We start from the raw sequence: 224,581 nt of genomic DNA on the forward strand, positions 1-224,581 counted from the left end.
TGTGGGGAAAGCCCCGCACCAGGTCCGTATCAACGGATCACGGTGCGGGGCTTTTTCGCGTCGCGATCCACAACGGGATCAGACCTGCATTCAGGCCTCACCTGAGCCCTGAATGCAAAGCCCAAGCCCCTACGCCGGCTGCAACAGATCCCAGCGGTTTCCGTAGAGGTCCTCGAATACCGCCACCGAACCGTACGGCTCGTGCCGCGGTTCCTCCAGGAAGCGGACACCGGCCGTCAGCATGCGGGCATGGTCGCCCGCGAAGTCCTCGGTGTGGAGGAAGAACCCGACCCGGCCGCCGGTCTGCGTACCCACGCTCGCCAGTTGGGCCTCGTCCTTCGCGCGAGCCAGGAGGAGCGAGACCGCGTCGCCGGTGGTGCCGGGCGGGCGGACGACCACCCAGCGCGAGCCGTCCCCGCGGTCGGTGTCCCCGGCCAGTGCGAATCCCAGGGACCGAGTGTAAAAGTCGATGGCCTCGTCGTAGTCGCGCACGACGAGCGTGATCAGTGCAATGTGCGGCATACCGCCCAGGTTATACGTAGTACGTGTGTCCGGAAGCGCCGGTGGAACAATGCGGGGTATGGATCTCGACCTCGACGGGCTCGTGGGCCGCGCCCGCAGCCTCGTCCTTCCCGGGCGGCGCCGCATTCTTGGCATCGCGGGACCGCCCGGTGCCGGAAAGTCCACGCTGGCTGGGGAGTTGGTGAGACGCCTCGACGGGCAGGCCGTGCTCGTACCCATGGACGGGTTCCATCTCGCCAACGGGGAGCTGCGCCGGCTCGGGCGTACCGAACGCAAAGGCGCGCCCGACACCTTCGACGCCGCTGGATATGCCGCGCTGCTCGCCCGGCTGCGCTCGCCCGATCCCGGCACGGTCGTATACGCGCCGGACTTCGACCGCTCGTTGGAGGAGGCGCTGGCCGGGAGCATTCCCGTCGCGCCGCAGGTGCCGCTCGTTGTGACCGAGGGCAACTACCTGCTGCATGACGAGGAGCCCTGGGCGCAGGTCAGGGATCTCGTCGACGAGATCTGGTATCTCCATGTCGACAGTGGGGAGCGGGTACGCAGACTGGTCGAGCGGCATGTGCGGCACGGGAAGGCCCGGCCGTACGCCGAGCGGTGGGTCGAGGAGTCCGACGAGGTCAACGCGCGTCTCGTGGCTGCCGGGCGTGCGCGGGCGGATCTTGTCATCACGGGTGCGCTCACTGGGTAGGCTCGCAGCTCCGGCGACCGTGCGAGGGGAAGGCAGCAGACGTGGGGATATTCCGACGAGGGCCCAGGCGGGACGCGAGCGACGTTCCGAGGGACCCCGAGTTCGGCTTCTTCTCGAACGACGAGGGCGCCCGGTTCCGTGCGGTGGTCAGGGAGGCGTTCGCCGAGCTGGGCCTGGAGGTCACGGTCTACGCGGACATGGTGAAGGACAGCGGCGGCCGTCAGTTCGGCCTGGGCAATCTCGCCGCCGTGTGCCACAACGAGCCGCGCGGCCCGCGCGTGTGGCCGGAACTGATCCGTAAGCACGTCGGAATGGTGCTGCGCACCATGGACGCGCCTTCCGCACTCGAAACCATGCCGCCCGAACAGATCCGGGCCCAGTTGTATCCCCGGGTGATCAGCGGCGACGGACTCGACGCGCAGAGCTTCGGCTATGCGCGCAGCGTGGCGCCGGGCCTCTACGAGATCCTCGCTCTTGACCTTCCCGAGAGCGTCATGATGCTCACCGACGAGGCTCTCGAACCCCTCGGAAAGGTCCCTGACCTGCGCGAACAGGCCCTGCGTAATCTGCGCGAACTGCCTGTCGAGGGGCACGAGACGGTCAAGGGCGACGACGGGATGCGCTTCGACATCGTCGTCGGCGACTCCTTCTACACGGCGAGCCGGGTGCTCGCCCTGGAGGCCGTCGTACGCCAGGTCACCGGCCGCGAGGTCCCGCCGGAGGGCGCGCTCGTGGCGATGCCTTTCCGCCACCAGCTCGCCTTCCACGTCATCCGTGATTCAGGCATGGTGCTCGCCCTCAACGCCATGGCCTCGTTCGCCGCTTCGGGGTACGAGGACACGCCGGGATCGATCAGCCCGTACGTCTACTGGTGGCGCGGCGGCACGCTCACCCAGCTCAGCGACCGGGACGGCGAGGGGCTGCGCATCGTCGTGGGCGAGGACTTCGGTGAGCTTCTCGAACGGCTCGTCGACGACGAGACGGGCGGATTCTGAGCGGCTGAGCCGCCCATGAAGGTGGCGAACGGAGGCTCAACCCACTCGCGTGCCAACGGGTGTCCGGGCAGGATGAGGCCATGCCTACGACGCCCGCCCCCGCGCCCTTCACCGCCGACGACTACCGGGCTCGGATGGCCCGCGCCGCCCGGTCCGCCGCCGACGCCGGACTGGCCGGCGTGCTCGTCGCGCCCGGCCCCGACCTGGTGTATCTCACCGGCTATCAGCCGACCGCGATCACCGAGCGGCTCACCGTTCTGGTGCTCGCGGCCGGTCAGGACCCGGTCCTGGTCGTGCCGACCCTGGAGGCACCCGATGCCGCGCACGCCGCAGGAGCCGCCGCGCTGACCCTGCGGGACTGGACCGACGGCAAGGACCCGTACGCGGTGACGGCCCCGCTCCTCGACGTCGACGGCCGTTTCGGGGTCAGCGACAACGCCTGGGCGATGCATCTGCTCGGGTTGCAGAAGGAGCTGCCCGGCACCTCGTACGTCGCGCTGACCGAGGCGCTGCCCATGCTGCGGGCCGTCAAGGACGAGCACGAGCTGGCCCGCCTGGAAGCGGCCGGTGCGGCGGCGGACGAGGCATACGGCGAGATCGTGAAGGTACGTTTCGCGGGCCGGAAGGAGACCGAGGTCGCCGCCGATCTCGCCGCCCTCCTGATGAAGTACGGCCATTCACAAGTGGACTTCACCGTGGTCGGCTCCGGGCCCAATGGCGCCAACCCGCACCACGAGGCCGGCGACCGCACCATCGAGCGCGGCGACATGGTCGTCCTCGACTTCGGCGGACTCAAGCACGGCTACGGTTCCGACACCACCCGCACCGTCCACGTCGGCGAACCCGACGCCGCCGAGCAGCGCGTCCACGACGTGGTGCGCGAGGCGCAGCAGGCTGGGTTCGAGGCGGTCAGGCCCGGTGCCGCCTGCCAGGACGTCGACCGTGCCGCGCGCGCCGTGATCGCGGACGCCGGATACGGCGAGTACTTCATCCACCGCACCGGCCACGGCATCGGCGTGACCACCCACGAGCCGCCGTACATGATCGAGGGCGAGGAGCGGCCGCTCGTGCCCGGAATGTGTTTCTCCATCGAACCGGGCATCTATCTGCCTGGCCGGTTCGGCGTCCGTATCGAGGACATCGTCACCGTTACGGATGACGGCGGCCGGCGTTTGAACAACACCGACCGCGCCATGGCGATCGTCGAGTAACCGCTGTCGGTAGTACAGGCGTTGGGTGGTGCCGGCTTCAGCGGCCGAGGACCGCGCACGACTCGGGTGGCATCACCAGCAGGCCGTCCGGGTCCGGTGCCCCGACCGGCTCCCAGGCCGCGAGGACCCGGCCGCCGCCACCGAGCTTGATCCGTACCGCCTCCCGGGAGAGGTTGATCACGACCCGCAGGTCGCCGCGCCTATAGGTCAGCCAGCGTGCCTCCTCGTCGTACGCCACCTTGACGGCCGCGAGGTCGGGATCGGTCAGGTCGGGCCGGTCACGGCGCAGCGCGATGAGTTCGCGGTACCAGGCGAGCAGCCTGGCGTGCGGTTCGCGCGAGGGCTCCGTCCAGTCCAGGCAGGAGCGCTGCCGCGTCGCCGGGTCCTGAGGGTCGGGGATGTCCTCGGCGGACCAGCCGTGCGACGTGAACTCCCGCCGCCTGCCCTCCCGTACGGCTCGTGCGAGCTCGGGGTCCGTGTGGTCGGTGAAGAACTGCCAGGGGGTGCGGGCGCCCCACTCCTCGCCCATGAAGAGCATCGGCGGGTACGGGCCCGTCAGGGTCAGCGCCGCCGCGCAGGCCAGCAGGCCGGGGGAGAGTCCGGCGGAGTGGCGGTCGCCCTGCGCCCGGTTGCCGATCTGGTCGTGGGTCTGCGCGTAGCCCAGGAAGCGGTGGGCGGGGGTGTGGGCCCGGTCGACGGGCCGCCCGTGGACGCGGCCGCGGAAGCTCGAATACGTCCCGTCGTGGAAGAACACGCGGGTCAGGGTCTTGGCGAGTGCGGAGAGCGGGGCGCGTGCGAAGTCGGCGTAGTAGCCCTGGGATTCACCCGTGAGGGTGGTGTGCAGGGCGTGGTGGAAGTCGTCGTTCCACTGGGCGTGCAGCCCGAGGCCGCCTTCGCCGCGCGGGGTGGTGGTGCGCGGATCGCAGGTGTCGGACTCGGCGACGAGGAACAGCGGCCGGCCGAGCTCGGCGGCGAGCACGTCGACGGCTGTCGAGAGCTCTTCGAGGAAGGTGTACGCGCGGGTGTCGGCCAGCGTGTGCACCGCGTCCAGGCGCAGCCCGTCGAGACGGTAGTCGCGCAGCCAGGCCAGCGCGCTCTCCAAGAGGAAGGCGCGCACCTCGTCGGAGCCGGCGGCGTCCAGGTTGACGGCCGAGCCCCAGGGCGTGTGATGGGTGTCCGTGAAGTACGGGCCGAAGGCGGGCAGGTAGTTGCCGGACGGGCCCAGATGGTTGTGGACGACGTCCAAGACGACGCCGAGACCATGGGCGTGCGCCGCGTCGACAAACCTCTTCAGCGCCTCGGGTCCGCCATAGGGCTCGTGCACCGCCCAGAGGGAGACGCCCTCGTACCCCCAGCCGTGCCGCCCCGGGAACGGGCACACCGGCATCAGCTCGATGTGGGTGATCCCCAACTCGGTCAGATGAGGCAGCTGTTGGACGGCAGCGTCAAGAGTGCCTTCGGGGGTGAAGGTGCCGATGTGCAGCTCGTACAGGACGGCCCTCTGGAGGGGGCGCCCCTCCCAGGGGTGCTGCCAGCCGAAACTCTCGTGGACGACGACCGCGCTCAGGCCGTCCGGTCCTTCGGGCTGCCGGCGCGACCGCGGGTCGGGCAGTGGCGTGCCGTCGTCCAGGACGTATCCGTAGCGGTCGCCGGAGTGCGCCTCGGCCTCGGCCACCCACCAGCCCGCGCGCACGGGGTGGCGGCTCATGGGATGGGTCGCGCCCTCCAGGAGAAGGGTGATCCGGTCGGTGTGCGGCGCCCACACTTCGAACAGCACGGGTGTGTCCCCCTGTCGTTGCCGGTTGCGACCATGGTGCGGCAGACGAGGGGGACACGCCCGCAATTCGTGACTACTTCCAGACCATGTTGATCGCGCGCTCGAAGACGACATAGCCCGCACGGGCGAACGCGTTCGCCATGGGGATGTTGGGCAGGTCGGTGGCGGCGCGGATCCGGGGCACGTCCTGTTCGGCCAGGATGCGCGTTCCCTCGGAGAGGATGTCGTCGATGTAGCCGTGGCCGCGGTGGGCGGGCAGCACCCCGATGTAGGCGATGATCGGGTTGTAGCTGTTGCGGGCCGGGATCACGAATCCGACGGGCTCGCCGCCGTCCTTGAGCTCGGCGATCCGCCACCACTCGCGCGGCGTCTTGAAAGACTCGAACTCTTCCTCGTACATGAGCTCCGCGGACTCGCGCGGGGTCATGGTGAGCAGTTCCTCGCGGGTGTGCTCGTCGAGCGAGCCCTCCACGACGAGCGTCATCAGCGAGACGAGCTCCTCGCGGTCGGTGGCGGGGCGGAACGACAGCCTGGTGGAGGCCGCGGGAAGCGGCGTGCCGGGGCGCCACTCCAGGCGCAGCCGCTCGACGAGCGGGCTCGCACCGGAGGCGGCCATGATGTTCAGCCGGGTCTCGACGACCTCGCGGGCGGCGGGGTCCTCGCGCCAGTTGCCCGGCATGAAACGGCCGTACTCGGGGCGCTCGGCACCCGCGGGCACCACGTTCGCGGTCGCGGTCTCGAGGAGGCGCAGACCGATCTCGTGGCGCTCGGCCGCGGGCAGGGAGTCGTCGACGTCGAAGAAGTCGAGGCTCTGAGGCGCCTCGCCGCTCTTCACGGCCCACCACGCGATGCGCGCCAGGACGCGGCCGTCGCGCAGGGCCACCCACATCCAGGCCGGGATGCGGCGTCCGGTGGCCAGGTCGTCCTGGAGCTCATGGTCCAGGACGTAGGAAAGCTGCTGGAAGAGCCCGAGTTCCTCGGGCCCGGCGAGCGGACGAAAGGTGGTGTCCGACGCGGAAGTCTGCAAGAGGGTCCCCTCAGAGGTTTAAGAAGTCGGCAGACCCTAACAGGGCGAGTCGGCCGCCAGGCAAGGGAATTACGGCGGCCGATTCCTCTGCGTCGCAGGTCAGAGCTGGGGCGGTCGTGAACGCGGACCACTTTGGGAGGGGGCCTTCTGCTGGACACCTGCGGCCTTGTGGAAGGACAATCGCTGATGTGACGCCCTCCTTCGAATTCCAGACCTCCTCGGCGCCCGCGCGGCTCTCCGACGCGGAGCGCGACCGGGTGCTGGAGGTGCTCCGCGAGGGCGCCGCCGAGGGCAAGCTGTCGCACGACACGTTCCTGCGCCGGATGGAACTGGCCCTGGCCGCCCGCAGGTCGGACGAACTGGTCGCCCTCACCGCCGACTTGGACAGCGGCGGCAATCGCTGGGCGAAGGCGGTGTTCGGCGCGGTCAGCCGGGTGTCGGAGTTCTCCGTCTCGCTGCGCAGGGCCTGGCAGACCGAGCGGCTGCCCAAGCTTCTCTTCCCGGTGCCGGGTCCGTATCCCCTGCGCATCGGCCGCGACCCGGCCAACGGGCTACGTCTGAGCCACGAGACGGTGTCGCGGGTGCACGCCGAACTCGTCTTCCAGGCCGGGATGTGGCAGTTGCGCGACCTCGGCTCCACCAACGGGACGTGCGTCAACGGGCGCCGGGTGACGGGAGCGGTCGCCGTGGCCGACGGCGACCAGGTCAGCTTCGGCCGGATGGCCTTCCGGCTCGCCACCCACTGAGTCCACCGGGCTGCTGAAAACCATCTGACCAGGGTGAATACCGCTCGCCAAGGGCGCTGTCAGTGGCGTGGCCCATCATGGCGGGTATGAACGATCAGCCCCGGGTGCGTCACGCCCGTCCCGCCGACCTGCCGCGTCTGGCCGAACTCGCCGCGGAGCACGCCGCGTACGAGAAGGCTGCGGGCCCGGCACCCGGTTTCGCGGAGCGGCTCGGTGCCCTGCTGTTCGGCACCGAGCACCCACGGCTGCGCTGCCTGGTCGCCGAGATACCCGGCGGAGAGGTCGTCGGGTACGCCTCGTGCGCACCGGAGGTGTCGACCTGGGACGCCCGCGAATACCTCCACATGGACTGCCTGTTCCTGCGTGACGGTCACCGCGGGCTGCGCCTCGGCCCGCTCCTGATGGACGCGGTGGCGGCCGAGGCGCGGGCGCTCGGGCTCGCCGAGATCCAGTGGCAGACCCCGGTGTGGAACAAGGGGGCGGTCAGGTTCTACGAGCGTCTGGGCGCCACCGGCAAGGACAAGGTGCGCTACTCCCTGCCGGTGTCACACGCGTAACAAGGCTGTCGTTGGATGGACTTGGGGCCCTTACTGCTGGTGCAGGCCCCGGCCGGCCAGCGTGAGGAAGGTTTCGCCGACGGCCTCCGAGAGTGTGGGGTGGGCGTGGATGTGCCGGGCCACGTCCGAGGGCTCGGCGTCCCATCCGACGATCAGCTGGCTCTCGGCGATCATCTCGGACACGTTCGGGCCGACGAGATGGACGCCGAGCACCTGCCCCGCGCGTTCGGCGACCACCTTCACCACCCCGCCCTGCCCGTGCACCATGCCCTTGGCGACGGCCGTCAGCGGCATGGTGTTGACGACGACGTCATGCCCGCGGTTACGGGCGTCCGCCTCGGTCAGCCCCACCGACGCGGTCTGCGGTGAGGAGTACGTGACCCGGGGCACCGCCGCGTAGTCGACGGGCGCGGAGGCCACCCCGGCCAGCGTTTCCGCGACCAGCAGGCCCTCCGCGAACGAGGCGTGGGCCAGACCGAGGGAGGGCGGCGGCAGCAGATCGCCCACCACATGGATGCCGGGGACCGCGGTTTCGAGCCGGGCCCAGTCGGCCGGGGCGACGAAGCCCCGCTCGTCGACGGCGAGTCCGGCCGCGGCCAGACCGAGCCCGTCGGTGACCGGCGCCCGGCCCACCGCCACCAGGAGCCGCTCGGCCTCGATCGTGCGGATCTCGCCGCGCGCGGTGCGCACCGAGGCGCGCACCCCGTCGTCGAGGACGCTCGCTTCCAGGAAGCGTGCGCCGGTCTGCACATCGATGCCACGCTTCTTGAGGCCGCGGGTCAAGTGGCGGCTGACATCGGCGTCTTCGAGCGGCACGAGCCGGTCGGCGGCCTCCACCAGAGTGACCTCGGCGCCCATCGACCGGTGGAACGAGGCGTACTCGACGCCGATCGCACCGCCGCCCAGGACCAGTACGGACTCCGGAAGCCCGGGGGCGAACAGGGCGTCGTCACTGGTGACCACGCGCCGACCGTCCGCTTCGAGGCCCGGCAGCATGCGGGGCCGCGAACCCGTGGCGAGCACTATGCCGCGCCGGGCCACAACGTTCCCGTGGCCCTCGACGAATACGCTGCGGGGCCCCGTCAACTGGGCGCTTCCGCGCAGCACTTGGACGTTGGCGTGTGACAGGTGGCCCTCGACGCCCTTGTGGTTGCGGGAGACGATGTCGTCGCGGGTCGCCACCAGCGCCTGCCAGTCGATCGCATCCACGCTCGCCTTCACCCCCCACCGCTCCCGCGCCTCGGCGATCCCGTCCACCAGCTCGGCGGCGTGCAGCATCGCCTTGCTGGGGATGCAGCCGCGGTGCAGGCAGGTGCCGCCCACCTTGTCGCGCTCGGCGAGCACCACCTTCAGGCCGAGGGCGGCGGCCCGCAGCGCGGTGGAATACCCGCCGGTGCCGCCGCCGATCACGACCACATCGGCCACATCGATCACATCCGCCACAGCGCCGTCGGCCACGGGGTCGGTCAAGGTCTCAGTCTCGGGCTCAGTCATGGATCAAGCCTCCGCCCGGCCGCCGCCATGAGTCCAAGGCAAGGTTCTTGTGAGACCGATGCACAATGCTTATGGCGCGCAGGGGGCGCGCGAGACCGGTGTGAGCAACCGGGTGTGATCAGGGGGACATGGCGTGAGCCTGCGACAGATGGAGTACTTCGTCACGGTCGTCGAGGAGACGTCGTTCACCCGCGCCGCCGAGCTTCTGCACGTCACCCAGCCCGCGCTGTCGCACCAGATCAAGGCGCTGGAGAAGTCCGTCGGCGGCGAGCTCCTCGAACGGATGCCGCGCGGAGTGCGGCTCACTCCCATGGGCCGCGCCTACCTGCCGCACGCCCGGCTCGCGGTGCGCAGTGCGCTCCAGGCCCGGCGCGCGGCCCGAGCGGCGGCCGGCGCCGAGGGCGGCGAACTGCACATCGCCTCCGTGCACTCCGTGGCCGTCGGCGTACTGCCCGAGGCATTCGCCCGCTGGCGGCGCACCCACCCCGGCGTGCGGCTGCTCCTCCACGAGTACGCCACCACCGAGGCGCTTGAGGAGGCGCTCGAACGCGGCGCCGCCGACCTGGCCGTCGGCCCGCCACCCCAGCACTGGGACGGGCCCGTCGTCCCCGTCGGCGAGGAGGAGATCGCGCTCGTCGTCGCCTTCGACGATCCGCTGGCGGGCCGCTCCTCGGTGCGCCTCGAAGAGCTCGCCGACCACGCCTGGGTGCGCTGTGCGATGGAGCCGGTCATCGACGGCCGGCCCTTTCTCGACCTGGTCTGCGAGCGGGCCGGCTTCACCCCGCGCACCGTCGTGCGCACCGAGCACACCTCGACGGCGGTACGGATGGCCGCGGCCGGCGTCGGCGTGGTCGCCGTGCCCACCCACGTCGTACGGGGCGGGATCGGCGAGGACTGTGTGCTGCTCTCCGTCGATCCCGCCTGGAAGCGCGCCCTGACCGTGTTCTCACGGGTCGAGCTGGCCGGCGCCGCGGCCGCCTTCACCGAGCTGCTGCGCAGGTCAGCCCCGTACGGCACCGGCAACATCTCACCCGTACGGCCCAACGCCGATCGCGACTGCCCGGCGGAGGTGGTCCGCTGAGACCGGTTGCCCCCGACTGGCTGGGGCAGGTGGTCCGCTGAGACCTGCCGCCCGTGACTGTCCGGCGGGGGGTGGTCCGCTGAGACCAGTCCCCCGTGACTGCGGGGCGGGGGCGGTCCGCCCGGGGCAGCCATCCGCGACTGCCCGGCGGAAGTGGTCCGCCGGGAGCAGCCATCGGCCCCGGCGGCCGCAGTCGAGACCGCCGAAGGCCGCACGACCGCGCCCGCAGGGCGCCGACCGGGAGGCGCGCGATGACAACCGTCGAGCCGCCCGAGGCAACCGTCGAGCCGCCCGAGGCAGCGCCTGCCGCGCCCCACGCCTCCTCAGGCGAGGCAGCGTTGGACCCGGCTGTCGTTGTTTCCTCGCCCGAGGCGGCGTCGGTTCCGCCCTTCGCGCCCTCGCCCGAGGCCGCGCTGGTTGCGCCCGCCGTAGTCTCCTCGCCGGAGGCAGCGCTGATCCCGGCCGTCGCCTCATCACGCGACGCCGCGTTGGACCCGGCTGCTGTTTCTTCACTCGAGGCGGCGTCGGTTCCGCCCTTCGTCCCCTCGCCCGAGGCCGCGCTGACCCAGGGCCTCGCCTCCATCCCGGAGGCGGAGCAGACCCGGGGCCCGGTCTCGTCCCCTGAGGCAGCGCTGCCTCCGCCCCTCACCTCCCCACCCTCCGCAGCATCGACCCCCGCCTTCGCCCCCGCCTCCTCTCCCGAGACGCTCTCCCTGCTCGGGAGTGCCGCCCGTCGCGACCCGTACGGCTTCTATCGGACCCTCCGCGAGGAGCACCCCCTGCTGTGGGACGGCAGGCTCGGGGCCTGGGTGGTCAGCCGGTATGCGGATGTCGCCCCCGCGCTCGGTGACCCCGGCCTTGTCGGGCCACGCGGGGGGCCCTGCTACGGGCCGGGGACGGTGCGCTGCGCCCAGGAGTACGCGGCGCCCGAGAGCGCCTTCGCGCTGCTGCGCGAGGTGTGCGCCCGCACCGCGTACGTGCTGGCCCGCCGGCTCGCCGGGCGCCAGGAGGCCGACCTGGTCGAGGAGTTCTGCCGCTGGCTGCCCACCGGCACGATCGCCGCCGCGACCGGACTCTCCTACGGGGCGGTGATGGGCCGCTCCGGTGCCGTCCCCGACCGCAGCCGGGCCGAGGCTCCCGCCGCGACCGACCTCGGCCGTGAGCGGGGCGGCACGGGCGTTGCCCTGCTCGCGGCGCGCTGTGCGGACCAGGCCGTGGCCACCGGCCGGGCGCTCGCCTCGCTCATGGCCAACCTCCTTGACAATCCAGAACAGTTGGAGCTGGTGAAGGCGGTTCCGGCGCTGACCGGGCAGGCGTGGGGCGAATCGCTGCGGCGCAATCCGCCCGTCCATGTGGTGCTGCGCCGGGCTGCCCGTGACCTCGCGACATCCGGCGGCACCGTCCCGGCCGGAGCCGCCGTCGCCCTGCTCATCGGGTCGGCGAACCGCGACCCCGCCCGGTTCGCCGACCCCGACCGCTTCGACCTGCACCGCACCACCACCGGCGGGCTCGCCCTCGGGCCCGCCGACTGCCCGGCCGCCCGGGTCGCCGAGCTCCAGGCGGAGTGCGCGGTCGACGCCCTGCTCAGCGCCATGCCCGGGCTGCGCAGGGCCGACGGCTTCACGCCGGCCGAGAGCGGACTGCTCACCCGGGCCCCTCGCCTCCTTCTCGTACGACCCTCCTGAGCAGCGTCACCGGGGACGATGTGAACAGCTCGTCCAGCGCCACCGCCCCGCTGAACTGCCGCCCCGGGCCGAGGACATCGGCCCATCGGCCCTCGGGAAGCCGCAGCTCCGTCCCCGCCCAGCCGCCCGCCTCCGCGAGCCGCAGCGAGAGCCGGGTCACCGCCGTCACCACCTCGCCCGAACGGCAGAACGCCACGCAGTGACCGGCGCGGGGGCCTCGCGCTGCCAGCTCCGTATAGGTGCCGGATTCGCCGAATATCCCGGGGAGTTCGCGCCGCAGCCGCAGCGCCGCCAAGCTCACCTCGAGCTTGCCGCCGGGGTCGGCCAGACAGGCCCGGTCGAACCGGACGGGGCGCCGGTTGTCCGGGTCCACCAGCGCCGCGTACTCGCCTTCCGTCCCCTGATAGAGATCCGGCACGCCCGGCATCGTCAGATGCAGCAGCGCGGCCCCGAGGCTGTTGGCCCGCGCGGCTGACTCCACCGTGTCCATGAACTCCCGTACCACCGAAGCGAGTTGCCCACCCGGGCCGGTCTCGACGAAGTCGCTCACGGCCCTCTCGTAGCCGGGGTCCTGCTCCGTCCAGCCCGTGTGCAGACCGGCCTCGCGCACCGCTTTGAGCAGTGCCGCCCCCAGCCGCTCCGGCTCCGGCAGGCCGCCGAGCCCGACCGAGGTCTGCCATGCGACCCAGGCGAGATGCGGATCGGGCGCCTGCGCCCCGGCGACCCGGTCGAGCAGCGCCGCCCATCGCTGCGGACACTCGGAGAGGACCGCGATCCGGGCCCGTACGTCCGCGCTGCGCTTGGTGTCGTGCGTGGACAGGACGGTGCCGGTGCTCGGCCAGTCGCGCGCGAGCCGTGTGCAGAACGCGTGGAACTCGTCCGGCTCCACCGAAGGCCGCCCCGGATCCCCGCCCACCTCGTTCACCGAGAGCAGCGGCGTGTACCGGTAGAAGGCCGTGTCCTCGACGGACTTGGCGTGCAGCGCCGACGACGTCTGCGCGAAGCGCGTACGGAACCGGTCCCGGTCCGGGGTGTCGCCGAGCCGGCCGAGTGCCAGGTCGCGCATCAGGTCCACCGCGGCGGATTCCTCCGCGACGGGGAAGGCCGCCTTCGCCTCCAGGGCCGCCGAGGCGGGCAGCACCAGCTCCGCCCCGAACCGGTAGGGCCGGTAGACGGGGACGCGGACCAGGAGCTCGCGCAGGGCGAGCCGCAGCGCCCACGGGGCGTGATCGCGCAGTTCGGGGCCGCCCATCGCGCAGATCCGCTGCGCCAGGCGCACCAGATACTCGGTCTCGGCCACCAGCTCATGGGTCAGCACGCGGTACGCCGCACGCCGCACCGTCGGCGCCCAGTGCCCACCCCGGTCGCCGCTGGCTCCGGTGAACTCCCCATATACAGAATGGAGTTGATCCAAACCATCCGGACAGGTGAACAGGCCGTCGATGTGGCGCAGCGCGTCATAGCCGGTCGTCCCGGCGACCGCCCACCCCGCCGGCAGCCGCTCGTCGCCGGTGAGGATCTTCTCGACGACCGTCCAGCGGCCGTCCGTCGCCTCGTTCAAACGGTGCAGATAGGCCTCGGGGTCCGCCAGGCCGTCCGGGTGGTCGACCCGCAGTCCGTCCACCACGCCGTCGTGGACCAGCTCCAGGATCTTGGCGTGCGTCGCGTCGAAGACGCTCTCGTCCTCCACCCGGAGGCCGATCAGCTCCGCGATCGTGAAGAAGCGGCGGTAGTTGAGCTCGGTCCTGGCGAGGCGCCACCAGCCGAGCCGGTAGAACTGCGCGTCGAGCAGCTCCGGCAGGGGCAGGCCCGCCGTCCCCTTGCGGAGGGGGAAGCACTCTTCGCCGTACCGCAGTACGCCGCCGTCCACCGTCAGGCGGTCCAGCTCTGCGCCCAGCGGCCCGGCGAGCACCGGCAGCAGGATCCGTCCGTCGCCCGCCGCCCAGTCGATGTCGAACCATGCGGCGTACGGCGACGAAGGGCCGACGCGCAGTACGTCCCACAGCTGCCGGTTGTGGCGCGCGGCCGCCGACATGTGGTTCGGCACGATGTCGAGGATCAGGCCGAGCCCCAACTCACGGGCTTTTGCGGCCAGTTGACGCAGTCCGGACTCGCCGCCCAGCTCCTCGCGGACCTTCGCGTGGTCGGTGACGTCGTAGCCGTGCGTAGAGCCGGGCACGGCCTCCAGGACCGGTGACAGATGGAGGTGCGAGACTCCGAGCTCCGCCAGGTAGGGCAGCGCCTCCTCGGCGGCGGCGAACGGGAATCCGGGCTGCAGCTGGAGCCGGTAGGTCGCGATGGGCGGGGTCATATGAACGTACGTACCCCGACGGGCGGCTTCTGTGCCTTCGGCCCCTGCGTATGCCCCGGTCGGCCGCGTTAGCTTCGCCTGATGGCCGGATCGCTTCAGACCTACCGCAAGGTGCTCGCCCTGACGGGGCCCGTGCTGCCGGTGATCTCCTTCCTCGGACGGCTGCCGACCGCCATGTGCCAGCTCGGCAGCGTGCTCCTGGTCGCCGAGACCAGCGGCAGCCTGGCCACCGCCGGGCTCGCCGGAGGCGCGCTGGCCGCCGGGCAGACCGTCGCGGGCCCGCTCCTGGGTCGCGCCGCCGACCGCTACGGACAGCGCACCGTGGTGCTCGCGGCGGCGCTCGCCAACGCCGCCGCCGTGACCGGCCTGGTGCTCGCCGCGCTCTCCCACCTCGCGACCGGCTGGCTGGCCCTGCTCGGCGCCCTGGCCGGGGCGAGCGTCCCCCAGGTCGGGCCGCTCGCCCGGAGCCGGACCGTGGCCCTCGCGCACCGGGCCGGCGCCGACGAGCGGACCGTGGCCGGGGCGCTCTCCTTCGAGGGCACCCTGGACGAGATCTCGTTCGTCCTCGGCCCGGCCTTCGTGGGCCTGGCCGCTGCCCTCGCCCACCCGGCCGCCGCACTTCTGACGGCCGCGGCCCTGCTCGCCGTCTGCGGCACGGCCTTCGCGCTGCATCCGACGGCACGTCAGGTGGCCGCCGCGCGGCGCACCGGGGCCGCCCGCAGCCGGCTGCCCGGCGCGGTCTACGCGCTGCGCGCGACGATGGTCCTCCAGGGCGCCATGTTCGGCGCCTCGCAGGCCGGGATCACGGCCCTGACCGAGCAACTGGGCCGGCCCTCGCAGACCGGGCTCGTGTACGCCGCCATGGGCGTGATGAGCGCGGCCGCCGGACTCGCCATGGTGGCCGTGCCGGAGCGGCTCGCCCTGCCGGTCCGGTGGCGGATCGCCACCGCGGCGCTGGTCGTGCTCTCCGTACCGCTGCTCTTCGTGAACACGCTGATCGGCCTGTACGCCACGGTGATCGTGCTCGGGGTGGCGTACGCGCCCCATCTGATCACTGTGTTCGGGCTTACGGAGCGCCTGGTTCCGGCGGACCGGCTCGCCGAGTCGATGGCGTTCCTGACCAGCGGCATCGTCGGGGGCCAGGCGCTCGCGCTCGCGCTGTCGGGACGGCTCGCGCAGGACCACGGCGCGGTCGCCGCGTTCGCCGTGATGGTGGTGGCCGGGGCGCTCTGCGCGGTGTGCTCGTGGTCCGTGCGCGGGCTCGGCGGACGGCGGGCGAAGGCGGCCACCGCGGACGCCGTCACCGGCGTCGCGGCGGCCCCGAGGACTCCGGTCGACGGCTGAGCCGACAGCTGACCGGACGGTGGTCGCGTTCATGGTCCCCACTGTGCCCGAGCCCACTGACAATCGAACTCCGACGCAGGTCAGGGATGTTGAGGTGCCCCGGCGGGCGCCCTACGCGGGCCGCCGCAGCACGGTCATGCTCCGGCCGACGAGCCCGACCCGTTCGCCTGCCGCCACCTTCGGCCCCTCGCCCGGCGGCACCCCCTCCGGCCGCGCGGTGTCCACGACCACCTGCCACTGCCGGCCGTGATTGACCGGCACCACGAAGTCGATCGCCTCCGCACTCGCGTTGAACATCAGCAGGAACGAGTCGTCGCCGATCCGCTCGCCCCGCGGCCCCGGCTCCGAGATCGCGTTGCCGTTGAGGAAGACCGACAGCGCCTTCGCGCTCGCCGACTGCCAGTCCCGGTCGGCCATTTCCTCGCCCTCGGGGGTGAACCAGGCGATGTCGGAGAGCTCGTCGTGCGTGCCCTGCACCGGACGGCCGTGGAAGAACCGCCTGCGCCGGAAGACCGGATGGTCCCGGCGCAGCCCCACCATGGCCCGGGTGAACGCGAGGAGCGTGCCGTCCGGGTCGTCGCCGGGGTCCGGCCAGTGCACCCAGGACAGTTCGTTGTCCTGGCAGTACGCGTTGTTGTTGCCGCCCTGGGTGCGGGCGAACTCGTCGCCGTGGCTGAGCATCGGCACGCCCTGCGACAGCATCAGGGTGGCGATGAAGTTCCGCATCTGCCGGGCGCGCAGCTCCGCCACCTCGCCGTCCTCGGTGGGGCCCTCCGCGCCGCAGTTCCACGAGCGGTTGTGGCTCTCGCCGTCCCGGTTGCCCTCGCCGTTGGCGTCGTTGTGCTTGTCGTTGTACGAGACCAGGTCGTTGAGGGTGAAGCCGTCGTGGCAGGTGTGGAAGTTGATGGAGGCCAGCGGCCGCCTCCCGTCGTCCTGGTACAGGTCAGACGAGCCGGTGAGGCGCCCGGCGAACTCGGCGAGCGTCTGCGGCTCGCCGCGCCACAAGTCCCGTACCGTGTCGCGGTACTTGCCGTTCCACTCCGTCCACAGCGGCGGGAAGTTGCCCACCTGGTAGCCGCCCTCGCCCACGTCCCACGGCTCGGCGATCAGCTTGACCTGGCTGACCACCGGATCCTGCTGGACCAGGTCGAAGAAGGACGAGAGCCGGTCCACCTCGTGGAACTGGCGGGCCAGCGTCGCCGCGAGGTCGAAGCGGAAGCCGTCCACATGCATCTCGGTCACCCAGTAACGCAGCGAATCCATGATCAGCTGGAGGACGTGCGGCGACCTCATGAGGAGGCTGTTGCCCGTGCCCGTGGTGTCCTCGTAATAACGGAGGTCGTCGGCGAGCCTGTAGTACTGCGTGTTGTCCAGGCCCCGGAAGGAGAGGGTGGGGCCGAGGTGGTTGCCCTCCGCCGTGTGGTTGTAGACGACGTCGAGGATGACCTCGATGCCCGCCTCGTGCAGTGCCCGCACCGCCTGCTTGAACTCGAGCACCTGCTGGCCGCGGTCGCCCCAGGAGGCATAGGCGTTGTGCGGGGCGAAGAAGCCGATGGTGTTGTAGCCCCAGTAGTTGGACATTCCGGCGTCCGCGAGCCGGTGGTCATTGACGAACTGGTGCACCGGCATCAACTCGAGAGCCGTGACACCCAGTTGCGTGAGGTGCTCGATGACGGCCGGGTGGGCGAGCGCCGCATAGGTGCCGCGCTGGTCCGGAGGCAGCTCCGGATGGAGCATGGTGAGGCCCTTGACATGAGCCTCGTAGAAGACGGTGTGGTGGTACTCGGTGCGGGGCGGCCGGTCGTCGCCCCAGTCGAAGAACGGATTGACCACCACGGAGGCCATCGTGTGCGGCGCCGAATCCAGGTCGTTGCGGCTGTCGGGCCGCCCGAAGTGGTAGCCGTAGACAGCCTCGTTCCACTCGACGTGCCCGCTTATGGCGCGCGCGTACGGGTCGAGCAGCAGCTTCGCTGAGTTGCAGCGATGTCCTTTCTGCGGCTCGTACGGTCCGTGCACCCGGAAGCCGTACCGCTGGCCCGGCAGCACGCCGGGCAGATAGGCGTGGCGTACGAACGCGTCGGACTCGCGCAGCTCGACGGCGGTCTCCGAGCCGTCGTCGTGCAGCAGACACAACTCGATCCGACGGGCGGTCTCGGAGAAGACCGCGAAATTGGTCCCGGCGCCGTCGTACGTGGCGCCGAGTGGGTAAGCCTGTCCCGGCCATACCTGCATGGGCAAGACTCTTCCACTTCCGCTCGGGGTGCTGACGGGCTGTTCGGCCAGATCCTCCCCGAAAAGACGACGGTCACCCAGGACGTGCGCGTGCGCCAATGGGTGACCCGGCTCGGGCGACGCGGCGCAAGCGCTATGAATCCGCTCACCCCGACAGATAGTGCCCATCAGAACAGGCCGTATCCTCGGGCCAGTTGGGAAACTCGACCCGCCATCGGGCTGCAGCGCCTCCTGCTCCCGGAGTACCCTTCCTTGATCGTTGAAGGGCGTGCAGGGCGGGCCGGACCCGCTGGGGTTGCCGGGGGCGGAAGGCGGTGCGTGGGTGAGCTCGGGAGGTCTTGAGCTGCCCCCTGGTGACACGGGTCATGAGGGGGAGTCCGGCGACATCCCGCCCGGAGCGGTCTCCCTCGCACGCCCGATGGAGATCGGGGCGGAGCTGGACTGGGGCGCGGACGCCTGGAGCGAGGTGCGTACGCGCGCGCAGCGGGCCGGGCGCGCCTACATCTGGCTGAACCTGGTGGAGCAGCGGCTGCGCGCCGTGGTCGCCGCCGTGCTGCGGCCGATCTACGAGCCGGTCCACGGCGACGACTGGGTGGTCGCCGCTGCGGGCCCCGCGGGCCAGGAGTGGGTGCAGCGGGCCGTCGCGGTGCGCGAGGTCTCGCGCCGCAAGGGCTATCTGCTCGACCCCGCGGACGACAACGTGCTCAGCTTCCTCACCCTCCCGCAGCTGCGCGAGCTCATGGTGCAGCACTGGCCCTGCTTCGAGCCGTACGTGGACGACCGGCGCGATGTCGAACTCGCCCTGGACGAGCTGGAGGTGGCCCGCAACGTCGTCTCGCGCAACCGGGCGCTGAACGAGGCCGTGCTCGCCCAGGCGGAGCGGGCCTCGGCGCGGCTCCTGGATGTGCTCGGCGGCGCCGGCGGGGCGCCGGCCGCGCACCGGCTGCCCATCGACGCCGTGGAGGACCTGGTCGGCGACCGGTACGCCGATGTCGTCTCCGTCCACTCCGACCGGGTGCGCCTGCAACGCCAGCTGCCCGCCGAGGACCTCTTCGGCGGAGCCCGCCGCCTGGACGCGATAGGGATTGGCCTCAATCTCCTGGTGCAGAACTATTCGGGCCGGCGTCTGGTGCGGCTCGCCGAGTCCGGCTGCCGCGTCCGGCTGCTCTTCCTGAACCCGGCGAGCAGCGCCGTCAAGCGCCGTGAGCGTGAACTCGGCCTGAAGAAGGGTGAGTTGAGCCGCTCGGTGGAGATGAACATTCTGCACATGCGGCGGGTGCGGGCCCGGCTGCGCGACCCGGGGGCCTTCGAGATCCAGGTCTTCGACGAGACGCCGCGTTTCACCGCCTACCTGGTGGACGGCGACGGCGCGGACGGCGTGGCGGTCGTCCAGTCCTATCTTCGCCGCGCGCGGGGGATGGAGGCGCCGGTGCTCGTGCTGCGCGGCGGCGGGCGGCGGGGTGTGGTGCGGCCGGGCCAGGACGTGGAGCACGGGCTCTTCGAGACATACCGTGAGGAGTTCGAGTCGGTCTGGGTTGATTCGCGCCCTGTGTCCTGAATTGTGGTGAGCTTCGCCGGGTGAATTCCGGCCGCCCGGCCGATTGTCAGTGCCGCGTGCGAAGGTGGTCGTCAACTGGGGGAAAGCACCACGAAGGAGGGGCAGCATGAGCTGGCACCTGGAGCCGCTGGTCGGCTTCGACCTGGAGACGACCGGCACCGAGCCGCGCGAGGCGCGCATCGTGACGGCCGCGATCGTCGAACTGCGGGGCGCCGACGTGGTGGGGCAGCGGAGCTGGCTGGCGGATCCGGGGATACGGATCCCGGCCCAGGCGTCCGCGGTCCACGGGATCAGCAGCGAGCGGGCCGCGGCCGAGGGGCGGGCCGCCGCCGAGGTGGCCGACGAGATCGCCGGGACGCTGGCCGGCCACTGGCGCCGGGGCGTGCCCGTGATCGCCTACAACGCGGCCTTCGATCTGACGCTGCTCGCCGCCGAGCTGCGGCGCCACCAACTGCCCTCGCTGAGCGACCGGCTGGACGGCGCCGCCATAGGGCCCGTCGTCGATCCGTATACGATCGACCGCTCCGTGGACCGCTACCGCAAGGGCAAGCGCACCCTCGAAGCGGTGTGTGCCGAGTACGGAGTGGTCCTGGAGTCGGCGCACGACGCGGGGGCCGACGCGCTGGCCGCGGCCCGGCTGGCCGTGGCGATAGCCGAGCGCCACCCTCAGGTGGCGCGGCTCGAACCGGCGGAACTGCATGACCGTCAGATCCGCTGGTACGCGGAGTGGGCGGCCGACTTCCAGCAGTTCCTGCGCAAGAAGGGCACGGCGGACGCGGTCGTCGACGGCTCCTGGCCGCTGCGCGCACTGGCGGCCCCGGCCCGGGGCTGAGACCGGGCGGTCAGAAGGGGTACCAGCGCACCTCGGGGTCGTCGTCGCGCAGTGAGGCGACGCGGCGGCGGAACTCGTCGAGCGCCTTCGGATTGCTCGGGGCGTGCTGGGCGACCCAGGCGCAGCTGGCCGTCTCGCGGGCACCGCGCAGGACCGCGCAGCCGTCCCATGCGCGGACGTCCCAGCCATAGGCGGTGACGAATGCGTCGTACTGCTCGGCGGGCAGTCCGTACCGGTCGCGGGACAGGGCCATGACGACCAGGTCGTGCTCACGGAAGTCGGCGGAGAACGTCTCCAGGTCGACCAGGACCGGCCCTTCGGGGCCGACGTAGACATTGCGGGGGAGGGCGTCGCCATGGATGGGACCGAGCGGCAGATGAGGGGTGAGCGCCGCCGCGGCTTCCGCGAAGCCGTCCCGGCGGGCCCGCAGATACGCGGCGTCGGCCGGGTCGATCGCGTCACCGGCCAGCTGTAGCCAGCGCTCGACGCCGCCGAGGAGTTCACGGCGGGGCAGCGGGAAGGCGGGCATCGGCAGGGCGTGGACGCGGCGCAGGAGTCCGGCCAGGTCGGCCGGCTCCGCGGGGCGTTCGGCCGAGGGCAGCCGGTGCCACACCGTCACCGGGTGGCCCTCGACGAGCCTCGGCTTCGGTTCGGCGGCCCGCACCGCGGGCACCCCGGCCTCGGCGAGCCAGGTCGCGACGGCCACTTCGCGCTCGGCCCGATCGAGGAGCTCGGGGTGGTGCGTGGCATCGCGGCCGACCTTGACGACCAGGCCGTCCGTCAGCGCGTGCGCGGCGCCGGGCAGGGCGAAGACCGCGTTCTCGCCCAGGGCGAGGAGCTCGGCGTCGGCAACTCCGGCAAGTCCGCCGGGGTCGCTCAGCGCCGCTGCGGCAAGGAGTTCGCGTGCCCGTGCCTCGTCCATGATCGTCTCCCGGTGCTCGTTCCGTAACCGGCCAAGTCTCGCATTCACGCAGGTCGTCTTGACGAACGGACGGACCGTCAGCACGATGACGGGGGCTGTTCGGCACTACCGGACAAAGGGGTCGAAACAGTGACATCTGCGACCGTGAACGCACGGTCAGCCACCCGAAAGCCGACGAGCAGACACAAGGGTGGCCGCGGGGGCGGGGCCTGGTTCCTCGTGCTCCCGGCGCTCATTCCCCTTCTGGTGCTCAGTGTGGGCCCGCTGCTCTACGGCATCGCGCTGGCCTTCACCGACTCCCAGTCGGGCCGCACCACCCCCACCCAGTGGGTCGGTCTCCTCAACTTCCGGGACCTGGCGCACGACGGCCTGTTCTGGGAGTCGTTCCGGATCGGGCTGCTGTGGGCGGTCGGCGTCACCGTGCCCCAGTTCCTGCTCGCCCTCGGGCTCGCGCTGCTCCTCAACCAGAGACTCCGGCTGCGCTGGCTGGCCCGGGCGCTCGCGATCATCCCGTGGGCGATGCCCGAGGTCGTCGTCGGCATCATGTGGCGCCTCGTCTACCAGCCCGACGCGGGCATCCTCAACGAAACCGTCCGCAACCTGGGCCTCGGCGACGGCCGGGACTGGCTGACCGGCCTCGCCACCGCCCTGCCCGCCGTGATCGTCGTCGGTATCTGGGCAGGTATGCCGCAGACGACGGTCGCCCTCCTCGCCGGGCTGCAGAACACCCCGCAGGAGCTGCACGAGGCCGCGGCCATCGACGGGGCCGGCGCCTGGCGCCGCTTCACCACCGTCACCTGGCCCGCCCTGAAACCGGTGGCCCTCGCGATCACAGCGCTCAACTTCATCTGGAATTTCAATTCGTTCGCCCTGGTCTACGTGCTGACCAACGGCGGTCCGGGCGGGCGCACCCGACTCCCGATGCTCTTCGCGTACGAAGAGGCCTTCCGCTACGGGCAGTTCGGGTACGCGGCGGCCATGGGCTGCGTGATGGTCGCCGTGATCGCCGTCTGCCTCGCCTTCTTCCTGGCGGGCCGGCTCAGGGACGGTGGCGACCAGTGAGAGCGCGTACAGGGAAGGCGGGGCGCGCCGGACAGTACCTCGCGCTGCTCGCCTATCTCGTCTTCCTGGCCTTCCCGTTCCTCTGGCTGATCTCGACCGCCTTCAAACCGCCGCGCGAACTGGGCTCGCTCCACCCCACCTGGATCCCCCGGCACCCCACGCTCGCCAACTTCCGCCAGGCCTTCGGCGAACAGCCCCTGCTCCACGCCGGGCTGAACAGCCTGATCGCGGCCCTCTCCGCCGCCCTCATCGCCGTGGTGATCGCGACACCGATGGCGTACGCCATGGCCCGCAACCGGGGCCGGCTCGCGGCCGCCACCTCGGGCTGGGTGGTGATCAGCCAGGCGTTCCCGTTCGTCCTGCTGATCATTCCGCTCTTCCTGGTCCTCAAGAACCTGCACGCGATCAACTCGGTGGGCGGTCTGGTCATGGTCTACGTGGTCTGGTCGCTGCCGTTCGCGCTCTGGATGCTGAACGGCTACGTACGCGCCGTGCCGCCCGAGCTGGAGGAGGCGGCCGCCGTCGACGGTGCGGGGCGGCTGCGCACCCTCGTCTCGGTCACCGCGCCCCTGCTCGCCCCCGGGATCGTGGCCACCGCGCTCTTCGCCTTCATCACGGCGTGGAACGAATTCTTCTTCGCACTCGTTCTGCTGAAGACCCCCGAGAAACAGACCCTGCCCGTCGTCCTCACCCATTTCCTCGGAGCTGAGGGAGTCGCCGACCTCGGCCCGCTCGCGGCGGCCGCCTTCCTCGCCACCCTGCCCTCCCTGGTCATCTTCGCGATCATCCAGAAGCGGATCACCGGTGGCATGCTGACCGGGGCGGTGAAAAGCTGATGTGGACGCGTGAACAGGCCGTGTCCGTACGGCTGCTGGTGACGGCTGCCGTCCTGGCCCTGCTCGTGCCGCTGCTCGCCGGGTGCTCGGACGGCGGCTCCGGAGGCGGGGGAGTCATCAGGCTCCGCTTCCAGTCCCTCGCCTGGCAGAAGGAGTCGGTCGACGCGACGAAAGCCCTGGTCAAGGAGTGGAACGCGACGCACCCCGGCATCCGGGTCCAGTACGTACAGGGCAGTTGGGACACCGTGCACGATCAGCTCCTCACCGCCTTCGAGGGAGGCGAGGCGCCCGACGTCATCCACGACGCCTCCGACGACCTGGCCGACTTCGCGTACGGCGGCTATCTCGCGGACCTGGGTGGTCTGCTCCCGCAGCGGCTCAAGGACGACATCCCGGCGCAGAGCTGGGAGACGGCCACCTTCGGCAAGGGGGTGTACGGAGTGCCGTTCCTCCAGGAGCCGAGGGTCCTCATCGCCAACACGAAGATCCTCACATCCTCGGGGGTCCGGATCCCCACGCCGGAACGGCCCTGGAGCTGGGCCGAGTTCGGGCAGGTGACGAAGAAGCTGAGCGGCGACGGAACGTACGGCGTGGCCTGGCCGCTCAAGGAGCCCGTCTCGGTCACCCTCAACCTGAGCCTGTCCGCAGGGGGCCGGCTCTTCGCGCGAGGAACCGACGGCAAGGCGGAGGTGGAGTTCACGGCGGGCGACGCCGTCGTCCCCGCCACCATCCACGACCAGGTCAACACCGACAAGAGCGGGGCGCGGACCACCCTCGGCATGGGCGGCTCGGACACCCTGCCCGGCTTCTTCGGCGGCAGGTACGCGATGGTGCCGCTCGGGTTCTCCTACCGGCAGCAGATCGTGCAGCAGGCCCCGCCCGGCTTCGACTGGACGGTCCTTCCGGCCCCGGCGGGCAGCGCGGGTCTGGACCAGGGTGTCAGCCCGCAGACCCTGTCGGTGGCCCAGGACAGCCCGCACAAGAAGGAGGCCGCCCAGTTCATCGACTTCATGCTCGGCCCGCCGAACATGGTGCGCCTCGCCAAGGGTGACTGGATGCTGCCGACGGGAACCGACGCGCTCAAGGACCCGGCCCTGCACACCACCCAGGACGGCTGGGCGACCGGCGCGGCACTCGCCCCGTATCTGCGCCCGGCCCCCGCGCAGTCCGTGCGGGGCTATCCGGAATGGAAGGACAAGGTGGCCACGCCTGCCCTGCAGGAGTACTACAGCGGGGCGATCGGCGCGTCCGAGCTGAAGAAACGGCTGGTCCAGGACGGGAATCGGGTCCTGGCGCGCTATCAGCGGTGAGCTCCGAAAGATGAGCCCTGAAAGGTGAGCCCCGCGAGGTGCCCCGGCCCGTCCCCCGAACGGGCCGGGGCGGTCTCGGCCTGGAGCAGCGCGACGGCCTCGTCGTGCGTGAGGCCGGCCGGCCGCCCGGGCAGTGGCCGACGGCCCGGCGCCGTCCAGCCACCCTTCGACGTTAAGGGTGCGATCCAGCCGTCTCGTCGTGCTCCCAGGTGAACCCGACCGGCCCGGGCTCATCCCCGCGGTGAGGAGGCATCACCGACGAGGACTACCGAAGCCCCTTACACGTAAAGGGAGTTGGCGCTGACGAAAGGTCGACGTGTTCACACAGAGTGTCCATCTGCCCTTCACAAAGCCCGAGTTGACCGCTCCTGGCCGGTTTCTGATTACGAAAGCTTGTTGGGTAAGTCACAGCTGCATGAAGTCCTTGATCTGCGCGCGTCAATCGGCAAGGGTTTCGAATCAGCCCCGGAAAGTTTCCGTCCGGTAGGCAAACCCCCCACAAATAGTGACGAGGAGACCCCTCTTCATGGCAACTCACAAGCGTGCGAGCAAGAAGATCAAGCTCACCGCAGCCATAACCGCCGTCGTGGCGGCGGCCGGAGTGACCGCACTGAACTCTCCGTTCGCCGGAGCCGCCCCCGCCGAAGGCACGGTCTACGGACTCAACGCCAAGGACGCGGTCGACGGCAGCTACATCGTCCTGCTCGACAAGTCGGCCACGGCCGATGCCAAGCGCAAGCTCGCCGAGGAGTACGGCGGCAGCCTCCAGCGCGACTACTCCTCCGCCGTCAACGGCTTCTCCGCCAGCGGGCTTTCGGAGACCGAGGCCAAGCGGCTCGCCGCCGACCCGTCCGTCGGTAAGGTCGTACAGAACAAGAAGTTCCACATCAACGCGGAGCAGGCGAACCCGCCGTCCTGGGGCCTCGACCGGATCGACCAGGCCGACACCAAGGGCGACGGCAAGTACACCTACCCGGACAGCGCCGGGGACGGCGTCACCGCGTACGTGATCGACACCGGAGTCCGCATCTCCCACAAGGACTTCGGCGGGCGAGCCTCCTACGGCTTCAACGCGGTCGACAACAACGACAAGGCCGACGACGGCAACGGCCACGGCACGCACGTGGCGGGCACCATCGCAGGCGCCGAGCACGGCGTGGCCAAGAAGGCGAAGATCGTCGCCGTGCGCGTCCTCGACAACCAGGGCTCCGGCAGCACCGAGCAGGTCGTCGCCGGCATCGACTGGGTCACCAAGAACCACAAGGGGCCCTCGGTCGCCAACCTCAGCCTCGGCGGCACCGCCGACCCGGCGCTCGACGAGGCCGTCCAGAAGGCGATCGCCTCCGGCGTCACCTTCGGTATCGCGGCCGGAAACGAGTCCACGGACGCGGGCAACAGCTCGCCGGCCCACGTGAAGGAGGCCATCACCGTCGCCTCCTCCACCAAGGACGACCAGCAGTCCGACTTCTCCAACTTCGGCCCGGTCGTCGACCTCTACGCCCCCGGCTCGGACATCACCTCCGACTGGAACACCAGCGACACGGCCACCAACACCATCTCCGGTACGTCCATGGCGACCCCGCACGTCGTCGGCGCCGCGGCCGTCTACCTGGCCGGCCACAAGGACGCCACCCCGGCCCAGGTCTCCGACGCCCTCACCAAGGGCGCCACGGCCGACAAGATCTCCAACGCGAGCCCCGGCACCCCGAACAAGCTGCTGAAGATCGTCGAGTAGACCGCCTTCGCCAGCACCGAACGGCGGCCCCCGCGCCCGTCCCCCACGGGGCGCGGAGGCCGCTTTAGGCTGACCACATGACGACGACGTACGCCGCTCTGCTGCGCGGCATCAATGTGGGCGGAGCCAAAAAAGTTCCCATGGCCGACCTCCGGAAGATCCTCGGCGAGCTCGGCCACGGCGATGTGAAGACGTACCTCAACAGTGGAAACGCCGTCTTCAGCAGCACTTCCCGCGACCAGGACGCGCTCGCCGCGGACCTGGAGTCCGCCATCGAGAAGCACTTCGGCTTCCGTGTCGCCTGCATGGTGCGCAGCGGCCCCTATCTGCGGTCCGTCCTCGAAGCCTGCCCCTTCCAGGCCGACGAGCTGGAGGGCAAGCAGCTGCACGCCACCTTCTTCGCGGGCCCGCCCGTCACCGCCGACCGCTTCGCCTCCATCGACCAGGCTTCCTTCCTCCCCGAGGAGTTCCGGCTCGGCGACCAGGTGCTCTATCTGTACGCGCCCGAGGGCCTCGGCAAGTCGCAGCTCGGCGCCGCCCTGTCCCGGCCCGGCCTGCTCAAGGGCATCGACGCGACCTCCCGCAACTGGAACACCGTCAAGGCGCTGGTGCGGATGACGGAGGCGGCCGACGCCTGAGACGGAACGGTCGCCCGTGGAAACGGCCGTCGAGGAGGAGCCGCGGATTCGACGCCCTGCGGTACCGGCTGCGCGCTGCTCGACCCCGAACAGGTCCCCGAACACGCGACGCCGTTCACGGCGCCGTCGCCTCCACCGGGCTCGGCTCAGGACGCCCGAAGCGCGTCCAGTATGGTCAACTCGGCCTCGGACAAGCGGACTTGAGCCGCATTCAGGTTCTCGTCGAGATGGGCCAGTGAGCCGGTGCCGGGCGTCGGGCACAGGACAGGCGAGCGGTGCAGCAGCCAGGCCAGGGCGATCTGGCCCCTGGTCGCGCCGTGCTGCCGGGCGATCTCGTCGAGGTCGGCCGCCGCCCGGCCGGTCAGGGCGCCGTTGGCCAGCGGGAACCAGGGCAGAAACGCCAGGCCGTGCGCCTCGCACAGCCCGAGCACCGCCTCCGACTCCCGGTCCAGAAGGTTGAAGCGGTTCTGCACCGAGGCGATGTCGGTCAACCGGAGCGCCGCTTCCACCTGTTCGGCCGAGACGGTGTCCAGACCGATGTGCCGGATCTTGCCCTCGCGCCGCAACTCGTCGAGCGCGCCCAGTTGTTCGGCCAGAGGCACCTCGGGGTCGAGCCGGTGCAGCTGGTACAGGTCGACGGTCTCCGTCCGCAGCCTTCGCAGGCTCGCCTCGCACATCGCCCGCAGTTGCTCGGGCCGCCCCGCGATGTGCCAGGCGCTGTCACTGGTCCGTACGACACCGCCCTTGGTCGCGACCACCACATCGGCCGGGTAGGGGTGGAGGGCCTCCGCGACGAGTTCCTCGGCGAGGTCCGGGCCGTAGTTGTCGGCGGTGTCGATCAGCGTGACACCCCGCTCGACCGCGCGGCGCAGCACGGCGAGCGCGTCCGCCCGCTCACCGCGCGGGCCCCAGTAGCCGGGCCCGGTGAGCTGCGCGGTACCGAGGCCGAGCCGCCGCAGGGACCGCTCACCGCCGAGTGCGAAGGTCTCAGAGATCATGCAGGCGACCGTATCCGACCACCCTCCACGCTTCGGCGGACGGGCCGAGTGGCGCAACCATGATGGAACGGGCCGAGCCGCACGAGGCCGAAATGGCCCAGTGATCAAAGACAACATTGGACCAGGGGTGAGGGCCATTACCGAGTTACGCTCGACCCATGACGGACACCACGACAAACCTCGCGCAGCGCATCACCGTCGACTTCTACTTCGACCCTGCCTGCCCCTTCGCCTGGATCACCTCCCGCTGGATGCTGGAGGTCGAACGGCACCGCGACATCGAGCTGAGATTCCGGCCGATGAGCCTCTACCTCCACAACATCGGCAATGAACTGCCCGACTGGTACCGGGACCTGGTCGACCGTTCGATCGGCCCCGTCCGGGTCGCCGTCGCGGCGGCCGAGGCGCACGGGGACGGCGTGCTGCGCGATCTGTACACCGCCTTCGGCACCCGCATCCACCAGGACAAGAACCAGGACTTCGACGAGGTGATCGCCCAGTCCCTCGCGGAGCTCGGTCTGCCCGCGGCCCTCGCCAAAGCCGCCCACGACCCGGCGTACGACGAGGCCGTGCGCCGCAGCCACGACGCGGGCAAGGACCCGGCCGAGGACGGCTACGTCGGTACCCCGACCATGCACGTCGACGGCAAGGTCTACTTCGGCCCGGTGCTCAGCTCGATCCCGCGCGACGAGGAGGCGGCCCGGCTCTTCGACAGTGTGCGCACGATCGCCGCGTACCCCGACTTCTTCGAGCTCAAGCGGACCCGGACGGGCTCCCTCCGCTTCGACTGAGGCCAACGCGCTAGCGCTGTCGCGTTTTTTCAATACCGGGGGAGAGGCGCGACGGCACGCTGGTCACATGAAGAACGAACACCGTGCCATGACCGAATGCGCAGCAGAGGCCGCCCGCATCGCGCGCGGCGTCACCCCCGGGCAGCTCGCCGGGCCCACTCCCTGCGGGGAGTGGGACGTGCGGGCGCTGGTCAACCACTGGGTCCTGTACACCGCGCACGGCCTGGAGCACCGAGCCCTGCGCACGCCGCTCCCCGACGAGCTCACCGCGCGCGACTTCACCGCCGACGCCGACTGGGCCGAGCGGTACGCCGCCCAGCTCGACCGGGCCGTGGCCGCGTGGGCCGACCCGGCCGTGTGGGAGGGGGAGGTCGATCTGGGCGGGACCGCGCTGGGTGCCGCGCACATCGCTTCGATGGTCGTCAAGGAGATGGTGGTGCACGGCTGGGACGTCGCGCGCGCCACCGGGCAGGAGGTGCGGATCTCGGAGGAGTCCGCCGCGTTCGTCCTGAAGGTCGTCGAGGACAACGCGGAGCTCTACCGCCAGTACCAGGGCTTCGCCGACCCGGTCGACCTGCCGCCCACGGCCGCCACTTTCGAGCGCGCCCTGGCTGCCTCCGGCCGCGACCCGCACTGGGGCGCCTGACCCCAAGCCGTCCTCAAGTGATCCGATGACTAAGGAGGGTTGACAAGAATCCGGACGAGAACCGGACCGATGTGTTGACCGTGGTACGTCAATGCTCCTACCTTTCCAGTGGCTCAGGGGGCCGGTCCCGTGAGCTCCCACTGGGAGGGAACATGCCCGCATCCCGGAGCGCGCCGCGGACGGCGCCCCGAAGAGCAGCCTCGGTCCTCGCGCTGGCGGCCGCGCTCGCTCTGGGCGTCCCGGGCCTCGCACCCTCGGCCACGGCACGCTCGCCGCACACCTCCTCCTCCGATGTGTACGTGTCCCCCACCGGGAGCGATTCCGCCGACGGCACCGCCCGGCACCCCGTGCGCGGCCTGCCGCGCGCCCGCGATCTCGCGCGCGGCCGGGCGGCGCACCAGACCGCCGATCTCACGGTCCACCTCGCGGCCGGTACGTACCGCACGGACGAGCCGCTCGAACTCGACGCCCGCGACTCCGGCCGGAACGGCCACCGCATCATCTGGCAGGGTGCGGGCGCCGGAGCCACCGTCATCAGCGGCGGCCGCAAGGTCGAAGGCTGGCAGCCGGTGTCCGGACGCCCCGGGCTCTGGTCCGCTCCAGCGCCCCAAGGCCTGAGCGACACCCGGCAGTTGTACGTCGACGGCGTGCGCGGCCAACGGGCCAGGGGTGAGGTGCCGGTCGGCCTCACCGTCACGTCCACGGGTTACACCGCGACCTCCGACGCCATCGCGCACTGGCGCCACCCCTCGGACGCCGAGTTCGTGTACACCAGCGGTGAGGCCCTCTGGAACGTCGAGCGCAACGGGCTCGGCCAGTGGACCGAACCCCGCTGCAGGATCGCCGGCGCCCAGGGCACCGCGATCACCATGGCCCAGCCGTGCTGGGACAACTCCAACAAGCGCGTCGAGTTCCCGGACCGGCCCGGCCGCACGGTGAGCATGGTCGGCCCCGGCAAGCTCACCAACAACGGCAAGGCGTCCTACGTCGAGAACGCCTACGAACTCCTCGACCAGCCCGGCGAGTGGTACCTCGACCGCACCGCGCACACCGTCTACTACCTGCCCCGCCAGGGCGAGGACCCGAGGAGCGCCGACATCGAGGCGGCCTCCGCCGAGAGACTCCTCGACGGCCACGGCACCGCGAAGGCCCCGATGCACGACGTCGCCTTCCAGGGGCTCCAGTTCAGCTACGCGACCTGGCTGACGCCCTCCGGCCCCGAGGGCTTCTCCGAGATCCAGGCCGGCTATACCATCACCGGCGCCAGGGGCTGGGCGACCCAGGGCCTGTGCGGCTTCACCCCGGGCGGCACCTGCCCCTTCGCCTCCTGGACGAAGATGCCGGGCAACGTGTCCTTCTCGTACGCGCGCGGCATAGACATCAGCGACAGTACCTTCGCGCATCTGGGCGCGGCAGGTCTCGAACTAGGCACGGGCACGACCAACTCCACGGTCAGGTCAAGCGTGTTCACCGACATCTCCGGCAACGGGATGGAGATCGGCGGCGTGGACGGGAAGGCCCCCGCGTCCGACATCCAGGTGACGAACAGTCATTTCTACTCCCTGCCCAGGGAGTTCCACGGCGGCGTCGGCATCCTCAACGGCTACACCCAGCACAACACCATCGCGCACAACCAGCTCGACCACCTGGGCTACAGCGCGATCTCGATGGGCTGGGGCGGCTGGCCCGACAAGATCGGCTCGCCCGCGACGCCCAACCCGAGCCACGACAACGCGGTGCGCGACAACCTGGTGTTCGACTACATGCAACTCCTCGACGACGGCGGGGGCGTGTACACCCAGGGCCTGACCGGCACGTCGATGGCCGACGGCGAGAAGGTCACCGGCAACGTCATCCACGACCAGTGGGGTCTGGGCAAGAGCGTCTACACGGACAACGGCTGCACGTACGAGACCGTCCAGGGCAACGTCCTGTACGGAGCCGCGTACGCAAATGTCGCCAGCCGCCACACCGACTACCGCGACAAGCTCGGCAACAACGACCCGACGCTGGTCAAGGACAACTGGTGGGAGGAGGGCACCGCCGACGGCAACAGCAAGGGCCTGGTGACGACGGGCAACCACATCATGGCCGCCCTCGCCGACGTGCCGCCGGACATCCTCGCGGGCGCCGGGATCGAGCTCGCGTACCGCTCGGTCCTCGACCGTACGACCCAGGCGGTCACCGTGCCCGAGGCACCCGCGCGCGTGGGCACGAGCACGGCGGGTGCGGACGCGTTGTACGTGACCTTCAACCCGACCTATGTGGACGGCGGTTCACCGCTGACCGGGTACACCGCGCACGCCCTGCGCCCCGACGGCACGGAGGCCGCGCGGGCGGACATCACGGCGGCCGACTTCAAGCGGCAGGCGTATGTGCGGATCGGCCAACTCCGCCCTGCCGAAGCCCCGTTCAGGGTCGTCGTCACCGCACGCAACGCCCACGGGGAGAGCGCCCCGTCGCTCGCCTCGGCACCGCTCGCGCCGAGCGCGGCCGTCGTGTTGCCGGGCGCGCCGACCGGGGTCAAGGCGCGGGCAGGCGCCGGGGCGGTGACAGTGGCGTGGACGCCGCCCGCGGCGACGGGTGACGCCAAGGTCATCGGCTACCGGATCACCGTGTCGGACGGACGGGTTGTCGACGTGTCCGGCCGGGACGTGCTGGTCACCCAGCCGACGGCGAAGGGGATGTTCCGGGTGGTGGGCGGGCTGACCTCCGGTAGGGCCTACACCTTCACGGTCGCGGCCGTCACGGCGGCGGGGGTGGGGCCGGGGGCCGCGACTGGATCTCTGACCCATTCGTGAGGCGGAAGCAAGCGGGGCGCAGGAGCGACCGGCCGTGTATCGGTCATGGCGGCACCTTGAGGGGCGGGCTGGCTCGGGAACTCTTGGGGTGGCAGGGGCAGGCGCATTTCAGCACTTCGACGGGCACCCAGCCCTGCTGGTCGCACACGTTGCCCGGGCCGGGACAGTGACGGTGCCCGTCCGACCAGTTGCTGTTGCGAGCCACTCGGCACTCGAGAGAGCGAGGGCAAGCAGCCACCCGCGCGCAGTTCAGGCCGTCAGTGCGGGGGTGTGAAGGCGCACCTTCGCCTCGTCATAGCGGAGGAGTAGCAGCCGGGCCAACTCCGGTGCCGCGCCCAGCACTTCGGCCAGGATGTCCGCCTCCGCCGCGCCCCGGGCGATCCGGTCCGGCAGGAAGCCGGGTGCGATGACGTACGGGGCGACGGCGACGCGCCGCACGCCCTGGGCCCGCAGTTCCCGTACGGCGTCTTCCGTACGGGGCAGGGCCGCGGAGGCGAACGCAGGCCGCACGGCGCACCAACCGGTGTGCCGCAGCTCCCGCGCAATTTCAGCGATCACTGCGATCGCCTCCGGGTCGGTGGAGCCCGCCGAGGCCAGGACGAGCCCGGTCGAGCTTTTGTCGGCGGGGTCGAGGCCCGCTTCGTGCAGCCGTCGCTCCAGGGTGGCGAGCAGCAGGGGGGAGGGGCCGAGGACGTCGGCGAGGCGGATGTTCAGGCGGGCCGGGGCCCGGTCGAGGACCGCCGGGATGTCCGCCTTGGCGTGGAAGGCCCGGGTCAGGAGGAGGGGGAGGGCCACCACGTCCTGTATGCCCTCCAGCGCGAGCCGGTCCAGGACCTGCGGGACCGACGGGGCGTTGAAGTCCAGGAAGCCCGTCTCCACGCGCACCCCCGGCCGCAGCAGGCGCACCCGCCGCACCAGGGCGTGCACCGTCGCGGCGTGCCGGGGATCGCGGCTGCCGTGGGCTATGACGAGGAGGACCGGGCGGTGCACGGGCGGCTCAGCCCTTCACGAGCAGACCGCGGCCGCGCAGCACCCTGCGCTCCAGCGGGCTGAAGATCAGCAGGTCGATGGCGATGCCGACGAGCAGGATCAGGATGATCGCCAGGAAGATGCCGGGCATGTCGGAGTTGTTGCGGCCGTTCTCCAGCAACTGGCCGAGCCCGAGGCCCAGATCGGGCGAGGAGGCGATGATCTCGGCGGCCATCAGCGAACGCCAGGAGAAGGCCCAGCCCTGCTTGAGCCCCGCGAGGTAGCCGGGCAGTGCGGCCGGCATCAGGATGTGCCAGGCTCCGCGCACCCCGGTCGCGCCAAGGGTGCGGCCCGCGCGCAGATACAGCGGCGGCACCTGGTCGACGCCGGAGACCAGACCGTTGGCGATCGAGGGGACCGCGCCGAGCAGGATCACGGCGTACATCATCGAGTCGTTCAGGCCGAGCCAGAGCACGGCCGGCGGGACCCAGGCCACCGACGGCAGCGACTGGAGCCCGGACAGGATCGGGCCGATCGCCGCCCGCACGAACTTGACCCGGGCGACCAGCAGACCGAGCGGTGTGCCGATGGCCAGGGCGAGCAGGAAGCCGAGCAGGCCGCGCGAGACGCTGGTCCACACGACGTCGAGCAGCGTGCCCTGGAGCCACATGTCCTTCAGGCTCGACAGCACGGCGGACGGCGCGGGCAGCTTGTACTCGTCGGTGACCTTCGCCGTGACCAGGACCTGCCACACCACCAGGACGAGCGCGACCGCGGTCAGCGGGGGCAGCACCTTCTTGACCAGCACCTCGCGCACCGGTGTGCGGTGGGTCTGGACGGTTTCGAGCGCGTCGAGCCCGGCTTCGAGGCTGCCGAGGTCGGGGGAGTCCTTGACGTCAGTGGTCTCAGTGCTGGCCATGGCGGCGGATCTCCCCACGCAGTTGTTCAGTGATCTCGACGGAGAGCTCCGCCACTTCGGCGTCCTCGATGCGGCGCGGCTGGTCGATGTCCACCGTCCACTCGTGGGCCACCCGGCCGGGCCGCGAGGAGAGCAGCACCACGCGCTGCGCGAGCCGCACCGCCTCGCGCACGTTGTGCGTCACGAAGAGGACCGACAGATTTGTCTCGCGCCAGATGCGGGTCAGCTCGTCGTGCAGCACGTCGCGGGTGATCGCGTCGAGGGCCGCGAACGGCTCGTCCATCAGGAGCAGCTGGGAGTCCTGGGCGATCGCGCGGGCCATCGCGACCCGCTGGCGCATGCCGCCGGACAGCTCGTGCACGCGCTTGCCGTACGCGCCCTGGAGGCGGACCAGGGCGAGGAGTTCCTCGGCCCGCTCGCGTCGGTCGTTCTTGGGCACCCCGCGCAGCCTGAGGGCCAGCTCGATGTTCTTGCCCGCGGTCAGCCACGGGAACAGGGCGTGCTCCTGGAACATCAGGGCGGGCCGCCCGCCGGGAGTCTCGATGGTGCCCGCGGTCGGCGCGTCCAGGCCCGCCACCAGGTTGAGGAGCGTCGACTTTCCGCAGCCGGAGGCGCCCAGGAGGGTGACGAACTCGCCCGGCGCGACGTCGAGCGAGATGTCGTCGAGGACGAGCTGCGGTCCCGCGGGACCGTTGAAGGACTTCGAGACATGCCCGATCCGGGCGGCGTACTCGTGCGCTGCCGCCGTGCGGTCCGTGGCCTTGGCGAGTGCGGTGGCCATGGTCGTCACCTCCTGGGAAACCTGTGAACCGGCTGGGTGGTGGGACTAGTTGACGCCGAGGCCGGCGTCGCCGACCTCAGGCCTGCCCAGGGACTTGAGGACCTTGTTGAGCGGGTCCAGGTCGTAGATGCCCTTGAGGTCGGGCTTCTTGAGGAGGCCGGCCTTCACCGCGTGGTCGGCCTGCGCCTGGAGGCTGGCCGCCAGCGGGTCGTCCAGGGGCTGGATGGACTTCCACGCCGGGTCGATGATGTCCGCCGGAAGCGCCTTGCCGGAGAGCTTCTTGAGCGCGGCGTTCGCCGAGGCCTTCGCGTCGTCGGGGTGGGTGGCGATCCACTCGTTGGTCTTCACCGAGCCGCGCAGGACCGCCTCGACGACGTCGGGGTGCTCCTTGAGGAACTTCTGCGACACGATGATGTTGGTGATCACGAACTGGTGGTCCGGCCACAGGTCGGACTCGTCGACGAGGACCTTGCCGCCCTCCTGGACCAGCTTGGAAGCGGTCGGCTCGGGCACCCAGGCGCCGTCGATCGAACCGGACTTGTAGGCATCCGGGGTGATCTTGTTGTCGGTGCGGACCACGTTGACGTCGCCCTTGCCGCTCTGCGCGTCGACCTTCCAGCCCTTGTCGGCCAGCCAGTTCAGGAACGCCACGTCCTGGGTGTTGCCGAGCTGCGGGGTCGCGATGTTCTTGCCCTTGAGCTCGTCCACCGACTTGATCTTGCTGGGGTTGACCACCAGCTTCACACCGCCGGAGGCCGAGCCGCCGATGATGCGCAGGCTCTGCCCCTTCGACTTGGTGTAGCCGTTGATGGCCGGCGAGGGGCCGATCCAGCCGATGTCGATCGAGCCCGCGTTGAGGGCCTCGATCTCGGAGGGCCCCGCGTTGAAGGTGGACGTCTTGACCGTGGTGCCGCCCAGCTCCTTCTGGAACAGCCCCTCCTGCACGCCGACCAGCGCCGTGGCGTGGGTCAGGTTCGGGAAGTAGCCGATCTTCACGGAGTCGGCGGAGAGCTTCTTGCCGTCCGCGGCGGGTGCGGCCTTCCCGGCGTCGTTCTTGTCGGAGGCGGAGCCGTAGCCGCAGGCGGCGAGCGCTCCGAACAGCAGGGGCAGGGTGGCGGCGGCGACGAGGCTGCGCCTCAAAGCGGAGCTGGCAGGCACGGGAGGGTGTCCTCTCGGAGGCCCGGTGCTTACGTCCGGCGGAGTCTCAACTCCGGGACGCGGCCGGGAAGTCGGCAGGTCTTCGGCGGTGCGGGCGGTGCTGGTGGTGCATCCGGGCGCGCGAGCGGTGCGCGTACGTCATCGCGCACATCGGGCAACCCCGCCCTGGCCGCTGCCGAGGGCGCCGCTGCCCACGCGGCCGCCCTCCTTCGCGAAGGTCGAGTAGACGTCGTGACGGTGCAGGAGAAGTTGCAGCATCAGAAGTCCCAGCCCGCTTCGTCCTCGACGGAGGCGGGAGCCTTGTGGGTGGCGAACGACTCGCCCGCCATCCCGGCCGCGAGCGTGGTGCCGTCCGCCGGGTCGATCAGCAGGAACGAGCCGGTGCGCCGCGAGTCGGCGTACGAGTCGAGCGCGAGCGGCTCGGCGGTGCGCACCAAGACCCGGCCGATGTCGTTGGCGACGAGCCGGCCCGGGGCCGGATGCTGGGAGAGGTCGTCCAGGGTGAGCCGGGACGGGATCTCCTTGACGATCGCCTTGACCGTGCGGGTGGTGTGCTTGAGCAGCACCCGCTGACCCACCGTCAGGGGCTGGTCGGCCACGTGGCAGACGGTCGCCTCGACGTCCTGGGTGGTGGCGGGCGCGTCCCCGCTCGGCACGATCAGGTCGCCGCGCGAGATGTCGATGTCGTCCTCCAGGAGGAGGGTGACGGACTGCGGCGTCCACGCGATGTCGACGGACTCGCCGAGCAGGTCGATCCCCGCGATCCTGCTGGTGCGCCCCGAGGGGAGCACGGTCACCGGCTCGCCGACCCGGAACGTACCGGCGGCGATCTGGCCCGCGTAGCCCCGGTAGTCCGGGAGCTCGGCGGTCTGCGGCCGGATCACGTACTGCACGGGGAGGCGCGCGTGGCAGGAGGTCAGGTCGTGGCTGACCGGGACCGTCTCCAGGTGCTCCAGAACGGTGGGGCCGCCGTACCAGTCCATGTTGGCGCTGGGCTCCACCACGTTGTCCCCGGCGAGCGCCGAGATCGGGATCGCCGTGATCTCCGGAACGCCCAACTCGCCGGCGTACGCGGTGAATTCCTCGGCGATCTTCGCGAAGACCTTCTCCTCGTACGCCACCAGGTCCATCTTGTTGACGGCGAGGACCACGTGCGGGACGCGGAGCAGGGCCGCGACGGCCGCGTGCCGGCGGGTCTGCTCGATGACGCCGTTGCGGGCGTCGACCAGGACCACGGCGAGGTCGGCGGTGGAGGCTCCGGTCACCATGTTGCGGGTGTACTGCACGTGCCCGGGGGTGTCGGCCAGGATGAACCGGCGCCGGGGGGTCGCGAAGTAGCGGTAGGCCACGTCGATGGTGATGCCCTGCTCGCGCTCGGCCCGCAGGCCGTCGGTGAGCAGCGCCAGGTCGGGCGCCTCCTGGCCGCGCTTGAGCGAGGCCGCCTCGACGGCTTCGAGCTGGTCGGTCAGGACCGACTTCGAGTCGTGCAGGAGCCGGCCCACCAGGGTGGACTTGCCGTCGTCGACGGACCCGGCGGTCGCGAAGCGCAACAGGGTGGTGGCCGACAGATCGGCCAACTGCACTGCGGTGTCAACGGAGTTGGACATTTAGAAGTACCCCTCGCGCTTGCGGTCTTCCATCGCGGCCTCGGACATCTTGTCGTCGGCGCGGGTGGCGCCCCGCTCGGTGAGCCTCGATGCGGCGATCTCGGTGATGACGGCGTCCAGCGTCGTCGCGTCGGAGTCGACGGCACCGGTGCAGGACATGTCGCCCACGGTGCGGTAGCGCACCAGGCGGGTCTCGACCGTCTCGTCGGCCTTGGGGCCGCCCCACTCGCCGGCGGTCAGCCACATCCCGGACCGCTGGAACACCTCGCGCTCGTGGGCGAAGTAGATCTGGGGCAGGTCGATGTCCTCGCGGGCGATGTACTGCCACACGTCCAGCTCGGTCCAGTTGGACAGCGGGAACACGCGGACGTGCTCACCGGGGGCGTGCCGGCCGTTGTAGAGCTGCCACAGCTCGGGGCGCTGGCGGCGCGGGTCCCACTGCGAGAACTCGTCGCGCAGCGAGAACACCCGCTCCTTGGCGCGGGCCTTCTCCTCGTCCCGGCGGCCGCCGCCGAACACCGCGTCGAAGCGGTGCCGCTGGATGGCCTCGGTCAGCGGCACCGTCTGCAGCGGGTTGCGCGTGCCGTCGGGGCGCTCGCGCAGCTTGCCCGCGTCGATGTACTCCTGCACCGAGGCGACGTGCAGGCGCAGGCCGTGCTCGGCCACCACCCGGTCGCGGTAGGCGAGGACCTCGGGGAAGTTGTGCCCGGTGTCCACGTGCAGCAGCGTGAAGGGAACGGCCGCCGGGGCGAACGCCTTCAGCGCCAGGTGCAGCATGACGATCGAGTCCTTGCCGCCGGAGAAGAGGATCACCGGCCGCTCGAACTCACCCGCCACCTCGCGGAAGATGTGCACCGCCTCGGACTCCAGAGCGTCCAGGTGGCTGAGCGCGTACGGGCTGTCGACGCCCTCGGTCACGGTGACTGCCGACGTCATGCCAGGCCCCTCTCGGTGAGCAGCGCGAGAAGCGATGCCGCGGACTCCTGCACGGTCTGGGTGTGCGACTCGATCCGCAGATCCGGCGCCTCGGGCGCCTCGTACGGGTCGTCGACGCCGGTCAGACCGCTGATCTCGCCCGCCGCCTGCTTGGCGTACAGACCCTTGACATCGCGTACGGAGCAGACCTCCACCGGGGTTGCCACGTGCACCTCCAGATAGGCGGTGCCCTCGCTCTGGTGGCGCTTGCGCACCGCCTCGCGGCTGTCCGCGTACGGGGCGATCACCGGGACGAGCGCCTTCACGCCGTTGGCGGCGAGCAGTTCGGCGACGAAGCCGATCCGCTGCACATTGGTGTGCCGGTCCTCGCGGCTGAAGCCGAGGCCCGCCGAGAGGAACTCGCGGATCTCGTCGCCGTCGAGCACCTCCACGCGGTGGCCGCCCTCGCGCAGCCGGCCCGCGAGCTCGTACGCGATGGTGGTCTTGCCGGCGCTCGGCAGACCGGTCAGCCAGATGGTGGCTCCCGCCTCCGTCACGCTCATCGAAGTCTCCTGATCACTCTTCTGACGGTCCGTCATCCGTGCAGCCCGCACTCGGTCTTGTTGCGTCCGGCCCAGCGCCCGGCGCGCGCGTCCTCGCCCTCGGCGACCCGGCGGGTGCAGGGCGCGCAGCCGATCGACGGGTAGCCGTCCATGAGGAGGAGGTTGGTGATCACACCGTGCTCCGCGATGTAGGCGTCCACGTCGTCCTGCGTCCAGCGGGCGATCGGCGACACCTTGACCTTCTGCCGCTTCTCGTCCCAGCCGACGACCGGGGTGTTCGCCCGGGTCGGGGACTCGTCGCGGCGCAGCCCGGTGGCCCAGGCGGAGTACGCACCGAGGCCCTCCTCCAGGGGCTTGATCTTGCGCAGGGCGCAGCACAGATCGGGGTCGCGGTCGTGCAGCTTCGGGCCGTACTCGGCGTCCTGCTCGGCCACCGTCTGACGGGGCGTCAGCGTGATCACGTTGACGTCCATCACCTCGGCGACGGCGTCGCGGGTGCCGATGGTCTCGGGGAAGTGGTAGCCGGTGTCGAGGAATACCACGTCAACGCCGGGCATCGCGCGCGAGGCGAGGTGGGCCACGACCGCGTCCTCCATGGAGGAGGTGACGCAGAACCGCTTGCCGAAGGTGTCGGCCGCCCACCGGAGGATCTCCAGGGGGGAGGCCTCTTCGAGGTCCCGGCCCGCCTGCTCGGCGAGTGCCTTGAGCTCCCCGGCGGTGCGCTCATCGGTCCGAGTGGCCGTCATATCGCTTCCCCTCCACGCTCGTTGCGCTGGACTCCGCGGGCGAGCAGCCCGAGGAACTTCAGCTGGAAGGCCCGGTTGCACGCCGCGCATTCCCACGCGCCGTGTCCGCTCTCGTTGGGACGCAGGTCCTCGTCACCGCAGTACGGGCAGTGGAAGGGGGCCGCACGCTCGCTCATGGCTGCTCCTTTCGCTGTCGTTCGCCGCGGCTCACGACAGGGCCTCCTCGCTCGCGCGGGCGGTCCAGGCGGCGAACCGCTCGCCCTCGGTGCGCTCCGCCTGGAAGCGCGTGAGGACCCGCTCGACGTAGTCGGGCAACTCGGCCGAAGTGACCTTGAGGCCCCGGACCTTGCGGCCGAAGCCGGCTTCCAGGCCGAGCGCGCCGCCCAGGTGCACCTGGAAGCCCTCGACCTGATTGCCCTCGCTGTCCAGGACCAGCTGGCCCTTGAGGCCGATGTCGGCGACCTGGATGCGGGCGCAGGAGTTGGGGCAGCCGTTGATGTTGATGGTGATGGGCTCGTCGAACTCCGGGATGCGGCGCTCCAGTTCGTCGATGAGCGAGGCGCCGCGCGCCTTCGTCTCGACGATGGCCAGCTTGCAGAACTCGATGCCGGTGCAGGCCATGGTGCCGCGCCGGAACGGCGAGGCGTTGACCTTGAGGCCGAGCGCCTCCAGACCGGAGACGAGCGAGTCGACGCGGTCCTGCGCGACGTCGAGCACGATCAGCTTCTGCTCGGCGGTGGTACGCAGGCGGCCCGAGCCGTGCGTCTCGGCGAGCTCGGCGATCTTGCTCAGGGTGGCGCCGTCGACGCGTCCGACGCGGGGCGCGAAGCCGACGTAGAAGCGGCCGTCGTTCTGGCGGTGCACCCCGAGGTGGTCGCGCCAGACGTCCCCCGGCTGCTCGGGCGCGGGCCCGTCGAGCAGTTCGCGCTTGAGGTACTCGTCCTGGAGGACCTGGCGGAACTTCTCCGGACCCCAGTCGGCGACCAGGAACTTCAGGCGGGCACGGGTGCGCAGGCGGCGGTAGCCGTAGTCGCGGAAGATCGAGATGACGCCCTCGAAGACGTCCGGCACCTCGTCCAGGGGCACCCAGGCGCCGAGCCGCACGCCGAGCTTGGGGTTGGTGGACAGGCCGCCGCCGACCCACAGGTCGAAGCCGGGCCCGTGCTCGGGGTGCTCGACGCCGACGAACGCGACGTCGTTGATCTCGTGCGCGACGTCCAGCTGCGGCGATCCCGAGACGGCCGACTTGAACTTGCGGGGCAGGTTGGAGAAGGCCGGGTTGCCGATGAAGCGGCGCTGGATCTCGTCGATGGCCGGGGTGCCGTCGATGATCTCGTCCGCGGCGATCCCGGCGACGGGCGATCCGAGGATGACACGCGGGGTGTCGCCGCAGGCCTCGGTGGTGGACAGGCCGACCGCTTCGAGGCGGTTCCAGATCTCCGGGACGTCCTCGATGCGGATCCAGTGGTACTGGATGTTCTGCCGGTCGGTGAGGTCGGCGGTGCCGCGCGCGAACTCCTGCGAGATCTCGCCGATCACCCGCAGTTGCTCGGTCGTCAGCCGGCCGCCGTCGACGCGGACGCGGAGCATGAAGTACTCGTCGTCCAGCTCCTCCGGCTCCAGGATCGCGGTCTTGCCGCCGTCGATGCCCTGCCGGCGCTGGGTGTAGAGCCCCCACCAGCGCATCCGGCCGCGCAGGTCGTTGGGGTCGATCGAGTCGAAGCCGCGCTTGGAGTAGATCGTCTCAATGCGTGTCCGCACATTGAGACCGTCGTCGTCCTTCTTGAACTGCTCGTTCCCGTTGAGGGGCGTGAAGTGGCCGACGGCCCACTGGCCTTCACCACGGTGGCGGCCCGGCTTGCGGCGGGGCGTCGTGGGGGCAGGGTTTTCTGGGCTGGCGGCCATGGCGTATGTCCTTCGGGACTGCGGGTGGGCGGCTCTGACCTGCACACTCGCGCTTCGGCGCGGCGGTGCGCAGTCAGGTACTGAGGGAAAGGGATCGCGGCGTTGCTGGAGGCGTCAGCGTGCCGGACAGATGGCGCTGGACATGCGGCCGAGGTCGACGTGCCGCCGACTCACCAAGGCAATTCCAGTTCCAGACATGACGGAAGCGTGTCACGGGACTTTGGACCCAGTCCACCACTATCCATAATGTGGACATTAGTGTCCCGGATGGTGGGACGGTGTGTTCCGGGTCACCCGCGGGCCGTGCCCGCGTGCCTCAGAACGCCCCCGGCCAGGGACCCGGCGCGGCCGCGTCCTCGGCCTGCTCCTCCTTGGTCTCGAAGAGCTTGAAGCCGCGCCGCAGATAGTTGTCCATGGCGTGCTCCCCGTCCAGTGAGCAGGTGTGCAGCCACACCCGCTCGGTGGCGGGAAGCTCCGGCCAGCGCTCGGCCAGGTCCCAGGCCCGCCGGATCCCGTACGACAGGAGGTGGCCGCCGATCCGCCGGCCGCGGAAGGCGGGGATCAGGCCGAAGTAGACGATCTCGACCGAGCCGCCGGGCTGTGCCTCCAGCTCGACGTAGCCCGCGGGCGTCCCCCGGTCGTAGGCGACCCAGGTCTCCGTGCCCGGCTTCGCCAGGGCCCGCTCCCACTCGGCGTACGACATGCCCAGGCGGTCGGTCCACATGATGTCGCCGCCGACCGCCGTATAGAGGAAGCGGCTGAACTCCGGCGAGGGGACCTCGGCGCGCACGATCGTGACGTCGCCGGACGGCTCGGCGGCCGGGCGCAGATCGTCGAGGGAGGTCTGTTCGAGGGACCAGGTGGTCACGGTGATACTCATGCGGCCCAGGCAATCACGCGGCGCGCGATGCTTCCAACGCAGGTCAGGGGCGGCGGCCCCGGGCCAGTCTCACCGCCGGGGACGAGGAGTGGGGGAGCAGGTCCGCCGGGCGCTCCGGGTGGATCACCTCCACCTGTACGTCCTCGCTGAAGCGGTACGGGCGGTGCGCGAGGACCTCCGCGAGACCGCGGCGAAGGCGTGACATCTCGGCCCGTACGGTCACCGTGCGCGTCGGGTCCTCGAAGATGTCCTGCGCGAGCTGGGCGGCGCTGCGGCCCTCCCGGTTCTGGGCCAGGACGAACAGCAGCTCGGCGTGGCGGGGGCTGAGCTCCTGCGTCCAGCTGCCCGCGTCGCCCGAGACGGTCACCGAGCAGCGCCGGGCCCGGCTGAGGTCGAGCACGACCCGCCGGTCCTTCGAGGCGCCCGCGCCGCCGCCCTCCCCGTCGACCTGCACGAGCCGGCCGCCCGGCAGCGGCTCGACGGTGCACATGCCGAGCGAGGGCAGCCATACCCGGCCCGAGCGCGGCGACCTCGGCAGCGCGAGCCGGTCGGTGGGCGGCATACCGGTGACCGCGGCCACCCAGCCGTTGTCGTCGACGGCGAGCGCCCGCCCGCCGATCCGGCACAGGACGGGCGCGGCCACCGTGCGCAGCCGGTCGAGGGCGGCGAAGTGCCGGTTGCGCAGCTCGGCCACGGCGAGCCGGGTCACCGACGTCACGAAGGACAGCGTGGCCGGGTGCATGCTGCTGAGCGGCCCGCTGATGTCCACCACCCCCAGCAGCCGCCCGTCGCGCGGGTCGACGATGGGCGCGCCCGCGCAGGTCCAGGCATGGTGGGCGGCCACGAAGTGCTCGGCCGAGAACACCTGCACCGGCCGGCCGGTGACGAGCGGAGTGCCCACCCCGTTGGTGCCGACGACCGCCTCGCTCCAGTCGGCACCCACCTCGAATCCCAGGGTGTCGGCCAGTTTCAGGACCGAGGGGTGCCCCTCGCGCCACAGCAGCCGCCCCTCGGCGTCCGAGACCACCATGATGTGCTGCGCGGCGTCCGCGACCGACACCAGAGCGTCCCGCAGCACCGGAAGGACCTCGGTCAACGGCGAGTGCTGTCTGCGCCGTTCGACCTCGGCCAGGGAAAGCAGCCCGGCATGGTTCTCGCCGTCCGGACTGAGCCCGCTGTCGAGCACCCGCCGCCAGGACTCCTCGATGTCCGTACGCGGCACGACCTTGGTGCGCCGGCCCTCGAGGGCGGCCGCGCGCATGCTCTTGAGGAGCCGGGTCGCCTCCCGGGAGTCCATCGCGGCCAGCCGGGCCACGTCGAGCGTGTTGGTCTCCACGGAATCCTCCTGCTGTCGACACCGGCGTCCGTCAGGTACTGAGCCCCGCGTGTCCTGAATTCATCGTGCCCGTCCGGGAGTTGGCGCGGGGCGATATGCCCCACATGGTTGCAACCCTTTGCAACTCTCGCGAACGGCCCCGCCTGGGTACGAAGGTGGGAGAGCACCGGTAGTCCGGTCGTCATGCTCCCCCCGTGGACGCATGAAGAGCGCGGGGGTGGTGCCGTGTCGGCGCAGCACCACCCCCGACGGACCCTTCCGGCCGCGGTGCGGCCCTTCTCTCACACCTCGGCGCGGGCCCGCTCCACCACGGACGCCAGATCCAGCGAGTGCGGCAGCGTCCCGAACGCCGCCCCCCAGTCGCCGCCGAGCCGCGAGGCACAGAACGCGTCCGCGACCTGAGGCGGAGCCCAGCGCACGAGCAGTGAACCCTGGAGCACAAGCGCCATCCGCTCCACCAGGCGCCGCGCCCGCGCCTCGATGCCGTCCAGGTCGGACAGTTCGGTCAGCAGGTCCTTGATCGCCGCGTCCAGGCGGTGGTCCGCGCCGCGCGCCGTGCCGACCTCCTGGAGGAAGGCGTTGATCGCCTGCGGCTCGCGCTGGAGCGCCCGCAGCACGTCCAGGGCCTGGACGTTGCCCGAGCCCTCCCAGATCGAGTTCAGCGGAGCCTCCCGCAGCAGCCGCGGCATCCCGGACTCCTCGACGTACCCGTTGCCGCCGAGGCATTCGAGCGCCTCGCCCGCCACCGGCGTACACCGCTTGGTGACCCAGTACTTCGCGGCAGGCACCGCAAGGCGCAGAAACGCCCGCTCCTCCTCGGTGTCGGCGTCGTAGGCGGCCGCCAGCCGCAGTGCGAGCGTGGTGGCCGCCTCCGACTCCAGGGCCAGATCGGCGAGCACGTTGCGCATCAGCGGCTTCTCGACGAGCAACCCACCGAACGCACTTCGGTACGAGGCGTGGTGGACCGCCTGCGCGACGGCCTGCCGCATGATCGCCGCCGAGCCGATCACACAGTCGAGCCGGGTCGCCGCCACCATCTCGATGATGGTGCGCACCCCGCGCCCCTCCTCACCGACCCGGCGCGCCCACGTCCCGTCGAACTCGACCTCGCTCGACGCGTTCGACTTGTTGCCCAGCTTGTCCTTGAGCCGCTGGATCGCGAACACATTGCGCGTGCCGTCCGCCAGAACCCGCGGCACCAGGAAACAGGTGAGCCCGCCCGGCGCCTGGGCCAGGACCAGGAAGCCGTCGCTCATCGGCGCCGAACAGAACCACTTGTGCCCGGTCAGGACGTACTCGCCGTCGGCGGAGAGCGGCACCGCGGACGTCGTGTTCGCCCGTACGTCGCTGCCGCCCTGCTTCTCCGTCATGCCCATCCCGAAGAGCACCCCGCCCTTCTCGGCGGCCGGCCGCAGCCCCTCCTCGTACACGTGCGAGGTGAGCCGCGGCTCCCACTCGGCGGCGAGCGCCGGGTCGGTGCGCAGCGCGGGCACCGCCGCGTGCGTCATGGAGACCGGGCATCCGTGCCCGCCCTCGGCCTGCGTCCACACCAGGAATCCGGCCGCCCGACGCACATGTCCGGCGGGCCGCCCCCAGGCGTCGGTGAGCCCGGCGGACACCGCCTTGCCGAGCAGCCGGTGCCAGCTGGGATGGAACTCGACCTCGTCGATGCGGTTGCCGTACCGGTCGTGGGTGCGCAGCTTCGGCGGGTTCTCGTTCGCCAGCACACCCCACTCCTGGGCCTGGGCCGATCCCGCGGTCCGTCCGAGGCCCGCGAGCTCCTCGCGTACCTCGTCGACGAACTCCGGCTCGGTGTGCCGCTCGACCGCCTCGGCCAGGGCCCGGTCGGCGGTGAAGACGTCGTACCCCACCAGGGGCGGAGCCTGGTTGGTCACTGTGTGGGTGGTGGCTGCCATGCCGCTACGGTAAGGACGTGCAGCCAGCAAATGAAACACCCGAGCGGACATCCGGCCGCCTTCATCGGGCCCGCGTCCTCTACCGCAACGTCTCGAAGCGGAAACTGGGCTGGCTGCTCCTCAAGGACACCGTCAACTCCTGCGTCGAATACCGCATCCTGGGCCTGGCCGCCGAGGCCGCCTTCTTCACGCTCCTCTCGCTGCCTCCGCTGCTGCTCAGTGTCATCGCGCTGCTCGGCTACGTGGACGGCTGGACCAGCACCCACACCGTCGCCAGCATCGAGCAGAACATCCTCAACGCGGCCGGAACCGTCCTGTCCGACCGCGGCGTGCACGAGTTCGCCCAGCCGCTCCTCGACGACGTCACCAAGGGCAAACGCCCGGAAATCGTCTCCATCGGCTTCGCCATCGCCCTGTGGTCGGGCTCGCGCGCGGTCAACGTCTTCATCGACACCATCACCGTGATGTACGGCCTCGACGGGCACCGCGGCATCGTCAAGACCCGGATGCTCTCGCTGCTCCTGTACATCGTCGCGCTCCTGATCGGCGCGGTCGTGCTGCCGCTCGCGGTGGTCGGCCCGGACCGGGTGGTGGAGCTGGTCCCGTGGGGCACGGACGTGATCAGCTTCCTGTACTGGCCGACGATGATCCTGCTGTCCATCGCGTTCCTGACCACCCTCTTCCACGTCTCGGTGCCGGTCCGCTCGCCGTGGATCGAGGACGTGCCGGGCGCCCTGGTGGCCCTCGCGATGTGGGTGCTCGGCTCCTTCCTGCTGCGGATCTACCTGACCAGCACGGTCGAGGGCCCCACCATCTACGGCTCGCTCGCGGCCCCCATCGCGGTGCTGCTGTGGATCGGCATCTCGGCGTTCGCGGTCCTGGTCGGCGCGGCGGTCAACGCGGCCATCGACCGGGTCTGGCCGTCGGTCGCCACGGCCGCCGCCCGCGCCGCCAGCGACCGGGTGCGCACCGCGCAGGCCGCCCAGCTCGTGGCCCGCTCCCAGCCGGTCCAGCCGATGCTCTTCGAGGACGGGGAGGACGGCGACGAGGCGGGCGACCCCGGGATGCCGTCCGAGTTCCCCGAGCGCTGGTCGAAGTTCCTGCCCCCGGACGACGTGAAGTCCCGCCTGCACACCGCGAAGAAGCCCGAGGACAAGCCGCGGGAGAAGCCCCCGCGCGACCACGAGAAGCCCTCGCGCGACCACGAGAAGTCCCCGCGCGACCACGACTGACCGGCAGGCGTGACAGGCCCGGGACTACCCTCGAAGCATGTACCGAGAGCGGCCGTCACAGCTGTCCGGCGCCTTCGTGTGGACCTGGACCGTGGCCGACGGCGACGCCCGCCCCGTCCTTCCGGACGGCTGCATGGATCTGCTCTGGTGCCAGGGCCGCCTCCTGGTGGCGGGCCCCGACACCCACGCCTACGTGCCCGAAGCCGCCCCCGGCACGCGGTACGCCGGGATCCGGTTCGCGCCCGGTGCCGGCCCCGCCGTCTTCGGCGTCCCGGCGCACGAACTGCGCGACACCAGGGTCCCGCTCGACGGGATCTGGCCCGGCGCCGAGGTGCGCACCCTTGCCGACCGGATCGGCGAGGCGGCCCGCCCGGCCGCCGCCCTCGAAGCCGTAGCCCTGGCGAAGGCACCCTGCCCCGACCCGCTGACCCGCGCGGTGGCGCACCGCCTCGCCGCCGGACGGAGCGTGCGGGCCACCGCCGCCGAGGCCGGCCTCGGCGCCCGCCAGCTGCACCGCCGCTGCCTCGACGCCTTCGGGTACGGACCGAAGACGCTGGCCCGCATCCTGCGCCTCCAGCGCGCCCTGGACCTCGTACGCCGCGGCATGCCGTACGCCGAGGCCGCGCTCGCCGCCGGCTGCACCGATCAGGCGCACCTCGCCCGCGAGATGCGCGCGCTGGCCGGGATGACGCTGACGGACTACGCGAGCGCGGCGAACAGCGAGACCTCCACACCGTCCGGGTCGTGGACGACCGCATAGCGCTGGCCCCAGAACGCGTCCCACGGCTTGAGGTGGCCGTCGTACCCGGCCGACATGAGCGCCTCGTACGTCGCGTCGACCTCGGCGGGCGAGTCACAGGCGAAGGCAAGGCCCGTACGGCCGCCGCCCGCGGGCCGCGTCCAGTCGGGGTCGAAGGAGCGGACGGTGTCCTCGGTGTCCCACAGGACCCGCGTGCCGCCGGGAAGCGTGCACTCCACATGCGGCTGGTCGTCCGCTTCGGCCGGAACGTCCAGGCCGAGGCGGCGGTAGAAGGCGAGCGATGCGGCCATGTCGGCCGCTACCAGGCCGATGGCGTCGAGTCGTGGAGTCATGCCCTCACCGTAGGCAGCGCGGCCGAGGCGGGTCTTGTACGAAACGGACACGCGGCGGCCGTCAGAGGTCGTTGCCCGCGTACGACAGGTTGAAGCTCTTGTTGGCGAGGGGGAAGTCCGGGACGATCGTGTCCGCCAGGGCGACCGGCAGCGCCGGCCAGTTGAAGAACGACGGGTCCACCGGCTTCACCCGGGTCAGCGTCCCGTCGGGGGCGAGCTCGACGCGGGTGGTGATCGCCCCGCGCCAGCCCTCGACGATCCCGGTTCCGCTCGGCCCGGCAGGGTGCCTCGGCAGCGGCACCGTCATGTCGCCGGGCCGCAGCTCCGCCGCGAGCAGTGCCGCGAGTTCGAGCGAGGCCTGCGCCTCCTCGGCCCGCACCAGGAACCGCGCGAGCACATCGCCCGAGGCCTGCGTAGCGGGCACCTGCGGGCGGCCCTCGGTGGTGAAGGGATGGTCGAAGCGCGCGTCGGCGCTCAGGCCGCTCGCCCGCGCCACATAGCCCAGGCACCCCAGGTCCCGCGCCGCCTGTGCGCTGAGCGCGGCCGTGCCGGTGAACCGGTCGCGTACCGTCGCATGGCCGAGGGCGAGCTCCGTGATCTCCCCGAGGTCCACGGCGACGCGCGCCAGCAGAGCCGGGTCCGGCACCGAGGCGAGGCGGGCGCCGCCGGGCACGACCGCGCCGCGCAGCAGCCGGTGCCCGGTCGTCGCGTCGGCGAGCCGCAGCAACTGCTCGCGGATGCGCAGCGCATGGGAGTTGAGGACACCGTGGCCGACGTCGTTGCAGAGCGCGCCGAGGTCGGCGACGTGATTGTGCAGCCGCTCCAGTTCGAGCACCAGCGCCCGGGCCCGGCGGGCCTCCTCGGGCACCTCGACGCCGTACGCCTCCTCGACCGCTAGGCAGTACGCGAGCCCGTGCCCGACCGCGGTGTCCCCGCTGACGCGCTCGGCGAGCCGCATCCCGCCCGCCGCGTCCCGCCCCTCGAAGAGCTTCTCGATCCCCTTGTGCACGAACCAGAGCCGCGCCTTGAGCCGGATGATGGTCTCGCCGACCACCGAGAACCGGAAGTGCCCCGGCTCGATGAGCCCGGCGTGCACGGGACCCACCGGGATCTCGTACACCCCGTCCCCCTCGACCGCCAGGAACGGATACGGCCCCTCCTGCTCGCCGAACGGCGGCGCGGCCCCGGCGTCGGGCCGCATCGGGTACCAGCCGCGCGGCCAGTGGTAGTGGCGTACGAGCCGGTGCGGGAGCGGGTGCCCGAGCGGCACCACTCCGTGCAGATCCCGCATCTCGCGCTCGAACCGCCCTGCGGGAAAGGAGAGGCGGGCCAGCGTGGGCACGGACGGCTGGTCCGGATCGAGGCGTACGTGGAGTTCGGTACGGGTGTCCGGCGGCCCCGAGACGAACAGGTACACCACGCGCACGGCGCCCTCGTCGTGGTGCGCGGCCACCAGCGCGAGCCGCTGCCCCGAGTCGAGCAACTTTTCTACCCGGCAAGGGAGTTCGGATGTGCCGATCTCCTCGGTCCTGCGGTTCATCGGGCGGCCCCCGAGGCGATGTCCGCGGCCGCGGTGAGCAGCGGCAGCAGCGGTTGTACGGTCAGGCCGAGCGCGGCACAGCACAGCAGTCCGGCGCCGAGCGGCAGCCCGCGGGCCGCGCCGATCGGCACCGGCGCGGTGAGGTCCGCCGGTGCCGGACCGAGCACCATCTTGGCGGTGCGGGCGGCGAGCGCCGCGAACGCGACCAGGGCGAGCAGCAGGGCGACGGCGAGCGGCCACCCCATCCCGGCCGCGAAACCGGCCCGTGCCAGGCCGAGTTCGGAGGCGAACAGGGCGAACGGCGGCAGCCCGAGCAGCGCCACGACGGACAGCGCGAGCGCCCCGCCGAGCCCCGGCGAGAGCGCGATCAGCCCCCGGATCCGGCCGATCTTCGACGTGCCCCGCAGCTGGAGCAGTTGCCCGGACGCGCAGAACGCCACCGTCTTGGCGAGCCCGTGCCCGGCGATGTGCAGCAGCACCGCCGACAGGGCGAGCGGCCCGCCGAACGAGGCGCCGAGCGCGATGAGCCCCATGTGCTCCATGCTCGAATACGCCAGCATCCGCTTGTAGTCGCGCTGCGCGAGCAGCAGCCCGGCCGCAAGCGCGAGGGTGAGCAGTGCGATCGCGGCGAGCAGCCCGCGCGCGAAGCCGGTGCCGAGGACCAGGTCCCCGATCACCTTGTACCGCAGCACCGCGCAGAACGACACCGCGAGCAGCACGCCGGACATCAGCGCCGACACGGGCGAGGGCGCCTGGCTGTGCGCGTCCGGAAGCCAGGCGTGCAGCGGTACGAGCCCGGCCTTGGCGCCGTAGCCGAGCACGACCAGGGCGATGCCGAGCCGGGTGACGTTCGGGTCGAGGCTGCCCGCGTGCCCGACCAGGACCCGCCAGTCGAGTGCGCCCCCCTCCGGGATGCCGGCCCGGCGGGCGGCGTAGTAGATCAGCACGGTGCCGAGGAAGGCGAGCGCGATGCCCGCCGAGCAGATCACCACGTACTTCCAGGCCGCCTCGACGGAGGTACGGGTGCGGCGGTGGCCGACGAGGAACGCGGTGACGACGGTGGTCGCCTCCACCGCCACCCACAACACCCCCAGGTTTCCGGCGAGTACGGCCAGGCACATCGCGGCGAGGAAGGCGTGCACCAGGAGGTGGTAGCGGTGCGCGGTCCGGTCGGCGGCCCGCCCGGCCGCCCGCTCCCCGGCCAGATGCGCGGGCCCCGCAGCGATGGCGAGGGCCGCCACGGCCCCGACGACGAGCAGCATCCACACGGTGAGCGCGTCCGCCCGCAGCACCTCGCCGAACGCCGACACCGGCCCGCGGTAGGGGACGTGGGAAGCGAGCGCGCCCCCGGCTGCGAGGATCGCGGCGGGGGAGACGAGCCCGGCCCAGCCTCTGGTCCGGGGCGGGGGTGGTGACGGCTCCGGCTCGACCGGCAGGGCGAGTCCGGGAGATTCGGCGCCGCCCGGGCCGACACGAACGGGAACACGTACCGGCGCTTTGCGGGCAGCCGGAATGCGCACGTGCGTATCGGCCCGCTCGGCGGCCAGGGCGTGCCCCGCGCAGACGGTGAGCGGGACGGCCACGGGGGCTACTAGCAGCAGGGTGGTGAACATGCGAACCTCGTCAGTCGCAACATCCGGTCCTCGGGGGTCCCCCCTCTGGCCCTTGAGGCCATGGGGAGATCGAGGAGCGGGGTCTGGGGCGGCGCCCCCCACGCGGCGGAGCCGCACAGTGTCGCAGCGGGAAGGGGCGGGGTGGGGAAAGCTCAATCGTGCAGGCCCTGAAGGTCGTCGATCCGCGCCGCCGACCCGAACGCGTCCCGCATGCGCGTCGTGAGGATGTGCAGCACGAGCACCGCGAGCAACAGATCGAAGGACACCCCGAGTTCGACGATCAGCGGCACCCCGGACGCCGCGAGGAACGCGATCGCCGTGATGCCGTTGTCGAGCAGCAGGAACCCGATGACCTGGGCGGCCGCGTGCCGCCGGGTGGCCAGGACGAAGAAGCCGATCAGGACGACCGCGAGGCCCACCGGCAGCGCCCGGGTGACCGGGTTCGGGTTCAGCGCCACCAGCGGCCGGGCGACCACGTACGCGAGCAGCGTCAGGGCGGCGGCGGTCAGGAGCGAGCCGGCCCCGTTGACCAGGGGCCGTGTCTCCTCGTGGGCGCCACTGCCCGCGAGGGCGCGACGCAGCAGATAGGGGAGCGCCCCGGCCCGGAGCAGTCCGATGCCGACGGCCACCGAGACCAGGTCCCAGCGCGTCTCGTGCAGACCGATGAGCGCCGCCACGCCCGCGAGGGCCATGCCCTGAACGGTGAACGCCCTTACTTCTGCGGCGAGTTCGCGCCGCCACAGCATCACTACCGCCGCGAGCAGGAAGGCCCCGCAGCACAGGTCGAGCAGCTTGGTGAACAGCGTGTCGCTCAGCACCGGCTCACGCCCCGCTCAGAAAGTACGAAGCCGTCACCGCGAGCAGCGACAGCAGGAACGAACCGGCGAGAAGCTCGGGCACCCGGAAGAGCCGGAGCTTCGCCCAGAACACCTCCGCCGCCGCGAGCGCGGCCCCGAGCAGCGCCACCTTCCCCGCACACACCGCGAGGCCCATGACCAGCGCGCCCGCCGAGGCGGTCGTCGCGATGCCCCAGGGTGCGAACAGCGAGGCGAGCAGGCCGAGCAGCACGGTGAGCCGCATCTGGGCGCCGAGTTCGACGAGGGCCAGGTCGGGACCCGCGTACTCCAGGACCATCGCCTCGTGCACCATGGTCAGTTCGAGGTGGGTGGAGGGGTTGTCGACGGGCAGGCGCCCGGTCTCGGCGAGTACGGCCACCGCGAGGGCGGCCGTGGCGAGCAGCCCGGCGGGCGAGACGAGCCGGTCGGGGTCGAAGAGCGCACCCGACACGATCGCCGGAAGGTTGGTCGAGCCGGTCGGCAGCGACAGGGCGAACACCGAGACCAGGATGGTCGGTTCGACGAGCGCGGCCAGGGTCATCTCGCGGGACGCGCCCATCCCGCCGAACGCCGTCCCGCTGTCGAGTCCCGCCAGCGCCAGCGTGACCGTGCCGAGCGCGAGCAGCGCCACCACCACGATCAGGTCCGAACTCCCGCTCACCACCATGTCGGTCGAGGCCAACGGCACCAGTGCCGCGACCACGCCGGTCGTCGCGACGAGGAGGACGGGGGCCGCGCGGAACACCGGGCCCGTGCCGAGCGAGGTCACCGCCTCCTTGCGCAGGAGCTTGCGCAGATCCCGCCAGGGTTGGCCGACACCGGCCCCGGCCCGCCCCTCAAGCCTCGCCCGCACCTGCCGCATCAGCCCGCAGAGCAGCGGCGCACCGGCCACGACACCGCCCACCTGCACGGCCACCGCGGCCGCTCCGATGACGTTCACCAGCCCACCGCCAGAACGAGAAGCAGCGAGACGAGGCCGAAGAATCCGTAGCCGAGATAGAGGTGGATCGACCCGGTGGCCAGCCGCCGCGCGGACTGCCCGGCGGCGGACAGCGCCGCGAGGACCGGGCGGTAGAGCCGGTGCTCGATCCGGTCGGGCACCCGGTGTCTGAACCGCACCCGCTCCTCCAGATAGGCGGATTCCCGTACGGGCGTGACGCTGACGTCCTGCTCGGGCGCGAGCACATGCTGGAAGACGCGCTGCAGTGGCTCGGCGAACGACGTCGCCGTGTACGTCATGCGGGCCGTCGGCGCACCGCCCCCGCAGTCCCACAGCTTGGCGCCGGTGCGCCGGGGCCGCCGCGCCACCAGGCGTACGAGGGTGGCCGTGGCAAGCGCGGCGAGGGTGAGGGCGAGCGCGATCCACAGCGGCGCGAGCCCACTGGAGACGGTCCGCAGCCGCACCGCGGTGCCCCCGCCGACCGCCGGCTCGGCCCCCGCGACCGCCACCACCCGGTCGAGCGCGGGCCCCAACTCCCCCGGGAACAGGGCGAGTCCAGCACAGGCGAGGGCGAGCAGACCCATGCCGGCGAGCACCGCGCGCGGGCTCTCCCGGGCCCCGGCCGCCGCCTCGCCGCGCGGCCGGGCGAAGAACCCGACGCCGAACGCCTTCACGAAGACGGCCGCCGAGAGCCCGGCGCTCAGCGCGATGACCGCGACCGCGAGCGGCAGCACCACGGCCGTCGCCATGCCCGGCACCGCGAGCCCGTGGATCAGCGACTGCAGCAGCAGCCACTCCCCGGGGAAGCCGTTGCCGGGCGGCAGGGCCGCCGCGCCGAGCGCGCCCACCGCGAACAGCGCCGCCGTGACCGGCATCCGGGCGCGCAGGCCGCCCAGCAGGTCCAGATCCCGTACGCCCGTCGCGCGCACCACCGAACCGGCCGCGCAGAACAACAGGCCCTTGAAAGCGGAGTGGTTGACGAGGTGGAGCAGCGCCGCGGCGAGGGCGAGACCGGCCAGGCGCCGGTCGCCGTCGGCCGCGAACAGGCCGCCCGCGCCGACCCCGATGAGTACCAGGCCCATGTTCTCGCTGGACGAGTACGCGAGCAGGCGCTTCAGGTCGGATGCCATCGCGGCGTGCAGAATCCCGTACACGGCGGACGCTCCGCCCGCGCCCATCAGTACGAGCCACCACCAGGGCGAGCCCCCGCCGAGCAGGTCGAGCCCGAAACGGATGATCCCGTACACGCCGAGGTTGACCATCGTCGCGCTCATCAGGGCCGAGACGGGGTCCGGTGATTCGGTGTACGCGCGCGGCAGCCACGCGTGCAACGGGGCGATCCCGGCCTTCGAGGTGAACGCCACGGCGAGCAGCGCGAACACCGTGCCGCGCCAGGTGGGCCCCAACCCGTTTGCTGCGGAGCGCAGTTCGGGGAAGGTCTGGCCGCCGGCCCGTGCGGCGAACAGCGCGAGCCCGGCGAGCAGCGCCACGAAGCCGAGCTGGGTGAGCACCGCGTACCAGACCCCGGCCTCGCGTACCGCGCGCCTCCCCCGAGGGCTCGACTCCTCTCGGCCGGGCCTCCGTCGGTGTTCGCCGAGCACCAGGACCAGCGAGCCGATCGCCATCAGCTCCCACAGGAGCAGGAACGTCGAGACGGAACCGGCGGCCGGGACGAGCACGAGGACCGCGCCGAACGCGGGCAGGACCCAGCTCGCGGTCCGCGACGCGCGCCCGTACCCGGCCGCGTACACCGCGACCGCGAGCACCACCGCGCCCGCGACCGCCATGAACAGGCCCGAAAGGGCGTCCACCTCCAGGCGCACCCCGCCGAGCGGAAGCAGCCAGGGCAGCTCGGCGCTCCAGTGCCCGCCGCCGAGCGCGGCCACGCCCGCGGTGAGGCCGGCGGCCCCCACCCCGGCGGTCAGCGTGCCGCCGGCCGCGCTCACCGGCCCGTCACCGTGCGCAGCGCCGCGACGATCCGCTCCGGGCGCGGCGGGCAGCCGGGCACCGTGAGGTCGACGTCCACGACATCGGCCACGGCGCCCTCGACCCCGTAACCCCCGCTGAATTCACCGCAGTCGAGGGCGCAGTCGCCGACCGCCACGACCACGTTCGGCTCCGCCGTCGCGGCCACCGTGCGGCGCAGCGGCACCTTCATGTTCCGCGTGACCGGGCCCGTCACCAGGACGACGTCCGCGTGCCGCGGCGACGGCACCAGGTGGGCGCCGTACCGCTCGGCGTCGTACACCGGCCCGAAGGCCGCGGCGATCTCGATCTCGCAGCCATTGCACGACCCCGCGTCCACGCAGCGGACCTGCGCCGATCCGGCCAGCGCGGGGAAGCCGCCGGGGCTCGGGCGCGGCGGGGCGTCCTCCGCCACCCGCCCGGTCTCACGGATCTTGCGCAGCAGACTCATGCCCGGCACAACCGGCCGTGGCCGGATTCCGGTTACGAGCGGAACGCGGGCTTTGACAAGGTTTGGCCACCCTGAGGGGAGCGGTTGGCTCCCGTGTGGCGTGCGGCTTGCCTGCGACGCCGCAGCCCGGCTCCGTTACGCTATTTGCATGGGAGCGCAAATGGAGAGCTGGGACGCGGAGCGGGCCGACCGGGCGGTCACCGTCCTGAAGGCGGTGGCGGACCCCTCGCGGTACCGCCTGCTGTGGGCGCTCAGCGGGGCCGAGCTGCCCGTGAGCGCGCTGGCGGAGCTGCTCGGGGCGCATGTCGCCGCGACGTCGCAGCACCTGGCCAAGCTCCGTTCCGCCGGGCTTGTCACCTCGCGGCGTGACGGTACGCGGATCTTCTACCGCGCGGCGGGGCCGGGCGTGCGCTCGCTCCTGGAGGAGGCGTCCGTGGTGGCCCTCGCCGCATCGGCCGAGGGGGTTTCCGCTGACCCCGCCGCCGGGGTCGCCGCCCCGGTAAGGGCCACCCGCAGGGCCAGGGCCCCACGCCCGGTGACCGAGTAGCACCCCCACCGGGCACCCACCCCTCCGCGGAGCGGAAGGCGTCGGGGCCGGCCGGGGTCACGCAGTGGCCGCCTCGTCCAGCCGGTACTCCTCCCGCTCCACGTCGTACCCGTACAGCTCCGCATACCGCCCCCAGTCCGTCGCCGTCTCCAGCTGCTGGGTGACCTGTTCGCTCGTGTAGTGGTGCGCCAGCACATCGCGGAAGAAGCCCGCGCGCAGCGTGCCGCCGGGGCTCTGGCGCAGGCTGGTCGTGATCAGGCGGACCAGGGGGGCGTCCGGCGCGGCCGCCGCGAAGATCTCCTTCGAGCTCCGCACGTCCGCGCCCGCGAACGTCGTGCCCCGGTCGGTCAGGACCAGGTCGTCGCCGCTGACGGCCGCGAAGCCGAGCAGTTCGAGGGCGTCCACCAGCGGCAGGACGTCGTCGATCTCCAGGCCGAGGTCGTCGGCGAGGTCGGCCAGGTCGCAGCTGCCGCCGCGGTGCGCGACCATCTCGGCGAGGCCGGACAGGCCGTCCACGCTCGCCCCGGGCAGCGGGGTGTTCGCCGGGGTGCGCCGGTCGGGTTCGAGGCCCTCGGGGCGGCCGGGGAGCCGGGTTTCCTTCGCGCGGCCCGTCATCGTGCGGTAGACCCGGTCGATGAGCTCCTCGAAGGCGGGCGCGTTGCGGTCGCGGGGCCGGTCGAGCCCCACCGCGAAGGTCTCGCGGATCGTGCCGTACGGCCGCGAGCCGAGCACCACGATCCGGTCCGCCATCAGGACCGCCTCCTCGATGTTGTGCGTGACCAGGACGATCGCCCGGGTCGGGAACTGGCCCGACTCCCACAGCTCCATCAGCTCGCCCCGCAGGTTCTCCGCCGTCAGCACGTCGAGCGCGGAGAACGGCTCGTCCATCATCAGGACGTCCGGCTCGACGACCAGCGCCCGCGCGAAGCCGACGCGCTGGCGCATGCCGCCCGACAGCTCCTTGGGGTAGGCGGACTCGAAGCCGTCGAGACCGATCAGGTCGATGGCCTGGCGGGCCGCGTCGGAGCGGGCGTCCGCCGGTACGCCCCGGGCCTCCAGGCCCAGCTCGACGTTCTGCAGCACGGTGAGCCAGGGCAGCAGCGCGAAGGTCTGGAACACCATGGCGGTGCCCGGGTTCGCGCCGGTCAGCGGGGCGCCCCGGTAGGACACCGTGCCGGAGCTCGGCGGCACGAGCCCGGCCAGGCAGCGCAGCAGTGTCGACTTGCCCGAGCCCGACTTGCCGAGCAGCGCGACGACCTCGCCGGCCCGCACCTGGAGGTCGATGCCGCCGAGGACGGGCAATTCACCGTCGGCGCCGGCGTACGCCTTGGTCAGGCCGACCGTTTCGAGCAGGATCTCGCCGTCGGCCGGGCGGGCCGCTGCCGGGGCCACCGCGTGCCGTGCGTTGCGCAGGGTGCGAAGGGTGTTCAGAACCATGAGGGGGCTCCAGAAGTACTCAGGGGTGTCAGAGGGCGTAGCGGGTGTCGGCGAGCCGGTACAGGCGGCGCCACAGCAGGCGGTTGAGGCCGACGACGTACAGGCTCATCACCGCCACGCCCGCGAGCAGGTGCGGGAAGTCACCGGAGGCGGTGGCCCTGGCGATGTAGGCGCCGAGGCCGGTGGCCGTCAGGGTCGTGCCGCCGAAGGTGACGACCTCCGCGACGATCGAGGCGTTCCAGGCACCGCCCGACGCGGTGATGCCGCCGGTGACGTAACTGGGGAAGATGCCGGGCAGGATCAGCCGCTTCCAGCGCTGCCAGCCCCGTACGCCGAGGTCGTCCATGGCCTCGCGCAGGTCGCTGGGGATCGACATGGCGCCCGCGATGGTGTTGAAGAGGATGTACCACTGGGCGCCGAGCGCCATCAGGAGGATGCCGCCGATGTTGATCGACAGGCCCGTCCTGAGGAAGAACCAGACGGCCAGGGGGAAGAGGAAGTTGGCGGGGAAGCTCGCGAGGACCTGGACGACCGGCTGGGCGATCCGGGTGAGCCGCGGCGAGAAGCCGATCTTCACGCCGATCGGCACCCAGACGACGGTGGCCGCCGCTACCAGGACGACCACCCGGGCCAGCGTCGCGAGGCCGAGCAGCAGCGGCTCGCCGAAGACGCCGAGGCCGGTCTCGTCGTGGAGGTAGCGGCCGAGGTCGAACAGGCCCCACAGGATGAGGGCGCCCGCCACGACGGTGAACGTGATGTCGCCGGTGCGCCGGCGCGCCCCGTCGACGTGCAGCGGCCGGTCGTCGGTGCCGAAGACACGGCCCGCACCGCTCAGGGCCCGGCCCACCGGACGGAACACCGGGCCGAGCAGCCGGGGCCAGTTGGAGCGGCGCAGGAAATCCAGGACGACCGAGCGCTGGACCTCGCTCGCCTCGGACTGCTCGTTCTTGAACTTCTCGGCCCAGGCGGTCAGCGGCCGCCAGAACAGGAAGTTCACACCGATGACCATGACGGCCATGGTGAGGATGGCCCAGCCGACCTTGCCGAGGTCGCCGTCCGCGATGGCGGCGCCCGCGTACGAGCCGACGCCCGGCAGCGCGTAGTCCCTGTTGTTGACGCTGATGGCCTCGGAGGCGACGAGGAAGAACCAGCCGCCGCCGAAGCTCATCATGCCGTTCCAGACGAGGCTGATCATCCCCGAGGGCACCTCCACCCTCCAGAACCGCATCCACCGCGTGAACCTGAACGACCGCGACAGCTCGTCGAGTTCGCGGGGGAGCGAGGTCAGCGAGTGGTAGAAGCCGAACGTCATGTTCCAGGCCTGCGAGGTGAAGATCGCGAAGATCGACGCGCATTCCAGGCCCAGCATGGAGCCGGGGAACAGGGCGATGAACCCGCTGACGGCGACCGTGAGGAAGCCGAGCACCGGCACCGACTGGAGGATGTCGAGCGCCGGGATCAGAATGCGTTCCAGGCGCCTGCTCTTGGCGGCGGCCAGCGCGTACACGAACGTGAAGACGATCGAGGCGGCCAGCGCGATGAACATGCGGAGCAGCGAGCGCGCGGCGTCGTACGGCAGCCGGCCGGGATCCGTGTCGACCTTGATCGACTGATCGGTGGAGAAGCGGACCGTGGTCCCGTGGCCCACCTGGAGCACGACGTAGAAGAGCACGAGCACGGCCGCGGCGACCACCGCGTCGACCCAGCTCAGCCGGGCCAGGCGGCCGGAGAAGCGGGAGGTGACCCGCGTTGCGGGGCTCGTCCGGAACGACATCACAAGAAACCTCCGACCACACTGTGGGCACAGGAGTCCCGAGGGCGCGACCGCGCACCCCGGCGCGGCGGAGCCCGACGTGGTGAGAAAGAACAAGGGGGGCGAAGCCCGGGAATCCGGGCGCACCGCGCCGTCGCCCCGGCCCGGTGCCGAGGGGCGGGAGGTGACGGGAAGGGTCAGAGGCGCCCGGCGGGGCGGCGCGGACTGGGAGGATCTGCGTCCATGGCTGCCCCCTTCGGTGACGCGGTTTCCAGTGACTCGTGCAGTCTGCCGCTTCTTGCGCTGATACGCAAATAAGGGGCGTGGGGGTGGGTCAGTTCCGGGCGTCCAGCGCTTCCAACTGGGCCTGCACCGGCCGGAGCTCACGCTTCACCAGCTTGTGCAGCGTCCATACGCTGGGAAGCTTGAGCGTCGTCGGATCGAACCGGATGAACGTCGCCTCCCAGCGAGGTCCGAAGACGACGAGCCCCTTCAGGGCGAAGTCCCAGCGCAGTCGCTTGCGTCCGCCGTTCAGGAGCACCTGCCAGCGGGGGCGCTCGGGGCGCGCGGGCGGCGGGTAGCCGGGCAGCGCCGGAAGCGGCGGCCACAGCCCCGTCCCGGGCGACCCCGGCTCGGTGCGCGAGCGCCGGTCGTACTCCACGGCGACGGCCTCCCTGAACCGGTCGTACGTCGCCGCGTCGCAGTAGGCGAGCAGCACGAGCCGGTCGGGCGGCAGGAGGCGCAGGGCCTCGGTGAATTCCCACACCGTCCCCGGCCCCGGGCCGGCCGAAAGCAGCACCACGTGCGCGCCCGCGATCAGCTCGCTCACCGTGCCCTTCCAGTCGTCCAGCGGAAGGTAGGCGCGGGTCGCGCCGGGCAGCGGAAGGTTCTCGCCGGGCCTGCCGATCGCGACGACCCGGCCGAACTGCCGGAAGCGGCGGACCAGGGCCTCTTCGTGGGTGAGGCCGGAGATGAAGAAGATGTTCTCCAGGTTCGCCCCGCCGCCCTGGATGTCGTCGTTCAGGGCGGCCATCTCCGGGTCGTTCGAGAACGGGCGCAGATACAGGACATAGCGGGTCCCGGCCAGGCTGTCGCAGGACACGACGAGGTCGGCGGTGTGCTGCTTGCCGCGCACCACGACGAGCCGGCCGACGAGGAAGGCCGCGAGCCCCGCGAAGAAGGCCGCCGCCCACCCCAGCAGGCTCATCCACCAGGGGCCCTCCCCGACGGATCCCCAGTGGGCGTCCTTGATGTTCTCCTTGAACTCGAAGAAGCTCAGCAGGCCGACGACCGTGCCGGCCACCCGCAGGGCCCACCCGGCACCGACCAGCACGCGCCCCCTGGCCGCCCGCTGCGCACCGCGTGGCGACAGATCCCTGCCCCGATCCCCGTCCCGTAAGAAGTACGGGTTCCCGCTCATCCCTGTGCCCCCGTTCGCCGCACTGTGAAGTGCCTACGCGATACCCGGGCCCGGCCGGTGCTACTCCGGGGGCCCGGGCGGCAGCTCGGGCCCGGTGTCGTACGGCCGGCCGGTGAGGTAGCGCACCAGCTTCTCGGCTCCCTCGCCGGTGAGCGGGTCGACCGTGTAGTAGGTGGTGGTGCGGCCGCCGAGGTAGTCCGGCAGGTCGTCGAGGGAGCAGGCGGGCAGGACGACCCGCAGGATGCGGCGGTACCAGTCGCCGGTGCGGTCGTAGATCTCCTTGCGGATGAGCCGCGCCTCCCAGGCGACGCCCGCTCCGGTCCCGGGCTGCTCGGTGCCCTCGGAGCGGCGCTTGTAGGCGGGCGAGGCGATCGCCAGGACGAAGTCGGCGGCCCGGTACTGCCGGTCCGTCCACAGGGCCCAGTCCTGGGGCTCCTCGCTCGCCGGAAGGTCGAGCCGCGCGTCGATGCCCAGGGTGCGCAGCAGCCGCCACAGCATGCGCACCCGGTCGATGTGGGCGCCGCCGTCGTCCTCGTGGGCGTACGAGATGAACACGCGCGGGGCGGCCCGCAGGCCGAACAGGGAGCAGATCACGGCCGGTGTCGGCGGCTCGCCGGGCCGCAGCCGTGGCGGCGGGGCATCGGAGGGGCGGGCGCGTTCCAGGAGGCCGGCCAGTTCCTCGCGGCTGAGGGCGTCGAGCAGCTCGGTCACACGCTGGTCCCGCACCGCGCGGCTCGCCTTCTCCGCCGGGGTACCGCCAGGGAACGGCGCCAGGACGTCGGCGGCGCGGGGCCCGGGCAGCACGGCCGTCAGCACCTCGGCGAAGCGGGTGTCCGGGGCCCAGCGCTCGCCCTCGCGCTGCGCCGGCCCGTGCCCGGACAGCGCCTCGCGGGTGGCGTCCCGGCCCTGCTCGAACGAGTCGTGCAGCGTCCGATCGGCCTGCGGGGGTCCGGGCGGCACATCAAGTCCCATGGTTTCGGCGACAGTTGAGGGACTGGTGAGCGCGATGACGCGCGGGTCACTCATATGGGGGTGGACCACGGCGCCGACCGCGTCGTGGTAGTCCCGCAGGGCCGCGTCCAGCTCGGTGGCCAGCTCCAGGTTCTTCGCCAGATGGGCGATCCCGGCCTGCCGGGCGATCTGGTCCCGGGCGTTCTGCTCGACCTCCGACTGGAACGCGGCGCGCATGGTCTCCAGGGCGTCGGCGATGTCCTGTGCGAGCTCGGCGCGGCTCGTGGGTACGGTCGCCATCCGGTGCGCGTCGTCGCGGACCGCCCGTACGACGGCGTCCCGCTGCCGGAGCCAGGAGGCGAGCCGTCGGCGCGTGTCCTCGGCGAACCGGTCCGGATCGGCGGTGAGGTCACGGACGGCGGCGGCGAGCCGGGGGCGCGTGCCGAGGAACTCCCGCAGCGCGTCGTCGTCGCGGCGGCCGCCGGTGAACAGGCAGTCGCGCAGGAGGACGGAGGGCGCCCCCCTCGACAGCCAGACGGGGGCGGCCTGTTGCGCCCGGCTCACCCTGTTGGTCAGGTGCCGGCGCAGGCTCGCGGTGGCCGCCGTCCAGGCGGGTGCCGTGGGGGAGGTGCCGTAGTGATCGGCGAGGCGGGCGAGGGCGTGGTCGGCGGTCCGCCCGGCGTCCGCGAGGAGCGCGCATGCGCCGAGCGCGGCGCAGAAGGCCTCGTGGTCGCGGCGGTCTCCCCGCGAAGACTCCGGTCCGCACAACTCCTCCCATGCGGACCGGAATTGGGAGAAGGCCGGCCACCGGGTGGCGGCCACGTCGAACCGTCGCCACCAGTGGAACAGCTCTTGATCGGGAGTAGGCGGCCAGGGCCCGTCGAACAGCGCGGCGGCCTCCCTCGCCTTCTCCCGCGAGGAATCCGAGAGCCCCGGATGCTTCTTGCGGGCGAGCGCCGTCAGAAGACCCGCCAGGCGCTTCGGCTCCGACGTCTCCCGGAGGCGGTCGGCGATCCCGGCCAGATGTGCCGCCCGTTCCTCGCGCGCGGTGACTTCGCGGACGCGGTCCAGGAGCCCGTACACCTCGCGGTTGAACGTGCGCGGGATCCGGTTGTTCCGGGTCAGCGGCTCCACCTCGCGCAGGGCCGCGTCCGGGTCCGTGCGGGCGATCCGGGAGGACTCCGCGAGGAGGCTCAACTGGAGCCAGTCGTCGCGGCGTTGGACGGGCCACCGCCTGATCAGCGACAGAGAGGTGCGGGCCTTCCAGGAGAGCTCGTGGATCCGCTGCTCGACCGAGGACCAGTGGGCCAGGGCCTGCTGGTTGGTCTCGTAGTAGGCGTCCACCCATGCGCGGACGCGCTCGTAGACCGCGGACGCGGACAGGTCTCCGAACGGCAGGACGTGGTACTGCGGAGCGCCGAGGTCGGTGAACATCAGCAGACAGGGCACATGGCGGCCGATGCCGAGGGTCTGGGCGAACCGGGCGGCCTCGTCGGTGCCCGGGATCGACCGGTCGATGAGCCCGTCCGTGTCGTGCAGATGGGAGTGGACGTGCCGGGCGCCGGTGAAGGGGTCGAACGCCCCCGGGCGCAGCTCCCGCCAGCCCGCCCCCTCCCAGTCGAGTGGCCGGCGGCCCCGGGGCATCCGGCCCAGGCCCGCCTGCAGCAGGTCGAGGAAGGACCGTGCCGAGCGCCTGCCGGCGCCGCGGTCGTATGCGAAGTGAAAGGTCTCCTGCTCCGAGAGGCCGGAGAAGAAGGCGAAACGCACGCGGTGCGCCGTCTTCGCGCTGAGCTCCACGCCGTAGCGCAGCAGGAAGTCCCGGGTCACCTCGCCGCTGTCGCCGAGCAGCAGAATCGTCCAGCCGAAGCCGTCGCCGAGGGAGCTGTTCCGGTCGTCGAGGCGGAAGGCGTAGCGGTACATCTCCTCTGCCGAGCGGGCGCGAAATCCCATGGCGCCACTGTAGGTTGACGCCCTCCGGGGAGGTGGGCCCTTGCGTGGGTCCGCCCCGCACCGAGGGTGCGAACAAATAGCTGGCGCCGCGCGCCGCGCATGTCTAGAGTCGAACCTGTTCGAGTGACGACCGAGGGTTGTCGCCGGTGAAGTGACCTGGTTGGGGAGGTGTGAACGATGGCTGTCGTTGCGAAGGGCGCTGCCCGCATCCCGAAGTTCATCCAACGCATCCCCGTGGCCGCCGGCTGACCCACCTCTTCCTCCACGCCCGAGCGCGTGGCGCCGGGGCCGCCCTTCGAAGGGTTCCCCTTGTCTTCCTCGTTCCGCACTTCTCTCGACAACTCCGCGTTCGGCAACGCCGAGTTCAACGACCCCACGTTCAACACCTCCGCCTCGTCGCGCCCGCTCGCCGCGTACGGCTGGGACGAAGCCTGGGCGGCCGAGTTCGCCCCGTACGTCGAACAGGGCCTGGTGCCCGGCCGGGTCGTCCGGGTCGACCGCGGCCAGTGCGACGTGGTGACCGCCGACGGCACCCTGCGCGCCGACACCGCGTTCGTCACCCCGCACGACCCGATGCGGGTCATCTGCACCGGCGACTGGGCCGCCGTCGAGCCGGTGGGCGACCCCCGGTTCGTCCGTACGTATCTGCCGCGCCGGACCGCGTTCGTGCGCAGCACCTCCTCCAACCGGTCCGAGGCACAGATCCTCGCGGCCAATGTCGATCACGCGATCATCGCGGTGTCGCTCGCCGTAGAGCTCGACCTCGGCCGCATCGAGCGCTTCCTGGCACTGGCCTGGGAGTCGGGCGCACAGCCGCTCGTCGTGCTCACCAAGGCCGACCTGGTTCCCGACCCGGTCGGGCTCTCCTACCTCGTCCAGGACGTGGAGACCACCGCGCCCGGCGTGCAGGTGCTGCCGGTCAGCGCGACCACCGGCGAGGGCGTCGAGATCCTCGCGGCCGTCGTCGCGGGCGGTACGAGCGTGCTGCTCGGGCAGTCCGGCGCGGGCAAGTCCACGCTGGCCAACGCGCTGCTCGGCGAGGAGGTGATGGCGGTGCAGGCGGCCCGTGAGGTCGACGGCAAGGGCCGTCACACCACGACCACCCGCAACCTGCTGGTGCTGCCGGGAGGCGGCGTGCTCATCGACACGCCCGGGCTGCGGGGCGTCGGTCTGTACGACGCGGAGTCCGGCGTCGGCCAGGTCTTCGCCGAGATCGAGGAGCTGGCCGCGGACTGCCGCTTCCACGACTGCGCGCACCAGGCGGAGCCGGGGTGCGCGGTGCTGGCCGCCATCGAGGACGGCTCGCTCGCGGAACGCCGCCTGGACAGCTACCGCAAGCTTCTGCGGGAGAACCAGCGCATTGTGGCGAAGACGGATGCGCGGCTCCGGGCGGAGATCCGGCGGGACTGGAAGGCGAAGGGCGCGGAGGGCCGGGCGAACATGGAGGCCAAGCGGGGCCGCCTCCGCTGACCGGCGGGGGGCTCCGCCCTGGGGCCCCCACCCCGCCCCTTCCCTAGACCCTCCGGGGGTGTGACTGGGCTGAGGTCCGTTCCCGGGGGTTCCGCCCCCGGACCCCCGCTCCTCAAACGCCAGAGGGGCTATGTGCGCACCGTCTTCGGCTGCGGGCCGTGGGTGGTGCTCGCGCAGTTCCCCGCGCCCCTGGCAGGGTGCGGTGCTGGTCGGGCTGGCATCTTCAGCCTGTCATGGGGGCCCCTGGCCCTTGAGGCCTTGGGGGAGTTCGAGGACGAGCGCCCTTCAGGCGCGGAACGGGGTCTGGGGCGGAGCCCCAGGAATCGCTCTCAGCACCTCCATACCCCCGGAGGGTCTCGGGAAGGGGCGGGGTGGGGGCTCGACGGGGTCTGGGGCGGAGTCCCGGGGCGCCGTGACCTCCCCGTCCGAAATCCGCCAGCCGCCCCGCAGGGGACCCCGCACACTGGTAGGCGTGATGGACGAGGACACGCGGTACGAAGCCGTCAGCAGCAGGGACGCCCGGTTCGACGGGGAGTTCTTCTTCGCGGTGGCGACCACCGGCATCTACTGCCGCCCGAGCTGCCCCGCGGTCACCCCGAGACGCAAGAACGTCCGGTTCTTCCCCAGCGCCGCCGCCGCCCAGGGCCACGGCTTCCGGGCCTGCCGCCGCTGCCGCCCGGACGCCGTGCCCGGCTCCGCCGAGTGGAACGCGCGGGCCGACGTCGTGGGCCGGGCCATGCGCATGATCGGGGACGGCGTGGTGGACCGCGAGGGCGTGCCCGGGCTCGCGACCCGGCTCGGCTACAGCACCCGTCAGGTGCAGCGCCAGCTCACCGCGGAAGTGGGCGCGGGCCCGGTCGCCCTGGCCAGGGCGCAGCGCGCCCACTCGGCCAGGGTGCTGCTCCAGACCACCTCGCTGCCGGTCACCGAGATCGCCTTCGCCTCCGGCTTCGCGAGCGTGCGCCAGTTCAACGACACGATCCGGCAGATCTACGCCCGCACCCCCAGCGGCCTGCGCGAGGAGGCCGGCACCCGGGCCACCAGGCCCGGCGTCACGGCGGCCGCCGGAATCCCGTTGCGGCTCGCCTACCGAGGCCCGTACGCGACCAAGGAGACCTTCGATCTGCTGGCGGACCAAGCCGTTGCGTGCGTCGAGGAGGTCATCGGCGAGGCCGGTGCCCGCACCTACCGCCGCACCCTGCGGCTGCCCCACGGCACCGCCGTCGTGGCCGTCGACGAGGCCGCCCCCGCGCACACCGCGGCCCGCCAGGGCTGGCTGGATGCCCGGATCCACCTCACCGACCTGCGCGATCTCACCACTGCCGTGCAGCGCCTGCGCCGCCTTTTCGACCTGGACGCCGACCCGTACGCCGTCGACGAGCGGCTCGGAGCCGATGCCCGGCTCGCCCCGCTCGTCGCGCGCACCCCGGGCCTGCGCTCGCCGGGCGCCGCCGATCCCGACGAGTGCGCCGTGCGGGCGCTGGTGGGGCGGGAAGCCGCGGCCGCGCTCGTCGAGACGTACGGCAAGCGGCTCGACGTGCCCTGCGGCGCGCTCACCCATCTGTTCCCCGAGCCCGCGGTGCTCGCCGGGCACCCCGATCCCCGGCTCGCCGCACTGGCCGCCGCGCTCGCCGACGCCACCCTGCGCCTGGACGCCGGTGCCGACCGCGACGAGGCCGCGCGCGTCCTGCGCACGCTGCCCGGCATGGAGGAGGAGACCGTCGCCGCGATCCGGACGCGGGCGCTCGGAGACCCGGACGTGGGGGCGGAAGCGGGGGAGGACGCCTGGCGGCCCTGGCGTTCCTACGCCCACCGCCACCTCCACGTCGAAGCAGACAGGGGGAAGTAACCCGACGGGCGGGGCCCGGCCACTTCTGGGAACGTCGAAGGCATGATCCGTCTCGCCCGCCTGCCCCTGGACCGCTGGTCGGCGCTGCTGCCGCTGCTCGCCGTCGTGCTGCTCGCGCTGACCTGGGGGCGCTCCCTGCCCTCCTGGCTCGTGGCCCTTGTCGCGTGCTTCCTGGCGGGCGCGGTGCTCGCCGCGGTGCACCACGCGGAGGTGGTCGCGCACCGGGTGGGCGAACCGTTCGGATCGCTGGTGCTGGCGGTCGCGGTGACGGTCATCGAGGTGGCGCTCATCGTCACTCTGATGTCGGACGGCGGCGACAAGAGCGCCTCGCTCGCCCGCGACACCGTCTTCGCCGCCGTGATGATCACCTGCAACGGCATCGTCGGCCTGTGCCTGCTGGTCGGCGCCCTGCGCCGCAGATACGCCGTCTTCAACGCCGAGGGCACCGTCACCGCCTTCGCGACGGTCACCACCCTCGCGGGCCTCAGCCTCGCCCTGCCGACCTTCACCACCAGCAAGCCGGGCCCCGAGTTCTCGCCCGCCCAGCTGATCTTCGCCGCGATCGCCTCGGTCTTCCTGTACGGGCTCTTCGTGGCCACCCAGACCGTGCGCCACCGCGACTACTTCCTGCCGGTGACCCAGCAGGGCGAGGTCATGCGGGACGACGCCCACGCCAACCCGCCCTCCGCGCGCACCGCCTGGACCAGCGTCGCCCTGCTCGGCGTCGCGCTCGTCGCGGTGGTGGGGCTGGCCAAGGGGGTCTCGCCCACGATCGAGCGGGGGGTCGCCGCGGCCGGCCTTCCCGCCTCGGTCGTCGGCGTCGTGATCGCGCTGCTCGTGCTGCTTCCCGAGACCATCGCCGCGGTGCGGGCGGCCCGCCGCGACCGCGTGCAGACCAGCCTCAACCTGGCGCTCGGCTCGGCCATGGCCAGCATCGGCCTCACCATTCCGGCCGTCGCGCTCGCGACGATCTGGCTGTCCGGGCCGCTGGTGCTCGGCCTCGGCGCGAGCCACATGGTGCTGCTCGCGCTGACCGTCGCCGTCGGCATCCTGACCGTTCTGCCGGGCCGCGCCACGCTGATGCAGGGGGGTGTGCACCTGTCGCTGTTCGCCGCCTACATCGTGCTCGCGGTCAGCCCATGAGAAGGGGTCTGTTCCGTATACGTTCCCGGCCGATCAGGCGGTGTATTTGAGCCACCGGCGTTACGTCCATGTTGACGGACCGCCTTCCGAGGAACACGATCGAGAGGTAGGTAGTTGCTCAATACATCTGATTCGGTCGGCGGCACGTCCCCCCTTCGGCCGGACAGGCCAAGCAGGAGGCACCATGTGTGGCATCACCGGCTGGATCTCCTTCGACCGTGAACTGCGCGCCGAGCGGGACACCCTGAACGCGATGACCGAAACGATGGAATGCCGCGGTCCCGACGACCGCGGCGTCTGGGCCAACGGGCCGGCCGCTCTCGGCCACCGCAGGCTCGCCATCATCGACCTTCCGGGCGGGCGCCAGCCCATGACCGTCGAAGCGGACGGCAAGACCGTCGCCCTCGTCTACTCGGGCGAGGCCTACAACTTCACCGAGCTGAGGGCCGAACTCGCCGCCCGCGGGCACCGGTTCACCACCGACTCCGACACCGAGGTCGTCCTGCACGGCTACCTCGAATGGGGCGAGTCCGTCGCCGAACGCCTCAACGGCATGTACGCATTCGCGATCTGGGACGAGCGCGTCCAGCGCCTCGTCATGATCCGCGACCGGATGGGCATCAAGCCCTTCTACTACTACGAGACCGCCGACGGCGTGCTCTTCGGCTCCGAGCCCAAGGCGATCCTCGCCAACCCACTGGCCGGCCGCTCGGTCTCGCTCGACGGCCTGCGCGAGCTGTTCACCTTCGTCAAGACGCCCGGCCACGCCGTGTGGGACGGCATGAAGGAGGTCGAGCCCGGCACCGTCGTCACCCTGGACCGCGGCGGTCTGCGCACGCACACCTACTGGTCCCTCGAGACCCGCCCGCACGAGGACGACCGGGAGACGAGCATCGCCCACGTCCGCGAGCTGCTCGACGACATCGTCCGGCGCCAGCTCGTCGCCGACGTGCCGCGCTGCATGCTGCTCTCCGGCGGTCTCGACTCCTCCGCGCTGACCGCGCTCGCCGCCCGCCAGCTCGGCGAAGTCGGCCAGCAGGTGCGCAGCTTCGCCGTCGACTTCGTCGGCCAGACCGAGAACTTCGTCGCCGACGAACTCCGTGCCACCCCCGACACCCCCTACGTCCACGACGTGGCCCGCGGCTCCGGCACGATCCACCAGGACATCGTCCTGGACGCCCAGTCGCTCGCCGACCCCGAGGTGCGCGCCAAGGTCATCCGGGCCCGCGACATCCCCATGGGCTTCGGCGACATGGACACCTCGCTGTACCTGCTGTTCAAGTCGATCCGCGAACACTCCACGGTCGCCCTGTCCGGCGAGTCCGCGGACGAGGTCTTCGGCGGCTACAAGCAGTTCTTCGACGAGGCGGCCCGCAACGCCGACACCTTCCCCTGGCTCGTCAGGTTCGCCGAGCAGTTCGGCGACGACTCCGGCCTGCTGCGCCCCGACCTCTCGGCCGCGCTGAACGTCCCCGCCTACATCAAGGACTCCTACGACACCGCCGTGGCCGGCATCCAGCGCCTGGACGGCGAGAGCGACTTCGAGTACCGGATGCGCAAGATCTGCCACCTCCACCTGACCCGCTTCGTGCGCGTCCTGCTCGACCGCAAGGACCGCGCGAGCATGGCCGTCGGGCTCGAAGTGCGGGTGCCGTTCTGCGACCACCGGCTCGTCGAGTACGTATACAACGCGCCCTGGTCGGTGAAGTCCTTCGACGGCCGTGAGAAGAGCCTGCTGCGCGAGGCCGCCAAGGACGTCATCCCGCAGTCCGTGTACGACCGGGTCAAGAGCCCTTACCCGTCCACGCAGGACCCGAAGTACGCGATCGCCCTCCAGGGCCACGCCAAGGACCTGCTCGCCCAGCCCTCCCACCCGGTCTTCGACCTCATCGACCGGGACGGTCTGCGCCGGGCGGCCGAGGCCGGCGCGCCGCAGATCCACCAGGCATCGCGCCGCGGCCTGGAGCGCACGCTCGACCTGGCGATCTGGCTCGACCTGTACAAGCCGGAGCTGAAGACGGCGTAGGCCGCCCCTAGTCGAGACCCCAGCTGTGGATCTTGTGCGGGTGGATGCGGATGAGCTCCTCACTGAAGTGCGGGCCCAGCTCGTGGGCTCCGGTGAGGAGTTCGGCCACTCCGCGGATCTTGACCCCGCGCACCTTCCACGGCCGCACGCTCACGACGTCGTCGACCACCAGGGCCGCCTTCGGGTTGCCCTGGAGGTTGCGCCACTTCTTGGTCGTGCCGAGGGCGTACCCGCCGATGAGGATCGTCCCGTCGTCCTGCGGGAAGAACCCGACGGGGTTGGCCTGCGGCTGGCCCTTCGCGTCCACGGTGGCGAGCCGGCCGAGGCGCTGGCTCTTCAGGTACGCGCGTTCGGCCTCGCTGAATCCGGTCATGCGGCCACCCTCACACGCGTGGCCGGGCCACGTCATCGGGCTGTGGACCCAGGTCTTGGGGCGGGCGATCAGCCCCAGATCACCGCGCCCAGCCACGCCCCGACCACGAGCAGGCAGGCGAAGAGCTCGGCCATCACCGAGTAGCCGCCCGCGCGAAGGACCGTACGGGCCGAGGCCCAGCCGTCCCCGCGGCTGCCGAGACGCACCCGTTCCGCGCCGTAGAGCCCGCCGACGAACCCGGCGATCCCGCCCACCACGGGCAGCACGAAGAACCCCGCGACGGCGGTCGCGCCCGCGACGAGGACCGACCTCCTGGCCACTCCGGCCGCTTTGAAGCGGCGCGGCGGCAGGAACGGCCTGACGGCCTGGTTCAGCAGGAGTACGCCGGTGGCCCCGGCCAGGACGCCCCAGGCGACCCCGGTGATGTCGTCGAGTGCCCACCACGCGACGGCGGCCCACACGATCGCCTGCCCGGGGACGCCCGGGACGAGGACGCCGCACAGGCCGATCAGCATCACCGCCCCGACCGTGAGGAGCTGCCACACGCCCATCTGCCAAGGGTGCAGGAAACCGCCCGCTCCCGCAGTCCCGGGCCCCTCGCAGCAGCGCTCAGCGGGCCACCCAGCCCCGCTCGTACGCGTGCCAGCCCAGCTGGAGGCGGGTCGTGACCCCGGTGAGCTCCATCAGGCCCTTGACCCGGCGCTGCACGGTCCGCAGGCCGAGCTCCAGCTGCTTGGCGGCGCTGGCGTCCGTCATCCCGGCGAGCAGCAGCGACAGGATCTCCAGGTCGGTCGCGTCCGGGCCCCTCGCCTCCTCGACGATGCCGCGGCCCCCGCCGCCGAGCCGCAGCGGCAGCGCGTCCTTCCACACCGCCTCGAAGAGGCCCATGAGCGATTCGAGCAGCCCGCTCGCGTGCACCACGAGCGCGGCCGGCTCGGCGCCCCGGCCGGTCAGCGGCACCATCGCGAGGCTGCGGTCCGCGACGACGAGCTTGGTCGGCACCCGGTCCACCGTCCGCACCTGCTCGTCGCGGCCGAGCGCCGCGGACAGCTCGACGATCCCGGCGGGCAGCGAGAGCACCTCGCGCTCGATCACCACCCGGTAGGCGACCCCGCGGATCGCGGCCCGCTCCTCGGACTCGTTGTCCATCCCGGTGACCGCGACCGGCTTGCCCGTCACCAGGGCGCACACCTCCTCGGCCGCGCCCAGCTGCAGCTGGTGGAAGCGGTGGGCGACCGCGCTCGCGCCGGTCACCACCTCGACGAGGTCGTGCACGGCCGGCTCGGCGGCCTCGGCCCGGTACTCCGTGGCGAGCAGCGCCGCCGCCAGCTCGGCCTGGTCCAGCTCGTGGCGCTGCTGGGTCAGCAGCGCGCCGAGCGCGACGCCGGGCGGGGCCGCCACCCAGCGGCCGGTGCGCGCCGAGGACTGGGCGGCCAGGCCCTGGCGCTCCAGGCGGCGCAGCGCGCGCTCGGTCTCGTTCTCGGGCAGCGCGAGCCGGTGCGCGAGGTCACTCACCTCGGCCGCGCCGACCGCGACCAGGGCGCGGTACGCCGACTCCTGCGTCTCGTCGAGACCTATCGCTCCCAGCACCACGGACCGCCTCCCTCACCTGCGCGGTGGCGGGAAACCGCCCCGGCGCAAACCCGCCTCACAACATCATCCCCGTATCTCCCTCCGCTCTGCCAATGTCGAGCCACCGCAGCACCAACAGCCTCCGGGTACAGGGGATTTGCGCTCCATGGGCGCGGTGTCTTTTGTTCCGGATTCACCTGGGGAGAGCGATGCGCCCGATATCGCGTACGGCTCTGGGGGTGGCGACCGCCGCCGCCCTCGCCGTCACCGCGGTGGCGCCGTCCGCGGCAGCGCCGCGAACCGCCGTCACAGCAGAAACCGCCAAGAGACCGCTCGTCGGCAGCGCCGCGAGCAGCACGGGGGCACCGGCCACCGTCACCCTCGTCACCGGCGACAAGGTCGTGGTGAGCAGGGACGGCACCGGCACGCCCACCGGCGTCACCGCCCTGCCGCGCGAGGACGGCTCCGTACCCCTCCTCCAGACGCGGCGATCGGGCAAGGAGCTGTACGTGTACCCCGACGACGCGGCTCAGGCGCTCGCCGCCGGGAAGGTCGACGACGAGCTGTTCAACGTCTCCGGGCTCATCCGCCAGGGCTACGACGACGCGCACACCAAGACGATTCCGCTCATCGCGGTGTACGACACCGCCGTGGCGAGGTCGGCTCCGCCCGTGCCGCGCGGCGCGAAGGCCGGGCTGAGCCTGCCCGCCGTCAACGGCATGGCGCTGACCGCGGACAAGGCGAGGGCGAGCCAGTTGTGGACTGACGTATCCGACTCCCGTACGCGATCGGCCACTTCGGGAATCAGGAAGCTGTGGCTCGACCGGAAGGTGACGGCCTCCCTGGACCGGTCGGCGAAGCAGATACGCGCCGATCTCGCCTGGGCCGCCGGATACGACGGCAAGGGCACCAAGGTCGCCGTCCTCGACACCGGTGTGGACGCCGAACACCCTGATCTCCTGGGCCGCATCGCCGCCTCCAAGAACTTCACCGACTCGCCCGACACCGAGGACCGCCAGGGCCACGGCACCCACACCACGTCCACGGTCGGCGGTTCGGGCGCGGCCAGCGACGGCAAGAAGAAGGGCATCGCTCCCGGCACCGACCTCCTGGTGGGCAAGGTCCTCAATGACTCCGGATCCGGCGACAGTTCGTGGATCATCGCCGGAATGCAGTGGGCCGTCGACAACAAGGCCGACGTCGTCTCGATGTCGCTCGGCAGCCCCGAACCGACCGACTGCACCGACCCGATGAGCACGGCGGCACAGCGGCTGGCCACCGAGGCGACCCACACCCTGTTCGTCGTCGCGGCCGGCAACTCCGGGCCGAGCCTGAACACCGTGTCCTCGCCCGGCTGCGCGCCCGGCGTCCTGACCGTCGGCGCCGTCGACCGCGACGACACCACCGCGAGCTTCTCCAGCCGCGGCCCGGCCCCCTTCACGCACACCCTGAAGCCGGAGATCACCGCCCCGGGCGTCGGCATATCGGCCGCCAACGCGGGCGGCCGCGGCGTCTACGCGTACCAGACGATGTCCGGCACCTCGATGGCCACCCCGCACGTCGCGGGCGCCGCCGCCATCGTCAAGCAGCGCCACCCCGAGTGGACCGCGCAGCAGATCAAGGCCGCGCTCGTCTCGTCCGCCAACAGCGGCATTCCCGGGGACGTGCGCGAGACCGGCGGCGGGCGCCTCGACGTCAAGGCCGCCATCGACGAGACGGTCCTCGGCGCGCCCGCCGTGCAGGCCGGCAGCTTCGACTGGCCGCAGGACAAGAGCGACCGCACCACCGTCGACGTGCCCTACACCAACGTCTCCGACCAGCCCGTGAAGCTCGACCTCAAGGTCGCGGGGGTCACCGGCAACGACGGATCGGCCGTCAACTCGCCTGTGGTAAAGCTGAGTTCCGGCTCCGTCACCGTCCCGGCCGGCGCCACCGTCAAGGTGCCGCTCGCCGTCGACCCGACCGCCCGCCTCAAGGCCGCCCAGTACGGCGACGTCACCGGCCGCGTGCTCGCCACGTCCCACGGCGTCAAGGTGTCCACCCCGTTCTCGCTGTACGTCGAGCCCGAGACGGTCACCCTGCGCGTCAAGCTCGTCGACCGCCAGGGCAAGCCCGCCGCGGGCCCCTCGTCCCTCGACGTCATCGGCACCGACACCGCGACCGGCGAGCGCCGCTTCAACGAGGGCGCCGCCGACCAGGTCTACCGGCTGCGCCCCGGCGCCTACTTCGTGTCCTCGTTCGTCGCCTCGGCCGACCCGGGAGACGCGACCGGCGCGAACATCGGCTCGGTCAGCTACCTCGGCCGCCCGCAGCTCGACCTGAAGAAGGACACCACCCTCGTCCTCGACGCCCGCCAGGCGCACCGGCTCTCGGTCAAGACGGATCGGCCGAGTGAAGTCCGCACCACCACCCTCGACTTCGCCCGCTCCTGGGGCGGCCAGTGGCTGCACTCGGGCTCGATCACCGGCTCCCGGCTGATCAAGGACTACTTCGCGGACGTCCAGGGCAGCGCCCGTACCGGCGACTTCGAGTTCGGCAGCTACTGGCGCGCGTACGCCCCGCAGTTCACCACGCTCGCCGCGGCCGGCGGGCCCGAGCTGCACCCGCTCACCGCGAGCATCGGCTCCGACAACCTCGACGGCACCGGCGAGGCCGCGCTCGTCGACGCAGGTCACGGCACTCCGGACGAGCTCAAGGCGGCCGGGGTGAACGGAAGGATCGCCTTCGTCGCGGTGCCGGACGCCGGCGCCTCCGTCGCGACGCTGGGCAAGGACGCCAAGGCCGCGGGAGCCAAGGCGCTCGTCGTGCACCGCCCCTCGGCCGGCCGCTGGCTGCCCACGTACGGCTTCGCGGGCGGACCGCTGCCGACCCTCGCCGTCGAGGCGACCGAGGCCAGGGCGCTCGCCGACCGGCTCTCCACCGGCCCGGTGACGCTGCGCTGGAAGGCCACCGCCAAGAGCGGCTACGTCTACAACCTGGGCTTCCAGGAGGACGGCGGCTTCGGCTCCGACCGCACCTACCGGGTGCGCGACGGACAGCTCGGCCGCAACGTGTCCATGTACCACTCGATGGGCGTACCGGCCGACTTCGTCGACGGCGTCGCCGCCTACCGGCCCAGCGGCGCGGGCCCGGTCGGCGTCTCCGGCATCGACCTGGTGGCCGTCCCCTCCACCCGCACCGAGTACTACACGGCGGGCGGCACCGCCTGGGACCACTTCGTCTCGTCCAGCTTCCCCTTCGGCGAGTTCATGCTGTCCCCGGCCAAGGCCTACAAGCCGGGCAAGCAGACCGAGGAGAGCTGGTACGACGGGGTAGTCGGCCCCGACGCCGGACGCGACCCCGCGGGCAAGCCGCTGCTCGCCGCCGAGCGCCAGGGCAACCTGATCGGCTTCGCGCCCGGCATGTGGGCCGACTCCGAACACAGCGCCCAGCCGGGCTCGTTCGGCGACATCGGCTCGCTGCTGCTTCGCCGCAACGGCCAGGACTACGACAGCAGCGGCTGGCCGTCGGGGGTGTTCACCGTCCCCGCGGACGACGCGGCGTACGAGCTCATCAGCGACAACCAGAAGATCGGCCCTTCCGGCGCGGTGTGGAAGCGCTCGCAGGAGGTCACCACGAGCTGGAAGTTCCGCTCGCACCTCGACGGACAGGCCTACTCGCAGGGGATCCCTCTGCTGTTCCCGCACTACGACGTCCCCGAGGACGGCCTCAAGACGGTCCCGGCGGCCGACGGCCAGAAGATCGGCCTCACCGTCACCGGGCACGCCGGCTACACCCCGGCCGCCCTGGTCTCGGCCAAGCTGTCGTACTCCTACGACGGCGGCACCACCTGGACCGAGGCCAAGTCCACCCAGCAGGGCGGCAGTTGGAAGGCGACCGTGAACCACGCGGGCGCCGCCGCCAAGAACGTGACCCTGAAGGCCGAACTGACCGACGCCAACGGCAATTCGGTCACCCAGACCGTGGTGAACGCCTACGCAGTGCGTTAGCCACGCAGCCGGTCCGCCGGGTGTCCCTCCCGTGGGGGGTGGGGTCGCCCGGCGGGCTTCGGCTTTCCATGCCCCGCTCGTCCGTTGCGGACATTTTCCCGTTGCCCCGTTTTCGTATGCCTCGGACGGTGGACAATAAGGGCATGAGCCAGCAGGGGGAGAGGCCGACCCGGGACGACGACTGGTGGAACCGGCTGTACGACGAGTCGGCCCCGGACACCGGCCCCGACGGTTCGCGCGACAGCCTCGACGACCGCTTCGACTCGGCGTCCGGGACGGTGAGTTCGGACCTGACGGGTCCGGGAGCGGCGCACTCGGAGCCGCTGCGATCTCCGGGTGAGGCGGGTTCGGAGGCGGCGGATTTATCCCCGGCGGCTTCGGACGTACCGGGTGCCGACCCGGAGGGTTCGCATCGGGCACGCCGCGCCGCCCCGCCCGCAACCGCCCCGCAGGACGCACCCGGCGCCGCGCCGCGCCCCCGGGCGCCCTGGGAGCCGCCCGAAACCCTGCCCGGGCCGCGCAAACCCGCCGCCTGGTGGGAGTCCGTCCCGGCGGCCCCGCCGCCACCGACGGCCCCGGCCCCGCTGCCCGATCTGCCACCGGGGTGGACGGAGGGCGCCCCGCCGGATCCGGCCGAGGCGGCGCACCCCGCCGAGGAGAGGCGCCCGGCGCCCCTCACCGCGCCGCCCGACCCGCCCCGTGCCGCCGCCACCCACGAGCCGCGCGCCCCGCAGGGCCTCCGCACCCCCACCGTGGAAACCCCGGCCCCGCCCGCAGTCGCCCCCGACGAGCAGTTCGGCCCGCCCCGGACCGCGCCGCCCGAGCAGTTCGCTCCGATGCCCCGGCCCCGTACCGGCCATGTGGGTGACGGTCCGCCCACCTACGACGCCGAACCCACCGCGCTGCCCGCCGCCCGGCCGGACGAGCTCGACGACCTCGTCGCCGACACCGTCCTCGACGGGGCCCGCTACGGCGCGTACGTCCTGCGGGCCTCCTCCTCGCGCGGGGACTCCGCGCGCTACCGGGGCGAGCCGCGCCGCGAAGCCCTGCTCACCGCCCGCTTCGGCACCGGCGAGAACGCCCTGGTCCTGGTCGCCGTGGCGAGCGGCGTGCGGACCAGCGAGCGGGCCCACCTCGCGGCCGCCGACGCCTGCCACTGGATCGGCGGCGCCATCGGCCGCAGCCACGTCCGCCTGGCCGAGGACATAAGGGCGGGCCGGCGCGGCGACCTCAAGTCGGGCCTTCACCGGCTCACCGACCGCAGCTACGGCATGCTGCGGGCCCGCGCCGCCGAGCTCGGCGCCGAGCCCGAGGAGTACACCGCGAGCCTGCGCTGTCTGCTGCTCTCCGCCGACCCCGCCTGCCGCACCCGGGTGTTCTTCGGCATCGGCCACGGCGGCCTGTTCCGGCTGCGCGGCGGCGTCTGGCAGGACATCGAGCCCGCCGTGCCCGACGCGGGTGCCGTCTACGGCGAGCCCGTGGTCGGCTTCGGCTCGGCCCCCGCCGAGACCCCGCAGGGCGACCGCCTCACCATGGACCTGAACACCGTCGAGCCCGCCCGCCCCTACATCGATCCGCCCGCGCCGCCGGGCGAACCGTTCCGCTTCCGGGCCTCGGTGGCCCGTCCGGGCGACACCCTCCTGCTGTGCAGCGGGGGCCTGGCCGAACCCCTGCTCGGCGAGGCCGCCCTCGCCGGGGAACTCGCCGAGCGCTGGGCCCGCCCCGAGCCGCCGGGGCTCGCCGCCTTCCTCGCCGACGTGACGCTGAGGGTGAAGGGCTACGCCGACGACCGTACGGCTGTCGCGGTCTGGGAGGCGTAACCGCACAGGCCGTGGGTTGATGGACGCATGGCCAAGCAGAATGTTGCAGAGCAGTTCGTCGACATCCTCACCCGCGCGGGCGTGAAGCGGCTGTACGGAGTCGTCGGCGACAGTCTGAACCCCGTCGTCGACGCCATCCGCCGCAACGCGGCCATCGACTGGATCCAGGTCAGGCACGAGGAGGTCGCCGCGTTCGCGGCCGGCGCCGAGGCCCAGCTCACCGGGAAGCTGGCCGCCTGCGCCGGCTCGTGCGGCCCCGGCAACCTCCACCTCATCAACGGCCTGTACGACGCGCACCGCTCGATGGCCCCCGTCCTGGCCCTGGCCTCGCACATCCCGTCCTCCGAGATCGGCCTCGGCTACTTCCAGGAGACCCACCCCGACCAGCTGTTCCGCGAGTGCTCCCACTACAGCGAGCTGATCTCCAACCCGCAGCAGATGCCCCGCGTGCTCCAGACCGCGATCCAGCACGCCATCGGCCGCGGCGGCGTCAGCGTCCTCGCGCTGCCCGGCGACATCGCCTCCGAGCAGGCGCCCGACAAGGCGATCGACCACGCCCTCGTCACCTCGCTGCCCTCGGTGCGGCCCGGCGACAGCGAGATCGACAAGCTCGCCGACCTGATCGACACGGCGAAGCGCGTCACCCTGTTCTGCGGCAGCGGCACCGCAGGGGCGCACGCGGAGGTCATGGAGTTCGCCGAGCGGGTCAAGTCGCCCGTCGGGCACGCGCTGCGCGGCAAGGAGTGGATCCAGTACGACAACCCGTACGACGTCGGCATGAGCGGCCTGCTCGGCTACGGCGCAGCCTACGAGGCGACCCACGAGTGCGACCTGCTGATCCTGCTCGGCACCGACTTCCCGTACAACGCCTTCCTGCCCGACGACGTCAAGATCGTCCAGGTGGACGTACGCCCCGAACACCTGGGCCGCCGCTCGAAGCTGGACCTCGCGGTGTGGGGCGACGTGAAGGAGACGCTGCGCTGTCTGATCCCGCGCGTACAGGCCAAGAGCGACCGCCGGTTCCTCGACAAGATGCTGAAGAAGCACGCGGACGCGCTGGAGGGCGTCGTCAAGGCGTACACCCGCAAGGTGGAGAAGCACGTCCCGATCCACCCCGAGTACGTCGCCTCCGTGCTGGACGAACTCGCCGACGACGATGCCGTGTTCACCGTCGACACCGGCATGTGCAACGTATGGGCGGCCCGCTACATCTCGCCCAACGGCAGGCGCCGGATCATCGGTTCGTTCAGCCACGGCTCGATGGCCAACGCACTGCCGCAGGCCATCGGCGCCCAGTTCATCGACCGGAACCGTCAGGTGATCTCGATGTCCGGCGACGGCGGGTTCTCCATGCTGATGGGGGACTTCCTGACCCTGGTCCAGTACGAACTGCCGGTGAAAATCGTGCTGTTCAACAACTCCTCGCTCGGCATGGTCGAGCTGGAGATGCTGGTCGCCGGGTTGCCCTCGTACGGGACGACCAACCGCAACCCCGACTTCGCGGCGATCGCCCGGGCGGCCGGGGCGTACGGAGTGCGGGTGGAGAAGCCCAAGCAGCTCGCGGGTGCGCTCAAGGACGCCTTCAAGCACAGGGGCCCGGCCCTGGTCGACATCGTCACCGACCCCAACGCGCTGTCCATCCCGCCGAAGATCAGCGCCGAGATGGTGTCGGGCTTCGCGCTCTCCGCCAGCAAGATCGTCCTGGACGGCGGGGTGGGCCGCATGCTCCAGATGGCCCGCTCCAACCTCCGCAACGTGCCCAGGCCTTGAAGGAACGGGGCGCCGACAGCAAGGAACACCACTCCTTCACCGTGCTCCTCAGAACCGGCCCGCTCCTTCCGTGCGTCCCCGCCTTCACCCGGTCCGTACCAACGGCTAGTCTCAACCGGGTCACGCCGATGACCAGGCGAGAAGGGCCGGGGGAGTCACACCATCATGAGCGGTACCAACGGGGACGGAAACGGCGAGAAGGACGACTACCTGGAGGGGGGCATCAAACCGCTCGCAGCGAGCGATCCGGTGCGCATCGGGCCGTATCTGCTCCTCGGGCGGCTCGGTGCCGGCGGCATGGGGCGGGTGTTCCTTGCCCGTTCGGACAGCGGGCGCACCGTCGCCGTGAAGGTCGTGCACGAGGAGCACGTGTCCGACGAGCAGTTCAGGGCGCGGTTCCGGCGGGAGATCGAGGCGGCGCGCAAGGTCGGGGAGCGGTACACGGCGCCGGTGCTCGACGCGGGTCCGGGCGACGAGCCGCCGTGGGTCGCGACGGGGTACGTGCCCGGGCTCTCGCTCGAACAGATCGTGCGGCGCCACGGTCCGCTGCCGGCCGAGTCCCTGCACGCCCTCGCCGAGGAACTCCTCAAGGCGCTCCGGGACATCCACGGCGCGGGCATCGTGCACCGCGACCTGAAGCCGTCCAACGTGATGCTCACCGTGGACGGTACTAAGGTCATCGACTTCGGGATCGCGCGCGCCCTCGAGACGTCCGTGGAGTCGCTCCTCACCAGTACGGGGATGGCGGTCGGCTCTCCCGGTTTCATGTCGCCGGAGCAGGTGCGGGGCCAGAGCGCCGGGGTCAAGAGCGATGTGTTCACCCTCGGATGCGTGCTGACGTATGCGGCGACCGGGCAGCTGCCGTTCGGGCACGGGGCCAGCAACCAGCACGCCGTGATGTTCCAGATCGTGGAGGGCGAACCCGATCTGACGGGCGTCGAGGACGACTCGCTGCGGGCCCTGATATCCCGGTGTCTGGCGAAGGACATCGACGAACGCCCCGGCGTGGACGAGCTGTTGGCGGACCCCGAGCGGACGCGTCCGCGCTCCGCGCGCGGCGCCTGGCTGCCGGCCCGCGTCGTCGCCCGCCTGGCCCAGCAGTCCGCGCGGCTGCTCGACGCCGAGGCGGAGCCGCTCCGGGAGGAGCCCGTGGACCGGGCGACCATCGGGCTGCGGGCACCGGCCGGGGACCCCGGGACCCCCGAGGCCGTCGTGGCGAGCCTCAGCGCCACCAAGCGGGAGCGCGAAGAGCGGCCCCGACGCCGCCGCAAGCTCATCGTGCTGCCCGTTGTCGCCGTGCTCACCGTCGGCGGCGGCACGATCGCCGTGCTCCAGCCCTTCGCGAGCGACGCCGGCGGCAAGGCGCAGGCCAAGCCCCCGGCCAGCAGCGCGAGCGCGAGCAGCGGCGCACAGGCGAGCGCCAGTGCCGCGCCCTCCGCGAGCAGTTCCCCCGGCGCTCCGAGCAGTCCCGCATCCCCGGGGGCGAGCGCTCCGGGCAGCGCGCCCCCGAAGGGCCCGGACGCCAAGCCCGGTGAGGGGCCGAACGCCCCGTCCAACGGCGGGAGTTCTGCGCAGCAGCCCGGCGGAGGAGGCGGCAGCCAGCCCGGCGGCGGGGGCGGCTCGACCAGAGGCGCCGGGGGTGGCGCCGGCGGCGGTACCGGCTCGTCGTCGGGGGCGGGGTCGGCAGGGGCGTCCGGATCTTCGGGCGCGTCCGGCTCCGGCGGCACATCCCAGGGGTCCCCGCCGCCCGACATGAAGGCGTACAAGCTCGAATACACCAACTCCTGCGTCGGCGCCTGCTCCATGCCGGTCGCGCTGAGCTGGCCGGCGGTCTCCGGAGCGACCCGGTACGACATCCACTACACCAACAAGGGCAGCAACTTCACGAAGAAGAGCGTCGACACCACCTATTCCACCGGCTCCCTCAACTACACGGTCACGGGCCCGTTCTCCGGCGACGAGATCTGTTTCGCGGTACGCGCAGCCAACAAGTACGGAGCGTCGGCCTGGGCGGAGACCTGGTGCGGCACCGTGCCCTACTAGGCAGGTGGCCGCTCCCGGTCTCCGCGCCGCAGCCGCAGCGTGACGATCTGGAACGGCCGCAGATCCAGGGCGATCCCCTCCGCCGAGAGCGGGGCCTCGCTCAGCGGCCGTTCCAGGAGATCGGTGAACTCGGCCCGCCCGCAGGCGAATCCGGGCCGCAGCACCGTCCGGGCCCGGTCGCCCGCCGACTCGTAGAGCCGCACCACCACATCACCGCCCCGGTCCTCCGCGAGCTTCACCGCCTCGACGGTCACCGCCGGGTGGTCCACGGTGACCAGCGGGGCGGCCTCGGCGCAGGGCACGACCCGCAGCGGCAGGTTCAGCGCGAGCCCCTCCGCGACGGCATCGGTCACCTCGGCCCCCGCAAGCAGCGCATACGTGAAGCGGTGCACATCGACATCGGTCGCCGGATCCGGGCTGTGCGGCGCCCGCAGCAACGTCAGGCGCACGGTCGTGCCGAGCCCGGCCTCGTGCGGCACCCGGGTGACGTCGTGCCCGTACGTCGAGTCGTTGAGCACGGCCACCCCGTACGACGGCTCGGCGACCCGCAGCCAGCGGTGCGCGCAGATCTCGAACCGGGCCGCGTCCCAGCCCGTGTTGACGTGCGTCGCGCGGTGCACATGCCCGAACTGGATCTCGGCGGTGGACCGTTCGGCGTGCACATCGAGCGGGAACGCCGCCTTGAGCACCTTCTCCGACTCGCGCCAGTCGACCTCGGTGACGATGTCGACGCGCGGGCTGCCGCAGGTGAGCCGGATCTCCTGGGTGATCCGCGAACTCCCGAAGCTCCGCACCACCCGCACAGCGGCCCGCAGCGGCCCCTCCTCGACGAGCTCGACCGATGCGGCGTCGGTGAGATCGGTGTGCCGACGCCGGTAGTGCCGGTCGATGTCCCAGGCGTCCCACTGATTGGGGTGATCGGGATGCAGCTGAAGGAGGTTGCCCCGGCTGCCCGGGGCGAGCACCTCCCGGTCGGCGACGAGGTCACGGACCGAGGTCAGCAGCCCCTCGCGGTCCACGGAGATCCGCACAACTCCGTTGTCCAGTACGAGAGTTGCCCCGTCCCGCACCACGCTCACCGGCGGCTCCGCAACGGCCGCCCGCGCCAGCGCCGTCGCCGCGAGCGGCGGGGTGTGGACGGCGAACAGCGCCCGGCCGCCGGGCAGCGGCTGGCCGTCCGGCGCGTCGTCGGCCGCCGTCTCGACCACCGCGCTGCGCGCGTACGGCGACGCGTTGAGCACGGCGGGCCGCCGTGCCTCGCCCAGCGCCGAGACCGCGCCCGCGACGACGGCCTCCAGCTCCGCGCGTACCCGCTCATACGTCTCGCGCGCCTCCCGGTGGACCCAGGCGATCGACGAGCCGGGCAGGATGTCGTGGAACTGATGAAGCAGCACCGTCTTCCACAACCGGTCGAGATCGTCGTACGGGACGCTGTAGTCGGGCGAGTGAAGGGCGGCGGCCGTCACCCACAGCTCCGCCTCGCGCAGCAGGTGTTCACTGCGCCGGTTGCCCTGCTTGGTCTTGGCCTGGGTCGTATACGTCGCCCGGTGCAGCTCCAGATACAGCTCGCCCGACCACACCGGCGCCCGCTCCCCGTACTCGGCGTGCGCGGCCTCGAAGAACGCCGACGGCCTCTCGACGGTGACCCGGGGCGAGCCCTCCAGATCGCGCAGCCGGCGCGCCTTCTCCAGCATCTCCCTGGTCGGGCCGCCTCCGCCGTCGCCCCAGCCGAACGGGACGAGGGAGCGCGTGGCGAGCCCCTTCTCGCTGAAGTTCCGCTCGGCGTGGGCGAGTTCGGACCCATGGAACTGGGAGTTGTAGGTGTCCACCGGCGGAAAGTGCGTGAAGACCCGGGTGCCGTCGATGCCCTCCCACCAGAACGTGTGGTGCGGCATCCTGTTGGTCTGGTTCCACGACAGCTTCTGCGTGAGGAACCACTTCACCCCGGCCAGCTTCGCGAGCTGCGGAAAGGCCGCGGTGTAGCCGAAGGAGTCGGGCAGCCAGATCTCCTCGGTCTCCACGCCGAGCTCCTCCAGGAAGAAGCGCTTGCCGTGCACGATCTGCCGGGCCAGCGCCTCCCCGCCCGGCATGTTGGCGTCCGACTCCACCCACATGGAACCCACCGGAGCCCAATTGCCCTGCTGGACAGCCTTTTTGATACGCCGCCAGATGTGCGGCTGGTGATCGCGGACCCAGGCGTACTGCTGGGCCTGGGAGCAGGCGAAGACCAGCTCGGGGTAGTCGGCGGCCAGCGCCGTCACATTGGCGAAGGTGCGCGCCGCCTTGCGGACCGTCTCGCGCAGTGGCCACAGCCACGCCGAGTCGATGTGCGCGTGGCCCGCCGCCGAGACGCGGTGGGCGCCGGGACCCGCCGGACGGGACAGCGCGTCGGCCAGCTCGGCACGCGCCGCCACCGCGGTGCCCGCCACATCGTGCAGGTCGAGCGCGTCCAGCATGCGTTCGAGCGCCCGCAGGATCTCGTGCCGGCGGGCCCGGTCGGCCGGCAGCTCCTGCATCAGCTCCGACAACACCTCCACATCCAGCACCAGGTGCCACACCTGGTCGTCGAGTACGGCGAGGTCGGCAGCCGCGAATCGGTAGATGGGCGCAGACCCGGCGGTCAGGATGTCTCCCAGTGGGGTCGGTTCGAAGTCGTGCAGCACCGCCGGATTCGCGGCGGCCTCCAGGAGCAGGGAGACCTGCTCCCCGCCCGCCGCAGGCGCTGCCACCGGGATATGCCGGTTGCGGGGATGAATGCCCTTGAGCGGGACGCCCGAGCTGTCGTACACCAGACCCTCCGCCTGGAAGCCCGGACCCGCTCCGGTGAAACCGGGGTCGATGACCGCCTCGACCCTGCGTCCCGCCCACGCCCCGGGCACCCGTCCTTCGATCCGGAACCAGCTCGTCGACCATGGCCGGCCCCACTCCGTACCGGCCTCGAACGGCTCGTATGCCCCCGTCAACGCCTCTGCGACGGGCACCGGTTCGCCCGGCGTGTGCCGGACGGCCAAGGTCATCGGCACCCGGGCGGCGTACTGCGCGGGACGCACGAACTGGCGCATGGCCCGTTCCAGGCGTCCCTCGACCAGCGATCGGTCATCATGCATCGCTTCTCCTCCAGCTGCTCACTGAAGGGTTTCCCGTTCGGTTGTTGAGGAATCACCATGCGTGACCGACGCCCGACTGGGCATGCATCCCGTGTGCATGTTCGAGGGGGAAGGTCGTCACAACGTGCAGGTGGGGGTTATGACAAGGCATCAGGCAGGGCTCGGCCCCGCGGGGAGCGGGCCCGTCCGGACACCTGATGCGCAGCAGGGGGACCAGCGTCTGCTGCGCAGGAGAGTGGGGCAGGCGGATCTGAGCGCCGTGGGGGACATACGCCGGGCGCTGAGGGAACTTCTCGGCCCGTCGAGGCATTCGGCGGCGGCGGACGTGGCCGAACTGCTCACCAGTGAGCTGGTGACCAACGCCCTCGTCCACACCGATCACGGCGCGGTGGTGACGGCGACGGTCGGCGAGGCCGGCCTTCGTGTGGAGGTCCGGGATTTCGTGGCCGCGCTTCCCACGCCGTACGTACCGTCCGCCGACGACGGTACGCATGGCAGGGGCCTGCTGCTCGTCCAGGCGCTGGCGGACGCCTGGGGTGTGCACGAGCACGGCATGGGGAAGGTGGTCTGGTTCGAGCTCGGCTGCAACGGGGCGGCGCCGCAGTTCTAGGTACCGACGGCTAGCCGAACTGCTGCTCCAGGTCCTTGAGCTTGCGCTCCAGGGAGTCGAGCCGGGGCAGCGCCTGGGTGTCGTCCTCGGCGGTGAGATCCACGGTCCGGGCCGAGGCGTCAGCGGTGCCGAGGGCCGCGAGGGAGTGCCGGGTGCGCAGGGGCAGCTGTCCTGGCTCGGCTATGGCCGGCTCCGCGACAGCTTTGGGCTGCGCGGAGCCCTGGCCGGAGCCGAGCGCCGGGACGCCGACCTGGCGGCCGCCCCTGCCGCGCCCCCAGGCCCGGTTCTGCCGGCTGAGCGCCCGGAAGTGCGCCCGGTCCAGCTTCTCCTGGTCGCGCCTGCGGAGCTTGTTCTCCTCCTTGGCGCGCTTGTCCTCGCGCACCTCTTCGACGGCCTCGTCGAGCGTGCGTACGCCCTCCAGGAGCATCAGCGACCAGGCGCCGAAGGTCTCCCTGGGGGCTCGCAGCCACCGTACGATCCGGATCTGCGGCAGTGGCCGAGGCACCAGGCCCTGCTCGCGCAGGGCCGCCCGGCGAGTCTGCTTCAGGGCGCGGTCGAAGAGGACCGCCGCCGAGAGCGACATCCCGGCGAAGAACTGCGGGGCGCCCGCGTGGGCCATGCCGCGCGGCGCGTGCACCCAGTTGAACCAGGCCGCGGCGCCCGCGAACGTCCACACCAGGAGGCGTGAGCCGAGTGCCGCGTCGCCGTGGCTGGCCTCGCGCACCGCGAGTACGGAGCAGAACATGGCCGCACCGTCGAGGCCGAACGGGACGAGGTACTCCCAGCCGTCCGTCAGATTGAGGTTCTGCCGGCCGAAGCCGACCAAGCCGTGGAAGGAGAGCGCGGCGGCCACCGCCGCGCAGCAGAACAGGAGCACATAGGAAGCGGAGCCGTACACCGCTTCCTTCCTTCTGCGGCGCTCCTCACTGCGCTCCCAGGAGTCGTCGCCGGTGGCGTTGTCACCGGCGCGCTTGCCGCGCGCGAGCACTACCAGAGCCACGACGACCCCCACGATCATCACGCCGCCCGGAAGCAGCCAGTCCAGCGATATGTCGGTCAGTCGCATGCGGTGTCCCTTGCATCGCGTAGGGCGTATCGGCCGCCATACTGCTCCTGCCGTACGGGGCGGCAGGGGCTTTCGGGGCAAGAGGGCGCCAACAAACGCGGAGGGCAGTCGGATAGGGGGGATTCGATCGAACTGCCGTGCCCGGCGCGCGAGTTGAGTTCGACTGGCGCTCACCCGGACGGGTGGCATGGATCCCGGGCCCAGCTCCGGACGCCGCCCGGACCGGGCGGGGGCTTCTCAGGAGGCGGCGCTGAGCCTCTCCACGCGCTCGGCGTCGCAGGTGCGCGGACAGGTCACGCAGGTGTCCTCGGGGCGCACGGTGTAGAAGAAGCAGCAGCTCGCCCGGTCGCGGGTCGGCAGGCGTCGCCCGTCGGGCGCGGTCAGCTCGCGGAAACCGGGCGTGCCCACGTACGGCTTCGTGGTGCCGGGGAGCAGCGCGCCGAGCTCGGCCATCGCGCGCGGCTCCTCGCCGAGCAGCGAGCCGATGTACCAGAGCCCCTCGACGATCTCGTCGGTCGCCATGCCCCACAGCGCCCGCTTGCCGCGCCGCATGCGCGGGCCGAATCCGTCGAGCACCGCCCCGAGGTGCTCGGCCGCCGATGCCCGCACCTCGCCGCGCAGCGCCTCTTCGTCCGGTACGACGCGGGCGCCGGGGAGCCGGGCCGCCGGGTCGCCCGGCAGGCAGGAGAACTCCCTTACGCGTACGGCGAGTTGGCCAAGAGTGCGATGGAACGTCACATCGGCGACCGGTACCCGCGGCACTCGGCGGTGCAGAAACCACGGCACCGTCACGAGGAGGCAGACGGGCCAGGCGTAACGGTGGAAGCCGAAGGACGCGATGACATCGGGGCGGGCCTGATGCCCGTAGTCCTGAACGACCTGGGCGTTGTCCCAGGCCAGGAAGGTGTCGAGGGCGGCGCCGCCGGCGGCGAGCTCCGCGGCGCCGACCCATCCCGCGCCGCCGGGCGCCTGCTCGGTCCCGGTCAGCTCCCTGATTCCCAGTCCGGGAAAGACCTCGGCCAGGCGGGCGTAGGAGTCCGCGACGGGGCTCGGCGCGGGGCTGGGCAGCAAGGTGGGGACGGCCATGCGGGACCACCGAATCGCGATCGTTGACAGGTAAGGCTTACCTTAGCGGATGAAGCCGATGTTTGAACTCGCGCTTTGTCCGCCTATGGTCTGTGTGGGGCAGGCGGAGCCGTAGGAGGCCGGGGTGGAACAGGGCAGAGCGCGCGAGGCAGTGGTGCCCGCGCACGGGTCACCCCGCGTTCCCGGACAGGGCAGGGCCGGCGGGCACCTCGACGACGCCCGCGGCGAGCACACCCACAGTGAGCCGCCGGCCCCCCGCACCGTCCACCGTCACTCGGTACGCGGCCAGATCCTGGCCGCGCTGCGCACCGCCCTGGTCGACGGCGATCTCGTACCGGGCGAGGTGTACTCGGCGCCGGCGCTCGGTGAGCGGTTCGGGGTCTCCGCGACCCCCGTGCGCGAGGCGATGCAGCAGCTCAGCATCGAGGGTGCCGTCGAGGTCGTGCCGAACCGGGGCTTCAGGGTCACCGAGCGCAGCGCCCAAGAGCTCGCGGAGCTCGCCGAGGTGCGGGCCATGATCGAGGTCCCGGTGATGCTGCGGCTCGCCCGCACCGTCCCGGCGGCGCGCTGGGCCGAGCTGCGCCCGCTCGCCGAGGCCACCACCGACGCCGCCGCGACCGGCGACCGCGCGGGCTACGCCGAGTGCGACCGCGCCTTCCACCGGGCGCTCCTCGCGCTCGCGGGCAACCAGCAGCTCGTCCAGGTCGCCGACGATCTGCACCGGCGCGCCCAGTGGCCGCTGACGGCGGCGCCGGTCACCCGCCGCGCGGACCTGGTCGCCGACGCGGCCGAACACCTGGCCCTCCTGGACGCCCTGTGCGCCCAGAACCTGCCGGTCGTCCAGTCGCTCGTACGGGAACACTTCACGGGCTCCGCGCTCTGAGGCCGTCCCGCTGAAGGCTGTGCCCGCTCAACGGCCGTGGCGCTGGACCCCGGGCCGTCACGGCCGCGTCCGCGCTGTGCAACAGCTCACACCGCGAGGAACCCGCGCCGTCAACTACCGCGTCCCAGCCGGTACTTGAAGAATCGCACGCCGGGGGGCCGTCATGCCGGATCCGTGGATGCAACAGCAGCAGATGCAGCAACAGCAATGGCAGAGCCGCCAGGCCGCGGACTCGGCCCGGCGCGCCTGCGACTACGGACGTGACGCGCACCAGCGCTTCGCCCACGGTTCGGTGCGGCCCGGTTCCTCGGGCCGCCTCACCGGCCTGATCCAGCTCGTCCTGCTGATCGCGGCCGTCGTCTACCTCGCGGGCCACCCCGACGTGCGGGCCTCCCTGTGGGGATTCGCCCAGCACGCCTGGAGCCACCTCGACGCGGTCATCGGCGACGCGCGTTCGGGTAATTGACGCTCTGTCAGGAGCGGTCGCCCGGGATGAACCGATGAACCGTCACATCGCGGCGGGCCGTGGCGGCGCAGCCCCCAGATGGGCCGCCAGCCAGGTGGGGACGCCGAGGAGGCGTACGAGACGGGCCGCCTCCGTGCGCAGCCGGGTCGAGGCCGGCTCCTCCTCGGTGTCGGCGAGCGCGGCAAGGGCGGGGGCCGTACCGATGAGGTAGCCGAGCTCCTCGCGGATGCGCAGCGACTCGGTGAAGCCGTGCCGTGCCTCCGCCAACTCGCCGTCGCGCAGGGCGAGTCCGGCCAGATGGCGCCAGGTGAACGAGAGCAGCAGGGTGTCGCCGTGGGCCGCGGCGCCCTCGTGGGCGCGGCGGTAGGCGGCGCGGGCGGCCTGCGGCGCGTCGGCGACGTTCTCGGCGAGCAGCCCGCGCCGGAAGTCGAGCAGCGCCCGGCCGCGGCCCGCGAGCGCGGTCAGCGCGGCGGCCCGGCCGAACGCGGAGCGCGCCTCGTCGGCCCGGTCCCGTACCCCGAACAGCGTTGAGGCGTACGCGAGATAGCCGCGCTCGCAGGCGGCGGCGCCGCGCTCCTCGTCGCTGCGGGCGACGGCCTCCGCGCCGCGCAGCGCCTCGTCGGCCTCCGCCCAGCCGGACTCGGTGTAGACGCAGCGCTCGGTCAGCAGGGCCGTGCGCTGGAGCGCGCCGGCCGCCGCTCCCGCATGCGGTTCGAGCAGAGCGGCGGCGTCCGTCCAGCAGCCGCGCGAGCGCAGCCGCCATACCGCGGTCTGGAGCGGATCCCCGTCATCTGCAGTCGTTCCGGAACCAGACATGGCGGTATGCGCCACGTTGCCCTCCCCGAGCGCGCCATCGAGCTGCTGAGTAGATCCGCATCTCAACACGGAATGGCACGCCGGGCCAAGGGGGGTGCGTGAATGAGTTCACAATCGTCCGACACTGGCCGGGATCGACTGTCAGCTCATACGAAGCGCCAGGAAGAAGTCCAGCTTGTCCTCGAGCCGGGACAGGTCACGGGCCGTCAACTGCTCGATCCTGCCCACCCGGTAGCGCAGCGTGTTGACGTGCAGGTGCAGTCGTGTGGCGCACCGCGTCCACGATCCGTCGCAGTCGAGGAAGGCCTCCAGGGTCGGGATGAGTTCGGCCCGGTGGCGCCGGTCGTAGTCGCGCAGCGGGTCGAGCAGCCGGGCCGTGAAGGCGCGGCGTACGTCGTCGGGCACGAACGGCAGCAGCAGCACGTGCGAGGCCAGCTCGTGGTGGCCGGCCGCGCACACCCGGCCGGGGCGGGCGGCGGCGACCCGGCGGGCGTGCCGGGCCTCCTCCAGGGCGCCGCGCAGCCCCTCGGCGGAGTGCACCGCGGCGCTGACACCCAGTGTCAGGCGGCCGTCGTCCGCCAGGCCCGCCGAGAGCGGGGTGCGTACGGCGGCCAGGAGCGCGTCGGCGTGCAGGCCGCCCTCGGCGCCCTCGGGCGTGACCGCGGGCAGCGGCACGAGCGCGATCGCCTCGTCGCCCGCATGGGCCACCGCGATCCGGTCGGAGGACTCGGGGCCGACCACCGCGGGGTCGACCAGGATCTCCTCCAGGAGCGACTGGGCGACCGGGCCGCCCTCGATCTCCGCGCCCAAGGCGCGCTCCCAGTCCACCCGGGCCACCACGACCTGCCAGTGCGGCGCCGTGCCGAGGCCGGGCAGCAGCACCGGGGCCGCGACTCTGAGCCGGGCCGCGATCTCGGCGGGTGCGGCGCCGGTCTGCACCAGCTCCAGGACCTCCTGGGCGAGCCGGCGGCGCACCGTGCGGGCCGCGTCGCGCCGGTCGCGCTCGACCGCGATGAGCTGGGTGACGCCCTGGAGCAGGTCGAGCCGGGCGGCCGGCCAGTCGCTCGCGTCGGCCTCGACGGCGAGCAGCCAGTCCGAAAGCACCGTCTCGCGCACGTCGCGGGCGGCGGGCGCCGCGCCCCGCCCGTTGTTGCGGATCGGGAACAGCGAGTAGGTCACGCCCTCGACGGTGGCCCGGTGCGGGCCCCGGCGGCCGGTGCGGGTGGAGCCCAGGTGCTCGGCGGCAAGGGCGGCGCCGACCGCCGGGGTCAGCGCGTCGCCGGCGCCCGCGATCTGGCGGCCGGTCGGAGAAAGCACCCAGGCCCGCAGGTCGAGGTCGGAGCCGAGCAGATCGAGGACCACTTCGGGGCCGCCGCCCGCCGGGCCCGAGGTCATCAGCCTGCGGTGGCGGTCCACGACCGCCGCGAGGTCGCCCGCGCGCTCGCCCGAGACCTGCCGTACGACGTGCTCGGTGATGGTTGCGAACGCGACCGACTCGTTCACCGCGAAGAGCGGCAGCCGATGGCGAGAACAAGCCAGAACGAGATCGTCGGGAATGGCGCCGAGCTCGGCCTCACCGGCCGCGAGGCCCGCCACACCGGCACCCGCGAGGATGCGTACGAATGGCTCGGAATCTTCGGCGTCCCGGCGCCAGGCGAGACCTGTCAGAACCAGCTCGCCACCCGTGAGGTAGCGGCTCGGATCCCGCAGGTCAGTGGTCATGACTCCCCGCACAGTGCGGTCCAGCTCGTCCTCGCCGCCGAGCAGCCGCAGCCCCAGCGCGTCGGTTTCCAGAAGTGCGCGCAGCCGCATCGCGTGTCGCCGCCGATCTGTCTTGATGTTGCCGTTGGAAAGCGGTGAGGTAACGGAGCACCGCCTTTCATACGAATCTACAAGACGTGAGCGGAGACCAGCCAACTCCTTCATGGTTTCGGTGACTGCACCCGAGGGATGCGGGCTTGTGTACTGATTCCACACCGCGTTAACAGCACATGAACGACTGAGATGTCGAGGGCCTGCCGTCCCCGGGACCCGCGCGAACGACCCCGAATTTGAGAATCGGAAGAGAGCCACTCATGGACTTCCTTCGCCCCGCCAGCTGGGAGGAGGCGCTCGCCGCCAAGGCAGAGCACCCCACCGCTGTGCCCATTGCGGGTGGCACCGATGTGATGGTCGAGATCAACTTCGACCACCGCCGGCCCGAGTACCTCCTGGACCTGAACCGCATCAGCGAGTTGGCCCAGTGGGAGGTCGGGGAGGACAGCGTCCGGCTCGGACCCTCCGTCCCGTACACCAAGATCATGGAGAACCTGCGGACGGAGCTGCCGGGCCTCGCGCTCGCCTCGCACACCGTCGCCTCCCCGCAGATCCGCAACCGCGGCGGTGTCGGCGGCAACCTCGGCTGCGCCTCGCCGGCCGGTGACGCGCACCCGTCGCTGCTGTCCTCGGGCGCCGACGTCGAGGTCGAGTCGCAGGCGCGCGGCGTGCGGCTCATCCCGATCGACGAGTTCTACAAGGGTGTGAAGCGCAACGCCCTGGAGGCGGACGAGCTGATCAAGGCCATCCACATCCCCAAGGCGGACGGCCCCCAGCAGTTCTCCAAGGTCGGCACCCGCAACGCCATGGTCATCGCGGTCTGCGCGTTCGGCCTGGCGCTGCACCCCGAGACCCGTACGGTCCGCACCGGCATCGGTTCGGCCGCCCCCACCCCCATCCGGGCGAAGGCGGCGGAGGAGTTCCTGAACGCGGCGCTCGAAGAGGGCGGCTTCTGGGACAACGGCAAGATCATCACCCCGTCGGTCGCGAAGCAGTTCGCCACGCTCGCCTCGGGCGCCTGCAACCCGATCGACGACGTTCGCGGCACCGCGAACTACCGCCGTCACGCCGTGGGCGTCATGGCGCGCCGCACGCTGATGTGGACCTGGGAGACGTACCGCGGCGGCAACGGCCGCACCCTTGAAGGAGCTGCATAACCATGCGCGTCAATTTCACGGTCAATGGCCGTAAGCAGGAGGCCGACGACGTGTGGGAGGGCGAGAGCCTTCTCTACGTCCTGCGCGAGCGCATGGGGCTTCCGGGTTCGAAGAACGCCTGTGAGCAGGGCGAGTGCGGTTCCTGCACGGTCCGCCTCGACGGTGTTCCGGTGTGTTCGTGTCTGGTCGCGGCCGGTCAGGTCGAGGGCCGCGAGGTCGTCACCGTGGAGGGCCTGGCCGACTACGCCGCCCACCGCTCCGACGCCCACCCCGGCGGCGGCTGCGCCTCCGGTTCCTGCGGTACGTCCATCGACGCCGCCAAGCGGTGGCAGGCCAAGCCTCAGGACAGCCAGACTGGAGAGGCCGGCGCGCTCTCGCCGATCCAGCAGGCGTTCATCGACGCAGGTGCCGTGCAGTGCGGTTTCTGCACCCCGGGCCTCCTGGTCGCCGCCGACGAGCTCCTGGAGCGCAACTCCGAGCCGTCCGACGCGGACATCCGCGAGGCGCTCTCCGGCAACCTGTGCCGCTGCACCGGTTACGAGAAGATCCTCGACGCGGTCCGCCTCGCGGCCGCCCGTCAGGAAGAGGCGGTCTGATCATGGCGCAGAACACCCGCACCACTCCGGCCGGTACGCCCACCAACGTCACCCAGAACCACACCAAGGGCGGCATCGGCGAGTCGACGCTCCGCCCGGACGGCACCCTCAAGGTCACCGGTGAGTTCGCGTACTCCTCGGACATGTGGCACGAGGACATGCTGTGGGGCCAGACGCTCCGCTCCACCGTGGCCCACGCCGAGATCGAGAACATCGACATCTCCGAGGCCGTCGCGATGCCCGGCGTCTACGCCGTGCTGACCTACGACGACCTGCCGGCCAAGATGAAGAACTACGGCCTGGAGATCCAGGACACCCCCGTCCTGGCCCACGGCCGGGTCCGCCACCACGGTGAGCCGGTCGCGCTGGTGGCCGCCGACCACCCGGAGACCGCCCGCCGCGCGGCCGCCAAGATCAAGATCGACTACAAGGAACTGCCGGTCGTCACCGACGAGGCCTCCGCCCTCGCCGCCGACGCGCCGCTGATCCACGAGGGCCGCGACGACCACCACGCCGGTCACGTCCCGCACCCGAACATCGTGCACCGCCAGCCGATCATCCGCGGCAACGTGGAGGAGGCGCGCAAGCGCGCCGACGTGATCGTCGAGGGCGAGTACACCTTCGGCATGCAGGACCAGGCCTTCCTCGGCCCGGAGTCCGGCCTCGCCGTGCCCGCCGAGGACGGCGGCGTCGACCTCTACGTCGCCACCCAGTGGCTGCACTCGGACCTCCAGCAGATCGCCCCCGTCCTGGGCCTGCCGCCGGAGAAGGTCCGCATGACGCTCTCCGGCGTCGGCGGTGCCTTCGGTGGCCGCGAGGACATCTCGATGCAGATCCACGCCTGCCTCCTGGCGCTGCGCACGGGCAAGCCGGTCAAGATCGTCTACAACCGGTTCGAGTCCTTCTTCGGCCATGTGCACCGCCACCCGGCGAAGCTCTACTACGAGCACGGTGCCACCAAGGACGGCAAGCTCACGCACATGAAGTGCAAGATCGTCCTGGACGGCGGCGCCTACGCGTCGGCCTCCCCGGCGGTCGTCGGCAACGCCTCCTCGCTCTCGGTCGGCCCGTACGTCATCGACGACGTCGACATCGAGGCGATCGCGCTCTACACGAACAACCCGCCCTGTGGCGCGATGCGCGGCTTCGGCGCCGTCCAGGCCTGCTTCGCGTACGAGGCCCAGATGGACAAGGTCGCGGCGAAGCTGGGCATGGACCCGGTCGAGTTCCGCCAGCTCAACGCCATGGAGCAGGGCACGATCATGCCGACCGGCCAGGTCGTGGACTCGCCGGCCCCGGTCGCCGAGCTCCTGCGCCGGGTCAAGGCCCGCCCGCTGCCGCCCGAGCAGCAGTGGCTCGCGGCCGGAGAGGCCGCGGACGTCCGCGCCCTGCCCGGCGGCCTGTCCAACACCACGCACGGCGAGGGTGTCGTACGAGGCATCGGCTACGCGGTCGGCATCAAGAACGTCGGCTTCTCCGAGGGCTTCGACGACTACTCGACCGCCCGGGTGCGCCTGGAGGTCATCAACGGCGAGCCCGTCGCGATGGTCCACACGGCCATGGCGGAGGTCGGCCAGGGCGGTGTCACCGTGCACGCCCAGATCGCCCGTACGGAGCTGGGTGTCACGCAGGTGACCATCCACCCGGCCGACACCCAGGTCGGCTCCGCCGGTTCCACGTCCGCCTCCCGGCAGACGTACATGACCGGTGGCGCGGTGAAGAACACCTGCGAGGCCGTCCGGGCCAAGGCCCTGGAGATCGGCCGCCGCAAGTTCGGCTCCTACCACCCCGCCTGGGCCACCGCCGAGCTGCTGCTCGAAGGCGGCAAGGTCGTCACCGACGGTGGCGAGGTCCTCGCCGACCTGGCGGACGTCCTGGAGGGCGAGGAGATCGACATCGAGCTGGAGTTCCGGCACCGCCCGACCCAGGCCTTCGACCTCGTCACCGGCCAGGGCAACGGCCACGTCCAGTACACGTTCGCCGCGCACCGCGCGGTGGTCGAGGTGGACACCGAGCTCGGCCTCGTCAAGGTCGTCGAGCTGGCCACCGCCCAGGACGTCGGCAAGGCGCTCAACATGCTCTCCGTCGTCGGCCAGATCCAGGGTGGTACCACCCAGGGCCTCGGCGTCGCGGTGATGGAAGAGATCATCGTGGACCCGAAGACCGCGAAGGTGCGCAACCCCTCCTTCACGGACTACCTGATCCCGACGATCCTGGACACCCCGACCATCCCGGTCGACGTCCTGGAGCTCGCCGACCCGAACGCGCCGTACGGCCTGCGCGGTCTCGGCGAGGCCCCGACCCTGTCGTCCACGCCGGCCGTCCTCGCGGCGATCCGGGCGGCGACCGGCCTGGAGCTCAACAAGACCCCGGTCCGCCCCGAGCACCTCACCGGTACCGGAGCCTGATCCCACCCCGGGGATCCCCAGATCCCTCCGGGCGGTGCGTGCCTCCCAGGAACGTCACACTTCCGTCGCCCGCACCGCCCGGAGCAGTCAAGTACCGCACCGCTCGCGGTCCTCGCAGTAATCGGCAACACCCGCAGTACCAGCACTACCAGCAAAACCGAGTCACACCAGCAACACCCGTAGCCATCTGCACTGCGGTACCGGTTCCGGTACCCCGGCAGGAGCAGACACCGTTCGTCTCGGGCCGTCCCCCGGGTCGTGCAGCCCACGCAGCATCCCAAATCCCGCAGCTTGTCTGACCTGAGGACTCAAGTCTTATGCGGGTGCCCCTGTGAACCTTGGGAGTAGGCACCATGACCCAGCAGTCTGTGGAGCCGAAGACCACCGCTGAGGACGCGGGCTCCGGCTCCCGTCCCCAGGCCGGCAGGTCTTGGCTCGACCGGTACTTTCACATATCCGAGCGGGGATCCACGCTGGCGCAGGAAGTGCGCGGCGGCATCACCACCTTCATGGCGATGTGCTACATCCTCCTGCTCAACCCGCTGATCCTCTCGACGCCCGATGTCGACAAGCACACGCTGGGCCACGCGGGCCTGGTGACCGCCACGGCGCTCGCCGCCGCGGCGAGCACTCTGCTGATGGGCTTCATCGGCAAGGTCCCGCTCGCACTCGCCGCCGGACTGAACGTCTCCGCGGCCCTGACCACCCAGGTGGTCCCCAACATGACGTGGCCGCAGGCCATGGGCATGTGTGTCATGTACGGCGTCGTGATCATGCTCCTGGTCGTCACCGGCCTCCGCGAGATGATCATGAATGCCATCCCGCTGGCTCTCAAGCACGCGATCACCATGGGTATCGGCATGTTCGTCGCCCTGCTCGGCCTCGTGAAGGCCGGGTTCGTGGGCAAGGGACCCGAGCACGGACCGCCGGTCACCCTCGGTGCCACCGGACAGCTCGTCGGCTGGCCCGTCTTCTTCTTCGCGATCACCCTGCTGCTGATCTTCGCCCTCCAGGCCCGCAAGGTGCCTGGCGCGATCCTGATCGGCATCGTCTCCGGCAGCGTCCTGGCCTTCGTGGTCACCAAGGCCGCGGGCCTGACCGACGCGGACTGGGGCGGCACCGCCCCCGGCCTCAGCGGCAGCGCGGTCTCCACGCCCGACTTCGGACTCTTCGGCCACGTCGAGTTCGGCGGCTGGGGCTCCATCGGCGCCATCAGCGTCGGCATGATCGTCTTCACCCTGGTGCTCGCCGGCTTCTTCGACGCGATGGCCACCATCATCGGCGTCGGCCAGGAGGCCAAGCTCGCCGACGACAAGGGCCGCATGCCGGGCCTGTCCAAGGCGCTGTTCATCGACGGTGCGGGCGGCGCGATCGGCGGCGTCACCGGCGCCTCCGGCCAGACCGTGTTCATCGAGTCCGCCTCCGGCGCCGGTGAGGGTGCCCGTACCGGCCTCTCCTCGGTCGTCACCGGCCTCTTCTTCGCGGCCTGCCTGTTCTTCACCCCGGTCACCCAGCTGGTACCGGCCCAGGTCGCCTCGGCCGCCCTCGTCGTCATCGGCTCGATGATGATGAGCGCCGCCAAGCACGTGGACTGGAGCGACCGTTCGGTCTCCATCCCGGTGTTCCTCACCGTGGCTCTGATGCCGTTCACGTACAACATCACCGCCGGTGTCGGCGCGGGCGTCGTCGCCTACACCGTGATCAAGGCGGCACAGGGCAAGTGGCGCGAGATCGGCGGGTTCATGTGGGCCCTGACAGCGGTCTTCACCATTTACTTCGCCCTCCATCCCATCGAGAACTGGCTCGGCGTCAAGTAGCGGCCGCGCCGCCGACGCCCTCCACCATCCGTAAGGAGACCGAACATGCTGGACATCGCCGAAGAGCTGAACCGGTGGGTCGAGCAGGGACGCGAGTTCGCCGTGGCCACCGTGGTGGCCGTCGGCGGCAGCGCGCCCCGGCAGCCGGGAGCCGCCCTCGCCGTCGACAGCGACGGCACGGCGATCGGCTCGGTCTCCGGCGGATGTGTGGAGGGCGCTGTCTACGAACTCTGCCAGCAGGCGCTGGAGGACGGCGAGACCGTCCTCGAACGCTTCGGCTACAGCGACGAGGACGCCTTCGCGGTCGGCCTGACCTGCGGCGGCATCATCGACATACTCGTCACCCCGGTCCGTACCACCTCGCCCGCCCGCGAGGTGTTCGCGGCCGCACTCGCCACCGCCGCGAGCGGCGAGGCCGCCGCGGTCGCCCGCATCACCGACGGCCCCGCCGACCTCATGGGCCGCGCCCTCCTCGTCCACCCGGACGGCACCTACGAGGGCGCCCTCGGCGGACACCCCGAGCTGGACCGCGCCGTGGCCGACGAGGCCGCCGCCATGCTGGACGGCGGCCGCACCGGCACCCTCTCGCTGGGCGCCGACGGCCGGCTGTGCGGCCAGCCGCTCACCGTGCTCGTCGAATCGAGCGTCCCGGCCCCCCGGATGATCGTCTTCGGCGCCATCGACTTCGCCTCCGCCCTGGTCAGGGTCGGCAAGTTCCTGAACTACCACGTCACCGTGTGCGACGCCCGGCCCGTCTTCGCGACGAAGACCCGCTTCCCCGAGGCGGACGAGATCGTCGTGGAGTGGCCGCACAAGTACCTTCAGCGGACGAACACCGACTCCCGTACGGTCCTGTGCGTCCTGACCCACGACGCCAAGTTCGACATCCCGCTCCTGGAGACCGCGCTGAAGCTGCCGGTCGCCTACATCGGCGCGATGGGCTCGCGCCGCACCCACCTGGACCGCAACGAGCGGCTGCGCGACGTGGGCGTCACCGAGCTCGAACTCAACCGCCTGCGCTCCCCGATCGGCCTCGACCTCGGCGCCCGTACGCCCGAGGAGACCGCCCTGTCGATCGCCGCGGAGATCGTCGCCAACCGGCGCGGCGGCAGCGGGGTCTCGCTGACCGGCGCCCACACCCCGATCCACCACGACGGCAAGGACACGCCGGTCGGCCGCATCGGTTCCGTCGCGTAGCCGCCACCCCGGTCAGCCGCCGCGCGTCAGCTCTTCGCCCAGCTCCGTGCGGGCGTAGAGCACCACCCGGCCCGCCCGCGCGCGGCCGACCAGACCGGTCCGGTGCAGCACCGCCAGATGCTGGGAGACCGCGCTCGCCGTGACGCCGAGGCGCCGGGCGAGCTCGGTCGTCGACGCCGGGCCCGCGAGCGCGAGCAGCAGAGCCGCCTTCGGCCGCCCCACCAGCGACGCGAGCGCGGCCGCGGGACGCGGCGGCCGGGTCTCCCACAACGTGGCCACACCCCGCGCCGGGTAGGCGATCGTGGGCCGCTCCTCGGCCCCCACCGGACTGATCGTGTGCTGCGCGAACAGCGTCGGCACGAGCCAGAACCCCCGCCCGTCGACCTCCGCGGCCATGTGCAGATCCCGGTGCACGAACAGCGTGAGGCGCCCGTTGTCCCACGTCGCCGACGGATCGAGCGAGGTGAGCAGCGCGGCCGCGCCGTCCCGGGCGAGCAGCCGGGCCCGGTGCACCATGTCCGCTTCGAGCACGGCCCGCATCCGCGGCCAGTGCGGGGCGATCGCCAGCTCCCAGTACGCCTCCACCACATCCGCGATCGCCTGCCTCAACCGCCGCGGATCTTCGGCCAGTTGGGCGAGCCGGGGCCCCAGCGGGCGGCTCGCGTACGCGGCCCGCACATCGAAGAGCACCTTGTCCTCGGGGGTCGCCCGCACCCGGCGCAGCTCGTCCGCGACGTCCGGCAGCGGGGATTCGGGGCGCGGTGTGATGAAGTCGGGTATCCAGCCGCTGCCGTCCACCGCGAGCCGGCCGAGCAGCTCGGTGTCGAGTCCGCCCGCCGAGGCCAGCGCCTTGCGCGTGCGGCGTATCCAGGGCAGGTGCAGCGCGTACTTCTCGGGCCGCCGCAGCGCCCACAGGCTGGTGGCCGTCTCAAGCAGCGGTGAGCAGGCGAAACGCATGTCGGCGAGGTCGTCGACGCCGAGTCGGTAGCTGAGCATTGAGGCAGAGCCTAAATCTCTGTCGCCCCGTCCCTCAAGGCCGTTGAGTGGTGGTCATGTCCTCCACCTCCAAGGGGGCGGCAGCGCTGCTGCCGCCCCGCGGTCCGCTGCGCGCCTACGCCCTCACCACCCTGATCGACTGGATCGGCAACGGCCTCTTCCACACCGGCGCGATCGTCTTCTTCACCCGTGTCGTCGGGCTCGGCGCCGCCCAGGTCGGCCTCGGGCTCACCCTGGCCGCGCTGCTCGGCCCCGCCGTCTCCGTCCCCGCCGGCCGGCTCGGCGACAGGCTCGGCCACCGCCGCGTCTACCTGGCGACCGTCCTGGTCCGTGCCGTGGCCTTCGCCGGATACCTCTTCGTCGACTCCTTCGCCGGCTTCCTCGCCGTGGTCTGCGCTATCACGCTGGCCGAGAGCGCGGGACGGCCGGTCAAGAGCGCCTACCTCGCCCAACTCCTCGACTCCACCGCCCTGGTGGGCGCCAGCGCGTACAGCAGGGTGATGCTCAACATCGGCTTCTCGCTCGGCAGCCTGGGCGCGGGCGCCGCGCTCGCCCTCGACTCGCACGCCGGGTACGCGGTGCTCGTCCTCGGCAACTGCCTCTCGTACGTCCTCGTCGCGGCGGTGCTGCTCCGGATGCCGGACGGCGAGCGGGCGGTGCGCACTCCGGACCCGGCGCGGCGCGGCGCGCTGCGCGACGGGCGCTTCCTGCTCCTGGCCGCGCTCTCGGGGCTCCTCTACGTCAGCGCCGACATGCTCAACATCGGGCTCCCGCTGTGGATTTCGCAGCGTACCGAGGCGCCGCGCTGGTCGATCGCCGTCCTCATGCTGCTCAACACGGCGCTCGCGATCCTGCTCCAGGTGCGCGCGGCCCGCGGCAGCGACACCGTCCCCGGCGCCGCCGTGGCCGGCCGCCGGTCGGGGCTGGCGCTGCTCGCCGCGTGCGCCGTGACCGCGACGACATCTGCGCTGCCGCCGGTGGCCGCGGTCGCCGTGCTCGCCGTCGCGGTCACCCTGCTCACGGCGGGCGAGCTGCTCTCCTCGGCCAGCGGCTGGGGCATTTCGTACGGCCTGGCTGCGCCGGAGCGGCAGGGCGAGTACCTCGGCGCCTGGGCCCTCTCCTCCGACCTGGCCAGGGCGGGCGGCCCGCTGCTCGTCGCGGTCCTGGTCGGGCACGGCGGCGGTACGGGCTGGCTGGCGCTCGGCGTCCTGTTCCTGGCGGCGGGCGCGGTCACGGTGCCGGTCGCCGGACGGGCCGCCCGCGCCCCGAGCGCCGTGGCCGCGGAGCAGAGCGTGCGCTGATGTGCGGCGCCCGGGGGCTCTGTCCCCGAACCGGGCGATATACGAGTGACGCCCCGTTTCGCCCGGGTTAGGGTCGCCGCATGAGCGAGCTGGAGTTCCGCGACGTGCCCGAGTCCGACGTCGACCGTGCCCTGGAGCTCTGGTGGCTCGTCTTCCACGACCGCCCCGACGAGAAGGAGAAGCGCGCCTACCACCGCGCGATGGTGCTGCGCTGCGACCGCGTCGGGGCGTACGACGGCGAAGCGCTCGCCGGCTTCCTCGTCGCCCACCGCTTCACCCTGTCCGTGCCGGGCGGTGAACTCCCCTGCCCCGGGCTCACGTTCGTCTCGGTCGCCCCCACCCACCGCCGCCGCGGCGTGCTCTCCGGCATGATCGCCGAAGTGTTCCGCCGCTGCGCCGGGCACGGCCGCCCCATCGTCGCGCTGTGGGCCTCCGAAGCCGCCATCTACGGCCGCTTCGGCTTCGGCGCGGCCACCTACGGCACCTCGGTCGAGATCGACTCGACCCGCCCGCTCGCCCTGCGCATCGAGGCCGACCGGCGCCCCCTGCGCCTGATCGACCCCGGCGACGCGCCCGACGAGCTCGGCCCCTACTACGAGGCGACCCGCACCCGCCGGGCCGGGCGCATCGCCCGCGACACCCGGCGCTGGCGCGGCGAGTGGCTGCCCGAGACCGACGAGGACGACGAGGAGCTCGGCCCGCCCCGCATCGTCGGCCTCGGCGCCGCCGACGAGCCGCTCGCCGGGTACGCCCTCTACCGCACCCGGCGCGAGGACGACCCTGCCAAGCCCGGAACCGTCCAGGTCGCCGAGCTGGAGGCCGACACCCCGGCGGGTGAGGCCGCGCTGTGGAACTACCTCGCCGGCATCGACCTCACCGGCACCGTCCGCGCCTGGGGCCTGGCCCCGGACGACCCGCTGCTCCTGTTCGCCGCCGACCGGGACCAGGTCAAGGCCGTCGCCGAGTTCCCGGCGCTGTGGATCCGCCTCGTGGACGTCGGCGCCGCGCTCACCGCCCGCTCCTGGGCGGCCGAGGCCGCGCTCGTCCTGGAGGTCCGCGACGACCGCATCCCGGCCAACGCGGGCCGCTTCCGCCTGGCGGTCTCCCCGCACGCCTGCACGTACGAGCCGACCCAGGCCCCTGCCGACCTCACCCTCGACGTGCGCGACCTGGCCGCCTGCTACCTCGGCGGCACCGAGGTCCGCCGCCTGGTTCTCGCGGGCCTGGTGACCGAGCACACCCCGGGCGCGGCGGCTGCCCTGGACGCGGCGCTGCGCACCACGGAACTGCCGCACACCGTCGACGAGTTCTGATCGGCCGGGGGAGAAGACGGGGGGATTTCGCGCAGAAGTGACGAGGCTCTCGTACGGGGGCGGCGGGGGCAGGGACGAAGGTCCTGCGGCGAACTGCCTGCTCGGAGCGGGAACCGGAAGCCCCCTTGAAGGGGTCTTTGCCTGCACGTTAGGGACCAAAGTCCCGGCCTGCGGCACCTGCACCGAACCCCTCGCATCACTGAGGTCGCGTCAACCCCCTTGCTCTCCGGGGAAGTTGCCGGAAATCGGGTGTTTTCCCTCGATACCCGCCCGGAGAATTCGCATTTCGGGATTCGAGCGCGATCGTGCGATCGTGGCCAACCGGTGAAGCTCCGCTGCCGAGCCGGCACGTACCGAGGGGATGGGGAAACCATGGCGCGACTGACCGCCCACACACGCCGCATCGTGATGGCCGCAGCAACGGCCGTGGTCCTGACGGGCGGCGTGGCCGCCGCGGTGTTCCTCGGCAGCGACACCTCCGCCGACGGTCCGGGCCCCGCGCTCGCCCACTCCTCCGCGACCGGCAAGTCCACCGACAAATCCGACGGCAAGTCCGACGACAAGCCCGGCCGCACGAGCGCCAAGCCCGGCTCCTCGGCGTCCGGCGACGACAGCGCGCCGGACGGCTCGGACGGCTCCGGCGAAGCCACCGGCCCGGCCGTGCCGCCCGGTGCCGCCGGGATATCCGAAGTGATCGACCACGAGACCGAGAGCGGCGGCAAGTCCGTCTCGATCACCATCGACGACGGGCCGAGCCCGGTCTGGACGCCGAAGATCCTCGCCGTCCTCAAGCAGTACGACGTCAAGGCGACCTTCTGCATGATCGGCCCGCAGGCCAAGGCGAACCCCGGCATGGTCAAGCAGATCGTCGCGGCCGGCCACCGGCTCTGCGACCACACGGTCAGCCACGACGAGGCCATGAACAAGAAGCCCGTCGCCTACCAGAGCTCCGAGGTCCTCGACGCCCAGAAGATGATCGAGGACGCGGCCGGCGGCGCCAAGGTGCAGTACTTCCGTGCCCCCGGCGGCGCCTTCACCCCGGACAACCGGCACATCGCGGCCGGCCACGGGATGCGCCCGCTCGGCTGGAACGTCGACACCAAGGACTGGAAGCAGCCCGGCACCGCGGCGATCGTGAAGACGGTGAAGCAGGAGCTCAAGAACGGCCCGATCGTGCTCTTCCACGACGGTGGCGGCGAGCGCGCCCAGACGGTCGCCGCCCTGAAGGAAGTGCTGCCCTGGCTGGCCCAGCAGGGCTACACGTTCAGCTTCCCCGCCATCTGACACAACCGTAGCTGACGACTCGTCATATCCCGGGCGGGGCCGCCCGGATCGAACACCCGCGGCGGCTCCGCCCGGGAGCGCCGCGATTCGTGCGGCGGCCCGGCAGCCGATAAGGTGCCTGGTCACGACCGCACCCGGTTCGATTCCACGGGCCGGTCAGGGCTCTGCCGCAGTGCGTGGCACCTCCACGTCTGCCGTGCCGACCCCTGCCCGCCCGGGCCCTGGAACACGGGGGCGATCTTCACGGCGGGGCAGTCGGGCCCCGGCCGACGGGGTCAGCAGGAGGAACAGTGGCACAGGTCATCGCCGAGGTCTCGCGGACGTTCAACGAGTTTCTGCTCCTGCCGAACCGGACCCGCACGGACTGCTCGCCCGCGACGGTCGACCTGCGCACGCCCCTGGTACGGCACCTCGCGGGCGAGCGGTCGGCGATCGAACTCGGCTCCCCGTTCACGTCCGCGATCATGCAGGCCGTCAGCACCCCGGACCTCGCGATCGCGCTGGCACGCAACGGCGGCCTGAGCTTCCTGCACCACAACCAGTCGATCCAGGACCAGGCCGCGGCCGTGCGCCAGGTGAAGAACTTCAAGGCCGGGTTCGTCACCAGCGACACCAACGTCCGCCCCGACGACACCTTGAGCCACCTGGTGGCCGTCATGCGGCGCACCGGTCACAGCACCGCCGCGGTCACCCACGACGGCACCGCCACCGGCCGTCTGCTGGGCCTCGTGACCTCCCGCGACTTTCACCCCCAGCGCCACGACCTCGACGGGCCGGTGGCCGGCCGGATGACCGCCGTCGCGGACCTGCCCCACGCGGAGGCCGACACCACGCTCTCCGAGGCCAACGCGCGGCTGTGGGACCAGCGCCTCGACTGCCTCCCCGTCCTCGGCGCCGGGGGCCACCTGCAGTACCTGGTGTTCCGCTCCGACTACGCGGACAACAAGCGCTTCCCGAACCAGGCCGTGGATGCCGCGAAGCGCCTGCGCGTGGGCGCGGGCGTCAACACCCACGACTACCAGGAGCGCGTCCCGGCCCTCCTGGAGGCGGGTGCGGACGCCCTGTGCTTCGACTCCTCCGACGGCTACAGCGACTGGCAGGCCCAGGCGCTCAGCTGGGTGAAGAAGCACTACCCGGAGATCCCGGCCGGCGGCGGCAACGTGGTCGACGGCGAGGCCTTCACCTTCCTCGCCGAGGCGGGCGCGGACTTCGTCAAGGTCGGCGTGGGCGGCGGCTCCATCTGCATCACCCGCGACCAGAAGGGCATCGGGCGCGGCCAGGCCAGTGCCGTCCTGGACGTCGCCGCTGCCAGGGACGCGTTTCGCGAGCGCACCGGCGAGTACGTGCCGATCTGCTCCGACGGCGGCCTGGTGCACGACTACCACGTGGCCCTGGCTCTCGCGATGGGAGCCGACTTCGTCATGATGGGCCGCTATTTCGCCCGTTTCGACCAGGCTGCCGGCGCCAAACTCCCCACCCGGGACGGCTTCGTGAAGGAGTACTGGGGCGAGGGCTCGAACCGGGCCCGCAACTGGCAGCGCTACGGCCAGGGCGGCGAGGGACTGATCTTCGAAGAGGGCGTCGACGGCTACGTCCCGTACGCGGGCGACCTCAACGAGGGCCTCGCCACCACCATCGCCAAGCTCAAGACCACGATGGTCTCCTGCGGATCCGTCACGCTGCCGGAATTCCAGTCCACGGCCCGGCTGACCCTGGTCTCCGACCAGAGCTTCCAGGAGAGCCACGCGAACGTCACCCTGCGGGACACCCCGGCGACCATCGCCTGACGGGCCCCGTCAGTAGCCCGCGACCTGACGTCCACTGTGCGATCCGGCCGACAACCGGATCGCCCCTCGGGAGACGACACCCATGAATACTCCGCCATCGCCGCCCGGAGTGCGGCGCGCCGACGAATCAGCCGTCCGGATAGGCGCCCTCGTCCCGCTGACCCGGCCCGGCTGGGCCGAGGCCGGCCAACACCTGCTCGCCGGCCTTGAGCTGGGCGTACGGGAAGTCAACGACGCCGGCGGGACCGGCGGACGGCCGCTGGAGCTGGTGGTCCGGGACACCGCGGCCGATCCGGAGAAGGCCGCGGCGGCCGTCGACGAACTCGCCGGCCTGGGCGTGGCCGCCCTGGCAGGGGAATACCACAGCGTGGTCGCCCGCGCCGCCGCTGCCCGGGCGGACGCCCTCGGCCTGCCGTTCCTCTGCTCGTCGGCGGTCCTCGACGCGCTCACGGACCGCCCGACGGACCAGGTGGCGCGCCTGGCCCCGGCGCAGTCCCACGGCTGGCGGATCTACGCGGACTTCCTCCTCGGCGCCGGTCACCGCCGCACAGCCGTGGCGACCCAGCCGAGCGTGTACTGGGCGTCGGGGACCCGCATTCTGCGGGACCACCTCGCTCCGCGCGGCGGCACCGTCGTCGAACTCGACACGGGCGCGCTCACCCCCGAGGCGGTGTGCGACGCACTCGTAGACAGCGGCGCGACTGCCCTCCTCCTCCTGGTCGGCCACCCGGACCCGGCCGTGCCGATCGTCCGGGCCGTACGTCAGGACCACCGCCTCGCCGGACTCCTGATCGGTGCGCCGGCCGGGCAGCCGGAGTTCGCCTCATGGGCGGCGCTCCTCGGCGACGACGGCGCCGCGATCCCGTTCCTGCGCTACCTGCCCGAGCACCTCGGCCCGCTCGGCGCACGAGTCGAGGCGGCGCTGCGCGAGCGGCTCGGCTCCGCGCCCTCCTTCGTCGCCTTCGAGGGCTACGACACGGTCACCGTCCTCGCCGAGGTCCTTCGCCCGCACGGCACGGACCGGGCGCGCATCGCCGCTTCCTGGCCGCGCGTCGCGGTCGAGGGCACCCGCGGGGAGATCCGGTTCTCCCGCACGCCGGGCATCGGCGTGTGGCAGTGGGCCTGGACGCCGGTCCAGGTCGTCGACCGGGACCCGGCGGAGCCCGATCGCTTCCGCGTGCTCCGTACCGGCTGAGACGGCGCTGTCCGACGGCGCCGCGGATCAGCCGCCGCCCATCCCGCCCTGCGCGGCGACCAGCGTGGTCCCGAGGCCGCGCACGGTCCTGCCCAGGGCGGGAGCGATCGCGTCGAGCCGGCCGGTCAGCGCGTCGATGCGGTCCTTGTGGGCGCGGGCGTCCGCGGGCGACACGAGGTGGCGCACCCTGCCCGCCGAGGCGAGCGCCAGAACGACGGCGTCGTACGGCTCGACGGGTCCCTCGCCCCGCAGCAACGCGGTGAGCCCCGCCTGCAGCGCGCGTACGCCTGCCGTGTCCAGCACCGCCACCTCGCGCCGCGCGGCGCGGGCGAAGACGGGCCGCTCCTCCACCGTGATCAGGCCGAGGACGGCGAGCCGGTCCTCGACCGCGGCCAGGGTCTCCCGGCGATCGGAGCGCACCCACGCCTTCCAGGTGCGCCGGTGCGCCCCGATGCCGTCAAGGGCGTGATCGAGCACGGGGTCGCCGGTGCGGCCGGAGCCGGTGACCCCCACCTCGCCCGCCGAGTCGGTGATCCGGCCCAGCGATGCCAGCTCGGCGAGGACCGCGACGCGGAGCAGGAAGCCGGTCCGGGTGCGGTCGTACAGGGCTCCGGCGGCGGTGTCGTAGGCCGTGAGATACATCCGGCCGTACAGGGTGTGCGTCATGAGGCCGACGCTACGGATTCCGCGCCGCGCGGGGATCCACCCGGCGGATGGATCCGCACTGGGCCCACGGGATGAGTGCGCGGCCGGCTCAGCCCGCGGGATGAGTGCGCGGTCAGCCGCGGCGCGGTTCGACGAGCCCGTGGTCGTAGGCGGCGACCACCGCCTGCACCCGGTCGCGCAGCCGCAGCTTGCGCAGCACCGCCGACACATGGGTCTTGACGGTGGCCTCCGACAGATGGAGCTGGGCTGCGATCTCGGTGTTGGACAGCGCCTGACCGATCAGAGTGAGCACTTCGAGCTCGCGCGGCGACAGATCGGCCGGCGCGGCCGGGCGTGGGGCGGGTGCGGTGTGCGCGAAGCGATCGAGCATGCGGCGGGTCACGGTCGGGGCGAGCAGCGCGTCCCCGCGCGCCACCACCCGGACCGCCTCGGCGAGCTCGGCGGGCCGGATGTCCTTGAGGAGAAAGCCGCTGGCCCCGGCCCGCAGCGCGGTCACCACGTGCTCGTCGAGGTCGAAGGTCGTGACGACGAGGACCCGGGCCGCACTGCCCGAGGCGACGATGGCCCGCGTCGCGTCGATGCCGTCCATCACGGGCATCCGTACGTCCATCAGGACGACGTCCGGCTTCAACTCCCCGACCAGGCGCACCGCGTGCTGCCCGTCGGCCGCCTCGCCGACGACTTCGAGATCGTCCCGGGCGTCGATGATCAGGCGGAACCCGCCGCGCACCAGCGCCTGGTCGTCGGCCACCACCACCCGGATCGTCACGGCCCGAACCTTATCGGCAGCACCGCCCGCACCTCGAAACCTCCGTCCGGGCCGGGCCCCGCCTCCAGGGTGCCGCCGAGCAGCGAGGCCCGTTCGCGCATTCCCGCGAGGCCCCGCCCCGAACCGGCCGAGCGCCAACTCCCCTTCCCCGGGCGGCCGTTGTCGCTCACCTCGATGCGCACCGCCTCCTCGTCGCGGCACACCGACACCCGCACCCGGCCGGCCCCCGCGTGCCGCAGCGTGTTGGTCAGCGCTTCCTGCACGATCCGGTACCCGGCGAGGTCCACGGCGGACGGCGGCGAGATCGCCCGGCCCTCCTCGTGCAGCTCGACGGCGAGCCCGGCGGCCCGCGCGGTGGCGGCCAGCTCGCCGAGGTCCCCGAGCCCGCGCGGCGGCCGCCGCCCGTCGCCGTCGTCGCCGGATTCCGTACGCAGCAGGACCCGCAGCTCCCCGAGCGCCGAGCGCCCCGCGCCCTCGATGGCGCGCAGGGCCTGCCTCGCCTGCTCGGGGTGGGCCGTGAACACGTCCTCGGCGGCGCTCGCCTGGATCACCATCACCGACACGGAGTGGGCCACCACGTCGTGCACCTCGCGGGCGATCCTGGCCCGCTCCTCGGCCACCGCCCGCCGCGTCTCGGCGGCAAGCCGGTCCTGCTGGGCCCGTCGCCACTGCCCCGCCGTCCAGGCCAGCGTCACGGCCAGTACGTAGCTGACAAGGACCAGCGTGCTGCCGCCCGCAAGCGCGAGCGGCGCGAGCGCGAGCATGCCGAGCAGCCACCGGCGCGACTCCCGCACCGGCCGCAGCGCCGAAAGGACGCACAGGGCGAGCTGCGCCCCGAGCAGCGCACCCGTCAGGCTCAGCGCCGGGAACAGCAGCCACATCCCGGCCCCGAGCAGCGCGCTCACCGCGAGCACGGCACCGGGCCGGCCCACCACCCACCACAGGGCCACGGCCTGCGCCACGGCGAGGGCGAGCGCGGCAGCGGGCCGCCCCGCGGCACCGGCCGCCAGGCAGGTGGGCACCGCCACCCCGAGCACCAGCACGGCGGAGGCCGCCCGCAGCGCCCCGACCGCCCGGGCCGAGGGAGGAGTGCCGCCGTCGTCCGGACCGCGCAGATGACCCACGCCGCGACGCTACCAACCGCGCGTCACTTCGCGGGGGTGCGCGAGCGGGCCATCCGCGCGGCGACGGTGCGCGGCACATGACGGACGGCGAAGGCATACGCCTTGTACTGGAGCCCCGTGATGCTCACCGGGCGCCTGCGGCGCAGATCCTTCAGCGCCTGCTCCACGACCTTCTCGGCATCCAGCCAGGCCCACTCGGGAAGCGAGCTCACATCCATCCCGGCCCGCTTCTGGAACTCCGTCCGCGTGAAACCGGGCACGAGCGCGAGGACGCGCACCCCGTGCGGGGCGAGGTCGACCCGCAGGGACTCGCTGAACGCGGTCAGCCATGCCTTGGCGGCGCCGTACGTGCCGGTGGGCAGCAGGCCCGCCACCGAGGAGACGTTGAGGACGACGCCCCGCTTGCGCGAGGTCATCCCCGGCACGACCGCGTGCGTGAGCCGCAGCGGGGCCCGCACCAGGAGATCGAGCATCCGCTCCTCGTCGTCGACGGGGCTGTGCGGGAACGGCGCGGGAAGGCCGGATCCCGCGTTGTTGACCAGCACGTCCACCGGATCGTCGGCCGCCGCGAGCCGCTCCTCGACCAGGCGGCACTGCGCCGGATCGACCAGATCCGCCGTCAGCGTCTCGACCCGTACGCCGTACCGGGACCGCAGCTCCTCGGCCGTCTTCTTCAGCCGCTCCTCGTCCCGGGCGACCAGGACGAGCGCGCATCCGAAGCCCGCGAAGCGGTGCGTGAAGGCGGCGCCGATGCCCGAGGTGGCACCGGTGATCAGAACAGTGGTCATGGCGGCTCTCATTTCTCCGGGGGCCAGGGGGCGCGGGACCTGCCCGCGCACCGCTTCAGTGTTCGCGGACTCCGTCGAAGATCAAGTGCGAGGGCCCATAACTGGCCACTTCGGACACGGTGTTGAGGCGGGCGTCAGGGCAGGGGAACCTGAATATTTGTCACCGCGGCCACGGAAATTTACGCAAAATCCGGCGGGGCTTCCTGGTGGCGTGCGCAAAATAGTAGTATTTGCCGTGCCGTCTTGCCGGATCCGTGCTACTGTTGATCCCAGTTGCAGTTGTGGTTCCCAAAGACTTCAAGTGCCTTGATGGTTTTATGCCGTCAGGCACTTTTGTATTTCCGGTGCTTTTTCCGGACGGGGCAATCATCGCGGTAACGACGGGGTCAGCACAGTGCGGACCCCCGGGCATTGCCCCGAAGGAGATATGACATGGCTACTGGCACCGTGAAGTGGTTCAACGCGGAAAAGGGCTTCGGCTTCATCGAGCAGGAGGGTGGCGGCCCGGACGTCTTCGCCCACTACTCGAACATCGCCTCCTCTGGCTTCCGTGAGCTTCAGGAAGGCCAGAAGGTGAACTTCGACGTCACGCAGGGCCAGAAGGGCCCGCAGGCCGAGAACATCACGCCTGCCTGACGCTTGAAGCGTTTTCTGCACGCGGCTGGGGCTCGCACCTTGGGGTGCGGGCCCCAGCCCGTTGCTGTTCCACCGGGCCCGCCGCCACTGCGTGACGGCATTTTCACGGCCCGCGGGACACCGGGCGCCGCCCGGTGTCTCGCCACGCAGCGGACGAACCATCCCGGCCACGGCCGGGGTGCGCATCTGCCCGCTGTCCCGATCCGGCCCGCCCGCCTTCCCAGGCGGCGGCTGCCCGGCATTCCGACAACGGGCGGGGAATTTCCGCGCCCTCGTGCGGCCGGATCGGAATTCGACTTCTGTTTTCGGCTCGTTCTTGCGATGTCCCGGCGTTTCCATTGCGCCGGGCTCCCTCGATACGTGCCATATCGAGGAAGGTTCTCCTTGAACCGTTCAGCTCGCACGAACGACCGCTACTCCGCCGCCCGTAAGAGCGGCGCCGACCGCGGGGCCCGCTTCCGGCCCCAGGGGCAGAACCGCTCCGGCGGCGGCCGCAGGCCCGCCGCACCCCAGGGCGAGTTCGCCCTCCCCGTCACCATCACCCCGGCTCTGCCCCCGGTCGCGAACTTCGGCGATCTGGACATGCCGACCGAGGTCCTCGACGTGCTGGCCGGCCTGGGTGTGACCGAGCCGTTCCCGATCCAGGGCGCCACCCTGCCGAACTCGCTCGCCGGCCGCGACGTGCTGGGCCGTGGCCGCACCGGCTCCGGCAAGACCCTCGCCTTCGGCCTCGCCCTGCTTGTCCGCACCGCCGGGCGCCGCGCCGACTCCAAGAAGCCCCTCGCCCTGATCCTGGTGCCCACGCGCGAGCTGGCCCAGCAGGTCACCGACGCGCTCACCCCGTACGCCAAGGCCCTGCGGCTGCGGATGGCCACCGTCGTCGGCGGCATGTCGATCGGCCGCCAGGCCGGTGCGCTGCGCTCCGGTGCCGAGGTCGTCGTGGCCACGCCGGGTCGGCTCAAGGACCTCATCGAGCGCCGCGACTGCCGCCTGGACCAGGTCGCCATCACCGTCCTGGACGAGGCCGACCAGATGGCCGACATGGGCTTCATGCCGCAGGTCACCGAGCTCCTCGACCAGGTGCGCCCGGAGGGCCAGCGGATGCTGTTCTCGGCCACCCTGGACCGCAACGTCGACCTCCTGGTCCGCAAGTACCTGCACGACCCGGTGGTCCACTCCGTCGACCCGTCGGCGGGCGCGGTCACCACGATGGAGCACCACGTGCTGCACGTGCAGAGCGCCGACAAGTACGCCACGACCACCGAGATCGCGGCCCGCGACGGCCGGGTGATCATGTTCCTGGACACCAAGCACGCCGTGGACCAGCTCACCAAGCACCTGCTTCAGAGCGGTGTGCGGGCGGCCGCCCTGCACGGCGGCAAGTCCCAGCCGCAGCGCACCCGGACCCTGGCCCAGTTCAAGACCGGCGCCGTGTCCGTCCTGGTCGCGACCAACGTCGCGGCGCGCGGCATCCACGTCGACAACCTCGACCTCGTGGTCAACGTCGACCCGCCGACGGACCACAAGGACTACCTGCACCGCGGCGGCCGGACCGCCCGCGCGGGCGAGTCCGGCAGCGTCGTCACCCTCGTCATGCCCAACCAGCGCCGCGAGATGAGCCGCCTGATGATGGCCGCCGGGATCACCCCGACCATCACCCAGGTCCGCTCCGGCGAGGCGGAGCTGAGCCGCATCACCGGCGCCCAGGCCCCCTCCGGCATCCCGGTCACCCCCGCGGCGGCCCCGGCGGAGCGCCCCAAGCAGCGCGGCCAGGCTCCGTTCCGCGGCCGCGGCACCGCCCGCGGTCAGGCCGGCGGCGGTCGTTCGGGCGGCTCGCGCCGCGCGGGCGAGACCCGCGAAATGGCCGAGGCCCGCAAGGCCGCCCGGGTCCGCCGCGCCGCCTGACGCCCACGGGGTGGCCGGCCGGCACCGGTCACCCCAGGCCCGGCACCGTCGACACCAACAGGTCGATGAGCTTGATCCCGACGAACGGCAGCACAAGCCCGCCGAGCCCGTACACCGCCAGGTTGCGGCGCAGCAGATCGTGCGCCGAGGCCGGGGTGTAGCGCACGCCGCGCAGGGCCAGCGGGATCAGCGCCACGATGATCAGCGCGTTGAAGATGATCGCCGAGGTGATCGCGGACGTCGGGCTGTGCAGACCCATGACGTTCAGCGCGCCGATCCCCGGATAGGCCGAGGCGAACATCGCCGGGATGATCGCGAAGTACTTCGCCACGTCGTTCGTGATCGAGAACGTGGTCAGCGCGCCCCGGGTGATGAGGAGTTGCTTGCCGATCTCGACGATCTCGATGAGCTTCGTCGGGTTGGAGTCCAGGTCCACCATGTTCCCGGCCTCCTTCGCGGCCGAGGTTCCCGTGTTCATCGCCACGCCCACATCGGCCTGGGCGAGTGCCGGGGCGTCGTTGGTGCCGTCGCCGGTCATCGCGACCAGCTTGCCGCCCTCCTGCTCCTTCTTGATCAGGGCGAGCTTGTCCTCGGGGGTGGCCTCGGAGAGGAAGTCGTCCACGCCGGCCTCCTGGGCGATGGCCCGGGCTGTCAGCGGGTTGTCCCCGGTGATCATGACCGTACGGATGCCCATGCGGCGCAGTTCCGAGAAGCGTTCCGCGATGCCGTCCTTGACGACGTCCTTCAGGTGGATCACCCCGAGGACGCGGGGCCCGTTCCAGTCGTGCACGCCGACGAGCAGCGGGGTGCCTCCCGAGGCGGCGATGGAATCCGCGAACCACCTTGCCTGGTCCGGGACTTGACCCCCGTACATCGCCACCCACTCGATCACCTGCGCGGCCGCGCCCTTGCGGATGTGGGACACGGCGCCGTTCTCCCAGCGCAGGTCCACCCCGCTCATCCGGGTCTGCGCGCTGAACTCCACGAAGCGGGCGCCGCGCAGATCGCCCTCGGCCGGCTCGCGCAGCCCGTACCGCTCCTTGGCGAGCACCACCACCGAGCGGCCCTCGGGCGTCTCGTCCGCGAGCGAGGCCAGCTGGGCGGCGTCCGCGAGATGCGTCTCCTGGACCCCGGGCATCGGCACGAACGCCGAGGCCTCCCGGTTGCCCAGCGTGATCGTGCCCGTCTTGTCGAGCAGCAGCGTGTTGATGTCGCCCGCCGCCTCGACCGCCCGCCCCGACATGGCAAGGACGTTGCGCTGTACGAGCCGGTCCATCCCGGCGATGCCGATCGCGGAGAGCAGCGCCCCGATCGTGGTCGGGATGAGCGTCACGAGCAGCGCCACCAGGACGGTGGTGGACTGCGCGGCGTTCGCGTACTCGGCCATCGGCTGGAGCGTGACCACCACCAGGACGAAGACGATGGTCAGCGCCGCGAGCAGGATGTTCAGCGCTATCTCGTTCGGCGTCTTCTGCCGGGCCGCGCCCTCCACCAGCGCGATCATCCGGTCCAGGAAGGAGTGCCCGGGCCGTGAGGTGACGCGTACGACGATCCGGTCCGAGAGGACGGTCGTGCCGCCGGTCACGCCCGAGCGGTCACCGCCCGACGCACGGATCACGGGCGCCGACTCGCCGGTCACGGCCGATTCGTCGACGGCAGCGACCCCGTCCACCACATCGCCGTCCGCCGGAATCAGCTCGCCCGCCTCGACCAGGACGAAGTCGAACGGCTTGAGGTCGGTGGCCGCGACGGCCTCCGTCCTGGCGTGGTCGAGATCGGTGCCCACCCGCCAGTTGTCCCGCAGCCGCAGCGCGACGGTGTCCGTACGGGCCCGGCGCAGCGACTCGGCCTGCGCCTTGCCCCGGCCCTCGGCGACGGCCTCCGCGAGGTTCGCGAAGATCACCGTGAGCCACAGCCAGACGCCGATCACCCACGTGAAGACCGACGGGTGGACGAGCGCGGACAGCGTGGTCAGGGCCGCCCCGATGGCCACGACGAACAACACGGGCGTACGCACCAGATCCCGCGGATGCAGCTTGCGCAGCGCATCGGGAAACGCCTTCAGGAGCTGTACGGGTTCGAAGAGTCCGGCGGACCGCTTCGGCCGGTGCGGCCGCGGCCCCGGCGGGTTCCTGGGCGGCGGGCCACTGGGGGCCAGGACGGTCGGGGCCTGCTGGGGGGCGGCGGGAGACATGCACGACCTTCTGGAGGGTCCGGCAGCCGGACGGGGTTCGGACACAGCCTGTGATCGGCCGGACGCAAATGTAGGTCACCGCGGGAGCCCAACTCACCCGATTCCATGGGTATTTACGGCTCTCTGACAGCGGATGCCACCCGCGTCAAAGCCGCGACAATACGGCCGAAACGGCTGCCCGTGTCCGACCGGCCGTCTTCGGCGGCCAGGGGCGTATGAGACCCGTCAAGGAGCCGCCCCGGGCCGTAAGAGGGGCGTCAACGGCGGCCGAAAGCGCCCGGTGAGGAGGTTTGCTCAGGGTGTCCGTTTCTTTCGAGCCTCTATGAGGAGTTCACGATGGCCGACGTGGCCTTCGTCGTCACCACGATCGCGGTCTTCGCGCTGGTGGCGTTCATCGCCAAGGGGGTGGCGAAGCTGTGACTGCCGAGAACATCGTCGGCCTGATCGTGGCCGTCGCCCTCCTGGGTTACCTCGTCCTCGCCCTTGTGTACCCGGAGAGGTTCTGAGCCCCGCTATGTCTCCTGTTCTCGCTGGTGTGCTCCAGTTCCTGGCCCTGGCCGTGGCACTGGGCCTCGCATACCGTCCGCTCGGCGACTACATGGCCCGGGTCTACTCCTCCGACAAGCACCTGCGCGTCGAGAAGTGGATCTACAAGGCCATCGGCGCCAATCCGTCCACCGAGATGCGCTGGCCCGCCTATCTGCGCGGCGTCCTCGCCTTCTCCGCGGTGAGCGTCCTCTTCCTCTACCTGATGCAGCGCCTGCAGGGCTCGCTGCCCGGCTCGCTCGGGTTCGTCTCGATCCCGGCCGACCAGGCGTTCAACACGGCCGCCTCCTTCGTGTCCAACACGAACTGGCAGTCGTACTCGGGTGAGCAGACGATGGGCCACGTCGTGCAGACCGGTGGCCTGGCGGTGCAGAACTTCGTGTCCGCCTCCGTCGGTATCGCCGTCGCCGTCGCGCTGGTGCGGGGTTTCGCACGCTCGCGCACCGGTGAGCTGGGCAACTTCTGGTCGGACCTGGTGCGCGGCACGGTCCGCATCCTGCTGCCGATCGCCGCGCTCGGCGCGATCGTCCTGGTCGCCTGCGGCGCGATCCAGAACTTCTCCGGTATCCACGAGGTCGGGCAGTTCATGGGCGGCTCGCAGCAGTGGAACGGCGGCGCGGTGGCTTCGCAGGAAGCCATCAAGGAGCTGGGCACGAACGGCGGCGGTTACTTCAACGCCAACTCCGCCCACCCCTTCGAGAACCCCAACGGGTTCACCAACCTCTTCGAGATCTTCCTGATCCTGGTCATCCCGTTCGCGCTGACCCGCACCTTCGGCCGGATGGTCGGCTCGGTCAAGCAGGGCTACGCGATCCTCGCCACCATGGTGACGATCTGGATCGGCTTCACCGCCCTGATGATGTGGACCGAGTTCCACCACGGCGGCCCGGCGCTCGACATCGCCGGCGGTGCCATGGAGGGCAAGGAGAACCGGTTCGGCGTCGGCGGCTCGTCGATCTTCGCGGTCGCCACCACCCTCACCTCGACCGGCGCGGTGGACGCCTTCCACTCCTCGCTGACCGGCTTCGGCGGCGGCATCACCATGCTGGGCATGCAGCTCGGCGAGATCGCCCCCGGTGGTACGGGTTCCGGCCTCTACGGCATGCTGATCATGGCGATCATCGCGGTGTTCATCGCGGGCCTGATGGTGGGGCGTACGCCCGAGTACCTGGGCAAGAAGATCGGCACCCGTGAGATCAAGTTCGCGGCCTGCTACATCCTGGTCACCCCGGCCCTCGTCCTGATCTTCACGGCCATCGCGATGGCGATGCCGTCGACGCTGACCTCGATGACGAACTCGGGCGCGCACGGCTTCTCCGAGGTCCTGTACGCGTACTCCTCGGGCGCGAACAACAACGGCTCGGCGTTCGCGGGTCTCAACGCGAACACCCCGTGGTTCAACACCAGCATCGGCCTGGCCATGCTGCTCGGCCGGTTCGTCCCGATGGTGTTCGTCCTGGCGCTCGCCGGCTCGCTCGCCGAGCAGAAGCCGATCCCGGCGACGGCGGGCACCCTGCGCACCGAGAAGCCCCTGTTCACCGGCCTGCTGGTCGGCACCGTGATGATCGTCGCGGGCCTGACCTACTTCCCGGCGCTGGCGCTCGGCCCGCTCGCCGAGGGGCTGGCGTCATGACCACCGACACGAAGAAGTCTGAGGAGCCCGGCTCCATGTCCACCGCAACACCCACGCGCGCTCCCCACAGCGACCTCCCCAGCGGGCACAAGCCCGAAGCGGGACGGGTCGGGGGCGGCATGTTCGACCCCAAGCAGCTCCTGAAGTCCTTCCCGGACGCGGTCAAGAAGCTCGACCCGCGCATCATGATCAAGTCCCCGGTCATGTTCGTGGTGGAGATCGGGTCGGTCCTGACCACGGTCCTGGCCGTCAAGAGCCCGGGGGACTGGTTCGGCTGGGCGATCGCCGCGTGGCTGTGGCTGACCACGATCTTCGCCAACCTGGCGGAGGCCGTAGCCGAGGGCCGCGGCAAGGCACAGGCCGACACGCTGCGCAAGGCCAAGACCGACACCGTCGCGCGCCGCCTGAACGGGAGTTCCGAGGAACAGGTCCCCGGCACCGAGCTGAGGATCGGTGACCTCGTGGTCTGCGAGGCGGGCGACATCATCCCCGGCGACGGTGACGTCGTCGAGGGCGTCGCATCCGTCGACGAGTCGGCCATCACGGGTGAGTCGGCTCCGGTGATCCGGGAGTCGGGCGGTGACCGCTCGGCGGTCACCGGCGGCACGAAGGTGCTGTCCGACCGTGTCGTCATCAAGATCACGACGAAGCCGGGCGAGACCTTCATCGACCGGATGATCAACCTGGTTGAGGGCGCGGCGAGGCAGAAGACCCCGAACGAGATCGCGCTCAACATCCTGCTCGCCTCGCTGACGATCGTCTTCCTGCTGGCCGTGGTGACGTTGCAGCCCTTCGCCATGTACGCGAAGGCCGAGCAGTCCATGATCGTGCTGGCCGCGCTCCTGGTCTGCCTGATCCCGACCACCATCGGCGCGCTGCTCTCCGCGATCGGCATCGCGGGCATGGACCGCCTGGTCCAGCGCAACGTACTGGCCATGTCCGGCAGGGCAGTCGAGGCCGCCGGTGACGTGTCCACGCTGCTCCTGGACAAGACCGGCACCATCACGCTCGGCAACCGTCAGGCATCCGAGTTCGTGCCGGTCAAGGGCACGACCGAAGCCGAGGTCGCCGACGCCGCCCAGCTCTCGTCCCTGTCGGACGAGACGCCCGAGGGCCGCTCGATCGTGGTCCTCGCGAAGGAGAAGTACGGCCTGCGTGAGCGTCACCAGGGCGAGCTGACCGGCGCGGAATGGGTGGCCTTCACCGCCCAGACCCGTATGTCCGGCGTGGACGTGGACGGGCGCAAGGTCCGCAAGGGTGCGGCCGGTTCGGTGGTCGCATGGGTCAAGGAGCAGGGCGGCAGTGTTGCGGAGGACGCCCAGGCGCTCACCGACCGGATCTCCCAGGCCGGTGGCACGCCGCTCCTTGTGGCTGTGGAAGACGTGGACGGCGCGCGTGTCCTCGGTGTCATCCACCTCAAGGATGTCGTCAAGGAGGGCATGAGGGAGCGGTTCGACGAGCTGCGCCGGATGGGCATCAAGACGGTCATGATCACGGGTGACAACCCGCTGACCGCGAAGGCGATCGCCGAAGAGGCGGGCGTGGACGACTTCCTCGCGGAGGCGACCCCCGAGGACAAGATGGCGCTCATCAAGCGGGAGCAGGCCGGCGGCAAGCTGGTCGCGATGACCGGCGACGGCACCAACGACGCCCCGGCACTCGCCCAGGCCGATGTCGGTGTCGCGATGAACACGGGTACGTCGGCCGCGAAGGAGGCCGGCAACATGGTCGACCTCGACTCGAACCCGACCAAGCTCATCGAGATCGTCGAGATCGGCAAGCAACTCCTCATCACCCGGGGCGCGTTGACCACGTTCTCGATCGCCAACGACGTCGCGAAGTACTTCGCGATCATCCCGGCGATGTTCGCGGTCGTCTACCCCGGCCTGGACAAGCTCAACGTCATGAGCCTGCACAGCCCCGAGTCGGCGATCCTGTCCGCGGTCGTCTTCAACGCGCTGATCATCATCGCCCTCGTGCCGCTGGCCCTGAAGGGCGTGCAGTACAAGCCGACCAGCGCCGACAAGATGCTGCGGCGCAACCTCGGCATCTATGGCCTGGGCGGTCTGATCGCCCCGTTCATCGGCATCAAGATCATCGACCTGCTCATCTCCCTCATCCCCGGAATCGGCTGAACACGATGAACAACTCTGTCGGAAACACAGCCCGGTTGCTCGGTGCGGGCCTGCGCGCGCTCCTGGTCCTGACCATCGTCTGCGGCGTGATCTACCCGCTCGTGGTGACCGGCATCGCGCAGGTGGCCTTCAGCGACAAGGCCAACGGGTCCGAGATCAAGTCGGGTGGGAAGGTGGTCGGATCCGAGCTCATCGGGCAGACCTACAACCTCCCGAAGAAGGACCCGAACAACACCGACGAGGCCGCGCGGCCGGACCTGAAGTGGTTCCAGCCCCGCCCCTCCAACGGGCTCGGCACGAACACCCTCAACACCCAGTACCAGCTGATCATCTCCGGCGCGACCAACCTCTCCGCCGACAACGAGAAGCTGATCAAGCAGGTCAAGGACGCCAAGGACGCGGTCGTCGAGGACAACTCGACGGCCGGCTACAAGGTGAACCCGGCCGATGTGCCCGCGGACGCGGTCACCTCCTCCGGCTCGGGCCTCGACCCGCAGATCTCCCCGGCGTATGCCGAGCTCCAGGTCCACCGGGTCGCCGAGCGGAACCACCTCGACGTCAAGCAGGTCGAGAAGCTCGTCACCGACAACACCAGCGGCCGGATCCTCGGTTTCATGGGTGAGCCCGGCGTCAATGTCCTCAAGCTGAACATCGCACTCAAGGAACTCACGCAGAAGTGAGCCACTTACGACGGCGGGCGGGAGCCCCGGCCCCGGAGGACATCCGGGCCCCGGCTCCCGCACCGCCGGGCAGCGTCAGGAAGACCGCGCACAACAGGAAGGCGGCACGCCGATGACCCGGGTGCTGGTGGTGGAGGACGAACCACAGCTCGTACGGGCTCTTGAGATCAACCTGAAGGCGCGAAAATACGACGTGGACGCGGCGACGGACGGCGCCACGGCCCTCCAGCTCGCCGCTGTACAGCCCCCGGACGCGGTCCTGCTCGACCTCGGACTGCCCGACATGGACGGCATCGAGGTGATGCGCCGGCTGCGGAGCTGGTGCCGGGCGCCGATCCTGGTGGTCTCCGCGCGCAACACCTCCGACGAGAAGGTGGAGGCCCTCGACTCGGGGGCGGACGACTACATCACCAAGCCGTTCAGCATGGACGAGCTCCTGGCCCGGCTGCGGGTCGCGACCCGCAGGGTCGAACCCGCCACGAAGAGCGCCGACGGGGGAGTCGTCACCACCAAGGCGTTCACCCTCGACCTCCTCGCCAAGAAGGCGAAGCGCGCCGGGAACGACGTGCGGCTCACCCCGACCGAGTGGCACCTCCTGGAAGTCCTGATCCGCAACCGCGGCCGCCTCGTCAGCCAGCGCCAGTTGCTGCAGGAGGTCTGGGGGCCCAGCTACCGTACGCAGAGCAACTACCTCCGCGTCTACATGGCCCAGTTGAGACGCAAACTCGAAGCGGACCCCTCACATCCGCGGTACCTCATCACGGCACCGGGCATGGGCTACCGCTTCGAGGTCTGAGCCCTCGCCCGGGCCCGTAGCGGATGCCGTACGCGGACGTCGTAACCCCCGAGCACCTCGTACCCGGAGATCGGAACCATGGCACGCGGCAAGCTTCGGATCTACCTCGGCGCGGCGCCGGGAGTCGGCAAGACCTACGCGATGCTGTCCGAGGCGCACCGGCGGGTGGAGCGCGGCACGGACTGCGTCGTCGCGCTGGTCGAGCACCACGGCAGGCCGCGTACGGAGGTGATGCTGCACGGCCTCGAACAGCTTCCCCGGCGCGAACTCGCCTACCGCGGCTCGCAGTTCACCGAGATGGACGTGGACGCGGTCCTGGAGCGTCGGCCCGCCGTGGCCCTCGTGGACGAGCTGGCGCACACCAACATTCCCGGCTCGCGCAACGTCAAGCGCTGGCAGGACGTCGAGGAGCTGCTCGACGCGGGCATCGATGTCGTGTCCACCGTCAACATCCAGCACCTGGAATCCCTGGGCGATGTCGTCGAGTCGATAACGGGAGTGCGCCAGCGCGAGACCGTACCCGATGAGGTGGTGCGCCGGGCCGACCAGGTCGAACTCGTCGACATGTCGCCGCAGGCGCTGCGCCGCCGCATGGCGCACGGCAACATCTACAAGCCCGACAAGGTGGATGCGGCCCGCTCCAACTTCTTCCGGCTCGGAAACCTCACGGCGCTGCGGGAGTTGGCGCTGCTGTGGGTGGCGGACCGGGTCGACGAATACCTCCAGGAGTACCGCAGCGAGCACAGCGTCTCCAAGATCTGGGGCTCGCGCGAGCGCATCGTCGTCGGCCTGACCGGCGGACCCGAGGGCCGCACCCTCATCCGCCGCGCCGCCCGCCTCGCCGAGAAGGGCGCCGGCGGCGAGGTGCTTGCGGTGTACGTGGCGAGGGGCGACGGACTGGCCTCCGCCTCCCCCAGGGAACTGGCGGTCCAGCGCACCCTGGTCGAGGACGTCGGAGGCAGCTTCCACCACGTGGTGGGAGACGACGTTCCCCCTGCCCTGCTCGACTTCGCGCGGGCCGTCAACGCGACGCAGATCGTCCTGGGCACCAGCCGTCGCAGCACATGGCAGTACGTGTTCGGCCCCGGTGTGGGCGCGATCGTGGCCCGCGACTCGGGCCCCGACCTCGACGTCCACATCGTCACCCACGAGGAGGCCGCCAAGGGCCGGGGCCTCCCGGTGGCACGCGGCGCCCGCCTGGGCCGGGCCCGCTCGATGTGGGGCTGGGCGGCGGCGGTGGCCGGCCCGATACTGCTCACCCTGCTCCTGACCAACATCGACTCCGACCTCGGCCTCGCCAACGAGATGCTGCTGTACCTGTCGTTGACGGTGGCCGCGGCGCTGCTGGGCGGCCTGCTCCCGTCGCTGGCATCGGCGGCGGTCGGCTCGCTGCTCCTGAACTACTACTTCAGCCCGCCGGTCCACCGCCTGACGATAAGCGACCCCAACAACATCGTCGCCATGGTCATCTTCGTCTCGGTGGCGGTGTCGGTGGCGTCCGTGGTGGACCTGGCGGCCCGCCGCACCCATCAAGCGGCCCGGCTGCGCGCCGAGTCGGAGATCCTGTCCTTCCTGGCGGGCAGCGTGCTGCGCGGCGAGACGAGTCTGGACGCGTTGTTGGAGCGGGTCCGCGAGACGTTCGCGATGGAATCGGTGGCGCTCCTCGAGCGTACGAGCGAGGTCGCTCCGTGGACGTGCTCGGCGAGCGTGGGCCCCCGGCCGGTGGAGCGCCCCGAGGACGCGGACGTGGACATGCCGGTGGGCGACCACATGGCGCTGGCGTTGTCGGGCCGCGTACTGCCTGCGGAAGACCGCCGGGTCCTGGGCGCGTTCGCGGCACAGGCAGCGGTGGTGCTGGACCGTCGCCGCCTGAAGGAAGAAGCCGACCAGGCAAGGCTGTACGCGGAGGGCGACCGCATCCGTACGGCGCTGCTCGCCGCGGTGAGCCACGACCTGCGCACCCCCTTGGCCTCGATCAAGGCATCCGTCACATCGCTGCGCTCGGACGACGTGGAGTGGTCCGAGGCGGACGAGGCCGAACTGCTCGAAGGGATCGAGGCGGGCGCGGACCGCCTCGATCACCTGGTGGGCAACCTGCTCGACATGTCCCGCCTCCAGACCGGCACGGTCACCCCGCTGATACGCGAGACGGACCTCGACGAGGTCGTGCCGATGGCCCTGGGCGGCGTACCCGAGGACAGTGTCGTACTGGACATCCCCGAGGATCTCCCGATGGTCAGCGCGGACCCGGGCCTCCTGGAGCGGGCGATGGCCAACATCGTGGAGAACGCGGTGAAGTACAGCCCCGAGGGCGAGCGCGTCCTCGTCTCGGCCAGCACGATCGCCGACCGGGTCGAGGTCCGCGTGGTGGACCAGGGCCCCGGCGTCCCGGACGCCGCGAAGGACCGCATCTTCGCCCCGTTCCAACGCTACGGGGACGCCCCGCGGGGCGCCGGGGTGGGCCTCGGCCTGGCGGTGGCCCGTGGCTTCGCCGAGGCGATGGGAGGCACGCTGGCGGCGGAGGACACCCCGGGCGGGGGCATGACGATGGTGCTCACGCTGCGGCCGGCGCTGGGGTATGTGCCGACTCAGCGGGCTGCGGCGTCCGAGGACACGTGAGGCGTGCGCCGCTCGGGGCCGGGGTCAGAGGGCCTGCCCGCCATCGCCGCCGTTGCGGAAGACGAGCAGGTAGCGCCAGAAGAGGAGCCTGCGTATGCGGCACCCGGGCAGCAGCGCCGCCGCCTCCCGGCGGATCTGGAGCAGAGGCATGGTGGGCTGGGCGACCGGCGCCCGCGCCGGGGTGCGTCCGGTGACAGCGGATCCGAGCCTGTCCCGCACGAACACGGCCAGCCTGACAACGGCGTTGACCGGCACGGCCGCCAGGCTCCACGCCCAGTCGAGCCGGGTCCGCTCCGGATAGCAGCCCAGGACGACGAGAACACCGCCGGGCGCGAGCGCGTCCCGCAGCGCGGCGACGGTGCCGAACGGCATGTGGTGAAGGCTGGCGAGGCAGGAGATGAAGTCGTAGTGCGCTTTGGGCAGTCGGACTTCGGTGACGTCCGCGCACCGGAAGCGCGGGGCGCGCTCGCCGGGTGTCGACCCTGCGGCCGGCGCGCGTGCCTCGGCGACGACCTCCTCCGAAGGATCGATCGCATCGACCTCGACACCGAGCCGGGCGAGCCGCCACGCGAACCGTCCGGTCCCACAGCCAACGTCTAATGCGGTACGGCAGTTGGGCGGCATCTGGCGCAACAGCAGCGGGTGATAGTGGTCGTTGTGATCGAAAGGCATGGCACGACCTTGCCACAGCGGGTGTGCCCGGCCCGCGCCCGGAAGCTCCCCTCCCACAGCTCTCTGTTTGGCCCCTGCCGTGCGCATGAGTTCAGCCGCGTCGGCCGGATCTTGCAGGGTGGGAGCCAGCAGGCGCAGGTAATGGGCCTGTGATTCCAGCGATTTATCCATCATGCGAAGGTTGTTGGCAGACACGGTCACCGCATTGCGATGTCCCAGACCGGCCGCGAAGACGAGATCCGACAGCGACGCCAAGTACTCGATTCCCTGGAAGACAGTTGTCACGTCGGTGAAAAGGCCGTGCCCCCTGAGGTAGTAGTGCACCTTGATCTTCTGCTGTCCGCGGGCGTAGGTCAGCGTGCGCAGGAGCTCCGTCGACAGCAAGGGCCTGTCGTAGCCGAGTTCATCCGTCAGGAACGCGAGGGTGCTGCGGGCTGCCGGTTCGAACTGATCAAAGACACGGCCTTTGCGTCGCATGTTCCGCCCCCGTGGTATTCGCTTGTTGCCGTGAGGGCCTGGCCGCCCCCACGCCCTCCTGGCGCCGCGCAATTCCCCCGCATTCTCCCCAAATTCGCTTCGGGCAGCCAGAACTTGCTCACGCCTGCATCCGGCTACGCCGAGTTGAGCGCTGACAGCGAGGTGATGGTGGGGATGCGGTGGACGAAGGTGCGTTGGGCGCGGCGGGAATGGGGGCGCGTGGCCGCGGCCCAGTCGCCCGCCCGCCGAGACTGGGGGCGGCGTAAGCCGGCTGCTGGGTGATCCGGCCTTCCTCCGACTCCCGGTCCGCGAGCTGCCGGTCAGGCAGATGCCCTCCTGCCCTCTTCCCGCACATGTTCACGGGCCCGAGGGCCGGGCGGCGTCGGAGTCGCTCCCGGAAGCCGAGGAAAGGGCCATGACTACGTGGGGGCGACCTCGGCGAGCAGGCCCCGGACCAGGGACTCGATCGCGTCGCGGATGGGCCGGACGGCGTCGATGCCGTGCCCGGCAGGGTCCTCCAGCTGCCAGTCGAGGTAGCGCTTGCCGGGGAAGACGGGGCAGGTGTCTCCGCAGCCCATGGTGATGCAGACGTCCGACTCGCGTACGGCGTCGATGGTGAGGATCTTCGGAGTCTCGGCAGAGATGTCGATGCCGACCTCGGCCATCGCCGCGACGGCGGCCGGGTTCACGGCGGCGCCGGGGTTGGACCCGGCCGAGCGGACCTCTACGCGGTCCCCGGCCAGGTGGGTCAGCCACGCGGCGGCCATCTGGGAGCGGCCGGCGTTGTGGACGCAGACGAACAGCACGGAGGGCTTGGTCTCAGACACGGGCGGAGCCCTCCTCTGCGATGGCCGGTGCGGCGACTGTGGTCGGTTGGGAGAAGTAGCGGCGGGAGGCGAGGGCGACGTGGACCAGGCCGATGAGGACCGGCACCTCGATGAGGGGGCCGACGACCCCGGCCAGGGCCTGGCCGCTGGTGGCACCGAAGGTGGCGATGGCGACCGCGATGGCGAGCTCGAAGTTGTTGCCCGCGGCGGTGAAGGCCAGTGTGGTGGCGCGCGGGTAGTCGAGACCCACTGCCTTGCCCAGGGCCATGGATCCGGCCCACATGACGGCGAAGTACACGAGCAGCGGCAGCGCGATGCGGGCGACGTCGAAGGGCTGGGAGGTGATGGCGTCGCCCTGGAGGGCGAAGAGGATGACGATGGTGAACAGCAGTCCGTACAGGGCGAACGGCCCGATACGCGGGACCAGTCGAGTCTCGTACCAGCTGCGGCCCTTCACTCGCTCGCCGAGGCGTCGGGTCAGGTACCCGGCAAGGAGCGGGATCCCGAGGAAGATCAGAACACTGCGGGCGATCTCCCACACCGACACGTCGAGAGCGGTCTGCTCCAGGCCGAGCCAGCCGGGCAGGACGGACAGATAGAACCAGCCGAGCAGGCTGAACGCCAGTACCTGGAAGACGGAGTTGAGGGCGACAAGGACGGCGGCGGCCTCGCGGTCGCCGCAGGCCAGGTCGTTCCAGATGATGACCATGGCGATGCAGCGGGCCAGGCCGACGATGATCAGCCCAGTGCGGTACTCGGGCAGGTCCGGCAGGAAGATCCAGGCCAGGGCGAACATGAGCGCCGGTCCGAGCACCCAGTTCAGGACCAGCGAGGGGATGAGCAGGCGGCGGTCGCGGGTGACGGTGCCGAGCCGGTCGTAGCGGACCTTCGCGAGGACCGGGTACATCATCACGAGCAGGCCGAGCGCGATCGGCAGCGAGACGCTGACGACCGTCACCTTGGCGAGGGCGTCTCCCAGGCCCGGTACGACGCGGCCCAGCCCGAGGCCGACGCCCATGGCGAGCAGGATCCACACCGCCAGGTTGCGGTCCACGAACGAGAGACGCCCGGTCGCCGGTGCGGGGATGCTGCTCATGACCGCGTCTCCACGGGGACGGGCTGTCCGGGGCGGGTGAGAATCCCGGCGAGCTTGTCGGTCGTCTCGGGCAGCAGCCAGTAGTAGACCCAGGTACCGCGCCGCTCGCAGTCGATGAGCCCGGCCTGCCGCAGGAGCTTGAGGTGGTGGGAGATCGTCGGCTGGGAGAGGTCGAAGGCGGGGGTGAGGTCGCAGACGCAGATCTCGCCGCCCTCGCGTGAGGCGATCATCGACAGCAGACGCAGCCGGACCGGATCGCCCAGGGCCTTGAAGACCTTGGCCAGCTCGACGGCCTGGTCCTCGTCCAGAGGGGCGGTCAGCAGCCCAGGACAGCATGCGTCCGTGTCCGCCCGGCCGAGCACCACAAGCTCTTGTTTCGACATATCTCTATGTTGACGAACTTCGATCCAGAGCGCAAGCTTGAATCGAGGTTCATCGAAACAACCTGATCCGGGCCCCGAGCCCGTCATCGAGGAGTGAACGCCATGAGCGACCAGGCCACTGACCTGCCTGACCTGCGCGAGACCGTCCGCCGGCGCTATGCGGCCGCCGCTGTCCAGGTCACCGAGGGCCGCACCGCCTGCTGCGGACCGCAGGCCGTCACGATCGACGAGAACTTCGGATCCGGCCTCTATGCGGCCCACGAGCGCGACGCCCTGCCGGCCGCGGCCGTTGCCGCCTCGCTCGGCTGCGGCAACCCCACCGCGGTCGCTGACCTCCATGAAGGCGAGCGCGTCCTCGACCTCGGCTCCGGCGGCGGCATCGACGTCCTGCTGTCCGCCCGCCGCGTCGGCCGAACGGGCAGGGCGTACGGCTTGGACATGACCGAGGAGATGCTCGCCCTGGCGCTGGCCAACCAGAAGAAGGCCGGGGCCGTGAACGTCGAGTTCCTCAAGGGCACCATCGAGGCCATCCCGCTGCCCGCGAACACGATCGACGTCGTCATCTCCAACTGTGTGATCAACCTGTCCACGGACAAGCCCGCCGTGTTCGCCGAGATGTTCCGCGTTCTGGCACCCGGTGGTCGCATCGGCATCTCGGACGTCGTCGCCGACGACGCCCTCACCTCCGCCCAGCGTGCCGAGCGCGGCGACCATGTCGGCTGCATCGCGGGTGCGTTGTCCTTCGCCGAGTACCGCGAGGGGCTGACGACGGCGGGATTCACGGACATTGAACTCACCCCGACCCATGCCGTCGCCGACGGCATGCACTCCGCAATCGTGCGCGCCACCAAGCCCCTCACTGACGGCGACGAGCTTCCGCAGGCCCCCACTGCTGAAGCCGAGGCCGAATCCTGCTGCGGCGGAAGCGGTTGCTGACGCCCGAGAGGGGCGCGGAACGAGGCAGGTCCCGACCTCGTTCTGGTCGGGACAGACTTCGATGATGATCAAAGGCGACGTGCCCGTCCCTACAGCCAGTCCCGCCGCTTGAATACGAAGTCGCTGACCAGGGGGTTTGTCCCTCGCGCACACCTGACCTGCGCAGGAGGGACTTTCAGGGGCTTTCGGCTTCGTGTGGTTCTATGTAGCTGATTCTCCCCACGCGCTCCCCAGCGGTGCGAAAACTCCCCAGATTCTCCCCAGAGATGCCGACGTACCGTGCCTCGATGGAGTGCCGTTGCTGTTGCACCTCAGCGCCGCCCGTGGGCTGCCTGTGGAACCCAGCGTAACCAAAACGGCGGGCGCGATCCGCATAGTTGGGCGCTGTGACGAGGCCGCGGAAGGTCTGGGCGACGGTTTCCCGGCGCTGCTGCGCCCGCCCGTGCTCGCTTGCCGGGGTCACGGTGACGCTTCTGGCCCCGCGATGGGCGCTGGGCGAGTCGTCGAAGGCCACAACAATCCGCTGGAACACGACACTGAGTGTGCGCCCCGTGCACGGCCCCGTGAAGCCGCCGGACACGAACCCGCAGCCGTCCTGAGACTTGGCCTGGCGAACTCTGCCCGCGTCGGGTGCCGGGGTGGGATGCTGAGCGCGAGAGCTCGGGGACGGCCGCCACCCCACCTGAGAGGCGGTGGCCGCTCCGCATGAGGAACGGTGAGCTCCCCCCAGCGTTCCTCGCGCGAGGAGCCCGCCCGATAGCGGGGATGCGGGAATCCCTGTCCTGAATCCGGGACGGGCATGGGCTGGAGCCGCCGAGTCGGTGCTGCGGCTCCAGCCGGCCTGTGCCGACCGGGTCGGGGAGAGCAGTCTCCAGCCGCCTCTCTGGGCACCCATGGTGAGTGGGCTGCACCCCTCTGTCAGCACATTGGGTCGGATGCCCCGGCTCGGGAGCCTTGCCACATGGCTTTCGGCCGTGCAATCGGCCCTGATTAGGGGGCGTTGCGTTCCCGCGGCTTCTGAGGCCGGGTGAGGATGTCGTCAACTCCGGCCACCTTCAGTGCCCTTCGAACGAGCGAGGGCGTGTGGGGCACGGTCATGCCGCCGCCGACCAGCTGGCAGTGACGAAGATGGACGAGCAGCGCGTTGATCCCGGAGGAGTCGATGAAGCCGACCTCGGCCAGATCCAACGACACTCGGCGGTGCAGCAGGGGTGGCAAGCGCAGCCCGGAGGAGAGCTGCGCTCTCCAGAGCAGGGCCGAGGCCCGCAGCGACGTCGACTTGCAGCGGTTCTGACGAGGGGTGAGGCATCCACGCCTCCTCATGCCGTGTGCTGGAATCCTCAACGCGGTGCCGTCCCACCGTGCTGATGCCCTGCCCGAACAGTTGGCCCGACCAGGCGCCGTGTCTCCCCTGTCGCCGTCCCTGCCGGGCTCGGTCGGGCGCCCCCCTGTTGCCGGGGCTCCCGTGACTGCGAGGGCGCGCGGATCGGACTTGAGCGCCGTGTCCGGCCGCAGTTCGCTCAAGCGACGGCGATGGATCCCGCCGGGGCCGCACGGCCCGGACCGCCCTTCCAGGATTGATGGTTCCTGACCGAAGTCACCAGGAGCCCGCGCACCCTGGAGGGATCGCGTGGGTCTGAGCCCCTGAGCACAGCGGGGAAATGGTTTGCGCCACATCTGGCGCTTCGTGCCGACCGGCTTCCGGGGTGGTGGGGGCTGAGGCATGCTGGGAGTCACGCACCTCGGTTCGGTGCGGAGGGAGGCGCGGTGAGGGGCCGTGGACTTCTCGTGGGCGCTGACACTGCCCCGTGAGCAGATCAGTGTGCTGCTCGCTGGGCGGCTGGCGGGTGCCGCGGTGCTGGCGCTGGGGGTCGGATCGTCGACCGCGGGGGCGATGCGGCACAACGTGCAGGCCGCCGGCGGCTACGTCGCCATGCACAGCCGGTCCCCGTTCTTCCGGGTGCTGCTCAGTGTGCGGGGGATGTCGTGCCAAGTGACGGTAACGGACAGGGACTTCGCTCGGTCGGTCAGTGGCGGGCCGGACGGTCTCGACCACGGTGACCACGCGATGGAGCGGAAGCGGATCGCCCACCTGTTGTCCGTCCTCGCCGACCAGGTGGACATCCATCACAACGAGCATGGTGGGATCACGCTCAGCTTTCAGATCCCGCTGTTTCAGGGGCAGCCCGCGCCCGGCTCCGAGTCCTAGGGTGAGCAGGGAGGGAAGGAGAAGCAGCGGATTCCGGCACCTTCCCGGTAGTGATGGCCGTTGTCCGCCCGTGGTCTCACCACAGCCCGGAAGGTTCCGTGTCGTGGGTGGGGCAGGCACCATGTCAGCCGGTCGCCAGACCGGGGCCGCGCCGGTCCTCGGCGCACCGTAGGGGCGGAGGACCCCCATGCCGGACCAGGCTCGCAGCCACACGTCAGAGGACAGCAGCGTCTACCCCGCAGATCTGCTGGCCCAGCGTCTCAACATGATCTCCGACTTCGTCGACCAGGCGTGCGCGGACTTCGAGCGGCACCCCGCCCAGTCGCGGCGGATGCTGCTGGTGTTCACCGCAGTTCTTGGCGGTCTGACCCAGGATTTACAGGCCATCTTGACCCCGGAACTGCGCGAACTGGCTCGGGGCGCGGTCGATGCGGCAGCTGGTGCTGAGGGCACCCAGCTGAGCGAGGGCGACCGGGAGAGCTCGGCCCGGCTGCTGGCGGGGATCTGGGGTACCGGCGCCACCGAGGGCGTCACGGCCGAGAACTGGCGGATCCTGGCCCCGGGCCTGGCCTCCGCCTGCCTCCAGGTGGCACGCCTCACCGGCCAGTACGAGCGGTGGAACCCCACAGCCCCTGAGCCGAGATGACCCACGGCGGGTACTGAGGAACACACCCAGTTCACCGATCGTGCTCATCGGACGCGCAGGGAAGACGACTACGGGTCCTGGCGGGTTTTGGGGACGGGGCACGGATCAACGGCCGTGCTCCTGGTGACGCGGCCACGCGGGCGGAGCCGTCCGCGGCTCCTCACCCTGGCCGGGGACCGGTCGTGCAGGACCGCTGCGGGTGCCTCGACCACCGGGGTGGAAGCGGCTGTAGTGGTGCAGCGCGATCCTCTCGGAGTGCTGTGCGTTGAGCAGGTGGATCATGCGTGCCGCTCCCGCGATCAGGAGCAGCGTGATGACGATGGTCAGGGCCGTGGTCATGGCGGTCACATCCCCACCAGGAGGCGGTCGGGGCGGGTCGGAACGGCGGCGTAGGCCGAGGAGGTACCGCCCTCGTGCTCCCATACTTCTTCGAAGTCCTGCAGTCGGTCGGCTGCTGAGGCGCCGTGTAGGGCTTCGTCGCCCGCGATGAGCGCGCTCGCGGTCAGGGCCAGGCCCGCGGGGTCGCTCGCGGCGGCCATCAGCCGGGCGGCCGCGGCGGCGCTGGTCTGCGGCGGGATGACGAGGAGGTCCCAGCGGCCGACTCCGTAGGACAGCACCAGGAGTTTGTGCGGGTCTTGCTCCGTCTTGAACCAGCCGGCCTTCACCAGGTGTCCGGTGACGGGGATCCTGCGGGGGATGACGGGCCAGTGCTCAGGGTTCACGGCGATGCGGGTGATCCGGCCCCACAGGGGGTCGAGTACGTCGATCAGCGCGGGAAGTTCACGCAGCAGATCACGGGAGCGTGGCCACCAGGCCCCGTCCAGGAGTCCACGGGAGGCGCTCGCGGGCTTGAGCGCAAGGCGCACGTTCGGAGCTGCGCCGGGATCGCGCTGCGCCAGAAGGAGGTCAGTGGTCGCGGACATGGCGCGAACCCGTCTCCGGGTCGCCGTTCGTGGACAGCGGCCCGGGGGTTATTGCTCGCCGAGAACGAGGCCGACGCTGTGGCCGGCGTGCGAAGTGCTCTCGGTATCTCCAGCGTACTCCCAGGCAAGGGCCAAAGGACTGGCTGGGGCAGCGAGGTTCGGTTCGTCATCGGGATGAAACCGTGTTGGTGCGTGTGTTGATCTCCGAGACCGAGTTGGCGCGCTGATCGGTGACGTAGGCGAGGGTGGGCCGTACTGCTGGAAGACCGCTTCCCTCTGTTCGGTGGGCAGGACGTCGTCCATGCCGATCGAGGTGGCCGCCCTTTGTCAGCGCCTTGCCGTAGGCGATCTTGATCTGGCCAGGCCCGACCGTCGCGCCGTCCAGGGGGACGAAGACAAGGCGGTGCCAGGTGGGCAGGCCATCCGGACGGTGGCCGTGGCCGGGTCGTCGGTGCTGGTGTCCGCATAGACCGCTTCCATCGTGCCGATGCAGTGCCTGCCGACGTCCCTGGCGCGGGGGCACGTGGGAGAGGAGGGAACGGAAGGTCGGTCCGTAACCTGAAGTTCCTGGTACGGCGCTCGGCCGGTCCCCCTCCGCGGGATGCGCCGGACATCGGACGGAAGCCCCGTCCCTGGCGGGCGTCGCGGCCACTGGTCAGGGAGGAGCCGGGATCCGGGGTGTCTGTTCGGCGGCACAGTCCTGGGTGCCGTTCTCCGGACCGGGACGCGACCGGGTGTGGGAACAACTGCTGTGCCGGAGTGTGAAGTTCGAGGTCCGGGCTACTCGCCCGGTGTCCGGCAGGCATGCCCGGGGACGAAGGCGCCGGAGGGTTGGAGACACAGCCCCCGGCGTCGCCCGTTCACCGCTCGTCCTCGCTCTGACGGCGGCCATCAGAGCAGGCCGCGCCCGGCCACGGCATGCTCAACCGGTGTCCTCTCCCTCCAGGGGCGTGCTGGTGCGGGTCGTGCCCGAGGCGCCGGCCGGTGTCCGGCCGGGCGTGGCGGGGGCGGCGCTGAGGGCGAGGAGGGCCACGTCGTCCGCGGGGCCGACGGGGAAGGTTGCCAGGAGCGAGGTCAGGTCGTCGATGATCGCGGCGGCGCCGAGTGCCGTGTTGGCGGCGGCGTGATGGGTGAGGTGGGCGGCGAGCCCGATCTCGTCGAACCGTGCGCCGTGGGAGCTGCGCGAGGCTATGAGCCCGTCGCTGTAGAGCAGGAGCGCCTCACCCGGCAGGAGCCGGAGCGTACGGGAGGCGATGAACACGCCGGGAAGAACGCCGATGAGCATGCCCCCGGTGAGGTCCACCCGCGCCGCCCGGGAGGCCGCGCGGGCAGGCCCGTCGCGCCGGGCCGGCTGGAGGTGGAAGGCGGACGGGTGGCCGCCGCCCGCCAGGGTGATGGTGAAGCCGTTGGCGGGGTCGGGCGCCAGGGTGCCGAAGACCAGGGTGCAGAAGCGGCTGTCGGCAGTGGGGTGCGACAGCAGGGCGGAGTTCAGCGCTCGCAGTACCTGGCAGGGGTCGGGCTCAAGGAGTGCGGTGGAGCGCAGGGTGTAGCGGATCAGTGAGGTGAGCTCGGCGGCCCGGGCGCCCCGGCCGCTCACGTCGCCGAGGAAGAACGCCCACTGGTCGCGGCCCAGGGGGAACACGTCGTAGAAGTCCCCGCCGATGTCGGACACGGACGCGGTGGCGTAGTGCGAGGCCGCCTCAAGTCCCGGCACGCGCGGCAGGGTGGGCGGCAGCAGGGTGCTCTGCAGGGTGGCGGCGTACGAGGCGATCTCCGTCCGGTCCCGCTCGGCCCGCTCCCGCGCGGCGTGCTCGACGTCCACCAGTTCCCGCTCCACGCGCAGCATGCGCAGTGCGGAGAGCCGCAGTTCGAGCTGGTCCATGACCAGCGCGGCCAGATCGGTCAGGGCAGCGGTCTGGTCGGGCGCGATCCGGCGCGGCCGGGTGTCCAGCACGTCGACGGTTCCCAGTCGGTGCCCGTCGCGGGTGGTGATGGGCGCGGCGGCGTAGAAGCGCACCCGCATCGGGCCGGTGACCAGGGCGTTGGCACGGGCGGCCGCATCGTGGAGGGTGTCGGGAATGACCAGGGGCTCGTCGGTGAGGATCGCCGAGGTGCACAGCCCTGGATCCCGGCCGGTCTGGGTGACTCCCTCCAGTCCGTAAGCGGCTTTGAACCAGACCCGGTCGGCGTCGACGATCGTCACCGTCGCCACCGGGGCGTCGAAGAGGCGGGCGGCCAGGGCGGCGATCCGGTCGAACGCCCCGTCGGGCGGGGTGTCCAGGATGTCGTAGCGGCGTACGGCTTCGATGCGCCGGGCCTCCTGCTCCGGCGGAAGCCCCGTGCGCGTCGGGTCCGGTAATTCCTCGGGCCGTGGTGTTCCTTCGGCTTCCACCGGGTCGGCACCCCCTCTGCTTTCGTGCAGCGGACCTTCGCCCATGGACGGCTGGCGGGGACGGTCAGACCCCCAATCCGACCAGGGGTTCGGAGTCGTCGACGAAAGCGCGGGCGATGTCGGACAGGCGTCGGTTGTGGGCGCGGGCGTAGCCGCGGAGGGCGGTGAAGGCCTGTTCCATGTCGGTGCCGTGGCGTTCGGCGAGTTTGCCCTTGGCCTGTTCGATCAGGATGCGGCTGTTGAGGGCGGTCTGGAGTTGTTCGTTGAGGACGGTGCTGCGATGGGTGGAGCGTTGTTGGAGGAGGCTGATGGTGGCGACGTCGGCCAGGGCCTGGGCGATGGAGGTGCTGCCCGGGTCGAAGGGGCCGGGGTCGGTGTGGAAGAGGTTGAGGGCGCCGACGACTTCGTCGCGCAGGCGCATGGGGAGGGCCTGGACCGCCCCGAACCCGTGGAGCCCGGCCTGCGTGGTGAAGCGCGGCCAGTGGTCTGTCTCCGTACGCAGGTCGGGGACGGCCACTGGTGTTCCCGTGCGGTAGCAGTCCAGGCAGGGGCCTTCGTCGTTCTGGAGCTGGAAGAGTTCGAGGAGGCGTACTTGTTCGTCGGAGGCGGCCATGACGCGGAGTTCGCCGTCGCGGTCCGCGAGCAGGACGCCTGCGGCGCTCGCGCCGAGCATCCCGACGCAGCGGTCGGTGAGCAGGCGCAGGAAGTCGATCAGGTCGAAGTCGGCGACCAGGTTGTCCGCCAGCTCGACGAAGGTCTTGGCCAGGAGTCGCTCATTCATCGGCTACACCCTTGATGGAGGTCGGCTGCGCCCGAACGGGCCGGGAAACGTGCGCAATTCAGTGAACCGTGCGAGGGAACCGGTCGTCCTCATCGGCCCTCCTCGGTCCGCTTCGGCTCCATGTCCGGGGAGAAGAGCAGGCGGTGGGCGACTATGTCGGAGGCCACGTCGGCGAGCCGGTGTCCGTGGGCGAAGGCGTGCGCGCGCAGCCGGATGAACGCCTCCTCGATCCCGACGCCGAGCTGCACCGTGAGCACGCCGGTGGCCTGGTCGATCTCGGCCCGGTACGCGCCCAGGTCGTCACGGCGCCCCACGGGCCCCGTATCGCCGGGCTGGTCGATCCGGGCGTCGAGCAGGAGCAGCGTCGCGGTGTCGGCGAAGGCCAGGGCGTCGGCGAGCGCCTCGGTGCCCAGCTCGACCGGCACGCCGGCGTACAGGTCAAGGACCCCCGGACTGATCGCCCCGAACTGCAGGGGGAGCGCGAAGACCGCCCGCACACCCGCCTCCAGGGCCGCGTCAGCGAACACCGGCCAGCAGTCCTGGAGTTCACTGGTGAGCAGGTCGGGCGTCAGGATCGCCGAGCCGTGGGCGAAGGCATCCACGCACGGTCCCTCACCCAGGGTGAGCTGGAGTTCCTCAAGCCGTTCGCTGATCTCGTCAGTGCTGCACAGTGGATGGCTGGCCGTGTTCGGGAACATCGCGGACAGGCCGGCGCCGCTGACCGGCAGCGAGGCGACCGCAGCGGTGCACACGTCCACGACCCCGACCCGAGCATCGCGCAGGGCCGCCTGCTGGGCGACGAGCGCCTGGATCCGGGACGACCGGGTGTCGGGCGTCACACGGTCCTCCGGGTCCAGCTGGGGTGCGGAGGTTTCGTCGGCCGTACGAAGGTCCGTTCCGCGAAGCGGAGAATCAGGGCCCGGAGCAGCGGTGGACCGGTCGGGTGCCACACCGCTCCGATGTCCTGCCAGCCTCCGGCCCGGAGGCCGGCGAGGGTCGGGAGGTCGCCCGGGTCCACCAAGGTTGCGCCGAGCGACGCCCGGCGGCCGGTCAGGAGCCGTTCCTGCAGTCGGCAGGCCAACTCCTGACCCGCGGGGTGTGGCCGGACCAGGATCTTGGAGATCGCGAAGACATCGCCGGAGGTGGTGAGTTGCTCGACGCCGTACGGGAGCGTCCCGTCGAACCCGAACCACCACCGGCCGTCGCTCGGAACGGGGAATCCGAAGGCACACCCCACCAGGCAGTCGGTCTCCGCGATCACCAGGGCGAACCCCGGTCGCCGGATGTCGGCGGCGAGGCGACGCAGGAACCCCGTCCGTCGGAGGCTGCGGTACGTCTCGCGGATCGTCGCCTCGCAGGACTCCGTGTAGAGATCCGCCAGTTCCTCCCTCAAGTCCTGGGCCCGCCGGCGACTCACCCGGAGCAGCCGCACCGCGGCCATGAGGTATGGGTCGTCGTCCCTGGGCCTGTGGGCTTGCTCCGGCCGGGGCCGACCGCTCACAGCACACCATCCGTGACGGCAGGTCCCAAGGATGCCAGCCGGCGCGGTGCTCCGCGGCACGCCGTGGGCGGCGAAACCGGTGTCGCGCTGAGGGAGCCGCCCCCGGGAGGAGGGGATTGCTGTCCGACCGGGCCCTCCGGGAAGAGGAATTCGGTGCCCGTGATCCTGACCATCCAGGCCAGCATGGGTGACGGATGGTGCAGTCGCAGGGATCCGCCGAGCGAGGTGGTCCGCTGGGCCGCGTAGAGGAAGGCATTGAGGCCGCTCACATCGCAGAAGGTGAGCGGGGTGAGGTCGACGTCGATCGTACGGATGCCGTCGCGCAGGCACTGTTCGAGGGCCTCGCGCACCTGCGGGATGGTGTCCAGGTCGATTTCGCCTGCCAAGGTGATCAGCGACCGTTGCCTTCTGTCGTGGCGGTAGATGTTCAGCGGGGGCAGGGGCATGACGCCTCGGTTCGGTAGACCTGCCGGGCAACGCCAAGCGGCGGAGCCGGACTCGTGGCCGCTCTCGGCACGCTGTCGACAGGGGGCGTACTAACGGCAGAAGCAGACCGGCGGCTGGCCCAACACCTCCCCCGTATCGGAAGGGGGACCCGCACGATTCACTTCAGGAGATGCGCCGGCGACCGGACGAAGGGTCCGCTCCCCGAGCCTCAGTTCGGAGCAGCAACATGTCCGCCGGGGTCTGGGACGTCCACACAACAGCATAGTCCCGGCTGTCCTCGCCAGGACTGCTCCTGTGAAACACCCTGAACAGTGACGGTTTCGGCAACGCCACGTCCAATAGGCGGTCGGGATACGAGAATTGAGGCGCCGGACCGATCAGCGCCGACGTCCGCGGTTCCGGCGCTCTCCGACCGGGCCGATACGCCTTGAAAGTGGTACTGCGCAGCGTCCGTGGGCCGCTGGAGGAGGGGGCTCAGTCGGGCCGGGTCACGACGAGCGCCTCCTGCACTGTGGCGAACATCGGCACCAGGGGAGTGACGCCGCCTGCGGCCAAGACCTTCCGGTGCCATGGCCGGACACAGACCAGGCCCAGCTCACCGCCACACTCCCTGACCCTGCGATGGGCACGGTGCAGCAGCGTCAGGGCGGCGCAGTCGAAGAAGACCACCGCCCGCAAATCCACGATCAGCCGGGCTCCCGGCCGGGCAGTCGCGGCATCGAGGGGCGCCTGGGCTGCCGCAGCGGTGGTCAGGTCGATCTCTCCGTACATCTCGACCACGGTAGATCCCTGCATCAGACGGGTACGCGCGCCACCCAACACCTGTGGAGAGTGCCCCGCGACGAGAGGAACGGGTTCCGGTAAACCCGGCTGAACGGTGCTTCCCACGGTAGCTCCCCACCCACAACGTCCCCCGCAGAAGCGGGAGTTCACGGTCATCGGGTGCAGCCACCAGGTCTGGGGTGATGCGTTCAGCACCCTATAAACGAACAAAGGAGAAGAAACGTACAAGCAGGCAAGTGTTCACCCTCAAGAGTGAACGGCCGCATGCCTCCGCGTGCAGGCATGCATCCCGTCGCCTGGCTGAGCAACCCGCGCGACCAGCACCGGAGCAGCAACCAGCACCGGAGCAGCAACCTGCCGTTGGCCACCCCTGAGCACACACCCAAGGTGGCCGGACATGGCCTTCCACGGTCCGAACGCCCCTTCTACCCTGGGCATCAGGCTGAACACGTCCGCGCGCACCAATCACCATCGCGCCGGTCGTGCCCGGCCCCGGCTCCCAGCCCTGAGCCCGCATCATCGTCGAGGCCCGGCTGGGGCCGCATTGCCGACAACGCAGCTCCAGCCCCCGGTCCTTGCGGCAGACGTGACCGGGGTACTCCCGCACCCCGGCTGCCCCAAGGATCCAGCGCGGGGATACGAGGAGGGGAGCCTTGTATCCCCGCGGCCGCATGGCCGCGCCTCGCACAACGGAGCGCGTTGACCTTCGCGCCGGCACAACGACGCGAGCGGACTCGCCACGAGTGCCGGGGTGGCGGGCGGCGACGTGCGGGCGCACCCCCGTCGGATGCCTTGCGCCCGCCGTCGGCGAACAGGGATCAGCCACGTCGATCACCGCCGCTGACAGCCGGTCTCCACTATCAGGGTGAGAGCCCCGGGGTCCGCTAGGCTCGATGTGTGGCAGCAGAACAGCACTCGGCGGAGCGGTACGACATCGTTGCTGTCGCGTCCTCGGCCGGGGGCATCCATGGTCTCGGTGTACTTCTGGGCGCGCTCGGAGCCGATTTTCCCGTACCCGTGCTGATCGTCCAGCACCTCGATCCGCGGCACAGGACCGTTATCGCCGAGGTGCTGGCCCGCCGGATGTCCCTGCCCGTCAAGCTGGCGGAGGACGGGGAGCACGCGGAGCCGGGGGTCGTCTATGTGGCCCCGCCCGACCGGCATCTCCTCGTCGGGCCGGAAGGCACCCTGTCATTGTCCCGGAGTGAACTCGTCCACTTCCTGCGTCCCTCTGCCGACCTCCTTTTCGAATCGGTGGCCGGCGCCTACGGGCCGCGAGCCATCGCCTGTGTGCTGACCGGCACCGGGAGCGACGGCGCGATGGGGGTGGACGCGGTGAAGTCGCGGGGCGGCACGGTGATCGCCCAGGATCCAGCGACGGCGGAATTCAAGGGGATGCCCGAGGCGGCGGTGGGGACGGGGGCCGTTGACTTCGTGCTGCCCCTTGAGGAGATCGCCACGGTCATCCGTGGACTTGTCGAGACCGAGAGGCAGTGATGGGCGAGTCAGCCCCGACCGAGACAGATCAAGGTCTGGAGGACCTGCTCTGCTTCATTCGCGATGCCCGCGGTTTCGACTTCACCGGTTACAAGCGCTCCACGCTCAGCCGTCGCATCCGCAAGCGGATGGGGGATGCCGGTGTCCACGACTACGCGGACTACCAGGACCTCCTGGAGACGGACGCCGACGAGTTCCGCACCCTGTTCAACACCATTCTGATCAATGTCACTTCGGTCTTCCGCGACTCGGAGGCGTGGGCTCTGCTCCAGCGCGAGGTCGTGCCGGAGGTGATCACCAACGTTGCCCCCGAGGACGAGATCCGGGTGTGGAGCGCCGGCTGTTCCAGCGGTGAGGAGGCGTACTCGCTTGCGATCATGTTTGCGGAGGCACTCGGCGTCGACGAAAGCCTGAATCGCGTCAAGATCTACGCCACGGACGTCGACGAGGAGGCGCTGCGCCAGGCTCGCGCGGGGCTGTACCCGGCCAAGTCCCTGGAATCGCTCTCCGCGGAGCTGCGCGACAAGTACTTCGAACTGAGCGGTACCCAGTACCTCTTCCGTCCCGACCTGCGGCGGAGGGTGATCTTCGGTCGGCACGACATCACCCGCGACGCCCCGATCTCCCGGCTCGACCTGCTCGTCTGCCGCAATACCCTCATGTACTTCAACGTGGAGGCGCAGAGCCAGATCATCGACCGCTTCCACTTCGCCCTGCGCGAGAGCGGCTTCCTCTTCCTCGGCAAGGCCGAGATGCTGCTGAATGACGGCGACAGGTTCGAGGCGATCAGCATCCGCCAGCGGATCTTCCGGCGGCGCCCCGGTGAGAGCAGTCCGCCGTACATCGCGGCGCCGGTGAAGATCAGAGCCGGCATGGGCATGGAGATGCAGACGGCGACCCGCGTCCGGCAACTGCGCGACCTGATCCTCGACGCGACTCCCGGTGCCGCCGTGGCCCTGGACGCAGAGGGAGTCGTCGTGATGATCAACAGTCAGGCGCGCTCCCACTTCGGCCTCACGGCCAATGATGTGGGCCGTCCCTTCCAGGACCTTGAACTCTCCTACCGGCCCACCGAGCTCCGTTCCCTGATCGACCAGGCCACGCACGAGCGCCGGACATTGCGGGTCCACGGCGCCGAACGGCGCATGGGTGACGAGGTCCAGTACTTCGACATCCTCATCCAGCCGATCCCCAACGGCCCCGGCCTGCCGGTCGCCATCAACGTCACGTTCACCGATGTCACGCTGGCCACCCAACTCAAGGCGGAGGTCAAGCGCGTCCGCGAGGAACTTGAGACGGCGTACGAGGAACTCCAGTCGACAAATGAGGAGTTGGAGACCACCAACGAGGAACTCCAGTCGAGCATCGAGGAGTTGGAGACCACCAACGAGGAACTCCAATCCACCAATGAGGAGTTGGAGACCACCAACGAAGAACTTCAGTCGGGCAACGAAGAGCTTGAGACCATGAACGACGAGATGCGGCTGCGTACCGAGGATCTCGACGAGGCGAGGGCGTTCCTGGAAGGCGTGGTCGGCAGCATCGCGGCAGGCGTGGTGGTGCTGTCCGCGGAGATGAAGGTGAAGAGCTGGAACCGGGGGGCGGTCGACCTTTGGGGGCTGCGCGCGGACGAAGTGCACGACGTGCACTTCTTCGCGCTGGACTTCGGCTTGCCCACCTCCGAACTGCGTGACGTCATCCAGCAGTGCATCGCATCGGGCAAACGTGCGGGGCCGGTGAGTGTTCCCGCCGTCAATCGCATCGGCAGAAGCATCAACTGCGCCGTGGTCTGCTCCCCGTTCGACGGCCACAACGGAGGTGTCGTCCTTCTGATGGAAGACGTCGGGAACGAGGGCGGCGGCTGACGCCGGAAGCCGTACGCTGTGAACATGACCGCACAGGGCGGGAGTTCACGCCCGGCAGACGGGCAGATCGGTATCGCGCTGCGGCGAGCCGCTCTTGCTACCGAACGGGCAGCGCGCCAGAGGATGTCCGCCGAGCGGCACGAGCGGCTGGCGGCGGAAACGGGACGCGAGTTCCATGTGACCATGGCAGCCACGCACCGCAGGATCGCAGAGCGTCATCACATCGCGGCGCAGCTCCAGAAGAAGTACGCCTACGGACTGGCGGACCGGTCGGCGGGGGGCGGCGCCCGCCGTCTGTTCATGGCAGCCGTAGCCGAGACTTGCGGCACCTCCAGTGCCGCTCTCACTCTGGTCGGGGCCGACATGGCCCAGCTCGCGTTGGCTGCGTCCGACCAACTCGCACGAAACGCGCAGGACTTGGAGTTCGTACTCAACATGGGGCCCGCCCGGGACGCCGCCCAGAGCCGTCGGACGGTGTGCGCTGCGGGACCTGCGATGGAGGAGCGCTGGCCCGGCTACGGCGCAGGCCTCGCAGAGCTGGGACTTGCCTCGGTGATCGCACTCCCGCTGAAGTCGCAGACCGGTTGCGTCGGGGCGCTCACGGTCTTCGATCCCCGGCCCGGCCTCGCCGAGTGCGGGGTCTTCGGCAAGGTGGCCGATGCCCTGGCCGAGAGCATGCTCCTCGGCCCGGATGCCGACCCCGACCTGTACGGCGAGACGGACCACCGGGCGGTGGTGCACCAAGCTGCCGGGATGATCTCCGCGCAGATCAACTGCTCGCTCGACAATGCGCTATCGCTCATCAAGGCGCGGGCCTTCAGCTGGGGAGAGTCCCCGGAGTCGGTGGCGCGCAAAATCGTGTCCGGAGATTTGAAGCTCCACTACTGAGGGGAAGCTCGATGCCCACGCCGGACCAGCGACTGGCCGATACCTTCGTGATGCTCGCCCAGGCCCGGGGCGATGCTTTTGACACCACGGACTTCCTGACCATGCTGGCGCACCGCAGCGTTGAATTGCTGGGCGCCGGCGCCGCGGGGGCAGTGCTCGTCGCCACCGACGCGCACAAAGCCGTCCGGGCGGGAGCCTCGGATCCGGGTGTGGAACGGCTGGAACTGGATGCGGTCGACTGGCAGGAGGGACCCGGCCACGACTGTCGCCGTGCGGGGGAGCCCCTGCCCGACACCGCTCTCGAAGGGACACGGGCCCGGCTGCGCTGGCCGCAGTACTCCGTACGAGCACAGACGCTGGGATTCGCGGGGGTCGCGGCGCTGCCCCTGCGATGGCACGACGAGTTAGTGGGAGCACTCGTCCTGCTGCGCGTCAAATCGATCCCGCTTTCGGCGGATGCCCTCGCCCTGGGGCGGTCGCTGGCCGACGCTGCCACAGTCGCTCTGGTGAGGGAACGGGAGCTGGCCAGGAGCCGCACCCTGAGCGCTCAGCTGGAACACGCTCTGACCAGCCGGATCGTCATCGAACAGGCCAAGGGCATCCTCGCCACGCGCATGGGTCTCCCCATGGACACGGTCTTCGACCTGCTGCGCCGCTACACCCGGTCCCGTCACCTGAGGATCGCGGAAGTAGCCCGCGATGTCATCGAGGGGCGCCCGATTCCGGACTGGCCGGACCCTTGGAGGCCGCAGGCAACGAGCTCTGATCCCTCGGCGGCGCGGCCTGGCAGCGCGGGCCTCGCCCTGCCGGAGCGGCCGACGGGAGCGGCGCACGACGGCTGACGCACATGCTGGGCATGCCCCCGGGGCAGCCGGGTCAGCAGGGGTGCTGCCGCGCAACGTCGTTGGCGAGGGCTTGGCGCAGTGCCATGAGGGAGGGCAGGTCGGCCTCGGGGACGAAGCGGTCGAGCAGGATACTGACGCGCCATTGCCGGCCGTCGTGTACCGCGGACACGATGTCTGCGATGGCCCTGCGCTGGTCTTGTGAGGGCGAGTCGGTCATACCAGTCCCTGGGGTTGGAGGACCGTGGGGTCCGTGTCTCCACTTTCCTCGCTCCGAGGGAACATGGCTCTGGCATATCCCGGATCTGGCCGGGTTTCGCTCTTGGCGCCGTCCGGCGCGGACACCTTCTCTTGTGCCGAGGACGCCACCGGATACGCACGCGTCACCGCGGCCGTCCAAGACCTCTGCGCCGGCACCGGCCGTGCCACACGCTCGCACTCCGGCCGGAGCGGTTTGGCGGGTATCAGGGAGCCTGCCGCTCGGAGGTGGCGGTGGCAATGAGGAGTTGTGCGGCCTGGGTCGTGTTGTCGGCGCGGACCGCACGAGCCATGGCGGTGCGCGCGGCCTCGACGCTCGCGTGCGGAGGGACCACGAGCAGCGAGAAGTGGTCGTTGTGACCGCGGGTGATGAGGACGGTGTCGTCACCGACCGGGAAGGAGTCGAGGTGTACGACCCGGTCGTCGATCACCAGGCGCGTCGGGATTTCGTTCCAGGCGGTGGCGTCCAGACCCACGCGGGTGATGGGTCCGAGGTGCTCGGTGAGAGCGGTGATCAGAGCCGGCAGCTCTGCCGCGATGTCACGGGACCGAGGCCACCACGCGCCGTCCAGGAGTCCTTCACGGGACTGCGTCGTCTCCAGCCGGAGGAGGGCCGTTCCGGGTTTCACCGCCTGGTGGATGGCGTCCGGAAGGAGCTTCGCAGGAGTGGGGGTGTCGGATTCTGCCATGATCGGTTCGCCTGTCCGCGAGGTGTGGCGACACGTCGTCCGTCGCCCGTACTGACGTCGGCACCGCGATGGTGGCCGGTGAAATGCCGCCTTGATTCACGGTACTCCGGGTGCCTGCCGTGAGGCTCGGCACCGCCCGTCCGGGACTGCCCGTCACCTCCCGGAAAATGCCTGGTCGCGCGGCCGCTTCGGGAGCCTTGGACCGGAGTAGAGTGAGGGAACCGGGAGTATTTCGTACGCCCGCTCCCACGCGGATGTCGTTTCCGGCGATCAAAAGCACCGGGCTGTCGCAGACGGGCCCGGGGGCAGGTCCGCGCCATGACCATCACCGTCGACAGCACAGCAGTCCGCGTCCTTGCTCCACCGCTTCCGGCACGGCTGTCCCTCACACCCAAGACCACGCTCGCCGGCCAGCTCGACGGCGCCTGGTGGCCCCGCTCCCGCAATCTCGACGCCGAACTTCCGACACTCCTCGATGCCCTGGACGAGACCTGGGGGCGCATCACTCGCGTCACGGTGAACCCCACTCACTGGCCCGTGATCCCGCACAGGGTGCCCGTCACCGGGCACGCCGTACACGTGGGCTGGTTCATCGAGCAGGACCCCGACAAACTGATCCTGCTGTCCCGCAGGGGCGGCCGCTGGGACCTTCTGGTGATCCCGCCGGAGGCCGAGCCGGCAGCCGCGGCCCGGCTGATGTCCGCCGCGGCGATCCCGGGGAGCGTCCTCACCGCCGGCGCATTGCTGACCGCCGAAGCCGTGACCGGCAGTGCCGTCGAAGCCCGGGGCAGGGAAGACGCCTGGGAGACCGAAGGCGGGGCGTGCATGTCCCCGTTCGGGTACCCGATGGGATGCAGGTTCGGTCCTCCGTCCACGGACACGTGGAGGTGAGGAACATGGAGACCATCGTCCTCATCGCAGCGATCATTGTCCTGACCGGCATAGGAGTGCGCCTCGTCCAACTGCTCAATGCCCAGCACAACGCGCGGATCGCGTCCTACCACTTCGGCGACGCGCTGCCGGGTATCGGCCGACGAACCAGGAAGCACCACAGGCACACACCGGCAGCTCCCGGTCGACCGACCGACACCACCGGTCGCGCCGGCCGCAACGGCACGGGCCGATGACCCAGACCGCCCTCTGACCGGGGGCAGCGAGCGGGACGCCTCAGGCGTCCCGCCCGTCGACTTCCGTCTCGGCGCCCACCCAACCACTCCACGCACGAGAGGACGCGGTCATGGCGACACTGCGCGAGCGGAAGACCTACCGTGAGCAGGTTCTACGAGCCCTGTACGAAGCGACCGAGGGCAATCGCCTTCTCGGCGTGACCGGCGCAATGATCTGCAGCACCCTCCGGGTCCCGGAGCAGGATCTGGCCGCTGCCTGCACCTACCTGGCAGGTGAGGGCCTGATCACCGTCGACTGGGACCCGGGCAACATCCCCGCGATGGTCATGCTGACCCACCAAGGAATCCGGCTCATGGAGGCCGAGGAAGAGGAGCGCGGCTGAGCCGAGGCGTCGCCAGGGCGGGTGGTCAGTGGAGCCCCTCGCCGTGGACGGTCGTGGTCGTCGCCCAGGTGCCCGCACGCGAAGCGACATCGCGTGCTGAGACACCCTGTTTGGCAGACGTCGGCTCCCGCTCACCGAATCGGGTCGGCGCCGGCCCGAATCGCCTTCGACGTTCATGTGCCGTACCCCCGATACGCGGCTTGGGCTGTTCGCGGCGCAGGGCCGGGACTAGGCTGTCGGCACGGCCCCAGTCCCCGGCAGCGTGAGAATCCGCTCCGAGGAGGCACACGGTGTCCAGAGGTGCCAGAACTTCTCTCGTCCCCGCGGACGTGCTCCGCTCGCCCCCTGAGACGGTGGGTACACGTGTGCCTGCACGGAACAGCCACTCCTCGCCGTCGCTGCCTGTGTCCGTTCCGGACGGACAGCCCGCGCCCACCGGTGTTCGTGCGGACCAGGTGGTCGTCGTGGTCAGCGGAAGCCTTGGCCTCGCGACTGTTCCAGGAGTGCGCGAGCGCCTGTTGCGCGTGTCCCACGGCCCTGGAATCCGGTTGGTCCTCGACCTGTCGGGCGTCACCTCCTGCGACATCCTGGGCCTTGGGCTGATCATCGCCACCGCCCGCCGGGCCCGCTCCTCCGGCGGCAGCCTGCGCCTTGTCGCCCCGAGCCCTGCCGTTGCCGAGGCCCTCGGCGCCAGCGGGTTGATCCGGCTCCTCCAGGTCTCTCCCGCTCTCGACACGCAGGCCAGGACTTCGGCTACCGAGGCGACCAGCCCGGATGTCCGCGAAGCGGCCTAGGCACTCCGCCAACCCGTTGGGTCAACGGCACCGTCCGACGCCTCTGGCGCCGCCGCTCCTCTGTCGGTGTCGCCGCGGGCACCCCGACCGGGGGTGCAGATGCCGTCGGTCGGCCCGAGTGCTCATCAACGCCTCGGGTACTCGGCCGGCATGGGAGACCTCCGTACATTCGACGTGCGATTCGTCGACCGCGTACTGCCGTACGTAGGCCGTGCCGTCCGCCAGTGCGTGCTGCGTCCGGCCGTCGCGGCCGCGACGGGTTCGACAGGTCGCCGCGCTGTCCGCCGAGCCGCTCTGCGCAGCACCGGCTCGTCCATCCTGACCTGCGCCGCCATCCGTATCTCCGCCAAGGCGCTCGGCACGAGCGGGCAGCTCCGGCAGCCGCAGACCGGGGCGTTGTCGTCCGGCCGCACGGCTGGAACTGCTGCCTTCGCGGCCGCCGCCGTCCTGGAGTCGCCCCGATGGGGAGCCGTCCTCATCCCCGTCGCGCTGGTGGCCGCGGTGTCCCGCGCCCGCTCGGGCACATACCCTCCCGGCCGCGTCCTCGCGGACTTCACGATCGGCGCCGGGATCGCGGCGGTGACCTGTCACTGGTGGCCCTGCGCCGCGACGAGCCCGCCGACACCGCACGGGCGAACGTGCCCGTCCCCGCGCTGCCGGGAGGCGAAGGTCTGGTCGCGGTCGTCAACTGCGATGCGGGACACCGCCGACGCCGTGGAGGCGGGCACCGGCGGAGCCGTCGACCTGGGCAGGGTCACCGGTGACGGCCCCGACACGTACTTCCTCAACACCTTCAGCATCGGCGTCCACCCCGAACTCGTCCGGGCCCGCGAATCCCGCGAGGCATCCATAGGGAAGTGGCCCGCGCTGGCCGTGGGGCTGTCCCGGGTCCTCGCCGACGGCACGCCCATTGAGGTCAGTGTCGACGGACAGCCCCGACGGCTGTGACTGCTCCTCGCCGGCAACAGCCGCTACGACCCGCCGGGCTTCGCCCCTTCCTACCGGCGCAGCCTCGACGACGGACTGCTCGACCTGCGCATCGTCGACGGCAAGCACCCCTTCGCCCGCACCGCCTCGTCGCGGCCTTCCTCACCGGCACCCTCGCGCGCTCCCGCGTCTACCGGGAGGCCACCACGGCCCGACTGCGCATCGACGGTGTGGGCAAGGAGGGCGACTACACCCGGGACGGCGAAGTGAGCCCCGCCTCCGACACCCTCATCCTCGGCAAGGCCCCGCGTGCGCTCACCGTCTACCTGCCGACCTCCCAGTGACGCGTGCAGTGGCCCACGCCCGGGGGCACAGCGTGGTGGCGGCGCACAGGTAGATGGAGGCCATGCGCCGGAGCCCGTCCGGTTGCCTTCGGCAGAGATGAAGAGCCAACTGTCGTCTACAGGGCGCCAGTTGATGTGGTTCCGGGCGCGGCCCACTGCGGGGTGGGGCATCGCCATCCGGTCATTTCCGTCTGGTGAGTCCCGGCTGGTCTCCGCAGATCGTCCTGCCGTTCGGGGTGCGTGCGATGGAAGGTGCAGACCGAGCGTGGCGGGAATGCGCCCGCCGACCCAACATCCATTCATCCGGCCGTGGTTACGTGGCTTCAGCCGGGCCCGGGACGACTCGACGTACGCATCACCCGTAGTGGAGTGCGACGAGAGGATTCGGTGCATGCCTCAGCTACCGGGCTTGGTCGGCAGGCTGCTGGACGCTGCTCGCTGGCTGACCAGCCCGCTCGCCCCGGACGACTATCTCGGTCTGATCGATCCGCTGCTCGGCGGCCGCCATCCGGCGGGGCGCGTGATGGCGGTGCACCGGGAGACCGCGGATGCCGCCACGCTCACCATCCGGCCCGGCCGCGGCTGGTCGGGCCACCGCGCGGGCCAGTACATCCCGATCGGCGTCGAAGTGGACGGCGTATGGCACTGGCGCACGTACTCGCTCACCTCCCCACCGAGCCCGGCGGACGGACTCCTGGCGATCACTGTGAAGGCGGTGCCCGGCGGCAGGGTCTCACCGAGGCTGGTGCACCGGACTCGTGCGGGTGCGATTCTCCGACTCGGGCCAGCCCAAGGCGAGTTCGTCCTGCCGGACCCCCTCCCGCCCCGCATCCTGATGGTCACCGCGGGCAGCGGCATCACCCCGGTCATGGCCATGCTCCGCACGCTCATGGGCCACGCGTCACCGCACCCCGATGTCGTACTGGTCCACAGCGCACCCAGTGCCGCGGACAGCATCTTCGGTCCGGAACTCCGCGAGGCCCAGGGCAAGTTGACCTGGCTGACCTACGTCGAACACCACACCCGCGCGCTCGGCAGGATCACCCCGGAAGACGTGGCCCGCCTCTGTCCCGGCTGGGGCGAGCGCGAAACCTGGGTCTGCGGCCCCCAGGGCCTGCTCGACGCGATCGAGGACCACTGGAACCGGGTGCGCCTCGGCGACCGGCTCCACCTGGAACGCTTCCATCTCGCCCCGGTCCCGCCGCCCGGCCCGACAGAAGCTCCCGGTGGCCGTGTCCTGTTCACCCGGACCGGTGTCGACGCCGACGCCGACGCGTCCACTCCGCTCCTGGCCGTCGGCGAGGCGGCGGGCGTGCCGATGGCGTACGGATGCCGCCGCGGCATCTGCTTCGGCTGCCTCACCCCGCTCACGTACGGCCGTGTGCGCGACCTGCGTACCGGCGAACTCCGGGACCAAGCCGGTCAGTTGATCCAGACCTGTGTCACGGCGGCGGTCGGACCGCTCGCCCTTGAAGCCTAGGCACGCGAGGAGTACCCGTGACCGTCATCGCGAACGAGATCGCCGAAGCCGCCCTCGACGAAGAATTCGGCAGGGAACTCGACCGGATCCGTGCCGAGATCATCGCCGCGCGCGGCGCCGACGATGCCCGCTACGTCCGTACCGTGATCGCCACGCAGCGGGGCCTGGAGGCGGGCGGCAGGGTGGCTCTCGCCGTCTCGCTGTTCCCGCCCGCGTGGGTGGCGGGCACCGCCATGCTCTCCGTCGCCAAGATCCTGGAGAACATGGAGCTGGGCCACAACATCCTGCACGGCCAATGGGACTGGATGGGCGACCCGGCGATCCACTCGGCCACCTGGGAGTGGGACTTCCTCACGCCCGCCGGGGCCTGGAAGCGCACCCACAACCACCTCCACCACACCTGGACCAATGTCGTCGGCCGCGACCGCGACCTCGGCTACACCATCTTCCGGATGAGCGCGGACCAGCCCTGGCGTCCGCGCCATCTCGCCCAGCCCCTTTACAACTTCCTGCTCGCGCCGCTCTTCGACTGGGGCATCGCGCTGTACGACCTGGAGCCGGACGCGGTCGCCGCCGGTGGCAAGTCCTGGCGTGCCTTCCGCACCGACCTGACCGGGTTCCTGGCCAAGGCGCCCCGCCAACTCGCCAAGGACTACGTCCTCTTCCCGCTCCTTGCCGGCCCCTCCGCCCTGTCCTGCCTGCTCGGCAACCTCACCGCCAACACCGTCCGGAACCTCTGGTCGCACACCATCATCTTCTGCGGGCACTTCCCCGAAGGCGTCCGGACCTTCACCGAAGAACACCTCGACGGTGAGACGCGCGGCGGCTGGTACCTGCGGCAGATCCAGGGATCCGCCAACATCGATGGCGGACCCCTGTTCCACGTCCTCAGCGGCAACCTCGGCCACCAGATCGAGCACCACGCCTTCCCCGACCTGCCCAGCAACCGCTACGCCGAGATCGCCCCGCGCGTGCGCGAAATCTGTGACAAGTACGGCGTCCCGTACACCACCGGCCCCCTGTGGCGGCAGTACGCCTCCACCTGGACCCGCATCCTGCGCTTCGCCGTACCGGGCCGCTGAACCACAGAGGCCGCGATGGCTCAGATGGCCAGCAGCCGCGCTGCGGTCTCGCGGTACTGCTGCAGGGCGACGCGCAGTTCCTCGGTCTCTGCTTGGGCGTCCTGGCTCTGCCAGTTCGCGCGGAGAGTGCGTTGCCGTTCCGCGAGGGCGTTCGTCAGGAGGGTGACCATCTCGTCGACGCTGCCGTCGGCCTCCTCGACCGCGTGACGTGGGCTGTCGACGAAGTTGTTGACGGCCTGCTGGAGGCGGACGGCCAGCTTGTCCCGTTCGCCCGCCGGCAGCAGCCGCTGCTCCGAGCCCGCGGCGCCGGTGAACGGTTCGGCTGGCGCCTGGGACGGTTGTGGTCCAGTTGTCTGCGGGGCGTGCTGCTTGGTGAGATCCGGGCCTTCGGCCGCGGGTTGCCTCGCGCGTTCGGAGTCGTACAGCATTACGTGCCACTTCCCTTTGCTTGGTGTGGGCCGTGTGTGGTGGGCGCTTGGCCGTGGTCGCCGGGGGACTGCGTGCGGTGTCGGCCCGAGTCGGCTGCCTGTTCGTCGGCCAGTGCGGAGAAGAGGCCGCGGGCCTCGACCATGGCCTCGCGCATCTCTTCGGTGCTGCTCCGGCCGCGGACGGCTGTGTGCATGTCGCGATAGCCGAGGACGTGGTCGGCGTGGTGGACGGAGAGCGCGGTCAGTTGCTCGTCGAACTGCTCCCGGCCCGGGAATCCCCGGTCCTCGGCCAGTCGGGCCAGGAGCACGTCGGCCTCGGCGACCGCCTTGTGCGGCGACTCGACGAACTGCTCCTGAATCCGGGCCCATTGGGCGACGTACTGCTCGCGAGCCTCGGGTGGAAGCCGCTGCTCCTTGAGGGATCCGTACTGCCGTACGCGTTCGCTCAGTTCTTGTTCGGCGGCTTTGGCATTGCCGTTGTGGTGGGCCAGGGTGCGGCCGTACTCGGGGCCGAAGCGGCGCTTCAGCCCGCGCTCGCCACCGCGCCGGCCGAACCCGATGAAGAGGATTGCGGCCACGATCACGACAACCACGGCGATCACCACGATGGCGAACATCGACATGACGTGCCTCTCTGCTGTGTGGCTCCGAAGGTGTTCTGCTGCATTCCGTCGCCTCCTGCCGACCGGTGCTTGTGTGCAGGCCGGCCGGGGGGCGCCCACGCAACGTGGACGCCGCCCGGGGCTGACGCCCCGTTCCGCCTATCGGCGGTTCCAGGCGTAGCGGCGTCCGCCGCCGTTGCGGTGGTGACGGGAGAAGCCGAGGATCCAGAAGATCAGCAGGACGGCTGCGGCGATCCACAGGACGTGCAGGGTGAAGCCGACCCCGAGCAACAGCAGGACGAGAAGGAGAATGAGGACGATCATGGCGGAGCCTCCAGCAGTCACAGGGCCGCAAGCCCTGTTCTCCGCGGGGTCCGGGCGAAACAGAACGGGGGCGCGTCGTCCGGGGAATCCGGAACGGCATAGCCCGACGCCGTACGTGCCAGTCAACTCCGGGCGCCCTGCCCTGTCAACGCAACAGCAATACGGGCCGGTTCGCGATCCGGAACCAAGACGGCGGGAGTTCGCACGGGCTCGGCGGCCGCCTCCTCCGGCGTCGCCGACGGCAGCAGGTGGTCCTCCCACCAAGACAGGCCCATGAGCATGGCGAGCAGGACGAAGGGAGCCAGAACGGGGAACAGTAGCGCGTACATGGGTACCGCCTGTTGTCTGGAATGGCGCGCGGGCCGGTGGCAGCGGAGTCCTGCTGGTACCGCCCGGATGAGGCGCATCGAGGCCGCGTCGGGAACATGGTGCGAGGGTGCCAGGCGCCGATGTGCGCGGTGCGCTCCGGAAGGGGGGGCGCGGTAACTGCTCGACGCTGCCGGGGTCCTGGGCCGCTCCGCGCACGCTAGCGCCGCCCGTAATCTCTGAACAGACGCCAAGCCGCCAACGCTGGGCATCCGCAACCTCCTTACAGGACTAGACTGTTGAGTCAGGCCCCAGTCCCCGGTTGCGCTGATCCTTTCCGCGTCCGGAGGCCCGCCATGATCGTGCTGCTCGTTCTTCTGGTCATGGCCCTCTTCGGTCTCGGATTCGTGAATGCCCTGTGGTGGGTGCTTGGCGCTGTGGTGGTCTTCGGCCTCTTCCGTTACGGACGAGGCGGATACGGCGGATGGGACCGCGGGGATGATGCCGGGTTCCGGAACTACCGTGACTACAGGGACCGCGAGGACCGGTGGAGCCGCCGGTACGACCGCCAGCGCCGAGGTCGGTGGCTCCGCCAGGACCGCCGCGACCGCGAGCATCACGGGTGACCGTGTCAGGGGACGCCGTGCGGGATGGGATAACGGTTCATGAGGAACTCGGGGCGGCGTCCATCACCTGGGCAGGAGACGCGGCGTTGGTGGTGCAACGTCAAGCTCCGGGATGTCGCCGCGGCTCTGGTCGCCACCGCTGAGGACACGCTGCTGCCCGCGGACATGCAGCATGCACTACGTCATGCCCTGCGCCGCCTTCATGCGCCGAGCGGCCATGAGGAGCCAGCTGCCCTGCGGCCGGCACCCCAGGAGCTGTCAGTAACGACGAACTGACCGCCCCCGCCCAGCGCCGTGGCTGCCGCCTGGCCGCTGAGGCGGGTGAGCCGTCCAACCGGCCCACCGGGACGACCAGTTCGGCTGATCCCCTGCACCGTCCGAGGAGCACAGGCAGACTGTCCCTCGGACTGTCTGACATCATCCAGCCCCATCAGGTACAGCGGCAGCGCGGCAGCGTCGACTCAGGGAAGCGGGCAGGAGCGGATGAGCGAACCCGACAGCGCGACGCGGCACCACCCGGTTGTCGTCGCCCATCAATCCAGCCGTGCCGGTGACATCCAGCTGCACATCGCTGATGCGATCACCAAGTTCGCAGGCTCGATGATGTTTGTGTACCTCCATGCGGTCGGCTTCGCGGTCTGGATGCTGTTCGTGGAGTCCAACCCGTGGCCCACGCTGACCCTTGTCGTGTCCCTGGAGGCGATCTTCCTGTCGACGTTCGTCATGATCGGCCAGAATCGGCAGGCGGAGTTCCAGCAGGCCAAAGCGGATCACGACTTCGTCGAGCAGGAACTGGAGCTCAAGACCAACACCGAGCTGACCCGGGCCATCCACACGATGACCGCCGAACTCCACCGTCGGCTGATGGCGGAACCCGAGCAGCAGTAGCTCCCCTCGGTCCGGCAGCAAGCCTCGGCGGATTGCCACGTGGCCGGTCACAGCCCGAAGCCGCTGCATCTTCCGGTCCACCCCAACCGGAGGGTCGTGCCGATGAAGCGGTCCCGGGCCAACCGGTGGGCGGCAGCCGGGAATCAGCGGGCGGGGGTCAGGCGGGCCGGTGCGGGGTGGACTCCGCTTCGTCGTCGGTCCATGTGGTGGTGTCCGCGATGTGCCATCCGCCCGGGCGGCCGCGGGCCGGTGGGTCCTGTGGGTTGTAGTGGCCGGCTTCCCGGGTGCAGGTGAGCCTGACCCCGGAGGGGGAGTGGACCGTGGTGGCGTTGCACAGGTTCCCGGCTTCCCCGAGCGCCTCCAGGGCCCGGCGGCGCGCGGTGCTGTGGGCGCGAGCCGAGCGCGCGGCACGCTGGACGAAGGCCCGCAGTGCCTCCAGCTCGCCATCGGCGCCGAGCAGGTCCTCTTCCGCGCGGATGATCCGGTACCGGCCGACTCCGTACAGTCCGCCCTCCCGTTCGTTCTCCCGCAGGGCGAACATTGCGGCCTCGGCCACCGACGGCGCCTCCAGGTGCACGGTGATGGACGAGACACCAGGAAGGGAGGCGCTGATGCGTTCCGCCACGACCCGGTAGACCCGGTTCTCCTCGACCTCGACCGGCCCCTTCCCCTTCCGCTCCGCAACCTCAGCCTCGGCCGTCACCCGCTCCAGGCGCCGCAGCTCCATCTCCTGGACCCTGGAATCACGCTCCGGCGTGTAGAGGTCCATCGCCTCCTCGGCCATTACCGAGCCGATCCGGCGCCACTCCGTATGCTTCCACCGCGCCAGCCGCAGCGCCTCCAACCGCCCCGGCTCCAGTCCTCCCAGCTCCTGCGGGCCCCGCTCGGTCCCGCGCTCCCAGCCCTGCGCCGTCCTGGTCTCCGCCGCCACCTGCTCGCGGGTCATCCCGGTGGCCTTCCGCTGCACGTTTTTGCGGACGATTTCCTGTGCCGTGTACCTCTGAACAGGCATTTGCGTTCCGTCTCGACTGTGAAGCTCAGCGCGGTGGAACTCCTGGAGCTGTCACCCGGGGGAGCTGAAATTCTCACCTCCCTCCATGCTGCACCTCCAAGAGACACCCCGAGCTGTTCACACAGCAGTCCCTGCTCCCTGCGGGGCCCATGTGGCCGATTGCCGGGTGGCGGGCGGTGCAGCCGGTGGCCATTGCTGATGCTCGGCCATGTGGCAGAGGGCCCCGCGCGAGGATGTGCGCGACCTCGCCGACGGCAGGTGCCCGGCCAGTGGAGCCGGGCACCCAGAGCGCGGTTCCGGCGGGGAGGCCGGTCGGTCGCCCTACATCATCGGTCGCGGACGCGGGTGCGCGTAGTAGGTGCCCACCTGCTGGTGGTAGTCGGGGTTGCCGAGGTGCTTCTCCTTGTCGAACTCGGGCGCGTTCTTGATCTGGTCCTTGGTGCGGTCGACGTAGATCTTCTTTTCCTTCGGGTCGACGCGGACGATGATCCCGGCCGGCAGGAGGACCTCCTTGCCGAAGATCCATGCTCCCGTGTCGACGACGATGTACGCGGCGCCTACGTCCTCGGAGTGCTTGTCGACCTTGCCGATGCTGCCGTCACTCGCCTCGACCTTGAAGCCGGTCAGATCCATGCCGGACTGGTAGGCGGCCACTGGCCGGTATACCCACACGTTCTCGTCCACGGAGGTGCTCCTTCGCGAGTAGTTCTGGGTGAGTGGGACGCTCGATCGGTGTTCAGTGCCGGAAGCTGTCCTTGGCCTTCTCTCCGGCCTGCTTCAGGTCGCCACCGACCTGTTCGCGGCGGCCCTTCCTCCTGAGCCGCCTGTTGCCGACGGCTCGGCCGGTGCCTTCCTTCAGCCGCCCGGTGAGCGACTGGGTGCTGTTCCTGAGTTTGTCGGCGAGGCCCATGAGGGTCCCTCTTCTCGTTCGGTGAGGCGCCGGGAGGAGTCTCCCGGCGCAGGCTGCCCGTCTCGCAGATGCGAGGACGGGCAGGCGGGGGCTAGCGGCGGCTGCCGGCGGAGCGGCCCGAGCCCATACGGCCGCGCATGAAGAATCCGATGACCCACAGAACCAGCAGCACCGCGGCGACGTACCACAGGACGTGCATCGTGAAGCCGAACCCGAACAACGCCAGGACCAGCACGATCAGGACGATCCAGAGAAGCATGGCCGAACCTCCGGTTCGCAGGAGTGCACTCTGCGTTCCGCGGGGTCTCGGCGAAGCGAATGGCGGGAGGTCGCGCCCGGAGATCCCGGAGCGTCATGGCCCAGCGCCCTGTCCGCCACTCAACGCCGCGCCGCACGCCCTGTCAATGGCTCCGCGCCGCCGGCATCCCGGACGCCGCGGTTTGCGGGCGCTGTGACGGACCGGGCGGACGCCTCCGCTTGTTTTCCCGTCCTATGGTGCAGGTGGACGGGCGGTAGCAGACTTGAGTAGTGAACCCGGAGTCACCGTCGAGGGCGTAGGGGTTGAGGATGATCCAGGCTGCGGATATCCGTGAGTGGCGTACTCAGGGCGTCGTCGACCCGGACGGGCACAGGATCGGCTCGTTGGAGGCGGTCTATGTGGACACCCGTACCGATGAGCCGGCGATGGCCACGGTGCAGGTCGGCCTGCCCACGCGGCACCGCCTGGTCTTCGTACCCCTGGACGACGCGATCGTGGGGCCGGGCTATGTGAAGGTCGCCTACGAAAAGGCGCTGGTGAAGAAGTGCCCGGCGATCGGCACGGACGACGTGCTGCCCGCCGAGGACGAAGCGGCGGTCTTCGCGCACTACGGCCTGACCTACCAACCCGGTGCCGGCGGTGAGCGGCAGCTCGCCCGTCGATAGAACGCCTGGCATCGGCCGAGGAGGCATCCGCGTCATGGTCTTCTTCCTGCTCCTGGTCATCGCGGCGATCGTGCTCGGCGTCATCGGCGTGCTCGCGCACGGACTGCTGTATCTGCTGTTCATCGCGATCGTGGTGTTCGTCGGCGCGCTGGTCCATCTCGCCGTGCGCTGGCGGCGCTCCGGCCGAGGCCGGGTGCGCTGACCATACGGACGGCCCCGACTCCTTCCGATGTCGATCCGGGCCGGTCCGCGGGCAGCTCGATGCCGGTGGGGCTGCCCGGAAATGAGCCAGGCGCCGACTTCGTGGATGAAGCAGAGCGGGACGGAGCGGATGCTGCGTGTGACCACTCCCTGTGGTCCAGCGGCCGAAGGCACTACTGGGAGGTAGCTCCCGCCGGGTGTGACAACCAGCGGTTCGGCTCGTGGATACTCGGCGCTTTGTTGCCCTGCCGCCGGGGACCAGGTTGGTGGGTGCGGGGCTGCCCCGGAGAAACCGGGAGGCCCGCGCCCGCCCGCAGACGACGGTGCGCGGAGTAGTCTCAAAGCACCGAGAGCTTCTCGCGCGTTGGCGTTCATGCTGGTGCCGTTCCCGGCGAACCACCGGGCCGGGCACGTGGACCACGTGCTCGGGGACGGGTCCGCGCCATGACAACGCCCCTCGACCGTTTGACCACCACCAGGCCCGTGTCGGCCACCTCCGCAGGTTCATCCCCGCCACAGGCCAGCCTGGCCTTCACCCCGGCAGACAGAACCCCCGGCCCTCTCCACGACGCGTGGTGGCCCTGCACGCGCGACCTCTCCCTCGAACTCCCGCCCCTGGCCGCGGCATTGGACGAAGGTGAGACGGAGCGGACGCGTGATGGTGGGCACTCCCTCCACCTCGCACCTGCGGTGCACGTCCCGAAGGCAGCCGACTCGGCAGCCAGGTGCGCCCCATGACCACCTTCGTCACCACGGCGGCGATCCTTGGACTGATCGCATGGGAGGCATTCGTGATCCATCTGCGCAACGCACAGCTCAACCAGCGCCTCTCCGCCTTGTGGTACGGCCGCCTACTGCCGGAACTCACCGACCCGGCCGGTCACCCCGCGCGGCGCGACCACCGTGAAGGCGGCCGCGGGCGGCTGCGCCCGCAACGTGTTCGCGCTGCCGTCTACAGCCAATGCCGCCGCTTGAAGATGAAGTACAAGCTCACGCACACCCCCGCCATCAGCAGAATCGCGAACGGATACCCGGCCGCCCACTTCAGCTCCGGCATGTTCTCGAAGTTCATCCCGTAGATCGTTCCCACCAACGTGGGAGCAAACAGAATCGCCGCCCACGACGAGATCTTCTTGATCTCCTCGTTCTGCTCGAACCCCGCCTCCGCCAACGCCCGCATTTCCGCGTTCTGTTGCTGCGTGACCAGCGTCGCGTTCACCGTGAGGATGTCGGTCAGGGCCTGGCGGAAGCCGTCCACTCGTTCGCTGATGTGGGTCACGTGGTCGGCGACGTCGCGGAGGTAGCGCTGGAGTTCTTCGTCCGTGCCGTACTTCGCGAAGCCTGCCATCAGGGCGTGCAGCATGCCGACCAGGGGGCGGGTCGCGCGCTGGAACTCGACCATTTCGCGGGAGAGTTCGTAGATGCGGCGGGAGACCTCCGGGTCGCCGCGGAAGACCTCCGTCTCGATCTCGTCGATGTCGTTCTGCACCCCCGCCACGACCGGGGCGTACCCGTCCACCACCGCGTCGAGGATGGCGTACAGGACCGCTTCCGGGCCAAGGGCCAGGAGTTCGGGGTCCGCCTCCATGCGGCGGCGTACCGCCGAGAGGTCGGGGGCCGCGCCGTGGCGGACCGTGATCACGAAGTCCCGGCCCACGAAGACATGGAGCTCGCCGAAGTCCACCTCCTCCGGGGCGTCCAGGTAGCGGGCCGCGCGCAGTACCACGAACAGGGTCTCCCCGTAGCGCTCCAGCTTCGGACGCTGGTGGGCCTCCAGTGCGTCCTCCACGGCCAGCTCGTGCAGGTCGAACTCGGCCGCCAGCGAAAGGAGTTCGGACTCCGACGGGCGTTGCAGGCCGATCCATGCCATGCCCTCGGGAGTCTCCCGCAACTGGCGGAACGTCTCGGCCAGGGAGCCCGGCGAGGCGATGTGCCGGCCGTCGCGGTACAGGGCGGACTGCACGATGCTGCCGCCCGCTCCGTTCCCTGCCGGTACGGGCACGGCCTTCCCGTGACCGGTCGCGGGAGGTACCGACTCGGCGGGGGCCGGGGCCCCGGCGGGGGGCTGCCTGCGCCACGAGTGCTTCTTCGGCGTCCGCTCGGGGCGGGCCCGTCGCTCGGGCACGATCTCACCTCCCGCTCTGCGACCGGCCCGCGGGCGGTCGAAACGTTCGCCTCTGCGCCCTCGGAATGCCTCTGTCGCCGCTGACGCATACCTCTGGTGAATGCCTCTGCGCAGGATATACGGCTCAAATGGCACTGGCCCGGCGATCCGGTCGTCCGCTGGTCCGGAGGGAGCCGTCCCCTTCGAGACGCACGAGGCAATGCGGACAGAATCTGTCCTCTTGGTGAGTACCGTGCTCCGCATGGCCTCCCATACCGGCACCAGCGCGCACCACCACCCCCTCCTCTCGCGCCGCGCCCTCAACCGCGCCACCCTCGACCGCCAGCTCCTGCTGCGTCGCAGCGACGCGCTCTCGGCCAAGGACGCCGTCGCTCACCTCCTCGGGCTCCAGGCGCAGAACGTGAAGCCGCCGTACTTCGCCCTCTGGTCGCGGCTCGCCGGGTTCCGGCCGGAGGCGCTCTCAGAGCTGATGGAGGCGCGCGAGGTGGTGCGGATCGTCACCCTGCGGTCCACCATCCACACGCACACCGCGGACGACGCGCTCACGCTGCGCCCGCTCGTGCAGGCCGCCCGGGACCGGGAGCTGAACACGTTCCGCAAGGGGCTTGTCGGGGTCGACCTGGAGCGGCTCGGCGGGATCGTCCGCACGCTGGTCGAGGAGCGGCCGCACACCATGAAAGAGCTGCGTGAGGAGCTTCTGAAGGTGTGGCCGGACGCGGATCCCCTGGCGCTGTCCCTCGCCGCCCGCTGTGTGGTCCCGCTGGTCCAGGTCACCCCGCGCGGGGTGTGGGGCCGCGGGGGACCGGTCGCGCTGACCAGCGTCGAGCACTGGCTCGGCCGTTCGCCCAGCCCCGTGCCCGCCCCCGACGAGACCGTGCTCCGCTACCTCGGCGCCTTCGGGCCCGCCTCGGTCAAGGACATGCAGACCTGGTCCGGGCTCACCCGGCTCGGCGCCGCCTTCGAGCGGCTGCGGCCCGGGCTCGCGGTGTTCCGGGACGAGAACGGCGTCGAACTCTTCGATCTCCCGGACGCCCACCGGCCGGACGGGGACGTCCCGGCGCCGCCGCGGTTCCTGCCCGAGTTCGACAACCTGCTGCTCTCGCACGCCGACCGCAGCCGGGTCGTTCCGCCCGAGTACAAGGGGCGCAGCTGGACCGGCAACCAGGCCCACTGCACCCTGCTCGTCGACGGCTTCCTCGCCGGGATCTGGCGGATCGAGGAGCGGAAGGGCAGCTCGGCTCTCCTCACGGTTCAGCTGTTCGGCACGCTCGGCAGGGCCCAGCGTGCCGCAGTGGCCGAGGAGGGTGCTCGGCTGCTCGCCGACATGACCTCGGCCACCTCGTACGACGTACGGTTCGGGGAATTCGCCAACCGGCACTGAACCGGTCCCGGATCTGAACCGGTCCCGGAACGGAAAAGGGGTCCGGAACGGCGGAGAGCTCCGCGACTGAAAGAGTCAGCGGCTCAGCGCGTGGTCCCGGCGGGCGCAGCCGGACGCGCTCTGGCCGTGCCGTCTGCGCGGGGCGGGTGGGGCTAGCAGCGGGTCGACCGTCACCCGCATCACTCCGAGCGGCGCCGACAGCGCCCGCAGGGCGGGTTCGGCGAGGCGGATCCAGGTCTGGTCGCCGCCCAGCACGGCGTTCAGCCGGTCCGGGCTGGTGAATCCGACGGCGGTGCGCGCGCCGAGCTCGTCGCGCAGGAAGCGCAGCTGATGTCCTCCGGCAGAGCCGAGCCGAACCGGCACGTACAGCGGCCCTGCCGGGCGGCGTTCTTCGGGGTCGGCGTCCTCGATGGCGAGGGTGTCCATGGTGTCCTCCGGTGCGGAAGTCGGATGCCGTACGCGTCATGCGCCCGTACGCCTGAAGTTATGCCCCCGGCACCGGCCCGGTGTCCCGCCATGACGCGGCATTGACCCCGACGCCCCGGATTTTGACGCGCTCCTGGCGCAGGTCGGCGCGGGCGGGGCGGCCGAGCGGGTGGCGGCGGCCCCGTACGGCAACTTCATCCCACCGGGTGGCGGCCCGCCGCTCGGGTGGCCCGGGCGGCCCAATCGGCCAGGAGGTCCAGCCGGCCGGGTGGCCGCACCGGACGGGAGGTGCAAGTGGTCAGGGGGCCAGCACTCACGCCGCCCGAGGGCGCCTCAGTCCGCCCGTCCCGTCGCCGCGACCGTCACGCCGAGCCCGATCATCGCGAAGCCGCCCGCGCCGCCGATCAGCGACAGGCGCCGCTCGGAGCGGGCGAACCAGCCGCGCGCGGCCGCAGCGCCCAGGCCCCACAGGGTGTCCGTGATGAGGCCGATGGTGATGGGGATGAGGCCGAGCAGCAGCATCTGGGAGGGCAGGTGTCCCGCCGTGTGGTCCACGAACTGCGGAAGCACCGCGGCGAAGAACACGATGCCCTTCGGGTTGGTGACGCCCACCAGGACGCCGTCCGCGACGGTCCGCAGATCGCCGTGGGCCGGCCGGAGCGCTGCGACGGTCTCGCCGATGGCGGCCACCCCGAGCCGCATGTCCTTGCGGTGCCGGTACGCCTGCACCCCGAGCAGCACGAGATACGCGGCGCCCGCCAGCTTCACCGCCATGAACACCGACGCCGAACGCGCCACCAGCGCACCGATGCCCAGCGCCACCGCGACCACCAGGACGTACGAGCCCAGGACGTTGCCCAGGACCGTCGCGAGCGCGGTGCGGCGGCCGTGCGCGAGGGCCCGGCCTATCACGAACAGCACGCTCGGCCCCGGGATCACGATCACAAGCAGGGACATCGCGGCGAAGGCGAGGAAGCGATCGGTGGACACCATTGTGGTATTCAACCCCACCTGTGTGGCGCGGGCCCAGGGTAGGGACATCGCAACTGTGGGCCGCGCCCATACCGGCGGGGCTGACCGTCCCCGGTCCGTTCGAGGGCGCCCCGGACCCCCTGGATACAGTCCCCGCATGGAACTGCGGCAACTCAGCTACTTCGTCACCGTCGCCGAGGAACTGCACTTCGGGCGGGCCGCCGAGCGGCTGCACATCGTCCAGTCGGCGGTCAGTCAGCAAGTGCGGCGCCTGGAAAGGGAGTTGGGGACCGAGCTCTTCGACCGGTCGCCCCGGCACGTGCGGCTCACCGGGGCGGGGGAGCGGCTGCTGCCCGAGGCGCGCGAGGTCCTGGCCGCCGCCGAGCGGGCCCGGGCCGCCGTCCGTGAGCGCACCACCCTGCGGCTCGGCACCAGCACCGGGCTCGGCGAACACCTCGACCGGGTGCTGGAGGCGTTCGCAGGGATCGCCCCGGACACCGCCGTCGAACTGGTCTCCGCGCCCACCCGCGACCGCCTGGCCCAGGTCGCCGACGGGCGGCTCGACGCCGCGTTCGTCCGCTCCCCGCAGCCCGCGCCGGGTCTGCGGATCCTGCCCCTGTGGGAGGACCCGCTGGTGGTGGCCCTCCCCGCGGCCCATCCGCTCGCGAGCCAGGACGAGATAGCGCTCCCGGACCTGGCCGCGCTGCCCCTGTGCATCACCGCCCGCCGCAACAACCCGGCGCTCGTCGACCTGGTCGTGGGCGCCTGTCACGCGGCGGGCTTCGAGCCGGTGCCGGGCCCGGTCAGCGGCTCGCTCCAGGACACCCTCGCCACCATCGGGCTCGGCCAGTTGTGGACCGTGGTGTACCAGGCCCATGCCCGTGTGCTGCACAGCCCCCGAGTCGCCTTCCGCCCGGTACGCGCCCCCGGCCTCGCACTGCTCACCGGCCTGGCAGTAGGTGCCGACCACATACCCGCCACCGTGGAGCTGCTCCTCAAGGCGTGCTCGATCTCCACGACGACTTCCATGGCGTCCTCCATGCCGACTTCCATGAAGCTCTCCGCCACGACCCCCGTAACCAGCCGCTGACCAGCGACGATCACGAAAGCTGATCGCTGCGGTCGCGGTCTGCTTCTTGGTCGGGCCCGGCGGATCCGATGGACTGAGGTCACGCCGGTGAGCGACCCGGAAAAGCCGGGAAGCCGCCGCCCACAGAGGAGTTGGCCATGCCCATCGTCACCATTCAGCAGGGCCCCCGCGACGTCGAGCTCAAGCGCGAACTGGTCAAGCGGGTCACGGACGCCTTCGTCGACGCGTACAAGATCCCGGCCGAGACCGTCCAGGTGTGGATCCACGAGGTCCCCACGGACAGCTGGGGCGCGGCGGGCACGCTGATCGCCGACAAGTAGCCCTGCACACCCCCGGGTTCACCACCGCCGGGCCGGGCCGTCCGTACGGGGGTCGGACGGCCACCGGCCCCGCTCCCGTCGGCCCCTCGCCCGCCGGGCACCCTCCCGGCGCGCCGGGCCGCCGTCCCCGTAACGGCGCCGGCCGTACGCCGCGAGTGCCGTCAGCGGTACGGAGACGAGGGCGGCCACTCCGAACAGGCCCTGGAACCGGCCGAGTTGGGCGGATCCGGCGGCAAGGCCCGTGCCCAGCGCGCTGCCCAGGTACAGGGCGACCCCGAAGAAGGCGACCGCGGTCGCGCGGGCGGTCGGCACGAGCAGAGTCGCCCACGCCTGCACCGTGGAGTGGAGGAACGCCCAGCCGCCACCGAGCAGCAGCGCGCTCAGCCCGAGCGTCACCAGCGACGGGTGCAGCGCGGCGACGGCGTACGCGAGGGTCAGCTGGGCGCCGCCCGCCACGATCAGCGCGACCGGGCCGAGCCGGCCCGCGAGCCGCCGCACCACTTGGGCCCCGCCCATCGCCGCCGCCCCGTACAGCGCCGCCACCGCGCCCGCGGTCGCCGGAGCCGCGCCGAGCGATTCGAGGGCGGGCGGCAGATAGGTGAAGCAGCCGAGCAGCACGCCTCCTTCGAGGAGGGCCACCCCCATCACGTACCACTGCCAGCGCGAGCGCAGGACGGTGCGCAGCGCGCCGCCCTCGCGCGGAACGAGCTCCGGTTCGGGCAGGCGGCGCAGGGCGAGCGCCAGATATCCGGCGAGCAGTCCGGGCAGCGCGAACACCAGGCGCCAGCTCACCCAGTGGGCCAGCGCACCGGCGACGACGGTGGCAAGCGCGGTGCCGAGCGCGAAAGCCGTCATCAGTGTGCTGAGCGCACGCTGCCGTCCCTCCGGCGCGACCGTGTCTCCCACATACGTCAGCGAGCCCGCGATGGCGGCCGCGAAACAGGCCCCCGTGAATCCCCGCGCCACGATGAGGGACGCGGTCCCCGGCGCCGCCGCGGACGCGAGCGCCCCCACGGCGGACGCCGCGAGCGACAGACGCATCACCCGCACTCTGCCGAACCGGTCGCTCGCCATGCCCCAGGCCGGCTGCGCCAGCCCGTAACCCAGGGTGTACGCGCTCGCGGCGAGCGCGGCCGTGCCGAGCGGCACACCGAACGCGGAGCCGATGAGCACCAGCATCGGAGCGATGGAGAAACGGTCGAAGTTGCTGACGAACCCGGCGGCGCACAGCAGCCCCCCTCGGGGCGGTGAAGTGGTCATGTCCCCAGCTCAGCAGGGGCGCCCACGGCTGTGTGGGCTCAGCCGATTACCATCACTCACACCGTGACGAACTCACCGGACCCCCGAGCGGAACTCGGCGCGTTCCTGCGCTCGCGCCGCGAACGCCTGGCGCCGGCCGCCCTCGGACTGCCCGTCGCACCGCGGCGCCGCACCCCCGGCCTGCGCCGCGCGGAGGTCGCCGAGTCCGCCGGGATCAGCACCTCCTGGTACGCGTGGCTGGAGCAGGGCCGGGTGCGTACCTCCGAGCAGGTGCTGCGGTCGGTCGCGCGGGCGCTTCATCTCGACGCGGCCGAGACCGCGCACGTGCTGTCGTTCGCCGAGGACGCGCCGCCGACGGGCGCCGCCCCGGCCAGCTGGGTCTCGCCGAACCTGCGCTCCCTGGTCGACGCGATGCTTCCGCATCCCGCGATGGTGATCGACCCGCACTGGGACCTGCTCGCGTGGAACGCCTCGTACGCGGCCCTCCTGACCGACCTCGCGCGGCTGCCGCCCAAGCGGCGCAACATGCTGTGGCTGGTGTTCCGCTGGCCGCCGTGCCGGGCGCTGCTCGCCGACTGGGAGGCCGAGGCCCGTTCCCTGCTGGGCCAGTTCAGGGCCCGGGCCGCCCACCATCCCGACGATCCGCGGTATGCCGAGATCATCGAGGCGATCCGCGCGGACCCCTGCGCCGCGCGCTGGCTGGATGAGCGGGAGACCGCCGCCTTCCGCCCGGCCGTCAAGCGCTTCCGGCACCCCGCGGCGGGCGAACTGCGCCTTCGGTCGGTCAAGCTCGCCGCGGTCGACGAACCCGGCCATCACTTCCTCGCGTACCTGCCGGACGGCCCGGACTCCGAGGCGGCCCTGCACCGGCTGCGCTGAAAGACACCGCGAGACACCGCGAGACACCGAAAGGCGCTGAAGGCGCTGAAGACGCTGAAAGGCCGCCCCCGATCGGCGGTTCCAGCAGGTCGATTCGGGGTTTCGGCCGCTGCGCGCGTCGGTAGGTACCAGACTCCCCACCTGACAGCTGTTGCTGATGTCGCGGATACAGGAGAGCAGAACGATGCGGATTCCGATGACGGTCTCGGACTTCCTCGACCGGGCAGAGCTGGGGTTCTCCTCCAGTACCGGCGTCGTTGACGAGCCGGACCAGCCCGGCCCACCGGTGCACGGTCTCACCTACGGGCGGGTCGCCGAGCGGGTGCGCGCCTGGCAGGCGGGGTTCGACGCGCTCGGCGTCGGCGAGGGCGAGCGGGTGGCGGTCGTCAGCCACAACTCGGCGCGCATGCTGGAGCTGTTGTTCGCGGTGCCGATGAGCGGCCGGATCTGCGTACCGGTCAACTTCCGCCTCAAGCCGGAGGAGATCGAGTACGTGGTGCGCCAGAGCGGGGCCTCGGTCCTGCTCGTCGACCCGGAGCTGGACGGCGCGCTGTCCGCGGTCAAGGGCCGTCACCGGTTCGTGCTCGGCGAGCAGACCGAGAACGAGCTGATGCGGTTCGGTGTGGAGCCGCGCCCGTGGTCCGACCCGGACGAGGACGCGACGGCGACGATCAACTACACCTCAGGAACCACCGCCCGCCCCAAGGGAGTTCAGCTCACCCACCGCAACATCTGGGTCAACGGCCTGACCTTCGGACTGCACACCCGGGCCTGGGAGGGTGACGTCTATATGCACACCCTGCCGATGTTCCACTGCAACGGCTGGGGCATGCCGTACGTGATGGCCGGACTCGGCGTCAGACAGGTCGTGCTCCGCAAGGTCGACGGGGCCGAGATCCTGCGGCGCGTGGCGGAGCACGGGGTCACGCTGATGTGCGGGGCGCCCGCGGTGTGGAACATGGTCCTGGACGCGGCGGCATCCTGGCAGGGCGAGATCCCGGGCCGCGACCGCGTGCGGGTCGTCTGCGCGGGAGCGCCGCCGCCGACCCGCATGATCCAGCGGATGGACGAGGAACTGGGCTGGGAGTTCACCCAGATCTACGGGCTCACCGAGACGTCCCCGCTGCTCACCATGAATCGCACCCGGCCCGCCGAGAAGGAACTGCCGTCCGCCGAGCGGGCGCGCAACCTGTCCCGAGCCGGCGTGCCCGCGCTCGGCGTCAGACTGAAGGTGTCCGACTCCGGCGAGGTGCTCGCCCGCTCCAACGTGGTGCTCGACGGCTACTGGGAGAAGCCGGAGGAGACCGCGGCGGCGCTGGAGGACGGCTGGTTCCACACAGGTGACGGCGGCACGATCGACGAGAGTGACGGCTCCCTGACGATCTCGGACCGCAAGAAGGACGTCATCATCACGGGCGGCGAGAACGTGTCCTCGATCGAGGTGGAGGACGCCATCTTCAGTCACCCGGCGGTCGCCGAGGTCGCCGTCATCGGCGTGCCGCACGAGAAGTGGGGCGAGACGATCAAGGCGCTGATCGTCCTCACGGAAGGCGCCTCGGTGACGGAGGCCGACATCATCGCGTACTGCAAGGAGCGCCTCGCCCGCTACAAGGCGCCCACCTCGGTCGAGTTCCGCGAGGCCATCCCGCGCACCGCCACCGGCAAGATCCAGAAGTTCAAGCTCCGCGAGCCGTACTGGTCGGGGCTCGGCCGCGAGATCAACTGACGCCCTTTATACGGGAGTTGAAGTACGCCTGCCTGTGAACCCGGCCGCTCCGTGTGGGGCGGGGCGGCCGGGTTCGGTGTGGGGGGATGGAGGGCAGGCCGGTCACCCGTGCCAGGTGCTGCTCGCGGAGTCGAGGCGCTGATGGGTGAGGGTGGTGGTGAGGTGCGGGGTGTTGTTCTGGTGGAAGGTCAGGGTGGTACGGGGGCGGCCCTGCGCGTCCGGGGGGAGCTGCTGGGTGTCGATCCAGCAGGGTGCGTGGAGTTCGACGTAGCGGTGGAACCGGCAGTCCATGGCTATGGGGACGATGGGTTCCGGGTGGTGCAGATGATGGGCCGTCTGGCGGGCCGCCTCCAGGAGCAGCATGCCGGGCACATGGTCGACGGGATGGTCGAAGAGGATGCGGTGCTGTGGATCGATGCGGAGCCGGTGACGGCCAGGAGTTTGGCTGGGAGACAGCACCACGTCGCGGGCGTGGGTACGGGCCACACGTGCGGGCGGCACAGGCAGCGCGAGTTGGGGTGCGGGCCACAGATGGGCGTCGGCGTACTGGGCGCGCAGGCGGCGGTAGACGGCCGGAGTCTGAATGGTGAAGCGGGTGTGGGCGGTGGCCAGCGGGATGCCGCCGCGGAAGGCCCGGATGAGCAGGGTCAGGGAGGTGGTGCGCCCGCCGCGGCGTACCGCCTCCAGGCAGCTGACGTGCAGGTCGACGGTGGGCGGAAGTAACGCGGCGTCCAGAGCGGCGGGGTGCAGCGTGAAGCGGTAGTGGTCCCACAACAGGTGGTGCCCGAACGGTACGTCGTACGCGGTGTGGGAGAGCAGCGGAAAGATCTGACGGATCGTCTCGCTCAGGATCAGCGGGTCGTGCAATCCGTGGCGCACCTCGTAGAAGCGGTGGTCGTCGGGCCAGTGGGCGTGCACCGTGAAGGCGTCGGGCGCGGTGCGGTGCCACCCGGTCAGCAGCACCTCGTCGGGGTTCGTCTTGTGGACCAGCTCTCTGGGCACGGTGGCGACGGGGGGCGCGGGGCATGCGGGCAGCGGCGGCATGGGGTACTCCTCACAGACGGCCGGGCGGCGGCAGGGCCGACGGGCTCAGGGGTGGGGATGCATGGGGTGAAAGGGGGAGGCCGGGCGGGAGCGGCCGGCGGGCTACGGCCGGGAGCCGGGACAGGATCGAGGACAACTGCCGCAACAGCTGCGGCAGTTGGTGGGGCTCGGCAGGCCGGTGTCCGGCAGGCGCGGCGCGGTGAGCGCGCGCTGGATTCCCGACATCATGCGGCCCCCCGGGCATAAGTCGTCAACGGTCGGTGCGTCAGCGTGATCGTGGACCACTGCGCCGATGGCCGATAATATAAAAGGCGTTCTCTATTTTTGTCGAACCTGATCGGGAGCGGAAGCGATGGCGGAAATCAGACAGGAGCGGGCGCTGAGGACCCGTGAAGTGCTCCTGCGGGCGGCGGCGGAGGAGTTCGACGAGAAGGGGTACGCGGCGGCTCTGATCAACCAGATCCTCGCGCGGGCCGGGCTGACAGCCGGGGCGATGTACTTCCACTTCAAGTCGAAGGAGGACCTCGCCGTCGCGGTGATGAACGCGCAGAGGCACACGATCGAGCCAGGTCTGAACGCGCGCGGACTGCAGCGACTTGTCGACATCACCCTGGTCTGGGCACATCAGCTGCGTGTCGACCCGTTGCTGCGTGCCGGTGTCCGACTCGCCGTGGAGCAGGGCAGTTTCGGCATGCACGACGCGTCCACGTTCCTGGAGTGGCGCGAGATCATGGTCGCGTGCCTGGTCGACGCGGAGAGCGACAAGGAACTCATGCCGGGTGTGGTGCCCGAGGACATCGCCGAGTTCGTGGTCGGCGCGTGTACCGGAATCCAGCTGTACGCGAACCTTGTGAACGGTCGCGAGGACCTCGTCGAGCGCACGGTACGGATGTGGGAGCTGCTGCTCCCCGGCGTCGCCGTGCCCAGCGCCGCGCGCCGTATCAGCCTGGACGCGGAGCGGGGCCGCGCCTCGTGAACGAGCGCACCTTATGGCCGGATGGCGCCCCTGAAACCCTGGCGGGCGAGGGCGACTTGGAGTCCGAGGGCACCTTCGGCGACGAGCGGCGCATGCGTGTCGTCATCACCGGGGCCGCCGGCACCGTGGGCGGCAAGGTGGCTCGTCTCCTGGCGCCGAACCATGACGTACGTTCGCTGACCAGGGACCCGGCACGGGCCGCCCGGGACGGGGTGGCCGGGCACATCGTGGGCGCGGACCTCGGGGACCCCGCCACACTGCGCCACGCGATGGAGGGAGCGGACGCCCTCCTGCTCGTGACCTTCGACCCGCTGAGTCCCACGCACGATGCGAACGCGCTGGCCGCCGCCCGGGCCGGCGGAGTGAGGCATGTGGTGAAACTGTCCGCGGCGGCGGTGTCCGACCCGCTGGCCCAGGACCGGATCACCTGCTGGCAGCGTGAGACGGAGGAGCAGGTCAGGGCGTCCGGCATGACCTGGACGCTGCTGCGGCCGCGGGCGTTCATGTCCAACGCCCTGGGCTGGGCCGGGGGAGTGCGCAAGGAGGGGGTGGTGCGGGCGCTGTACGGATCCTCACGCAACTCCTGCGTCGACCCGCAGGACGTGGCGAGGGCCGCCGCCCGGTCCCTGGTCGGCCGTGGCCAGGCGGGCCGGATCCACGCGCTGACCGGACAGCAGGCGCTGAGCGCGCGCGAGCAGACGGATCAACTTGGCGAGGCGCTTCAACTACCCGTGCGCTACGAGGAGTTGACGTCGAGCCAGGCGTTGCGGGGATGGCGCAACCGGCTGGGGGAGCCGCTGGCCCGCGCTCTGCTGGCCGGCGCCGAACGACAGGCGGCGGGCGCGAAGGAACAGGTCACCGATGGCGTCCGGGAAGCCACCGGCCGGTCCCCGGGCACCTTCAGGGCCTGGGCCACCCGCCACGCGGAGGCCTTCCGCTGACCTGCCGCACGCCGGGCCGCACGCCCAGCCGTCCACAGGGCCGCACGGGAAGGGCGGGCCCAGCCCACATGTGGCGACACCACACACATACAGACGCCACACACGCAGACACCACGCACATACCGACACCACCGACACCACCGACACCACACACATAAAGGCGTACTGGCCGGGAAACCGGCACCGGGAGGGAAGAAGAACCATGACTGAAGCGCACGGCATGCTCGCGGGCAGGACCGTTCTGATCACCGGGTCCTCCAGCGGCATCGGAGAGGCCGCGGCGCGGCTGTTCGCGGCGGAAGGGGCCGCCGTGGTCCTGATGGCGCGCCGCGCGGACCGGCTGGACGCGCTCGCCCACGACATCGTCGAGGCGGGCGGCAGGGCCGAGACCGCCCCTGGTGACGTGGTCAGCGAAGAGGACGTGGCCAACGCGGTCAAGGTCGCGGTGGGCCGGTTCGGCCGTCTGGACGGGGCGTTCAACAACGCGGGCTGGGCCACGGCGGGAACCCCGCTGCACGAGACGGACACCGCGATCTTCGAGCGGACCATGGACGTGAACGTGCGCGGCGTATGGAACTGTCTGCGCCACCAGATCCCCGCCATGCTCGAAGCGGGCGGCGGTTCCATCGTGAACACCTCCAGCGTCGCGGGCCTCCAGGCCACCGGCGCATCGGCTGCGTATGTGGCCGCCAAACATGCCGTGTTGGGTCTGACCCGGGCGGCCGCGGCGGACTACGGCCGACAGGGGATCCGGGTCAACGCGCTGGTGGTGGGCAGCACCCGCAGCGAGCTGATGGAGGAGGTGCTGGCCGGGACGCCGGAACTGGAGGAGAGCTTCGTGTCCCGCTCCGTCCAGCGCCGGATGGCCGACCCGGTGGAGATCGCCCAGGCCGCGGCCTGGCTGTGCAGCGACCGCGCCACCTTCGTCACCGGTGCGGCCATGCCGGTGGACGGCGGGTGGACGGCGGCGTAACGCCTTCGGCAGCAGAATTTCCGTTCCGTTCGGCTCGGTACAGCCATCGTTGGTCCGGCACGGCCGCCGGCCGTCCCCCCCGGCCCCGGACCGCAAGGTGACCTGCGGTCCGGGACATCGGTGTGTGCCGCCCCAGGGCGAACAGCCCTGGGGCGGCACAGGCGCTCAAGCCGCCCGCGGGGAAGGGGTGGTGGGGTCCGGCATGCCCTCGCCCCGGACCGTGGCGAGGTAGCCGGCCACGGCGTCGCGGTTGCGGGTCAGGCCCTGGATGCGTTCGGTCATGCGCTGGTGCTCGCGTTCCAGCGTGGCGATCATCTCCGGTGTCGCGCCCAGGACATGGATGGTCCGGGTGGTCTCCAGACAGGGCAGGATCTGCTTGATGATCCGCGTCGGCAGCCCGGCCTCCAGGAGGCCTCTGATCTGCAGGACCCGGTCGACGTAGAACTCGTCGTAGTCGCGGTATCCGTTGGCGGAGCGGTCGGCGACGATCAGCCGCTGTTCCTCGTAGTAGCGCAGGAGTCGGCGGGGCGTGCCGGTGCGTTCCGACAGCTCTCCGATACGCATGTGATCGACCTCACATTTCTTCCCGTTGACCTTCACATAGGTGTGAGGGTTCGAGCATTCACACCATGTCAATTAGCGAGAAGCAGACCCCAGTTGATCCCAAGGTCGGGATCAAGAATCAGAGTGACCAGAAACTGCCCCTGCTCGCGCTGCTCGCGCTGGCCACGGCGGTCTTCATCACGAGCCTGACCGAAACACTGCCCGCGGGCCTGCTGCCCGCGATGAGTTCGGACCTGCACGTCAGCGAGTCCGCGACCGGCCAGACGGTCACGATCTACGCCATCGGTACGGCCCTCACCGCGATCCCCCTGACCGCCGCGACCGCGGCCTGGCGGCGCAAGCGGCTGCTCCTGGCGTCGATGGCGGGATTCGCCGTGGCCAACACGGTGACCGCCCTTTCGGGCAACTACTCCCTGACGATGGTGGCCCGGTTCGTCGCCGGTGTGGCCGCCGGCCTGGCCTGGGCTCTGCTCGCCGGATACGCCCGCCGCATGGCGCCCGCGCACCTTCAGGGCAAGGCGATCGCCATCGCGATGGCCGGTATCCCGGTCGCGCTCTCCCTGGGCGTTCCGGCCGGCACCTTCCTGGGCAAGGCCGTCAACTGGCAGGTCGCCTTCCTGGTCATGACCGGCCTCACCGTGCTCCTGCTCGCCTGGATCGGCGCGCTGGTCCCGGACTACCCGGGCCAGCGGCAGAGTGAGAAGACGCCGATGGCCGCGGCGCTGAAGGTCCCCGGAGTCACCCCGGTCCTGTTCGTGACCCTGGTCTTCGTGCTGGCCCACACCATCCTCTACACGTTCATCGCGACCTTCCTCGACGAACTCGGCATGGGCAACTCCACCGACCTGGTGCTTCTGGTGTTCGGCGCGGCCTCGCTGGTCAGCATCTGGGTGGTCGGCGCGCAGATCAACCGCCAACTGCGGGCGCTGATGATCGCGAGCACCCTGCTGGTCGCCGTCGCGGCCGCCATCCTCGCCGTCCTCTCGGACAGCACCGCCATGGTGTACGTCGCCGTCACCCTGTGGGGCCTCGGCTGGGGCGGCGCTCCGACCCTGCTGCAGACCGCGGTCGGTGACGCGGGCGGTGAGCACGCGGACGCGGCCCAGGCCATGCTGGTGACGCTGTGGAACGTGGCGATGGCCGGAGGCGGCATCGTCGGCGGCATCCTGCTGAACCTGCTCGGCTCGACCTCCTTCCCCTGGAGCATCCTGGTCCTGCTCGCGCCGGTCCTCATCGTGGTCCTGGCCGCCCGCGCCCACGGATTCCCCGCCAAACGCGGCAGTGCCGCCTGAGGAACGACGACGCCGGACACCGCGGCCCGATGCCGCGGTGTCCGGCGTTCGCCGCCGACGGCAGGGGGACCTCGCGTGCTCATAGGGACGATGGCCCGGCAGACCGGCGTCAGCGCACGGCTGCTGAGGTACTACGAAGAACAGGGCCTGCTGGCGCCCCGGCGCCGCTCCAGCGGCTTCCGCGACTACCGGGAACAGGACGTGCACGCGGTCCGGCACATCCGCGCGCTGCTGGCCGCCGGACTCAGCACCCGCGCGATCGCCGCGCTGATGCCCAGCCTTCCCGGCGGGGCGGGCCTGGCCCCCGTACCGCTGAGCGCGGACCTGCTGGCGGTCCTGCGCCGGGAACGCGTCCGGCTCCGGGACGCCGCGGCGAGCCTGCTGGCCGCGTGCGAGGTGCTGGACGCGATCACCGCGTCCGCCCAAGTGCCGCACTGTTGAGTCCGATCGACGTCACAGCGGATACGCATGAGGGGGCGCCCCGGGCAGGATGCCCGGGGCGCCCCCTTCGCGTACGGACCGCCGGTCTCAGGGCTGCGTGGTGGCGTAGTGCTCGGCGATCTCGTCGCTGGTCGCCAGCCACACCGCGGGGTGGTTCGCGAGGCGTTCGAGGACCTGGTCCACGTACTTGTGCCGGAAGGGCTGGCTGCTGATGAACGGGTGCAGGACCAGCGCCATCACCCGGCCGCTGTCCGCGGAGTCGGCGTACAGCTGGTCCAGCTGGTCGGAGACGATGCGCACGAACTCGGGGCCGCTGAGGTTCCGGCCCGCGAACAGGGTGATGTCGTTGACCTCGATGGAGTACGGAACGCTCAGCATCCCCGGCACGTTCAGCCGGTAGGGCTGGTCGTCGTTGCACCAGTCGAGGACGTACCCGAGGCCGAGTTCGGCGAGCAGGGCGGGTGTGCGGAAGGTCTCCGTGAGCGCCGGCCCCAGCCAGCCGCGCGGCCGCCGTCCCGTCGCCCGCTCGATCGTGCCGACCACGTCCGCCAGATAGGCGCGCTCCTCCTCGGCCGAACTGTGCGTCTGGAACGTGGAGTTGTCCCTGCCGTGCGCCACCCAGGCCCAGTCACGAGCCCGGCCCGCCTCGATGATCTGCGGATAGTGTGCGCAGACGGCGGAGTTGAGCATCACGCTCGCGCGGATCCCGTGCCGGTCCAGGCTCTCGGCCAGCCGCCAGATGCCGACCCGGGGCCCGTAGTCGCGCCAGCCGTAGTTCAGCGGGTCGGGCGCGAGTCCCGCGGTCCCGGTGAAGATGCTCGTCGAGGGCCGATCGACCTGGTAGTGCTCGATGTTCACCCCGACATAACAGGCGACCCGGGCGCCGCCGGGCCACTTGACCGGCGGGCGTTCGGTGATCGGGCTGTACGCGAATAACTCGTTGTCCATGGTTGCTCACCTCGTGGTTCCCAACTCGCCGTCCCCACCAGGGATTTCGGGGCGGCTGACCCCGTTGCGGGAGACGGTCGGCTCGTCCGCATGATCGCCCCCTCGCACTGATGTGAGGGTCAACCGGGCCGGGCGTGAAGCCGGTCACAGCAAGCCGGTCACAGCCGATGGGGCAGCGGGCCCGATCCCGCCAGGAGCGTACGCAGCCGGCGGCGCCCCCGGTGCAGGCGCGAGGTCACCGTGCCGTGCGGGATGTCGAGGAGCTGGGCTATCTCGCGGTAGTGCAGGCCCTCGACATCCGCGAGGTAGACCACCTCGACGAAGACCTCGGGCGTCCGGCGCAGCGCGTCGAGAAGCTCGGGATCGGGGATCCGGCTGAGCACCTGCGACTCCGCGGAGGCGAGCCCCGAGGAGGTGTGACCGGCGGTGCCGACGAGCTGCCAGTCCTCGATCTCGCCCGTGCCCCAGTGCTGCGGTTCGGCCCTCCTCTTGCGGTAGGAGGTGATGAAGGCGTTGGTCATGATGCGCCGGAGCCAGCCCCACAGATTGGTCCCGGCGCGGAACTGGTGGAAGCACTTGTAGGCGATCGCGTACGTCTCCTGCACCAGGTCTTCCGCGTCCTCCGGGTTGCGGGTCAGGCGCAGTGCCTGGGCGTAGAGCCGGCGCCGGTAGCCCAGGGCGTCGCGCTCGAAGCGTCGCGCGCGCTCCTGGGCGGATTCCTCCGCCGGTTGTGGTGCGTCGCCGGGCGGGCGCACCTCGTCGGTGCGGGTCGGGGGCGCGGTCATCGTTCGTCCTTTGCGTGGGGGGCGCCGTCGGGGGCGCGGGTTCGTTCGTCCGGGGCCCGCGGGCGCGGTTGCGGGGCGTCCCCGGGACCGCCGGGTCACAGACGGGCGGGCCGTCGCGCGCCGTGCTGGAGGCTGCGGTAGAGGTAGGCGGCGGACGACATCGTCATGTGGTGGTGCCAGCCGGGGAAGGAGCGCCCCTCGAAGTCGAGGAGCCCGAAGTCGTCCTCCAGGCGCTGCACGGCGGCGTGGGTCAGCGAAGGCCTGCGCAGCAGCGCGAGCACCTCGTCCGTCCGACGGTCCCCGAGGCTGGTGATCCAGAACCGGGCCGGGCGCCGCCCCGCCGGGAACTGCTCGGCGATCAGCCGGTGGACGCGCTGGGTGCTGGGCGCGGCCGGAGAGCTGCCGGGCAGCCGGACCGGCGCGGAGTACACCTGAACGCGCCGCGTCCGGCCGCCCTGCTCGGCGCCGATGACGTACGGATGGCGCCCTCGGCCCTCGCGCATGAACTGCTGCGCGCCGACCGGGCGGACCGGGCCCGGCCGGGTGCCGATGCCGGGGGCCGCGTGGAGCGCGGGCAGTACGGGCTGGTCGGGGCGGACCTCGATGACGAAGTCCCGCTCCCGCAGATGCAGATGCGTCGCGAGGCGCGTCGCGTCGATCGGGCAGTGCCGGTCGACGACCAGCGGAGCCGGTCCGGACACCTTCAGCGCGGCGATCCGGTCCGTCAGGTCCAGGACATGCGCCCAGGCCGGCTCGGCCCGTACGGTGTCGGGGACCCGGGCCCGGCGTCTGCGCACCTCGTCGCCGCACCACGCCTCGTCCATCAGCAGGGACCACTCGACGGGGATGCTCTCCGACCCGGAGGTGAGGAACAGCCCTATGCCGACCTGGCAGTTGACGGTCCGCCCGGCCTCGGGCACGAACCGCTTGTGCACACCGACCGAGTGTTCGCCGCGCTTCTCCACCAGCGTCGTGCCGACCGTCAGGCTGTGGCCGGGCAGGCGGGCGGCCGCCTTGCGGGCCAGCGACTCGCGCGCCGCGCTCCAGTCCCACGGGCTGGCGCTGATGAACTGCTGCAGCGCCTGCGCCGCGCCCGGGGGCAGGCGGGCCTCCTTGGCCATCTGGGAGACCGTCTTCTTGCCCGGTGCCGTGAGCAGCCCGCGCAAGTAGGCGTCGGCCCAACGGCGTTGGTCGACACGGGGCAGATAGCCGAACACGTCCTCGGTGAAACCGGATAAGTCGGGCATGCAGTCGTCCGCGAACCGAGGCTGCGGCAGGACGGCTCGCTGCGGTACGGCCATGATGAATCCCCCTCTGAACGTCGACGGCCGGTACGACTCTCAAAATATAGCGAACGCTTTTTCTGTTTTTGGCCAGACCGGTCCGTCCCCGCTGCGACTTCGGCAAGTCGGCGTTGCCGCCGGGAGCCCCGGCTGGGGAAGGTGTCCGTCTTGTGCAGTCCGGTACGGAGAAAGGTGTTCGAGGTTGATACGCACCCGAGGGTGCGCGGTGATGAGGAGGTGCCGGCCGGGTGGCCGGCCCGGCTCCCCGCCCCGCTCCTGTTCCGCGGGTGCGCCCGCGGCGCACTGCTGTCCCGGGCGCCGCACCGGGCGGTGGCCGTGGTGAAGCAGATGCGCGCGGCCCGCACCCGCGCCGCCGTACTCCGTGCGGCCGCAGTCGAGATCGACCGGGACGGCTACGCCGGCACGTCGCTGGTCCGGATCTGCGCCGCGGCCGGGATCTCGCTGGGCGCCCTCACGTTCCACTTCCCGGCCAAGGCGATCCTGGCCGACGAACTCCAGGACCGGGGCAGCGCGATGACCCGGGCCGCGGTGACCCGGGTCCTCGCGCTCCCGGCCTCGCCGCTGCGTCTGGCACGGGCCCTGCTTCTGGCGGTCGCCCGGCTCCTCGAAGCGGAGACCGAGGTCCGCGCGGCCGCCCGGCTGACCCGGGAGCGCCCGCGCGAGGCGGCCGACTGGACGGCCGCATGGCTTCCGGAACTGCACCGCCTCCTCGAACAGGCGGGGGCAGAGGGCCAGTTGAGCCGCTCGGTGGATCCGGAGGCGGTGACGGTACTCACCGCGCACCTTGTCACGGGCGTGGATGCCCACCTCCGCCTGCGCGCCCTCACCGGGCCCGACCCCGAGCCGGGCGCCGGAGCACCCCGGGATGTCGTCGGTCAGCTCGCCGAGGTGTGGGACATCGTTCTGTACGGGGCGTCCGCCACCGGGCCGCCCCGCCCGGAGCGCGGCGATCAGGAGTGAACGGCCTGAATCCGACCCACAGTTGGGGTATCGCCGAGGTGAGCCCAAAAGGGGCCATGGGATGATCTTGCTCGATGAGTGAACCCGGCGACAGGGGCCGTCGTCGTCAGCCTGCCGTCTGCGCCCCGGCCCCGGTGCGGGGTTCGGGAAGCGCGCCGCCGGCTTGGAGGGTGGCGAAGTCGGCGTGGGCCTGCTCGATGGCCTCGGGGTGTGCCTCGCGTTTGGCGTGCTCTGCGAGCGCCCGGTAGATGCTGGCGACGGAGGGGTTCTGTCCCTTGCGCTTGCCGGTGGGAATGATCAGGTCGGGCTGGATCTGCTCGACCGTCTCGCCGAGTGCCCGGCGCCGCAGGACGGTGTGCAGCATGTCCTCGGTGATGACCGGCGGCCGGCCGCCGTGCTTTCCCTTGCGGGCCGCGGTGTCGAGCCCTTCCAGGGTGGACTCCCGGATGTTCTCCCGCTCGGTCTCCGCCATCGCCGCGAAGAACGCGAACAGCAGCCTGCCGTGCCCGCTGGGGTCGTACATGCCCGCCAGCGGTCCGGCGAGCATCTCCAGCACGAGGCCGTGGGCGGACAGGTGGTCGGCGAGCGCGGTGAGTTCGGCGGCGTCGCGGCCGAGCCGCTTCATCTCGTAGACCGTGAGGATCACCCGGCAGTGCGGGGCGTGGGCCTTGATCTCCCGGGCGGCGCTCAGCGCGGCCTCGAATGCGGGGCGGACCCGCACCCGGGTGCTGATCTTCTCGGCGAAGATCTTGTCCCGGGGGATGTTCTTGGCGGCGAGCGCGTCGAGTTGGGAGTCGAGTTCCTGGCCGAGGGGCGAGCAGCGCGCGTAGCCGATCCGGATGTCGGCGGTCGGGGTGTCGGGGTCGATCGGCGCCGGGGGCGGGGTGCCGGGCCGCCACGGCTGCCCGGGGCCCCGGTCGGCCGGGGTGGGCACCCGCAGCAGCTTCGCCAGCCGGGGCACCTTGGTGAAGCGGCCGGTGTGGTAGGCGCCGGCGACCGCGCCGCCGCGCGAACGGCACGGCGATCCGGCCTCGGCGCCGCAGCGCGGACACGGGTGGCGCTCGATGTCGTCCACATCGGACACGGGGGCGGTTTGAGGGTCCGTCATGAGCCGCGATTTTCGCACAATGCAAGTCTCAGAAGGGGGTCCGTCCCGCTATTGAGTGAGAACGAGTTCTGCGAACCGATCCGGGGCCCGGAGAGTCTTCCCGGCCGTCGAGTGATCTTGCTCTGGCAAAGGACCGTTTATGAGAGACACCGCCCCAGACGGTCATCATGCACAGCGAAGGCGGAAGTCCCCGATCGCGCGGATCGGGGACTTCGCCAAGGGCCGCCGGAGGGATCCTGTTCCGGCCCCGGGGTGCCGGTGCCGTTTACGCGGCGGAGGTGAGTTCGGCGCGGCCGAACAACAGCGCGTGGCCGGTGGGGAGCTGATCGAGGATGCGGGTGATGAGGTCAGGGCCTGCGTGGGCGGCGACGGCCGCGAAGACGGAGCCGGTGTCCCAGCGGGTGGTGGCCAGGGAGGCGCCGGAGCGGGCGGCGAGGTCCTTGACGAAGACCCAGCCGGTCAGCGGCTGGGTGTCGGGGATCTGTGCGGTCAGGACACGTGCGGCTTCCAGGGGCAGGCAGGCGGCCAGGTCGACGCGTTCGTCGCCGGTCAGCTGGCGTCCCAGCCCCGCGAGAACCAGGCGGACGGCTTCCTCGGCTCTCTCGCGGGTGGGATAGGCACCTTCGTAGCGGACCTTCTCCAGCATCTGCTCATACGCCGTCGAGTACGGCTGCTGGTGCTCAGACGGTACGCGTACGTCGGTGATCACTGCGGTGCATGCCTTTCGTGGAGCGGTGCGGGTGTGGGGCACCGAGGTAGGGGTCAGGTGGGCTGGGGGCGGCCGAAGAGGAGGTCGTAGCCGGCGGGGAGCTGGAGCAGGATCTGTCCCATCAGGTCGTCGCCGGCGGTGTCGGCGACCGTTGACAGGACGGCGCTGACGTCCCAGGTCGCGGTCTGCTCGGTGGCGCCCTCGATCCAGGCCGCGGTCGCCCGCACGAACCGCTCCATTGGTAGCGGTTCGGCGCTCTGCAGCGGGTTGAGCAGGATCAGGGCGAATTCCTCCGGCAGGCGGGCTGCGAGCTGGGCGCGGACTTCGCCGACCAGGTGGGCGCCGAGCAGGGCAAGCACTACGCGGGCCGCGCGCTCGGCTTCCTCCGGAGTGCCGTACTCGCCGCGTTCCTTGACGTGGTCCAGGAACGCTTCGCGTCGCAGAGTCATCTTGGCCGCCACCCCTTCTTGTCTCTTCGTTGCCCGTAGGGGTGCGGAGGGCGGGATGGAGGGGGAGATCAGGTGCCCGTCCTCCGCACCGGTCCGGCCGGTGTCAGCCGGAGATCTCCTTGTGGCCGGATCCGACGCCGATGGAGATCTTGCGGGGCTTGGCGCGCTCGGCGATCGGGATGCGCAGGGTGAGCACGCCCGCGTCGTAGTCGGCCTTGATGTGCTCGGTGTCGAGGGTGTCAGCGAGCACGATCTGGCGGGAGAAGACGCCCAGCGGCCGCTCAGAGAGTTCCATCTGCACGTCGTCGGCCTTCGCGACCGGCCGGCGCTCGGCCTTGACGGTGAGCATGTTCCGCTCGACGTCGATGTCGATCGCGTCCGTGGTAACGCCGGGAAGGTCGAAGGCCACCACGTACTGGTCGCCCTCGCGATAGGCGTCCATCGGCATCGCCGACGGCTTCGACCAGGTGCCCGGGCCCATCAGCTGCTGCGCCAGCCGGTCCAGCTCACGGAAGGGGTCAGTGCGCATCAACATCGTGAAAACACCTCCAGCAGGTTCAGGCAGTTACTGCCAATGCGCCTCACTGACACCGTTGTAACATGTCATCCAATGGATGACAAACACGATGTCGTCTACATGATGACAACCTGAGGGAGGTGCCCGTGACCGCACCCGACCAGCCGGTCTCCACCGACGCCGACGCCCACAGCCCGGCGTCGTTCCTCGCCGCCGCGGCGGCCCTGGAAGCCATAGACGAAGCCCTGCGCGACGCCCAGCACGAGACCCCCGACACCCTCGGCGCCGGGCCGGCCCCGGAGCAGGCCCTCGCCTCGCTGATGCTGCTGCGGCAGGTACGTGAGCGGCTCGCCGGATGGGATGATGATCGGCCTGATCGAAACGGCCCGGGACGCGGGCGCCAGCTGGGCCGACCTCGCCTCTCCCCTGGGTGTCGCCAGCCGCCAGGCCGCCGAGCGCCGCTACCTTCGCGGCCGCCCCGGCCCGGCCGGGACCACCGGCGAACAGCGCGTGACGGCCACCCGCCAGGCCCGGGCCGCCGACCGCAACACCGCCACCTGGGCCCGTCGCAATGCGGCCGACCTGCGCCGCCTCGCCGGCCAGATCACCGCCCTCACCGACCTTCCCCCCGCCGCCCGCCGCCCGCTCAATGAGCTCCACGCGGCCCTCGCCCACAACGACCCCGCCGACCTCATCGCGCCCCTGGCCGCCGCCCGCCCCCACCTGGCCGCCGCCCACCCCGACCTCGCCGCCCGGCTCGACACCCTCGCTCCCCCCTGACTCCGCCCGGTGCCCCGCAACAGCCCAGTCAGCCTCCGCCCCGGGCGGACCCCCGATTGCCCTCGAAGTCCGGCGGCAGATCGTCCTCCGGGTTACGCCACCGGTTCGCCCCCGGCGCCCAGATCTCCCGCCGACGCAGCGCATCCCGCCAGCGACCAGCACACACAGCTTGTAGAGGATGGCCAGCTTCCTCGTCCGCGCCTCGTGGGTTCGTGCCGGGGCATCACTCATGCAGGTGTGTTTGCGGCAGAACTACGCGCATCGAACCTGAAGAAAATCTGTCGCGGTCACAGTAGACATTGGCTCATCGCAGGGTTATCTTTTTCGCGTACCCAGGAAGTCGAGATGGGCGCGGCAGAGATGAACTGCCGCGCATGCAGGTCAAGCAGGACGCCCCACGGGGCTGCGAGCAGTACCCGCGTTATCCAGCAGTACGACCGTGTAGCCGAAGGTAAAGGAGCAGACGCCATCAGGATCGCCCGGGCGAGGAAGAAGTCCGCCCGGGTACCGCAGGCCCCGGATTGGAAGGTGGTCCCCGGTCACGCATCCGCGATCCCCGCAGCCCCGCCCTCCCAGGCGGAACCTGCGGACAAAGAAGGCCGGCGCAGTAAGCCGGTAGATGGTGTTGAAAGCTCGGGGCCCCGGTGCCGTACGGCACCCGGGCCCCCCGACGTGTCCCTGAAAGAAGAGGTCTATGCCCCCTGCCAGTTCCCGTCCCGTCGACAGTCTCGACGATGACGACTACCCCGCCTACACCATGGGCCGGGCCGCCGAGATGCTCGGCACCACCCCCGCCTTCCTCCGCGCCCTCGGCGAACACCTCCTGATCACCCCGCTGCGCTCCGAAGGCGGCCACCGCCGCTACTCCCGCTACCAGCTGCGCATCGCCGCCCGCGCCCGCGAACTCGTCGACCAGGGCACCCCCATCGAAGCCGCCTGCCGCATCGTCATCCTCGAAGACCAGCTCGAAGAAGCCCGGCGCATCAACGAGCAGCTGCGCACACAAGGCCGCGAGTCGCAGTCGAAGAACTCAGCCTGAATCAGCACGCCGATCCTGGGGCAACACCGGCCAGCGGACGATGCTGCCGCCACCGGCCGCGCCGCCGTAAACACCCTCGATCAATCGTCCATGGACTTCATGATGCCGACCCGGCCGCGGCCTTTCAGGCGGCCTGACCGAAGCCGGCCGCGGCCGGGTCCGCATCGCGCAGCGGGGCGAAGTCCACGTCCAGCTTCGGGTCGTACGCCTCGGGCTGGATGCCGAGCTCGTGCGTGCTGTACTCGCCGAACCGGTTGATGTGCTCGGTCAGGTACGGCGAGATGTGCGCCAGGTCCTCCGGCTCGATCGTCCAGCCCTCCTCCAGCAGCTGGCGGACGATCTCGGCGATGTCCAGGGCGTTGTGAAAAATGACCGCGTTGGTGAGAAGAGCGTTGAATTTCATCGCCTTCTCCTGCTCGACCGGGTCGTTGTCGGCGATGACGCCGCGGTTGCCGAAGCCGACCCACTGGGAGAACCGGTTGAACGACTCGACCTTGTTCGTCGCCGCGGTCACCCGCCGCCGTAGCGGCGCGTCGGAGAGGTAGCGCAGCAGCTGCACGGTGCGGATCACGCGGCCGACCTCGCGGAACGCGGCGTACGTGGCGTTCTTCTTGGAGCCCGACCGCAGCCGCTTCAGCAGCGTGGAGGAGGAGATCGCCCCTTCGCGCACCGAGACGGCCACCCGCATCAGGTGCCGGAACTGCGACTCGATCAGGTCCCAGTCGATCACGTTCCTGCCCGGCTCTCCGAACAGGGCGTCGATGTGCACGTACTCGCTCTGCTTGCTCGGCCGGTAGAACGTCGAGTCCTTCCAGTTACGGATGCGGGGCATCAGGTCGAAGCCCAGCAAGTGGGCCAGCGCGAACACCGGGAAGCTCTGGCCCTGGGTGTCTGCGTGCACCGTGGTGGGCTTCACCTCGGACGTGTTCTTCAGCAGGCCCTCGATGATGTAGACCGCCTCCCACACCCCGCACGGGATGAAGTGCGTGAACAGCGCGATGTAGGTGTCGGAGATGTGGTGGTAGGCGATGCCGCCCGGCTTGCCGTATCTGACGCTCGTCTCGGCGAGCAGGTTGTCGAGGTAGGTGTCCATGTGGGTGCCGTCGGCGGCCACCGCGGTGCCATCGCCCCACGCCTGGGAGATGTCCAGCTGGGCGTGGGCGTTGACCAGGTCGGCGATGGCCTCGTTCAGCAGCACGATGGAGAAGTGCCGGTTCGCCGTGTACGACAGCTCATGCCCGCTCACGCCGGGGATGTGCCGGGCGGCCTCGTACGGGCCCATGTTCGTGCCCTTCACGAACGTCGTGATCACGTAGCGGCTGAACGGGTCGGCCAGCTTCGGCTCGTTGCCGGAGGCCGGGCCGAAGCGCCGCCACCACTCCACCCAGTACGCCGTACGGGCCAGGATGCCCATCAGCGACCGCTCCGGCATCCTCGCCTTGATCTCCTCCTCCAGCCGCTTCGCAGGCGGCCGCTGACCCTCCGAGCGGTGCGGCTTCAGCGACGGGATACCCGTCTCCAGGTCGATGACCAGGCCCTCGTTGTCCGGGTACCCGGCGTCCGCCGCCGCGGCGGCGTCCCGAAGCTTGTCCTCCAACTGCCGGCGGAAGAACTTGGCGTCGAACTCGGCCGTCTCGTCCTCCTCAGCAAGGCCGACCTCCACCAGGTAGGCGCCCAGCTTCTCCTGGACGGCCTCCCACGCGAGGAGCTGCTTGGACCAGTCGGCGTACTCCTCCGAGCCGACCACCGCGACGTCGCCGGTGCGCAGTTCCTCCGCCAGGGCGGTGAAGACCATCGCCTCGAAGTGCTTGCGCACGAACTGGCCCGGGCGGGTCTTGTCGAGCACGGCCTTGCGCCAGTTCTGGGTGGCGAAGGAGATGTCCACCTCCCGGCCCATCTCGTCGAAGGCGGTGATGTACTCCCCGCGGGCAGCCTGGTGGCGCTGTGCGTGCGCGAGCGCGTCCAGCACCCGCCCGTCCTCGCTGGTGGCGGTGAACTCCAGCTTCTCGGCGAGGTCGAACATCACCGCCCGGTCCCGGCCGATCTGCCCGTACAGCAGCGGCTCCCAGAAGTTGCCGTGATGGGCGGAGACCTTCTCGATCTGCTCGTACTGCTTGTCGAACCCGCCCAGCTCCTCCACGGCCTGGGTGACCGCGCCGAGCCCGCCGGCCTGCACCACCAGGGCCTTCGCCAGCGCGAGCAAGGCCGGGGAAACCTCGCCGTCCAGCCGCTCGGCCACCTCCTCGGGCGACGCGTGCTCGTCCAGGCCGTCCAGCGCCTGCCGGGTCTCCGCAGTCATGGCCGCGGCCTTCACCAGCGCGGCACGGGCCGGACCGCCCTCGTCGATGTGCTTCAGCACCGTGCGGTAGTTGCCGATCAGGGCCTCGACGATCTCCCGCTCGGCCAGCCGGATCTCCTCCAGCTCCTGCTTCGCCTTCTTGACCTTCGTCGCCACCCGCTTGCAGAACATCGTCGCCAGGTCGTCACGGACCCGCATCCGTGCCTTGTGCACCAGGCAGGCCACCAGCGCGAGGCGCCGGACGGGCCGGTAGTCGCGCAGCTCCGCCACGTCGGCAGCGTCCGCCTCCCCGGCGAAGTCGGTGACCTTCCCCGCGGCCACCCCGTCCATCCACACGTCCGTGTCGCCGAGGCCGTCCACCCACTCCAGGCGCTTGGTCAAATTCTTGAAGTGCGACCAGCTCGGGCCCTGAGCGGGCCTCTTCAGCCGGTTGAACAGCGTGGTGCCGTCGCCATCGCGGTCCTGCAGCAGCCGTGCCAGGCCGGCCCGCTCCGCCGGGCTGATCCGGTCGTGGATGCCATCGCAGATCGCGGTGTTCACCTCGCGGCGGATCTTCGAGGCCATCGCGTCGAAGGTGGAGAACGCCGGCAGCTCCAGCCCGGACTCCACCACCTTCTCCAACGCGATATTGATCAGGTCCGCCGGCCGGTTCTTCGCCGCCGCCTCCTTGCGGATCGACCGCTCGGCGATCCGCCGGGCCTCCACCTGGTCGTAGAGCACCCCGACCCGCTTGCGGACCAGGCCCCGATGGTTCTTGGCGGTCTTCTCCGCCTGGTACACCGGCAGCGTGCCCTCCGGCAGCTCCACCTGGCGCCGGACGAAGTCCACCACCATGTCCGGGACGACCTCCAGCTTCGGGAAACACCCCATGCGCTGATACGACTTCAGCATCAGCAGCAGAGCCAGCAGATGCTCATCGCAGTCCGTGGCATCGGACGCCCACTGAAGCTCATCGCGCGTCGGCGAGAAGAACAGATGCAGCTCATGCGCGGTGATCAGCCGCTTGAACCGCGGATACGCGGTCCGTTCGATCGAGGTCACAACCCACCCCAGGCCCCAGACGATGGTCAACATCACCACCAACGACACTGAGCCGAACGGGTGACGGACCGGGACCTCACGGCTTCAAGATCATCCCATGGCCCCTTTTGGGCTCACCTCGGCGACACCCCACAGTTGACGTGATGGGGCAGGCGGGCGGCGCTTTTCGAAGGGAAGGGGCGGGGGAAGCGCAGCCTGCCGTGACTTATTGAAGTCCCTATGTTCGCCCTCGTACGGCCCATGCAAGATGGTGCCCGCGAGGTACCCGGAACGGATCGCGGGCCTGGTCCGCCGTCCTGGGGGACGCCTCGCCCGGTGCCCCTCCAGTGCACCCGACAAGCAGGGGTGCACCGTCCTGCCGCTCGCCTGACGGAAGGCAATCCCCCGTCCTGGCCGTCAGTCCCGGCCGGGCGGTGCACCCCACCGGGCGGCGACAGCGCCCGGAGACGACTGGAGTTCAGCTTGCGCGGCGGGCAGCTCCTCCCGCCGGTCGCCATTCAGGGAGACGAGGAACATGTCCTGTATCAGCGTCCGTGAGCAACTGTCCGCACCCGCAGCCGAGTTGGAGACGGCATGGACCTGATGGACCATCACATACCGTCGCTCCGGTTCGCCGGGGCAGTCCCCTCAAGACCCCACCGGGTCGCCGCGCCGCCGGGCCTGCACCGGCCGCCCGCCGCCTGGCGGCTGCTCGTCGTGGAGAGCGACGCCCACGATGCCGAATCGCTCATCCGGGGCCTGACCCGGCACGGGCACAGCGTCGAGCGGGCGGAGACCGGCCGCGCCGCCCTCGCCGGCTACCAGCGCGCCGACCTGGTGCTGCTCGACCTGGAACTCCCGGACCTGGACGGCCTGGAGGTGTGCCGCGAGGTGCGCTCCACGTGCGACATCCCCGTCATCGCGGTCACCGCCCGGGCCACCGAACTCGACCGGGTGCTCGGCCTCCAGGCCGGCGCCGACGACTACCTCGTCAAGCCGTACGGATTCCGGGAGCTGATGGCCCGCATCGATGCCGTCATGCGCCGCATCCGGCCCCAGCCCGTCGCGACGCCCGTGGTGGCGCATGGTCCGCTGCGGATCGACTCCATCGCGCGTGAGGTGAGCGTGCACGGCAGGCGGGTCGAGGTGACCCGCAAGGAGTTCGACCTGCTGTACCTGCTCGCCTCGCAGCCGGGCACCGTCGTCCCGCGGCACCGGATCATGCGGCAGGTCTGGGGCGACTCCTGGTCGCGCCGGACCCTCGACACGCATGTGAGCAGCCTGCGCAAGAAGCTGGGTGCGGGGGACTGGATCACCACGGTCCGGGGGGTCGGCCTCCAGTTCGTCCGGCCGTGACCCGCCCTCGCGCGAGGCCCTGAGCCGGGCTCCGCCCTTCCGTTCCCCACGCCGCCACCCTCGTACCCGTAAGCGCCCGCCCGGGGCGATCGACCCGCTCTCGCAGGAGGCCTTCGCGCTGTGCCCGCCCACCACGTCCCCATCGGCCAAAAGCCCGTCAAGCAGATCCACCTCGCGGCCCAGCTGCCCAGCGTGCAGAACACCACCGTGTGGTCCGACCCCCGCTCCGGGAGCCAGATCGACCTGGAGTCCTTCACCCGCCTCGCCCGGACCGCGGAACGGGGCAGGTTCGACTTCTTCTTCCTGTCCGAGGGGCTGCGGCTGCGCGAGCACAAGGGCCGCATCCACGACCTCGACGTGGTGGGCCGACCCGAGTCGCTCACCGTTTTGAGCGCGCTGTCCGCCGTCACCGACCGCATCGGCCTCGCCGCCACGGTCAACTCCACCTTCAACGAACCCTATGAAGTGGCCCGCAGACTGGCGACCCTGGACCACCTCAGCGAAGGGCGCGCCGCCTGGAACGTGGTCACCACCCACGACGCCTTCACGGGTGAGAACTTCCGGCGCGGCGGCTACCTTTCGGAGGCCGACCGGTACACCCGGGCCGCCGAATTCCTCTGCACGGCGAGGGAGTTGTGGGACAGCTGGCGGCCCGGCGACCTCGTGGCCGACCCGGCGGCGGGCGCGTTCGTACGAGCGGGCGCGGGCGCCTTCGCCCACCACGGCCGGCATGTCGACATCACCGGACGCTTCAACACACCCCGCTCCCCCCAGGGACACCCGGTGATCATTCAAGCCGGGGACTCGCCGGAGGGGCGCGAGTTCGCCGCACGCGACGCCGACGTCGTCTTCAGCCGCCACAGCACGCTCCCCGAAGGCCGCGCCTTCTACCATGACGTCAAGTCGCGCCTGGCCAAGTACGGCCGCGCCGCCCAAGACCTGAAGATCATCCCCTCGGTCACCTACGTACTGGGCGACACCTCGCACGAGGCCGAGGAGCGGGCCGCCGAGATCAGCCGGGCCCAGGTCGGCCCGCAGACCGCGCTCCGGTTCCTCGAAGCCGTCTGGGGCCGGGACCTTTCCGGCTACGACCCCGACGGGCCGCTCCCCGGCATCGAGCCGCTGCCCGACGAGCCGCTGATGAAGGGACATACGGAGTTCCGCGGCGACCGGGCCGCGACCGCCCGCCGCTGGCGGGAGCTGGCCTCGGCCCGTGGGCTGAGCATCCGTGAGCTGGTCATCGAGGTCCGTGGGCGGCACACGTTCGTCGGGACACCGGCCCAAGTCGCCGCTGCCATCGACGAGTTCGTGCAGAACGACGGCGCCGACGGCTTCATCTTCGTGCCTCATCTCACCCCCACCGGCCTGGACGACCTGGTCGACAAGGTGGTGCCGCTGCTCCAGGAGAGGGGCGTATTCCGCACCGACTACACGGGCACCACCTTGCGCGACCACCTCGCCCTGCGACCTCCCCGCACCGCCGCCGACCGGGACGCCTCCTGATGCCCTCGGCTCCCAGACCTGAGACATCACCGGCGCCCGAACCCGTGAATGGAGACATCGTGACCCGGCTTCATCTCGCCGTCGCCCTCAACGGAGCCGGCTGGCACCCGGCGGCCTGGCGGGCGCACGGCGCACAGCCCGACCGGCTGTTCGCCCCGCGCTACTGGGCGGACCTGGCCGGCGAGGCGGAGCGCGGGCTGATCGACTTCGTCACCATCGAGGACGAACTCGGCCTCCAGTCCGCCGCGTTCCACCGCCCCGACGACCGGACCGACCAAGTGCGCGGCCGGCTGGACGCCGTCCTGCTCGCGGCCCACCTCGCCCCGCTCACCTCGCGCATCGGCCTCGTACCGACGACCAATGTCACCCACACCGAACCCTTCCACCTCTCCACCGCCATCGCCTCCCTCGATCACGCCAGTCACGGCCGGGCCGGCTGGCGCCCCCAGATCACGTCCCGGGCGGCGGACGCGTACCACTTCGGCCGCCGCACCACCCCGGTCCTCACCGACGAGGACGTCCAGGACACCGAGCTGATCGCGCGCCGGCTGCGCCCGCTGTTCGGGGAGGCCGCCGACGTCGTCGAGGCCGTGCGCCGGCTCTGGGACTCCTGGGAGGACGACGCGGAGATCCGCGACGCGGCGACCGGGCGCTTCATCGACCGCGACAAGGTCCACCACATCGACTTCGCGGCCGAGCACTTCAGCATCCGCGGCCCGTCCATCACCCCGCGCCCACCACAGGGCCAGCCGCTCGTCGCCGTCCTGGCACATGCCTCGACCCCGTACGAACTCGCCGCCCGCGCGGCCGACGTCGTGTTCATCACGCCGCGCTCGCGCGCGGACACGACGCGGATCCTGGGCCAGGTCGACAAGGCCGTCGCCACCGTGGGGCGGACCTCGGACGAGCCCCTCAAGGCGTTCGCCGACCTCGTCGTCTTCCTGGACGAGGACTCCGGCGCGGCCGCCCGCTGCAAGCGGCGCCTGGACGAGCTGGACGGCGCGGCGCTCGGCTCCGACGCGCACATCTTCTGCGGCACGCCCGGAGAGCTGGCCGAGCTCCTGACCGACTGGAGCGGGGCCGGCCTCGACGGGTTCCGGCTGCGGCCCGGCGTGCTGCCGCACGACCTCGCCCTGATCACCACCCGCCTGGTCCCCGAACTCCAGCGCCGCGCGGCCTTCCGCACCGCCTACGGGAGCCCCACCCTGCGCGGCCTGCTCGGCCTGCCCCGCCCGGCGAGCCGGTACGCGGCCACGGGCTGAACCCTCCCGGGTGGCCCAGCCCGCAACGGGCTGGGCCACCCGGCCCAGCATTACGCCGAGTCGGCACGACGGGCCAGGCCTTCGAGGAGCGGGTGGACGGTCGCCGTCGCGACAGGCGCTCCGGCGGCATGGAGCGCCCACCACGCACTGGCGAGGTTGGACGACAGCAATGCCCGCCCGGGACGGGCCAGTTCGCCGAGCGCGGCCAGGGTGAACATGCCGGTCCCGGTGAACAGCACCGCGCCGTCCTCGGGCAGCGAGCGGCGGCTCAGTTGCTCCAGGAGCATCTCGGTGGTCACCCGGTACGGGTCGTGGACCTCCCCCGCCTTGATCTGCACGACACCGTCGACGGTGAGACCGGCCTTCTCCCAGTAGCCGCGCGACAGCTCGGTGAGCCACGGCTCGTACGGGGACACCAGCGTCAGCCGGTCGAGCCCCAGGGCCTCGAGCGCCGAGAGGGTGGCCAGCGCCGAGGACCGCACCGGATACCCGGCGCGCTCGCCGAGCCGGGCGCAGAACTCCCGGTCGCCGTCCGGCCCGAGCAGATAGTGCGAGGCGCTGCACGCCACCACGGCGGCATCCAGCGGCAGCCGGCCGAAGCCGTCGAGCACCCCGGGCAGCACCTCGTTGTACGTCTCCAGCATGGCCCGCAGGCCCTTGCCCGGAAGGACCGGGAACCGGGTGGTGTGCACGGTCGTGCCGGCCCCGTAGAACTGGCCGAACTCGGGCTCGGCGGTGGGGTTTTCCGGCGGCACGACAATCCCGATTCGTGGCACGGAGCGTATGTCCATGACGGCATCACCCATCAGTCGAAGAATTTTGGCGCAGTCGAATGCGAGCAGGCTAGTCCAGGAATGCCGTGCGAGCCGTGGGGTCCCTTGAAATCGGCGTCCTTCTCACCCGGATCTTGCATTGCTGTGGTGAGTTGACATTGGTCTGACAATGTCTGACAAGAGCCGTACACGGTAGGCGTTGACGCCCGCCACCGGCACCGATGAAGCTATTCATCAACGGCAGCCGCACCCGTTCGACACGGAATGCGAAAGCCTTCGAAGGCGGTTCGCGTCCTTGTCGCGGCAGCCGGATTCTGCAATAGCTTCTGGATGAAGGAGTGAATGCACATGGTGATAGCGGAAAGCCTCCCCGGGGATACCCGGGGCCCGGCGGAAGAAAAAGAACCCCTGCCCGTCCTGCCCCGTATATCGGATGCGACGCTGCGCGACTCGGCCCACATGGCCGGCGTCGAGTTCACCGCCAAGGACGCGAGGATCATCGCGGACCTGCTGGTGCGGACCGGCGTGGAACTCGTCGAGGTGGGCATGGTGTCGGGCCCCTCGTCGGCCGACGCCGACCTCATCCTCGCCACCCACGAGGCCGTGGGCCCCGAGCACTCCATGAGCCTGGTGATGGTCCGGGACCGCCAGCAGGTGACGAAGGCGCTGGACGAGGCCGTACGGCTCGGCGTGAAGTACGTGATGTTCTCCATCCCGACCTCGCAGGAGCACGCGGCGCTGAAGCTCGCCTCGCCCAGCGAGAAGTACCTCACGGCCCTCGCCAAGGCGGCCATCGAAGGCGCCAAGGAGCGCGGCCTGCACGTGACCTTCAGCGGGGAGGACGGCGCCCGCACCCCGAAGGAGCGGCTCGTCCCCTATGTGGAGGCGGGCTTCGCGGCCGGCGCCGACCGCTTCCGCCTGGCCGAGACGGTCGCGTACCTCTCGCCGTGGCAGATGGAGGCCAAGATCGCGGACCTCACCGCGATCGACGGGTCCGAGATCGAGATCCACTCGCACAACATGCTGGGCATGGCGGTCGCCAACTCCCTCGCGGCCGTCCGGGCCGGCGCCCAGTGGATCTCGGCGACCGTCGGCGGCATCGGGGAGCGGGGTGGCAACGCGCCGCTGGCCGAGCTGCTCACCTCGCTCCGCGTCGTCCACGGCGACACCCGGTTCGACCTCGGCCACCTCACCGAACTGTCCCGGGTCGCGCTCAAGGGGGCGGGCCTTGGCGAGGCGTTCCAGTCCGGCCCCACCACCGCGCACGCCTTCGCCTACGAACTGCCGGGCCAGCTCAGCAACCCGTCGGCGTACGAGACCCTGCCCGCCGAGCTCGTCGGCAACTCCCGCGAGCTGCGCGTCCGTTCGCGCATCAGCCCGGCCCTGGTCCGCTGGGCGGTCACCGACTCGGGCGTCGAGGACGGCCTCGACGTCGAGTCGTTCACCACCTGGCTGACGAATCGTCAGGAGCGGGACGGTCGCCCCCTGCTCGACCGCGACGGCATCCGCAAGGCCGCCGTCGACTTCCAGTCCATCTGACCCCACCCGAAGCGTGCTGAGCCGACCCGGCTCCGTACCAACCGATTTGGAGAAGACATGTCCACGCTGCTGACCGGTGCCTGCCCCGAGTGCGAGACCGACGTCACCACCCCGCCGATGGTCCAGGGCGAGACGCTCTCGTGCCCCGAGTGCCTCCTGACGCTGCGGGTCGACGACATCAGCGACGGCACCCTCTCGCTGGAGATGGTCGAAGTCACCCTCCGCGACTGGGGCCAGTAAGAGCTACCGCCAACAACGGAAGGAGCCCATTCGCATGGGTAAGAAAGTCGCCATCGTGGCCGACCGGATCAGCTGGGAAGAACGTCAGCTGATCCAGTCCGGCCCGGACTTCGGCCTCTCGGTCGAGTGGCTCAACGACGAATCCCTGTGCCTGGGGCACCCGCAGCCCAAGTCCGTCAGCGGCTACGACGCACTCCTGGTCCGCAGCCGCAGCTACACCCGGGGCGGCATGCTGGCCACCCTCGCCGAGGCCACCGGCATCCCCACCCTCAACTCGGCCGCCGCCATCCACGCCTGCGAGAACAAGCTGGCCCTGCGTGCCCTGCTGCGTACCGCGGGCGTCCCCGTCCCGGACTTCCGGCTCGTCCTGTCCCGCAAGGACTTCGAGAAGGCGCTCGACGAACTGCCCCTGCCCGTGGTCCTGAAGCCCGTCTTCGGCGGCATGGGCAAGCGGGTCACCCTCATCCGGCACTCCGACACCGCGCAGTCCGTCTACGACTACGTCGAGGACCTCGGCCACGCCTTCGAGCAGGCCTGCCTCGTCGAGCCGTACCTGGGCGGCGGCTCGATCCGCTGCCTGGTGGTGGGCCGCGAGCTGGTCGCCGCCGCCGAGTTCCAGAGCGGCGGGGCCGACTGGCGCAACAACGCCGCCCTCGGCAACCGCAACCGGGCCGTCGCCCATGACGAGGACGTACGCCGGATCGTGGACAGCGTGGTCGACCAGCTCGGCCCCGGCATCTACGGGATCGACCTCTTCAGCACCCCGGACGGATATCTCGTCAACGAGGTCAACCACGCCCCGGGCTTCCGGGCCGTCGCCACGGCGACCGGCGCGGACATCGCCTCGGTCGTCGGCCGCCATGTGCAGGAGCTCCTGTGATGATCCGAGTCGGCATCATCGGCGCCTCGGGATTCGCCGGCGGCGAGCTCATCCGGCTGGTCGGCCAGCATCCCGAGCTGGAACTGACCTTCCTCGGCGGCTCGTCCAACATCGGGCGCCGCCCCTCCGAACTCCACCCGGGGCTGCGCCAGGACCTCGGCCTGGCCGTCGAACCCGTCTCCACCGACCTCTCCGGCCGGTGCGACGCGGTCCTCCTCGCCACCCCCGCCGAGGTGTCCGCCGAACTGGCCGGACAGCTCGCAGGCCAGGTCGCTTCCGTGATCGACCTGAGCGGAGCCTTCCGCATCCGCAGCACCGACCTCCACGAGCGCTGGTACCCCAAGGTGCGGCGGCAGCCCGAACTGGCCGACCGCTTCGTCTACGGAGTGCCCGAGCTCGTCGCGGACCAGATGGCCGGCGCCCCGCTGATCTCGCTGGCCGGCTGCTACGCCACCGCCATCACGCTGGGCCTGGCCCCGCTGACCCTCGGGCTCGGCCTCGACCTCAAGACCGTCCTGGTCGACGGGAAGAGCGGATCCAGCGGCAGCGGCCAGCAGTTGCGCACCGCGGGCCTTCACCCGTACCGCAACGGCGCCATCACGCCGTACGCCCCGGTCGGGCACCGGCACGCCGCCGAGGTCGGCGACTTCCTGGAGCGCAGCAAGCCCGGCACGATCGGCTCCCTGACGATGTCGGCGTACGGCGTCTCGCACGTACGGGGCCTGATGGCCAGCACCTATGTGTTCACGGACGACGCGGTCGACACCCGTGAACTGCAACGCGCCTACCTGCGCTTCTACAAGGGCCGCCCGTTCGTGCGGGTGCGCAGGCACACCGAGACGATGATCCCGGTGCCCGACCCGCAGGCGGTGCTCGGCTCCAACTACTGCGACGTGAGCGTGCTGCACGACCCCGAAGGCGGCCGCATCGTCGTCCTCGCCGCACTCGACAACCTGATCAAGGGGGCCGCGGGCCAGGCCGTCCAGGCGCTGAACATCCGCTTCGGCCTCCCCGAGGAGACGGGGCTGACCATGCAGCCGCTGATGCCGGCATGAGCAACACACCCTCGGTCGTCAAGCTCGGCGGAAGCTGCCTGGACGACATGACGGACGCCTGGTGGGACGACCTGGCCGCGCACGGCCGAAGTCATCCGCTGATCCTGGTGCACGGCTGGTCCAAACCGCTCAAGGACCTCAACCCCCGCTACACCGAGCCCTCGGCCATCATGCGGGACCGCTACGGCAACCAGAGCCGGTGGACCACCCCCGAGGTCATCGACGACATCAAGACGGTCAGCCACGCCCTGGGCGAGCAGGTCTTCGCCCGCCTGAACAGCCGCGGCATCACCGCCGAGCGGGTGGTGGGCAGCGACGGCCTGGTCCGGGCCGGCGAGGGCGAGCGCTGGTGGTGGCGGAACAAGCAACTCGTCGAGCTGGACAACCTGGTCGGCCCGATCACCGGCGTGGACCCCTGCGCCCTGAAGGACCTGAAGCCGGGCCACTGCCATCTCGTCACCCCGCTGGCCCGCAACCCCGCGGGCCAGGAGGTCAACACCGACGCCGACCGGGCCGCGGCCGCCATCGCGGGCGCCACCGGCGCGACCTCCCTGACCCTGGTCACCGACGTCGCCCATCTCCTGATCGACGGCGAACCGGTGCGCCGGATCAGCGCGGAGGCCGCCGCGGCCTTCCGCGACAAGGGCGCCACCGGCGGCATGCGCAAGAAGCTGCGGGCGGCCGGCGAGGCACTGGACGGGGGAGTGGGCCGGGTCATCATCGGCAGCGCACCCGTCTCGGACATGCTCGCCGAACGCACCGGCACCGTCATCACCCCCGCGTGAAACCGAGCCCGCCCGCCGCCGTGCCCCGCGCGCGGCAGCGAGGGCACATCAGCGAGAGGAGCAGCGCACGTGGCGTCGTCCCGGGTGCTAGTGGTCAACAACGGAACCCTGTCCCTGAAGCAACTGCGCAAGCGCTTCGAGGACCTGGGCTCCGAAACCGACACCGTCGACGCGGCCTCCGTGCCGCGCAAGCTCGACGGACGCCATCAGGCGATCGTGCTGAGCGGAACCAAGGTCCGCGCCTTCGACAGCGACTTCTACCGGCCGCTGATCGACCTCGTCATGCAGGCCGACGTGCCGGTCCTGGGGATCTGCGGCGGCATGCAGATCATCGCCGTCGCGGCCGGCGCCGAACTCGCCGAGGGCCCGCAGCGGGTGGGCGGTCACGAGGCGCACGTCGACAAGGAGGAGGCCCTCTTCTCCTACGTCAAGCCCACCGTGACGGTCTTCCACCGGCACACCCTCTACCTCCAGGCCGCACCGAAGGGCTTCCGCTCCATCGGGCGCTCCGAGCACGCGCCGGTCGAGTTCATGCGCTCCGACGACGGCCGCATCTTCGGCTCGCAGGCCCACCTCGAATTCCGCAACGACGGCATGGAGATCCTCCGGGGCTTCGCCGAGCAATACCAGTGACGCACTGTCAATTTCCTTGCTTCACATACCAGTCAATGAAACCCAACCGATGATGAGGTCTCTTCACCATGAGCATCGTGGATGACAACCCTGGCGGGGACGAACAGCGCGACCCCGCCTTCTCGGTCGCCCTCAACGGCAGCGGCGGCCCGCTCAAGGGCTGGGTCGTGGTCGACTCGCTGGTCGACTCGATCGCCATGGGCGGCACCCGCATGACCGCCGACGTCACCGAGGAGGAGGTGCGCGGCCTCGCCCGCGGCATGACCCACAAGCTGACGCTCGTCGGCCTCCGGGTGGGCGGCGCCAAGGCCGGCATCGTCTCCGACGGCACCGACCGCGAGCAGACCCTGCGCACCTTCGGCCGTACGGTCGCGCCGCTGCTGCACGGCGGCATCCACCTCGGCTGCGACCTCGGGGTGACGCCGGCCGACCGGAAGGTGTTCTTCACCGAGGCCGACTACGACCCGCGCCGCAAGGCCCGCGGGGTGGACATGCCGTACGACTGGCGCACCTACTACGAGCCGCTGGTGGACTGCACCGGCCATGGCGTCGGTGTCGCCGCGGTCACCGCGCTCGAAGGGCTGCCCGACCGGGGCGCCTCGCGCCGTGTCGTCATCCAGGGCTTCGGCACCGTGGGGCGCTCGGTCGCGAAGTTCCTGGAGGACCGCGGCCACCGCATCGTCGGTGTGGCGGACGTGAAGGGCACCATCAGCGCCGAGCGGCTGCCGGTCGCCGACCTGCTCGCCATCACCGACGGCTTCGGCCGTATCGACCGCTCCCGGCTGCCGCAGAACGTCACGGTCTCCTCCGAGCCGGACGCCTGGCTGGACGTGGAGGCCGACCTCCTCATCCTCGCGGCCAACCACAACGCCCTCAACGACGCCAATGTGCACCGGCTGACCGCGCCCCTCGTGGTGGAGGGCGGCAACATCACCGTCAGCCCCGAGGCGAAGCTGAAGCTCGCGGTGCAGGGCGCGACCCTCGTCCCCGACGTCGTCGCCAACGTCGGCGGCGCCGCCGCGGCGGGCCTCGCCCTCACCCGGACCGTACCGTTCGAACTGGAGGCGACCGCCCGCAAGGAGTGGGTCTTCGACTGGGTCGGCACCCGCGTCCGCAAGAACACCCAGGACCTCCTGGAGATCGCCGCCGCGACGTCCGAGGACCCGCTGCCGGCCCTGCTCTCCGCCCGCCGGGGGGAGCGCCGATGACCGCCGGGTTCGTCCCCGAAGGACACGAGGCCCGTACCGCCGAGTACCGGCGGCGCGGCTGGTGGCGCGACGAGACCTTCCTCGACGACCTGCGCCGCCAGGCCCGGGAGCGTCCGCACAAGCTGGCCATCGCCGGCCGCCGGGTCACCCAGGGCCGCACCGACACGCTGGACTACACCGAGCTGTTCCAGATGACCGAGCGGTTCGCGGGCGCCCTGGTCGAACTCGGCGTCCAGCCGGGCGACTTCGTGGCCGTCCAGCTCCCCAACCGGTGGGAGATGGCGCCCCTCCTGTTCGCCTGCATCCGGGTCGGCGCGGTCATCTGCCCGATCTCGCCGATCTGCAACGAGGAGGAGCTCCGCCACCGCCTGGAGCTCACCGAGGCCCGGGTCTGCATCACCGTCCCGGAGTGGGACGGCACCCCGCTGGCGGAGATCGTCACCGGTCTGCGCGAGGAACTGGCCACGCTGGAGCACGTGTTGGTGGTCGGCGGCCACGCCCCGGACGGCGCCCGCGACTTCCACGACCACTTCGTCGGCACCGTCTGGGAGGAGGAGCACACGGCCGACCTGGACGGGCGCGAGCTGAAGCCCGACGACCCGTTCGTGGTCCTGTTCACCTCCGGCACGACCGGCGAGTCCAAGGGCGTCCTGCACAGCCAGAACACCATCCACTCGGCGGTCCGCGGCTACGTCGACGCCTTCCTCCTGGACGACGACCTGGTCGCCGCCGTCACCACCCCGCTGGTCCACTACTCGGGCTTCGGCCAGGGCATCCTCGCGGGCGTCATGCTCGGCGGCACCATCGCCTTCCAGGACGTACGCAAGAACGCGGCACTGCTCGACCTCGTGGAGCGCTACGGCGCCACCCTGCTCTACGGCCCGCCGCCCACCCTGCACGAGATCAGTCAGTCGCAGCGCACCGATCCCCGCGACGTCAGCACGATCCGACACGTCGTGACCGGCTCGGCGCCGGTGCTCCAGCCCCTGGTGGACGAGCTCCGCGAGACGCTCGGCGCGCGTACGTACTCGCTGTGGGGCATGTCCGAGAACGGCCCGGTCACCATCACCAAGCTCGACTACAACCAGGACTGGGCGGCGCACAGCAACGGCCGGCCGATCGACGCCATGGAGATCCGGATCGACAACTGCAAGAACCCCGACGAGCGGGCCCCCGTGGGCCGGCTGAGGGTGCGCGGCGCGTCCCAGGCGCTGAGCTACTACAAGCGGGACGACGTCTTCGCGGCCGAACTCACCGCGGACGGCTGGTTCGACACCGGGGACGTGGCGCGCGACGACGGCCGCGGTGGCATCCGCATCCTGGGCCGCGCCAAGGACGCCATCATGCGCGACGGCATCGTCGTCCCCATGACCGAGCTCGAAGCGATCATCGCCCGCCACCCCAAGGTGCACGAGGCCGCCCTGGTGGGCCCGACCGGCCAGGTCAGCGACGCGATCTTCGCAGTGGTCGTCGCGAGCGACGGCGAGGGGCCGACCCTGGAGGAGATCCGCCGGCACCTGAAGGAGGCGGACCAGAGCGAACGGTTCTGGCCCGACCGCCTGCTGGTGGTCGAGGCGCTGCCCAAGACCCTCACCGGAAAGGTCCGCAAGGCCGCCCTGCGGGAGCTCTACCCCGAGGCCTGAGGTCCAAGGCCCGCCCCGAAACCGACTGTTGGAGTAGTCATGCCCGAGCCCACCGAGGTGACCATGTCGGCGACCCTCGCCGCCGACGAGGCACTCGCCCGCAGACGGCTGGCCGGAGAGCAGGTGCTCTCGATGGCCAGCGGCGAGATAGGTCTGCCGGTGCTCCCCGCCCTCCGGGCGAAACTGGCCGCGGCCGCCGGCCTCAACACCTACGGCCCCGTGGCCGGGAGCGCCGCGCTGCGCACCGCGGCGGCCGACTACTGGCGACGGCGCGGCCTGTCCGCCGACCCCGGTCTGGTGGTGTGCGGGCCGGGCAGCAAGCCCCTGCTGTTCGCGCTGCTGCTCGCCGTCGGCGGCGACGTGGCGCTGCCCATGCCGAGCTGGGTCAGCTACGCGGCGCAGGCCGGCCTGCTCGGGGTGCGGCCGATCCCGGTGGAGACCCTGCCGGGCCAGGGCGGCGTCCCCGACCCCGACCGGCTGCGCGAGGCGGTCACCGCCGCCCGCGCCGCCGGGCGCGACCCGCGCTCCGTCGTGGTCACCCTGCCGGACAACCCGACCGGCACCATCGCCCGGCCCGGCACCGTACGGCGTCTGTGCGAGGCGGCCAGGGAACTGGACCTGGTCGTCATCTCCGACGAGATCTACTGCGACCTGGTCTTCGACGACGCCCAACCGGCCGTCTCCCCGGCCGTGTTCGCCCCCGAGCGGACCGTCGTCACCACCGGGCTCACCAAGAACCTGGCCGTCGGCGGCTGGCGTACGGGGGTGGCCCGGCTGCCCGACAGCGACATCGGGCGCGCCCTGCACACCCGGCTCGTCGGCGTCGCCAGCCAGATCTGGTCGAGCCCGGCGGCACCCGTCCAGGAGGCGGCGGCCTGGGCGTTCACCGAGCCGCCCGAGGTGGTCGAGCACATCCGCGCCTCCCGTCGGCTGCACGAGGCGGTGGCGCGCGCGATGGCCGCCCGGTTCGCCGCGGTGGGAGCGCTGCTCACGCCCATCCGGGCGACCTGTTATCTGTACCCGGACTTCGAGCCCCTGCGCGAGCACCTCGAAGCGGCCCACCGGATCACCTCGGGGGCAGAACTCGCCCAACACCTCGTCGAGGCGTACGGGTTGGGGCTGCTGCCCGCGAGCGCGTTCGGCGAGCCCGGTCGTTCGCTGCGGCTGCGCGTGGCCACCAGCCGCCTGTACGGCGACACCGACGAGCAGCGCACGGCGGCCCTGGCCGCCACCGATCCGGTGGCCCTGCCGTGGATCCGCGCCTCCCTGGACCGGGTCGAGGAGGTCCTGGCCGACCTGGTGGCCTCCCGGGCGCCGCGCCCGGAAGCGGCCCTGCACGCCTGACACACGTGCACCTGCCACACCGTCAAGACATCAGCAATGCCTGACACATCGTCAACTGTCGCGGCCCCGGGCATGCCCCGGACCGCGGCCCCCACGGCTCAGGAGGGCCGCCACATGTCCATCCTCTTCGAATGCGTCCATCAGGGCGAGCGTTACGTGGGCTTCGACCGGCCCGCCCCCGGTGAGCCGCAGACGCTCTACAAGGTCGCCGACGGGCAGCTCGCGGCGGCGGTCATCGCCACCGACGGCCCCGAGGCCCTGAAGGCCGCCATCACCGACCACGCGGAGAGCATCACCGTCACGGCCGGGGACGGCGAACTGGCCTTCCTGCCCCCGCTGTTGCCCACGGCCGACGGCAGCGCGCTGCTGAGCGGCTTCATGCGGACGCACAAGTCCAAGTTCGACACCGAGCCCAGCGAGGACGAGGAGTTCGTCGCCCCGAACTGGTTCTTCAAGGGGTTCGGCTCGTGGCTGCGCATGCCCGGCGAGACGCTCACGGTACCTGCCACGGCGGTCGCCCTGATCGAGGAGCCGGAGGTCGCGCTGGTCTACGTCAACGACGCGGAGGGCACCCCGCACTACGCGGGATACACGTTCGGCAACGACCTGTGCGACATCGGCCTGCACCGCCGGAACCCGGGCTGGAACCCGTACTGCAAGCTCTGCGACACCTCCATGGCGCCCTGGCTCTTCCTCGGTGAGCCCCCTCGCTCGGTGACCGGCCGGGTCACCATCGAGCGCGGCGGGGTCTCGGCCTGGGAGGGGACCTTCGACTGCGGCGACGACGCGCTGTACTTCGGCATCAAGGACATGGCGGCCCACCTGTTCACCTATCCGGCGGTCCGCCGGCCGGGCCTGGTGAACTACGTCCTGATGGGCGCGGACGAGGCCAGCTTCCACGACGGCTTCCGCATCGCGGACGGCGACCGCATCACCATCGACGTGAAGAGCCACGAGGTGGTCCTGTCCAACCCGGTGAGCTTCGAGGCGCCCGCTCCCCTCGCCCGATGAGACCCCGCCTGCCTTCGCGGCCCGGCATGCTGCCCCCCCCGGCGGCGTGCCGGGCCGCGGCCGTTGCCGGGTGGGCCCATCGGCCGAGATCTGCGCCACACTCAACTGTGTGGTGGGTGCACAGACTTGACCCTGACATATATGTGAGGGTTGGACGGTGTGGTCATGACCTCACCGATGCTCAACCATGTCGAATTCGGCGACGGAACCCCTCTGCTGATGCTGCACGGGTTCACCATCGACCACCGCCTCCTGCTGCCCCTGGAATCCGCGTTCACCGACCGGCCGGACTGGCGTCGCGTCTACGTCGACCTGCCCGGCTCGGGCCGGTCGCCGCGGCAGCCGGGCCCGGTCACCGCCGACACCGTGGCGGAGTCACTGATGACCTTCGTGGACAAGCAGTTCGGGTCCGCTCCCTTCGCCGTCGCCGGCATCTCGTTCGGTGCCCAGCTGGCCCGGCACGTCCTGGCCGAACGAGGTGAGCAGGTCCTGGGAATGAGTCTGTTCGCCCCGCCGGTCCTGCCGTTCGCCCAGCGGGATCTGCCCGAGCGCCAGGTCCTGGAGCGGGACGAGGCGCTCCTGGACTCCCTGGACCCCGAGGACCTCGCCGCCTTCTCCGGCATCGCCGCCCGGCAGAACCCCGAGGGCTGGGCCGCCTTCCGTGACCACGTGCTGCCCGGCCTCCGGGCCCACCACCAGGGCGACGCCGCCGAACTCGCCCGCTCCCTCATGCTCACCACCACCCCGGAAACCCGCTTCACCACCCACGACGGCCCGCACCTGCTGGTGACCGGCCGCCAGGACCATCTCGTGGGATGGCGCGACCAGCTGGCGCTTCTGGAGCGTTACCCGCGCATGACGTACGCCGTCCTCGACGGAGCCGGCCACAACGTCCACCTCGACCAGCCCGGCCCCGTCCATGCCCTGTTCACCCGCTGGCTCGACGAACTGGACGCGCGCCGCTGACGCGACCCGGCCCGGTACGCATCAGCCCAGAACCCCAAGGGAGCGGCCTTCGTGGATCCCCACCCCGAACCGAAGACGCCGGCCCGGCCGATCAGGCAGCTCAACAGCATCGCGGCCGCCCGCCTCGTCCCGTCCTTCTGCATCCTGGCGTCCCATCTCTCCTTCGAGAACGTTTTCAAGGACGGGACGACCCAGGGCGCGTACTACCGCATATTCAACCCGCTCGGATTCAATTCCGTATCCTTCTTCATCGTGCTCAGCGGCTTCATCCTGACCTGGATATCCATCGACAGGGCTCCGGGTCCCGGATTCAAGACCAAGCGCCTCCTGAGAATCCTTCCGGTCCACTTCATCACCTGGGCCGTGATCGTCTGTGCCTTCGGCGCGCTGCTTCCGAAGAAATCCCTTGCGGCCACTCTCACCCTGCTTCAGGGGTGGATTCCGGACCACAGCGTCTACTTCTCGGTCAACGCCCCGGCCTGGACCCTCTCGACGGAGATCGTGCTCTATCTCGCGTTCCCATGGATCCACCGGTTCCTCACCGGCCGGACCACCGACTTCCTGCTCACGGCCCTCGTCGGCCTGGTCGCGGTCCTGGTGCTCCTGCCGGCCGTCCTGCAGTCGTTGCCCGACGGCGCGACCTTCTCCAACGCCGCGTTCAGTGAGCGCGGCCGGCTGGTCGACGTCTCGGAATGGAAGTACTGGCTGGTCTACATCAGCCCGTTCACACGCTTCCTGGAGGCGCTCTGCGGCGTCCTGACCTGCCTTCTGGTCGTGAGGGGAAAGTGGCCGAAGAGCGTACTTCTGCCGTCCCTCCTGCTGGTCGCGGCTGTCGTGGCGGAGGAACTCTGGGCCCCGTTCCTCATGACCCTGTCGGCGTTCACGATCGTCCCCGTAGTGCTTCTCATCGGTTCGCTCGCGGCCAGGGAAATCGGCTCGCGCACCACCACCAGCAAAATCGTGGGGAAGGTATCGGCCCTCGGAAAATACACCTTCGGCATCTACATGTACCAATGGGTGCTCATCCTGCTGTGTGAACAGTATCTGCGGCCCTGGGGAAACAGTCTGCTCTCCGGGATTCTGCTGATCGCCGTCTTCTATGCCGTGTGCCTCGCGATCTCGGTCCTTTCGAACCGTTGGATAGAGACCCCGGTCAACTCCTTCATGAGGCCCAACATCGCCGCGAGAGCCGCCGCCCGTCCCGGCGGGCCGAGAACGGCCTCCCCGGCACCGGAACGGGCAACGGCCGGCTCCTGACCGACGGCGGCCCCGGCCGGCCCGGCGGCCGGGCGCGTACCGCGAGGCCTGCCCGGCCGCCCTGTTCCACCGCACCGAGTCGATCTTCCTCCCACGCAAGCCTAGGCAGGTCAGGGCCGGTCGGGGCATGCTGGGGGACCCGGCTGAGGAAGTGAGGCGCGCTGCGATGGTGACTGACTCGTACGCCCATGGGGTGAGTGGTACCGCCCTGCTCGGCGACACGATCGGCGGCAACCTGGACCGCGCGGTCCAGGCGTACGGGGAGCGCGAGGCGCTCGTCGACGTCGCCTCCGGACGGCGCTGGACGTACGCCCAATTCGGCGCGGATGTCGAGCAGTTGGCCTGTGCGCTGCTGGCGACCGGGGTCGCCAAGGGGGACCGGGTCGGGATCTGGGCGGTGAACTGCCCCGAGTGGGTGCTCGTCCAGTACGCCACCGCGCGGATCGGCGCGATCATGGTCAACATCAACCCGGCCTACCGCGTGCACGAGCTGGAGTACGTGCTGCGCCAGGCCGGCATCTCCGTGCTCTTCGCCTCGCTGTCCCACAAGTCGAGCGACTACCGGGCGATGGTCGAGCAAGTGCGCGGCAACTGCCCGGCGTTGCGGCGGACCGTGTTCTTCGGAGACCCCGGATGGGGCCGCCTCATGGCCGACGGTGTCGGGCGCCCGCACGCGGAACTCGCGGCCCGCGAGGCCGAGTTGTCGTGCGACGACCCGGTCAACATCCAGTACACCTCGGGCACGACCGGCTTCCCGAAGGGAGCCACGCTCTCCCATCACAACGTCCTCAACAACGGCTATTTCGTGGGGGAGTTGCTCGGCTACACCGAGGCCGACCGGATCTGCATCCCGGTGCCCTTCTATCACTGTTTCGGCATGGTCATGGGCAACCTGGCGGCCACCTCGCACGGCGCCTGCATGGTCGTCCCGGCCGCGTCCTTCGACCCGGAGGCGACGCTGCGGGCCGTCGAGCACGAGCGCTGCACCTCGCTGTACGGGGTGCCCACGATGTTCATCGCCGAGCTGAACCTGCCCGGCTTCGCCGCGTACGACCTCTCCTCGCTGCGTACCGGCATCATGGCGGGCTCGCCGTGCCCCGCCGAGGTCATGAAGCGGGTGGTCGCCGAGATGCACATGGCCGAGGTGTCCATCTGCTACGGCATGACCGAGACGTCCCCGGTCTCCACCCAGACCCGCACGGACGACGACCTGGAGCGGCGCACCGGCACGGTCGGCCGGGTCATGCCGCACGTCGAGGTGAAGATCGTCGACCCGGCGAGCGGTGTCACCGTCCCGCGCGGCGAGCCGGGCGAGCTGCGCACCCGGGGCTACAGCGTGATGCTCGGCTACTGGGACGAGCCGGAGCGGACCGCCGAGACCATCGACGCGGGGCGCTGGATGCACACCGGCGACCTCGCGGTGATGCGCGAGGACGGCTACGTCGAGATCGTCGGCCGCATCAAGGACATGATCATCCGCGGCGGCGAGAACGTGTACCCCCGCGAGATCGAGGAGTTTCTCCACCGGCATCCCAAGATCGCCGACGTGCAGGTGGTCGGGGTCCCCGACGCGAAGTACGGCGAGGAGGTCCTGGCCTGCGTCATCCCGCGCGACCCGGCCGACCCGCCCACCCTGGACGAGGTCACCGCGTACTGCCGAGAGCGGCTCGCCCACTACAAGATCCCCCGCCACCTGCGGATTCTCGACGCGTTCCCGATGACGGTGAGCGGCAAGGTCCGCAAGGTGGAGCTGCGGGAGGGCTACGGCGCCTGATCAGGCGCCTGTCGCGACGAGTTCCTGAGCCGCGTCGTTCACGGGCTGCGGCGTGCCCGTCAGGTCCAGGACGAACAGCGGGACGCGCAGCTGGTCGGCGCGCGCCCTGGCGTCCTGCGCGTACCCGGCGAGCGAGAAGTGGACGCTGCGCGCCGACGTGGTCACGCCGTGCAGCCACAGGCACTCGACGGCCTTCAGCGAGGCGGGCCGCGTCGTCGGGTCCACCTGGGCCACCAGGCCCCGGCCGCGCAGGTCGATGCCGGAGGCCGGGGGCGGCTCGGCCTGCAGTATGTCGCTGAAGCCGAGCCAGGTCAGATAGAGCCCGGCCGCGGTCACCGCGTCCCTCGCGGTACGGATCGTGAGCGGCCGGAACGCCGTGCGGGCCCGTGCCCCCGGCGGCGGCGCGACCTCCACGGGTGCGGGCGGCGCCGTCACGGGCCGCACGGGGACCTTCAGAACACAGCCGCAGGAGCAGCCGAGCTCGGGCTGCGGCCACTGGCTCTGCCGCCCGCACGCCCTGCACCGGACCGTGACCCAGGCGTCCGTCCAGGTGCGGTGCGTGATCGGCGAGGGCGCGGCGCCCCGCTGGATGGGCGGCGCGAGCGGGACCCCGCAGGCGCAGGGGTAGGCCGGCGGCACATAGACGTGCTCGCGCCGACAGGTCGGGCAGCGCACCGGTACGCCGTCACCGTTCATCCGCCCCCACCTCCATGACGACGCGACCCCGAACGGGTTCCGCTCCGCGCCCGACGCGGTCCCCCGGAGCGGCCTGTCCGGGGGTTCCGCGGTCCATGGTCCATCAACGGCGACGGCGGTGTGGCCGATTCGCGCATCCCGGCCCTCCCTTGACGCGCTGGCGAACCCGTCCTACATTGCTTCCACATAGCAGAATGAAACTTCCGCATTACGGAATAAGGCTCGAAGGTGGCGCGGCCAGTGGCCCGCCGGAGCCGAGTCCGCCGGCCGAAGCAGGAGCACCCCATGCCTCGTATGACCGCTGCCCGAGCGGCAGTTGAGATCCTCAAGCTCGAAGGCGTCAGCCACGCCTTCGGCGTGCCGGGCGCGGCGATCAACCCCTTCTACAAGGCGCTCAAGGAGGGCGGTGGCATCAACCACACGCTCGCCCGCCACGTCGAAGGCGCCTCCCACATGGCGGAGGGCTACACGCGCTCCAACCCGGGCAACATCGGTGTCTGCATCGGCACGTCGGGCCCCGCGGGCACCGACATGATCACCGGCCTGTACTCGGCGATCGCCGACTCGATCCCGATCCTGTGCATCACCGGCCAGGCACCGGTCGCCAAGCTCCACACCGAGGACTTCCAGGCCGTCGACATCGCCTCGATCGCCAAGCCGGTCACCAAGGCCGCGACGACCGTCCTGGAGGCCGCGCAGGTCCCCGGCGTCTTCCAGCAGGCTTTCCACCTGATGCGCTCCGGCCGTCCCGGCCCGGTCCTCATCGACCTGCCGATCGACATCCAGCTGACCGAGATCGAGTTCGACCCCGAGACGTACGCGCCGCTGCCCGTCTACAAGCCGGCCGCGACCCGCGCCCAGGCCGAGAAGGCGATCCAGTTCCTCCTGGAGTCCGAGCGCCCGCTGATCGTCGCCGGTGGCGGCATCATCAACGCGGACGCCTCCGACCTCCTGGTCGAGTTCGCCGAGATCACCAACACTCCGGTCATCCCCACCCTGATGGGCTGGGGCACCATCGCCGACGACCACGAGCTGAACGCCGGCATGGTCGGCGTGCAGACCGCGCACCGCTACGGCAACGCCACGTTCCTGGAGTCGGACTTCGTCCTGGGCATCGGCAACCGCTGGGCCAACCGCCACACCGGCTACAAGCTGGACGTCTACCGCGGCGACCGCAAGTTCGTCCACGTCGACATCGAGCCCACCCAGATCGGCAAGATCTTCGCCCCTGACTTCGGCATCGCCTCCGACGCCAAGGCCGCCCTGGAGCTCTTCGTCGAGGTCGCCAAGGAGCTGAAGGCCGCCGGCAAGCTGCCCGACCGCTCCGCCTGGGTCGCCTCCCACCTGGAGCGCAAGGCCACCCTCCAGCGCCGCACGCACTTCGACAACGTGCCGATGAAGCCGCAGCGGGTCTACGAGGAGATGAACAAGGCCTTCGGCCCGGAGACGCGCTACGTCACCACCATCGGCCTCTCCCAGATCGCCGGCGCGCAGATGCTGCACGTCTACAAGCCGCGCAACTGGATCAACTGCGGCCAGGCCGGCCCGCTCGGCTGGACCATCCCGGCCGCGCTGGGTGCCGCGACCGCCGACCCGGAGGTCCCGGTCGTCGCCCTGTCGGGCGACTACGACTTCCAGTTCATGCTGGAGGAGCTGGCGGTCGGCGCACAGCACAAGATCCCGTACGTCCACGTTCTCGTGAACAACGCCTACCTGGGCCTGATCCGTCAGGCGCAGATCGGCCTGGACATCAACTTCCAGGTCAACCTGGAGTTCGAGAACATCAACTCCCCGGAGCTCGGCGTCTACGGCGTCGACCACATCAAGGTCGTCGAGGGCCTGGGCTGCAAGGCGATCCGCGTCACCGAGCCGGACCAGCTGCTGCCCGCGTTCGAGGAGGCCAAGAAGCTGGCCGCCGAGTTCCGCGTCCCGGTCGTCGTCGAGGCGATCCTGGAGCGCATCACCAACATCGCGATGAGCAAGACGGCCGACATCAGCGATGTCTCGGAGTTCGAGGAGCTGGCCACCGAGCCGGGCCACGCCCCCACGGCGATCCGCCCCCTCCAGGCTTCCTGAGCCACGGCTTCCCGAGCCGCCCCTACGGTCCGGCCTCCGTTCCCCCGCACTGGGGAGCGGAGGCCGGACGCATGCGGTGGCTAACGCGTGCTCTCCTCGCGTTCGAGCAGCGTCTTGAGCGTGGAGAGGATCATCACCCAGCCGTCGCTGACCCCCTTGAGCATCTCGCTGTCCACGCTGTCGAAGCCGTCGTGCGTGATGGTCAGCTTCACCCCGAGCGCGGGCGTCTCGGCCGACTGGATGTCGAACGCGACCTGCGACTGCTCCGTGCGCGCGCTCTCGAACTCGCCTTCCGTGTCGAAGAGCTGACGGTGCATCGGAAGCAGCCGGTGCCAGGTGTACGCGAGCTTCCGCCCCGGCACCGCCTCTATCACCGCCTGGCCGAGATCCTCGTACGCCCCGTCCGGGCCCATCTTCCACAGCACCGGCGAGCCCACCTTCCAGTCGGACATGGGCCCCCAGCCGCCGAAGTACTCCTGCGCGAACTCCGCGTCCGTCAGGGCCTCGTAGAGGCGCTCGGGAGTGGTCCGGATATAGATGACATAGACGAACTCGGGCTTTTCCATGGCGAGTTGCTCCTCCACACCGCGCTTCAGTCTGCCGGGCGCGTCGAGTCTGCCGCGCTCGTACTTGCCGATCCAGCGCTCCGACAGCTCCTGGATCGGCACCGGATTCAGGTAATGGATCTTCTCCCGGCCGCGCCGCACGGACGTGACAAGGCGCGCCGTTTCGAGCACCGCGAGATGCTTGCTCACCGCCTGGCGTGACATGGCGAGGCCCTCGCACAGCTCCCGCAGCGTCTGCCCGTTCCGCGCCCGGAGCCGGTCGAGCAGCCGCCGCCGGCCGGCATCGGCCAGCGCCCTGAAGACGTCGTCCACGCGCGCCTCCGGCGTTGTGCGTACGCACGCTCGTTTCACGGTGTCGTTTCCAGATTCGCAACCCAGGGGTTGCGTGTCAATTCATGACGATTTTCGCACCAGGATGCGTTCCGGTCGGCGCAGATACCGGATCGATTCCCCATCGTCATCCGGCGGGCCTGCCCCTCGGGCCATTTCGCGGCGCATACTGGGGTGACGATGACGAAGCCATCCGCGCCCCGGCGCCACCTGCCCACCAGCCCCTTCAAAGCCCCGGACGCTCCGGCGGCCAAGCACTTCATCCTGGGAGACCGGGTCACACACGACCAGTTCGGCCTGGGCACCATCATCGGGGTCGAGGACGGCGTCGCGATGCTCGTCGACTTCGGCTCCCGCCAGGCCCGAATCGTCAGCCCGTACACCCGCATGGACAAGCTCTAGGCCCCGCCGCCCGGCGAGAGCCGCCGGCCCGTACCGCAGCCGCGGATCGGGCCGGGGGTGCGTCCTTGCGCCGCGGTGAGGACTGCCCTTCCGAGTGAAATCGCCGGGCCCCCGACCGAATCCGCGGGCCCCGCAATCCATCCGCGCTCCAGCCCGGGCCTACGACATCCATACGGCCCGCATCCAACCCCGGGCGTACAAAACGCCCCCTCTCCCGACACCGGAGTCGGACGTGTTCCGGCACCTGAGGGGGACGTGTGCGGACGAACCGTCCGCCTAGCCTGTCGTCCATGGTCAAAATCTCCCGCGCGGCCACGGCCGTCGCCCTGTCCTTAGCCCTCGCGGCGCCGCTCGCCGCGGCGACCGCGGCCCAGGCCGCCCCGCCGAAGCCTCCCGCGGCTTCGATGCACGCCGGCTCGACGCACGCCGCCGAGCGGATCGAACTCCCTCGCCCGACCGGCCAGGACGCGATCGGCGCCGACACGCTGCACCTCGTCGACCACTCCCGCCGCGATCCCTGGGTGCCGAGCCGGGACCGCGAGCTCATGGTGACCCTCACCTACCCGGCGGCCCGCTCCGGCGCCGGCGACCCCGCCCCGTACACCACCTCCGCCGAGGCCCCGGTCCTCCTGAAGGAGCTCGGGATCGACCCCGCGAGGGCGGGTGAGGTCACCGGTGCGAGGACACACGCCGGGCTCGGCGTGCGGCCTGCGCGGGGCGGCCATCCGCTGATCGTGCTCTCACCGGGGTTCGGCGCCCCGCGCTATTCGCTCACCACCCTCGCCGAGGACCTCGCGAGCCGCGGCTACGTCGTCGCGTCGGTGGACCACGCCTACGAGTCGTTCGGCACGAGTTTCCCCGGCGGCCGCCTGCTGACCTGTGTCGCCTGCAAGGCCATGCAGGACGGCACACCCGGCAGCGTGGTCACCGCGACGCGCGCGGCCGACACGTCGTACCTCCTGGACCGCCTCACCGGAAAACACCCGGTCTGGCGGTACTCCTCCGCGATCGACGAGCGGCACATCGGCATGGCGGGTCACTCCATCGGCGGGGCCGCCGCGCTCGCCGCCATGGCGCGCGACGGGCGCATCGACGCCGGGGTCGACATGGACGGGGCGTTCTGGGACACGCCGGCGCCCAAGGGGCTCGGCGGGCGGTCGTTCCTGATGCTGGGCACCGACGACGAGACGCACCGCCCCGGCGGCAAGGACAGGACGTGGGACGCCACGTGGCCCGCCCTCGACGGGTGGAAGCGCTGGCTGACCGTCGCCGGAGCCGAGCACATGACGTTCTCCGACGAGCCGGTCGTCGCCGACCACTTCGGCCTCCCGCACTCGCCGCTGCCCGCGGCCCGCTCCGTCGCCCTCGTCCGGACGTACGTGGGCGCCTTCTTCGACCAGCAGGTGCGGGGCCTCGCCCGGCCGGTCCTCGCGGGACCTACCTCCGCCAACCCCGAGGTGACGTTCAACAATCCCTGACCGCGGTCCGCCCCCCCAACCGGGGGCTTACCGCCCGGGTTTACCCCGGTTCCAACCCCCGGTTGACGACCCCGGCCGTGCCGGATCGGCAAGGTGTGGTGAGTCGCGAGAACGCTCGCGACACCCACTCGACCAGGGGGAACCATGACACCCATCCGCAAGGCGGCGATAGCTGTGGCGGCAGTCGGAGCCGTCGCGCTTCCGCTCACGGGAGCCACCACCGCGTCGGCCGGAACCAACGGGCAGCAGGTCGCCGTGTCCACGTACTACTCGGACGAGGTCCAGGTCTGCGGCCACAACCAGAACAACGCGTGGGTGTGCACCGGCTACTTCAACACACCCGGCACGGGCTACACCGGCCGCGTCGGCTACTGGTTCAAGGGCCAGGTCACCATCACGGGCGTCCGCAACTCGCCCCACCAGGTACGCACCGCGTACTGCAACATCCCCGTCTCGCAGTCCGACAACTGGTCCTACTGCAACGGCCGCAGCAACCGCACCCTGTAGCACCGCGGAACAGCCCCTTTGAAGCAACAGGGCTCCACCCCTCCGGACCCGGGGGTGGGGCCCTGCCCCTGTTCTGCTGGACCGTCAACTCCGTTGGCCTAGAGCGATGTTGATGGATGGTCGGCGACGAGGGAAGCGAGCTGTGTGAGCGAGTCGATCCGCCAGTCCGCCGCCGCGACGACCTCCGAGTCGTCCGCCCACCAGTGCCCCCATGGCCCGCGCCGCAGGTGTGCGACGCGCAGTCCGGCCGCCTTGGCGGGGAACACGTCGTTCACGGGGTGGTCGCCGACGTACACTGTCTCGTGCGGAGCCGACTCGGCCACCTCCAGCACTCGCTCGAAGAAGGCGGGTTGGGGCTTGGAGACACCCCATTCGTCGGAGGTGACCACCAGGTCGGCGGGCAGGTCGAGACCGCGCAGGAGTTCGCCGGCGCGGGCCGTCTGGTTCCCGGCGACGATGACCTGGATGCCGAGCTCGCGGAGCCCGCCGAGGGCGGGCCGTACGTCGTCGTACAGGTCGGTTTCGTCGAGATGCTCACCACGGCCCGCCGCCTCGCGGGCGAGGTACGCCTGGCGGACGTCTATGCCGGGTTTGAGCATGCGCAACGCGTCGGCGGGGTCGCGCCCTTGGGTGACGACGGCCCCGACGAGCGCGGCGAGGGTGTGTCTGGGCACGCCGATCCAGTCGGCCCAGGATGCCCAGTAGCGGTCGTCGCGTACCAGTGTTTCGCCCATGTCGAGCACGATGGTCTCAATCATCGAGGCCGATCCTAGGTGGTGAGGCGGGCGGGTATGTGGGACGACGCCCCCATGAGTCGGGTGGCGCCGTCGCTACGAGCCGTATGCCGCCGCGAGCTGTACGGCGCCACTACAACGCGGACTGGAACGCGGAAGCGGAGGGCACGGTGTCACCCACTGCCGTGACGCGGTCGAGGGCGACGGGGGCGAGCCCCGCGTGCTGGGCGGCGGCGCGGGCGGCGAGCGCCACACGGGGGCCGGTCGCGGCGACCGGGAGGGGGCGGCGGGCGGCGGCGGATACGAGCATCGTGGTCATGCCTCATTGTGCATGGCCGGGCGTTGTGCTGTGCGCCGTTCGGGAAGGCCCAAGTAGCAGTCGTACGTGGGTGGTTGCGGTGCCGGGTGAATGATCGGACGGGCTCTGCGGCGCGACGGCCACCGGGGCCGAGCGGGAGCCGCCCGCTCAGGGCGAGGGGCGGCTCCCGTCACTCATGTGGCCTTTGCCGTGACCTTCCAGGGCACGACGACGTCAGGGCACACACGCCCGGGGTCGGGACGGCAGGACCGGGTCGAGCCGATCATGACGACGCCCGGATTCTCGGCCCGGAAAACGGCGCTGGCACCGCCCGTTGGCGTAGTGCCACCCGCGATCTTCCGGAGCACCCCGGAGTCGCCGGCCTGCGGGACGCTCCAGGCGTAGGTGAGCCCCTGGGAACGGGAGCCGGTGAGCCGGATCTCGACGTCGTCGCCGACCGCCAGAACAACGGGCCGGCCGTCGTCCGCGTTCGTCAGGACCACGCGTTTCGCCGCGGCGGCGTGGCGGGCCGAGGACGGCTGGGGCTGGGCGGTGGCCGGTGCGGCGGCGGGGCCCATGGCCGACGCCAGTCCGAGCGCCAGCGATACGGCGAGGTAAGCGGATGCCTTCGTCTTCAAGACCCCTCCGGGGGTAGCCGGGCCAGGCAGAACGGCGGGTTCTGCGCGTTGGGATCAGGGTGGCCCGAGCGAGGGCCGACACTGCTCTTTTTGCGGTTGAATACACCGAATTGGTGACGGTGGTCGAGGAGCTACTGACGGAATCGGCCGGGGGCGGCGCTCGCTGAATCGACGCCGGCCCGGAGACGCCGCTCCGGGGGCCCCGGCCGGCTCCCCGATTCACGCCTCAAGGAGGCCCTTCCGCCATACGAGGACCTCGGTGCTCGGCTGCCGCTCGGAGAACCGCCCTGACGGCGAGGATTCGCTCAGCAGCCTGCGTACGTCCGCCTCGAAGGCGTCGCAGCGCTCGCCGAACAGGTGTGGCGCGGCGTAAGACATCGAGAACACCCACGCCACGAGATCGTCAGCCGTGCGTTCCAGGGCCTGTCCGCCGGGAACGACGTGGCGATGGGGCCCAGTGAACCCGGCCCTGGCGAGGACCGCCGCTTCGCCGCCGGGTGTTCCGTGCGGCAGGACACTGCGGCCCGCTCGCCGGACGGGCCCCAGGTAGCGCCTGACCAGATCCTCGACAGCCGCGTAGGGAGCCGGAGGGTGAGGCAGGCCGTGGAGGCTGGGTGTCCCGGTCTTCAGATCCGAGACATGAACCAGCGCTCCACCGGGCCGGAGCATGCCCTTGATGACGGCTGCCACCAAGCCGCGATCCATCCAGTGAAAGGACTGACCGAAGCTCGCGACGCTGAACGTTCCCAGCCCGGCGGGCAGTTCCTCCGCCCGGGCCCGCACCCAACGTGCCTTCGTACCCATGCCGCATGCTGCGGCTTGGCAAGCGGCCTCGGTGATCATCCCGCTGTCGGGGTCGACCCCGACGACCTCACGGAACAGGTGACCCAGACTCAGAGCCAGGGTGCCGGGCCCGCACCCCACATCGATGAGCCGCCCGCGCCCGTCGAGCTCGAGAACGGTGGCGAGTACGTCCGCGAGGCCGGGTGCGTAGGGAAGCCTTCCGCGCCGGTAGTAGGCGGCGGTACCCCGGAACAGACTGTCGTCCCGCTCCCACCCGGCGCCCCCGCCCGCCCACCGCCCTCATGGGTGATCCACACATGCTGGATGCCGATGGTTGCATGTGCGGGTGCGTCCAGAGTTCAAGGTCGGCGGCGGTACATGGTGCTCTGCCATTGAGCTACGCCGACCCGAAGTCGACGACGGGATTCGAACCCGCAACCGCCCGTTCCCAAAACGAAGTAACCGCTGCCTGCGCACCTGGACGAGAACCACGGTATCTGCGTGACGTGATGCCGGCACGTGAATTATGGCTCTGCTCTTCAGGCGGCGAGTCCACTGTGCGGGCTCGGCGGCCCGCCATCCGACTCGGCTGTTCTTGCGAGCCTGGCTTCCTCGACCGTGTTCCCGTGATGTTCCCGTCAGCCGCGAAAAGATCAAAGCCCCACCCGAACCAGCGGGTGAGGCCTTGATCAACGAACGCTCGATTCGGGACCGTAACCAGTTTTGTTACCTACATTTGACCTGCGGTGATGCGGGAAATCGACCCAAAACAGGACCACTTGACGCCACTGAGTGCCACACAGTGCAGCAGAGTCCCCCTCTGTTTGGCCATGGCCAAACGCCCGGAGCGGGCGACCTGGCGGCCGCACGGGTTGAGTAGCGAGGCCTATGTCCGCGACGCCCCGGATATGGCATCGCCCCCGCTACGGCCGTAACGGGGGCGCGCCGACCCCTGCTCGCAAGCCTGGGGGCAGAGCGGGCGGGGTCGATCAGGGAGAGCTGGCCCAGGGAGTGTGTGCCAGCCACGGGTTTCAATACGCGGAACTCTAGCTTCACTCGAACAAGTGAGCGAATGCTTTGGTTCAGTGCGGGATGCCCTCGATGATGTCGCGGGCGCCCTGACGCAGGAGCTCGGCACAGACCCGGGAGCCGAGTACCGCCGGGTCGTTCAGGCCCTCGCCCCAGAAGTGGGCGTGGACGAACTTGGACCCGTCCCGCGAGAACACCATGCCGCGCAACGAGAGTTGCCCGTCCGGCTCGGTGACGCAGTACCCGGCGATCGGGCTGTTGCAGTGCCCCCTCAGGCCGTGCAGGAGGACACGCTCGGCCGTCGCCTCCGTCTGCGTGCGGGCGTCATTGAGGCGCAGCAGAAGGCCCGTCACGTCGGCGTCAGCTTTGCGGCACTCCAGGGCCAGGACGCCGGCCCCGACCGCGGGCAGGATCTCGTCCGGCTCGAACACCTGCCGAGCCCGGTCGGTCAGGCCGAGGCGCTCCAGGCCGGAGGAGGCCAGGACCATGGCGCTCAGCTCGGCATCCATGGCCTTGGTGCCGTCCATCTTGTCTAGGCGGGTGCCGACGGTGCCGCGGATCCGTACGACCTGGAGATCCGGACGGGCCCGGTTGATCTGCGCTTTGCGTCGTACCGAGGAGGAGCCGACCAGCGCGCCGGCCGGGAGGTCTTCGAGGCGCTTCACGTCCGAGCCTTCGGGGACGACGAGGACGTCCCGGACGTCGCCGCGGGGGAGCATCGCGGCGAACACGAGGCCTTCGGGGAGGGGGATGTCGCCGGGGACGTCTTTGAGGCAGTGGATGGCCATGTCGATGTCGCCGCGCTGGAGTTGGACGTCGATGGCTTTGACGAACAGTCCCTTGCCGCCGAGTTGGGCGAGGTCGCCCTGCCACATGTCGGCTTCGGTCTCGATGGGGACTGCCTCGGTGGTCAGGGTGGGGTCGAGCTGGTGAAGCAGGGCGCGGACGTGCTCGGTCTGTGCGAGGGCCATGGGGCTTTTGCGGGTGCCGATGCGGAGCGGCCGGTCGGTCAGGGAGGTCACGATGTCTCCGGGATGGTCTCGTGGTAGCGGGTGTTCAGGGGCATGTCGAGCGGGACGCCGACGAGTGGGGCGATGCTCGGGTGCAGGACGGTAGTGGCCCGGGTCGGGTCGGCCCATTCGAGGGCGTCAACTTCGCTGGCCTGGAGGACGATGCGGTCGATGTCTTCGCGGGTGATGCGGGGGCCGATGAACGTCAGGGTGATCCGGGCGCGGCGGCCGGGTGTGTGGGCCTGCGTCCACTCGGTGGCGAGGAGATCGCCAACGGTGATGTCGAGGCCGAGTTCCTCGCGTATCTCCCGGCGGGCGGCCGTGCGCGGGGACTCGTTGAGGTGGACGATTCCGCCGGGCAGGCCCCACCGCGAGCGGCTGCCCGTGGTGCGGACGAGGAGAACATGGTGGTCCTCGTCGGTGATGACGACGCGGACGAGGATCGGCTGCCCCGGTGCGGGGTGGGGCGTCTTCACGATGTAGCTCCGGACGTCTTCGGGTGGCAGGAGCAGGCGCACTTGAGGACTTCGATCGGTGCGGTGGCCGAGGGTTGGCGCACGTCGAGCGGGCCAGGGCAATGAGCATGGCCGCCCTGCCAGTTCAGGTTGCGGGCCTCGCGGCACTCGGGTGTGACGTAGGTGCCCGGCGCCTGCACGGCGGTCACGACTCGGCCCGGGCCGCAAGGGCAGCCGTGCCCGCTTCGATCATCCCGTTCACCCGGAGCGGATCGCACAGGGCGCCCGGGGCCGCCATGGGCACGGCCCAGTAACTCGTGAGGCTCCCAGTCGGCTCGTTGTCCCCGACGCGGGGTACGCCGATGTAGTTGCCGAGACCGACGTACGTTGCATACGGGCCGAGGCCGGGCCCGGGCGGAGACGGCGGCACAAGAGCGTAAAAGCGGCGGTTGTGCGGATCGTGGATGACGGGCCCGCGCAAACACTCACGGAGGACCGCGGTCGCGATCGCCCCCTCACCGACGGCCACGGCGTACACCAGCTCGTCAGCCAGACGGACGGCCGAGAAGCGGCGCCCCAGCGCGAGCAGGGCAACGTGCCCGTCCATCCACTGTTGGCGTGCGTCATCCGGCCGGTTGAGGCTGTCGGCCAGCCACGCGGCAATGGTTTCTCTCTGTGCGGCGTCTGCTGCGGTGTGCACGGGAACGCCCCTCGGTCGTTGTTCGCTTAGCCGCGACCGTAGAGCTGTTCATTAGTGGCAAGGGGCCGGGTTTCGGCCCCTGCCTCACGCCGCGAGCATTCCGATCTTCACCCCCAGGTCTGACGCCCGGCGACGACGCTCAGGCATCCGCGACTCGACCTCTTCTAGGACGATCCTGCGCGCATACCCGTTGTACCGAATCGTCTCCGGCGCGGCGGCATGGGCCAGTTCGAGCGTGGACAGGGCCGTCTCGTGCTGACCGTCCAGGTAGTACGCACGGGCCTGTTCGATCCGGTGTCGAGCCCGTCGTGGCCGCGACGGGATGACGTCGGCCTCGGCGCGGGTGGCCTGCCGCACTGATTCGCCACCGGCCCGGAGCTCGACAGCAACCGTGACCGCGTGGGCGCCCATGATGGCCGCACCGAAGGATGTGACCGGGTGGTAGTAGCCCGCGGGCAGGCTGGCCGCGGTTCGGGTGGCCTTGTCCCACCAGCCCCACGCAGTCCCCGATTCGGCCCGACGCGCGGCGGTGTATCCAGCCTCGAACTGCAACGCGCCAGCGATCGCCCGTACTTCGGCCGGGGCGTCGGGAAGCAATGGGGCAAGGTAGCGCAGTGTGGAAATGGTGATCTCGTCCGCGGCGTCGAAGTGACCGGGGCCAGAGTCGCGGTGGGCTTGGGCGGTCAGCCAAGCGGCTACGCCGATCGCGTGCGGGTCCTCGCTCTCCTGCGCGGCCACCATTCCCCGTTCGGCCACACGCCACAGCAGCGCAGCGTCCGGCTGGTAGGCCACGAAGAACTGCGACAGTGAGTACACCTCGGACAGCACGGCATGGGCGGATCGGCGTTCGGCCGCTGATTCGCTCTGTCGCACGGCGAGCTGCGCGTCACGGATCAGGTCCGGTAGCAAGGTGCCCAGAACCTCACGGTGGTTCGCTGCGTTGTGGCGGGCGGTCCACGCGGTGGCGAGGCGGGCTTGCAGATGGGCCGGCGACGGTGCGGCCCGGTCCGTGTCGAAGGGGAACAGGTTGATCGCCGCTGTGACGGCCGGGAGCTTGGGGTGGCCTGGCCCTACGAACAGCTCAATGTCTGGGGTGGTGTCCGCCCCAACTAGATCATTGAGAGTGCGTACCCGCAGAACTTCCGCGATGCGCAGGATCTCAGGCAGCCGCGGCATCCTCATCTGACCACCCTCGATCTTCTTGACCCATGAGGCGTGATGGCCCAAGAGCCCGGCCAACTGTTCCCGGGTCATGCCACGTCGGGTCCTAAAGATCTGGACGCGTTGCCCGAAGCGCACAGGGTCCTCGTACGGGTCCGGGGTAGCATCAGGAGACATAACGGCCTTGCCCCTTCCTTACAGCTCGACACTGTCAGGGTATGGGGCAAGGCCTGTTCTATGCGCCCCCCTTCAAGCATGAAGAAGCGCCCCCTGCCCGGCCTGAACGCCGTCAGGGGGCGTACTCGTTGGGGGAGCGGCTGCTACAGGGCGGACTGGAACGCCGAGGCGCTGGGCACGTTCCCGCTTGCCGCCGTGACGCGGTTGAGTGCGGTCGGGACGTGTCCGGCATGTTGGGCGGCGGCCCGTGCGGTGAGCGGGCGGCGGGTGGTCTCAGCCGGGAGGGAGACAGTGCGGCGGGCGGCGGCGGAGACAAGTGCGGTGGTCATGGCGTCATTGTGCACGGCGGCGTCCCGCTTCGAGCGGTGTTTGGTAGCGGGTGCCAACCCTCGCGGTTCTGCTACGCGATCTACGCTGAATCCATGAGTGACATCTACGCCTTCGACCTCGCGCTGGATCTACGCGCGGAATCATCGCAAGAGGTGCTGGACTTGGTCCAGTGGCATTTGGGGCTGGACTCGGAGCAAGTACCGGGTGGGGACCTGTCAGACGACAGTAATCTGGACGCTTTCCCGCTGTGGTCCGGCCGAGGCGCTGCCCATCGGATCGGTGGAGTCCTGTTGGGTGGACTCGTTCATGGGACCCGAGGGTGGGCTCTAACTGTGCGACAGGAAATTCATTCCGAGGATCTTCCGGAGCTCAAAGAGCTTGTCGAGCAACTTGCTCGCCATTCTGTGTCAGATGGCCTTATTGGGCAGATTCGATTTCCTGAGAGCGAACTGCCGGACGTCTTGTTCAATCGGTCCGGCACTCTCGTGCAGTTCTCGTTGATACAGCGGGAGGAAGTCGAAGTGCTGGCGGATTGACCGCCAGTTGGCTAGCTGTCCTCGACAGTCCTGCTCAGCCGCAGGGTCACTTCCGCGCTGGCCAGCATGCGGACGATCTCGATGGGCTGCTTCTGGAACTCGGCCATGACCACGTCAGCCGGGTCCACGCGGTGTAGATCCCCGTCCAGCCCCTGGGCTTCGATGACATAACGGAATCCCAGCGGGCCGGTGGGGTCGTCGGCCACTTGCCAGGTGGCCCTGTGGCGACGCACAAGGACATCAGCGAGGAAGGAGGTGAGATCACTGTGCAGGGTGGCCCAGTCCGCCTGTTCAAACTGCGACAAAGGGAGTCGCGATACATAGTTCTGCAAGGCAGGGATCAGACTCAGCGGGTCCTGTTCGTAGGCGCCCTCGGAGACTCCGAGCATCTTTGCGAGTTCCAGAGCGTTCTGTCGACTTCCCTCGGTCCACTGCTGCAGATCTGAACCTAGTTCTTGGGACTCACCCTGCTGGCTCATAACTCGCCTTCCATGTTGCCGTTTCACTTCAGTTTCGGAGCGGGGCCATATTCTACGAATATGATACGGGCCCGTATGAGGTAGTTACGCAGTTCGGCCGACGGCCCTGCGTGTGTGAACACCCATCGGGGATCGTAGCCAGGGTCGGCCCGCCGCAGCGCGAGATCCTTGTGGATCTGCTCCTTGATGTGCTTACTGAGGGGCACTTCCACCTTGATCGTCTGATGGCCCCCTCCGTCGAGCTTAATGGTCCGGTACTCCTGGTATGTCTTGATCTCTACAGCCAGTGTCCGACCGTCGGGCAGATCCACTGGCACGTCGACCTTCCGGCCGCCAACAGCCTCGACCGGGTACAGCGGATGGCTGTTTGTCGGAACCGGGAAGTGCCGCTCGGCCCCGCCGCCGTAGAGCTGGCGGAAGTAGTCCTCCGCTGTCGACCACCGTGTCCTCTTGTCGCGCAGTCTGCGGACCTGATCCAGCGTCAGGTCCGCCTGCCCCGGCGGCAGCGCAGGCCGGGAGTGATTGGCTTCTCCGCCCTCGCCGTTGCCATGCTCCGCCTCATGCCCGCCATGGGGCTCTTCGCCGTGGTGACTGTCCTCCCACCGTTCGCCATTGGCCTCGTGCATGTGGTGGCCGCCATCGTGCCCACCGGGGTGACTGCCGGACGTGGCGGTGCCCCCGTCATGTCCGGCTCCGTGCTGAGACGGTACGTGCACGTCTCCTGCGGCCACGCCGTGTGGCCCGCCTGAGGCACTCGGCGGGCGGGTCTGCTCGGTTGCGTGTTGACCGGGCGGCGCATGGTCAGCACGCGGCGGGAGGCCCCCTCCGCTGCGGCTCGCAGCACTCTCTCCTGGCTGGGCGCCTGTCATGGCCGGTTCGTGGTGGGGGAGGTTGTGTTCTAGCATCGCTCGGTCGGCGGCCGAGAGTTCGATGTGTGCTGCGGCCTTCGTGCCGTCCGGCAGGGTGACGGTGTTTTCCTTGAGGTCGAGGCGACTGCCGTTCGGCCACTCGATCACGTCGCCCTTGATGACGGGTACTTCGTCGCTGAATTTGAGGACGGTGCCGTCGGGCTGGAGGTGGGCGGCGTCCGCGAGCGGGCCGAGGGACAAGCCCTTGAGGCCCTTGAACACATCAGCGACCTTCCCGACGCCGAACTTGCCCGCCGAAAAGACGTACGTCATCGGGTCGACGACGCGTCCCACCTTGCCCAGCACCGAGACGGTCTTGGCGACCGCTCCGCCCTTGGCCGCCGCTCCGGCGCCGCCGGTGAACACGGTCGTCAGGACGTTGAAGGTGACGCCGCCCGCGGCGCGGGCCGGGTTCTTGCCCCACTCGTCGTACGCGATCAGCGCCTTGCCGGTCTCCTTGAGGGCGGTGCGGGAGTCGCGGAACCAGGTGGGCATCATTTTGTCGGGGGTGGCCCAGAACAGCGCGTTGGCGCCCGGGGTGATCGCGATGGCGAGGCCGGTGACGACCTTGGCCAGGCCCTTCCAGGCCTCGCCGGCCGCGTCCGACCCATTGCAGCCGAGCAGGATGTCGATGCCTTTGACGGTGCCCCAGATCCCGTCGACGATGAAGCCGTCCCACACAAAGCTCTTGACCTGGTGCCCCAGCCAGCTCAGCCCGGTGTATTCGGGCTCCGCGTAGGTGCCCCAGGGGGCGTTGTCCAGGTGGTTGAGGTCGTCGGCGCTGGCCCCGTAGGCGCTGGTGCCCTTGGGCAGCATCTGTCCGCCGCTGAGTCTGCCGAGGACCAGGGTGCTGCCGCCGACCAGCGCGGTGATTTTGTTGTGGCAGGTGATCTCGGCTTCGTAGAACGCCTCCAGGGTGGCCTGGACCTCGTCCTTGAGGCCGTCGTTGCGGTCCCGCTTCTTCTCATCGCGACGCCAGTGGTCATCGCCCGCAATGGTCGCGGTGAACGCGAACGCCTGGCGCTGCAGGTCTTCGAGCTTCTTCGCCAGCGGCCGCACCTCCTGGCTGTAGGCGCTCAACGCACCGGCCACCTTCTCCAGCTGCCCCGCGAACGTCGCCGTCTTCGCAGCCACCGGCGCCGTCGTGGCGAACAACTGGTCCGCCTCCGGCGCCTTGTAGAACGCCGCCGTGCTCTGGAAGTGGGAGTGGATCCCCGCCCCGGCATCGCGAAACGCACCGGCCTCCGAGGTCAGGAGCGCCGTGTCATGGTCGAGGCTGTCCAGGTCGCCGGTGAACTGCGGGATACCCGAGGGCACGATCGCTTCGGCCTCACTCACTGACGGCCTGCTTCCCCGAGAACCCCGGCGGCGCCGGGACCGGCTCCTGGATGGCCGCGTGCTGGGCCTGCGCGGCCATCGTCAGATCACCCTTGGCGTACTCGGTGGTCGCCTCCACCGCCCCGGTCAACGACTTGCCCGTGCGCTCCACGACGTACCGAAGATCCTTCTGCCAGTGCTGCATGAACTCACCCAGCGCCGCAGCCACCGGACCCGTCGCCAGCGCCGGCCCCGTATACCCCGATGCGACCGTGCCCGCAGCCGTCGCCGTCCGCGGCAGCGTGTCACTCAGATTCGTCCCCGCCGTCGACAAATCCTCCGCCGACACCGCCGCCTTCTTGAGCGCGCCCTGAACCCCCGACGGACTGATATCCCACCCGGTCACCGCAAACTCCCCGCTCCCCGTCGCCCCAACCCCGCCCTGCAGCCAATGGCACCCCATGAGCCCCGCGGGCAAGATTCAATTTCTACCCAATGGACGTTGCACACGCAATGCAGATCCGAGCCGATCGGAAAGAGATCCAGCCACGCCACAGGGATCAACGAAATCAGCGCCGAGGACGTGGTCGCCGGGGACTCACCGGTGATCGAATAGAGGGGCAGGAGGCCACACCAGTACGTTGCGACGTGAGCGGACGCCAATGGGTCCGGAGGTGCTGTCGCGACCAAATGGGCAGTACTGCGATCGGTTTGGGTTGTCGTTTCCTCCGGACCCGGCCCCATGCTGCCCGGCGAACCCCAACGATGCAGGACGGGGCGGGTGTTCACCCCACCGAGTGACGAAAGCGCCCACCCTGCCCGACGAGCAAGGCGCCCGCCGCGTCCGCGTCGACGGAAAGGTCCTCGGCCGCGCCGCCGATTGGGACCTCACGGAGTACCTGTGACGGGCCGGTCTGGAGCATCCTGAACTGCTCGGCCGGCGTCTCCCTCGGCGAAGTTCTCGGACTCCCAGGTTCCGCCACGTCCGCCCTGGAGCCATCGGACTTGGTAGGTGCAGGAGCCGTCCTTACGATCACGCTTCCTGATGGTCGCCATGGATGGACGGTAGGCCCATTTTCGAGGTGGCGTTTGGCCTGCGTTTGGCCACAAAATGAAAACGATCAGCCGGTGATTGCGTTTCCGCAGGTCACCGGCTGATCAACGAACGCTCGATTCGGGACCGTAAACCGAACCCAGCGTCCTGGCTGTGGAGTTGTTGCCGCCCGGCGGAACGAGGCTGGCGCGACAGGACGTTCGCACCGCCGGGCGGGGTTCTCGGGGGGAGGATTGCCGGGATCGCGGCGGCGGCGATTGGTGTGGGCGCCGGGGGCCTTCCTTCAGGTCAGGAAGGGCGGCGCTCACGCCTTCACCACCGCACTGGCATCGCCACACCGCCGCGATCCTCGGGTTGTCCATATCCGCCGACCACCCCTCATCCGGGTCGGCGGATCGGACTGTGCAAAGGGTTTGACCTCCCGTCAAATCCCTTGCACGGTCTGGAGGTTGAACCGAGGAGACTAGTCCTCGCGCAGGGCGCGGACCGCTTCCTCGACGCGCTTGCCGTACTCGGCGTCCGCGGCGTGGAAGTGGGCCAGGTTCTTCTCGATGACGTCGTCGCGGGAGACCTGCGAGAGGCCGCCGGCGATGTTCGCGATGAGGCGGGACTTCTCGTCGTCCGACATCAGGCGGTACAGCTCGCCGGCCTGGAAGAAGTCGTCGTCCTTCACGTGGGCCGGGGCGGCGTGGGTGCCCGTGTAGCCGTGGATGGCGAGGGGGGCCGAGAGGGCCGCGTCGGTCTGGGCGGGGCCCGAGTACGAGTTGGGCTCGTAGTTCTTGTCGGTGCGGCGGCCGTTGCGGGTCGCCATCAGGCCGTCGCGGCCGTAGTTGTCGGCCTCGGTCGCCTTGGGGGCGTTGACCGGCAGCTGGGTGTGGTTGACGCCCAGGCGGTAGCGGTGCGCGTCCGCGTAGGCGAACAGGCGGCCCTGGAGCATCTTGTCGGGCGAGGGGCCGATGCCCGGAACGAAGTTGTTCGGGGAGAAGGCCGACTGCTCGACCTCCTGGAAGACGTTGTCCGGGTTGCGGTCCAGGACCAGGCGGCCCACGCGCTGCAGCGGGTAGTCGCTGTGCGGCCACACCTTGGTGAGGTCGAACGGGTTGAAGCGGTAGTCCGCGGCCTCGGCGGCGGGCATGATCTGCACGTACAGCGTCCAGGACGGGTTCACACCGCGCTCGATGGCCTGCAGGAGGTCCGTCTGGTGGCTGTTGGCGTCCTTGCCGACGGTCTCGGCGGCCTGCTCGGCGGAGAGCGAGCGGATGCCCTGGTTCGTCTTGAAGTGGTACTTGACGAAGAAGGCCTCGCCCTGCGCGTTCGTCCACTGGTAGGTGTGCGAACCGTAGCCGTTCATGTGGCGGTACGAGGCCGGGATGCCGCGGTCGCCCATGAGCCAGGTGATCTGGTGCGTCGCCTCGGGGGCGTGCGCCCAGAAGTCCCAGACGTTGTCCGGCTCCTGCTTGCCCGTGAAGGGGTCGCGCTTCTGGGAGTGGATGAAGTCGGGGAACTTGATGGGGTCCTTGATGAAGAACACCGGGGTGTTGTTGCCGACGAGGTCGTAGTTGCCCTCTTCGGTGTAGAACTTCAGCGCGAAGCCGCGCGGGTCGCGGACCGCGTCCGCGCCGCCGAGCGAGTCGGCCACGGTGGAGAAGCGGATGAACGTCTCCGTGCGCTTGCCCACCTCACCGAGGAAGTCGGCCTTGGTGAAGCCGGTGACGTCGTCGGTCACCTCGAAGTAGCCGTACGCACCGGAGCCGCGGGCGTGCACCACACGCTCCGGGATGCGCTCACGGTTGAAGCGCGCGAGCTTCTCCAGGAGGTGCTGGTCCTGGAGCAGGATGGGGCCACCGACGCCGGCGGTGGCGGAGTTCTGGTTGTCGGCGACGGGGGCGCCGGACTCGGTCGTAAGCACGCGCTTCGACATCGTGACCTTCCGTACTGGAGCTGCACCGCTGAGGTGTTCCGCGGTTCCTGGAGCGTAAATACGCCCGGAAGGGAACGTCAACAGTTTGTTGAAAAACGAGATGTGGGCTTCCGGGCGGCGGCGGCGCCTGGGCGCGACAGGACAGGTGTCAGCGCCGCCGCCGCCCGGAAATCAGGGGCCCCCGAAGGGGTGCTTCCGGTGGGTCGGACCCGCGGAGTGGGTCAGACCTGCGAGCCGGAGAGGCGCTCGACGGCGCGCAGCAGGGCGGAGTGGTCCAGGCCGCCGTCGCCCTGGGCGCGCAGCGACGCGACCAGCTGGGCCACGACCGCGCCGACCGGAAGGGCCGCGCCCACGTTGCGGGCGGCGTCGGTGACGATGCCCATGTCCTTGTGGTGCAGGTCGATCCGGAAGCCGGGCTTGAAGTCCCGGTTCAGGAAGTTGTCCTTCTTGCGGGTCAGCACGGTCGAGCCGGCCAGACCGCCGTTGAGGACGTCCAGGGCGGCCGTGAGGTTCACGCCGGACTTCTCCAGGAAGACGACGGCCTCGGCGCAGGCCTGGATGTTGACCGCGACGATGAGCTGGTTGGCGGCCTTCACCGTCTGGCCGGAGCCGTGCGGGCCGCACAGGACGATGGTCTTGCCGAGGGCCTGAAGGATCGGCAGCGCCGCGTCGAAGTCGGCCTGCTCGCCACCCACCATGATCGACAGGACGGCCTCGATGGCGCCGGCCTCGCCGCCGGAGACGGGGGCGTCGAGGACGCGGATGCCCTTCTCGGCGGCGTTCTTCGCGAGGTCGACCGAGGTCTGCGGGGTGATCGACGACATGTCGACGATCAGCGCGCCCTGCTTGGCGTTGGCCAGGATGCCGGCCTCACCGTACGCGATGGCCTCCACCTGGGGGGACGCCGGAACCATCGTGATGATCACGTCGGCGTCCTTGACGGCCTCGGCGATCGAGCCGGCCGCGGTGCCGCCGGCCGCCGTGAGGCGGTCCAGCTTGTCCTGCTCCAGGGTGAAACCGGTGACCGAGTAACCGGCCTTGATCAGGTTCTCGGACATGGGGGAGCCCATGATGCCGAGGCCGACCCATGCGATCTTGGGGAGGTTGCTCATGAGGGTGCTGCCTTCCTAAAAGCTTTGGTACGTCAAGAAGTTGAGGCCCGGGGGGCGTGCCTCAGCGGGCCGCGCGGGCCTCGGCGGGGAGCCACTCGAAGGAGGCCGCGGCGTCGGCGGCCTTGTACTCCAGGCCCACCCAGCCGTCGTAGCCGGCCTTGCCCAGCTGGTCGAGGAGCTCCTCCAGCGGCAGCGAGCCGGTGCCCGGCGCGCCACGGCCCGGGTTGTCGGCGATCTGCACGTGGCCGGTCTTGTCGGCGTACGCCTCGATGACCTCGGAGACGTTCTCGCCGTTCATCGAAAGGTGGTAGATGTCGAGCAGGAACTTGGCGTTGCCAAGACCCGTCGCGGTGTTCACCTTGTCGATGACCTCGATGGCGGCCGGGGCGCTCACCAGCGGGTAGAGCGGCGACTCCGGCTTGTTCAGGGTCTCGACCAGGAGGATCGCGCCGACCCGGTCGGCCGCGCGGGCCGCCAGGACGAGGTTCTCCAGGGCGAGGGCGTCCTGCACCTGCGGGTCGGCGCCCTCGACGCGGTTGCCGTAGAGCGCGTTGAGCGCCTTGCAGCCGACCGAGGCGGCGAAGTCGGCCGCCACCTCGATGTTGGCGCGGAAGCGGTCCGACTCCTCACCGGGAATCGACAGCGCGCCGCGGTCCGGGCCCGGCAGGGCGCCGGCGTAGAAGTTGAGGCCCACCAGTTGGGTGCCGGCGTCGTCGAGCGCCTTCTTGAGGGCGTCGAGCTCGGCCTGCTCGGGGGTGGGGGTCTCGATCCAGGGCCACCACAGCTCGACCGCCGTGAAGCCCGCCGCGGCCGCGGCCGCCGGGCGCTCCAGGAGCGGGAGTTCCGTGAAGAGGATCGAGAGGTTCACATCGAAGCGCTGGTTCGTGTATCCCATGAGGGGTATGCGCTCCTTCCGTATTGCGGAAGTTGTTTTCTGCTTGATGGAAGGTTGCAGGGGGACCGGCGGGCTTGTCAAGGGGGCCTCCCGGATTTCGTCCACCTCGCAGTAGGTTGAGCGCGTGCGATTGAGAGTGGAGTTCACGACCGAGCCCTTCGACCTCGACGAGGCGCCCCCGCATGCGGTGGTCGCCCGCGACGTCATCCAGGCGGCCCGGCTCGACGCGGTCGACGTCGGCCCCTTCGGCAATACCGCGGAAGGCGGCGCCGACGAGGTGCTCACCGCGGTG

Annotated in this window: 205 protein-coding genes and 2 pseudogenes (1 of these 207 cut by a window edge); 104 read left to right on the top strand and 103 right to left on the bottom strand. The window is 70.9% G+C overall.

Annotated features, from left to right (window positions below; genetic code table 11):
• Positions 1-129 precede the first annotated feature (129 nt).
• Positions 130-522 carry a VOC family protein gene (locus tag ABD346_RS12435; RefSeq protein ID WP_344374494.1) on the bottom strand — a complete coding sequence of 131 codons (393 nt, stop codon included), beginning with the start codon at positions 520-522 and terminating at the stop codon, positions 130-132.
• Positions 523-580: 58 nt separating this feature from the next.
• Here ABD346_RS12435 and ABD346_RS12440 point away from each other — a divergent pair, with 58 nt between their 5' ends.
• The 3 genes from ABD346_RS12440 (at position 581) to ABD346_RS12450 (ending at position 3,419) form a co-directional block, all read left to right on the top strand.
• Positions 581-1,213, top strand: coding sequence for a nucleoside/nucleotide kinase family protein (locus tag ABD346_RS12440; RefSeq protein WP_344374495.1), 633 nt, complete (start codon positions 581-583; stop codon positions 1,211-1,213).
• A 41-nt stretch (positions 1,214-1,254) separates the two neighbouring features.
• Entirely contained in the window at positions 1,255-2,208 is a 954-nt protein-coding gene (locus ABD346_RS12445) for a DUF1444 domain-containing protein (protein WP_344374497.1), read from the top strand.
• A gap of 80 nt (positions 2,209-2,288) precedes the next feature.
• A complete protein-coding gene (locus tag ABD346_RS12450) occupies positions 2,289-3,419 on the top strand; it encodes a M24 family metallopeptidase (protein ID WP_344374498.1) in 1,131 nt (376 codons plus the stop codon).
• 37 nt (positions 3,420-3,456) lie between these two features.
• Here the strand turns inward: ABD346_RS12450 and treZ are convergent, their stop codons facing one another.
• Together treZ and ABD346_RS12460 are read right to left on the bottom strand one after the other, a co-directional pair.
• Positions 3,457-5,196 (bottom strand): malto-oligosyltrehalose trehalohydrolase, encoded by a 1,740-nt coding sequence (treZ, locus tag ABD346_RS12455; protein ID WP_344374500.1) that lies wholly within the window; start codon positions 5,194-5,196, stop codon positions 3,457-3,459.
• Positions 5,197-5,269: 73 nt separating this feature from the next.
• Positions 5,270-6,223: a GNAT family N-acetyltransferase gene (locus ABD346_RS12460; RefSeq protein ID WP_344374501.1), complete on the bottom strand. Its 954-nt coding sequence runs from the start codon at positions 6,221-6,223 to the stop codon at positions 5,270-5,272.
• Positions 6,224-6,411: 188 nt separating this feature from the next.
• On the opposite strand from ABD346_RS12460, the gene ABD346_RS12465 reads away from it, so the two are divergent.
• Together ABD346_RS12465 and ABD346_RS12470 are read left to right on the top strand one after the other, a co-directional pair.
• The gene (locus tag ABD346_RS12465; protein ID WP_344374502.1) at positions 6,412-6,969 is read left to right on the top strand and encodes an FHA domain-containing protein; all 558 of its coding nucleotides are present in this window, start codon (positions 6,412-6,414) and stop codon (positions 6,967-6,969) included.
• Between the two features lie 86 nt (positions 6,970-7,055).
• Positions 7,056-7,526 (top strand): GNAT family N-acetyltransferase, encoded by a 471-nt coding sequence (locus ABD346_RS12470; protein ID WP_344374504.1) that lies wholly within the window; start codon positions 7,056-7,058, stop codon positions 7,524-7,526.
• 30 nt (positions 7,527-7,556) lie between these two features.
• On the opposite strand, the gene lpdA is transcribed toward ABD346_RS12470, so the two are convergent.
• Positions 7,557-8,957, bottom strand: coding sequence for a dihydrolipoyl dehydrogenase (gene lpdA, locus ABD346_RS12475; RefSeq protein WP_344375121.1), 1,401 nt, complete (start codon positions 8,955-8,957; stop codon positions 7,557-7,559).
• Positions 8,958-9,168: 211 nt separating this feature from the next.
• Between lpdA and ABD346_RS12480 the strand changes: the two genes are divergently transcribed.
• Together ABD346_RS12480 and ABD346_RS12485 are read left to right on the top strand one after the other, a co-directional pair.
• Positions 9,169-10,101 (top strand): LysR family transcriptional regulator, encoded by a 933-nt coding sequence (locus ABD346_RS12480; RefSeq protein ID WP_344375123.1) that lies wholly within the window; start codon positions 9,169-9,171, stop codon positions 10,099-10,101.
• Positions 10,102-10,352: 251 nt separating this feature from the next.
• Positions 10,353-11,786, top strand: coding sequence for a cytochrome P450 (locus tag ABD346_RS12485; protein WP_344374505.1), 1,434 nt, complete (start codon positions 10,353-10,355; stop codon positions 11,784-11,786).
• Here ABD346_RS12485 and treY read toward each other — a convergent pair.
• Positions 11,746-14,097 carry a malto-oligosyltrehalose synthase gene (treY, locus tag ABD346_RS12490; RefSeq protein ID WP_344374506.1) on the bottom strand — a complete coding sequence of 784 codons (2,352 nt, stop codon included), beginning with the start codon at positions 14,095-14,097 and terminating at the stop codon, positions 11,746-11,748. The two genes, ABD346_RS12485 and treY, sit on opposite strands and share 41 nt — an antisense overlap.
• An 81-nt stretch (positions 14,098-14,178) precedes the next feature.
• Between treY and ABD346_RS12495 the strand changes: the two genes are divergently transcribed.
• Positions 14,179-15,441: an MFS transporter gene (locus tag ABD346_RS12495; RefSeq protein WP_344374508.1), complete on the top strand. Its 1,263-nt coding sequence runs from the start codon at positions 14,179-14,181 to the stop codon at positions 15,439-15,441.
• Positions 15,442-15,552: 111 nt separating this feature from the next.
• On the opposite strand, the gene glgX is transcribed toward ABD346_RS12495, so the two are convergent.
• Positions 15,553-17,673: a glycogen debranching protein GlgX gene (glgX, locus tag ABD346_RS12500; protein ID WP_344374509.1), complete on the bottom strand. Its 2,121-nt coding sequence runs from the start codon at positions 17,671-17,673 to the stop codon at positions 15,553-15,555.
• A gap of 322 nt (positions 17,674-17,995) precedes the next feature.
• Here glgX and ABD346_RS12505 point away from each other — a divergent pair, with 322 nt between their 5' ends.
• Both ABD346_RS12505 and ABD346_RS12510 read left to right on the top strand, forming a co-directional pair.
• Positions 17,996-19,231, top strand: a complete 1,236-nt coding sequence (locus ABD346_RS12505; RefSeq protein ID WP_344374511.1) for an SAV2148 family HEPN domain-containing protein — start codon at positions 17,996-17,998, stop codon at positions 19,229-19,231.
• Positions 19,232-19,337: 106 nt separating this feature from the next.
• Entirely contained in the window at positions 19,338-20,063 is a 726-nt protein-coding gene (locus ABD346_RS12510; RefSeq protein WP_344374512.1) for an exonuclease domain-containing protein, read from the top strand.
• A gap of 10 nt (positions 20,064-20,073) precedes the next feature.
• On the opposite strand, the gene ABD346_RS12515 is transcribed toward ABD346_RS12510, so the two are convergent.
• A complete protein-coding gene (locus ABD346_RS12515) occupies positions 20,074-20,985 on the bottom strand; it encodes a phosphotransferase enzyme family protein (RefSeq protein WP_344374514.1) in 912 nt (303 codons plus the stop codon).
• Between the two features lie 144 nt (positions 20,986-21,129).
• On the opposite strand from ABD346_RS12515, the gene ABD346_RS12520 reads away from it, so the two are divergent.
• The 5 genes from ABD346_RS12520 to ABD346_RS12540 all read left to right on the top strand — a co-directional run bounded on the left by ABD346_RS12520 (position 21,130) and on the right by ABD346_RS12540 (position 26,566).
• On the top strand, positions 21,130-22,047 hold the full coding sequence (locus ABD346_RS12520) for a carbohydrate ABC transporter permease (RefSeq protein WP_344374515.1): 918 nt from the start codon (positions 21,130-21,132) through the stop codon (positions 22,045-22,047).
• Positions 22,044-22,883 carry a carbohydrate ABC transporter permease gene (locus tag ABD346_RS12525; RefSeq protein ID WP_344374517.1) on the top strand — a complete coding sequence of 280 codons (840 nt, stop codon included), beginning with the start codon at positions 22,044-22,046 and terminating at the stop codon, positions 22,881-22,883. Before ABD346_RS12520 ends, ABD346_RS12525 begins: the two co-directional genes overlap by 4 nt.
• Positions 22,883-24,193 carry an ABC transporter substrate-binding protein gene (locus ABD346_RS12530; protein WP_344374518.1) on the top strand — a complete coding sequence of 437 codons (1,311 nt, stop codon included), beginning with the start codon at positions 22,883-22,885 and terminating at the stop codon, positions 24,191-24,193. The genes ABD346_RS12525 and ABD346_RS12530 overlap by 1 nt, the downstream gene beginning before the upstream one ends.
• 526 nt (positions 24,194-24,719) lie before the next feature.
• A complete protein-coding gene (locus tag ABD346_RS12535) occupies positions 24,720-25,928 on the top strand; it encodes a S8 family peptidase (RefSeq protein ID WP_344374519.1) in 1,209 nt (402 codons plus the stop codon).
• Positions 25,929-26,005: 77 nt separating this feature from the next.
• Entirely contained in the window at positions 26,006-26,566 is a 561-nt protein-coding gene (locus tag ABD346_RS12540) for a DUF1697 domain-containing protein (RefSeq protein WP_344374521.1), read from the top strand.
• A 146-nt stretch (positions 26,567-26,712) separates the two neighbouring features.
• On the opposite strand, the gene ABD346_RS12545 is transcribed toward ABD346_RS12540, so the two are convergent.
• Entirely contained in the window at positions 26,713-27,564 is an 852-nt protein-coding gene (locus ABD346_RS12545; RefSeq protein ID WP_344374522.1) for an aldo/keto reductase, read from the bottom strand.
• A 158-nt stretch (positions 27,565-27,722) separates the two neighbouring features.
• Between ABD346_RS12545 and ABD346_RS12550 the strand changes: the two genes are divergently transcribed.
• The 3 genes from ABD346_RS12550 to ABD346_RS12560 all read left to right on the top strand — a co-directional run bounded on the left by ABD346_RS12550 (position 27,723) and on the right by ABD346_RS12560 (position 31,802).
• Positions 27,723-28,355 carry a mycothiol-dependent nitroreductase Rv2466c family protein gene (locus tag ABD346_RS12550; protein WP_344374524.1) on the top strand — a complete coding sequence of 211 codons (633 nt, stop codon included), beginning with the start codon at positions 27,723-27,725 and terminating at the stop codon, positions 28,353-28,355.
• Between the two features lie 67 nt (positions 28,356-28,422).
• On the top strand, positions 28,423-29,001 hold the full coding sequence (locus tag ABD346_RS12555) for a TIGR03086 family metal-binding protein (protein ID WP_344374525.1): 579 nt from the start codon (positions 28,423-28,425) through the stop codon (positions 28,999-29,001).
• 152 nt (positions 29,002-29,153) lie between these two features.
• Positions 29,154-31,802: a fibronectin type III domain-containing protein gene (locus ABD346_RS12560; RefSeq protein WP_344374526.1), complete on the top strand. Its 2,649-nt coding sequence runs from the start codon at positions 29,154-29,156 to the stop codon at positions 31,800-31,802.
• A 249-nt stretch (positions 31,803-32,051) separates the two neighbouring features.
• Here ABD346_RS12560 and ABD346_RS12565 read toward each other — a convergent pair whose 3' ends face one another.
• From ABD346_RS12565 to ABD346_RS12630, 14 genes are all read right to left on the bottom strand, one after another.
• Positions 32,052-32,792: a sirohydrochlorin chelatase gene (locus tag ABD346_RS12565; protein ID WP_344374527.1), complete on the bottom strand. Its 741-nt coding sequence runs from the start codon at positions 32,790-32,792 to the stop codon at positions 32,052-32,054.
• Between the two features lie 7 nt (positions 32,793-32,799).
• Entirely contained in the window at positions 32,800-33,690 is an 891-nt protein-coding gene (locus ABD346_RS12570; RefSeq protein ID WP_344374528.1) for an ABC transporter permease, read from the bottom strand.
• A complete protein-coding gene (locus tag ABD346_RS12575) occupies positions 33,677-34,471 on the bottom strand; it encodes an ABC transporter ATP-binding protein (protein WP_053726031.1) in 795 nt (264 codons plus the stop codon). The genes ABD346_RS12570 and ABD346_RS12575 overlap by 14 nt, the downstream gene beginning before the upstream one ends.
• A gap of 45 nt (positions 34,472-34,516) precedes the next feature.
• Entirely contained in the window at positions 34,517-35,629 is a 1,113-nt protein-coding gene (locus ABD346_RS12580; protein WP_344374530.1) for an aliphatic sulfonate ABC transporter substrate-binding protein, read from the bottom strand.
• A gap of 257 nt (positions 35,630-35,886) precedes the next feature.
• On the bottom strand, positions 35,887-37,236 hold the full coding sequence (locus tag ABD346_RS12585; protein WP_344374531.1) for a sulfate adenylyltransferase subunit 1: 1,350 nt from the start codon (positions 37,234-37,236) through the stop codon (positions 35,887-35,889).
• Positions 37,237-38,172, bottom strand: a complete 936-nt coding sequence (gene cysD, locus ABD346_RS12590) for a sulfate adenylyltransferase subunit CysD (RefSeq protein WP_344374532.1) — start codon at positions 38,170-38,172, stop codon at positions 37,237-37,239.
• On the bottom strand, positions 38,169-38,714 hold the full coding sequence (cysC, locus tag ABD346_RS12595; RefSeq protein WP_344374533.1) for an adenylyl-sulfate kinase: 546 nt from the start codon (positions 38,712-38,714) through the stop codon (positions 38,169-38,171). Before cysC ends, cysD begins: the two co-directional genes overlap by 4 nt.
• 32 nt (positions 38,715-38,746) lie before the next feature.
• Positions 38,747-39,460 carry a phosphoadenylyl-sulfate reductase gene (locus ABD346_RS12600; protein ID WP_344374535.1) on the bottom strand — a complete coding sequence of 238 codons (714 nt, stop codon included), beginning with the start codon at positions 39,458-39,460 and terminating at the stop codon, positions 38,747-38,749.
• A complete protein-coding gene (locus ABD346_RS12605) occupies positions 39,457-39,636 on the bottom strand; it encodes a hypothetical protein (RefSeq protein WP_344374536.1) in 180 nt (59 codons plus the stop codon). The genes ABD346_RS12600 and ABD346_RS12605 overlap by 4 nt, the downstream gene beginning before the upstream one ends.
• Positions 39,637-39,667: 31 nt before the next feature.
• Positions 39,668-41,365 carry a nitrite/sulfite reductase gene (locus tag ABD346_RS12610; protein WP_344374537.1) on the bottom strand — a complete coding sequence of 566 codons (1,698 nt, stop codon included), beginning with the start codon at positions 41,363-41,365 and terminating at the stop codon, positions 39,668-39,670.
• A 114-nt stretch (positions 41,366-41,479) separates the two neighbouring features.
• Positions 41,480-41,563, bottom strand: a complete 84-nt coding sequence (locus ABD346_RS12615) for a putative leader peptide (protein WP_310591794.1) — start codon at positions 41,561-41,563, stop codon at positions 41,480-41,482.
• Between the two features lie 118 nt (positions 41,564-41,681).
• Positions 41,682-42,245: a GNAT family N-acetyltransferase gene (locus ABD346_RS12620; protein WP_344374539.1), complete on the bottom strand. Its 564-nt coding sequence runs from the start codon at positions 42,243-42,245 to the stop codon at positions 41,682-41,684.
• Between the two features lie 43 nt (positions 42,246-42,288).
• On the bottom strand, positions 42,289-43,542 hold the full coding sequence (locus ABD346_RS12625; RefSeq protein WP_344375124.1) for a helix-turn-helix domain-containing protein: 1,254 nt from the start codon (positions 43,540-43,542) through the stop codon (positions 42,289-42,291).
• A gap of 320 nt (positions 43,543-43,862) precedes the next feature.
• Positions 43,863-45,497: an acyl-CoA dehydrogenase family protein gene (locus ABD346_RS12630; protein WP_344374540.1), complete on the bottom strand. Its 1,635-nt coding sequence runs from the start codon at positions 45,495-45,497 to the stop codon at positions 43,863-43,865.
• A 17-nt stretch (positions 45,498-45,514) separates the two neighbouring features.
• Here ABD346_RS12630 and ABD346_RS12635 point away from each other — a divergent pair, with 17 nt between their 5' ends.
• Together ABD346_RS12635 and ABD346_RS12640 are read left to right on the top strand one after the other, a co-directional pair.
• Complete coding sequence (locus tag ABD346_RS12635; RefSeq protein WP_344374541.1) at positions 45,515-46,729, top strand: YihY/virulence factor BrkB family protein; 1,215 nt, start codon at positions 45,515-45,517, stop codon at positions 46,727-46,729.
• A 37-nt stretch (positions 46,730-46,766) separates the two neighbouring features.
• A complete protein-coding gene (locus ABD346_RS12640; protein WP_344374542.1) occupies positions 46,767-47,489 on the top strand; it encodes a helix-turn-helix domain-containing protein in 723 nt (240 codons plus the stop codon).
• On the opposite strand, the gene ABD346_RS12645 is transcribed toward ABD346_RS12640, so the two are convergent.
• The 7 genes from ABD346_RS12645 to ABD346_RS12675 form a co-directional block, all read right to left on the bottom strand.
• Positions 47,429-47,821 (bottom strand): VOC family protein, encoded by a 393-nt coding sequence (locus ABD346_RS12645; protein ID WP_344374543.1) that lies wholly within the window; start codon positions 47,819-47,821, stop codon positions 47,429-47,431. The two genes, ABD346_RS12640 and ABD346_RS12645, sit on opposite strands and share 61 nt — an antisense overlap.
• A gap of 61 nt (positions 47,822-47,882) precedes the next feature.
• Positions 47,883-49,361, bottom strand: coding sequence for a hydrogenase large subunit (locus tag ABD346_RS12650; protein WP_344374545.1), 1,479 nt, complete (start codon positions 49,359-49,361; stop codon positions 47,883-47,885).
• A complete protein-coding gene (locus ABD346_RS12655) occupies positions 49,358-50,974 on the bottom strand; it encodes a proton-conducting transporter transmembrane domain-containing protein (RefSeq protein WP_344374546.1) in 1,617 nt (538 codons plus the stop codon). Before ABD346_RS12655 ends, ABD346_RS12650 begins: the two co-directional genes overlap by 4 nt.
• A gap of 152 nt (positions 50,975-51,126) precedes the next feature.
• Positions 51,127-51,792, bottom strand: a complete 666-nt coding sequence (locus ABD346_RS12660; RefSeq protein WP_344374547.1) for a hypothetical protein — start codon at positions 51,790-51,792, stop codon at positions 51,127-51,129.
• A gap of 4 nt (positions 51,793-51,796) precedes the next feature.
• Entirely contained in the window at positions 51,797-52,750 is a 954-nt protein-coding gene (locus tag ABD346_RS12665) for a respiratory chain complex I subunit 1 family protein (RefSeq protein WP_344374548.1), read from the bottom strand.
• Positions 52,747-54,696 carry a proton-conducting transporter transmembrane domain-containing protein gene (locus ABD346_RS12670; protein WP_344374549.1) on the bottom strand — a complete coding sequence of 650 codons (1,950 nt, stop codon included), beginning with the start codon at positions 54,694-54,696 and terminating at the stop codon, positions 52,747-52,749. The genes ABD346_RS12665 and ABD346_RS12670 overlap by 4 nt, the downstream gene beginning before the upstream one ends.
• Positions 54,693-55,166, bottom strand: a complete 474-nt coding sequence (locus tag ABD346_RS12675) for an NADH-quinone oxidoreductase subunit B family protein (RefSeq protein WP_344374550.1) — start codon at positions 55,164-55,166, stop codon at positions 54,693-54,695. Before ABD346_RS12675 ends, ABD346_RS12670 begins: the two co-directional genes overlap by 4 nt.
• A 148-nt stretch (positions 55,167-55,314) precedes the next feature.
• Between ABD346_RS12675 and ABD346_RS12680 the strand changes: the two genes are divergently transcribed.
• On the top strand, positions 55,315-55,713 hold the full coding sequence (locus tag ABD346_RS12680) for an ArsR/SmtB family transcription factor (protein ID WP_344374551.1): 399 nt from the start codon (positions 55,315-55,317) through the stop codon (positions 55,711-55,713).
• 57 nt (positions 55,714-55,770) lie between these two features.
• Here ABD346_RS12680 and ABD346_RS12685 read toward each other — a convergent pair whose 3' ends face one another.
• From ABD346_RS12685 to ABD346_RS12700, 4 genes are all read right to left on the bottom strand, one after another.
• A complete protein-coding gene (locus tag ABD346_RS12685) occupies positions 55,771-57,150 on the bottom strand; it encodes an ABC transporter ATP-binding protein (RefSeq protein ID WP_344374552.1) in 1,380 nt (459 codons plus the stop codon).
• 28 nt (positions 57,151-57,178) lie between these two features.
• Entirely contained in the window at positions 57,179-58,924 is a 1,746-nt protein-coding gene (locus ABD346_RS12690) for an ABC transporter permease (RefSeq protein WP_344374554.1), read from the bottom strand.
• A 313-nt stretch (positions 58,925-59,237) separates the two neighbouring features.
• A complete protein-coding gene (locus ABD346_RS12695) occupies positions 59,238-60,236 on the bottom strand; it encodes a hypothetical protein (protein WP_344374555.1) in 999 nt (332 codons plus the stop codon).
• Positions 60,237-60,383: 147 nt separating this feature from the next.
• Positions 60,384-63,224, bottom strand: a complete 2,841-nt coding sequence (locus ABD346_RS12700; RefSeq protein ID WP_344374556.1) for an SEFIR domain-containing protein — start codon at positions 63,222-63,224, stop codon at positions 60,384-60,386.
• Positions 63,225-63,533: 309 nt separating this feature from the next.
• On the opposite strand from ABD346_RS12700, the gene rsgA reads away from it, so the two are divergent.
• From rsgA to asnB, 4 genes are all read left to right on the top strand, one after another.
• Positions 63,534-64,694, top strand: a complete 1,161-nt coding sequence (rsgA, locus tag ABD346_RS12705) for a ribosome small subunit-dependent GTPase A (protein WP_344374558.1) — start codon at positions 63,534-63,536, stop codon at positions 64,692-64,694.
• A gap of 475 nt (positions 64,695-65,169) precedes the next feature.
• Complete coding sequence (locus tag ABD346_RS12710; protein ID WP_344375126.1) at positions 65,170-66,543, top strand: bifunctional transcriptional activator/DNA repair enzyme AdaA; 1,374 nt, start codon at positions 65,170-65,172, stop codon at positions 66,541-66,543.
• Positions 66,544-66,585: 42 nt separating this feature from the next.
• Positions 66,586-67,686: a calcium:cation antiporter gene (locus tag ABD346_RS12715; protein ID WP_344374559.1), complete on the top strand. Its 1,101-nt coding sequence runs from the start codon at positions 66,586-66,588 to the stop codon at positions 67,684-67,686.
• A gap of 184 nt (positions 67,687-67,870) precedes the next feature.
• On the top strand, positions 67,871-69,712 hold the full coding sequence (asnB, locus tag ABD346_RS12720; protein WP_344374561.1) for an asparagine synthase (glutamine-hydrolyzing): 1,842 nt from the start codon (positions 67,871-67,873) through the stop codon (positions 69,710-69,712).
• A 7-nt stretch (positions 69,713-69,719) separates the two neighbouring features.
• On the opposite strand, the gene ABD346_RS12725 is transcribed toward asnB, so the two are convergent.
• From ABD346_RS12725 to ABD346_RS12735, 3 genes are all read right to left on the bottom strand, one after another.
• Positions 69,720-70,085, bottom strand: a complete 366-nt coding sequence (locus ABD346_RS12725; RefSeq protein WP_344374562.1) for a PPOX class F420-dependent oxidoreductase — start codon at positions 70,083-70,085, stop codon at positions 69,720-69,722.
• Positions 70,086-70,153: 68 nt separating this feature from the next.
• Entirely contained in the window at positions 70,154-70,636 is a 483-nt protein-coding gene (locus tag ABD346_RS12730; protein ID WP_344374564.1) for a DUF456 domain-containing protein, read from the bottom strand.
• Between the two features lie 58 nt (positions 70,637-70,694).
• Positions 70,695-71,675 carry a helix-turn-helix domain-containing protein gene (locus tag ABD346_RS12735; RefSeq protein WP_344375127.1) on the bottom strand — a complete coding sequence of 327 codons (981 nt, stop codon included), beginning with the start codon at positions 71,673-71,675 and terminating at the stop codon, positions 70,695-70,697.
• A 191-nt stretch (positions 71,676-71,866) separates the two neighbouring features.
• On the opposite strand from ABD346_RS12735, the gene ABD346_RS12740 reads away from it, so the two are divergent.
• The 4 genes from ABD346_RS12740 (at position 71,867) to ABD346_RS12755 (ending at position 81,279) form a co-directional block, all read left to right on the top strand.
• Entirely contained in the window at positions 71,867-75,646 is a 3,780-nt protein-coding gene (locus ABD346_RS12740; protein ID WP_344374565.1) for a S8 family peptidase, read from the top strand.
• Between the two features lie 143 nt (positions 75,647-75,789).
• A complete protein-coding gene (locus ABD346_RS12745) occupies positions 75,790-77,466 on the top strand; it encodes a protein phosphatase 2C domain-containing protein (protein WP_344374567.1) in 1,677 nt (558 codons plus the stop codon).
• Between the two features lie 27 nt (positions 77,467-77,493).
• Positions 77,494-79,236: a pyruvate dehydrogenase gene (locus ABD346_RS12750; protein WP_344374568.1), complete on the top strand. Its 1,743-nt coding sequence runs from the start codon at positions 77,494-77,496 to the stop codon at positions 79,234-79,236.
• A 165-nt stretch (positions 79,237-79,401) separates the two neighbouring features.
• The gene (locus tag ABD346_RS12755) at positions 79,402-81,279 is read left to right on the top strand and encodes a protein kinase domain-containing protein (RefSeq protein ID WP_344374570.1); all 1,878 of its coding nucleotides are present in this window, start codon (positions 79,402-79,404) and stop codon (positions 81,277-81,279) included.
• Here ABD346_RS12755 and ABD346_RS12760 read toward each other — a convergent pair.
• Positions 81,276-84,386, bottom strand: coding sequence for an alpha-mannosidase (locus tag ABD346_RS12760; protein ID WP_344374571.1), 3,111 nt, complete (start codon positions 84,384-84,386; stop codon positions 81,276-81,278). The genes ABD346_RS12755 and ABD346_RS12760 overlap by 4 nt on opposite strands.
• 139 nt (positions 84,387-84,525) lie before the next feature.
• Here ABD346_RS12760 and ABD346_RS12765 point away from each other — a divergent pair, with 139 nt between their 5' ends.
• Complete coding sequence (locus tag ABD346_RS12765) at positions 84,526-84,996, top strand: ATP-binding protein (RefSeq protein ID WP_344374573.1); 471 nt, start codon at positions 84,526-84,528, stop codon at positions 84,994-84,996.
• Between the two features lie 10 nt (positions 84,997-85,006).
• Here the strand turns inward: ABD346_RS12765 and ABD346_RS12770 are convergent, their stop codons facing one another.
• The gene (locus ABD346_RS12770) at positions 85,007-86,062 is read right to left on the bottom strand and encodes a DUF2637 domain-containing protein (RefSeq protein ID WP_344374574.1); all 1,056 of its coding nucleotides are present in this window, start codon (positions 86,060-86,062) and stop codon (positions 85,007-85,009) included.
• A 237-nt stretch (positions 86,063-86,299) separates the two neighbouring features.
• Entirely contained in the window at positions 86,300-87,148 is an 849-nt protein-coding gene (locus ABD346_RS12775; protein WP_344374576.1) for a (2Fe-2S)-binding protein, read from the bottom strand.
• A 124-nt stretch (positions 87,149-87,272) separates the two neighbouring features.
• Between ABD346_RS12775 and ABD346_RS12780 the strand changes: the two genes are divergently transcribed.
• Both ABD346_RS12780 and ABD346_RS12785 read left to right on the top strand, forming a co-directional pair.
• The gene (locus ABD346_RS12780; RefSeq protein WP_344374577.1) at positions 87,273-88,031 is read left to right on the top strand and encodes a GntR family transcriptional regulator; all 759 of its coding nucleotides are present in this window, start codon (positions 87,273-87,275) and stop codon (positions 88,029-88,031) included.
• A 178-nt stretch (positions 88,032-88,209) separates the two neighbouring features.
• Positions 88,210-88,497: a hypothetical protein gene (locus ABD346_RS12785; protein ID WP_344374579.1), complete on the top strand. Its 288-nt coding sequence runs from the start codon at positions 88,210-88,212 to the stop codon at positions 88,495-88,497.
• A 42-nt stretch (positions 88,498-88,539) separates the two neighbouring features.
• On the opposite strand, the gene ABD346_RS12790 is transcribed toward ABD346_RS12785, so the two are convergent.
• The gene (locus ABD346_RS12790; RefSeq protein WP_344374580.1) at positions 88,540-89,313 is read right to left on the bottom strand and encodes a hypothetical protein; all 774 of its coding nucleotides are present in this window, start codon (positions 89,311-89,313) and stop codon (positions 88,540-88,542) included.
• 141 nt (positions 89,314-89,454) lie between these two features.
• Positions 89,455-91,125: a PucR family transcriptional regulator gene (locus tag ABD346_RS12795; protein ID WP_344374581.1), complete on the bottom strand. Its 1,671-nt coding sequence runs from the start codon at positions 91,123-91,125 to the stop codon at positions 89,455-89,457.
• Between the two features lie 263 nt (positions 91,126-91,388).
• On the opposite strand from ABD346_RS12795, the gene ABD346_RS12800 reads away from it, so the two are divergent.
• The 5 genes from ABD346_RS12800 to ABD346_RS12820 all read left to right on the top strand — a co-directional run bounded on the left by ABD346_RS12800 (position 91,389) and on the right by ABD346_RS12820 (position 98,303).
• Entirely contained in the window at positions 91,389-92,285 is an 897-nt protein-coding gene (locus tag ABD346_RS12800; protein WP_053726063.1) for an FAD binding domain-containing protein, read from the top strand.
• 2 nt (positions 92,286-92,287) lie between these two features.
• Positions 92,288-92,881: a (2Fe-2S)-binding protein gene (locus ABD346_RS12805; RefSeq protein WP_344374583.1), complete on the top strand. Its 594-nt coding sequence runs from the start codon at positions 92,288-92,290 to the stop codon at positions 92,879-92,881.
• A 2-nt stretch (positions 92,882-92,883) separates the two neighbouring features.
• Positions 92,884-95,289: a xanthine dehydrogenase subunit D gene (gene pucD / locus ABD346_RS12810; RefSeq protein ID WP_344374584.1), complete on the top strand. Its 2,406-nt coding sequence runs from the start codon at positions 92,884-92,886 to the stop codon at positions 95,287-95,289.
• Positions 95,290-95,642: 353 nt separating this feature from the next.
• On the top strand, positions 95,643-97,106 hold the full coding sequence (locus ABD346_RS12815; protein ID WP_344374585.1) for an NCS2 family permease: 1,464 nt from the start codon (positions 95,643-95,645) through the stop codon (positions 97,104-97,106).
• A gap of 45 nt (positions 97,107-97,151) precedes the next feature.
• Positions 97,152-98,303, top strand: coding sequence for an XdhC family protein (locus ABD346_RS12820; RefSeq protein WP_344374587.1), 1,152 nt, complete (start codon positions 97,152-97,154; stop codon positions 98,301-98,303).
• Between the two features lie 12 nt (positions 98,304-98,315).
• Here the strand turns inward: ABD346_RS12820 and ABD346_RS12825 are convergent, their stop codons facing one another.
• Positions 98,316-99,299 (bottom strand): ArsR/SmtB family transcription factor, encoded by a 984-nt coding sequence (locus tag ABD346_RS12825; protein WP_344374589.1) that lies wholly within the window; start codon positions 99,297-99,299, stop codon positions 98,316-98,318.
• 56 nt (positions 99,300-99,355) lie between these two features.
• On the opposite strand from ABD346_RS12825, the gene ABD346_RS12830 reads away from it, so the two are divergent.
• The 5 genes from ABD346_RS12830 to ABD346_RS12850 all read left to right on the top strand — a co-directional run bounded on the left by ABD346_RS12830 (position 99,356) and on the right by ABD346_RS12850 (position 106,179).
• On the top strand, positions 99,356-100,600 hold the full coding sequence (locus ABD346_RS12830) for an MFS transporter (protein WP_344374590.1): 1,245 nt from the start codon (positions 99,356-99,358) through the stop codon (positions 100,598-100,600).
• A gap of 80 nt (positions 100,601-100,680) precedes the next feature.
• Positions 100,681-101,913: a GNAT family N-acetyltransferase gene (locus tag ABD346_RS12835; protein ID WP_344374592.1), complete on the top strand. Its 1,233-nt coding sequence runs from the start codon at positions 100,681-100,683 to the stop codon at positions 101,911-101,913.
• 372 nt (positions 101,914-102,285) lie between these two features.
• Entirely contained in the window at positions 102,286-103,197 is a 912-nt protein-coding gene (locus ABD346_RS12840) for a polysaccharide deacetylase family protein (RefSeq protein WP_344374593.1), read from the top strand.
• 290 nt (positions 103,198-103,487) lie between these two features.
• Positions 103,488-104,984, top strand: a complete 1,497-nt coding sequence (locus ABD346_RS12845; RefSeq protein ID WP_344374594.1) for an IMP dehydrogenase — start codon at positions 103,488-103,490, stop codon at positions 104,982-104,984.
• Between the two features lie 82 nt (positions 104,985-105,066).
• Positions 105,067-106,179 carry an ABC transporter substrate-binding protein gene (locus ABD346_RS12850; RefSeq protein ID WP_344374595.1) on the top strand — a complete coding sequence of 371 codons (1,113 nt, stop codon included), beginning with the start codon at positions 105,067-105,069 and terminating at the stop codon, positions 106,177-106,179.
• Between the two features lie 27 nt (positions 106,180-106,206).
• Here the strand turns inward: ABD346_RS12850 and ABD346_RS12855 are convergent, their stop codons facing one another.
• The 4 genes from ABD346_RS12855 to ABD346_RS12870 all read right to left on the bottom strand — a co-directional run bounded on the left by ABD346_RS12855 (position 106,207) and on the right by ABD346_RS12870 (position 109,526).
• Positions 106,207-106,845 (bottom strand): GOLPH3/VPS74 family protein, encoded by a 639-nt coding sequence (locus ABD346_RS12855; RefSeq protein ID WP_344374596.1) that lies wholly within the window; start codon positions 106,843-106,845, stop codon positions 106,207-106,209.
• A 112-nt stretch (positions 106,846-106,957) separates the two neighbouring features.
• The gene (locus ABD346_RS12860; protein WP_344374597.1) at positions 106,958-107,614 is read right to left on the bottom strand and encodes a response regulator; all 657 of its coding nucleotides are present in this window, start codon (positions 107,612-107,614) and stop codon (positions 106,958-106,960) included.
• Entirely contained in the window at positions 107,611-108,738 is a 1,128-nt protein-coding gene (locus ABD346_RS12865; protein WP_344374599.1) for a sensor histidine kinase, read from the bottom strand. Before ABD346_RS12865 ends, ABD346_RS12860 begins: the two co-directional genes overlap by 4 nt.
• A gap of 23 nt (positions 108,739-108,761) precedes the next feature.
• Positions 108,762-109,526, bottom strand: coding sequence for an SDR family NAD(P)-dependent oxidoreductase (locus ABD346_RS12870; protein ID WP_344374600.1), 765 nt, complete (start codon positions 109,524-109,526; stop codon positions 108,762-108,764).
• Positions 109,527-109,958: 432 nt separating this feature from the next.
• Between ABD346_RS12870 and ABD346_RS12875 the strand changes: the two genes are divergently transcribed.
• Positions 109,959-110,162, top strand: coding sequence for a cold-shock protein (locus ABD346_RS12875; RefSeq protein WP_053726075.1), 204 nt, complete (start codon positions 109,959-109,961; stop codon positions 110,160-110,162).
• A gap of 384 nt (positions 110,163-110,546) precedes the next feature.
• Entirely contained in the window at positions 110,547-112,067 is a 1,521-nt protein-coding gene (locus tag ABD346_RS12880) for a DEAD/DEAH box helicase (protein ID WP_344374601.1), read from the top strand.
• A gap of 28 nt (positions 112,068-112,095) precedes the next feature.
• Here ABD346_RS12880 and kdpB (ABD346_RS12885) read toward each other — a convergent pair whose 3' ends face one another.
• Positions 112,096-114,261 (bottom strand): potassium-transporting ATPase subunit KdpB, encoded by a 2,166-nt coding sequence (kdpB, locus tag ABD346_RS12885; protein ID WP_344374603.1) that lies wholly within the window; start codon positions 114,259-114,261, stop codon positions 112,096-112,098.
• Positions 114,262-114,677: 416 nt separating this feature from the next.
• Between kdpB (ABD346_RS12885) and kdpF the strand changes: the two genes are divergently transcribed.
• The 6 genes from kdpF to ABD346_RS12915 all read left to right on the top strand — a co-directional run bounded on the left by kdpF (position 114,678) and on the right by ABD346_RS12915 (position 122,670).
• Complete coding sequence (kdpF, locus tag ABD346_RS12890) at positions 114,678-114,767, top strand: K(+)-transporting ATPase subunit F (protein WP_063801986.1); 90 nt, start codon at positions 114,678-114,680, stop codon at positions 114,765-114,767.
• Between the two features lie 8 nt (positions 114,768-114,775).
• The gene (gene kdpA / locus ABD346_RS12895; protein ID WP_344374605.1) at positions 114,776-116,440 is read left to right on the top strand and encodes a potassium-transporting ATPase subunit KdpA; all 1,665 of its coding nucleotides are present in this window, start codon (positions 114,776-114,778) and stop codon (positions 116,438-116,440) included.
• Positions 116,437-118,575 (top strand): potassium-transporting ATPase subunit KdpB, encoded by a 2,139-nt coding sequence (gene kdpB / locus ABD346_RS12900; RefSeq protein WP_344374606.1) that lies wholly within the window; start codon positions 116,437-116,439, stop codon positions 118,573-118,575. The genes kdpA and kdpB (ABD346_RS12900) overlap by 4 nt, the downstream gene beginning before the upstream one ends.
• A 5-nt stretch (positions 118,576-118,580) precedes the next feature.
• Positions 118,581-119,255 carry a potassium-transporting ATPase subunit C gene (locus ABD346_RS12905; protein WP_344374608.1) on the top strand — a complete coding sequence of 225 codons (675 nt, stop codon included), beginning with the start codon at positions 118,581-118,583 and terminating at the stop codon, positions 119,253-119,255.
• Positions 119,256-119,367: 112 nt separating this feature from the next.
• Positions 119,368-120,051, top strand: a complete 684-nt coding sequence (locus ABD346_RS12910; RefSeq protein WP_344374610.1) for a response regulator — start codon at positions 119,368-119,370, stop codon at positions 120,049-120,051.
• 78 nt (positions 120,052-120,129) lie between these two features.
• Positions 120,130-122,670 (top strand): DUF4118 domain-containing protein, encoded by a 2,541-nt coding sequence (locus ABD346_RS12915; protein WP_344374611.1) that lies wholly within the window; start codon positions 120,130-120,132, stop codon positions 122,668-122,670.
• Positions 122,671-122,694: 24 nt separating this feature from the next.
• On the opposite strand, the gene ABD346_RS12920 is transcribed toward ABD346_RS12915, so the two are convergent.
• The 4 genes from ABD346_RS12920 to ABD346_RS12935 all read right to left on the bottom strand — a co-directional run bounded on the left by ABD346_RS12920 (position 122,695) and on the right by ABD346_RS12935 (position 126,125).
• On the bottom strand, positions 122,695-123,342 hold the full coding sequence (locus ABD346_RS12920) for a class I SAM-dependent methyltransferase (protein WP_344375129.1): 648 nt from the start codon (positions 123,340-123,342) through the stop codon (positions 122,695-122,697).
• Positions 123,343-124,238: 896 nt separating this feature from the next.
• Positions 124,239-124,646 carry an arsenate reductase ArsC gene (locus ABD346_RS12925; RefSeq protein WP_381230073.1) on the bottom strand — a complete coding sequence of 136 codons (408 nt, stop codon included), beginning with the start codon at positions 124,644-124,646 and terminating at the stop codon, positions 124,239-124,241.
• Positions 124,639-125,742: an ACR3 family arsenite efflux transporter gene (gene arsB, locus ABD346_RS12930; protein ID WP_344374612.1), complete on the bottom strand. Its 1,104-nt coding sequence runs from the start codon at positions 125,740-125,742 to the stop codon at positions 124,639-124,641. Before arsB ends, ABD346_RS12925 begins: the two co-directional genes overlap by 8 nt.
• On the bottom strand, positions 125,739-126,125 hold the full coding sequence (locus ABD346_RS12935; protein WP_344374614.1) for an ArsR/SmtB family transcription factor: 387 nt from the start codon (positions 126,123-126,125) through the stop codon (positions 125,739-125,741). Before ABD346_RS12935 ends, arsB begins: the two co-directional genes overlap by 4 nt.
• Positions 126,126-126,227: 102 nt before the next feature.
• Here ABD346_RS12935 and arsM point away from each other — a divergent pair, with 102 nt between their 5' ends.
• A complete protein-coding gene (gene arsM, locus ABD346_RS12940; RefSeq protein WP_344374615.1) occupies positions 126,228-127,061 on the top strand; it encodes an arsenite methyltransferase in 834 nt (277 codons plus the stop codon).
• A 175-nt stretch (positions 127,062-127,236) separates the two neighbouring features.
• On the opposite strand, the gene ABD346_RS12945 is transcribed toward arsM, so the two are convergent.
• Positions 127,237-127,593, bottom strand: coding sequence for a hypothetical protein (locus ABD346_RS12945; RefSeq protein WP_344374617.1), 357 nt, complete (start codon positions 127,591-127,593; stop codon positions 127,237-127,239).
• A 458-nt stretch (positions 127,594-128,051) separates the two neighbouring features.
• On the bottom strand, positions 128,052-128,384 hold the full coding sequence (locus ABD346_RS12950; protein WP_344374618.1) for an STAS domain-containing protein: 333 nt from the start codon (positions 128,382-128,384) through the stop codon (positions 128,052-128,054).
• 454 nt (positions 128,385-128,838) lie between these two features.
• Here ABD346_RS12950 and ABD346_RS12955 point away from each other — a divergent pair, with 454 nt between their 5' ends.
• Positions 128,839-129,270: a hypothetical protein gene (locus ABD346_RS12955; protein ID WP_344374620.1), complete on the top strand. Its 432-nt coding sequence runs from the start codon at positions 128,839-128,841 to the stop codon at positions 129,268-129,270.
• Positions 129,271-129,457: 187 nt separating this feature from the next.
• Positions 129,458-129,916: a hypothetical protein gene (locus ABD346_RS12960; protein WP_344374621.1), complete on the top strand. Its 459-nt coding sequence runs from the start codon at positions 129,458-129,460 to the stop codon at positions 129,914-129,916.
• A gap of 105 nt (positions 129,917-130,021) precedes the next feature.
• On the opposite strand, the gene ABD346_RS12965 is transcribed toward ABD346_RS12960, so the two are convergent.
• From ABD346_RS12965 to ABD346_RS13005, 9 genes and pseudogenes are all read right to left on the bottom strand, one after another.
• On the bottom strand, positions 130,022-130,255 hold the full coding sequence (locus ABD346_RS12965) for a hypothetical protein (RefSeq protein WP_344374623.1): 234 nt from the start codon (positions 130,253-130,255) through the stop codon (positions 130,022-130,024).
• A gap of 5 nt (positions 130,256-130,260) precedes the next feature.
• Complete coding sequence (locus ABD346_RS12970; RefSeq protein WP_344374624.1) at positions 130,261-130,839, bottom strand: DUF5994 family protein; 579 nt, start codon at positions 130,837-130,839, stop codon at positions 130,261-130,263.
• A 249-nt stretch (positions 130,840-131,088) separates the two neighbouring features.
• A pseudogene (locus ABD346_RS12975) lies at positions 131,089-131,328 on the bottom strand (PRC-barrel domain containing protein); the annotation flags it as partial.
• A gap of 433 nt (positions 131,329-131,761) precedes the next feature.
• Positions 131,762-133,231 (bottom strand): PP2C family protein-serine/threonine phosphatase, encoded by a 1,470-nt coding sequence (locus ABD346_RS12980; RefSeq protein ID WP_344374626.1) that lies wholly within the window; start codon positions 133,229-133,231, stop codon positions 131,762-131,764.
• Between the two features lie 64 nt (positions 133,232-133,295).
• The gene (locus ABD346_RS12985) at positions 133,296-134,012 is read right to left on the bottom strand and encodes a GAF and ANTAR domain-containing protein (RefSeq protein ID WP_344374628.1); all 717 of its coding nucleotides are present in this window, start codon (positions 134,010-134,012) and stop codon (positions 133,296-133,298) included.
• 89 nt (positions 134,013-134,101) lie between these two features.
• Positions 134,102-134,851 carry an ANTAR domain-containing protein gene (locus ABD346_RS12990; protein WP_344374629.1) on the bottom strand — a complete coding sequence of 250 codons (750 nt, stop codon included), beginning with the start codon at positions 134,849-134,851 and terminating at the stop codon, positions 134,102-134,104.
• Positions 134,848-135,453, bottom strand: a complete 606-nt coding sequence (locus ABD346_RS12995; protein ID WP_344374631.1) for a hypothetical protein — start codon at positions 135,451-135,453, stop codon at positions 134,848-134,850. The genes ABD346_RS12990 and ABD346_RS12995 overlap by 4 nt, the downstream gene beginning before the upstream one ends.
• 56 nt (positions 135,454-135,509) lie before the next feature.
• Complete coding sequence (locus tag ABD346_RS13000; protein WP_344374632.1) at positions 135,510-135,959, bottom strand: STAS domain-containing protein; 450 nt, start codon at positions 135,957-135,959, stop codon at positions 135,510-135,512.
• Positions 135,960-136,434: 475 nt separating this feature from the next.
• A complete protein-coding gene (locus tag ABD346_RS13005) occupies positions 136,435-136,899 on the bottom strand; it encodes an STAS domain-containing protein (RefSeq protein WP_425582995.1) in 465 nt (154 codons plus the stop codon).
• Positions 136,900-137,640: 741 nt separating this feature from the next.
• Between ABD346_RS13005 and ABD346_RS13010 the strand changes: the two genes are divergently transcribed.
• The 4 genes from ABD346_RS13010 to ABD346_RS13025 are packed head-to-tail and all read left to right on the top strand — an operon-like array spanning position 137,641 to position 141,835.
• A complete protein-coding gene (locus ABD346_RS13010; RefSeq protein WP_344374633.1) occupies positions 137,641-138,240 on the top strand; it encodes a chemotaxis protein CheB in 600 nt (199 codons plus the stop codon).
• Positions 138,240-140,105, top strand: a complete 1,866-nt coding sequence (locus tag ABD346_RS13015; protein ID WP_344374635.1) for a CheR family methyltransferase — start codon at positions 138,240-138,242, stop codon at positions 140,103-140,105. The genes ABD346_RS13010 and ABD346_RS13015 overlap by 1 nt, the downstream gene beginning before the upstream one ends.
• A gap of 24 nt (positions 140,106-140,129) precedes the next feature.
• A complete protein-coding gene (locus ABD346_RS13020; RefSeq protein ID WP_344374636.1) occupies positions 140,130-140,993 on the top strand; it encodes a GAF domain-containing protein in 864 nt (287 codons plus the stop codon).
• Positions 140,994-141,004: 11 nt separating this feature from the next.
• Positions 141,005-141,835 (top strand): ANTAR domain-containing protein, encoded by an 831-nt coding sequence (locus ABD346_RS13025; protein WP_344374638.1) that lies wholly within the window; start codon positions 141,005-141,007, stop codon positions 141,833-141,835.
• A gap of 34 nt (positions 141,836-141,869) precedes the next feature.
• Here the strand turns inward: ABD346_RS13025 and ABD346_RS13030 are convergent, their stop codons facing one another.
• Positions 141,870-142,007, bottom strand: a complete 138-nt coding sequence (locus ABD346_RS13030) for a hypothetical protein (RefSeq protein WP_344374640.1) — start codon at positions 142,005-142,007, stop codon at positions 141,870-141,872.
• Positions 142,008-142,299: 292 nt separating this feature from the next.
• A complete protein-coding gene (locus ABD346_RS13035) occupies positions 142,300-142,782 on the bottom strand; it encodes a DUF5994 family protein (protein WP_344374641.1) in 483 nt (160 codons plus the stop codon).
• 318 nt (positions 142,783-143,100) lie between these two features.
• Here ABD346_RS13035 and ABD346_RS13040 point away from each other — a divergent pair, with 318 nt between their 5' ends.
• From ABD346_RS13040 to ABD346_RS13070, 7 genes are all read left to right on the top strand, one after another.
• Positions 143,101-143,673 carry a DUF5994 family protein gene (locus ABD346_RS13040; RefSeq protein ID WP_344374643.1) on the top strand — a complete coding sequence of 191 codons (573 nt, stop codon included), beginning with the start codon at positions 143,101-143,103 and terminating at the stop codon, positions 143,671-143,673.
• A 5-nt stretch (positions 143,674-143,678) separates the two neighbouring features.
• Positions 143,679-143,909, top strand: coding sequence for a hypothetical protein (locus ABD346_RS13045; protein ID WP_344374645.1), 231 nt, complete (start codon positions 143,679-143,681; stop codon positions 143,907-143,909).
• A 110-nt stretch (positions 143,910-144,019) separates the two neighbouring features.
• On the top strand, positions 144,020-144,292 hold the full coding sequence (locus ABD346_RS13050) for a hypothetical protein (RefSeq protein ID WP_053725830.1): 273 nt from the start codon (positions 144,020-144,022) through the stop codon (positions 144,290-144,292).
• A 365-nt stretch (positions 144,293-144,657) separates the two neighbouring features.
• Complete coding sequence (locus ABD346_RS13055) at positions 144,658-145,086, top strand: STAS domain-containing protein (RefSeq protein ID WP_344374647.1); 429 nt, start codon at positions 144,658-144,660, stop codon at positions 145,084-145,086.
• A gap of 150 nt (positions 145,087-145,236) precedes the next feature.
• Positions 145,237-146,034 carry a diacylglycerol kinase family protein gene (locus ABD346_RS13060; RefSeq protein WP_344374649.1) on the top strand — a complete coding sequence of 266 codons (798 nt, stop codon included), beginning with the start codon at positions 145,237-145,239 and terminating at the stop codon, positions 146,032-146,034.
• Between the two features lie 714 nt (positions 146,035-146,748).
• Positions 146,749-147,837 (top strand): ferredoxin reductase, encoded by a 1,089-nt coding sequence (locus ABD346_RS13065; protein ID WP_344374650.1) that lies wholly within the window; start codon positions 146,749-146,751, stop codon positions 147,835-147,837.
• 17 nt (positions 147,838-147,854) lie between these two features.
• A complete protein-coding gene (locus tag ABD346_RS13070) occupies positions 147,855-148,919 on the top strand; it encodes a fatty acid desaturase family protein (RefSeq protein WP_344374652.1) in 1,065 nt (354 codons plus the stop codon).
• A gap of 20 nt (positions 148,920-148,939) precedes the next feature.
• Here the strand turns inward: ABD346_RS13070 and ABD346_RS13075 are convergent, their stop codons facing one another.
• The 3 genes from ABD346_RS13075 to ABD346_RS13085 form a co-directional block, all read right to left on the bottom strand.
• A complete protein-coding gene (locus tag ABD346_RS13075; RefSeq protein ID WP_344374653.1) occupies positions 148,940-149,347 on the bottom strand; it encodes a hypothetical protein in 408 nt (135 codons plus the stop codon).
• Positions 149,347-149,970, bottom strand: a complete 624-nt coding sequence (locus ABD346_RS13080; protein WP_344374654.1) for a hypothetical protein — start codon at positions 149,968-149,970, stop codon at positions 149,347-149,349. The genes ABD346_RS13075 and ABD346_RS13080 overlap by 1 nt, the downstream gene beginning before the upstream one ends.
• A 138-nt stretch (positions 149,971-150,108) precedes the next feature.
• Positions 150,109-150,273, bottom strand: coding sequence for a hydrophobic protein (locus tag ABD346_RS13085; RefSeq protein ID WP_344374656.1), 165 nt, complete (start codon positions 150,271-150,273; stop codon positions 150,109-150,111).
• Between the two features lie 662 nt (positions 150,274-150,935).
• Here ABD346_RS13085 and ABD346_RS13090 point away from each other — a divergent pair.
• On the top strand, positions 150,936-151,205 hold the full coding sequence (locus tag ABD346_RS13090) for a hypothetical protein (protein WP_344374657.1): 270 nt from the start codon (positions 150,936-150,938) through the stop codon (positions 151,203-151,205).
• Between the two features lie 483 nt (positions 151,206-151,688).
• Complete coding sequence (locus ABD346_RS13095; protein WP_344374658.1) at positions 151,689-152,093, top strand: DUF1003 domain-containing protein; 405 nt, start codon at positions 151,689-151,691, stop codon at positions 152,091-152,093.
• 157 nt (positions 152,094-152,250) lie between these two features.
• Here the strand turns inward: ABD346_RS13095 and ABD346_RS13100 are convergent, their stop codons facing one another.
• From ABD346_RS13100 to ABD346_RS13115, 4 genes are all read right to left on the bottom strand, one after another.
• Positions 152,251-153,105 carry a hypothetical protein gene (locus ABD346_RS13100; protein WP_344374660.1) on the bottom strand — a complete coding sequence of 285 codons (855 nt, stop codon included), beginning with the start codon at positions 153,103-153,105 and terminating at the stop codon, positions 152,251-152,253.
• A 321-nt stretch (positions 153,106-153,426) separates the two neighbouring features.
• Positions 153,427-153,789 (bottom strand): PRC-barrel domain-containing protein, encoded by a 363-nt coding sequence (locus ABD346_RS13105; RefSeq protein ID WP_344374661.1) that lies wholly within the window; start codon positions 153,787-153,789, stop codon positions 153,427-153,429.
• A 52-nt stretch (positions 153,790-153,841) separates the two neighbouring features.
• The gene (locus tag ABD346_RS13110; RefSeq protein ID WP_344374663.1) at positions 153,842-154,015 is read right to left on the bottom strand and encodes a CsbD family protein; all 174 of its coding nucleotides are present in this window, start codon (positions 154,013-154,015) and stop codon (positions 153,842-153,844) included.
• A gap of 91 nt (positions 154,016-154,106) precedes the next feature.
• Positions 154,107-154,274, bottom strand: a complete 168-nt coding sequence (locus tag ABD346_RS13115; protein ID WP_344374664.1) for a hydrophobic protein — start codon at positions 154,272-154,274, stop codon at positions 154,107-154,109.
• A 308-nt stretch (positions 154,275-154,582) separates the two neighbouring features.
• Here ABD346_RS13115 and ABD346_RS13120 point away from each other — a divergent pair, with 308 nt between their 5' ends.
• The 3 genes from ABD346_RS13120 to ABD346_RS13130 all read left to right on the top strand — a co-directional run bounded on the left by ABD346_RS13120 (position 154,583) and on the right by ABD346_RS13130 (position 155,878).
• Complete coding sequence (locus ABD346_RS13120) at positions 154,583-154,939, top strand: PRC-barrel domain-containing protein (protein WP_344374666.1); 357 nt, start codon at positions 154,583-154,585, stop codon at positions 154,937-154,939.
• A 34-nt stretch (positions 154,940-154,973) separates the two neighbouring features.
• The gene (locus ABD346_RS13125) at positions 154,974-155,141 is read left to right on the top strand and encodes a hypothetical protein (RefSeq protein ID WP_344374667.1); all 168 of its coding nucleotides are present in this window, start codon (positions 154,974-154,976) and stop codon (positions 155,139-155,141) included.
• A 443-nt stretch (positions 155,142-155,584) separates the two neighbouring features.
• Positions 155,585-155,878 carry a DUF5994 family protein gene (locus ABD346_RS13130; protein WP_344374669.1) on the top strand — a complete coding sequence of 98 codons (294 nt, stop codon included), beginning with the start codon at positions 155,585-155,587 and terminating at the stop codon, positions 155,876-155,878.
• Positions 155,879-156,092: 214 nt separating this feature from the next.
• Here the strand turns inward: ABD346_RS13130 and ABD346_RS13135 are convergent, their stop codons facing one another.
• The gene (locus tag ABD346_RS13135; protein ID WP_344374670.1) at positions 156,093-157,265 is read right to left on the bottom strand and encodes a magnesium and cobalt transport protein CorA; all 1,173 of its coding nucleotides are present in this window, start codon (positions 157,263-157,265) and stop codon (positions 156,093-156,095) included.
• A gap of 241 nt (positions 157,266-157,506) precedes the next feature.
• On the opposite strand from ABD346_RS13135, the gene ABD346_RS13140 reads away from it, so the two are divergent.
• Positions 157,507-158,646, top strand: coding sequence for a winged helix DNA-binding domain-containing protein (locus ABD346_RS13140; protein ID WP_344374671.1), 1,140 nt, complete (start codon positions 157,507-157,509; stop codon positions 158,644-158,646).
• Between the two features lie 75 nt (positions 158,647-158,721).
• On the opposite strand, the gene ABD346_RS13145 is transcribed toward ABD346_RS13140, so the two are convergent.
• Together ABD346_RS13145 and ABD346_RS13150 are read right to left on the bottom strand one after the other, a co-directional pair.
• Positions 158,722-159,072 (bottom strand): SAV_915 family protein, encoded by a 351-nt coding sequence (locus tag ABD346_RS13145; protein ID WP_344374672.1) that lies wholly within the window; start codon positions 159,070-159,072, stop codon positions 158,722-158,724.
• A gap of 333 nt (positions 159,073-159,405) precedes the next feature.
• On the bottom strand, positions 159,406-160,065 hold the full coding sequence (locus ABD346_RS13150; protein ID WP_344374674.1) for a LysE family translocator: 660 nt from the start codon (positions 160,063-160,065) through the stop codon (positions 159,406-159,408).
• 136 nt (positions 160,066-160,201) lie between these two features.
• Between ABD346_RS13150 and ABD346_RS13155 the strand changes: the two genes are divergently transcribed.
• Together ABD346_RS13155 and dmpI are read left to right on the top strand one after the other, a co-directional pair.
• Positions 160,202-161,134 carry a LysR family transcriptional regulator gene (locus tag ABD346_RS13155; RefSeq protein WP_344374675.1) on the top strand — a complete coding sequence of 311 codons (933 nt, stop codon included), beginning with the start codon at positions 160,202-160,204 and terminating at the stop codon, positions 161,132-161,134.
• A 137-nt stretch (positions 161,135-161,271) separates the two neighbouring features.
• Complete coding sequence (gene dmpI / locus ABD346_RS13160; RefSeq protein ID WP_030160756.1) at positions 161,272-161,454, top strand: 4-oxalocrotonate tautomerase DmpI; 183 nt, start codon at positions 161,272-161,274, stop codon at positions 161,452-161,454.
• Positions 161,455-161,472: 18 nt separating this feature from the next.
• On the opposite strand, the gene ABD346_RS13165 is transcribed toward dmpI, so the two are convergent.
• A complete protein-coding gene (locus ABD346_RS13165; RefSeq protein ID WP_344374676.1) occupies positions 161,473-162,714 on the bottom strand; it encodes an MFS transporter in 1,242 nt (413 codons plus the stop codon).
• 63 nt (positions 162,715-162,777) lie between these two features.
• On the opposite strand from ABD346_RS13165, the gene ABD346_RS13170 reads away from it, so the two are divergent.
• On the top strand, positions 162,778-163,593 hold the full coding sequence (locus ABD346_RS13170; protein ID WP_344374677.1) for a helix-turn-helix domain-containing protein: 816 nt from the start codon (positions 162,778-162,780) through the stop codon (positions 163,591-163,593).
• Between the two features lie 184 nt (positions 163,594-163,777).
• A complete protein-coding gene (locus tag ABD346_RS13175) occupies positions 163,778-165,319 on the top strand; it encodes an AMP-binding protein (RefSeq protein ID WP_344374679.1) in 1,542 nt (513 codons plus the stop codon).
• A gap of 102 nt (positions 165,320-165,421) precedes the next feature.
• Here the strand turns inward: ABD346_RS13175 and ABD346_RS13180 are convergent, their stop codons facing one another.
• The gene (locus ABD346_RS13180) at positions 165,422-166,363 is read right to left on the bottom strand and encodes a ScbA/BarX family gamma-butyrolactone biosynthesis protein (protein ID WP_344374680.1); all 942 of its coding nucleotides are present in this window, start codon (positions 166,361-166,363) and stop codon (positions 165,422-165,424) included.
• A gap of 352 nt (positions 166,364-166,715) precedes the next feature.
• Between ABD346_RS13180 and ABD346_RS13185 the strand changes: the two genes are divergently transcribed.
• The 3 genes from ABD346_RS13185 (at position 166,716) to ABD346_RS13195 (ending at position 169,253) form a co-directional block, all read left to right on the top strand.
• Complete coding sequence (locus tag ABD346_RS13185) at positions 166,716-167,339, top strand: ScbR family autoregulator-binding transcription factor (protein ID WP_344374682.1); 624 nt, start codon at positions 166,716-166,718, stop codon at positions 167,337-167,339.
• The gene (locus tag ABD346_RS13190) at positions 167,336-168,280 is read left to right on the top strand and encodes an NAD(P)H-binding protein (protein WP_344374684.1); all 945 of its coding nucleotides are present in this window, start codon (positions 167,336-167,338) and stop codon (positions 168,278-168,280) included. The genes ABD346_RS13185 and ABD346_RS13190 overlap by 4 nt, the downstream gene beginning before the upstream one ends.
• A gap of 202 nt (positions 168,281-168,482) precedes the next feature.
• A complete protein-coding gene (locus tag ABD346_RS13195; RefSeq protein WP_344374685.1) occupies positions 168,483-169,253 on the top strand; it encodes an SDR family NAD(P)-dependent oxidoreductase in 771 nt (256 codons plus the stop codon).
• 165 nt (positions 169,254-169,418) lie between these two features.
• Here ABD346_RS13195 and ABD346_RS13200 read toward each other — a convergent pair whose 3' ends face one another.
• The gene (locus tag ABD346_RS13200; protein ID WP_344374687.1) at positions 169,419-169,817 is read right to left on the bottom strand and encodes a MerR family transcriptional regulator; all 399 of its coding nucleotides are present in this window, start codon (positions 169,815-169,817) and stop codon (positions 169,419-169,421) included.
• A gap of 65 nt (positions 169,818-169,882) precedes the next feature.
• On the opposite strand from ABD346_RS13200, the gene ABD346_RS13205 reads away from it, so the two are divergent.
• Both ABD346_RS13205 and ABD346_RS13210 read left to right on the top strand, forming a co-directional pair.
• Complete coding sequence (locus ABD346_RS13205; protein ID WP_344374688.1) at positions 169,883-171,109, top strand: MFS transporter; 1,227 nt, start codon at positions 169,883-169,885, stop codon at positions 171,107-171,109.
• A 75-nt stretch (positions 171,110-171,184) separates the two neighbouring features.
• On the top strand, positions 171,185-171,550 hold the full coding sequence (locus ABD346_RS13210; protein ID WP_344374690.1) for a MerR family transcriptional regulator: 366 nt from the start codon (positions 171,185-171,187) through the stop codon (positions 171,548-171,550).
• A gap of 87 nt (positions 171,551-171,637) precedes the next feature.
• Here the strand turns inward: ABD346_RS13210 and ABD346_RS13215 are convergent, their stop codons facing one another.
• The 3 genes from ABD346_RS13215 to ABD346_RS13225 form a co-directional block, all read right to left on the bottom strand.
• Positions 171,638-172,498, bottom strand: a complete 861-nt coding sequence (locus ABD346_RS13215; RefSeq protein ID WP_344374691.1) for a polysaccharide deacetylase family protein — start codon at positions 172,496-172,498, stop codon at positions 171,638-171,640.
• Between the two features lie 158 nt (positions 172,499-172,656).
• The gene (locus ABD346_RS13220) at positions 172,657-173,283 is read right to left on the bottom strand and encodes a sigma-70 family RNA polymerase sigma factor (protein WP_344374693.1); all 627 of its coding nucleotides are present in this window, start codon (positions 173,281-173,283) and stop codon (positions 172,657-172,659) included.
• A 95-nt stretch (positions 173,284-173,378) separates the two neighbouring features.
• Positions 173,379-174,584: an IS701 family transposase gene (locus ABD346_RS13225; RefSeq protein ID WP_344374695.1), complete on the bottom strand. Its 1,206-nt coding sequence runs from the start codon at positions 174,582-174,584 to the stop codon at positions 173,379-173,381.
• A 201-nt stretch (positions 174,585-174,785) separates the two neighbouring features.
• Here ABD346_RS13225 and ABD346_RS13230 point away from each other — a divergent pair, with 201 nt between their 5' ends.
• Positions 174,786-175,547, top strand: a complete 762-nt coding sequence (locus ABD346_RS13230) for a TetR family transcriptional regulator (RefSeq protein WP_344374696.1) — start codon at positions 174,786-174,788, stop codon at positions 175,545-175,547.
• 106 nt (positions 175,548-175,653) lie between these two features.
• Here ABD346_RS13230 and ABD346_RS13235 read toward each other — a convergent pair whose 3' ends face one another.
• The 4 genes from ABD346_RS13235 to ABD346_RS13250 form a co-directional block, all read right to left on the bottom strand.
• The gene (locus ABD346_RS13235) at positions 175,654-176,655 is read right to left on the bottom strand and encodes a recombinase family protein (RefSeq protein ID WP_344374698.1); all 1,002 of its coding nucleotides are present in this window, start codon (positions 176,653-176,655) and stop codon (positions 175,654-175,656) included.
• 265 nt (positions 176,656-176,920) lie between these two features.
• Positions 176,921-177,364 (bottom strand): DUF2267 domain-containing protein, encoded by a 444-nt coding sequence (locus ABD346_RS13240; protein ID WP_319367144.1) that lies wholly within the window; start codon positions 177,362-177,364, stop codon positions 176,921-176,923.
• 53 nt (positions 177,365-177,417) lie between these two features.
• Positions 177,418-177,813, bottom strand: a complete 396-nt coding sequence (locus ABD346_RS13245; protein WP_344374700.1) for a DUF2267 domain-containing protein — start codon at positions 177,811-177,813, stop codon at positions 177,418-177,420.
• Positions 177,814-177,916: 103 nt separating this feature from the next.
• On the bottom strand, positions 177,917-178,348 hold the full coding sequence (locus tag ABD346_RS13250; protein WP_344374701.1) for an Hsp20/alpha crystallin family protein: 432 nt from the start codon (positions 178,346-178,348) through the stop codon (positions 177,917-177,919).
• Positions 178,349-178,476: 128 nt separating this feature from the next.
• Between ABD346_RS13250 and ABD346_RS13255 the strand changes: the two are divergent.
• Together ABD346_RS13255 and ABD346_RS13260 are read left to right on the top strand one after the other, a co-directional pair.
• Positions 178,477-179,110: pseudogene (locus tag ABD346_RS13255) on the top strand (type III effector protein).
• A gap of 694 nt (positions 179,111-179,804) precedes the next feature.
• On the top strand, positions 179,805-180,149 hold the full coding sequence (locus tag ABD346_RS13260) for a helix-turn-helix domain-containing protein (RefSeq protein ID WP_319367140.1): 345 nt from the start codon (positions 179,805-179,807) through the stop codon (positions 180,147-180,149).
• Between the two features lie 124 nt (positions 180,150-180,273).
• Here the strand turns inward: ABD346_RS13260 and ABD346_RS13265 are convergent, their stop codons facing one another.
• On the bottom strand, positions 180,274-183,489 hold the full coding sequence (locus ABD346_RS13265; RefSeq protein WP_344374703.1) for a Tn3 family transposase: 3,216 nt from the start codon (positions 183,487-183,489) through the stop codon (positions 180,274-180,276).
• Between the two features lie 582 nt (positions 183,490-184,071).
• On the opposite strand from ABD346_RS13265, the gene ABD346_RS13270 reads away from it, so the two are divergent.
• From ABD346_RS13270 to ABD346_RS13280, 3 genes are all read left to right on the top strand, one after another.
• On the top strand, positions 184,072-184,824 hold the full coding sequence (locus ABD346_RS13270; protein ID WP_381230154.1) for a response regulator transcription factor: 753 nt from the start codon (positions 184,072-184,074) through the stop codon (positions 184,822-184,824).
• 120 nt (positions 184,825-184,944) lie between these two features.
• The gene (locus ABD346_RS13275; RefSeq protein WP_344374706.1) at positions 184,945-186,327 is read left to right on the top strand and encodes an NtaA/DmoA family FMN-dependent monooxygenase; all 1,383 of its coding nucleotides are present in this window, start codon (positions 184,945-184,947) and stop codon (positions 186,325-186,327) included.
• A complete protein-coding gene (locus ABD346_RS13280) occupies positions 186,327-187,589 on the top strand; it encodes an LLM class flavin-dependent oxidoreductase (protein ID WP_344374707.1) in 1,263 nt (420 codons plus the stop codon). The genes ABD346_RS13275 and ABD346_RS13280 overlap by 1 nt, the downstream gene beginning before the upstream one ends.
• A gap of 50 nt (positions 187,590-187,639) precedes the next feature.
• On the opposite strand, the gene ABD346_RS13285 is transcribed toward ABD346_RS13280, so the two are convergent.
• Positions 187,640-188,380, bottom strand: coding sequence for a maleate cis-trans isomerase family protein (locus ABD346_RS13285; RefSeq protein WP_344374709.1), 741 nt, complete (start codon positions 188,378-188,380; stop codon positions 187,640-187,642).
• A 330-nt stretch (positions 188,381-188,710) separates the two neighbouring features.
• Here ABD346_RS13285 and ABD346_RS13290 point away from each other — a divergent pair, with 330 nt between their 5' ends.
• The 13 genes from ABD346_RS13290 (at position 188,711) to ABD346_RS13350 (ending at position 202,697) form a co-directional block, all read left to right on the top strand.
• Positions 188,711-189,901 carry a LeuA family protein gene (locus ABD346_RS13290; RefSeq protein ID WP_344374710.1) on the top strand — a complete coding sequence of 397 codons (1,191 nt, stop codon included), beginning with the start codon at positions 188,711-188,713 and terminating at the stop codon, positions 189,899-189,901.
• 57 nt (positions 189,902-189,958) lie between these two features.
• Positions 189,959-190,141, top strand: coding sequence for a lysine biosynthesis protein LysW (locus ABD346_RS13295; RefSeq protein ID WP_344374712.1), 183 nt, complete (start codon positions 189,959-189,961; stop codon positions 190,139-190,141).
• A gap of 34 nt (positions 190,142-190,175) precedes the next feature.
• Positions 190,176-191,021, top strand: coding sequence for an ATP-grasp domain-containing protein (locus ABD346_RS13300; protein WP_344374713.1), 846 nt, complete (start codon positions 190,176-190,178; stop codon positions 191,019-191,021).
• A complete protein-coding gene (gene argC, locus ABD346_RS13305; RefSeq protein WP_344374714.1) occupies positions 191,021-192,076 on the top strand; it encodes an N-acetyl-gamma-glutamyl-phosphate reductase in 1,056 nt (351 codons plus the stop codon). The genes ABD346_RS13300 and argC overlap by 1 nt, the downstream gene beginning before the upstream one ends.
• Positions 192,073-192,861, top strand: coding sequence for an amino acid kinase family protein (locus tag ABD346_RS13310; RefSeq protein ID WP_344374716.1), 789 nt, complete (start codon positions 192,073-192,075; stop codon positions 192,859-192,861). Before argC ends, ABD346_RS13310 begins: the two co-directional genes overlap by 4 nt.
• 69 nt (positions 192,862-192,930) lie before the next feature.
• Positions 192,931-193,494, top strand: coding sequence for a type 1 glutamine amidotransferase (locus ABD346_RS13315; RefSeq protein ID WP_344374717.1), 564 nt, complete (start codon positions 192,931-192,933; stop codon positions 193,492-193,494).
• Positions 193,495-193,562: 68 nt separating this feature from the next.
• On the top strand, positions 193,563-194,702 hold the full coding sequence (locus tag ABD346_RS13320) for a Glu/Leu/Phe/Val dehydrogenase dimerization domain-containing protein (protein ID WP_381230027.1): 1,140 nt from the start codon (positions 193,563-193,565) through the stop codon (positions 194,700-194,702).
• Entirely contained in the window at positions 194,699-196,345 is a 1,647-nt protein-coding gene (locus tag ABD346_RS13325; RefSeq protein ID WP_344374721.1) for an AMP-binding protein, read from the top strand. The genes ABD346_RS13320 and ABD346_RS13325 overlap by 4 nt, the downstream gene beginning before the upstream one ends.
• A 39-nt stretch (positions 196,346-196,384) precedes the next feature.
• Positions 196,385-197,689, top strand: coding sequence for a pyridoxal phosphate-dependent aminotransferase (locus ABD346_RS13330; protein ID WP_344374723.1), 1,305 nt, complete (start codon positions 196,385-196,387; stop codon positions 197,687-197,689).
• Between the two features lie 114 nt (positions 197,690-197,803).
• On the top strand, positions 197,804-198,700 hold the full coding sequence (locus ABD346_RS13335; protein ID WP_344374724.1) for a fumarylacetoacetate (FAA) hydrolase: 897 nt from the start codon (positions 197,804-197,806) through the stop codon (positions 198,698-198,700).
• Positions 198,701-198,865: 165 nt separating this feature from the next.
• Positions 198,866-199,666 carry an alpha/beta fold hydrolase gene (locus tag ABD346_RS13340; protein WP_344374726.1) on the top strand — a complete coding sequence of 267 codons (801 nt, stop codon included), beginning with the start codon at positions 198,866-198,868 and terminating at the stop codon, positions 199,664-199,666.
• Between the two features lie 51 nt (positions 199,667-199,717).
• Positions 199,718-200,923, top strand: coding sequence for an acyltransferase family protein (locus tag ABD346_RS13345; protein WP_344374727.1), 1,206 nt, complete (start codon positions 199,718-199,720; stop codon positions 200,921-200,923).
• Between the two features lie 166 nt (positions 200,924-201,089).
• Positions 201,090-202,697 carry an AMP-binding protein gene (locus ABD346_RS13350; RefSeq protein ID WP_344374729.1) on the top strand — a complete coding sequence of 536 codons (1,608 nt, stop codon included), beginning with the start codon at positions 201,090-201,092 and terminating at the stop codon, positions 202,695-202,697.
• On the opposite strand, the gene ABD346_RS13355 is transcribed toward ABD346_RS13350, so the two are convergent.
• The gene (locus tag ABD346_RS13355) at positions 202,698-203,393 is read right to left on the bottom strand and encodes a hypothetical protein (RefSeq protein WP_344374730.1); all 696 of its coding nucleotides are present in this window, start codon (positions 203,391-203,393) and stop codon (positions 202,698-202,700) included.
• Positions 203,394-203,678: 285 nt separating this feature from the next.
• On the opposite strand from ABD346_RS13355, the gene gcl reads away from it, so the two are divergent.
• On the top strand, positions 203,679-205,469 hold the full coding sequence (gene gcl / locus ABD346_RS13360; RefSeq protein ID WP_344374732.1) for a glyoxylate carboligase: 1,791 nt from the start codon (positions 203,679-203,681) through the stop codon (positions 205,467-205,469).
• Between the two features lie 80 nt (positions 205,470-205,549).
• Here gcl and ABD346_RS13365 read toward each other — a convergent pair whose 3' ends face one another.
• Entirely contained in the window at positions 205,550-206,347 is a 798-nt protein-coding gene (locus ABD346_RS13365; RefSeq protein WP_344374733.1) for an ArsR/SmtB family transcription factor, read from the bottom strand.
• A gap of 198 nt (positions 206,348-206,545) precedes the next feature.
• Here ABD346_RS13365 and ABD346_RS13370 point away from each other — a divergent pair, with 198 nt between their 5' ends.
• From ABD346_RS13370 to ABD346_RS13380, 3 genes are all read left to right on the top strand, one after another.
• Entirely contained in the window at positions 206,546-206,767 is a 222-nt protein-coding gene (locus tag ABD346_RS13370) for a hypothetical protein (protein WP_053725806.1), read from the top strand.
• A gap of 290 nt (positions 206,768-207,057) precedes the next feature.
• Positions 207,058-208,245, top strand: a complete 1,188-nt coding sequence (locus ABD346_RS13375; protein WP_344374734.1) for an alpha/beta hydrolase family protein — start codon at positions 207,058-207,060, stop codon at positions 208,243-208,245.
• Positions 208,246-208,389: 144 nt separating this feature from the next.
• Complete coding sequence (locus ABD346_RS13380) at positions 208,390-208,752, top strand: hypothetical protein (RefSeq protein WP_344374735.1); 363 nt, start codon at positions 208,390-208,392, stop codon at positions 208,750-208,752.
• A 98-nt stretch (positions 208,753-208,850) separates the two neighbouring features.
• On the opposite strand, the gene ABD346_RS13385 is transcribed toward ABD346_RS13380, so the two are convergent.
• The 9 genes from ABD346_RS13385 to ABD346_RS13425 form a co-directional block, all read right to left on the bottom strand.
• Positions 208,851-209,510, bottom strand: a complete 660-nt coding sequence (locus ABD346_RS13385; RefSeq protein ID WP_344374737.1) for an HAD family hydrolase — start codon at positions 209,508-209,510, stop codon at positions 208,851-208,853.
• Positions 209,511-209,619: 109 nt separating this feature from the next.
• Positions 209,620-209,805, bottom strand: a complete 186-nt coding sequence (locus tag ABD346_RS13390; protein WP_344374738.1) for a hypothetical protein — start codon at positions 209,803-209,805, stop codon at positions 209,620-209,622.
• Positions 209,806-209,978: 173 nt separating this feature from the next.
• Positions 209,979-210,422 (bottom strand): hypothetical protein, encoded by a 444-nt coding sequence (locus ABD346_RS13395; RefSeq protein WP_344374739.1) that lies wholly within the window; start codon positions 210,420-210,422, stop codon positions 209,979-209,981.
• A gap of 219 nt (positions 210,423-210,641) precedes the next feature.
• The gene (locus tag ABD346_RS13400; protein WP_344375133.1) at positions 210,642-211,460 is read right to left on the bottom strand and encodes a class I SAM-dependent methyltransferase; all 819 of its coding nucleotides are present in this window, start codon (positions 211,458-211,460) and stop codon (positions 210,642-210,644) included.
• A gap of 827 nt (positions 211,461-212,287) precedes the next feature.
• The gene (hemC, locus tag ABD346_RS13405; RefSeq protein WP_381230014.1) at positions 212,288-213,256 is read right to left on the bottom strand and encodes a hydroxymethylbilane synthase; all 969 of its coding nucleotides are present in this window, start codon (positions 213,254-213,256) and stop codon (positions 212,288-212,290) included.
• On the bottom strand, positions 213,253-213,720 hold the full coding sequence (locus ABD346_RS13410) for an NUDIX domain-containing protein (protein ID WP_344374741.1): 468 nt from the start codon (positions 213,718-213,720) through the stop codon (positions 213,253-213,255). Before ABD346_RS13410 ends, hemC begins: the two co-directional genes overlap by 4 nt.
• A 184-nt stretch (positions 213,721-213,904) precedes the next feature.
• Positions 213,905-214,399: a hypothetical protein gene (locus tag ABD346_RS13415; RefSeq protein ID WP_344374743.1), complete on the bottom strand. Its 495-nt coding sequence runs from the start codon at positions 214,397-214,399 to the stop codon at positions 213,905-213,907.
• An 84-nt stretch (positions 214,400-214,483) separates the two neighbouring features.
• Positions 214,484-215,737: a helix-turn-helix domain-containing protein gene (locus ABD346_RS13420; protein ID WP_344374745.1), complete on the bottom strand. Its 1,254-nt coding sequence runs from the start codon at positions 215,735-215,737 to the stop codon at positions 214,484-214,486.
• Positions 215,738-215,880: 143 nt separating this feature from the next.
• Positions 215,881-216,066: a hypothetical protein gene (locus ABD346_RS13425; protein WP_344374747.1), complete on the bottom strand. Its 186-nt coding sequence runs from the start codon at positions 216,064-216,066 to the stop codon at positions 215,881-215,883.
• Positions 216,067-216,159: 93 nt separating this feature from the next.
• On the opposite strand from ABD346_RS13425, the gene ABD346_RS13430 reads away from it, so the two are divergent.
• Positions 216,160-216,603 carry a hypothetical protein gene (locus tag ABD346_RS13430; protein ID WP_344374749.1) on the top strand — a complete coding sequence of 148 codons (444 nt, stop codon included), beginning with the start codon at positions 216,160-216,162 and terminating at the stop codon, positions 216,601-216,603.
• Positions 216,604-216,614: 11 nt separating this feature from the next.
• On the opposite strand, the gene ABD346_RS13435 is transcribed toward ABD346_RS13430, so the two are convergent.
• From ABD346_RS13435 to ABD346_RS13460, 6 genes are all read right to left on the bottom strand, one after another.
• On the bottom strand, positions 216,615-217,082 hold the full coding sequence (locus tag ABD346_RS13435; RefSeq protein WP_344374750.1) for a hypothetical protein: 468 nt from the start codon (positions 217,080-217,082) through the stop codon (positions 216,615-216,617).
• Positions 217,083-217,105: 23 nt separating this feature from the next.
• Positions 217,106-219,328: a hypothetical protein gene (locus ABD346_RS13440; protein ID WP_344374751.1), complete on the bottom strand. Its 2,223-nt coding sequence runs from the start codon at positions 219,326-219,328 to the stop codon at positions 217,106-217,108.
• Positions 219,321-219,713: a DUF6507 family protein gene (locus ABD346_RS13445; RefSeq protein ID WP_344374753.1), complete on the bottom strand. Its 393-nt coding sequence runs from the start codon at positions 219,711-219,713 to the stop codon at positions 219,321-219,323. Before ABD346_RS13445 ends, ABD346_RS13440 begins: the two co-directional genes overlap by 8 nt.
• Positions 219,714-220,824: 1,111 nt before the next feature.
• Complete coding sequence (locus ABD346_RS13450) at positions 220,825-222,282, bottom strand: catalase (RefSeq protein ID WP_344374754.1); 1,458 nt, start codon at positions 222,280-222,282, stop codon at positions 220,825-220,827.
• A 221-nt stretch (positions 222,283-222,503) separates the two neighbouring features.
• Positions 222,504-223,394, bottom strand: a complete 891-nt coding sequence (locus tag ABD346_RS13455) for a 2-hydroxy-3-oxopropionate reductase (protein WP_344374755.1) — start codon at positions 223,392-223,394, stop codon at positions 222,504-222,506.
• Positions 223,395-223,455: 61 nt separating this feature from the next.
• Positions 223,456-224,289: a TIM barrel protein gene (locus ABD346_RS13460; protein ID WP_344374757.1), complete on the bottom strand. Its 834-nt coding sequence runs from the start codon at positions 224,287-224,289 to the stop codon at positions 223,456-223,458.
• A gap of 124 nt (positions 224,290-224,413) precedes the next feature.
• Between ABD346_RS13460 and ABD346_RS13465 the strand changes: the two genes are divergently transcribed.
• On the top strand, positions 224,414-224,581 hold the 5' portion of the coding sequence (locus ABD346_RS13465) for a YkoF family thiamine-binding protein (RefSeq protein ID WP_344374759.1). It continues 84 nt past the right edge of the window; only the first 168 of its 252 coding nucleotides appear in the window; it begins with the start codon at positions 224,414-224,416; its stop codon lies beyond the right edge, outside the window.

The organism is Streptomyces mauvecolor (assembly GCF_039532965.1).
GTDB lineage: Bacteria > Actinomycetota > Actinomycetes > Streptomycetales > Streptomycetaceae > Streptomyces > Streptomyces violascens.

Excerpts from the sequence above, each read along its gene's own strand:
- ABD346_RS12435 (WP_344374494.1), bottom strand. The coding sequence starts at position 522 with ATGCCGCACATTGCACTGATCACGCTCGTCGTGCGCGACTACGACGAG.
- ABD346_RS12440 (WP_344374495.1), top strand. The coding sequence starts at position 581 with ATGGATCTCGACCTCGACGGGCTCGTGGGCCGCGCCCGCAGCCTCGTC.
- ABD346_RS12450 (WP_344374498.1), top strand. The coding sequence starts at position 2,289 with ATGCCTACGACGCCCGCCCCCGCGCCCTTCACCGCCGACGACTACCGG.
- ABD346_RS12470 (WP_344374504.1), top strand. The coding sequence starts at position 7,056 with ATGAACGATCAGCCCCGGGTGCGTCACGCCCGTCCCGCCGACCTGCCG.
- ABD346_RS12480 (WP_344375123.1), top strand. The coding sequence starts at position 9,169 with ATGGAGTACTTCGTCACGGTCGTCGAGGAGACGTCGTTCACCCGCGCC.
- ABD346_RS12485 (WP_344374505.1), top strand. The coding sequence starts at position 10,353 with ATGACAACCGTCGAGCCGCCCGAGGCAACCGTCGAGCCGCCCGAGGCA.
- treY (WP_344374506.1), bottom strand. The coding sequence starts at position 14,097 with ATGACCCCGCCCATCGCGACCTACCGGCTCCAGCTGCAGCCCGGATTC.
- ABD346_RS12495 (WP_344374508.1), top strand. The coding sequence starts at position 14,179 with ATGGCCGGATCGCTTCAGACCTACCGCAAGGTGCTCGCCCTGACGGGG.
- glgX (WP_344374509.1), bottom strand. The coding sequence starts at position 17,673 with ATGCAGGTATGGCCGGGACAGGCTTACCCACTCGGCGCCACGTACGAC.
- ABD346_RS12510 (WP_344374512.1), top strand. The coding sequence starts at position 19,338 with ATGAGCTGGCACCTGGAGCCGCTGGTCGGCTTCGACCTGGAGACGACC.
- ABD346_RS12515 (WP_344374514.1), bottom strand. The coding sequence starts at position 20,985 with ATGGACGAGGCACGGGCACGCGAACTCCTTGCCGCAGCGGCGCTGAGC.
- ABD346_RS12530 (WP_344374518.1), top strand. The coding sequence starts at position 22,883 with ATGTGGACGCGTGAACAGGCCGTGTCCGTACGGCTGCTGGTGACGGCT.
- ABD346_RS12535 (WP_344374519.1), top strand. The coding sequence starts at position 24,720 with ATGGCAACTCACAAGCGTGCGAGCAAGAAGATCAAGCTCACCGCAGCC.
- ABD346_RS12540 (WP_344374521.1), top strand. The coding sequence starts at position 26,006 with ATGACGACGACGTACGCCGCTCTGCTGCGCGGCATCAATGTGGGCGGA.
- ABD346_RS12545 (WP_344374522.1), bottom strand. The coding sequence starts at position 27,564 with ATGATCTCTGAGACCTTCGCACTCGGCGGTGAGCGGTCCCTGCGGCGG.
- ABD346_RS12550 (WP_344374524.1), top strand. The coding sequence starts at position 27,723 with ATGACGGACACCACGACAAACCTCGCGCAGCGCATCACCGTCGACTTC.
- ABD346_RS12555 (WP_344374525.1), top strand. The coding sequence starts at position 28,423 with ATGAAGAACGAACACCGTGCCATGACCGAATGCGCAGCAGAGGCCGCC.
- ABD346_RS12560 (WP_344374526.1), top strand. The coding sequence starts at position 29,154 with ATGCCCGCATCCCGGAGCGCGCCGCGGACGGCGCCCCGAAGAGCAGCC.
- ABD346_RS12570 (WP_344374528.1), bottom strand. The coding sequence starts at position 33,690 with ATGGCCAGCACTGAGACCACTGACGTCAAGGACTCCCCCGACCTCGGC.
- ABD346_RS12575 (WP_053726031.1), bottom strand. The coding sequence starts at position 34,471 with ATGGCCACCGCACTCGCCAAGGCCACGGACCGCACGGCGGCAGCGCAC.
- ABD346_RS12585 (WP_344374531.1), bottom strand. The coding sequence starts at position 37,236 with ATGTCCAACTCCGTTGACACCGCAGTGCAGTTGGCCGATCTGTCGGCC.
- cysD (WP_344374532.1), bottom strand. The coding sequence starts at position 38,172 with ATGACGTCGGCAGTCACCGTGACCGAGGGCGTCGACAGCCCGTACGCG.
- cysC (WP_344374533.1), bottom strand. The coding sequence starts at position 38,714 with ATGAGCGTGACGGAGGCGGGAGCCACCATCTGGCTGACCGGTCTGCCG.
- ABD346_RS12600 (WP_344374535.1), bottom strand. The coding sequence starts at position 39,460 with ATGACGGCCACTCGGACCGATGAGCGCACCGCCGGGGAGCTCAAGGCA.
- ABD346_RS12605 (WP_344374536.1), bottom strand. The coding sequence starts at position 39,636 with ATGAGCGAGCGTGCGGCCCCCTTCCACTGCCCGTACTGCGGTGACGAG.
- ABD346_RS12610 (WP_344374537.1), bottom strand. The coding sequence starts at position 41,365 with ATGGCCGCCAGCCCAGAAAACCCTGCCCCCACGACGCCCCGCCGCAAG.
- ABD346_RS12615 (WP_310591794.1), bottom strand. The coding sequence starts at position 41,563 with ATGTCTGGAACTGGAATTGCCTTGGTGAGTCGGCGGCACGTCGACCTC.
- ABD346_RS12620 (WP_344374539.1), bottom strand. The coding sequence starts at position 42,245 with ATGAGTATCACCGTGACCACCTGGTCCCTCGAACAGACCTCCCTCGAC.
- ABD346_RS12625 (WP_344375124.1), bottom strand. The coding sequence starts at position 43,542 with ATGGACTCCCGGGAGGCGACCCGGCTCCTCAAGAGCATGCGCGCGGCC.
- ABD346_RS12630 (WP_344374540.1), bottom strand. The coding sequence starts at position 45,497 with ATGGCAGCCACCACCCACACAGTGACCAACCAGGCTCCGCCCCTGGTG.
- ABD346_RS12640 (WP_344374542.1), top strand. The coding sequence starts at position 46,767 with ATGTACCGAGAGCGGCCGTCACAGCTGTCCGGCGCCTTCGTGTGGACC.
- ABD346_RS12645 (WP_344374543.1), bottom strand. The coding sequence starts at position 47,821 with ATGACTCCACGACTCGACGCCATCGGCCTGGTAGCGGCCGACATGGCC.
- ABD346_RS12650 (WP_344374545.1), bottom strand. The coding sequence starts at position 49,361 with ATGAACCGCAGGACCGAGGAGATCGGCACATCCGAACTCCCTTGCCGG.
- ABD346_RS12655 (WP_344374546.1), bottom strand. The coding sequence starts at position 50,974 with ATGTTCACCACCCTGCTGCTAGTAGCCCCCGTGGCCGTCCCGCTCACC.
- ABD346_RS12675 (WP_344374550.1), bottom strand. The coding sequence starts at position 55,166 with ATGAGTCTGCTGCGCAAGATCCGTGAGACCGGGCGGGTGGCGGAGGAC.
- ABD346_RS12680 (WP_344374551.1), top strand. The coding sequence starts at position 55,315 with ATGGGAGCGCAAATGGAGAGCTGGGACGCGGAGCGGGCCGACCGGGCG.
- ABD346_RS12685 (WP_344374552.1), bottom strand. The coding sequence starts at position 57,150 with ATGGTTCTGAACACCCTTCGCACCCTGCGCAACGCACGGCACGCGGTG.
- ABD346_RS12690 (WP_344374554.1), bottom strand. The coding sequence starts at position 58,924 with ATGTCGTTCCGGACGAGCCCCGCAACGCGGGTCACCTCCCGCTTCTCC.
- ABD346_RS12700 (WP_344374556.1), bottom strand. The coding sequence starts at position 63,224 with ATGGGATTTCGCGCCCGCTCGGCAGAGGAGATGTACCGCTACGCCTTC.
- ABD346_RS12710 (WP_344375126.1), top strand. The coding sequence starts at position 65,170 with ATGGACGAGGACACGCGGTACGAAGCCGTCAGCAGCAGGGACGCCCGG.
- ABD346_RS12715 (WP_344374559.1), top strand. The coding sequence starts at position 66,586 with ATGATCCGTCTCGCCCGCCTGCCCCTGGACCGCTGGTCGGCGCTGCTG.
- asnB (WP_344374561.1), top strand. The coding sequence starts at position 67,871 with ATGTGTGGCATCACCGGCTGGATCTCCTTCGACCGTGAACTGCGCGCC.
- ABD346_RS12725 (WP_344374562.1), bottom strand. The coding sequence starts at position 70,085 with ATGACCGGATTCAGCGAGGCCGAACGCGCGTACCTGAAGAGCCAGCGC.
- ABD346_RS12730 (WP_344374564.1), bottom strand. The coding sequence starts at position 70,636 with ATGGGCGTGTGGCAGCTCCTCACGGTCGGGGCGGTGATGCTGATCGGC.
- ABD346_RS12740 (WP_344374565.1), top strand. The coding sequence starts at position 71,867 with ATGCGCCCGATATCGCGTACGGCTCTGGGGGTGGCGACCGCCGCCGCC.
- ABD346_RS12745 (WP_344374567.1), top strand. The coding sequence starts at position 75,790 with ATGAGCCAGCAGGGGGAGAGGCCGACCCGGGACGACGACTGGTGGAAC.
- ABD346_RS12750 (WP_344374568.1), top strand. The coding sequence starts at position 77,494 with ATGGCCAAGCAGAATGTTGCAGAGCAGTTCGTCGACATCCTCACCCGC.
- ABD346_RS12755 (WP_344374570.1), top strand. The coding sequence starts at position 79,402 with ATGAGCGGTACCAACGGGGACGGAAACGGCGAGAAGGACGACTACCTG.
- ABD346_RS12760 (WP_344374571.1), bottom strand. The coding sequence starts at position 84,386 with ATGCATGATGACCGATCGCTGGTCGAGGGACGCCTGGAACGGGCCATG.
- ABD346_RS12765 (WP_344374573.1), top strand. The coding sequence starts at position 84,526 with ATGACAAGGCATCAGGCAGGGCTCGGCCCCGCGGGGAGCGGGCCCGTC.
- ABD346_RS12770 (WP_344374574.1), bottom strand. The coding sequence starts at position 86,062 with ATGCGACTGACCGACATATCGCTGGACTGGCTGCTTCCGGGCGGCGTG.
- ABD346_RS12775 (WP_344374576.1), bottom strand. The coding sequence starts at position 87,148 with ATGGCCGTCCCCACCTTGCTGCCCAGCCCCGCGCCGAGCCCCGTCGCG.
- ABD346_RS12785 (WP_344374579.1), top strand. The coding sequence starts at position 88,210 with ATGCAACAGCAGCAGATGCAGCAACAGCAATGGCAGAGCCGCCAGGCC.
- ABD346_RS12790 (WP_344374580.1), bottom strand. The coding sequence starts at position 89,313 with ATGTCTGGTTCCGGAACGACTGCAGATGACGGGGATCCGCTCCAGACC.
- ABD346_RS12795 (WP_344374581.1), bottom strand. The coding sequence starts at position 91,125 with ATGCGGCTGCGCGCACTTCTGGAAACCGACGCGCTGGGGCTGCGGCTG.
- ABD346_RS12800 (WP_053726063.1), top strand. The coding sequence starts at position 91,389 with ATGGACTTCCTTCGCCCCGCCAGCTGGGAGGAGGCGCTCGCCGCCAAG.
- ABD346_RS12805 (WP_344374583.1), top strand. The coding sequence starts at position 92,288 with ATGCGCGTCAATTTCACGGTCAATGGCCGTAAGCAGGAGGCCGACGAC.
- pucD (WP_344374584.1), top strand. The coding sequence starts at position 92,884 with ATGGCGCAGAACACCCGCACCACTCCGGCCGGTACGCCCACCAACGTC.
- ABD346_RS12815 (WP_344374585.1), top strand. The coding sequence starts at position 95,643 with ATGACCCAGCAGTCTGTGGAGCCGAAGACCACCGCTGAGGACGCGGGC.
- ABD346_RS12820 (WP_344374587.1), top strand. The coding sequence starts at position 97,152 with ATGCTGGACATCGCCGAAGAGCTGAACCGGTGGGTCGAGCAGGGACGC.
- ABD346_RS12825 (WP_344374589.1), bottom strand. The coding sequence starts at position 99,299 with ATGCTCAGCTACCGACTCGGCGTCGACGACCTCGCCGACATGCGTTTC.
- ABD346_RS12830 (WP_344374590.1), top strand. The coding sequence starts at position 99,356 with ATGTCCTCCACCTCCAAGGGGGCGGCAGCGCTGCTGCCGCCCCGCGGT.
- ABD346_RS12835 (WP_344374592.1), top strand. The coding sequence starts at position 100,681 with ATGAGCGAGCTGGAGTTCCGCGACGTGCCCGAGTCCGACGTCGACCGT.
- ABD346_RS12840 (WP_344374593.1), top strand. The coding sequence starts at position 102,286 with ATGGCGCGACTGACCGCCCACACACGCCGCATCGTGATGGCCGCAGCA.
- ABD346_RS12850 (WP_344374595.1), top strand. The coding sequence starts at position 105,067 with ATGAATACTCCGCCATCGCCGCCCGGAGTGCGGCGCGCCGACGAATCA.
- ABD346_RS12855 (WP_344374596.1), bottom strand. The coding sequence starts at position 106,845 with ATGACGCACACCCTGTACGGCCGGATGTATCTCACGGCCTACGACACC.
- ABD346_RS12870 (WP_344374600.1), bottom strand. The coding sequence starts at position 109,526 with ATGACCACTGTTCTGATCACCGGTGCCACCTCGGGCATCGGCGCCGCC.
- ABD346_RS12875 (WP_053726075.1), top strand. The coding sequence starts at position 109,959 with ATGGCTACTGGCACCGTGAAGTGGTTCAACGCGGAAAAGGGCTTCGGC.
- kdpB (WP_344374603.1), bottom strand. The coding sequence starts at position 114,261 with ATGTCTCCCGCCGCCCCCCAGCAGGCCCCGACCGTCCTGGCCCCCAGT.
- kdpA (WP_344374605.1), top strand. The coding sequence starts at position 114,776 with ATGTCTCCTGTTCTCGCTGGTGTGCTCCAGTTCCTGGCCCTGGCCGTG.
- kdpB (WP_344374606.1), top strand. The coding sequence starts at position 116,437 with ATGACCACCGACACGAAGAAGTCTGAGGAGCCCGGCTCCATGTCCACC.
- ABD346_RS12905 (WP_344374608.1), top strand. The coding sequence starts at position 118,581 with ATGAACAACTCTGTCGGAAACACAGCCCGGTTGCTCGGTGCGGGCCTG.
- ABD346_RS12910 (WP_344374610.1), top strand. The coding sequence starts at position 119,368 with ATGACCCGGGTGCTGGTGGTGGAGGACGAACCACAGCTCGTACGGGCT.
- ABD346_RS12915 (WP_344374611.1), top strand. The coding sequence starts at position 120,130 with ATGGCACGCGGCAAGCTTCGGATCTACCTCGGCGCGGCGCCGGGAGTC.
- ABD346_RS12920 (WP_344375129.1), bottom strand. The coding sequence starts at position 123,342 with ATGCCTTTCGATCACAACGACCACTATCACCCGCTGCTGTTGCGCCAG.
- arsB (WP_344374612.1), bottom strand. The coding sequence starts at position 125,742 with ATGAGCAGCATCCCCGCACCGGCGACCGGGCGTCTCTCGTTCGTGGAC.
- ABD346_RS12935 (WP_344374614.1), bottom strand. The coding sequence starts at position 126,125 with ATGTCGAAACAAGAGCTTGTGGTGCTCGGCCGGGCGGACACGGACGCA.
- arsM (WP_344374615.1), top strand. The coding sequence starts at position 126,228 with ATGAGCGACCAGGCCACTGACCTGCCTGACCTGCGCGAGACCGTCCGC.
- ABD346_RS12950 (WP_344374618.1), bottom strand. The coding sequence starts at position 128,384 with ATGAGGAGGCGTGGATGCCTCACCCCTCGTCAGAACCGCTGCAAGTCG.
- ABD346_RS12960 (WP_344374621.1), top strand. The coding sequence starts at position 129,458 with ATGCCGGACCAGGCTCGCAGCCACACGTCAGAGGACAGCAGCGTCTAC.
- ABD346_RS12965 (WP_344374623.1), bottom strand. The coding sequence starts at position 130,255 with ATGACCACGGCCCTGACCATCGTCATCACGCTGCTCCTGATCGCGGGA.
- ABD346_RS12970 (WP_344374624.1), bottom strand. The coding sequence starts at position 130,839 with ATGTCCGCGACCACTGACCTCCTTCTGGCGCAGCGCGATCCCGGCGCA.
- ABD346_RS12985 (WP_344374628.1), bottom strand. The coding sequence starts at position 134,012 with ATGAATGAGCGACTCCTGGCCAAGACCTTCGTCGAGCTGGCGGACAAC.
- ABD346_RS12995 (WP_344374631.1), bottom strand. The coding sequence starts at position 135,453 with ATGGCCGCGGTGCGGCTGCTCCGGGTGAGTCGCCGGCGGGCCCAGGAC.
- ABD346_RS13000 (WP_344374632.1), bottom strand. The coding sequence starts at position 135,959 with ATGCCCCTGCCCCCGCTGAACATCTACCGCCACGACAGAAGGCAACGG.
- ABD346_RS13005 (WP_425582995.1), bottom strand. The coding sequence starts at position 136,899 with ATGACCGTGAACTCCCGCTTCTGCGGGGGACGTTGTGGGTGGGGAGCT.
- ABD346_RS13015 (WP_344374635.1), top strand. The coding sequence starts at position 138,240 with ATGGGCGAGTCAGCCCCGACCGAGACAGATCAAGGTCTGGAGGACCTG.
- ABD346_RS13020 (WP_344374636.1), top strand. The coding sequence starts at position 140,130 with ATGACCGCACAGGGCGGGAGTTCACGCCCGGCAGACGGGCAGATCGGT.
- ABD346_RS13025 (WP_344374638.1), top strand. The coding sequence starts at position 141,005 with ATGCCCACGCCGGACCAGCGACTGGCCGATACCTTCGTGATGCTCGCC.
- ABD346_RS13035 (WP_344374641.1), bottom strand. The coding sequence starts at position 142,782 with ATGGCAGAATCCGACACCCCCACTCCTGCGAAGCTCCTTCCGGACGCC.
- ABD346_RS13040 (WP_344374643.1), top strand. The coding sequence starts at position 143,101 with ATGACCATCACCGTCGACAGCACAGCAGTCCGCGTCCTTGCTCCACCG.
- ABD346_RS13045 (WP_344374645.1), top strand. The coding sequence starts at position 143,679 with ATGGAGACCATCGTCCTCATCGCAGCGATCATTGTCCTGACCGGCATA.
- ABD346_RS13050 (WP_053725830.1), top strand. The coding sequence starts at position 144,020 with ATGGCGACACTGCGCGAGCGGAAGACCTACCGTGAGCAGGTTCTACGA.
- ABD346_RS13060 (WP_344374649.1), top strand. The coding sequence starts at position 145,237 with ATGGGAGACCTCCGTACATTCGACGTGCGATTCGTCGACCGCGTACTG.
- ABD346_RS13065 (WP_344374650.1), top strand. The coding sequence starts at position 146,749 with ATGCCTCAGCTACCGGGCTTGGTCGGCAGGCTGCTGGACGCTGCTCGC.
- ABD346_RS13075 (WP_344374653.1), bottom strand. The coding sequence starts at position 149,347 with ATGCTGTACGACTCCGAACGCGCGAGGCAACCCGCGGCCGAAGGCCCG.
- ABD346_RS13080 (WP_344374654.1), bottom strand. The coding sequence starts at position 149,970 with ATGTCGATGTTCGCCATCGTGGTGATCGCCGTGGTTGTCGTGATCGTG.
- ABD346_RS13085 (WP_344374656.1), bottom strand. The coding sequence starts at position 150,273 with ATGATCGTCCTCATTCTCCTTCTCGTCCTGCTGTTGCTCGGGGTCGGC.
- ABD346_RS13090 (WP_344374657.1), top strand. The coding sequence starts at position 150,936 with ATGATCGTGCTGCTCGTTCTTCTGGTCATGGCCCTCTTCGGTCTCGGA.
- ABD346_RS13095 (WP_344374658.1), top strand. The coding sequence starts at position 151,689 with ATGAGCGAACCCGACAGCGCGACGCGGCACCACCCGGTTGTCGTCGCC.
- ABD346_RS13100 (WP_344374660.1), bottom strand. The coding sequence starts at position 153,105 with ATGCCTGTTCAGAGGTACACGGCACAGGAAATCGTCCGCAAAAACGTG.
- ABD346_RS13110 (WP_344374663.1), bottom strand. The coding sequence starts at position 154,015 with ATGGGCCTCGCCGACAAACTCAGGAACAGCACCCAGTCGCTCACCGGG.
- ABD346_RS13115 (WP_344374664.1), bottom strand. The coding sequence starts at position 154,274 with ATGCTTCTCTGGATCGTCCTGATCGTGCTGGTCCTGGCGTTGTTCGGG.
- ABD346_RS13120 (WP_344374666.1), top strand. The coding sequence starts at position 154,583 with ATGATCCAGGCTGCGGATATCCGTGAGTGGCGTACTCAGGGCGTCGTC.
- ABD346_RS13125 (WP_344374667.1), top strand. The coding sequence starts at position 154,974 with ATGGTCTTCTTCCTGCTCCTGGTCATCGCGGCGATCGTGCTCGGCGTC.
- ABD346_RS13130 (WP_344374669.1), top strand. The coding sequence starts at position 155,585 with ATGACAACGCCCCTCGACCGTTTGACCACCACCAGGCCCGTGTCGGCC.
- ABD346_RS13140 (WP_344374671.1), top strand. The coding sequence starts at position 157,507 with ATGGCCTCCCATACCGGCACCAGCGCGCACCACCACCCCCTCCTCTCG.
- ABD346_RS13145 (WP_344374672.1), bottom strand. The coding sequence starts at position 159,072 with ATGGACACCCTCGCCATCGAGGACGCCGACCCCGAAGAACGCCGCCCG.
- ABD346_RS13150 (WP_344374674.1), bottom strand. The coding sequence starts at position 160,065 with ATGGTGTCCACCGATCGCTTCCTCGCCTTCGCCGCGATGTCCCTGCTT.
- ABD346_RS13155 (WP_344374675.1), top strand. The coding sequence starts at position 160,202 with ATGGAACTGCGGCAACTCAGCTACTTCGTCACCGTCGCCGAGGAACTG.
- dmpI (WP_030160756.1), top strand. The coding sequence starts at position 161,272 with ATGCCCATCGTCACCATTCAGCAGGGCCCCCGCGACGTCGAGCTCAAG.
- ABD346_RS13165 (WP_344374676.1), bottom strand. The coding sequence starts at position 162,714 with ATGACCACTTCACCGCCCCGAGGGGGGCTGCTGTGCGCCGCCGGGTTC.
- ABD346_RS13175 (WP_344374679.1), top strand. The coding sequence starts at position 163,778 with ATGCGGATTCCGATGACGGTCTCGGACTTCCTCGACCGGGCAGAGCTG.
- ABD346_RS13180 (WP_344374680.1), bottom strand. The coding sequence starts at position 166,363 with ATGCCGCCGCTGCCCGCATGCCCCGCGCCCCCCGTCGCCACCGTGCCC.
- ABD346_RS13185 (WP_344374682.1), top strand. The coding sequence starts at position 166,716 with ATGGCGGAAATCAGACAGGAGCGGGCGCTGAGGACCCGTGAAGTGCTC.
- ABD346_RS13195 (WP_344374685.1), top strand. The coding sequence starts at position 168,483 with ATGACTGAAGCGCACGGCATGCTCGCGGGCAGGACCGTTCTGATCACC.
- ABD346_RS13200 (WP_344374687.1), bottom strand. The coding sequence starts at position 169,817 with ATGCGTATCGGAGAGCTGTCGGAACGCACCGGCACGCCCCGCCGACTC.
- ABD346_RS13205 (WP_344374688.1), top strand. The coding sequence starts at position 169,883 with ATGTCAATTAGCGAGAAGCAGACCCCAGTTGATCCCAAGGTCGGGATC.
- ABD346_RS13215 (WP_344374691.1), bottom strand. The coding sequence starts at position 172,498 with ATGGACAACGAGTTATTCGCGTACAGCCCGATCACCGAACGCCCGCCG.
- ABD346_RS13220 (WP_344374693.1), bottom strand. The coding sequence starts at position 173,283 with ATGACCGCGCCCCCGACCCGCACCGACGAGGTGCGCCCGCCCGGCGAC.
- ABD346_RS13225 (WP_344374695.1), bottom strand. The coding sequence starts at position 174,584 with ATGGCCGTACCGCAGCGAGCCGTCCTGCCGCAGCCTCGGTTCGCGGAC.
- ABD346_RS13235 (WP_344374698.1), bottom strand. The coding sequence starts at position 176,655 with ATGACGGACCCTCAAACCGCCCCCGTGTCCGATGTGGACGACATCGAG.
- ABD346_RS13245 (WP_344374700.1), bottom strand. The coding sequence starts at position 177,813 with ATGACTCTGCGACGCGAAGCGTTCCTGGACCACGTCAAGGAACGCGGC.
- ABD346_RS13250 (WP_344374701.1), bottom strand. The coding sequence starts at position 178,348 with ATGTTGATGCGCACTGACCCCTTCCGTGAGCTGGACCGGCTGGCGCAG.
- ABD346_RS13260 (WP_319367140.1), top strand. The coding sequence starts at position 179,805 with ATGCCCCCTGCCAGTTCCCGTCCCGTCGACAGTCTCGACGATGACGAC.
- ABD346_RS13270 (WP_381230154.1), top strand. The coding sequence starts at position 184,072 with ATGGACCATCACATACCGTCGCTCCGGTTCGCCGGGGCAGTCCCCTCA.
- ABD346_RS13280 (WP_344374707.1), top strand. The coding sequence starts at position 186,327 with ATGCCCTCGGCTCCCAGACCTGAGACATCACCGGCGCCCGAACCCGTG.
- ABD346_RS13285 (WP_344374709.1), bottom strand. The coding sequence starts at position 188,380 with ATGGACATACGCTCCGTGCCACGAATCGGGATTGTCGTGCCGCCGGAA.
- ABD346_RS13290 (WP_344374710.1), top strand. The coding sequence starts at position 188,711 with ATGGTGATAGCGGAAAGCCTCCCCGGGGATACCCGGGGCCCGGCGGAA.
- ABD346_RS13295 (WP_344374712.1), top strand. The coding sequence starts at position 189,959 with ATGTCCACGCTGCTGACCGGTGCCTGCCCCGAGTGCGAGACCGACGTC.
- ABD346_RS13300 (WP_344374713.1), top strand. The coding sequence starts at position 190,176 with ATGGGTAAGAAAGTCGCCATCGTGGCCGACCGGATCAGCTGGGAAGAA.
- argC (WP_344374714.1), top strand. The coding sequence starts at position 191,021 with ATGATCCGAGTCGGCATCATCGGCGCCTCGGGATTCGCCGGCGGCGAG.
- ABD346_RS13310 (WP_344374716.1), top strand. The coding sequence starts at position 192,073 with ATGAGCAACACACCCTCGGTCGTCAAGCTCGGCGGAAGCTGCCTGGAC.
- ABD346_RS13320 (WP_381230027.1), top strand. The coding sequence starts at position 193,563 with ATGAGCATCGTGGATGACAACCCTGGCGGGGACGAACAGCGCGACCCC.
- ABD346_RS13325 (WP_344374721.1), top strand. The coding sequence starts at position 194,699 with ATGACCGCCGGGTTCGTCCCCGAAGGACACGAGGCCCGTACCGCCGAG.
- ABD346_RS13330 (WP_344374723.1), top strand. The coding sequence starts at position 196,385 with ATGCCCGAGCCCACCGAGGTGACCATGTCGGCGACCCTCGCCGCCGAC.
- ABD346_RS13335 (WP_344374724.1), top strand. The coding sequence starts at position 197,804 with ATGTCCATCCTCTTCGAATGCGTCCATCAGGGCGAGCGTTACGTGGGC.
- ABD346_RS13340 (WP_344374726.1), top strand. The coding sequence starts at position 198,866 with ATGACCTCACCGATGCTCAACCATGTCGAATTCGGCGACGGAACCCCT.
- ABD346_RS13350 (WP_344374729.1), top strand. The coding sequence starts at position 201,090 with ATGGTGACTGACTCGTACGCCCATGGGGTGAGTGGTACCGCCCTGCTC.
- ABD346_RS13355 (WP_344374730.1), bottom strand. The coding sequence starts at position 203,393 with ATGAACGGTGACGGCGTACCGGTGCGCTGCCCGACCTGTCGGCGCGAG.
- gcl (WP_344374732.1), top strand. The coding sequence starts at position 203,679 with ATGCCTCGTATGACCGCTGCCCGAGCGGCAGTTGAGATCCTCAAGCTC.
- ABD346_RS13370 (WP_053725806.1), top strand. The coding sequence starts at position 206,546 with ATGACGAAGCCATCCGCGCCCCGGCGCCACCTGCCCACCAGCCCCTTC.
- ABD346_RS13375 (WP_344374734.1), top strand. The coding sequence starts at position 207,058 with ATGGTCAAAATCTCCCGCGCGGCCACGGCCGTCGCCCTGTCCTTAGCC.
- ABD346_RS13380 (WP_344374735.1), top strand. The coding sequence starts at position 208,390 with ATGACACCCATCCGCAAGGCGGCGATAGCTGTGGCGGCAGTCGGAGCC.
- ABD346_RS13385 (WP_344374737.1), bottom strand. The coding sequence starts at position 209,510 with ATGATTGAGACCATCGTGCTCGACATGGGCGAAACACTGGTACGCGAC.
- ABD346_RS13390 (WP_344374738.1), bottom strand. The coding sequence starts at position 209,805 with ATGACCACGATGCTCGTATCCGCCGCCGCCCGCCGCCCCCTCCCGGTC.
- ABD346_RS13420 (WP_344374745.1), bottom strand. The coding sequence starts at position 215,737 with ATGTCTCCTGATGCTACCCCGGACCCGTACGAGGACCCTGTGCGCTTC.
- ABD346_RS13425 (WP_344374747.1), bottom strand. The coding sequence starts at position 216,066 with ATGACCACCGCACTTGTCTCCGCCGCCGCCCGCCGCACTGTCTCCCTC.
- ABD346_RS13430 (WP_344374749.1), top strand. The coding sequence starts at position 216,160 with ATGAGTGACATCTACGCCTTCGACCTCGCGCTGGATCTACGCGCGGAA.
- ABD346_RS13435 (WP_344374750.1), bottom strand. The coding sequence starts at position 217,082 with ATGAGCCAGCAGGGTGAGTCCCAAGAACTAGGTTCAGATCTGCAGCAG.
- ABD346_RS13450 (WP_344374754.1), bottom strand. The coding sequence starts at position 222,282 with ATGTCGAAGCGCGTGCTTACGACCGAGTCCGGCGCCCCCGTCGCCGAC.
- ABD346_RS13455 (WP_344374755.1), bottom strand. The coding sequence starts at position 223,394 with ATGAGCAACCTCCCCAAGATCGCATGGGTCGGCCTCGGCATCATGGGC.
- ABD346_RS13460 (WP_344374757.1), bottom strand. The coding sequence starts at position 224,289 with ATGGGATACACGAACCAGCGCTTCGATGTGAACCTCTCGATCCTCTTC.